This window comes from Pseudomonas lalkuanensis (genome assembly GCF_008807375.1).
GTDB lineage: Bacteria > Pseudomonadota > Gammaproteobacteria > Pseudomonadales > Pseudomonadaceae > Metapseudomonas > Metapseudomonas lalkuanensis.
The window spans coordinates 3,200,949-3,423,782 of sequence record NZ_CP043311.1 but is presented as its reverse complement, the minus strand read 5'-3'; the positions used below and the strand labels follow the sequence as shown (position 1 = coordinate 3,423,782).

Below are 222,834 nucleotides of genomic sequence, written 5' to 3'. Positions count from 1 at the left end.
CGCCTACGCCTATATCTACACCTTCACCTGCGATGAGCCGCAGAACTGGATCGCCTCGGACAAATACAGCCCGATCCCGCAGAACCACCTGGCCGCCCGCGCGCCGGGGGCCAACGATGCGCTGGTGCATTTCTACACCCTGAACGAAAGCCTGCGCCGTTCCACGCTGCCGTTCACCGGCCTGTGGAGTTACAACGAGGCCATCCTCACTGCCGGCCAGGCGACCGCCGACAACCTGCCGCCGCACATTTCGCAGATCCAGTACCTGCTGCGCTGCGATTCCATCGAGCAGGCCGAGACCATTGCCCAGGTGATGGACAACAACGCCGCGGCCGCTGCAATGGCCACCGGTTGTCAGTGGAAGAAGACCTGGGTGTGCAAGTCCCGTGGCGGCTTGCCCAACCATGTGATGGCCCAGGCTACCTACGACAACCTGGCGCTGGTCGGCGCTCCGCGTTGGGGCAATGAAGCGATCGAGATCGCCCAGGAAATCCAGACCAACCTCGGCCTGGGGCCGATGGAGAAACCCTTCCTGCCGGCCACCGAAGAACTGATCGAGCCGCAGGAATGCGAACGCCAGATGCGCCTGCAGATGCCGGCCTGGCAGAAGCACCTGACCTCCGACGACTACCCGGAATACACCTGGCACTGCCCGACCGTGCGCCTGCTGGTGGCGCGGCCGATGCTCTCGGCGCCGGCTGGCTACACCTACCCGGACTGGGTCGCCAACGCCCTGGGCGGTATCCGCCAGGCCATCGATCCGATGATCCAGGTGGCGGCCAAGACCATCGCCGCGACCCTGGTGGACCTGCTGACCCGCCCGGACCTGCTGGCCGCCGCGCGCGCCGAGTTCGTCGAGCGCACCGGCGGCGGCATCGGTGGCAGCCGCTGGCAGGCACCACTGCTGCCCAAGGACTTCCAGGCACCTCATCGCTACCGCTGGCCGGAGTACATCCGCACCGTGCGCGGTGAGGAGTGGTGGATTCCGGCTCGCGACGACGAATGAGCCCGAGGCGGGCCGCTGGCCCGCCTTTCCAACCTTTCCAGCGATTCACGACTGATTCCGCCAAGACGGGCGGCAAGCCCGCGATCAATTCGAAGAAGGTGTCACTGTCATGGGTAACTCCACCGACTACCGCTCCAGCAATGTTCCCGGCCCGTCCGGCGCCGCCGACCTCGTGCTGACCAACGGCCGCATCTACACCGTGGATGCCGTCAACTCCTGGGCCGAAGCCGTGGCCATTCGCGGCGGGCGCTTTGTCGCAGTTGGAGGTAACGGAGAAGTGGAGGGCCTGATCGGTCCCCGTACCCGCGTGCTGGACCTGAAGGGGCGCTTCGCCATGCCGGGGCTCTACGACATGCATACGCATCCGGACTTGAAGCTGGCCCCCGGCTATGCGGGCTATCTGGAGGTGGGCGTAGAGGACCCGACGCCGGAACAGGTGCGTCAGTCCATCCTCGACTATGCCGCCGCCCATCCCGGTGACGGCTGGGTCTACGGCCAGTACTTCGTGCGCTACACCTTCAAGCAGGCCGGCCTGGTACCGGACCGCTACTGGTTGGACAGCGTCCTGCCGGATCGTCCAGTGGCCATCCTCGACCGCTCCTGGGGCTGCATGATGGTCAACTCCCGTGCCCTGGAGCTGGCTGGCATCGATGCGGATACCATGGACCCGCGACACGGCTACATCGAACGCGACAGCGTCACTGGCGAGCCCACGGGCATTCTGGTGGATGGCGCCTACGCGCTGATGCACGCGGCCATGCCGCCGACCCCGCAGCACGCGCTGAAGCGCGCCTACCGCGAGGGCGTGTGGTTCCAGAGCGGCCACGGCGTGGTCGGCACCAAGTACGTGCATGTCTGCGAACACCGCCTGAACGCGTTGAAGTCCATCGACCAGGCCGGCGAACTCTCGGTACGGGTGGAAGCCGCCATCAGCTGGCAGGACGACATTTTCCCGGTGAAGCGCCGCTGGGAATTGCTTGCCGGTGAGCGCCACTACTACCGTAGCGCCCGTCTCAACGCCAACGCGGTGAAGTTCCACTTCGACGGTACCCACGAATCCCGATCTTCCTACCTGTCCAGCGCCTGGCCGGGCGAGGCCAGTTGGCGCGGTCACCTCAACCTGACCCCGGAACACATCACTGACATGGTGGTGGACATGGACCGCAGGGGCATCCGCGTGATCGCCCACTGCACCGGCGATGGCGCCTCCGACCTGTTCCTCGATGCCGTGGCCGAGGCCCGCCGTCGCAACGGCTACAGCGGCGTGCGCCACCAGTGCGCCCACAGCACCACGCTGCTGGACGGCAACCTGCCGCGCTTCGCCGAACTGAACGTCACCGCCGAATTCTCTCCGGTGGGCTGGTTCCCGTCGTCCTTCGCCAATGCCCGCGCCGTTTTCGGCGAGGACCGCATGCAGCGCGCCTACAACTTCAAGGGCGTGCTGGAGCACGGCGGCGTGGCGGTGATGGGCACCGACTGGCCGGTGTCCAGTATCAACCCCTGGATCGGCTTCGAGGCGATGGTCACTCGCGAGAACCCCTTCGGCGACGAAGAAGGGTGTTTCTACGGCAACCCCATCAGCCTGGAGCAGGCCATCCGTGTGATGACCCTCAATGGCGCCTGGTGCATGGGCATCGAGGACAAGGCCGGTTCCATCGAAGTGGGCAAGTCCGCCGACCTCATCGTCCTCGACCGCAACCTCTTCGAAGTGGCGCCCAAGGGCAACATCCACGACACCCAGGTGCAGCTGACCCTTCTGGAAGGCGAGGTGACCTGGGACCGTCACGGCGAGTTCGACGGCACCGAGCATGCCGCCATCTGGCAGGGCGAACTGCCGAACTTCTGATCCAGCCACCCGGAAACATGCCCATGAGCAGACTCCCCCCCATTCCCGTGACCCTGGTGTCGGGCTTCCTCGGCGCCGGCAAGACCACCTTGCTGAACCGGATCCTCAACAGCGACCACGGCCTGCGCATGGCGGTGATGGTCAACGACTTCGGCGCCATCAATATCGACAGCCAGTTGATCGTCAGCCAGACCCAGACCACGGTGAGCCTGGCCAACGGCTGCATCTGCTGCACGGTCGAGAGCGACCTGATCGAACAACTCGGACGTCTGCTGGATGACCGCGCCAACCGGCCCGAGTACATCGTGATCGAGGCGAGCGGGGTGTCGAATCCGGCGAAGATCGCCAACACCCTGCGCTATCCGCAATTCCGCGACGCGCTGGCCATCGACAGCATTCTCACCGTGGTCGACGCCGAGCAGTTCGAGCGACTGGATGCTGAGATGGCGCAGCTGGCGATGGAGCAGCTGGATGTGGCGGATATCATCGTGCTGAACAAGGTGGATCGGGTCGGCCGCGACCAACTCGACGCCCTCAAGGCACGCTGGCTCTACCCCAGCGCGCGGTTGCTGGAGTGCGAATACGGTGAGGTGCCGCTGGAACTGGTGCTGGGTGTTGGTCGCTTGAAGTCCGGCTGGCGCCTGCGGCCGGCGGCGTCGGTGAAGGATGAGGATCACTCGGCGATCTTTGAAACCTGGAGCTTTTCCAGTGAGCGTCCGCTATCCCTGAAAGCCCTGCGCCAGGCATTGGCGACCTTGCCGGCCGGTATCTACCGCGCCAAGGGTGTTTGCCAGATAGCGGAAGCTTCGGGCAAGCGCTGCGTCCTGCATCTGGTGGGCAGCCGCAGCGAGATCAGGCCGGAAGAGGGTTGGGATGGCCGAACACCGCAAACCCAGCTGATCTTCATTGGCCGGCGCGGGACCATCGATGCGGCGAAGATGCAGGCGACTTTCGAGAAATGCGTGGCCTGATCCAGCGGCGCCCCTACAAAAAACTGTGCCGTCCAAGCTGAAATGATTCTTTCCGCACCCCACAAAGACTGAAGGCGCCACAGGTGGCGCCTTCTGCCTTTCGAGGTATCGCATACATCGTGATTGCCTGCCTCTGAACGGTACCCCGGGATCAGCTGATGCGGTTGGCGCCAGTGCGATCGGCGCCACCTTCGGCTACGCGGAAGCCATTGGTGCGGTCGGAGCCGCCTTCGGCGACATCGAAGGCCTTGGTGCGATCAGAGCCGCCTTCGGCGACATCGAAGGCCTTGGTGCGGTCGGAGCCACCTTCGGCGACATCGAAGGCCTTGGTGCGATCAGAGCCGCCTTCGGCTACGTCGAAGGCCTTGGTGCGGTCGGAACCGCCTTCAGCGACGCGCAGCGACTGGGAGCGCTCGGAACCGTTTTCAGCAATGCGGTTGGCGCCAGTGCGGTCGGCACCACCTTCGGCGATACGGTTGGCACCGGTACGGTCGGCGCCGCCTTCGGCTACGCGGTGGATGCTGGTGCGGTCGGAGCCACCTTCAGCGACTACGGCACCCTGGGGCAGGGCAAAAGCAGTGGCGGACAGGCTGGCGATGAACAGGCTGGCAAGGATTTGCTTTTTCATTTTCGGGCACCTCGGTGAGGGTTGGAATTCGTCTACGGGGCCCATGTTACTGATGTGATTTCGATGAAGAAGTGATGCCGCGTGATGGTTACCATCGACGTCGATAATAGTTGTGAGAATTCTAATAAAAACAAAGAGATATAGTTTGTTTTTCGGCGTTGTTGCGCCGAGTGGAAAGACCTTTTCCATGAACTGGTATAATCGATAAATTAGATTAATTTGCGCGATAGAGTCCCTCCATCGCTGCTCCTGGCACATCTTTTCTTGCGCAGCTGAGCTCGCTGTCCTGCTCGAAAGTGCCGTGCCAGGGCCTCTGCGTCACTGTTCGCGTTTTGCAAACACTGTTGTCGCCTGCCCTGGAATTGTTGGTTGCCGATGCCGCTCGTAACGTTCACTCACCCACTACAACAACAAACGGTGAATGAGATGAGCACTGCCGCGTACCGTACCGTCTTCGGCTCGCTCGACGACCATCGCATGGGGTCGATCGAGATCATCCAGGGCGAAGCCCGCCACTACGCCTTCTCCAACATCTTCGACGTCGCCAGCCGCTCCGCACCTTATGAAAAGGTGGTGGTCGGCCTGAACCTCGGCTACGTCATCGAGACCCTGCGTGCCGAGGGCGCCTCGCCCTGGTACACCGCCGCCCACGACGAATTCGCCATCTCGGTGGACGGCGAAGTGCGGGTGGATTTCCTCAAGCTGGACGAGCCGCTGGTCGAGGGCGAAGGGACTCGCCTGGCCGGTGAGCAGCCCAAGGGCCGCCCGATGGGTTACGTCCTGCTCAAGCGCGGTCACCAGGCCCTGTTGCCGGCCGGCTGCGCCTACCGTTTCGAGAGCGCTCAGCCTTCCGTGCTCCTGCAGCAGACCATCAAGGGACCGCTGTCGGTGGAGAAGTGGGCAGACATCTGCCTGAAGTGACAGCCCCGACCGACGACCTGAACAAGAGGACATCCACCATGGCCATGCTCGAAACCCTCGACACCTCCGCCAGCTTCGCCGCCGATGAAGTCGAAGCCAGCCTGCCTGATTCCATTACCGGCTACCGCAACTTCAAGCTGGGAGCCTTCACCCTTTCCCGCGACGAATACTTCGTGCGCATCCAGTGGCCGGCCAAGGGCCAGACGCGCTCCCACCTGATCCCCGCCGATGCCTTCCTGCGCGCCACCATGCGCGATGTGGCCTGGGGCTTCTTCTACGGCTGGGTGAACTTCGACGAGGTGATCGGCACCCGCAACCACTACGGCAAGGTCGACCTCTACGCCGGCACCTTCAACGGCGTGCTGCGCGAGGCGGGTGTCGACTACACCGAGCAGTTCGAAACGCCGAAGATCATGGCGACCTTCAAGGCCATCCTGCGTGACTGGACCAACGCCGGCTTCGACCCCTTCGCCGCGCCGGAAGAAACCGGCAGCGCCTTCGGCCGCAAGAACGGCGACAACATCGAGGCCATCGAGCGCTTTCGCGTGGCGACCCGGCGCATGCCCGGCCTGCCGGGCGACTCGCCGCTGCGCAACGACCTGCCAGTGAACCGCCAGTTCGCCGATGTGCCCCAGGACGAGCCGGAAATCCACGCCGCCGAAGGATTCGAGGGCGAATTGCATGCCTTCAACCTGTACAAGTACCTGTCCCGCTCCGACGTGACCTGGAACCCCTCGGTCAGCTCGGTGTGCAAGGCCAGCCTGTTCTGCCCGACCACCGAGGAATTCATCCTTCCGGTGTTCCACGGCAACGACCGCGTGGAGTGGTTCCTGCAGCTCTCCGACGAAATCATCTGGGACGTGGCCGACAAGGACGACGGCGCGCCGCGTGCCCGCATCACCATGCGCCCCGGCGACATCTGCGCCATGCCCGCGGACATCCGTCACCAGGGCTACTCCACCAAGCGCTCCATGCTGCTGGTGTGGGAGAACGCCACGCCGAACCTGCCGCAACGCTATGAGAGCGGCGAGCTGCCGCCGTATCCGGTGGAGTTCTGATCCCACTGCCCCCTCTCCCTCTGGGAGAGGGCCGGGGTGAGGGTGCTTCGGCCACGGCTTCGCGCTCTCATCCACCCGCGGACGACCGCAACCACCCAATGCCGCCGCCGGATTCCTGCGGCGCCCGGAGAGCTTTACCCATGCAGAACCAACTCTTCATCGACGGCCGCTTCGTTCCGGCCCTGAAGGGCGGGACTCTCTCAGTCCTGTCGCCCCATGACGGCTCGCTGATCACCCATATCGCGGCTGCCGAAGCCGAGGACGTGGACCTGGCCGTGGCTGCCGCCAAGCGGGCCTTCCCGGCCTGGGCGGCGCTGTCCGGCGCGGAGCGCGGACGCCTGCTGCTGAAGCTGGCCGACAGGATCGAGGAGCAGGCCGAAGAACTGGCGCAGCTGGAGTCCCTGGATACCGGCCACCCGATTCGCGACTCCCGCAGCCTGGATGTGCCGCGCACCGCTGCCTGCTTCCGCTACTTCGGCGGCATGGCCGACAAGATCGAAGGGGCGGTGATCCCGGTCGAAGCCGGCTTCCTCAATTACGTGCAGCGCAAGCCGATCGGCGTGGTCGGCCAGATCGTGCCGTGGAACTTTCCGCTGATGTTCACCAGCTGGAAGATGGGCCCGGCGCTCGCCGCCGGCAACACGGTGGTGATCAAACCGTCGGAGATCACGCCGCTGTCCACCCTGCGCATCGCCGAACTGATGAAGGAGGTCGGTTTCCCCGATGGCGTGGTCAACGTGGTGCCGGGTTATGGCCACACCGCCGGCCAGCGCCTGGCCGAGCACGAGGACGTGGGCAAGATCTGCTTCACCGGCTCCACCGCCACCGGCCGGCGCATAGTCGAGGCCTCCCAGGGCAACCTCAAGCGCGTGCAGCTGGAGCTGGGCGGGAAGGGCGCCAATATCGTCTTCGAGGACGCCAACCTGGACGCCGCCGTGAATGGGGCTGCCTGGGCGATCTTCCATAACCAGGGGCAGGCGTGCATCGCCGGTTCGCGGCTGATCCTGCACGAGCGTATCGCTGATGAATTCCTCGAGCGCTTTATCGGACTGGCGCGCTCCATTCGCCTTGGCAGCCCGCTGGACCCGAACACCGAAATGGGTCCGCTGACCTCCGCCCAGCACCGTGATCGCGTGATGGACTACGTGGACATTGCCCGCGCCCAGGGGGGCCGCATTCTTACTGGCGGCAAGGCGCCCAGCGATCCGGCGCTCGCCGACGGCTACTACATCGAGCCCACTGTGGTCGAAGCCCAGCCGGACCATCGTGTGGCCCAGGAAGAGGTGTTCGGTCCCTTCGTCACCGTGTTGCGCTTCTCTACGGATGAAGAGGCCCTGGCAATCGCCAACGGCACCCAGTACGGCCTGGGCAGCGGCCTCTGGACCCGCGACTTGCAACGCGCCCACCGCATGGCGGCGAACATCCATGCCGGCATGTGCTGGATCAACTGCTACAAACGCGTCAGCCCCGGCAGCCCCTTTGGCGGTGTCGGCCAGTCCGGCTATGGCCGCGAGATGGGCTTCGAGGCCATCCACGACTACACCGAGGCCCGCTCAGTGTGGGTCAACGTGGACGCGAAGATTCCTCCCCATTTCAAGCGCTGAGGTTGACCATGAATCCATTCATCTACCAGGGCCTGGCATCCCGCGTGGTGTTCGGCTGGGGCAAGCTGGAAACCCTGGCCGAGGAACTGGACAAGCTCGGCGCCCGCCGCGCGCTGATCCTCACCACGCCGGAGCAGCGCCACCTCGGCGAACGAGTGGCGGCGATACTCGGCGAGCGCTCCGCCGGCGTCTATCCGCAGGCGGTGATGCACGTGCCGGTGGAAGTGGCCCGAGCCGCCCGTGAAGAAGCAGCCCGGCTTGGTGCCGACTGCTGCGTCGCTATCGGCGGTGGCTCCACCATTGGCCTGGGCAAGGCCATCGCCCTGGAGTCCGGCCTGCCGATCCTGGCGGTGCCGACCACCTACGCCGGCTCCGAAATGACCCCCATCTACGGCCTTACCGAGAACCGCCTGAAAAAGACCGGGCGCGATATCCGCGTATTGCCGAAGACCGTGGTCTATGACCCGCAACTGACCCTGAGCCTGCCAACGGCGATTTCCGCCTGCTCCGGCATGAACGCCATGGCCCACGCGGTGGAGGCGCTCTACGCCCAGGACGCCAATCCGATCATCACGCTGATGGCGGAAGAGTCCATCCGCGCCCTGGCCGAGTCTCTGCCGGGCGTGGTCGCCAACCCGGAAGACGCCGAATCCCGCAGCCGGGCTCTCTACGGGGCCTGGTTGGCCGGCATCTGTCTGGGCTCGGTGGGCATGGCCATCCACCACAAGCTCTGCCACACCCTCGGCGGCACCTTCAATCTGCCCCATGCCCAGGCCCATGCAGTGGTGCTGCCCCATGCCGCCCACTACAACCGCGAGGCGGCAGCCGAGCCCTTGCGCCGCGCCGCACGTGCCCTCGGCGGGCAGGAGGCGTCGGAAGTGGGGCCGCTGCTGTTCGCGCTGAACCGCAAGCTGGGAATCCCCGCCTCCCTGGGCGAGATCGGCCTGCCCGAGGAAGGCCCGGCGGAAACTGCGGTAATCGCCTGCTCCAGCCCCTACTACAACCCGCGCCCGTTCGAGCAGGACGCCATCGAAGCCATGCTCGTGCGCGCCTGGCAGGGCCTTCCTCCCGCGTGAAAATTTCACCCCTCTCCCTCTGGGAGAGGGACCAGGGGTGAGGGAACTCCCAGACCACTCGCACTCACCGAATTACGGGAACACAAGATGAACAACATCCCGAGCGACGAAGCGAAGATTTCCGCCCAGGCGGTTGCCGCCTTCGCCAATACGCCCAACCCGCGCCTGCGCCAGGTGGTGCAGAGCCTGGTTCGGCACCTCCACGCGTTCGCCAGCGAGGTGGAACTGACCGAGGAGGAATGGCTGGAAGGCATCCGCTTCCTCACCGATACCGGCAAGAAGTGCGACGGCGCCGTGCGTCAGGAATTCATCCTGCTCTCGGATGTGATCGGCCTGTCCATGCTGGTGGACGCCATCAATCACCGCGGCTGCGAATCGGCCACCGAAACCACGGTATTCGGGCCGTTCTATATCGCTGGCATGCCTGAGCGTGGCCACGGCGAGAACATGGCCTTCACCCCGGGCGAACCGGTCCTGGTGCAGGGGCGGGTGCTGGATGCGGTGGGCGAACCCGTCGCCAACGCGGTGCTGGATGTCTGGCAGACCGCGGAGAACGGCATGTATTCCGGACAGGACCCGGATCAGCCCCTGACCAACCTGCGCGGGCGCTATCGCACCGACGCGCAAGGGTGTTTCGCCATTCGCACCACCTTGCCGGTGAGCTATCCCATTCCCACCGATGGCCCGGTGGGGCGCCTGCTGCAGGCCAGCGACCGCCACCCCTGGCGGCCGGCGCACCTGCACTTCTTGGTCATGGCGCCCGGGCATCGCACCCTGGTCACCCACCTGTTCAACCATGACGATCCGTACCTGGACACGGACGTGGTGTTCGGCGTCAAGGACTCCCTCAAAGTGATCTACCAGCAGTGTCAGGCGAATCATCCCTTGGCGGCGCGATTCGGCTTCGACGGTGCTTTCCGCCTGGCCAGCTACGACTTCGTGCTGGAGCGAGAAGCCCGATGAGCCAGTACTTCGCCGTCTTCGCCACCGACAAGCCGAACCAGGTCAGCCTGCGCAACCAGGTGCGTCCGGCCCATCGCGAACACCTGCGCAATCCCTATCCGCACCGGGTCGTGGTGCGTCTCGGCGGTCCGACGCTGGACCACAGCAATGGCCGCATGAACGGCACATTGCTGGTGGTGGAGGCGATGAGCCTGGCCGAGGTGCAGGCCTTTCTCGGCGACGACCCCTACGTGCGCGCCGGGCTGTTCGAGCACATCGAGATCCGCCCCTGGAACTGGGGACTGGGTAATCCGGAGCTGCGCGGATGAATCCGCTCTGCGCTCTGGAGGCCATCTCTGACGGCGGCGCCCTGGCCCTTGAGGCCGAGCTGGAGGGCAAGGCGTTGCCGCTGGTACTGGTGCGCCGTGGCGGGGAGGTGTGGGGCTACCGCAATCGCTGCCCGCATTTCTCGGTGCCGCTGGACTTCCGGCCTGGCGAGTTCTGCACCTATCGCAGCCAGGTGCTGATGTGCGCCCACCACAGCGCCCTGTTCCGCTTCGAGGACGGCCAGTGCATCGAAGGCCCCTGCGAAGGCAGCCGGCTGGAGGCGGTGCCGGTGCGGGTGGTGGAGGGGAGGGTGGTGGTCCTTTAAAGGGGCCACTCTCTTTTGTGGGGGTGATTGAAATCGCTCCCACAGGGCAAGAAAGTCGTTTGCGGACGCAAAGCGCCTTAACAAATGCCAATGCCCAATCCCGACTGAACTGCGATAAAGGCTGATCGCTCCCCACAGGCAGCCAGAAATGAACCTGTTCGAAGACATGCGGGTGTTCGTGGTCGTGGTCGAGGCCGGTGGCTTCTCGGCGGCCGCGCAGCGCTTGAACATTGCCAAGTCGGTGGTGAGCCGGCGCATGAGTGCGCTGGAACGGCACCTGGAATGCCGGCTGTTCAATCGCACCACCCGGCGCCTCAGCCTGACCGAGACGGGCCTCGACTATTTCGAGCGCACCCAGCGCATCCTCCGTGACCTGGCCGAGGCCGAGGAGGCCACTCGCAGCCTGCAGAGCGAGCTGCGCGGGCGGCTTCGGCTGGCGGCGCCCATGTCGTTCGGGCTCAAGTACCTGTCGCCGGCGCTCAACGAGTTCATGCTGGCCCATCCCGGCCTGGAGGTGGAGCTGGACCTGAACGACCGCTACGTGGACCTGGTCAACGAAGGCTACGACCTCACCCTGCGTATCGGTCGCCTGCCGGATTCCACCCTGGTGGCCCGCGAGCTGGGGCCTTGTCCCCACGCCGTCTGTGCCAGCCCCGGCTACCTCGCCGAACACGGCACCCCGCAAGTGCCCGACGACCTGCGCGAGCACCAATGCCTCGGCTACAAGAACCGCGCCAACAGCAGCCAGTGGCAGTTCCTGATGGGGCGTGAGTGGCGTTCGGTGGCGGTGCGGCCCAGGTTGATCGCCAACAATGGCGAGGTGCTGGTGCAGGCGGCGATGGATGGCCTCGGGCTGGTGTCGCTACCGCGCTTCCTGCTCGAGGAAAATCTCGCCAGCGGCCGGCTGGTGGAGGTGTTGCAGGACTTTCCACTGCCCGCGTCGCAGATCTACGCGGTGTGTCCGCCGGGGCGCCGGCTGCCCGCCAAGGTGAGGGCCTTCATCGACTTCCTGGTGCAGCGCTTTTCTCGCTAGCCGGCGAAGACTAGGCTAGTGGCACTTTTCAGCAGACGGATAGTGCTATGTCCACCGAGATCCATGCCCAGTTCGCCGACGCTCCGCTCAACGCCATCGAGGCCCGGCTCCTCGGCAGCCTGATCGAGAAGCAAGCCACCACTCCCGAGTCCTACCCGTTGACCCTCAACGCCCTGGTATTGGCCAGCAACCAGAAGACCAGCCGCGAGCCGGTGATGAACGTCACCCCCGGCCAGGCCGGCCAGTCGCTGCGCAACCTGGAGTCGCGTGGCCTGGTGAAGCTGGTGATGGGCAGCCGCGCCGACCGCTGGGAGCAGCGCGTGGACAAGGCCCTGGAAGTGGTGCAGCCGCAGCTGATCCTCATCGGCCTGCTGCTCCTGCGCGGCCCGCAGACCCTCGGCGAGCTGCTGACCCGCAGCAATCGCATGGCCGACTTCGACGATACCGAAGACGTCCGCCACCAGCTCGAACGCCTGGTAGGCCGGGGCCTGGCAGTCCTGATGCCGCGCCAGGGCGGACAGCGCGAAGACCGCTACATGCACCTGATGGGTGAGCCGGCCGACCTCGAGGCCCTGCTGGAGGCCCGCGCCAGCCAGCCGGAGCGGGGTAGCGAGGCGCGTGCCGCCGCTGATGCCCGCATCGAAGAGCTGGAAGCACGGGTCGCCGACCTGGAAGCACGCCTGGCCCGTCTGGAAGACCGGGGCGAATAACCCGACAGGGGCGCCGACTGTCTGTCGATGTCGCCCCGACGATTTTCCCGCGCGGTGCGACCTGCGATGCTGTTCGTACCGTGAAAAAAAGAGCGCCTGAGGTATTCATGAAAATCAGCTCGGACTTCGACAGCGGCAATATCGAAGTGATTGACGCCAGCAACCCGCAGCAGGTGCTGCTGGCCATGCGGCCGGACCTGAAGAGCCACCACTTCCAGTGGTTCCACTTCAAGGTCGAGGGCATGACCCCCGGCCAGCGCCATGGCTTCAGCCTGACCAACGCCGGGCAGTCCGCCTACAGCCACGCCTGGACCGGCTACAACGCCGCTGCGTCCTATGACCAGGTCAACTGGTTCCGCGTCCCCAGCAGTTTCGACGACAAGGGCCTGCACTTTGCCCTTGAGCCCACCCATGAACAGATCTGGTTCGCCTATTTCGAACCCTACAGCCGCGCGCGCCACGACTGGCTGATCAGTGAAGCCCTGGACAAGGCCGGCGCCGAAGTGGTGGCGGTGGGCAAGAGCATCGAGGGCCGCGAGATTCCGCTGCTGCGCGTCAGCCGCAACCCGAATGCCCAGCGCAAGGTCTGGATCATCGCCCAGCAGCACCCCGGCGAGCACATGGCCGAGTGGTACATGGAAGGGGTGGTCGAGCGCCTGTCGAGGCAGGGCGATGCCGAGATCGATGCGCTGCTGGCCAAGGCCGACCTCTACCTGGTGCCGAACATGAACCCGGACGGCGCATTCCGTGGCCACCTGCGCACCAACGTCGCCGGCAAGGACCTCAACCGCGCCTGGCAGTCGGCCGACGACACCGAGACCCCGGAGGTGTTCTTCGTCCAGCAGCAGATGCGCAAGGTGGGCGTGGACCTGTTCCTCGACATCCACGGCGACGAGGAAATTCCTCACGTGTTCACCGCCGGCTGCGAAGGCAACCCCGGTTACACGCCGCGCCTGGAAGCCCTGGAGAACGAGTTCCGCCAGCGCTTGGTGGGGATGGGAGCGGAGTTCCAGACAGCGTTCGGCTATCCCCGCGACGAACCGGGCAAGGCCAACACCACCCTGGCGTGCAACGCCGTGGGCATGGCCTTCGATTGCCTGTCCTTCACCATCGAGATGCCGTTCAAGGACCACGACGACAACCCGCACCCGCGCACTGCCTGGAACGGTGAACGTTCCAAGCGCCTGGGCAAGGATGTGCTGTCGGTGATCGCGGCGATGGTGGACAAGCTGCGCTGAGCTGTGCACCCAATAAAAACGGCCCCTGATGGGGCCGTTTTTTTGTCGATGGAAGTTGCAAGCGATTGGCCGGACGCATCGCTCGTTCCCAGTCCCGCCCTGCGCCCCAGTCCTATCGCTTCGCACTCACGCGTTCATCGGCAACGAAAGCAGTGCTTCCGAAGGCATGCCTCTTCACCCCGGAGGGCGAGGGGGACTCGCGTCAGAAAGGACGGAGCAATCCTGGGCAACGCTATGGCCTGAAAATGTGCCGATGAGGTGAGGCTTCACATCGGCCCCCTCTCCCCGAGGGAGCGGGCCGGGGTGAGGGGGAAATGCAGCTGCCGAGCGCCTGGCTTAACCCTGTGGGAGCGATTTCAATCGCGAATGAATTCGCTCACACAACTTCAAACGCCGCTTTCGTTCTGCAGGTTGGCCTGGGTGATGTTGCTGCCTTCCGGCACGCTGCGGGTCAGCCAGACGTTACCGCCGATGGTGGAACCCTTGCCGATGGTGATGCGGCCGAGGATGGTCGCGCCGGCGTAAATCACCACGTCGTCCTCGACAATAGGGTGGCGCGGCTGGCCCTTCTGCAGGTTGCCTTCCTCGTCCGCCGGGAAGCGTTTGGCACCCAGGGTCACCGCCTGGTAGATGCGTACCCGTTCGCCGATGATCGCGGTCTCGCCGATCACCACGCCGGTGCCGTGGTCGATGAAGAAACTCTTGCCGATCTGCGCGCCGGGGTGGATATCGATGCCGGTGGCCGAGTGGGCGATCTCGGCGATCATCCGCGCCAGCAGCGGCAGGCCAGCCTTGTAGAAGTAGTGGGCCAGACGGTGGTGGATCACCGCGTGCACGCCCGGATAGCAGATCAGCACTTCATCCACGCTGCGCGCCGCCGGGTCGCCCTGGAAAGCGGCCAGCACGTCGGTGTCCAGCAGCACCCGCAGCTTGGGCAGGGTGGCGGCGAAGCCCTTGACGATCTCGATGGCCTGGCAGGCGATGTCGTCGCCGCTGGCACCGTTGTGGCGTGCGGCGTAGGAAAGTTCGCGGCGCACTTCACCGGCCAGGGCGTTGAGCGCCACGTCCAGGGTATGGCCGACGTAGAAGTCCTCGCTCTCTTCGCGCAGGTCGGCCGGGCCGAGGCGCATGGGGAAGAGGGCGCCGGACAGTGCTTCGATGATATGCCCGACGGTGATGCGTGAGGGCAGTTCGCGGCCGCCACGGTCCTGCAGGCGGCCGTGCCGGCTGCGCCACTGGGCGCGGGCGTCGCGCAAGTCGCTGACGATCTGGTCCAACTGCCAGTTCACCGGCTGGCAGCCGGTGGCGACATAGGGAAGTCTGTTCATTGGGGTACCTGTAAGACGCGGTCCGGATCGCTATAGCCTGCGGAGAATCACCCATTCTCCGCAAGAGGAAATTCAGCGCAAATGCCCGGATCAGTCGGCTGGCACCAGGGGCTGGGACGGCTGGCGCGAAGGCGCCGTGACGGTGCAGCCGACGGAGGCGAGGATGATGCAGAAGATCGCCAGCCACTGCAGCAGCGACAGGTGCTCGCCGAGGAAGATCAGCCCGGAAAGGGCGCCGAACGCGGGCTCGATGCTCATCAGGGTGCCGAAGGTCTGTGTCGGCAGGCGGGTCAGGGCGACCATTTCCAGGCTGTAGGGGATGGCGGTGGAGAGCAGGGCGACGCCCAGGGCTATGGGCAACAGTTCCGGGCGCAGCAGGTCGACGCCCGCATGGGCGATGCCGATCGGCGCCGTGAAGATGGCCGCCACCAGCACGCCGAGGGCCGCGCCCTGCATGCCGTGGTCGCTGCCGGCCTTGGCGCCGTAGAGGATGTACAGCGCCCAGCAGACGCCCGCGCCGAGGGCGTAGGCCATGCCCGTCAGGTCAAGGTGACCTTCGGTCTTGCCCAGTGGTAGCAGGAGCCAGAGGCCCAGTGCTGCCAGGCCGATCCAGACGAAATCGATGGCACGGCGTGAAGCGAACAGCGCCACCGCCAGGGGGCCGGTGAATTCGAGGGCGACGGCGATGCCCAGCGGGATGGTGCGCAGGGACATGTAGAACATCAGGTTCATGCCGCCCAGGGCCAGCCCGTAGAGGATCAGTGGCTTGAGGGATTCCTTGCTGAGGCGTGCGCGCCACGGTCGCAGGACCAGGGTGAGGATGATGGCCGCGAACACCAGGCGCAGGGTGGTGGTGCCCTGGGGGCCGATCACCGGGAACAGGCTTTTGGCGAGCGACGCGCCGCTCTGGATAGAGGCCATCGCCACCAGGAGGACGGAAACGGGTAGCAGGGTGGAGGCAAGGCGGCGCGACAGCGAGGTCATGGTGGCTGATCCGGCAGAACAGTAGGGGCTGGCGTATTCGAGTGCTAATGTGCAACATAATGCGCAAAAGCCAGGGTGTGAGCAATATGTTGCCCAAATCCGATGAACGTCCCAACGTCCTGGAGCACGTCTCCGAGAACGTCCGCCGCCTGCGCCGTGCCGCGGGCCTCAGTCAGGAAGCCCTGGCCACGGCTGCTGGCGTCAGCCGGCGCATGCTGGTGGGCATCGAAGGCGGTGATGTGAATGTCAGTCTGGCCACGCTGGACCGCATTGCCGCCGCCCTCGGCGTGCTCTTTCCCGATCTGGTGCAGCAACCGGATCGCCCCGATCGTTCCCGTATCAATGCAGTGGCCTGGGTGGGTGCCAAGCCCGGCAGCAAGGCCACCTTGCTGGCGAGTTCAGCGACGCGCCATGAAGTGGAGCTGTGGAGCTGGTCCCTGGCGCCGGGCGAGCGCTACACGGCCGAACCGGATGCCGAAGGCTGGCGAGAGATGATCTACGTGATCGAAGGCGAACTGACCGTGCTGCACAGCGGCGAAACGCATCAGGTGGGGGCCGGGGACTTCCTGGTGTTCGGCAGCGACCAGCCCTACATCTATGCCAATGAAGGCGGACAGCTGGTGCGCTTTATGCGCAATGTCCTCACCTGAACCGGATTTGTCTGCTGGGGGACGGCTGCGCCGTCCTTGGCGAATGAATTCGCTCCTACACAGGAAAAGCGCGCCCCTACAGCAGAAACACAGCTGGCTAGAGAGTCACTCCTGCCCGTCGTCATCCTCGGCATCGCCGCCGAAGGCATCAAAGCAGCGCAGGGCGTGTTCGCCGTCGGCGCCGGCCAGTTTCCAGCTGCCGGTTTCGGGGTCGAAGCGCGCGGCTTGCACGGCAGCCTGGGTGAAGCGCCATTCGCGGCGGGAGCGGCCGTCCATGCATTCGACACGCAGCAGTTGGGCCTCGGGGTCACCCGGTTGGTCGGCGTCCAGCGCCTCCACCAGCGCTTCGTCCAGGTCGAACTCCCAGGCGTGCAGGTCGTCGATTTCCAGCATGTCGGCGTCGAGCAGGGCGTCCAGCAGGGTCTCGTGGCTCATTGGGGTATCCATCAGTCAGTCGCAAGGCGCGGAATGATAAGCCAGGCCGCCGGTCATTGCTCAGTCGAGCTTTCGAGGTACTGCTGGTTTTCCTCGCGGATGCGCCGGGCTTCCTCGTCGTAGAGGAAGGGCAGGAACATGTAGCGGCGGCCGGCGGTGACGGGCGTGGCCTCGTGCAACAGCGAACAGGAGAACACCACGGCGCCCCCGGTTGGCGCGCTGTAGAGGCTGCCGCCGAACTCCGGGAAACGCAGCTGGCCGCCTTCGTATTCGCCGCTGTTGAGGAACAGGGAAACGGCGAAGCGGCGGTGTGCGGTGCCCTTGGTGGTGTTGTCGCGGTGTGGGCGGAAGTGGCCGCCTTCGGAGGCGTCGTAGCAGGCCACCAGGTAGCGCTCCATGCGCGTGGCGTGGAACTGGAAGGCCTTCTGGATCTCCGGGACCAGCCGCATGGTGATGCGGTGCATGCAGGACTGGCAAAGCCGCTGGTCCTCGAGGGCGCAATCGCGGCGGCGCTTGTGATCGTACTTGAGCACCTCGACCGTCTTGCCGTCGCGCTCGACCATGTAGCCCGAGTCGGCGCCGCCGTGATGGTCGTAGTAGTCGATCAGCGTCTTGCACAGCTCGGGTTCGAAGATGCGTGGCACCACCAGCACCGGCGCCTGGGGCAGGGCGGGCGCGGCCGGCGGAATGGGCTCCTGGGCCCTGAGCAGGCCGATGAGGGTGTCGATGTGGCCTTCGCCGCCGGGCAGGATCGGCAGTACGGCGATCACCCGCAGGCGCGGGTCGAGCAGGTAGGTCAGCTGGCGGATGGCGCCGTTCTCGCGCTGCACGCCAAAGAGGTTGCAGATGCTGCGGTCCATGTCCCAGAAGAAACGGATGCCCGGCAACAGATCGCGCACGCGTTGCTGTTCCCGGTCGCGCGGGTCGGCGGTCACCCCGAAGAAAGCCGCCTGGTCGTCGTCGAAGCACTCGCGGCGGGCCAGCAGGTCGGCCAGCACCCGCGCCGCCGTCGGGTCCGCGGAGGAGCCGAGGAAGCACAGGACAATGTAGCGCCCGGCGGCGGTATCGAAGGTGAAGCGTTCACGGCTGGGGGTGCTGCTGGTGAACCAGGGCACCGCTTCGCCCGGGGGCACGGGTGAGTTGCGCTGGGTCATGGTGGTCTCCGTTCGCCTAACGAGAACCTAGTCCAATTGCCGGACACGTGCCTCCCGGTCCGCCAGACGCGTCTTCGCAGGGCATGACCGGTGCTTTACTCATTCCCAGACGCCCAAGGAGCAACCTGGATGATCCACTACTACGCGCAGGATGGCGGCGTCCTGCACGCCAGCGCTGGCCAGCCCGGTGTGGCTATTCCCGCGGCCACCCTGTGGATCGACCTGATGGACCCCGAACCGGAAGAGGCGGCCTTCATCGGCCAGTCCCTGGGGGTGGAAATTCCCTCCCGCGAGGCCATCGTCGAGATCGAGGAAACCTCGCGCCTCTACCAGCATGAAGGCACCCTCTACATGAACGCGACCCTGGTGAGCGGCCTGCGCGAGCAGCGGCCGATCTCCAGCGACGTGATGTTCGTGGTGGCGCCCGACTACCTGGTAACGGTGCGCTACGCCAACCTGCCGTTCTTCGAATACCTGGAAGACAAGTTCCTCCGTGAGCCGGAAACCCACTCCTCCAGCGAGCAGATCTTCCTGTCCTTGTGCGGCAGCGTGGTGGACCACATCGCCGACATGCTGGAGCTGATGCAGCGCGAACTGGACGATATGTCAGGTGCGGTGTTCAGCGAGGAACGAGGTGCAGCGCCGCAGCCCAAGGGCAGCCGTGCCGACCTGCAACAGGTGGTCAAGCGCCTGGGCCGCAACAATTCGGGCCTGGTGAAGCTGCGCGAGAGCCTGATCAGCATGGGGCGGGTGCTGGACTATTCGAACGCATGGTCGGAGCTCTGGCTGAGCGAGCCCGGCCTGGACCGTTCGCGCTCCATCGAGCGGGACGTCCGCTCGCTGGTGGACTACGTGGCGAAAATGTTCGACGAGATCGCCTTCCTGCTCAGCGCCACCCTGGGGCTGATCGATATCGAGCAGAACAGCATCATCAAGGTGTTTTCCATCGCCGCCGTGCTCTTCCTGCCGCCGACCCTGGTAGGCACGGTGTACGGCATGAACTTCAGGTCCATGCCGGAGCTGGACTGGGCTTTCGGCTACCCGGTGGCGCTGGGCCTGATGGTGGTATCGGCGATCCTGCCGTACGCCTGGTTCAAGTGGAAAGGCTGGTTCTGACTCAGGGCCTGCCGGGCATGGACCGTCGGCGAGAGCCCGGGTTAGGTAGGTTGGTGCGGGCCACGCTGGTCTGAGCCTGCGAAGCCCGACGATACGCTGTCGGGCTTCGTTGCGCTCAGTCCAACCTACAGCTCCTCAGTAGTCGTTCTTGCAGCCGGTGCCCCAGACCAGGTACTCGATTGTCTTCGTCTGCATCTGGCTGTCCTCGTAGGTCATGCGCGCCGGCCCCACGCCGCAGAAGGTGGTGAGGTCGGTCATCTGGACTACCCGCGCGATATCCAGGTGCACACCATATTCGTACTGGGTGACCGGCGGCGCGGCCTGGTCCGTGACGGCCAGGGCGACGGTGGAGGCAAGGCTGAGACTCAAGGCGACGACTAGGGTTTTCATGGTGGGGTTCTCCTGCTGGAGAGGTGGTTTGCGGGGAATGCCCGCGCCTACTGACCGTCAGGCATCGATCGGATGCCACTGCCGGTGGTCATGCTCGAAAGCACGCCATCCCTGCGGATGAGCGCGTGGTAGAGGGCCGCCGCCAGGTGCGCCAGGATGCTGATGAACAGCAGGTACGCCAGTACAGTGTGGGCCACGCGCAGCGAGGCATAGAGCCGCGCGTCCTGCGGGACGATGGGCGGCAGCAGCAGGGACTCGTGGAGCACCACCGGATAGTCGCCGGCGGACTGCATGGCCCAGCCCACCAGGGGCAGGGCGATCATCAGGCCGTAGAGCAGCAGGTGGGACAGCATGGCAATGCGTTGCTGCCAGCCGGGCATGTCGGCGGGCAGGGGCGGCACCGGACGAGTCAGGCGCACGGTCAGGCGGATCAGCACCAGGACCAGCAGCGTCACGCCCAGCGGCTTGTGCAGCGCCACCAGGGCGCTGTGGCGCGGCGACAGGTCGCCCACCATGCTGACGCCGATGAAGAGCATGGCCAGCAGCAGGAACGCCATCAGCCAGTGGAGGACCCGCAATAGCGGGCTGAAACGGGTCGGGGTGTTCATTGCTGGACTCCTTGCCCGGCGCCGGGTGCGCCTTCCCGGGTGCGGCGGTTGTAGGACACGGCATAGGCGGCCGCGCGTGCGGCGAGGATCGGGTCGTCGGAGACCTGGATGCCGTCGGGCAGCACCGTCGGGTCGTAGTTGATGTCGCGGCAGGCGCCACTGTCCTGCGGCTCGGCGCTTTCCACCACCAGGGTGCCCGCATCCACCTGGCGGCGGTCGGCGGGCCATTGGCGGGTTGCGTCATGGGTGGGGTCGCCGGGTTCGGCCAGGGTCAGCATCAGCTGCCAGCGCAATGGGCCCTGCGCCAGGCGTTGCTGCAAGTCGTGGCTGAGGAAGTCCGGGTCGCTGCCGGCATCCCCCAGGGGCTCGAACGGCGCCTCCGGTTGCACCGACCAGCGCACGAAGTGGCCATTGCCGGCGGCGTCCAGCAGACGGAAGGCGTTGATGCCGTTGTAGGCGACGTTGGCAAAGCTGTTGCTGGGCTTGGCACTCTGCGACCACTGGCGGAAGGCGGCGCTTTCCGGGTGGGCGGCGAAGAAGGCCTGGATCTTTGCTGGGTCCGGCTTGCCGGTGGCGGGATCGGGGCGGGCCGCCAGCACCTGCTCGTAAAAGGCTTCCGGGGTGGCCACCGGCAGCACCGGTGGCGTGTTCATTCCGGTGCGCCACTGCTCGCCGCCGGGCAACTGGAACAGCAATGCCATGCTGCGGGTGGGTACGCCGGCATCCGGCACGTGGGGATTGCTGCCGCCGATGGCCAGGCGGCCGATCACCGGCACCTTGCCGGGGGCGAAGACGCTGGCGCGGGACAGCTGCGCAGCCTGGCCGTTGCTCTCGAAGTGGCCGGTAATGCAGATGCCTTTCGCGTGGTTCTTGCGGTAGCCGGGGAACTTGCCGGCGTTGGCCTCGAAGGCGTCGATGATCCGCTGCGGCGTCAGGTGTTCGCCGCCGATCCAGCCGCCGGCGTAGGCGAAGGCGGCTGCCAGTCCGCCAGTGGCCAGGCCGATCACGGCCAGTCGTGCCGCCAGGTCGATCCCCTTGGGTGGTGACTTGCTCATGCGATACTCCCGGGCGAAATGCCCTTGTCCATGAGCCGGTGAGACGCACCCCTCAGGGCTTTATTCCCGGTCGGGAATAAAATCCCGCCTCGCACGTCTTCTCGTTACACCCTTGGCAAGAGCGCCACGACACCTGGCTATGAACATGATCGAAGACGCGGAACTGCGGGAGTTGTTACAGAGGCTGCGACGTTTCGCGCTGTGGCTGACGCGCAATGCGAGCAGCGCCGACGACCTGGTCCAGGCGACCCTGGAGCGGGCACTGTCGCGCTGGAGCAGCAAGGGCGACGGCAACCTCCGCGCCTGGCTGTTCGCCATCCTCTATCGGCAGTTCCTCGACGGCCAGCGGCGGGCCCGTCGCCACGCGCGGCTGCTGGAAATCTTCGGTGGCCGCACCGAAGAGGCGCCCTCCACCGAGGACCTGGTGGTCAACCAGGCCACCCTCGAGGCTTTCGGCAGGCTGCCGGCCGAGCAGCGCGCGCTCCTGCTTCTGGTGAGCGTGGAAGGGCTCAGCTACAAGGAGGCCGCCGATACCCTCGGCATTCCCATCGGCACCGTGATGTCCAGGCTGTCCCGCGCGCGCAAGGCGCTGCGTGCGCTGGCCGAAGGCGAGATGTCCAACCCTCATCTACGGGTACTCAAATGAACGCATTCCATCCCAGCGAAGATGACCTGCACGCATACCTCGACGGCGAGCTGGACGCCGAGCAGAGCAGGGCGGTGGAAGCCTATCTCGCGGCCAATCCGGAAGCGGCCGCGCGGGTGGAGGCCTGGCGGCGGGACGCCCAGATGCTCCGCGTGGCCCTGGCCAATCCGGGCCTGGCGCCCAACCCGCGCCTCGACCCGGTGGCCATCCGGGCTTCACTGCGTGCGCGCAAACAGCGTCGGCTGGCCCTGGCGGCCTCCTTCGTCCTGGCCCTGGGCGCGGGTGGACTGGGCGGCTGGCAAGCGCGGGACATGAGCCTGCTGGCGGCCAACCCGCCGATGCAGGATGCCCTGCAGGCTCACCGTCTGTTCGCCGCCAGCCCAGTGGTCGACATCCGCGCCAGGCAACCCGGCGAACTCCAGGCATGGCTGGACCAGCGCTTCAGCCATGCGGCGAGAATTCCCGACCTCAGCCCCTATGGCTTCACCCCGGTAGGTGGCCGCTGGCTGGTGACCGAACAGGGTGCGGCGGCGTTGCTCCTGTTCGAAGACAGCCAGGGGCAACGGGTCAGCCTGTACCTGCGCGCGCCGGGTTCGCTCTACCCGAGCATGAAGCAGGGCCAGCGCCGGGACGGCGGACTGGAGGCCCGATACTGGTCGAGGGATGGCTACAACTACGCGCTGGTGAGCAGGGAAGGGGACCCGCGCAGCGAGGTGCTGGGGCGGGCGCTGGCGTTCTGAGGGGGCGAATCCATTCGCGAATGAACTCGCCCCCACAGGCTCAGGCCTGCATTGCCGCTCCATGCACATCCATCGCGGCCTGGCGCAGGGCTTCGGAGCGGGTTGGGTGGGGGTGGCAGATCAGGGCGATATCTTCGGCCGAGGCGGAGAATTCCATGGCCACGCAGTACTCGCCGATCATCTCGCTGACACTCGGACCGACCATGTGCACGCCCAGCACCTCGTCGGTGCGCTCGTCCGCCAGGACTTTCACGAAGCCTTCGGTTTCGTGGTTGATCTTGGCCCGGCTGTTGGCGGTGAAGGGGAATTTGCCGACGCGGTAGGGGCGCCCTTCGGCCTTCAGCTGTTCCTCGCTCTTGCCCACGCTGGCCACTTCCGGGCGGGTGTAGATCACGTTGGGGATGACGTTGTAGTTCACCTCGGCCGCCTGGCCGGCGATGCGTTCGATGCAGACGATGGCTTCGTCCTCGGCCTTGTGGGCGAGCATCGGGCCGGAGGTGACGTCGCCGATGACCCAGACATTGGGAGCCGGGGTCTGGTGGCGTTCGTTGGCGAGCATGCCGCGGGCGTCGGTGGTCAGGCCCACGGTCTCCAGGCCGAGGCCTTCGGTGTAGGGGCGACGGCCGATGGCCACCAGCACGTAGTCGGCCTTGAGGGTTTCCGCCAGGCCGCCGGCGGCCGGTTCGATGGACAGTTCCACGCCGGCCTTGCCGGACTTGGCGCTGGTGACCTTGGAGCCCAGCTTGAAGCTCATGCCCTGCCTGGTCAGGGCGCGTTGCAGGGTCTTGGCGGTTTCATCGTCAAGGCCGGGGCAGATGCGCCCGAGGTATTCCACCACCGTCACCTGGGCTCCCAGGCGGCGCCAGACCGAGCCGAGCTCCAGGCCGATCACTCCGGCGCCGATCACCACCAGATGCTTGGGCACCTCCGGTAGCGACAGGGCGCCGGTGGAGTCGAGGATGCGTTTGTTGTCGATGGTCACCCCGGGCAGCGGCGTGGGTTCGGAGCCGGTGGCGATGACGATGTGGCGGGTTTCCAGGATCTGCTGCTGGCCGTCGGCGGCGGTCACCACCACCTTGCCCGCGCCGTCGATGCGACCCCAGCCCTTGACCCATTCCACCTTGTTCTTGCGGAAGAGGAACTCGATGCCCTTGGTCAGGGCGGTCACGCTTTCGGTCTTCTGCGCCATCATCTGCGCCAGGTCGAGCTTGGGCTTGACCTGGATGCCCAGGGTGGCGAACTCCTTGCCGGAGGCCGCTTCATAGAGTTCGGAGGCATGCAGCAGGGCCTTGGAGGGCATGCAGCCGACGTTCAGGCAGGTGCCGCCCAGGGTTTCCCGGCCTTCGACGCAGGCCACTTTCATGCCCAACTGGCCAGCCTTGATCGCCGCGTTGTAGCCACCCGGACCACCGCCGATCACTACCACGTCGTATGCGCTCATGGGTTCACCTCGATGCAAAAGTCGTAAGGGGAATGCAGAAGCCTAGTGGACAACCGCGAGCCTTCCAGCCAGGCGATATCCTGCTTGAATTACGGATGTAATATTATTGTCGTCATATCCGCCGTCAAGGGGCTCGGCGGGGTGTGGGTTTACCAGTCCAGACGCAAACGGCTGTCGAAACGGCGCGATTGGCCGCTGATGGGGTCATCGAATTCGAGGCTGCGGGCCAGCAGCTTGAGGGGGCGGCAGTAGTCGTCAGGCCCGCCCTTGTCGGTCAGCGCCGGGTAGAACCCGTCGTTGCAGATGGCCGCGCCGAGGGCCGCCAGGTGCACCCGCAACTGGTGCTGCTTGCCGGTGATGGGTTCAAGGTCATAGCGCCAGAGGTGGCCATTCTTCTCCAGCACGTTCAGGCGGGTGCGGCTATTGGGCTCGCCCTCGACTTCCTGCATGCGGAAGAACGGCTCGCCCTTGCCGAGGCGGGTTTCCCGCAGCAGCGGAAACGTCAGATGGGGCAGGGCGGGGGCGATGGCTTCGTAGCGCTTGTGGATCTCTCGGTCGCGGAACAGCGCGTGGTAGATGTTGCGGCTGGCCGGGTTGGCGGAGAACAGCACCAGGCCGGCGGTGTGGCGGTCGATGCGGTGCAACGGCACCAGGTGCGGATTGCCCAGGCGCCGGGTCAGACGCGCCTGCAGGGTTTCCTCGACGTACTCGCCAGCCGGCATCACCGGAAGGAAGTGCGGTTTGTCGGCCACCACCAGGTGCTCGTCGACGTGCAGCACGGTTTCCTCGAAGGGAATGGCCTTCTCGCCCTTCACCTCGCGGAAGTAATGCACCCGCATCGCCACCTGATAGGGATGCGCCGGGCCGAGCGGGTTCCCCTCGCCGTCGGTCACCTTGCCGGTGTCCATGCGCTCCAGCCAGGTTTCGCGGGGAATGGCGGGGAAGCGGTCACAGAGGCAGTCGAGCACCGTGCTCCAGTCGCCCTGGGGCAGGTGGAGGGTGCTGGGGCGTATGCTCGGGGTGCGGGGCATGGAGTGTTTCGGCAGGTTTCAGGAGCGGGGCATTAGGCCGCAGCTGACTGACCGGAGTCAAAGGCAGAGGATAGAATGCACCGGCCGTGCGCTCGCGGGCAGGAGCCCCGCCGCGATGCACAACGCCATTGCAGGCGCACGCCAGGATGTTCGTTTAGTAGAGGACCCAATATGTACTTCAAGCCGATTTCCCTCAGTCTCGCCCTTGCCGGCCTGCTCCTGGCCGGTTGCAGCTCGACAGACAAGCCCGAGACTCCCGCCGCTGCCGCCCAGGCCGCCGAGGCGTCGCTCTCCGGCACCTGCAGTAGTGCCGCTGTGGCCGCCCTGGTGGGTAAGAACGCGGATACCGCGCTGGTCGAGCAGGCCAAGCGCCAATCCGGTGCCGAGATGGCCCGAGTGTTGCGCCCTCACCAGCCGATCACCATGGACTACAACTCCCGCCGCCTGAACATCGATGTCGATGAGCTTGGAGTGGTGAAGCAGTTCAGCTGTGGCTGAAGCTGACTGGATCGATTGATGAAGAAGGCGCCCTTGGGCGCCTTCTTTCATTGTGCTGGGTTGTGTTTGGGCAGGCATGTCGCCTGATTGGCGAATGAATTTGTCCTTGCAAGGATCAGCCCATCCCACACGAGCAAGCACCTGCCGTCAGATCCGGAAACTCCCCACCAGCTGCTGCAGCCGTGCGGCCTGCTGGTCCAGGTCGGCGCAGGCACGCAGGGTGGCCTGGAGGTTTTCCACGCCTTCCTGGTTGAGGGTGTTGATCTCGGTGATGTCCATGTTCAGCGAGTCGACCACGGCGGTCTGTTCCTCGGTGGCGGTGGCCACCGACTGGTTCATGCCGTCGATCTCGCCGATGCGCTGGGTCACGCTGCCCAGTCGCTCGCCGGCCTGGTTGGCGATTTCCACGCTCTGCTCGCTGTAGCGCTGGCTCTCGGTCATGGTGGTGACCGCTTCGCGGGCGCCGACCTGCAGTTCCTCGATCATCTGCTGGATTTCCTGCGCCGATTCCTGGGTGCGGTGGGCCAGGTTGCGCACCTCGTCGGCCACCACGGCGAAGCCGCGGCCGGCTTCCCCGGCGCGGGCGGCCTCGATGGCGGCGTTGAGCGCCAGCAGGTTGGTCTGCTCGGAGATGCCCTTGATCACCTCGAGGATCTGGCCGATGTTCACCGTCTTGCTGTTCAGCGTCTCGATGTTGCCGCAGGAAGCGCGGATCTTCCCGGACAGCTCGTTCATCGCGACGATGGTGCGTTCCACCACCTGGCGACCGTCTTCGGCGAGGGTGCGGGCGGAGGAGGCCTGGTGCGAGGCATCGGCGGCGTTGCGGGCGATTTCCTGGGCGGCAGCGCCCAGTTCGTTGATCGCGGCGGCGACGCTGTTGGTGCGGTTGGCCTGCTCGTCGGAGTTGCTCATGGACGAGTTGGAGGCGTTCAGCACCAGCTTGGCCACCTGGTTCACATGGGTGGTGGCTGAGGACACTTCGCGGATGGAGCCGTGGACGCGCTCGACGAAGCGGTTGAAGGACGTGGCCACCGCACCGAACTCATCGTGGGCGTGAACGCTGAGCCGCTTGGTCAAGTCGCCGTCGCCATCGGCGATTTCGCGCATGGCATGGCCAAGCTGGTGCAGCGGCTGCATCAGCACGCGGATCAGCATGCCCAGCAGCAGGACGGTGGCGATCACGGCGATCAGGGTGGCGACGATCGCCGAGGTGCGCACTTCATCGAGCATGGCGAAGGCGGCGTCCTGGTCCAGCACCAGGGCGACGTACCAGTTCGCGCCGGGCAGGCCTTCCAGCGGGGTGAAGGCGATGAACTGGGTCTTGCCGTCCACCCCGAACTCGCTGACGCCGGCAGCCACCTTCGGGGTGTCCTGCGGGTACAGCTCGTTGATGCCCTTGAGGATGTAGCGGTTGTCCGGGTGCAGCAGCACCTTGCCTTCGGCGCTCACCAGGAAGGCATGGCCATGGCCCTGGAGCTTCAGCGAGTCGATCAGTTGGGCGATGTTCGCCAGCTCCATGTCGGCGCCGGCCACGCCGGCCATCTGGCCATCACGGTGAACCGGCGTGGCGATGGTGATCACCAGCTTCTGCGACGAGGCGGCGATATAGGGCTCGGTCAGGGCGGTGCCCTGGATGGCGCTGGCGGCCTTGTACCAGCCACGGACGCGCGGGTCGTAATCGGCCGGACGGTTGCCGGCGGGAACCGAGGTCATGGCGCCGTCGACGCCGCCGAAGTAGGTGAGCTGGAAGCGCTGGCCGTACACCGGCAGGTTCAGCGCGGCGGTCAGCGGCTCGCCCTGCTGGCCATTGCTGGACAACTGCTGGGCCAGGGATTCCACCAGTTGGATGCGGCCCTCCAGCCAGGTCTTGATGTTGCGGGTGGCCAGGCTGCCCACCTCTTGCAGCGAGGCATGCACGTCGGCGTTCAGGGCCTGGCGCTGGCGGTAGTCGTTGAACAGCACGAAGAGGGTGAAGGCCACGATCATCACCAGCGAGGCGGCCAGCAGGATCTTTTGGCTGAACTTCAGGTTTGAGGGCATCGCAAGGTATCCATCCAAGGTTTCTGGCAGGGGTATGCCGGTTGCCGCGCGCAGGTTGTGCCTGGGGCGGGTCAGTCGATCCATGGCATTGGCCGTCACCACGGGCTATCGCCGGCGCCGCGTGGCGGGCCGGGGGAACAGGGGCAGGGTGCTGGGGCGGAGCCTGGATCGCGGGCGCCGGGGTATCGACGTGCCGCTATCCCTTACCGGTTCTGATACTGGTTATGGTCCGGAGAGGGGGGCCTTTCGGGCTGTCGGCCGGGCGGCTTTCAGCGTGGCGCGAATGCTGGCATTTTGACGTCAAATGCTGAATCGCCGTTAGTCGGATTTGCGGCAAAGATGTGCAGGTTTGAGCCGGGGCGTGACTGGCATCGCGAATGAATTCGCTCCCACAAGGTGAAGTCGGAGCGCCCTGTGGGAGCGATTTCAATCGCGAAAGAAGATGAGCTCAAAGCAGCTTGAGCATTTCTTCCAGGTGCACGTAGTCCATACGATGCGCGGCGGCGACGCTGCCATTGGTGAGCCGTCCCTTCGCCACGTTCAGGCCATGGCGCAGGTGCAGGTCGTCTTCCAGCGCCTTGCGCGTGCCTTTCTGCGCCAGGGCGATGACGAAGGGCAGGGTGGCGTTGTTCAGCGCCAGGGTCGAGGTACGTGCCACGGCGCCGGGCATGTTGGCCACGCAGTAGTGCACCACGCCGTCGACTACGTAGGTGGGCTCGGCGTGGGTGGTGGCATGCGAAGTTTCCGCACAACCGCCCTGGTCGATGGCCACATCCACCAGCACCGCACCTTCCTGCATGCGTGCCACCATTTCGGCGGTAATGAGCTTGGGTGCGGCAGCGCCGGGGATGAGTACGCCGCCAATCACCAGGTCGGCCGCCAGCACCTGCTCGCGCACGGTGCCGTGGGTGGAGTACAGGGTGGTGATGCGATTGCCGTAGAGAGAGTCGAGCCGGCGCAGGGTGTCCACGCTCTTGTCCAGAACGGTGACATCGGCGCCCAGGCCGACCGCCATGGCCAGCGCATGGGTACCGACCACGCCGCCGCCCAGCACCACGACCTTGCCCGGTGCCACGCCGGGCACGCCGCCCAGCAGCACGCCACGGCCGCCCTTGGCTTTTTCCAGGCAACTGGCACCGGCCTGGATGGACATGCGCCCGGCCACTTCCGACATGGGCGCAAGCAGGGGCAGGCGGCCATGGCTGTCGGTGACGGTTTCGTAGGCGATGCAGGTGGCGCCGGAGGCGATCAGCTCTTCGGTCTGCGGGCGATCCGGGGCCAGGTGGAGGTAGGTGAACAGGGTCTGCTCCGGACGCAGGCGCGCGCGCTCCTGGGTCAGGGGTTCCTTGACCTTGACGATGAGTTCGGCTTGCTCGAAGACCTCCCCGGCGCCGCTGGCAGTCCTGGCACCGGCGGCCTGGTAGTCCTCGTCGGAAAATCCGATCGCGGTACCGGCCCTGGTCTCCACCCAGACCTCATGCCCCAGGCGGGTCAATTCGGCCACAGATTGCGGGGTCAGGCCGACCCGGTATTCGTGGTTCTTGATCTCCTTCGGCACTCCGATACGCATGGCGACCTCCAGGGTTCTTGTTGTCCTTTGAACAAGTGTAGAAACCCGGCCGCTGCGCCCCCGCCGAATAGTGGCTGGTTTTCAGGGAATCTCCCTGAAAACCTCGGGGGAAACAGGCTATCTCGGGAATGCGGTCAGCTTTCCTGGTCCTTTCGCCCACCCTTGGCCATGCCGCCGAGCAAGTCCACTGGCAGGGGGAAGACGATAGTGGTGGTCTTGTCATTGGCGATGGAGCCGAGCGTCTGCATGTAGCGCAACTGCATGGCGCCGTCCTGGCGGCTGAGCATCTCGGCGGCCTGCATCAGTTTCTCCGAGGCCTGCAGCTCGCCTTCGGCGTGGATCACCTTGGCCCGGCGTTCGCGTTCGGCCTCGGCCTGGCGGGCGATGGCGCGGACCATGGATTCGTTGATGTCGACGTGCTTGATCTCGACGTTGGAGACCTTGATGCCCCAGGCATCGGTCTGGGAGTCCAGGGCCTGCTGGATATCGACGTTGAGGCGTTCGCGCTCGGCCAGCATCTCGTCCAGCTCATGCTTGCCGAGCACCGCGCGCAGGGTGGTCTGGGCCAACTGGCTGGTGGCCATGAGGAAGTTCTCCACCTGGATGATGGCGCGTTGCGGGTCCAGCACCCGGAAGTAGAGCACTGCGTTGACCTTCACCGAGACGTTGTCGCGAGAAATCACGTCCTGGGGAGGCACGTCCAGCACCACGGTGCGCAGGTCCACCCGCACCACCTGCTGGATGGCCGGGATGATCAGCACCAGCCCCGGCCCCTTGACCTTCCAGAAGCGCCCGAGCTGGAACACCACGCCGCGCTCGTATTCTCGGAAGATGCGGATGGCCGAAACCGCCAGCACGATCAGCAGGAACAGGAGGGTGGCAAAACTCAGCGGAAAGGCCATGTTCAGTCTCCTTTGGGCGGACCTTCATCCGCCTTCACGTCCAGCAACAGTCCGTTGCGCGCCAGCACCAGTACGCGCTGGCCGCTCCTCAATGGGGATTCGCTGCGCACCTGCCAGCGTTCGCCCTGCAACTGCACCCAGCCGCTGTACGGGTCGTTCGCCACCAGGTCGAGCAGGATGGCCTGGCTGCCCACCAGCCCGGCGTCGCCGCTGACCAGCGCCTGCCTGCGCGCCCGCACCGCCATGGCGATGATGGCGAAGATCGCCAGTCCGCTGGACAGCCCCACGGTGACGATCAGCGACAGGGGGATGCCGAAGCCTGGTACTTCGGTGTCGATCAGGATCACGGCGCCGACCACGAAGGCGGCGATACCGCCGAAGCCGATGATGCCGAAGCTGGGCATGAAGGCTTCCGCCGCCATGAACAGGATGCCGAGCAGGATCAGGGCGATGCCGGCGAAGTTCACCGGCAATAGCTGCAGGGCATAAAGGGCGAGGATCAGGCAGATACCGCCGATCACACCGCCGATGCCGCTACCGGGGTTGGAGAATTCGAAGATCAGGCCGTAGACCCCGATCATCATCAGGATCAGCGCGACGCTGGGGTTGGTGATCACCGCGAGGATCTGTGCCCGCCAGTCCGGTTCATGCTGGACCAGCGGTGCGCCAGCGGTAGTGAGCGTGACCTTGTGCCCGGCGATCTCGAGGGTCCGCCCATTCACCTTGGCTATCAGGTCGTTGACGTCATTGGCGAGCAGGTCCACCACCTTCAGGCGCTCGGCGTCGGTGGCGGACAGGCTGACGGATTCGCGCACCGCCTGTTCGGCCCATTCGGCATTGCGTCCGCGCATTTGCGCCAGGCCGCGGATGTAGGCAGCAGCATCGTTGACCTGCTTGCGGGCCAGGGTTTCCTCATTGCCTCTGGCGCCGGTCTTGTCGTCCTTCTTCTCGCCCTTGTCGCCGGTGGGCTTGTCGCCCTCCGGTTGCCCGGGCATGCCGCCGATCTGCACGGGAGTCGCTGCGCCGAGGTTGGTTCCCGGTGCCATGGCGGCGATATGGCTGGCGTAGAGGATGTAGGTGCCGGCGCTGGCCGCCCTGGCGCCGCTGGGGCCGACGAAGCTGGCGACGGGCACGGGGCTCGCGAGGATCGCCTTGATGATGCTGCGCATCGAGGTGTCGAGGCCGCCCGGGGTATCGATCTGGATCACCACCAGTTGCGACTTGTCGGCCTCGGCGCGTTCGATGCCTCGGGTCAGGTAGTCGGCGGTGGCCGGGCCGATGGGGCCGTCCACGCTCAGCACGGTGACGCTCCCGGCGGCCAGCAGCGTGCCGGGCAAGAGCAGGGCCAGGCACAGCAGCCTGCCAAGCAGCCAGCGGATCATGGGGGGCCTCCTGCCATGCCGTGTTCACTTACAGCATAGTTGAGGCATTTTGTCGGGTATTCGCGGTGGGAAACGCAGGTGCAAGTGGATGTGTGGGGAGTTGATGGCTGTATTGTGGGGGCGACTTCAGTCGCTGAGCAGGACGAAGTGCTGCCCACCCATCTTCGGGGCCGCTGCGCGGCCCATAGCGATTGAAATCGTCCCCACAGGGATCGCGGCCACTACAACGCCGCGCGGAACAACGGCTTGCACGCCTTGGCGATCTGCTCGATATGACGGTGGTCGGTGCCGCAGCAGCCACCCATCACGTTGATGTGCGGCAGGCGCTGACGCAGCCGCGCGTACTGGACGCCCAGTTCTTCCGGGTCGCCGCTGTCCAGGGCGACCGCCTCGTTCAACTCGGCGTGGCTCCGGCGCGAGGCGTTGGCGCGCAACCCGCGAATGCGCTGCACCCAGCGGCTGCCCGGTACCAGCACATCCTCGAAATGGTCGGGGTGCGCGCAATTGATCATGTAGTAGGCCGGGTAGGCGGCGGTGGCGCTGTCGACCTGCTCGATGGCTTCCTTCAGTGTCTGGCCGGTGGGCAGCCTGCCGTCGGTTTCCACGCTGAAGGAGATGACCACGGGCAGGCGGGCCTCGCGCGCGGCGAGGGCGATACCCAGCGCTTCGTCCACGTAGTTCATGGTGAGGGCAGTGACCATGTCGGCGGCGGTCTCGGCGAATACGCCGATCTGCTCGCTGTGGTAACGCTGCGCCTGGAACTCGTCCATGGCCTCGTCGGCGACATAACCATCGCCCCGCGGGCCGATGCAGCCGCTGATCACCACCGGGGTGCGGCCGCTTTCCACTTCACTGCGCAATTCCTGCAGCAGGGCGATGGCCTGGCGATTGGCCTCGGCCATTCCCTGGGGGGTGAAGCCGAGGTGCCTGGCCCAGTCGGGATTGGCGCGCCAGGTCGGACTTTCCAGGATCAGCCCGGTGCCGTAATGGCTGGCGAGGGCGCAGTAGGCGCGGAAGTACGTGCGCAGGGCTCCCAGGCCGTCGGGGTAGTTGAGCAGCACGAAGGCCGCGAAATCGGGAAGGGCAATCCCTTCATGGAAAACCAGGGTGGTCTCGATGCCACCGTCGGTGAGGAAAAGTTCGCCCTCCAGTTGTGGCAGGGCGCCGCGATGTTGGGCCATGGCCTTACTCCGTGACCTGTGGACGTTCGCTGTCCGGAGCGGGCTTCATGGCGAAGGCGGGACGGGCAGCCGGGCTGGCCTCGGGCTGGATCCGCGGTCGATGGGGTGGCCCGTAGGCGCTGCGCCGGACGGGCTCTGGGCGCCCGGCGGGTATCAGAAAAGGCTAGCACCAGCATGGGGCAAGTCCTTGCCGGACTGATGGGTGGGGCTGGTGGAGCAGACAGCCATTGCCTGTGGGAGCGAATTCATTCGCGAATGAATTCGCTCCCACAGAGACCTTCTCAAGGGCTGGTCGCGTCGCTCGCTCCATTGCGTTCGTGGCGATAGGCGCTCACCGCCTCGTACACCGCCTTGCGCAACCGGTTGATGCCGCCGATGGGGCGATGCTCGGGCAGGCCGTGCCAGGGGTTGAAGGAGAGGTTGTCGCAGGCGAGGTTCTGCTCGCGGCTGTCGAAGTCCTGAGCCGGGACCTTGATGGTGGCGACGGTCACGAAGGGGGAGATGGATTCGTCCCACTCGACGCTGGTGTCCTCGATCGGCATGTAGTGCTGGGCGTTCTGCTTCTGTACCTGGAAGGCGAAGCAGGCCGGCACACGGTCGAGGGACAGTTGCTGGTACAGGGCATTGCGCAGGAAGTTGGGCAGGGCGGTGTTCTGCTCCGGCAACGCGTAGGGCGGGCAGCTCTGCGGGTCGGGAATGACCCGGTACTTGATGTTCGCCTGGCCCAGCTTGTACGGCGAAATGGAGCTGTAGGTGGCGCTAACCGGGCTGTCCGGAGCCGGTGCGAGGGTCTTCAGGGCGATGATCAGGTGACGGATTTCCCAGCTGCGCGGGTCGAGGCCGGGGAAGAAGGCGCCGACTTTCTGGCCGTTGGCCTGGGCGTTGAAGTTCTGCCGGTACTCGGCCACGTCACGCACGAAGAACACCGGATGGTTGAACATCACGAAGTCCTGTTCGTTGGCGTGTACCGGGCTCTTCATCAACTTTTCGCCGGGCACGTCGAACAATTTGATGGCCAGGCCTCGGGCGTCGCGCGCACTGTCGAACTGCGGGAAAGCGTTACCGTTGGACAGTCGCATCACCGCCTGCCAGGTCTTGCCCGGCTCGGCGAAGACGCCGGCACGCAGGCTGTTGTCCAGGTCCGGCAGGACGCTGACTTCCGCCTTCACGCAACCATGGGCCTTGGCATGGGCGTCGCGCAGCACGCGGGTGTTGTCGCGGTGCTGTTCGACGATGCGGACGGCGTCCTCGATGATGGCGCGGGTCTGTACCGCTTCATCGGCGGGGATGACTTCTTCGGTGGGCACCGGACCGGAAAACTTCCAGCCGTAGTAGGCCTCGCCTGCCAGCCAGCCGATCGCGCCGACCACCAGCACGAAGAGAAGGAGCTTGCCGAGGAGTCGGCCGAGCCAGAGCCAGAAACGCTTGAGCATGAGTGCTTGTGTCCTTTGTCTGCTTCAGTGTTGGCGAGGGTTCAGCCCTCGCAGGACGGTCCGGGCGTCCAGGGGCGGGGCTCCACCGGGGTGAGCTGGCCTTCCAGCGCAGGGTTGCCGAGCACCTTGAGGTACTCGATCAGCGCCAGGCGCTCATCCGGGGAGAGGGCACGGCCAATCACGCCGTTCTTGCGGCAACCGTCGCGGAACTCGTGGCCTCCGTTGCCATTGCCCTTGATGCGGGTATCCAGCAGGAAGCTGCCGGGGAAGGCGGTGGTCTGGAAGCCGACGAATTTCGGGTCGTACTCGAAGCTGCCGACATGGAACTGGCTGACCCGTTCGGTGACCGGGGAAAGCAGCTGGAACAGGGTGGGCACCGAACCGTTGTGCAGGAAGGGCGGGGTGGCCCAGATGCCGTCCAGGGGGCGGGGCTTGTAGCCGCGTTTTTCCTGCACGCCGATGGGCAGGCCGAAGCCGTCCATACGGGCGCGTTCCTCGCCGGAAATACCGGCCTGCTTGTAGGCCTGGTTCTCGACGAAGGCGGTGATGTAGGCCAGGCCCTGGGCGCTGGAAATGCGCTTGAAGTCGATCTTGTCGAGGCTGCCGTCGAACAGCTTCACATCCAGCTTGGCCAGTTGCTCACGGGTCCAGCCCAGCTTGCTGATGTCGAAGCGGTGGTCGGCGATGTTGTCGGCGGTGGTGGAGTCGGTGCCGATTTCTTCGATGGGCACGACGCGCATGTGCCACTCGGGATCACGGTCGGGCGCCATGCGCTTGTCCGCCGGTACCACGTGGGGGGCGTGGCAGTAGGCGCAGTTCTCGGCGAACAGGGCACGGCCCTGGCTGGCGCGGGCCATGTCCACCTTGCCGAAGACCTCTTCCGGCCAGCGCGGTGGGGCGAGCCGTTTCAGGGTTTCTTCCAGGGTATGGAGATCGCGCACGCGCACGCTGGAGGCGTAGCGTTCGGCTTCCGGGACAGCACTGCCGTCCGGCTGGAACAGGTGCAGGGTGGCACCGACGCCCAGCGCTTCGCCGACGTTGCGTGCCATGGGTTGCATGGCCGAGGCGTTCCACTGCACCCAGTCGAACTTCCAGATGTCCCAGAGGTGCGGGTAGCTCACCGGGGCGTCGGCTACACGGTAGTTGTCGGGGCTGATGGCGTCGCCATAGACGCTGTTGGCGATGCGGCCGAAGGCGTCGGTGCGGCCGAAGCCTTCCTGGGTGGGGTAGAGCCCGCGATGGGTATCGTTCCAGGCGGTACCGAGCAGACGGTCGAGGACGTTCTTGAAGTCGCGGCGCAGCTCGTCCTTGCCCTCGGGGTAACGCTCCCCCAGCACCTGTTCGGCGAAGCGGCTGAACTTCAGCGGGTTGTAGTAGGTGAAGGCCATGCTCATGCCCAGCGCCTGGCCAAAGCCGCCGCCGCGCAGGGTGGGCACGGTGGAGGCCAGGGAGTGCAGCGCGGCGCCGCCGTCGATGCGCACGGCCTGGCCCCTGTAGCGCAGCTCGCCGGTGTGGCAGGCGGCGCAGCTGATATCCAGGTAATGGACGCCGGTCTTCTCGTCTTCGTGACGCGTCATGCCCACCGGCAGGTTGCCGGGGTTCTGCGGGGTGGCGGACTGTTTCGGATCTACCAGGAAGCCGAAGCGAGCCAGGTATTCCGGGCGGGCGAACCTGTCGCGGGAGAAGGGCAGTTCCAGCGCGGTGAACCACTCGTAGCGCAGGCCCTTAACCGTGGTGCCTTGAGGCGTGTAGTAGTAGGTCTGGCGCTCCTGGTCGCTCCACTGGTCCAGGTAGTGCAGCTGGTCGGGCGCCTGGTAGGTCGGGAGGTTGGGGTTGGCGACGTAATAGAGGACGACCGCAAGGCCCGCGAGCAGGAGGAAAAGCACCAGCCAAAGGACACGGCGAAGCACGCGCATCAGATACTTCCTTGTAGCTTGCTGAAAAATTCCTACCTTATGCCAATCGCTAAGGGGGTTGGCAAGGTGCTACTACGTAATTGTGCTAAGTCCCTCGCGGATAGAGCACGACCGCCGCGCGCTGTTTCCCCAGGCCGAAACGGCTGATGCGCTCGAACTCCCGATGGGTGACCGGAATGTGCTGACAGTCCTGCGCGCGCCTGTGCAGGCTGCGTTCGGCATTGGGGTCGTGCATATAGATGAAGTTGTGGTCGCAATCGGTGACCAGCACCCAGTGGGGCGCCCGGCTGCGACTGCGGCGATGGCCGTCCACCAGCACCAGGGGTTGGCCGCCGGCTGCCAGCACGGGGCGCAGGTCCAGTTCGTCACCGAGGTGCTGTTCGACGTCGGTGTTCTCCAGGGCGGAACAGAAGTCCTCGTGGGCCTGGCGGATCACCTCGCGCTTGCCGGCATTGCGCACCTCATCGAGGAACAACGGGCCCTTGTCGCTCAGGTGCAGCCTGACCCGATAGCCGCGTCGCCAGGCTGCCAGCGCCAGTCCGTGTGGGCTGCAGCCGCCGTGGCCGCCGGGCATGTGCACGCTGCTGGCTTCGCGCCAGAGACGCAACTCGTCCTGGTGATTGCCCGGCACTGCACCGTCCAGGGCGCCCATGGCCATCAGCAGGCACGCCGGGCCGCAGGTGAATTCGGTGGTCTGATGGTAATAGGGCACGGGGCGCTGCAGCGCCTGCGGATGCCGGACCACGCGTTTCTCCATGCGCAGGGCTTCGCGGTGGTCGGGGAAGAAGTCGCTCAGCAGTTCCAGGTGGTCGTAGCCATTGCGCTCGAACAGGGCCACGGCGTCGCGATCGTCGGGGCACACCTCCAGCCGCAGGTAGGCGCAGTCATGCTCGCGGGCGCTGGCTTCGGCCATGTCCAGCAGGCGCTGGCCGATTCCGTTGCCGCGGGCGCGCGGGTCAGTGGCGACAGAGTGGAGGCGGGCCAAGGTGCTGCCCTGGCGGAACAGCACCAGCGCATAACCGAGCAGCGAGTGGCCGTCGCCCTCGGCCACCATCAGACAGCCATTGGCTTCCAGCATCATCCAGCGAAACTGCTGCCGGCCGAGGCGGGCAACCTCGAAACAGCGACTCTCAAGCTCTACTAACGCCGACAGATCGTCGAGCGTGGCAGCACGTAGGAGCAGGTTCATGGCAGGCCCCGCAAGGCAGGGAAGGAATCGCACGAGTATTGGCCCGGATTGGAACGCTGTCGAGACGATTGCCGAAGGCGGGGGAGGTCAAAGTTCGAAGGAGAATTGCGCTTATAGAGAAAGATTCCATAGCGCGCCAAAGTTCTTGCTAGCGTTACAAATAGTGCGTCCAAACTATTGTTTTTATTGGCAATGCAAATTTTTGGCGTCAAGGAAGGTTCATTTTGGAAGCCACCTCCTCTGCACCGCGACGCCTCCTGCTGGTCGACCCTTGCGACCACTGCCGGCGTATCCTTCCCCACCTGGAAGAGGCGGGCTGGACAGTGTCCAGCCAGAACCTGGACCAGGCCCTGGCGGCCAGCTACGACATCGGGCTGTTGCGATTGCGCGGCGACCATCTGGAACGCGCGGAGGGGATCAAGCACCTGATCAGCCGCAGTGGCACCGAATGGATCGCATTGATCGATCCGCTGACCGATACGGGGGCGGGCGTGGATGAGTTCATCGGCGAGTGGTTCTTCGACGCCGTGCCGCTACCGGTAGACCTGCCGCGTCTGCAGGGCCTGCTGGGACGCGCTTTCGGCATCGCGCGCCTGCGCGGCATCGGCAATCGCCGGGGCGACCAGAATGAATTGCTGGGCCAGAGCCGGCCGTTGCGGGACCTGCGCAAGCAACTGGCGCGCCTGGGGCCGTGCGAGAAGCCCGTGCTGATCGTGGGGGAGAGCGGCAGCGGCAAGGAACTGGTGGCGCGGACTCTGCACCGCATGTCGCGGCGGGTGGCGGGGCCATTCGTCAGTTTCAACTGTGGCGTATTGCCTGAAGTGGAAACCGCCAATCTGCTGTTCGGCCACCAGGGCAAGCTGGCGTCGGCCAATGGCGGCACCCTGTTCCTTGACGCCGTCCATGAGTTGCCGCCTGGCCAGCAGGAGCGTCTGTTGTCCTGCCTGCGCTCGAAGACCCTGCGCCACGCCGATGGCGAGGTGCTGAGCCTTGATGTGCGGGTGCTGGCTTCGACCCGCGAGGAACTGAGCGACCTGGTGGAGCAGGGGACGTTCCATCCTGGCCTGTGCCAGTGGCTGGAACAGAACCGCCTGCAGATCACCCCTCTGCGCAAACGCCAGGGCGATATCGCCCTGTTAGCGGGGTACTTCGTTGATCTCTACAGCCTGGAGGCGGGGCGTCGGCCCAGCCATTTCAGTGAGGAGGCGTTGGCCGCCATGGTCCGTCACCGCTGGCCCGGCAATGTGCGCGAGCTGGCCAGCCGGGTAAGGCGGGGTTATGCCCTGGCGGAGAATGGTCCCATCGAGGCGGATGACCTGGGACTGCAGAGCGCCCCGGTGGACGGGACCCTGCTGGGCACGCTGGAGGATTACAAGCGGCGGGCGGAGTATCAGGCGTTATGCGACGCCCTGGCCCATTACAGCAGCAACCTCAGTCATGCGGCCAAGGTGCTGGGGGTGTCGCGGCCGACGTTCTATCGTCTGCTGCACAAGCACCAGTTGCTGTAGGGGCGATTGTCGTCGCCCCTGCAACGGTCGCTTACATGCCGTTGGCGAAGGCCGGGATGCTCATGTCGATGGCTTCGCGGACCGGCTTCAGGGCTTCGGCGTAACGAGCCAGGATATCCAGGTCATAGTCCATGCGGGCGCGGATGCGCTGGTCGTCTTCGCTCGCCGGCTCGACGTCGTTCAGCACTTTCTCGACACCGCGAATGATCAGGTGCTCCGGCAGGTAGCAGAGGCGGCAGTTCTTGTAGCTGGAAGCGCGCAGCTCACTGATGGGATAGCCGCCGCCGATGCCGGAGGACACGCCCACCAGCAGGCCCGGTTTGTGCGCCAGCTCGGCCTTGCTGGCGTAGATGAAGAAGTTCTTGATGGCCGGGCAGGCCATGCCGTTCCACTCGGGGGCGATCACCACCACTGCGTCGGCGTCGCGCAGTTGCTGCTGGTATCCGCTCCAGGGGCCGGTGTCTTCTGCCGGCCACAGGGGCAGCGGGCCCTGGCCGAGGTCGATGATGCTGCAGGAGCTGGGGCTGGCCTTGTCGAGTTCGATCAGGCGCTGGCGGATGAAACGGGCAACCTTGCCCGACTGACTGTTGGCGCGGCTGGAGCCGGCGATCAGGACGATGTTCAGCATCTAGGGGTTCCTTGTTCAGACGGGGGAGCAGGCTAGCCGGCGGTTTGCGAGCCGGCAAGCGAATGCACGCCAGGTTGAGACACGGATGGCGCCAGGAGGGGGAGGGGGGAGTGCCCGTTGCGAGTACCTCAGGGCAGGAGGGTGCCCTGCTTTCGCGAATGAATTGGCGCCCACAGAAAAGCAGAGCATCGCCGGTGCGGCGGTGGTTCCGGCGCGAGTCACCCCTCTCCTCTTCAGGGAGAGGGGCCGGGGGTGAGGGTTCGTCGGTGTGGCAGGGGCTCCCCGGGACAGACCTGCGGCCTGCTTTCGCGAATGAATTGGCTCCCACGGGAAAGCCTAGGGCATCAGTGCCGGGCTCGGGCTCGGCCGCGCTGGTGGATGCAAAGCGCGACATTCACCCTACGCGCGGAACTGATCCATCAGCCCCTGCTGGTGGTTGGCCAGGCGGTTCAGCGCCTGGCTGACCTGGGCGGACTCCTCGGCCTGGCCGGAAAGGGATTCGGTGACGTCGCGGATCGCCGCCACGTTGCGGTTGATCTCCTCGGCCACCGCGCTCTGTTCCTCGGCGGCAGACGCGATCTGCAGGTTCATGTCGGTGATCACCGTCACCGCCTCGCCGATGCGCTGCAGCGCCGCCACCGCCTGTTCCACCTGCTCGACGCTGCCCTGCGCCTGGCGGTGGCTGCTGTGCATCGAGCCGACCACTTCGCGGGTGCCGTGCTGCAGGCCCTCGATCACCTGGCGGATTTCCTCCACCGAATCCTGGGTGCGCTTGGCCAGGTTGCGCACCTCGTCGGCCACCACCGCGAAGCCGCGCCCGGCCTCGCCGGCCCGCGCGGCCTCGATGGCGGCATTGAGCGCCAGCAGGTTGGTCTGTTCGGCGATGGCGCGGATCACTTCCAGCACCGAGCCGATCTGCTCGCTGCTGTTGGCCAGGGCCTGCACTTCTTCCATGGCCGCGCTCATTTCGCTGGCCAGTTGCTCGATGGCGCTGGTGGTCTTGCCGATCACGCCGAGGCCTTCCCGGGTGGCATGGTCGGCGCCGCGGGCGGCTTCGGCGGCCTGGGCGGCGCTGCGGGCGACGTCCTGGGCGGTGGCGCTCATCTCGTTGGAGGCGGTGGCCACCTGGTCGACTTCGCGGTACTGCTGCTGCATGCCGGCGCTGGTCTGGCTGGCGATGGCGGCGGACTGGTCGGCGGTGCCGCGGGCGTCCTGCACCGAGCGCTTCACGTCGGCGATGATCGGCTGCAGCTTGTCGAGGAAACGGTTGAACCAGCCGGCCAGCTCGCCCAGCTCGTCCTGGCGGGCGTAGTCCAGGCGCCGGGTGAGGTCGCCCTCGCCGCTGGCGATGTCACGGAGCATGTGCGCCACGCCCTGGATCGGCCGGGTCACGCCGCGGGCGGTGAGCCACACCAGCAGCAGGCCGGCGACGCCCGAGACGAGGCCGATCAACAGGCCGACCAGGTTGGCGGTGTGGTTCTGCGAATCGAGTTTGGCATCCAGTTCCAGGGCCGGCGCCAGCAGGACCTTCTCCGGTACTTCCAGCAGCACGCTCCAGGGTGCAGCGGTGGGGATCGGCTTGAACGGCTGCATCACCCGCAGCATGCCGTTGTGCTTGAGTTCCACGGCCTTGCCGGCCTGGAGGTTGCCGGCCAGTTCGCTGGCGTTTTCACCAAAGGCCTTGTCCAGCTTCGCACTGAGCAGGCTGGCGTCGCGGCTGTGGCCGGCGAGCAGGCCGGCCGGGCTGAGGATGCTCACGTGGCCGTTGCCGTCATACAGCTCACGGTTACCGGACATGCTCAACTGCTGGAGGCTTTCCAGGCTGATGTCAAGGCCCATGACGCCGATGGTCTTGCCGTTCAATTGCAGCGGGAAGGCGATGCTGGTCATCAGCACCTGGCGGCCGCCGACGTTATCGAAGTAGGGGTCCAGCACGCAGGACTGACCGGTTTTCATCGGGCAGGTGTACCAGGCGTTGTAGGGTGCGCCGCTGGGGCCGGTGCTGCTGTCGGCGAGCAGCTCCTCGGTCATGGATTCCGATTCGAGCTTGCCGGGGGTGGGTTGAGCCCAATAAAGGGAGAAGCGGCCTTTGTCGTTGCTGCCGAGTTCGGCCTGGTCGACGAAGAGTTCGTCCTTGCCGTCCAGGGCGTTGGGTTCGAAGACCAGGTAGAGGCCGAGGATTTCCGGGTTGGCTTCCAGGCTGGTGCGGACTTGGCGGGTCAGGTCTTCACGCAGGTCGAAGGCGTCGAGGAAGCGCTTTTCCGCCTGTTCCTTGAGGAACAACACCTGGCGCGAGAAGCCCTTGCCGTACTGGTAGGTGTCCATGAAGTAGCGCTGGATGCGGATGGCCTGCAGCTCCGCGCGGGCCTGCAGGCGCAGGCGTGCGCTCTGGTCGAGCATCCGGCTGCTGTCGGCCTTCACCAGGCTGGCGCTGCGCTCGGACTGGTACAGGGACGAACCGACCAGCAGGGTCACGATGGCCAGCAGGCAGAGGCCGGCGAGCAGGGTGATTTTCCACTGGATGGACAGGCGATTGAACGGCATTGGGACTTCCTTCTGTCTCGTCGGAACTTCATTCGTTGTCGGCGCGAGCGGCGATTTCTTGACGCGAAGACGACGAATAGCCGTGCGGAATGCACGAGGGCGCAATTTGCAGGCAAGAATTATGCACACTACGCCCAATATTCCGAACGCTTTTGACAGCCGCCCCCGGTTTGGGCAAAGTGCGCGCTTTTTTTCGCGGCCGGCATGGCCTGCAAAGGTGGGGAGAGGCGATGAATGCGGTAGTGGCGGCGGTGGGGATCATGCTGGTCCTCAGCCTGTGCCGGGTCCATGTGGTGGTGGCCCTGATCATCGGCGCGCTGGTGGGTGGCCTGGTCGGCGGCCTGGGGATCGAAGGTTCCCTGTCGGCCTTCAACAAGGGCCTGGGTGGCGGCGCCACCGTGGCACTGTCCTACGCGCTATTGGGTGCATTCGCCGTGGCCATCGCGCGTTCCGGCCTGGCCCACGCGTTGGCGGACAAGGCCCTGGCACTGGTGGGCCGCCAGGAAGCCAACGGCGGCAATGCACTGAAATGGCTGCTGGTCGCCTTGTTGCTGTGCGTGGCGATTTCCTCGCAGAACATCCTGCCGATCCACATCGCCTTCATTCCATTGCTGGTTCCCCCTCTTCTCTATGTGCTGACGCGGCTGTCCATCGATCGCCGGCTGGTCGCCTGCGTGATCACCTTCGGCCTGATCACGCCCTACATGTTCCTGCCGGTGGGATTCGGCAACATTTTCCTGAACGAGATCCTGCTGGCGAATGTGGTGAAAAGTGGCGTCGACGTTACCGGTGTGAATGTCACCGAGGCGATGTTGATACCGGCGCTGGGCATGGTCGCCGGCCTGTTCATCGCAGTGTTCGTGAGCTATCGCGGCAAGCGCACCTATGACCTGGAGCGCATCGCCCAGGCCGAGCAGGTGAGCGTCGCCTACAACCCGATGAGCCTCGGCGTGGCCGGTGTGGCCATCCTGGTCGCGTTCGTGGTGCAGCTCTGGCTGGACTCGATGATCATCGGTGCGCTGCTGGGCTTCGTGATCTTCTCGCTGTCGGGCGTGGTGCGCTGGAAGGAAGCGGACGACCTGTTTACCGAGGGCATGAAGATGATGGCCATGATCGGCTTCATCATGATTGCCGCCTCGGGCTTCGCCGAGGTGATGCGCGAAACCGGCCAGGTAGCGACCCTGGTGGATGCTTCGGCCGGCTGGATCGGCCACAGCAAGCCGCTGGGGGCGCTGCTGATGCTGCTGGTGGGCCTGCTGGTGACCATGGGCATCGGTTCGTCCTTCTCCACCGTGCCGATCATCGCGGCCATCTTCGTGCCGCTGTGCGTGCAACTGGGCTTCAGCCCGCTGGCGATCGTCAGCATCGTCGGCACCGCAGGGGCCCTGGGCGACGCCGGGTCTCCCGCGTCCGACTCCACCCTGGGCCCGACCGCGGGCCTGAACGTGGATGGCCAGCACAACCATATCTGGGACACCGTGGTGCCCACTTTCCTGCATTACAACCTGCCGCTGCTGGCGTTTGGCTGGGCCGCTGCGATGGTCCTCTAGCGCGCGCCGGTACTGGCGTTCGCTTGATCATTTCGACTTTACAGTCGCTTAAGGTGCGCACGGGGTTGCCGATAAGACGGCAACCCCGTCTTGCTTTCCGGACCCCTGCTTTTCGAGGATTGCCCCGATGCGTTTGACCCTGAAGACCAAAGTCCTGCTGTTGGCCCTGGTGCCTGTGATCCTCTTCGCGCTGGTGCTGTCCGGCGCGGTGACCCAGGTGATCCACCGCCTGGCCGAAGACGAAGTGAAGAACACCCGCGAGCGCCTGATCGGCGAGAGCCGCGAAGAACTCAGGAGCTACATGCAGATCGCCCTGGGGTCGGTGCAGGCACTGTACGACGCTTCGGCCCAGGGCGACGCCGCCAGCCGCGACCAGGCCATCGCCATTCTGTCGAAGATCAAGTACGGCAAGGACGGCTATTTCTTCGGCTACGACTCCCAGGTGATTCGCCTGTTTCGCGGTGACAGCCCGGTAGATGTGGGCAAGAGTTTCACCGGCCGCAAGGACCCCAACGGCGTAGCCGTGAACGACCGCCTGGTGGCGGTGGCCAAGGACGGCTCCAACTACGTGGAGTACAGCTCCTCCCTACCGGGCAACGAGAGCGTGCTGGTACCCAAGTTGGCCTACAGCTACTACCTGCCCAAGTGGGACCTGGCCCTGGGCACTGCGGTGAACCTGGATGGCGTGGCGGCCCAGGTGGCGCAAGTGGAGCGAGAGATCGACGAGCGCGTGAGCACCATCGTGACCAGCGTGGTGGTGATCGCTGCCGTGCTGCTGGTGATCTTCGGCCTGGTTGGCCTGGGACTGGCCAATGCCCTGGTGCGCCCGTTGCAGCGGATCAGGGCCAACCTGGACGACATCGCCGCCGGCGAAGGCGACCTGACCCGCCGCCTGGTGGTCGACAGCCATGACGAGCTTGGCGAACTGGCGGGCTCCTTCAACCGCTTCGTCGAGAAGATCCATGGCCTGGTACGCCAGATCGTCGACATGACCGGCCAGCTCACGGCGCTGGTGGGGGAGGTGGCTGCGCAGGCACAGCGATCCGAGCAGGCCATGGATCGCCAGCGCCAGGAGACCGACCAGGTGGCGACCGCCATCAACGAGATGTCCGCCGCCGCGCATGAAGTGGCCAGGAGCGCGCAAGGCGCGGCCGAGGCGGCCCGGCAGACCGACCAGGAGGGCCAGGCCGCCAAGCAGGTGGTGGACGGCAGCATCACCCGCATTCATGCCCTGGTGGGCGATATCCGTAGCAGCGGCCTGTCCCTGGACAGCCTGCAGCAGGACGTGCAGTCCATCGTCAGCGTGCTTGGCGTGATCCGCTCCATCGCTGAACAGACCAACCTCCTGGCACTCAACGCGGCCATCGAAGCGGCGCGCGCCGGTGAGGCGGGCCGCGGCTTCGCCGTGGTGGCGGACGAGGTCCGCGCCCTGGCCAGCCGCACGCAGCAGAGCACCCAGGAAATCCAGGGCATGATCGATCGCCTGCAGCAGGGAACCCAGGACGCGGTGACCGCGATGCGCCGCTCCAGCGATGCCGGCGAAACCACCAGCAGCCAGGCCAACCAGGCAGGCGCCTCCCTGGATGCCATCGCCGGGCTGATCGGCACCATCAATGCCATGAACGCCCAGATCGCCAGCGCCGCCGAGGAGCAGACTGCGGTGGCCGAGGAGATCAACCGCAGCGTGCACCAGATCGCCGTGGCGGTGGACAGCGTGGCGGAGGAAACCCGCCAGGGTGCCGAGACCGCCCGCAGTCTTTCCCGGCTGGGCGACAGCCTGGGCGGGTTGGTGAGGCAGTTCAGGATCTGATGGTCATAACGGCCATCTGCAGTTCTGCCCGGTGCTTGGGGTGGACCGCGCTTCAACGGTCCACCATAGGCGGAGGGATCGGTCTCGAATGCTGGAAATGCGGAGCGATGTCCGCCCCTCGAAGCCGCTCGGCGGCCACATGGCCTCGGTTCCTTTACCCACCCCATGGAGCAGGGCCTGACGCAGCCCCCAGGAAACCGCCCACAAAAAACCCGGCACCTGGCCGGGTTTTTCGTTGCTCGGGCTTGCCTCAGTTGGCCAGGGCCACCAGACCGGAGTGCTGGACCAGGTCCAGCAGCGGCTGCGGGTAGACACCGAGGAAGAAGGCCAGCAGGGCCACGAACAGCAGCATGATGCCGCCGGCGCGCTGGGCCCAGTGCAGGTCCGCATCGTGACGACGCAGGTTCGGCTCCACCAGGAACAGGGTGACCATGACGCGCAGGTAGTAGAACACACCGATGGCGCTACCCAGGACCATGGCCCCCAGCAGCCACCAGAGGCCGGATTCGACACCGGCGGCGATCACGAAGAACTTGCCGATGAAGCCTGCGGTGAGCGGGATGCCGGCGAGCGACAGCATCATCACGGTGAGCACGGCGGTCAGGTACGGACGGCGCCAGAAGAGGCCGCGGTACTCGTACAGGGCATCGCAGTCACGGCCGCTGTAGGGGGTGGACATAAGGGTGACGACACCGAAGGCGCCCAGGCTGGTCAGCACGTAGGTGGCCAGGTAGACACCGATGGCTTCCACGGCCAGGCCCTTGCTCGCGATCAGCGCCACCAGCAGGTAGCCGAAGTGGGCGATGGAGGAGTAGCCCAGCAGACGCTTGATGTTGTTCTGCACCAGGGCCAGCAGGTTGCCGAACAGGATGGAGGCGATGGCGATGACGGTCAGCAGGTCGTTCAGCCAGCCGCCGGCGGTCGCCGGGGAGAGCTGATAGAGACGCAGCAGCACGGCGAACACGGCCACCTTGCTTGCGGTGGCCAGGAAGGCGGCCACCGGCGCCGGGGCGCCTTCGTACACGTCCGGGGTCCAGAGGTGGAACGGAACCAGGGACAGCTTGAATGCGAGGCCGATCAGCATCATGCCGATGCCGAGCTGGGACAGCACGCTGGAGGTACCGGCGGCGGCCAGCTGGCTGAAGCTCAGGCTGCCGGCGTCGGCATAGAGCAGGGCCATGCCGAACAGCAGGAAGGCGGAACCGGCGGCGGACAGCACCATGTACTTGATGCCGGCTTCCAGGGAACGCTTGTTGAAGAAGGCGTACGCCACCAGGCCGTAAACCGGTACCGAAAGCAGTTCCAGGCCGATGAACAGGCCGGCCAGGTGCTGCGCGGTGACCAGTACCAGGCCGCCGGCGGCGGCCAGGAGGATCAGCAGGTACATCTCTTCGCGGTTGCCCGGGTAGCCCTTGCCCGATTCACCGCCCAGGTAGGCGTGGATCAGGGTGACGCAGGCGAGGGTGCCGGCCAGGACCAGCGCCATGTAATAGGCGCCGAAGTTGTCGATCATCATCAGCGGGGTCACTTCCAGGGGAGCGACCTTCAGTGCCGGGATGATGGACAGCAGGGCGAGGTTCAGACCGATGACCGAGAGGCCGAAGGTCCAGGAGTGGTGCCGCTTCCAGGCGATGGCCAGCATCACCACGACAATGGTGGCGCAGGTGACCAGCAGCGGTAGCAGGGCAATCAGGTGTTGAGTCGTGAATTCCATAACCTACTTACCGGGCAACAAGTTGATTGACGGCGGAGTCCAGCCACTGGTGCACGCCGTGCATGGTCGCAGCGGAGGTATCCAGTACCGGTTGCGGGTAGATGCCGAGCAGGATCAGGAGGCCGGCAAGGCCCAGGACCATGGTCAGTTCGCGATAGCGCAGGCCTTCGTAGGCGTTGTCGTTCTTCGACGGGCCGAAGTAGGCGCGGTGGATCATGATCAGCGAGTAGACCGAGCCGAACACGAGGCCAGTGGAGGCCAGTACGGCAATCCACGGTACCTGCTGGAAGGCGCCGACCAGGATCAGGAACTCGCCGACGAAGTTGCCGGTGCCCGGCAGGCCGAGGGCGGCGGCGGCGAAGAACAGGCTGATGCCGGGCAGGTATGGCATGCGATTCCAGATACCGCCCATTTCGCGCATGTCACGGGTGTGCAGTCGCTCGTACAGCTGGCCACACAGGATAAAGAGTGCGGCAGCGGAGAGACCGTGGGCGATCATCTGCACGATGGCGCCCTGCAGGGCGATCTGGCTGCTGGAGTAGATGGCGATCAGCACGAAGCCCATGTGGGACACGCTGGAGTAGGCCACCAGGCGCTTGATATCGGTCTGGGCGAAGGACAGCAGGGCACCGTAGACAATGGCGAATACGCCGAGCCACTGGGCGATCGGCGCGAACTCGGCCGAGGCGTTGGGGAACAGCGGCAGGGCGAAACGGATCATGCCGTAGGCGGCGGTCTTCAGCAGGATACCGGCGAGGTCCACGGAGCCCGCAGTCGGGGCCTGGGCGTGGGCATCGGGCAGCCAGGAGTGGAACGGAACCACCGGGAACTTCACCGCGAAGGCGACGAAGAAGCCGAGCATCAGCAGGTACTCGGTACCGGGGGCGAGCTGGGTCTTCAGCAGGTCGGCGTAGTTGAAGGTCAGCACGCCGGTGTTGCTGTAGTTCACCAGTACCAGGCCGAGGATGGCCACCAGCATGATCAGGCCGCTGGCCTGGGTGTAGATGAAGAACTTGGTGGCGGCGTTGATGCGGGTCTTGCCCTTGCTGCCGCTATGACCCCAGAGCGCGATGAGGAAGTACATCGGCACCAGCATCATTTCCCAGAAGAAGAAGAACAGGAACAGGTCAATGGCGAGGAACACGCCGACCACGCCGCCGAGGATCCACATCAGGTTGAGATGGAAGAAACCGACGCGGTTCTGGATTTCACGCCAGGAGCAGAGCACGGACAGCACACCGAGCAGGCCAGTGAGGACGATCATCAGGATGGAGATGCCGTCCAGGGCCAGGTGGATGGTGACGCCGAAGCGCTCGATCCACTGCACCTTGAACTCTTCCGCCCAAACCGGCTCGGTGCCGGGCGCGGGAGCCAGGGTGAAGTCGCCGGTCGCCCACAGCCAGAGGCCGAGGACGAACAGCAGGGTCATGGTGAGCAGGGCGATCCAGCGGGGCAGGGTGGCGCCGAAGCGCTCACCTTGCCAGCAGAGCAGGCCACCGATGAAGGGAATCAGGATTAGCCAGGGCAGAATCATGACGGGCTCAATTCCTTAAGAAGATTCAGGTCAGCAGCACGGCGCCGAGCACGAGCACGGCTCCGCCGACGATGGATACGGCGTACCAGCGCAGCTGGCCGGTCTGGCTACGGCTGAGGGCGAAGTTGCCGCCCTTCACTACACGCGGGACCAGGCCGATGGTGCCGTCGATGGGGTCGCGACGGAGCAGGCGGCAGGCCAGCAGGTAGGGTTTGACGAACAGCAGGTCGTAGAGCCAGTCGAAGCCCCAGGCGGCGTACCACCAGGCACTGAGGAAGCGGCCCGGGGCGCTCTGGGCCACGGCACTGATGAAGCGGCGCTTGCCGAGGAACAGCAGGGCGGCCAGGAGGATGCCCGCCAGGGCGATGGCGCCCGAAGCGATTTCCAGGCTGTGCTTGGCCTCGCCACCGGCATGGCCGACGCTTTCCGGCAGGACACCGGCCAGCGGCGGGGTGATCAGCGCGCCGACGAAGGTGGACAGCACCAGCAGCACCACCAGCGGCAGGCTGTGGGCGATGCCGTGGCCGGCATGGGCTTCGGTCTTCGCTTCGCCGTGGAAGGCGATGAAGATCAGGCGGAAGGTGTAGATCGAGGTCAGGAAGGCGCCCGCGAGGCCAGCGTAGAGCAGGCCGCTATGGCCACTGGCGAAGGCTTCCCAGAGGATCTCGTCCTTGGAGTAGAAGCCGGCGGTGACCAGGGGCAGGGCCGCCAGGGCCGCGCCGCCGACGATGAAGCAGGCGTAGGCCAGCGGCAACTTCTTCCACAGGCCGCCCATCTTGAAGATGTTCTGCTCGTGGTGGCAGGCGTTGATCACCGCGCCGGAGGCAAGGAACAGCAGGGCCTTGAAGAAGGCGTGGGTCATCAGGTGGAAGATCGCCGCGTCCCATGCACCCACGCCGAGGGCGAGGAACATGTAGCCGATCTGGCTCATGGTGGAGTAGGCGAGGATGCGCTTGATGTCGGTCTGCACCAGGGCGGCGAAGCCGGCCAGGACCAGGGTCACGCCACCGACGATGCCGACCAGTTCGAGGATTTCCGGGGTCAGCAGGAACAGGCCGTGGGTACGCGCGATCAGGTAGACGCCCGCGGTCACCATGGTCGCCGCGTGGATCAGCGCGGAAACCGGGGTCGGGCCCGCCATCGCGTCGGCCAGCCAGGTCTGCAGGGGCAGCTGGGCGGATTTGCCCACGGCGCCGCCGAGCAGCATCAGGGTGGCGACCCAGAGCCAGGCGTCGCCAGCCACGTACTTCTCGGGGGCCAGCTTCATCAGCTCCTGGATGTTCAGGGTGCCCAGGTGGAAGAACAGGATGAACAGGCCGATGGCCATGAATACGTCGCCCACGCGGGTAACGATGAAGGCCTTCAGCGCTGCGTTGCCGTTGGGCGTGTGCTTGAAGTAGAAGCCGATCAGCAGGTACGAGCACAGACCCACGCCTTCCCAACCGAAGTAGAGGAACAGCAGGTTATCGCCCAGCACCAGGAACAGCATGCTGGCGATGAACAGGTTGGTGTAGGCGAAGAAGCGGGAGTAACCCTCTTCACCGCGCATGTACCAGGAGGCGAACAGGTGGATCAGGAAGCCGACGCCGGTGACCACGCCGAGCATGGTCAGGGACAGGCCGTCCAGGTAGAGGGTGAAGCTGGGCGCGAAGCCCGCCACGCTCATCCACTGCCAGAGCACCTGGGTGTAGACGCCGCCTTCCGGCGGGGCCACGTTGAACTGCCAGATGATCGAGGCGGCGACCAGGGCCGACAGGCCCACGGAGCCGACGCCGATTACGGCGGAGGTGTTTTCGGAGAGACGCCCGCGGGAGAAGGCCAGGATGAACCAGCCAAGCAGCGGGAACAGGCAAGTGAGGAATAGAAGGTTCATCCGCGCATCTCGCTGGCAGCGTCGATATCGAGGGTATGGAAGCGGCGGTACAGCTGCAGCAGGATCGCCAGGCCGATGGAGGCTTCGGCGGCTGCAAGGCTGATCACCAGAATGAACATGATCTGGCCGTCAGGCTGGGCCCAGCGGGCGCCGGCGACCACGAAGGCCAGCGCGGCGGCGTTCATCATGACTTCCAGGCTCATGAGCACGAACAGGATGTTGCGGCGCACCATCAGGCCGGTGAGGCCCAGGCAGAAGAGCACGCCGGCGACCGCGAGGCCATGTTCCAGAGGGATTGCGTTCATGGCTTATTCCTTAGCTTCGTGGCGGCCGAGGTGGAAGGCGGCTACCAGGGCTGCGAGCAGCAGCATGGAAGCCAGTTCCACGGCGAGCAGGTACGGGCCGAAGAGGGCGATGCCGACTGCCTTGGAGTCCACGGTGGTGTGACCGATGGTGGCGCCGCTGGCATTGCCGAACAGCACGTAAAGCAGTTCGGCCAAGAGCACCAGCGAAAGCAGGGCAGGGCCGGTCCAGATACCGGGCTTGAGCCACTTCTTTTCCTGTTCGGCGATTGCCGGTCCGAGGTTCAGCATCATCACCACGAAGACGAACAGCACCATGATGGCGCCGGCGTAGACGATGATTTCCAGTGCGCCGGCAAAGGGCGCGCCCAGGGCGAAGAAGCACATCGACACCGCCAGCAGCGAGACGATGAGGTACAGCAGGGCATGCACCGGGTTGGTGTTGGTAATCACCCGCAGGGTGGAGACAACGGCCACACCGGCGGCGAAATAGAAGGCGAATTCCACGCGCGTCTCCTTAGGGCAGCAGGCTCTTCACGTTGATCGGCTCGGCTTCGTTCTGCGCGGCGCCTTTCGGCTTGCCGGCGATGGCCATGCCTGCCACGCGATAGAAGTTGTAGTCCGGGTTCTTGCCCGGGCCGGAGATCAGCAGGTCTTCCTTCTCGTACACCAGGTCCTGGCGCTTGAACTCGCCCATCTCGAAATCCGGGGTCAGCTGGATCGCCGTGGTGGGGCAGGCTTCCTCGCACAGGCCGCAGAAGATGCAGCGGGAGAAGTTGATGCGGAAGAACTCGGGGTACCAGCGGCCATCGTCGGTTTCGGCCTTCTGCAGGGAGATGCAGCCGACCGGGCAGGCAACGGCGCACAGGTTGCAGGCTACGCAACGCTCTTCGCCGTCGGGGTCGCGGGTGAGGACGATGCGGCCACGGTAGCGCGGCGGCAGGTACACGGGCTCTTCCGGGTATTGCAGGGTGTCACGCTTGCGGAAGGCATGGCCGAAGATCATCACCAGGCTGCGAAGCTGGGTGAAGGTGCCATGCACGACATGGATGATTTCTTTGATCATGGCATTACTCCTTACTGGGCCGCGGCCAGCACCAGGGCGCCGGTCACCAGCAGGTTGATCAGGGTCAGCGGCAGGCAGACCTTCCAGCTGAAGGCCATCACCTGGTCATAGCGCGGGCGCGGGATGGACGCGCGCAGCAGAATGAACAGCATGATGAAGAAGCCGGTCTTGAGTGCGAACCAGATGAAGGGGATCTGCGGCAGGATGCCGAACGGGCCGTGCCAGCCACCGAAGAACAGGGTCACGAGCAGGGCGGAGATCAGCACGATGCCGATGTACTCGCCCACGAAGAACATGCCCCACTTCATGCCGGCGTATTCGATGTGATAACCGTCGGCCAGTTCCTGTTCCGCTTCCGGCTGGTCGAACGGGTGACGGTGGGTCACGGCGACGCCAGCGATGATGAAGGTACAGAAGCCGAAGAACTGCGGGATGATGAACCACAGGTTCTGGGCCTGGTATTCAACGATGTCGCGCATGTTGAAGGAACCGACCTGGGCCACGATGCCCATCAGCGACAGGGCCAGGAACACCTCGTAGGAGATGGTCTGGGCCGAGGCACGCAGGCTGCCCAGCAGGGCGAACTTGTTGTTGCTCGACCAGCCGGCGAAGAGCACCGCGTATACCGCGATGCCGGCCATGGCGAAGAAGAACAGGACGCCGATGTTCAGGTCGGCCACGCCCCAGGTGGGGGTGACCGGCACCACGGCGAAAGCGATCAGCAGGGCGCTCATCGCAATGATGGGTGCCAGCGTGAAGATCAGCTTGTCGGCGAACGGCGGGGTCCAGTCTTCCTTGAAGAACATCTTGATCATGTCGGCGCCGAGCTGGAAGGCGCCGAACGGGCCAACGCGGTTCGGACCATGACGGTCCTGCCACAGGCCCAGCAGGCGACGTTCCACCCAGGAGAGCAGCGCGCCGCTCACCACCACCGCCAGGAGAATGACGATGGACTTGAGGACGGCGACGACGATGTCGATCAGTTCGGGCGTCAGCCAGCTCATTGCGCGGACTCCTGTACGGCAGTGACAACGGCGCCGGCGAAGGCGGCCGGGATGCCCGGCAGGCCCGCCGGGAGACCGACCAGGCCAATGCCCATTTCTTCCTTGATGGCCAGCGGCAGACGCAGGGTCTGGCCGTTGACGGTCAGGGCGAGCAGGGCGCCGTCATTGACGCCGAGGCGATCGGCTTCGTCCTTGGCCAGGGCCACATAGGGCTGCGGGATGCGCTCTTGCACCGGAGCGGCGCGGGAGCTGCTCTCCTCGCTGCCGAACAGGTGATGCAACGGCACGGCCTGCCAGGTGCCCTGGGCCGGGTTGAAGGCGGCGTTGACGCTGAACCAGGGCAGGGACTGTCCCTTGGCCTCGATCAGGCGAACGCCCGGGTCGCCAGCGCGCAGGTGACCGCCGACTTCATCCTGGAACTTGTTCCAGGCCTGCGGCGAGTTCCAGCCCGGGGACCAGGCGAAGGGGATCTGCTGACGTGGCTCCTTGGTGCCGGCGTAGCCTTCCATGGAGAAGGCGAAGGCGGAGTCCTTGTCCTGGGGCTGACGCGGCTCGTGCACGCTGATGTTGGCGCGCATGGCGGTCCGGCCGCTGTAGCGGTGCGGTTCACGGGCGAGCTTCAGGCCCTTGATGCGGAACGAGGAGTTCGGCGCGGCGTCACGGATGCCGGCGAGCAGCGGGCTGCTGTCGGCGCAGGCGGTGGTGACCTGGTCCAGCTGGGTCCAGTCGACCGACTTGCCCTGCAGGGTGCTGTGCAGCGCGTGCAGCCAGCGCCAGCCTTCGCGAACGAGGATGTTGGCGTCGTAATAGGTCGGGTCGAAGACCTGGAAGAAGCGCTGGGCGCGGCCTTCCAGGCTGACCAGGGTGCCGTCGCCTTCGGCGAAGCTGGCAGCCGGCAGCACCAGGTGGGCGCGATCGACGGTAGCGGTCTGCTGGTGATCGGCAACGATCACGACCTTGGCGGCGGCCAGGGCAGCGTCGACCTTGGCGGCATCGGCGCGGCGGTACAGATCGTTCTCGAGTACGACGACGGCGTCGGCCTTGCCAGTGGTCAGGGCGTCCAGGGCGGCATCGACGGATTCACCACCGAACAGGGCAAGGCCCATGCTGTTGGCTTCCGGTACCACCAGACTGAGGGAACCATTCTTTTCACGGTTCTTCAGTGCGCTGGCGATGTTGGCGGCGGCTTCGATCAGAGCCTTCTCGCCCAGGGACGCACCGGAGATGACCAGCGGACGCTTGGCTGCGAGCAGGGCATCGGCGATGCGCTTGACCAGCTCGGCGGCTTCGCTTTCGAGGCCTTCCACGGCCGGTGCGCTCGGGTCGATGGCATGGGCCACGGCGAAACCGATGCGGGCCAGGTCGGCAGGAGCGGCATGGACGCTTTCGGCGGCGACGTCATCCAGGCGGGTGGCGGCGACGCTGGCGATGAACAGCGGGTTCAAGGCGTCCTGGGCGACGTTCTGCACGGCGGCCATGTGCCAGTCCTGGATCTTCATCGAGGCGGCGATCTCGGTGGCCTTGCCCTTGACCGCCTGGCGCAGGGCGAGGGCCATGCGGGCGGCGGTCTGGGTCAGGTCTTCACCGAGGACGAAGATGGCGTCGTGCTTCTCGACGTCGCGCAGGGTGGGCACGGGCAGCGGGCCGTTCTGCAGGATGTCGCGGATCAGGCGCAGGTTCGCGAGTTCCTGGGCGGCGATGCCGGAGTAGTAGTTCTCGGCGCCGACCAGTTCACGCAGGGCGAAGTTGCCTTCGAGGCTGGCGCGGGGCGAGCCGATGCCGATTACGCGCTTGCCTTCGAGCAGCTCGGCGGCCTTGTCCAGGGCGGCGTCCAGACCAAGCTGCTGGTTGCCCAAACGCGGCTGGCGCGGACGGTCTTCGCGGTTGACGTAGCCGTAGCCGAAACGGCCGCGGTCGCAGAGGAAGTACTGGTTCACCGAGCCGTTGAAACGGTTTTCGATGCGGCGGATCTCGCCGTAGCGCTCACCGGGGCTGATGTTGCAACCGCTGGAACAGCCGTGGCAGATGCTCGGCGCGAACTGCATGTCCCACTTGCGGTTGTAGCGCTCGGAGTGGGTCTTGTCGGTGAACACGCCGGTCGGGCAGACCTCGACCAGGTTGCCGGAGAATTCGCTCTCCAGTACGCCATCCTCGACACGGCCGAAGTAGACGTTGTCGTGGGCGCCGTAGACGCCGAGGTCGGTGCCGCCAGCGTAGTCCTTGTAGTAGCGCACGCAGCGATAGCAGGCGATGCAGCGGTTCATCTCGTGGGCGATGAACGGGCCGAGCTCCTGGTTCTGGTGGGTGCGCTTGGTGAAGCGGTAGCGACGGGCGTTGTGGCCGGTCATTACCGTCATGTCCTGCAGGTGGCAGTGACCGCCTTCCTCGCACACGGGGCAGTCGTGCGGGTGGTTGGTCATCAGCCATTCGACGACGCTGGCGCGGAATTGCTTGGCTTCTTCGTCGTCGATGGAAATCCAGGTGTTGTCGGTGGCAGGCGTCATGCAGGACATGACGAGGCGACCGCGTTTGTCGTTCTCGTCGGTGTACTGCTTGACCGCGCACTGGCGGCAGGCGCCGACGCTACCGAGCGCCGGGTGCCAGCAGAAGTAGGGGATGTCGAGTCCGAGGGACAGACAGGCCTGCAGGAGGTTGTCTGCACCATCGACTTCGAGCGTCTTGCCGTCTACGTGGATAGTGGCCATGGTTCAGTCTTCATCTGCCCGTGTGACCGGGCTTTGGCTAATGGAATCAGCGTGCGCGCGGGGCCGGGTGAGCGGCCGCCGCTGCGCGAATTCTTCTGTTCAGGCGCCGACGGGAATCGGACGCGCTGCCGGAATCTGGCTGGCGATGCCTGCCTCGAACTCCGGACGGAAATACTTCATCGCACTGCCCAGTGGCTCGACGGCGCCCGGTGCGTGGGCGCAGAAGGTCTTGCCTGGGCCGAGGAAGCTGACGAGCTGCTCGAGGGTCTCCAGGTCGCCGGCCTGGCCTTCGCCACGCTCCAGCGCACGGAGCACTTTCACGCTCCACGGCAGGCCGTCACGGCACGGGGTGCACCAGCCGCAGGACTCACGGGCGAAGAACTCTTCCATGTTGCGGAGCAGGGAGACCATGTTGATGCTGTCGTCCACGGCCAGTGCCAGGCCGGTACCCATACGGGTGCCCACTTTGGCGATGCCGGCTGCGTACATGGGGGCGTCCAGGTGCTCCGGCAGCAGGAAGCCGGTACCGGCACCGCCGGGCTGCCAGGCTTTCAGTTTGAAACCGTCGCGCATCCCACCAGCGTAGTCCTCGAACAGCTCGCGGGCAGGAACGCCGAAGGGCAGCTCCCAGAGACCAGGGTTCTTCACCTTGCCGGAGAATCCCATGAGCTTGGTGCCCATGTCTTCGCTGCCCGGACGGGCGAGGGTCTTGTACCAGTCAACACCGTTGGCGACGATCGCCGGCACGTTGCACAGGGTCTCGACGTTGTTGACGCAGGTGGGCTTGCCCCAGACGCCGACGGCGGCAGGGAAGGGCGGCTTGGAACGCGGGTTGGCGCGGCGGCCTTCCAGGGAGTTGATCAGTGCGGTCTCTTCACCACAGATATAGCGGCCTGCGCCGGTGTGGACGAAGAGTTCAAAGTCGAAGCCGCTGCCGAGGATGTTCTTGCCCAGCAGGCCGGCGGCCTTGGCTTCGTCGATCGCGCGATTGAGGTTGCGCGCCGCGTCGACGTACTCGCCACGCAGGAAGATGTAGCCACGGTAGGCCTTGAGGGCGCGTGCGGAGATCAGCATGCCTTCCACCAGCAGGTGGGGCAGCTGCTCCATGAGCATGCGGTCCTTCCAGGTATTGGGTTCCATTTCGTCCGCGTTGCACAGCAGGTAGCGGATGTTCATGGATTCGTCGGCCGGCATCAGGCCCCACTTCACGCCAGTGGGGAAGCCCGCGCCGCCGCGCCCCTTGAGGCCGGAGTCCTTCACCTGCTGCACGATCTCGGCCTGGGCCATTTCGGTCAGGGCCTTGCGGGCAGCGGCGTAGCCGTTCTTTTGCTGGTACTCATCAAGCCATACCGGCTGTGCGTCTTCACGCAGGCGCCAGGTCAGCGGATGGGTTTCTTCGCTGCGGGCGATGCGGTTGGCCGGGCCAATGGAGGTGAGGGTCTTCATTGGTAGGCCTCCAGCAGCTTGGCAACGCCATCAGGTTGTACGTCGCCGAAGGTGTCGTCGTCGATCATCACGGCCGGGGCCTTGTCGCAGTTGCCGAGGCAGCAGACCGGCAGCAGGGTGAAGCGGCTGTCAGTGGTGGTCTGGCCAAGGCCGATGCCGAGTTGCTTCTGCATTTCGGCAACGACGGACTCATGGCCGCCGACGTAGCAGGTCATGCTGTCGCACACGCGGATCACGTGGCGGCCGACCGGCTGACGGAAGATCTGGCTATAGAAGGTAGCCACGCCTTCGACGTCGCTGGCGGGAATGCCGAGGATCGCGCCGATGGCGTCAGCGGCGCCGTCCGGCACCCAGCCACGCTCTTTCTGGACGATCTTCAGGGCTTCGATGGACGCCGCGCGCGGGTCCTCGTAGTGATGCATTTCGTGCTCGATGGCCGAGCGCTCAGTTTCGCTGAGGACGAAACGGTCGGTCTGGATAAGGGTGCTCATGATCAGCGGTCCACGTCAGCCATTACGAAGTCGATACTGCCCAGGTAGGCGATCAGGTCTGCCACCATGCTGCCGCGGATCACCGAGGGGATCTGCTGCAGGTGGGGGAAGCTGGGCGTCCGGATCCGGGTGCGGTAGCTCATGGTGCTGCCGTCGCTGGTCAGGTAGTAGCTGTTGATGCCCTTGGTCGCCTCGATCATCTGGAAGGCTTCGTTGGCCGGCATGACCGGGCCCCAGGAAACCTGCAGGAAGTGGGTGATCAGGGTCTCGATGTGCTGCAGCGTGCGCTCTTTCGGCGGCGGCGTAGTCAGCGGGTGATCCGCCTTGTACGGGCCTTCCGGCATGTTCTTGAGGCACTGGTCGATGATGCGGATGCTCTGGCGCATCTCTTCCACGCGAACCATGCAGCGGTCGTAGGCGTCGCCGTTGTGGGCCAGGGGCACTTCGAACTCGAAGTTCTCGTAGCCGGAGTAGGGGCGGGCCTTGCGCAGGTCGAAGTCGCAACCGGTGGAACGCAGGCCGGCACCGGTAACGCCCCATTCCAGGGCTTCCTTGGTGTTGTACTGGGCAACGCCAATGGTACGGCCACGCAGGATGCTGTTCTTCAGGGCGGCCTTTTCGTATTCGTCGAGGCGCTTGGGCAGCCATTCGACGAACTCTTTCACCAGGCCATCCCAGCCGCGCGGCAGGTCGTGGGCGACGCCACCGATGCGGTACCAGGCCGGGTGCAGGCGGAAACCGGTCACGGCTTCGATCACCTTGTAGGCACGCTGGCGGTCGGTGAAGGTGAAGAACACCGGCGTCATGGCGCCCACGTCCTGGATGTAGGTGCCCAGGAACAGCAGGTGGCTGGTGATCCGGAAGAACTCGGCCATCATCACGCGGATGAAGTCGACGCGCTGCGGCACCTTGATGCCGGCCAGCTTCTCGACCGCGAGGACGTAGGGCAGGTTGTTCATCACGCCACCGAGGTAGTCGATACGGTCGGTGTACGGAATGAAGCTGTGCCAGGACTGGCGCTCTGCCATCTTCTCGGCGCCACGGTGGTGGTAACCGACTTCCGGCACGCAGTCGACGATCTCTTCGCCGTCCAGCTGCAGGATGATACGGAACGCACCGTGGGCGGAAGGGTGGTTCGGGCCGAGGTTGAGGAACATGTAGTCCTCGTTCTCGCCGTGGCGTTTCATGCCCCAGTCTTCCGGGCGGAAGCGCGCGGCTTCTTCTTCAAGCTGGTGCTTGGCCAGGGTCAGGCTGAAGGGATCGAATTCGGTGGCGCGCGCCGGGTAGTCCTTGCGCAGCGGGTGACCTTCCCAGGTGTTGGGCATCATGATCCGCGACAGGTGCGGATGGCCGGCGAAGGTGATGCCGTACATGTCCCAGACTTCGCGCTCGTACCAGTTGGCATTCGGCCAGATACCGGTGGCGGTAGGCAGGTTGAGGTCGCCTTCGGACAAGGCCACCTTGATCATCACGTCACTATTACGCTCCAGCGACATGAGGTGGTAGAACACCGTGAAGTCGGCGTTCGGCAGGCCGCGGCGCTGGGTGCGCAGGCGCTCGTCGACGCCATGCAGGTCGTACAGCATGACGTAGGGGCGCGGGAGGTTGCGCAGGAACTTGAGGACGTCGATCAGCTTGTCACGGCCGACCCAGATCACCGGCATGCCGGTACGGGTCGACTGGATGGTGAAGCTTTCGGCGCCGAAGCGGGAATTCAGCTCTACGACGACGTCTTGGTCGTCTGCCTTGTAAGGCGGAATGGACAGAACGGTGTCTGCAGTCATGGTCTCGGTCGCTATTCGTCAACGTAAAGAATGAGCCTGGGGTCTTCCGGGGAAGAACAGGCTCAGACTTCGTCGGGGCTGCGCAGGTTGGTGACCTGAATACGCTGTTCGCGGCGCTTTTCTCGCTCGGAGGGCATGTCGGCACGGTAGATGCCCTGGTCCCCCACGACCCAGGATAGCGGGCGGCGCTCCTGGCCGATGGATTCCTGCAGCAGCATCAAGCCTTGCAGGAACGCCTCCGGACGGGGCGGGCAGCCGGGAATGTAGACGTCAACGGGGAGGAACTTGTCCACGCCCTGAACGACCGAGTAAATATCGTACATGCCGCCGGAGTTCGCGCACGAACCCATGGAGATCACCCACTTGGGCTCCAGCATCTGCTCATAGAGGCGCTGGATGACCGGCGCCATCTTGATGAAACAGGTGCCGGCGATGACCATGAAGTCCGCCTGGCGCGGTGATGCACGAATGACCTCCGCACCAAATCGCGCGATGTCGTGCGGCGCGGTGAAGGCAGTGGTCATCTCCACGTAGCAGCAGGAGAGGCCGAAGTTGTACGGCCACAGGGAGTTCTTGCGACCCCAGTTGACTGCGCCGTTGAGAACATCCTCGAGCTTGCCCAGGAAGATGTTCTTGTGCACCTGATCTTCTAGCAGCGGGTCGGAAACGGTCTCCCGCTCGCCGATCGGATACTGCTCATAGGTCGCATCCGGATCGATCCGAGTAAGTTTGTATTGCATTGCCAAAGCCTCATTGTTTTAGCTTCGCCTGCCGCTTGCGACGACCTTCGGGAGCCCAATCAAGCGCCCCGATGCGCCAAAGGTAGACAAGACCTGCCAACAGAATTGCTATGAAAATGGTTGCTTCGATAAAACCGGCCCAACCGCTTTCGCGGACGGAAACGGACCAAGCGAAGAGAAAGAGGGCTTCGACGTCGAAGATCACGAAGAGCATCGCGACCAGATAGAATTTGGCGGAGAGGCGCAGGCGGGCGGTGCCGGTGGGGAGCATGCCGGATTCGAAGGGATCGTTCTTGCTGCGACCGATGGCCTTGCTGCCGAGCAGGCTGGAAACCCCGATCATGAAGGCGCAGAGGCCGACGACGCCCAACAGGAAAACAGCGAAACCCCAGTTGTGGGAGATGATGGCAGTTGCTTCCGACATGCCGGAACTCCTTAAGACAAGGAACGGCGTTCACTTGCGTTAAAAGGTTTAATGCCGAGCATCAAATGATGCCCAGGCAATCGATTCCGACAATTTTATGCCTGACCGGGTGTGCAAGTAAATTTTTCAGGCCAAAAAATTGCCTGAGAAGCCCGATTCTTGGCGTCTGTCTCCTCTGCAGGCCACGAAGCGCAAGGCTTTCGTGATTTTCTTAGGCCTTGGTCTGATTGCGGCCTTATGTCGCAGCGGTGGTCGTACCAGCTTCGCGAATGATAGGCATTATCGTTTGATTGGTGGTTAATTAGTCACTACACGAGAGTTGTCTCGAAGAACTAAGAAACTGCGCGATCAAATATTCCCCAATAGCCCGGAAGTTGCTCTTCAAGTCGCGTTCATAATTGCGACAATTCCATTTGTTTTTGTTCAAGCACTTTTGCCGGTGGTGGAAAAAGAGGCCGACCCGGATGGGTCGGCCCAGACCTTGCGGGGAGTCAGAGGAGGCGACGCCCGTCCTCGCGCTGGATGATCACGGTGGACGAGCGGGGGCGCTTGCCTGCGCCGTCCGGCCAGGTGCTGAGCAGGTTCGTTGCGGTGGAGCCTTCGCCCGGGTGCTGGATGTTCACGAACAGCGTGCGGAAGTCCGGCGTGGCGCTGATGCCGGTGACTTCGGCGCCCAGCGGGCCCACTAGGAAACGCTTGAGTTCGCCGCTGCGCGGGTCGGCCACGAGCATCTGGTTGTTGCCGAAGGGGCCGGCGCTGAGCTGGCTGCCGCTCATGTCGGTCTGGATCCACAGGCGGCCTTCGTCGTCGAACCAGAGCCCATCGGGGCTGGCGAGAATGTTCTGCGCGCCCAGGGGCTTGCCATTCGGGCCGCGGCTGTCGCCCTCGGGACCGGCGAGCAGGAAGATGTTCCAGTCGAAGCGGCGGCCTGCGTGATCGCGGCTGTTCTCGCGCCAGCGGATGATGTGGCCGTAGGCGTTGGTCGGGCGCGGGTTTGCAGCGTCGGCGGTGGTGCGGGCGGTGTTGTTGGTGAGGGTGAAGTACACCTCGCCGTTGTCCGGATTCACTGCGCCCCATTCCGGGCGGTCCATGCGGGTGGCGCCAACCGCGTCGGCGGCCAGGCGGGTATTGATCAGCACTTCACCCTGGTCGGCGAAGGTGATGCCGGCGGCCAGGCAGGCCTTGAGGAAGTTGCGATCATTGATGTCCAGAGGCAGCCAGTCGCCACTGCCGTCGGCATTGAAGCGGGCGACATAGAGCGTGCCTTCGTCCAGCAGGCGACCATCGGCCTGGCCAGGGCGATACTTGTCGCGGCTGACGTATTTGTAGATGTACTCGTTCTGCGAGTCGTCGCCGGAATAGCAGACCACGGGGCGGCCGGGCTTGACCGGGGCGAAGATCAGGCCTTCATGGGCGAAGCGGCCCAGGGCGGTGTGCTTGACCGGGGTGGAGTCGGGGTCGAAGGGATCGATCTCGACGATCCAGCCGAAGTGGTTCGGCTCATTGCGGTAGTCGCCCTTGGCATCGGCGGTCTTGCGGGTCGCGTCGAAGCGTTCGAACTCGTCGCCCGGCAGGGTTTCCCAGCCGAAGCGGCTGCTGCTGCGCAGGCCGTAGCGCTGCAGTTCGCGCGGCAGGCCGGTGTCGCGGGTGGCGAAGTAGCCGGCCCAGTTCTCCTCGCAGGTGAGGTAGGTGCCCCAGGGCGTGAAGCCGTTGGAGCAGTTGTTCTGGGTGCCGCGAGTGGCGGTGCCCTGCGGGCTGTAGCGGGTCTGCAGCAGCTTGTGACCGCGGGCCGGCCCGGTGATCTGCATCGGCGTGGCGGCGGTGATGCGGCGGTTGCGGCGGCTCGGCACCACTTCCCATTCGCCATTGACATTGCGGCGAATCTCGACCACGGAAACGCCGTGGGCGTTGATCTCCTTGCGGACTTCTTCGGCGATGGTGCGCTTGCCGCCGACCACGGTCGGGCCGTTGGGGTGCAGCAGCGGAGCATCGATGTACTCGTGGTTCAGCACCAGCAAGCCGTGGTCCGAACGCCTGCCGGGGCCGCGTCGGGCATCGATGGGGAAGAAGTGCATGCCGTCATGGTGCATGCCGATCTGTTCAGCCTGGTCCTGGGCGCTGTTGCTGGCGTCGTCGAGGAACGCGGGATAGCGCCCGGTGATCGGGGTTCCCCAGGGAATGAAAGGCGTGGCCTTGTAGCCCGGCGGCACGGTGATGGCGTCGGCGCGGCCGGTGGGGATTGCATCGAAGGGCAGGCGCGAGCGTGGCTTGAAGGGGAAGCCGTTGGCTTGCGAGTCGGCGGCCATCGCCTCTCCCGGGAGGGCTGCACCAAGGAATGCCAGGGCGCTCGCGGCGGCGCCGCCGATCAGCACCTGGCGGCGGTTGAGGCTGCCGATGAGGTCGCTGATATGCGGGTTATCGGAGGTGTTGCTGGGCAGTTCGTCGCCGTTACCAAAGAGCACGGCTTTGTCGTTGTGTTCGTTCAAGGCGGGTCTCCACGCAGGCGAATCGACGGAGACCTGACGCTAATTCCCAAAAGCGACGGAACAATGACAGAGATGTGGAAATGCTGTTGCGTGGGACCTGGTGCACGCTTCGGGTCATTCCTTGGCGACTGATGGGAACTTCTGGCTGATGGCGAAAATCAGCGCCCCTCCCGAGAGCTGTGCTATCACGCGGTCGCGATCCGCTCGTGCCAGGACCAGGCAGCCGTAGCTGCGTCCGGGTACGCCGTGTTCGCGGATGAAGTCATCTTCCATGTACGCATTGGCGTGAATGACGATGGCGCGCTCCTCTGCGTTGCTGTTGCTCGTACTGAGTCCGATAAGGCGCATGGAGCGGCCGTGGCCCGGCTCGTCGCTGTCGAACACCTGCGACGTGCGGAACAGGCCCAGAGAGCTGGAGCGGCTTCCAAAGTCGTTGGAGAAGCTGTCTGCGTAACCATCGTGATCCGGGTCCGAGCCCTTGCCGTGGGCGACGCGGAAGCTGCTCAGCAGGGCGTGGCTGCGGCTGTCGAACAGGTAGAAGCGGGGCAGGGTGGACGCACGGCCATAGTCCACCACGGCGAAGTGTGGGTGCCTGTTGGCTTTCAGCCTGTCCAGTAGCTCGCCCAGTTGGGGCTGGCTGACCAGCAGTTCCAGGTCGCCGGCGCGCAGGATGGGGGAGGTGAACAACAGAATCAGCAGCAGGAAGCGCGACACGACGGGAGCTCCGGGGTTTTCTGCAGATTCTAGGAGTGCGCCCTCACCTGGCAAGACGTTGCAGACCATTGGCCACGGTGCAGAAAAGAAAAACCCCGGTGCATGCACCGGGGTCCTTCTGACTCGCCATCTCCGGCCGATGCGTGGTCGGCCGGTGGCAGTTCCTCTTAGTGGAACTGGTTCATGGTGTTGTCTTTACCGCTCGCCTTCAGAGCAGCTTCGCCAGCGAAGTACTCTTTGTGGTTGTCGCCGATGTCGGAGCCAGCCATGTTCTGGTGCTTGACGCAGGCGATGCCCTGACGCAGTTCCTGACGCTGAACACCCTTCACGTAGGCCAGCATGCCCTGGTCGGCGAAGTAGCCCTTGGCCAGGTTGTCGGTGGACAGGGCCGCGGTGTGGTAGGTCGGCAGGGTGATCAGGTGGTGGAAGATGCCGGCGTGGGCCGAACCGTCGCGCTGGAAGGTGCGGATCTTCTCGTCTGCAACCTGGGCCAGCTCGGTCTCGTCGTACTCGACGCTCATCAGCTTGGCGCGGTCGTAGGCGGAGACGTCCTTGCCTTCGGCAACGAACGCATCGAACACCTGCTGGCGGAAGTTCAGGGTCCAGTTGAAGGACGGGCTGTTGTTGTACACCAGTTTGGCGTTCGGGATGACCTGACGGATGCGGTCAACCATGCCCTTGATCTGGCCAACGTGGGGCTTCTCGGTTTCGATCCACAGCAGGTCGGCGCCGTTCTGCAGCGAGGTGATGCAGTCCAGGACGCAGCGGTCTTCGCCAGTGCCCTTGCGGAACTGGAACAGGTTGGAAGCCAGGCGCTTCGGACGCAGCAGCTTGCCGCCGCGGTTGATCACCACGTCGCCGTTCTGCAGTTCGGAAGCGGAGATTTCTTCGCAGTCCAGGAAGGAGTTGTACTGGTCGCCCAGGTCGCCCGGCTGACGGGTAACGGCGATCTGCTTGGTCAGGCCGGCGCCCAAGGAGTCGGTACGGGCAACGATTACACCGTCGTCAACGCCCAGCTCGAGGAAGGCGTAGCGAACAGCGTTGATCTTGGCGAGGAAGTCTTCGTGCGGAACGGTCACTTTGCCGTCCTGGTGGCCGCACTGCTTCTCGTCGGATACCTGGTTCTCGATCTGGATGCAGCAGGCACCCGCTTCGATCATCTTCTTGGCCAGCAGGTAGGTAGCTTCAGCGTTACCGAAGCCGGCGTCGATGTCGGCGATGATCGGTACTACGTGGGTTTCGTAGCCGTCGATCTGAGCCTGGATTTCGTCCTGCTTGGCCTTGTCGCCAGCGGCGCGAGCGGCGTCCAGGGCGGTGAACAGGAGGTCCAGTTCGCGGGCGTCAGCCTGGCGCAGGAAGGTGTAGAGCTCTTCGATCAGGCCGGAAACGGCAGTCTTCTCGTGCATGGACTGGTCGGGCAGCGGGCCAAAGTCGGAGCGCAGCGCGGCAACCATCCAGCCGGAGAGGTAGAGGTAGCGCTTGTTGGTGGTCTTCAGGTGCTTCTTGATGGAGATCAGCTTCTGCTGACCGATGAAGCCGTGCCAGCAGCCCAGGGACTGGGTGTAGACGGAGGAGTCGGCGTCGTACTCGGCCATGTCCTTGCGCATGATGGCCGCAGTGTACTTGGCGATATCCAGACCGGTCTTGAAGCGGTTCTGGGCGCGCATACGGGCAACCGACTCGGGGTTGATAGCGCTCCAGCTGTTGCCGTTCGCTTCTTTCAGAGCGGCAATGGCCTTGATGTCGTTTTGATAAGCGGACATGGTCAATCCTTCAAAGTGTGTATGGGGTTGAGCACCGACTTTCCCACTCAAAAACCTGCGTTCTGAAGGTTATTGCGGGTTGCTCACCGCAGCGCGTCGAAGGACCGACTGGAGAGATGTAGCTGGAGGAGGGGTGACTGACTGCAGACGCTCGCGAAATCGATGGGTGGTTTTGCGCTCTTCGATCACTTGCCGGTTCGTGGAAACCGTTGGGCGATCTGCCGGGCACTGCCTTCGATCCTGCGATTGTTGCGGGTGCTTCCCCGTCCCTCAGGACAACCTCGTTCCAGTCGCAACCTCGTCGCACTGCCTTATGGGCTGTTACAACACGGATCGGCTCGGCTGGTTGGCTGGAGCGCGACCCGGAGGCCCTGTTCAGGACCCCTGGCTAGCGGGAGCGAGGCCATCTTGCTCTTTCAAACAAGTGTTCGTCAATCGTTTTGTAGTGTTTTTTTTTGACTACTACATAAGACCTTAGGATGAGACCGGGCGGTCTGAAAAGAGGCTGTCAGTCGACTGCGTCGACCTTCAGGCGCAGGGTCATATCCTCACGGCCCTGGGTGGTGCGGCGGCGCAGGAAGCCGCTCTGGTCGGACTGGCTGTCCTCGTTTACGGCGCCGATGGTGATCCACTCGCCGAGGCGGCCACTGACCTTGGTGTCAGTGCTCTGCACGTTGATCACGCCGGGCTGGCTGCTGTTGAGGCGGTCGCGGTTGCTGCTGATGCTGACGTGCACCAGCTCGCCGGTGAGGGTGGCGGTGACGTAGAAACCCTGTGTCACATTGCGGTACTCGGTGTTGCTGTACACCTCGCCGTAGGGGCCGCTGCTGGTGGTGGTGATGGGCACGCTCTGGCCAACCTGGATCAGTGCCGGGTAGCCTTCGGTGGTTTGCACTTGCTGCACGCCGGCGCCGCGGCTGTCGGTGCTGCGGCGAATGATGCGGACCTGGTCACGGCCATTGACTTCGCCACGGCCGGCCTGGACTTCGACGCCGCCGGCGCTGGCCGAACCATTGACCGCATAGCCGCGGTCACTCTGGAAGTTGCTGTCGCTGGTGTCGACGCTGATCAGCAGGCGCCGCGGTCGGGTGTCGAGCTGGTCGAGGAGGTTGCGCAGTTCGCTGATCTTCGCCGGTTCGGCGTTGACGATGAGCTGGTTGCCGTAGGCGCTGACGCGTCCCTCGTTGCCCAGCACCGACTGCGCCATTGGCAGCAGTTCATCCGCCGTGCGGTAGCGCAGCTGGATAAGTTCCGTCGCCGCCTGCAGGGGCAGGCAGACGAGCAGGAGGAGGGCTGCGAGCAGGGCGCGTGGGGTCATATCAGGAAGCTCCGCAAATCGGGGTCGGTAATGCTCAGGTCCCAGGCCTGGTCGAAGCGGGTCTGCTGCAGCCGGGTCCTTCCGGGGTCGTTGTAGAGGGCGTAGCCGGCGTACTGCTCGGGCTCAGGGCGAACGAGGAGTCCGCGATCATCGGCTATCAGGTATGCCAAGTCTTCCGAAGGATGATCGGGGTTGATCCGGCGAATCTGGAAATTGCTGGAAACGCGTCGGCTGAGGCTGAGCAGGCGGTGACCTTCTTTCACTGCGCGGCTCAGGTCACGCACCAGAATGCGCAGCTGGCATTTCGGATCGCTCACCAGCAGGCGGGTGCAGGCCTGCTGGATGGCGCTGTTGTGATAAAGCCAGGGCTCCAGGTCCGGGGTGTACAGGCAAATTCGGCGGCGCGCCTGCTGCATGAGTGAAAGGGCGTGGGCGCGGGCGTCGTCCGGATTGCTGAAGCGTTCGAGGCGATCATGACTGCCAAGGCCGAACGGGGCGGGTTCCCATTCGGGTGCCTCAGCTTGCAGCGACGAGGGGTTGTGAACGCTGAAACGCCCCGGCGACTGGAACTCGATTGCCGGCAGTTCGACTTCGTTCTCAGTACTTTCCGGGGTGTTTTCGTTCATCTTTGCCTCTACTGGCTTTCGCGCACCATGTCCACGTGGGGAATGCCAGCCTCGAGGAATTCGCTGCTGACGATCTTGAAGCCGTGGCGTTCGTAGAACGCGGTGGCGTGGACCTGGGCCGAGAGCATCTGGCGCTTCAGGCCGCGGCGTTCGGCTTCGGCGATGGCCGCCTGCAGCAGCCGGTCGCCCACCTTCAGTCCGCGCCAGTCCTTGAGTACCGAAACCCGGCCGATATGACCATCCGGCAGCAGGCGGGCGGTGCCGATAGCATAGTCCCGCTCGAAAGCGAGAAAGTGCACGGCCTCCGCATCTTCGGTGTCCCACTCCAGTTCCGGCGCGACGGATTGCTCGGCGATGAACACGGCCTCACGGATGCGGCGCAGGTCGGCATTGTCCTTCTGCCAGTCGGCAACGCGGACGTGTATCTCACTCATCGGCAAACTCCAGACTTCCTTGCTTGATCAGTTCCAGAAGAAGCTTACGCCCGTCCTCATCGCCCAGCCATTGGCCAAGATTGTCGAAATGCAATGCTTCGGCAGCGCAGATCAGCTTGAGCAGTTCGCGCAGGCTGCTTGGCAGCAGGCGGCTCTGGCCGCTGGCGAAGAGCACCAGGCCGATATCCACTTCGGACCAGGCCAGGCGCGCGCTGGGGTTACGGAGCAGTACCGCACCGTCTTCGATCGCGCTGAGAAAGTCCGCTTCCTCCACATCGGTGCCGGCGACCAGTTCCGGGTAGCGCGGCTCGGTCATGAACTGGCCGAACCAGGTCAGTAGCAGGCGCTCGTCGCTCATGTGCTCGTTGAGGAGGAGCTTGAGGCGGTCCAGGGCGTCGCGCTGGATCTCGTGCGGGTCGCTGGCGGGGGCGGTGCCGGCGTCGCTGTAGCGTTCCTCGTCCGGCAGGAACTGCGCGAGGAAGTCGGTGAAGTGGGTCAGCACTTCGGCGGCGCTGGGGGCGCGGAAGCCGACTGAATAGGTCATGCAGTCGTCTTCGGCGATGCCGAAGTGGGCCAGGCGCGGCGGCAGGTAAAGCATATCGCCAGGCTCCAGGACCCATTCATCGGTCTGCTGGAAGTCGGCGAGGATGCGCAGGTCGGCGTGGGGCAGCAGGGCGCTCTCGGCGTCGCACATCTGGCCGATCTTCCAGCGGCGGCGGCCGTGGCCTTGCAGGAGGAATACGTCGTAGTTGTCGAAATGCGGTCCTACACCGCCACCCGGCGCGGCGTAGCTGATCATCACGTCATCGATCCGCCAGCTGGGCAGGAAACGGAAGTGCTCCAGCAGTTCGGCGACCTCCGGGACGAATTGGTCGACCGCCTGGACCAGCAGGGTCCAGTCGCGCTCCGGCAGGTTCTGGTAGGTGTCTTCGGCGAAGGGGCCGCGACGCATTTCCCAGGGGCGCTCGCCGTGCTCAAGTACCACGCGGGACTCGACTTCCTCTTCCAGGGAAAGGCCCGCGAGCTCGTCGGGAGAGATGGGGCTTTCGAATCCGGGGATGGCCTGGCGGATCAGGAGCGGCTTCTGTTGCCAGTAATCGCGCAGAAATTCACGCGCGGTAAGGCCGCCCAGAAGTTGAAGAGGAGTGTCAGGATTCATGTCTAAGCCTTTGAAATAAAAACGCCCGGCACAGCCGGGCGTGCATTGGTTCGAAACCGATCAGATGCGCTTGGCCTGGGCTACGGCGTTACCGATGTAGCTGGCGGGGGTGAGCTTGCGCAGTTCGGCCTTGGCCTCGGTCGGGATGTCCAGGCCATCGATGAAAGTCTGCAGGGCTTCCGGGCTGATGCCCTTGCCGCGAGTCAGCTCCTTGAGCTTTTCGTACGGGTTTTCGATCGCGTAGCGGCGCATCACGGTCTGGATCGGCTCGGCGAGGACTTCCCAGCAGGCGTCCAGGTCTTCAGCGATACGCTGGGCGTTCAGCTCCAGCTTGCCGATGCCTTTCAGGCTGGCCTCGTAGGCGATGACGCTGTGGGCGAAGCCGACACCGAGGTTGCGCAGCACGGTGGAGTCGGTCAGGTCGCGCTGCCAGCGGGAGATCGGCAGTTTGCTGGCCAGGTGCTGGAAGAGCGCGTTGGCGATGCCGAGGTTGCCTTCGGAGTTTTCGAAGTCGATCGGGTTGACCTTGTGCGGCATGGTCGAGGAGCCGATCTCGCCGGCAATGGTCTTCTGCTTGAAGTAGCCGAGGGAGATGTAGCCCCAGACGTCGCGGTCGAAGTCGATGAGGATGGTGTTGAAGCGGGCAACGGCGTCGAACAGCTCGGCGATGTAGTCGTGCGGCTCGATCTGGGTGGTGTAGGGATTGAAGTCCAGCCCCAGGTCGCCTTCGATGAATTCGCGGGCATTGGCTTCCCAATCCACGTCCGGGTAGGCGGACAGGTGGGCGTTGTAGTTGCCCACGGCGCCGTTGATCTTGCCCAGCAGCGGTACGGCGGCTACCTGGGCGATCTGGCGCTCCAGGCGGTAGACGACGTTGGCCATTTCCTTGCCGAGGGTGGTCGGCGAAGCTGGCTGGCCGTGGGTGCGGGACAGCATCGGAACATCGGCGAAACGTACGGCCAGGTCGCGGATGGCGTCGGCCAGTTGGCGCATCAGCGGCAGCACGACCTGATCGCGACCTTCACGCAGCATCAGGGCGTGGGACAGGTTGTTGATGTCCTCGCTGGTGCAGGCAAAGTGGATGAACTCGCTGACCTTGGCCAGCTCGGGCAGCTTGGCGGCCTGCTCCTTGAGCAGGTATTCCACGGCTTTCACGTCGTGGTTGGTGGTGCGTTCGATTTCCTTGATGCGCTCGGCATGCTCCAGCTGGAAGTCTTCGGCCAGCTTGTCGAGCAGGGCGTTGGCTTCGGCGGAGAAGGGCGCGACTTCCGGGATGCCGGCATGGGCGGCAAGGCGCTGCAACCAGCGGACCTCTACCTGGACGCGAAAACGGATCAGGCCGTATTCGCTGAAGATCGGGCGCAGAGCGCTGGTTTTGCCGGCGTAGCGGCCATCTACGGGGGAAACCGCGGTGAGCGAGGAAAGCTGCATGAGGGCGTTCTCGGACGATCGGTCAACGAAAAGGGGCGCACATCATACATGGTTTTCGTCTTGCTCGCTGCCTGTGCGCCATGGCCGACGACACATGGCGCGGCAGGGTCAGCCGCGCAGGAGCGGGTACAGCTCGTTGAGCAGCTTGCGGCGGCTGAACAGGAGTTGCCAGCGATTGCCGCCCAACTGGCGCCAGAGGCGCGCGGCGCGGATGCCGGTGAGCAGCAGGGCGCGGATTTTCGCGGCGTTACTGGACTGCTGCAGGTGGCGCATGTCGCCATGCACCTGGATGCGTTGGCGGAAGGTGCTAAGCGTGTCCTGGTAGAGGCTGGCGCAGGCGGCTATGACGTTGTCGTGCACCAGGCCGAAGTGCTGTACCTGCTGCTGGATCTGGTCCAGGCGATTGCCGATGACTTCCAGCATGTCGCCGCGTTTGGCCAACTGGCGCTCCAGGGTAAGCAAGGCCAGGGCGTAACGCAGGGGTTCGCGCTGCAGGCTGGCGGGCTCGCGCTCCAGGGCGCTGACCAGGGCCTTGTAGCCATCGCGCAGGTTGATGTCGTCGCCGCCGTAGACTTCCAGGGTGTCTTTCGGGTCGCGGATCAGCAGGCTGCCGAGCATGCAGCCCAGGGGCGGCTCGCTGATCTGGCCGGTCTTGGCTATCCGGTCGACCAGGGCGGCCGCTTCGAAGACGGCGCCGAGGGCGACCAGTTGCTCGCGGGTCTGGTTCATGGGCGCTGGACTCCGGCATCCCAGGGGGTGGCGCTTTCGATCACGCCGCCGCCGAGGCAGATCTCGCCGTCGTAGAACACCACCGACTGGCCTGGAGTGACGGCGCGCTGTGGCTCGTCGAATACCGCGATGTAACCGTCCGGGGTCTTTTCCAGGGTGCAGGGCTGGTCGCTCTGGCGATAGCGAACCTTGGCCTTGATGTGGCGCGGTTGGCTGAAGTCGACGGGGTTGACCCAGTAGATGTCGGAGGCTTTCAGCGAGCGGGAGAACAGCCAGGGGTTCTCGTTGCCCTGGCCGACGATCAGCACATTGCGCGAGAGGTCCTTGGCCAGTACGTACCAAGGGTCGTCGCTGGCGTCCTTCATGCCGCCGATGCCAAGGCCCTGGCGCTGGCCGATGGTGTGGTACATCAGGCCGTGATGGCGGCCGATGACCTCGCCTTCGGTGGTTTCGATGTCGCCGGGCTGGGCGGGCAGGTACTGCTTGAGGAAATCGGTGAAACGACGCTCGCCAATGAAGCAGATGCCGGTGGAGTCCTTCTTGCGAGCCGTGGCCAGGCCATGTTTCTCGGCGATGGCGCGTACTTCCGGCTTCTCCAGTTCGCCTACCGGGAACAGGGTGCGGGCGATCTGCTCGCCGCCAACGGCGTGGAGGAAATAGCTCTGGTCCTTGTTCGGGTCCAGGCCCTTGAGCAGTTCAGTGCGGCCATCGATGTCACGGCGGCGCACGTAGTGGCCGGTGGCAATGAGGTCCGCGCCCAGCGACAGGGCGTAGTCGAGGAAGGCTTTGAATTTGATCTCGCGGTTGCAGAGGATGTCCGGGTTCGGCGTGCGGCCAGCCTTGTACTCGGCAAGGAAGTGCTCGAACACGTTGTCCCAGTACTCCGCCGCGAAGTTGGCTGTGTGCAGCTTGATGCCGATACGGTCGCAGACGGCCTGGGCGTCGGCCAGGTCCACCTTGGCGGTGCAGTATTCGGTACCGTCGTCCTCGTCCCAGTTCTTCATGAACAGGCCTTCCACCTGATAGCCCTGTTCGAGCAGGAGGAGGGCGGAGACCGAGGAGTCGACGCCGCCGGACATGCCGACTATGACGCGGGTATTGGCTGGATCACGCATGGGAATCTGCACTGGTCGTGTACGCAAAAGCGGAATTCTATCAGAACCGGCTCGCGATCAGCTGCGCGTCGGCCCTGCTGCGTTGAAAGCAGGTTCGGAATGCTCATTTACAGCCGTAAACTCCGCTTCCTCACCTGCTTTGGCCTTGCATGGCTCTAGCTCGCAAGATCGTAAGCGGGTTCTTTGGGCTGGGGTGTTCAGGCGACGCGGATCAGGCTGAGGGGGAAGCGCTCGCCGTCCAGGTAGTCGTCGATGCAACGCAGGACCAGGTGGCTGCGCCAGCGGTCCTTCTCGGCCAGGAGCTCGTCGCGGGTCAGCCAGCGTGGGCCGATGATGCCTTCGTCCAGAGCGCGGTCCGGATGGTGGCGCAGCGGCTTGGCGGCGAAGCAGACGCGCTGGTAGGTCACGCCATTGCTGGGCGCGGTGTAGAGGTAGATGCCGGTGACGGCGGTCAGCTCCACTTCCCAGCCGGTTTCCTCGAAGGTTTCGCGCAGCGCGGCTTCGAGAAGGGTTTCGTTGGCTTCCAGGTGGCCGGCGGGCTGGTTGAACACGGCGCGGCCATCGGCTTCTTCCTCCACCAGGAGGAAACGGCCCTGGTCCTCGACTATGGTCGCGACGGTGATATGGGGTTGCCAGGTCATCGGCTAGGCTCCGGAAAAGGGGGCGACATCATAAGTCGTGGATGGTGGAAAAAAGAAACCCCGGGCAATGCCCGGGGTTTCCTTTGTCGTCCTGTGGCGTTTAAGCCAGCAGGCCGTCGATCGCAGCGTTGAAGGTGGCGCTGGGGCGCATCACCTGGCTGGTCAGTTCCGGGTTCGAGCGGTAGTAGCCGCCGATATCCACGGCCTTGCCCTGGGCGCCGTTCAGTTCGGCGACGATGGTCGCTTCCTGTTCGGTCAGGGTCTTGGCCAGCGGAGCGAAGTGCGCCTTCAGTTCGGCGTCGTCGTTCTGCGCGGCCAGGGCCTGGGCCCAGTACAGTGCCAGGTAGAAGTGGCTGCCACGGTTGTCCAGCTCGCCAACCTTGCGCGCCGGGGACTTGTTGTTGTCCAGCAGCTTGCCAGTGGCTTCGTCGAGCGTCTTGCCCAGTACCTTGGCCTTGGCGTTGCCGGTCTTGATACCGGTTTCTTCCAGGGAAACGGCCAGGGCCAGGAACTCGCCGAGGGAATCCCAGCGCAGGTAGTTCTCTTCAACCAACTGCTGCACGTGCTTGGGTGCCGAACCGCCGGCACCGGTCTCGTACATGCCGCCGCCCGCCATCAGCGGAACAATGGACAGCATCTTGGCCGAGGTGCCCAGTTCCATGATCGGGAACAGGTCGGTCAGGTAGTCGCGCAGTACGTTGCCGGTCACCGAGATGGTGTCCTGGCCGCGCATCTGGCGCTCCATGCTGGTGCGGATGGCTTCGTTGTAGCCCTTGATGCTGATGTCCAGGCCGGTCAGGTCGTGGTCCTGCAGGTACAGCTCGACCTTCTTGCGCAGCTCGCGGTCGTGGGCGCGCTCCGGGTCCAGCCAGAAGATGGCCGGGGTGTTGGACAGGCGGGCGCGGGTAACGGCCAGCTTGACCCAGTCACGGATCGGGGCGTCCTTGGTCTGGCAGGCGCGCCAGATGTCGCCGGCTTCCACTTCATGCTGCATCAGCACGGTGCCATCGGCCGCCACGACGCGCATGGTGCCGTCGGCGGTCATTTCGAAGGTCTTGTCGTGGGAGCCGTATTCCTCGGCTTTCTGCGCCATCAGGCCGACGTTCGGCACGGTGCCCATGGTGGTCGGGTCGAAGGCGCCGTTGGTCTTGCAGAAGTTGATCATCTCCTGGTAGATGCGAGCGTAGGTGCTCTCCGGCATCACCGCTTTGGTGTCCTTCTGCTTGCCATCCTTGCCCCACATCTGGCCGGAGTTGCGGATCATCGCCGGCATGGAGGCGTCGACGATCACGTCGCTCGGGATGTGCAGGTTGGTGATGCCTTTCACGGAGTCCACCATCGCCATTTCCGGGCGGTGGCTGTACACCTCGTGGATGTCGTGATGGATCTCTTCCTGCTGGGAGGCCGGCAGCACCTTGATCTTGTCGTAGACGCTGCTGATGCCGTTGTTCGGGTTTACGCCCAGTTCCTTGAACAGTTCGCCGTACTTGTCGAACACGTCCTTGTAGTAAACGCTGACCGCATGACCGAAGACGATGGGGTGGGAGACCTTCATCATGGTCGCCTTGACGTGCAGGGACCACATGACACCGGTTTCCTTGCAGTCCTGCAGGGTCTGCTCGAAGAAGGCGCGCAGTTTCTTGCAGCTCATGAACATGCTGTCGAGGACTTCGCCGTCCTGCAGGGGGAGCTGCTTCTTGACCTCTACCTTGCCGTCCTTGCCAACGAACTCGATGCGCACGTCACCGGCCTTGGCCATGGTGATGGACTGCTCGCTGGAGAAGAAGTCGCCGCCACGCATGTAATCGGCGTGGGAGCGGGAGGCCATGCTCCACTTGCCCATGGAGTGCGGGTGCTTGCGGGCGTAGGCCTTGACGGCGGCGGGTGCGCGGCGGTCGGAGTTGCCTTCGCGCAGGACCGGGTTCACGGCACTGCCCAGGACCTTGGCGTAGCGGGCGCGGACGTCTTTTTCTTCGTCGGTCTGCGGGTCTTCCGGGAAGTTCGGCACGTCGTAGCCCAGTGCCTGCAGCTCGGCGATGGCGCCCTTGAGCTGGGGCACGGAGGCACTGATGTTCGGGAGTTTGACGATGTTGGCGTCAGGCGAGGTGGCCAGAACTGCCAGGTAGGCCAGGTCGTCTTCGATGCGCTTGTCAGCTGCAAGCTTGTCAGCGAAGGTGGCCAGGATGCGTCCTGCAAGAGAGATGTCGCGGGTTTCGACGTCGATGCCGGCTGAAGCGGAGAAGGCTTTGACGATGGGGAGGAGCGAGTAGGTGGCGAGCGCGGGGGCTTCGTCGGTGAAGGTGTAAGTAATCTTCGGACGGTTGGACATTAACGTTTAACTCTCTTCTTTTCTGGGCGCGCACAGAGTCTCGAAGCGCATTGGTAGACGCATTCGCCCAATGTCGAATTGAGCTATGTCGAGAATTGCCGCGGGGGTAATGGAGCGCCAGTAGAGCGTTGTGCAGTCGATCCATGGTGGTGGCACGGCTGCGACGAGGACAGTGAGTCTGGTCCCAGACTGCTCGCCCCCGATGACTATCAAGTCACGGCGCGCAGTATACCACTCCTTTGGGTGGGCTGACTCAGGCGTGCGATTTCGACTAAGGAAGATATGGTCGATGACCGGACAACTGGAGTAGGCTCACGAGCTGCAAGAGCGTTCTCAACCACAACACGGAGCTCAGCATGGGATACCAAAAGATCCAGGTGCCGGCAGTCGGTGACAAAATCACCGTCAACGCAGATATGTCCCTGAACGTACCGAACAACCCGATCATCCCGTTCATCGAGGGTGACGGCATCGGCGTCGACATCAGCCCTGTCATGATCAAGGTAGTGGATGCCGCCGTCGCCAAGGCGTACGGCAATGCCCGCAAGATTTCCTGGATGGAAGTCTATGCCGGCGAGAAGGCCACTCAGGTCTACGATCAGGACACCTGGCTGCCGAAAGAAACCCTCGAAGCTGTTCGCGACTACGTCGTTTCCATCAAGGGCCCGCTGACCACGCCGGTCGGTGGTGGCATTCGCTCGCTCAACGTGGCCCTGCGCCAGGAGCTCGACCTCTATGTCTGCCAGCGTCCGGTACGCTGGTTCGAAGGCGTGCCCAGTCCGGTGAAAAAGCCCGGCGACGTCGACATGGTGATCTTCCGCGAGAACTCTGAAGACATTTACGCTGGCGTCGAGTGGAAGGCCGGCAGCCCTGAGGCGGAGAAGGTCATCAAGTTCCTCACCGAGGAAATGGGCGTGAAGAAGATCCGCTTCACCGAAAACTGCGGCATCGGCATCAAGCCGGTTTCCCAGGATGGCACCAAGCGTCTGGTGCGCAAGGCCCTGCAGTATGCCGTGGATAACGATCGCAGCTCCGTGACCATCGTCCACAAGGGCAACATCATGAAGTTCACCGAGGGTGCCTTCAAGGAGTGGGGCTACGAGGTCGCTCGCGACGAATTCGGCGCCGAGCTGCTGGATGGCGGGCCGTGGATGCAGTTCAAGAATCCGCGCACTGGCAAGAACATCGTGGTCAAGGACGTGATCGCCGACGCCATGCTGCAGCAGATCCTGCTGCGTCCGGCCGAGTACGATGTGATCGCCACCCTCAACCTGAACGGTGACTACCTGTCCGACGCCCTGGCGGCCGAGGTGGGTGGTATCGGCATCGCGCCCGGCGCCAACCTCTCCGACACCGTCGCCATGTTCGAGGCCACCCACGGCACGGCGCCGAAGTATGCCGGCCAGGACAAGGTGAACCCGGGTTCGGTCATCCTCTCCGCCGAGATGATGCTGCGTCACATGGGCTGGACCGAAGCTGCTGACCTGATCATCAAGGGCACCAACGGTGCCATCGCCGCGAAGACCGTGACCTACGACTTCGAGCGTCTGATGGATGGCGCCAAGCTGCTGTCGTGTTCCGAGTTCGGCGACGCCCTCATCGCGCACATGTGAACCTGAAAGCGGATACGAAAAGGCCGGTCATCTGACCGGCCTTTTTTATGCCCAAATATTGCGGGGCTCAAACTTCTGCCGTGCTGCCCTGGGGTTGGCTGATTGAGGCAGGTGCTTCGGTGGTGGCCGTGACCGGGCGAATATTCACGGCGTGCAGCCCTTTCGGGCCCTGGATGATATCGAAGCTTACCGGCTGTCCAGCCTTTAGCGTCTTGTAGCCGTCCATCTGGATGGCCGAATAGTGGGCGAACAGGTCCTCATCTCGGCCTTCGGCGAGGATGAATCCATAGCCTTTGGCGTTGTTGAACCACTTGACCTTACCGCTAAGCATGCTGATATCCCTCTGCAAAGGACTCCATCACTGGAGTATCATCCACTTCGACTCCATGCCCCGAAGGCCGCCATGGCCGTGCGCATGGAACCCCTGATACCCGAAGACGGGTATCCACTGGTTGTAACACCGTTTTGCCGTTAGTCAAGGCGTTCCCGGCAACGCCTGAGAAACGGATCAAAGTCTTTCCAGTAGCCGTTTTTCATTCATCCATGACCTTTATTTCCAGCATGCATGCAAGCAGCCAGATTCGACTAACATTCAATCAGGACAGTCCGCAGCATCATGAGGACGACTCCACGGGCCTGGCGGTGCAGGAAGCGAAACCGGCCCTGCAGGCGCCACCTATGTATAAGGTGGTGATGTTTAACGATGACTACACCCCTATGGATTTTGTGGTCGAGGTGCTCGAGACGTTCTTCGGTATGAACCGGGAACTCGCCACCAAGATCATGCTGACCGTGCATACGGAGGGTCGGGCGGTTTGTGGCGTGTTCACTCGCGACATCGCTGAAACCAAGGCCATGCAGGTCAATCAATATGCGAGAGAGAGCCAGCATCCGCTGCTCTGTGAGATCGAGAAGGACGGTTAACGCCGCCGCTTGGGTATGAGGTGAAGCCATGTTGAACCGCGAGCTCGAAGTCACCCTCAATCTTGCCTTCAAGGAGGCCCGCGCCAAGCGCCACGAATTCATGACGGTCGAGCACTTGCTGCTCGCGCTGCTGGATAACGAAGCCGCTGCCACCGTATTGCGTGCATGCGGCGCGAACATGGACAAACTGCGGCACGACCTGCAGGAGTTCATAGACTCCACCACCCCGCTGATTCCGCAGCACGACGAAGACCGTGAAACCCAGCCCACGCTCGGATTCCAGCGCGTTCTGCAGCGTGCGGTATTCCACGTGCAGAGTTCCGGCAAGCGTGAAGTCACTGGCGCCAACGTATTGGTCGCCATCTTCAGTGAGCAGGAGAGCCAGGCCGTATTCCTGCTGAAGCAGCAGAGCGTGGCTCGCATCGATGTCGTCAACTACATCGCCCATGGCATCTCCAAGGTTCCGGGCCATGGCGAGCAGCACGAACACGACCAGGAGATGCAGGACGAGGAGGGCGGCGAAGCCTCCGCTTCCGGCCATCCGCTGGATGCCTATGCCAGCAACCTCAACGAGCTGGCGCGCATGGGGCGGATCGATCCGCTGGTCGGTCGCGAGAACGAAGTGGAGCGCGTTGCCCAGATTCTGGCGCGTCGCCGCAAGAACAACCCGCTGCTGGTAGGTGAGGCCGGTGTTGGCAAGACTGCCATCGCCGAAGGCCTGGCCAAGCGCATCGTCGACAATCAGGTGCCCGACCTGCTGGCCGACAGCGTGGTTTATTCCCTGGACCTTGGCGCGTTGCTGGCGGGTACCAAATATCGTGGCGACTTCGAGAAGCGCTTCAAGGCGCTGCTCAATGAGCTGCGCAAGCGCCCGCACGCAATCCTCTTCATCGACGAGATCCACACCATCATTGGTGCGGGCGCAGCGTCGGGCGGGGTGATGGATGCGTCGAACCTCCTCAAGCCGCTGCTTTCTTCCGGCGAGATCCGTTGCATCGGCTCCACCACCTTCCAGGAATTCCGCGGCATCTTCGAGAAGGATCGGGCCCTGGCGCGGCGCTTCCAGAAGGTCGACGTGACCGAACCATCGGTCGAGGACACCGTGGGCATCCTCAAGGGGCTCAAGGCGCGCTTCGAGCAGCATCACCACATCGAGTACAGCGATGAGGCGCTGCGTGCCGCGGCTGAGCTGGCGGCACGCTACATCAACGACCGGCACATGCCCGACAAGGCGATCGATGTGATCGACGAAGCTGGCGCCTACCAGCGTCTGCAGCCGGAAGAGAAGCGCGCGAAGCGTATCGAGGTGGCGCAGGTCGAAGACATTGTGGCCAAGATCGCGCGGATTCCTCCGAAGCACGTCACCAGCTCGGACAAGGAGTTGCTGCGTAACCTGGAGCGCGACCTGAAGCTGACGGTGTTCGGCCAGGACGCTGCCATCGATTCCCTGTCGACTGCCATCAAGCTTTCCCGTGCGGGCCTCAAATCTCCGGACAAGCCGGTAGGTTCCTTCCTGTTCGCCGGCCCCACCGGCGTGGGCAAGACCGAGGTGGCGCGTCAGTTGGCGAAGGCGATGGGCATCGAGCTGCTTCGCTTCGACATGTCCGAGTATATGGAGCGCCACACCGTGTCGCGTCTGATCGGTGCGCCTCCGGGGTATGTGGGATTCGACCAGGGCGGCCTGCTGACTGAGGCCATCACCAAGATGCCGCATTGCGTGCTGTTGCTGGATGAGATCGAAAAGGCTCACCCGGAAGTCTTCAACCTGCTGCTGCAGGTGATGGACCACGGCACCCTGACCGACAACAATGGTCGCAAGGCGGACTTCCGCAACGTGATCCTGATCATGACCACTAACGCCGGCGCCGAAACCGCTGCGCGGGCTTCCATCGGCTTCACCCTGCAGGATCACTCCTCGGATGCCATGGAAGTCATTCGCAAGAGCTTCACGCCGGAATTCCGCAACCGTCTGGATACCATCATCCAGTTCGGTCGCCTGAGCCACGAAGTCATCAAGAACGTCGTGGACAAGTTCCTCACGGAGCTGCAGGCGCAGCTGGAAGACAAGCGTGTGCAGTTGGTTGTCAGCGATGAAGCGCGTGGTTGGCTGGCTGAGCGTGGCTACGATGCGCAGATGGGGGCTCGGCCCATGGCGCGCCTGATCCAGGACAAGATCAAGCGACCGCTGGCGGAGGAAATCCTGTTTGGCGAACTGGCCGAGCACGGCGGAGTGGTGCACGTCGACGTCAAGGACGAGGAGCTCAGCTTCGAGTTCGAAACCACTGCAGAGATGGCCTGACGGCCATCCACAAAAAAGCCCGGCAGATGCCGGGCTTTTTTATGATCATTCGATCAGCGGGCGCGGTAGGTGATGCGGCCCTTGCTCAGATCGTACGGCGTCAGCTCGACGCGAACTTTATCGCCGGTGAGGATGCGGATGTAATTCTTGCGCATCTTGCCGGAAATGTGCGCGGTGACGACGTGCCCATTTTCCAACTCCACACGGAACATGGTGTTGGGCAGGGTGTCGATGACAGTGCCTTCCATTTCGAAGCTGTCTTCTTTCGACATGCAGTAAAGCCCTCGGTATTCAATGATGGGCCCTGCCGCAGGTGCGGCGGGCAAAAACGGCGTGCATTGTGCCCGAAAACAGCACTGCTCGCCAAGGGCTTCAGCTAAGCGTTACCCAGCGCTGATTGACGAACAGCTCGATAGGCCGGTATTGGGTCTTGTAGTTCATCTTCCTGCAGTTCTTGATCCAATAGCCGAGATAGACGGCCTGCAGGCCGAGGCGAGCGGTTTCACCGATCTGCCAGAGGATGGCGTAGCGCCCAAGGCTTCGGCGTTCTTCGTCGGGGTCGTAGAAGGTGTAGACCGCTGAAAGCCCATTAGGCAGGACGTCAGTGACGGCCACCGCCTTCAATGCGCCGTTGAGGCGGAACTCATAGAAGCGGGAAAAGGGCAGGTCGCGCACCAGGAAGGTGGAAAACTGGTCGCGACTGGGCGGATACATGTCGCCGTCGGCGTGGCGTTGCTCGATATAGCGGACGTAAAGCGCGTAGTACTCCTCGGTGAATGCCGGGCGTACGGCGATAACGGTCAGGTCCGCGTTGCGCTTGAGGATGCGCTTCTGCTGGCGATTGGGAATGAACTGGTCGGCTGGAATGCGCGCCGGTACGCAGGCATTGCAACGCTGGCAGTGGGGGCGGTAGAGGTGGTCGCCGCTGCGGCGGAAACCCATTTCCGAGAGTTCGGCATAGACGTCCACGTCCATGGGCTGGCTGGGGTCGAGGAACAGAGTGGTGGCCTGCTCCTCGGGCAAATAGCTGCAAGGATGCGGTTGAGTGGCGTAAAACTTGAGACGAGCCAGCTCGGTCATGATCAACCCCTGGGAAAACCCTTCAGCAAGTGTATGTCAGGCTGCGGGGCTCGCCTAGGCGGTCCAGTCAGCGACGTTCGGCTGGTCGAGGTAGAGCTGCAGGTAGAGGGAGAACTTGTCGCGGCTGATGGTACGGGCGCCAAAACTCTGCAGGTGCTGGGTGGGCATCTGGCAGTCGATGAGCACGAATCCCCAGGTGTGCAGGTGTTGTACTAGGGTGGCGAAGCCGACCTTGGAAGCGTTGTCGACCCTGCTGAACATGGACTCGCCGAAGAACAGCTTGCCCATGGCGAGGCCATACAGGCCGCCAACAAGCTGGTCGTCTTGCCAGACTTCCACGGAGTGCGCGACACCGCGGAGGTGCAGTTCGACATAGGCGGACTGCATGGCTGAGGTGATCCAGGTGCCGTCGGCGTAGCTGCGTGGCTCGGCGCAACCCGCGATGACCGCAGGGAATGCCTGGTCGAAGGTCACCCGGAAGCGCTGCTGGCGCATCAGCTTGGAAAGGCTGCGGGAAATGTGGATTTCCTGGGGTGGCAACACGGTACGTGGATCCGGAGACCACCAGAGGATGGGCTGGCCCTCCTGGTACCAGGGGAAGCAGCCGTGGCGATAAGCCTGGATCAGTCGCTCCGGTGACAGGTCGCCGCCGGCCGCGAGCAGGCCGTTGGGTTCGCGCATGGCGCGCCCGAGTGGCGGGAAGTCGAGAGAGTCGCGTTGCAGCCAGGTGAGCATGGGAGAGGGGAGGGCGGACCCGAAGGTCCGCCGTACCTGTCAGTTGTCGTCGAGGAACTTCTCTGCGTCCAGCGCGGCCATGCAGCCCGAGCCGGCGGAGGTGATCGCCTGGCGGTATACGTGGTCTGCCACGTCGCCGGCAGCGAACACGCCCGGGATGCTGGTGGCAGTGGCGTTGCCTTCCAGGCCGCCCTGGACGATCAGGTAGCCGTCACGCATTTCCAGTTGGCCCTTGAACAGGTCGGTGTTCGGCTTGTGGCCAATAGCAATGAAGACGCCGGCCAGGGACAGCTCCTTGGTGCTGCCGTCGGCGGTGCTCTTCAGGCGCACGCCGGTAACGCCGGTGTTGTCGCCCAGGACTTCATCCAGGGTGTGGTTCCAGTGCAGGCGGACGTTACCGTTGGCGGCTTTCTCGAACAGCTTGTCCTGGAGGATCTTCTCGGAACGCAGCTTGTCGCGGCGGTGGATCAGGTGCACTTCCTTGGCGATGTTGGCCAGGTAGAGCGCTTCCTCTACTGCAGTGTTGCCACCGCCGACCACGCAGACCACCTGGTTGCGATAGAAGAAACCGTCGCAAGTGGCGCAGGCGGAGACGCCCTTGCCGGCGAAGGCTTCTTCGGACGGCAGGCCGAGGTACTGGGCAGAGGCACCAGTGGCGAGGATCAGTGCATCGCAGCTGTAGGTGCCGCTGTCACCCTTGAGGATGAACGGGCGCTTCTGCAACTCGGCGGTGTGGATGTGGTCGTAGACAATCTCGGTGTCGAAGCGCTCGGCGTGCTTCTGCATGCGCTCCATCAGGGCCGGGCCGGTCAGGCCTTCGACATCACCGGGCCAGTTGTCCACTTCGGTGGTGGTGGTCAGTTGGCCGCCAGGCTGGATGCCGGTGATGACCACAGGCTTCAGGTTGGCGCGAGCCGCATATACGGCCGCGGTGTACCCCGCCGGGCCGGAGCCCAGGACGATCAATCGGGAATGCTTGACTTCGCTCATAAAAAGGCTCCATAAGTCTTTGTCACGAAAGAAAATGCATGCTCCAATTGAGCATTGCGCAAATCGTTGGCGGCTATGCTACACCGAAGCGCGAGACGTCGCCAAAACGCCGGAGCGACAATCCGTTCCCACATGGCGTCGCGCGGGCAAATCCGTACAATGGGCCACGTTCCGAATGGGTTGGAGCCCGTGATGGCACACTGCCTGGCGGACTTTCACCCTCGACCGACTCTTGAGCGCGCCATGGGCGCAGGAAAAGACGCGTTTTGAAGAATTCCACGACCAGAGCCCAGATCCCTGTCTGGCGCCAGCAATTGCATTATCGCCTCAAGGAAGGTGCGTTGATCGCGCTGGGCGCAGTCTGCCTCTACCTGTGGATGGCGCTGCTCACCTACGATTCCTCGGATCCGGGCTGGACCCACACCAGCAACGTCGAGCAGGTGCAGAATGCGGCAGGCCGACTCGGTGCCTGGTTCGCCGACATCCTGTTCATGGCGCTGGGCTACTTCGCCTATGTCTTCCCGCTGTTGTTGGCGATCAAGACGCTGCAGGTCTTCCGGCACCGCCATGAGCCCATCGACTGGAGCGGCTGGCTGTTCTCCTGGCGCCTGATCGGCCTGGTCTTCCTGGTACTGTCCGGCGCCGCGTTGGCCGATATCCACTTCCAGGACCACGCCGGCCTGCCGGCTTCCGCTGGCGGCGCCCTCGGCGAAAGCCTCAGTCATCTGTCGGTCAATGCCCTCAATGTGCAGGGCAGTACGCTGCTGTTCTTTGCCCTGTTCCTGTTCGGCCTGACCGTGTTCACCGATCTGTCCTGGTTCAAGGTCATGGACCTGACGGGGAAGATCACCCTCGATCTCTTCGAACTCATCCAGAACGCCGTCAATCGCTGGTGGAGCGCGCGCCTGGAGCGCAAGCAGCTGGTCGCCAAGTTGCGTGAAGTGGATGTGCGCGTGAATGAGGTGGCCGCGCCGGTGGTACCTGATCGTCGCGAGCAGGCCAAGGTCAAGGAACGCCTCATCGAGCGCGAAGAAGCCCTGACCAAGCACATGACCGAACGTGAGAAGCGCCCCGCGCCGGTCATTGCTCCGCCGCCGTCGCCCAAGCCGGCCGAGCCGAGCAAGCGTGTTCAAAAGGAAAAGCAGGCGCCGCTCTTCGTCGATACGGCTATCGAAGGCACGCTGCCGCCCATTTCCATCCTCGACGCGGCCGAGAAGAAGCAGAAGAGCTTCTCGCCGGAATCCCTGGAAGCGATGTCGCGCCTCCTGGAAATCAAGCTGAAGGAATTCGGCGTCGAAGTGATTGTGGAATCGGTTCACCCGGGCCCGGTGATCACCCGTTTCGAGATTCAGCCGGCCGCTGGCGTGAAGGTGAGCCGCATCTCCAACCTGGCAAAGGACCTGGCACGCTCCCTGGCGGTGATCAGCGTTCGCGTCGTGGAGGTGATTCCCGGCAAGACCACCGTCGGCATCGAGATTCCCAACGAGGACCGTCAGATCGTGCGCTTCTCCGAAGTGCTCGAGTCGTCCGAATACGACGAGGCCAAGTCGCCGGTCACCCTGGCCCTTGGCCATGATATCGGCGGTAAGCCGATCATCACCGACCTGGCGAAGATGCCTCACCTGCTGGTAGCCGGTACCACCGGTTCCGGTAAGTCGGTGGGCGTGAACGCCATGATCCTGTCGATCCTGTTCAAATCCACGCCGGAGCAGGCGCGGATGATCATGATCGACCCGAAGATGCTCGAACTCTCCATTTACGAAGGCATCCCGCACCTGCTGTGTCCGGTGGTCACCGACATGAAGGAAGCCGCCAACGCCCTGCGTTGGAGCGTCGCCGAGATGGAGCGGCGCTACAAGCTGATGGCCGCCATGGGCGTGCGTAACCTCGCGGGCTTCAACCGCAAGGTGAAGGATGCCGAGGAAGCCGGAACCCCGCTGACCGACCCGCTCTATCGCCGTGAGAGCATGGAAGACGAGGCGCCGCTGCTGAAGACACTGCCAACCATCGTGGTCGTGGTCGACGAGTTCGCCGACATGATGATGATCGTTGGCAAGAAGGTCGAAGAGCTGATCGCTCGTATCGCCCAGAAGGCACGTGCCGCCGGTATCCACCTGATCCTCGCGACCCAGCGCCCCTCGGTGGACGTGATCACCGGCCTGATCAAGGCCAACATTCCGACCCGCATGGCGTTCCAGGTATCCAGCAAGATCGACTCGCGCACTATCCTCGACCAGGGCGGTGCGGAACAGTTGCTCGGTCACGGTGACATGCTCTACCTGCCGCCGGGCACTGGCCTGCCGATCCGCGTGCATGGCGCCTTCGTATCCGACGATGAAGTGCACCGTGTGGTGGAGGCCTGGAAGCTGCGTGGCGCACCTGACTACATCGAAGACATCCTTGCCGGCGTGGAAGAGGGTGGTGGTGGTTCTTCCGGCGGCTTCGACGGCGGTGAAGGGGGTAGCGAAGGCAGCGAAGACGATCCGCTTTACGACGAGGCCGTGCGCTTCGTTACCGAAAGCCGCCGTGCTTCGATTTCCGCGGTGCAGCGCAAGCTGAAGATTGGCTACAACCGCGCCGCGCGCATGATCGAGGCGATGGAAATGGCCGGGGTGGTGAGCCCCATGAACGGCAACGGGTCGCGCGAGGTCATCGCGCCGTCACCGGTGCGAGACTGATCCGAAACGGATTTTTGACGAGGATTTCCATGCGACTGATCCGCATGCTCATGGTGGCCGCACTTGGTCTGGCTGCCCTGAACGCCCAGGCTGATGACAATGTGGCCATCAACCGCCTGACTGAAATGCTGAACAAGGCCCAGACCATCACGGGTCGCTTTTCCCAGTTGACGCTGGACGGCTCCGGTACTCAACTGCAGGAAACTTCCGGCGAGTTGTCGCTCAAGCGTCCGGGGCTGTTCCGCTGGCATACCGATGCGCCGATGGAGCAACTGCTGGTGTCCAATGGCGAAAAGGTCTGGCTGTACGACCCGGACCTGCAGCAGGTGACCATCCAGACCCTGGACCAGCGTCTGACCCACACCCCGGCGCTGTTGCTGTCCGGTGACGTCTCGAAGATCAGCGAGAATTTCGAGATCACTCACAAGGAGGGCGGCGATGTGGTGGACTTCATTCTCAAGCCCAAGGCCAAGGACACCCTGTTTGACACCTTGCGACTGTCGTTCCGCAATGGCGTGATCAACGACATGCAGCTGATCGACAGCGTCGGACAGCGCACCAACATCCTCTTCCTCGGGATCAAGATGAACCAGGCGATCGACGCCGCGCAGTTCAACTTCCAGATTCCGGAAGGCGCCGACGTCATCCAGGAATAAGCTGTAACGCCCATGGACCTTTTCCGCTCCGCACCCATCGCCCAGCCGCTGGCGGCGCGCTTGCGTGCCGCCAGCCTGGACGAGTATGTCGGCCAGGAGCACCTGCTGGCGCCGGGCAAGCCACTGCGTGAGGCCCTGGAGCAGGGCGCGCTGCACTCGATGATCTTCTGGGGGCCGCCAGGCGTGGGCAAGACCACCCTGGCCAAGTTGCTGGCACAGGTCACCGATGCTCATTTCGAGACTATCTCTGCGGTCCTTTCGGGCGTGAAAGAGATTCGCCAGTCGGTGGAAATGGCCAAGCAGCAGGCCGCGCAGTACGGTCGCCGTACCATCCTGTTCGTGGACGAGGTGCACCGTTTCAACAAGTCCCAGCAGGACGCCTTCCTGCCCTACGTGGAAGACGGCACCCTGATCTTTATCGGTGCCACCACCGAGAACCCTTCCTTCGAGCTCAACAACGCGCTGCTGTCCCGTGCTCGCGTCTATGTGCTGAAGAGCCTGGACGAGGCCGCCCTGCGCAAGCTGGTGGCTCGCGCCCTGAACGAGGACAGGGGGCTGGGCAAGCGCCAGCTGAGCCTGCCGGACGAAAGCTTCTCCATCCTCATGGCGGCTGCTGATGGCGATGGCAGGCGTCTGCTCAACCTGCTGGAAAACGCGGCGGACCTCGCCGAAGACGGCGGTGAGATCGGTGCCGAGCTGCTGCAGAACCTGCTGGGAGATAGTCGTCGCCGCTTTGACAAGGGCGGCGAAGCGTTCTACGACCAGATTTCCGCCCTGCACAAGTCGGTGCGTGGCTCCGACCCGGATGCCGCGCTCTACTGGTACGCGCGTATGCTCGACGGCGGTTGCGATCCGCTGTACATCGCGCGCCGTGTCGTGCGTATGGCCAGCGAAGACATCGGCAATGCCGACCCGCGCGCCCTGAGCCTTTGCCTGTCCGCCTGGGACGTCCAGGAGCGCCTCGGCAGCCCCGAAGGTGAACTGGCCGTCGCCCAGGCCATCACCTATCTGGCCTGTGCGCCGAAGAGCAATGCCGTCTACATGGCCTTCAAGGCTGCCATGCGCGACGCCGCCGAGAACGGTTCGCTGGAAGTGCCGCTGCACTTGCGCAACGCCCCGACCAAGCTGATGAAGCAGCTGGGCTATGGCGAGGAGTATCGTTACGCCCATGACGAGCCGGATGCCTATGCGGCGGGGGAAGACTACTTCCCCGACCAGCTCGAGCCGCGGCAGTACTACCAGCCGGTACCACGCGGCCTGGAATTGAAGATTCGCGACAAGCTGCAGCACCTGAAGGGCCTGGACCGTAGCAGTCCCTGGCAACGGAGAAAGTCGTGATCGGACTCGTTCTGGCAGTCTCTGCCGGCGGCGTGGCGGGTACGCTGCTTCGATTCGCTACTGGCAATCTGGTCGCTACCTACTGGCCACGCTACTTCTACGCCGGTACCCTTGCGGTCAACATCGTCGGTTGCCTGCTGATTGGCTATTTATATGGCCTGTTCCTGCTGCGTCCCGAGGTGCCGGTGGAAATCCGCTCGGGCCTCATGGTGGGATTCCTGGGTGGCCTGACGACTTTTTCATCCTTTTCCCTCGACACGCTGCGCCTGCTGGAAAGCGGCCAGCTGCCTCTGGCCATGGGCTATGCGGCGCTGAGCGTGTTGGGCGGTCTGCTCGCCACTTGGGCAGGCCTGATACTGACGAAAATCTGAGAGACGAGAACCTGACATGCTCGATGCCAAACTGGTCCGCACCCAGCCCCGGGAAGTCGCGGAACGCCTTGCTACCCGTGGCTTTGAACTGGACGTAGCGCGCCTGGAGGCGCTGGAGAACCAGCGCAAGTCGGTGCAGACCCGCACCGAACAGCTGCAGGCCGAGCGCAACGCCCGTTCCAAGTCCATCGGCCAGGCCAAGCAGCGCGGTGAAGACATCGCGCCGCTGCTGGCTGATGTCGACCGCATGGGGACCGAGCTGGAAGAGGGCAAGCGCGAGCTGGAAAGCATCCAGGCCGAGCTGGACAACCTGCTGCTGAATATTCCGAACCTGCCCCATGAGTCCGTGCCGGTCGGCGCAGATGAGGAAGCCAACGTCGAAGTGCGCCGCTGGGGTGCTCCGCGTAGCTTCGATTTCGAGATCAAGGACCACGTCGCCCTGGGCGAGCAGCACGGCTGGCTGGATTTCGAAACCGCCGCCAAGCTCTCCGGCGCGCGTTTCGCTCTGCTGCGTGGTCCCATCGCCCGCCTGCACCGCGCCCTGGCGCAGTTCATGATCAATCTGCATGTCACCGACCACGGCTACGAAGAGGCCTATACGCCTTATCTGGTCCAGGCCCCGGCCCTGCAGGGCACCGGCCAGCTGCCGAAGTTCGAGGAAGACCTGTTCAAGATCTCTCGCGAGAACGAGGCCGACTTCTACCTGATTCCGACCGCCGAGGTTTCCCTGACCAACATCGTTGCGGGCGAGATCGTTGACGCCAAGCAGCTGCCGATCAAGTTCGTCGCCCATACGCCGTGCTTCCGCAGCGAGGCGGGCGCGTCTGGCCGTGATACCCGCGGCATGATTCGCCAGCACCAGTTCGACAAGGTCGAGATGGTCCAGATCGTCGAGCCGTCCAAGTCCTTCGAGGCCCTGGAAGGCATGACCGCCAACGCCGAGCGCGTACTGCAGCTGCTCGAGCTGCCGTACCGTGTACTCGCGCTCTGCACCGGCGACATGGGCTTCAGCGCCACCAAGACCTACGACCTGGAAGTCTGGGTGCCCAGCCAGGACAAGTACCGCGAGATTTCTTCCTGCTCGAACTGCGGTGACTTCCAGGCCCGTCGCATGCAGGCGCGCTATCGCAACCCGGAAACCGGCAAACCGGAGCTGGTACACACCCTGAACGGCTCCGGCCTGGCGGTTGGCCGTACCCTGGTTGCGGTACTGGAGAACTACCAGCAGGCCGACGGCAGCATCCGTGTGCCTGAAGTGCTCAAGCCCTACATGGGCGGCATAGAAGTCATCGGCTGATTGACGTTTCCCCTGCCCGTGCGGGGGTTGTGCAACGTCCTACCGCCCGCGTCGTAGCCAGGCTGCACGCGGGCGGTGACCTTTCGAGCTCCACCACCCGTTATTGCTAGAAGGCGCTTCTATGGATTTCCTCCCACTGTTCCACAATCTTCAAGGGCGCCAGGTGCTCGTTGTAGGTGGGGGCGAAGTGGCCCTGCGCAAGGCACGCTTGCTGGCGGATGCCGGTGCGCGGCTGCGAGTGGTTGCGCCACAGATCGACGCACAGCTGCAGGAAATGGTGGAGCAGGGAGGTGGCGAGTCCCTTTTGCGGGGTTACCGGGAGGCGGATCTGGATGCCTGCGTGCTGGTCATTGCTGCCAGTGACGATCAGCAGCTGAACGCCGAGATTTCGGCTCAGTCCCAGGCGCGTGGCATTCCGGTCAATGTCGTGGACGCGCCGAAGCTGTGCAGCGTGATCTTCCCGGCCATCGTTGATCGTTCGCCCTTGATCGTCGCCGTTTCCAGTGCCGGCGATGCTCCGGTGCTGGCTCGGTTGATTCGCGCCAAGATCGAAACCTGGATTCCCGCTGCCTATGGCCAGTTGGCTGGCCTGGCGAAGAAATTCCGTGACCAGGTAAAGACCCTGTTCCCGGATGTGCAGCAGCGCCGGGTGTTCTGGGAGGAGGTGTTCCAGGGTCCGGTGGCCGAGCGCATGTTGGCTGGACAAGGTGCCGAGGCCGAGCGCCTCCTGGCCGAACGGGTCGCCGGCGGCGTCCCCAGGGTTTTGGGTGAGGTCTATCTGGTGGGTGCCGGGCCGGGTGATCCTGACCTGCTGACTTTCCGTGCCCTGCGCCTGATGCAACAGGCGGATGTGGTGCTTTACGACCGGTTGGTGGCAGCGCCAATCATCGAACTTTGCCGTCGTGACGCCGAGCGCATTTACGTAGGCAAGCGCCGGGCCGATCATGCCGTGCCGCAGGATGAGATCAACCGTCTGCTGATCGAGCAGGCCAAGCTGGGCAAGCGGGTGTTGCGCCTGAAGGGCGGGGACCCGTTTATCTTCGGCCGTGGCGGCGAGGAAATCGAAGAGTTGGCGGCCAATGGAATTCCCTTCCAGGTCGTGCCCGGTATCACTGCCGCTTCGGGCTGCTCTACCTATGCCGGTATTCCGCTGACCCATCGCGACTATGCGCAGTCGGTGCGCTTCGTCACTGGCCACCTGAAGGATGGAAGCTGTGATCTGCCTTGGAGTGATCTTGTTGCGCCGGGACAGACCCTGGTGTTCTACATGGGGCTGGTCGGTCTGCCGGTAATCTGCGAGCAGCTGATCAAGCACGGTCGCGCTGCTGAAACGCCGGCGGCGCTGATACAGCAAGGCACCACCAGTCGCCAGCGGGTGTTCACCGGCACCCTGGCCAACTTGCCACAACTGGTGGCGGAGCACGAAGTCCACGCGCCCACCCTGGTGATCGTGGGTGAGGTCGTGACCCTGCGCGACAAGCTGGCCTGGTTCGAAGGTGATCAGGCCGGAGCCTGATCCTTCTCCGCGACCGACAGGGCCTTCAGGTGCTCGCGGCCATGGGGTCGATTGAAGTCCTGCACTGGCCCTAGCGGCACCACGCCCGTGGGATTGATGGTGCGATGGCTGGCGTAATAGTGGTGCTTGATATGGGTGAAGTTCACCGTCTCCGCCACACCTGGCCATTGGTACAGCTCTCGCAGCCAGCCTGAAAGATTGGGGTAGTCCTCCAGGCGCCGTAGGTTGCACTTGAAGTGTCCGTGGTACACCGCATCGAAGCGGATCAGGGTGGTGAAGAGGCGCCAGTCCGCTTCGGTGATCCGTTCGCCTGTCAGGTAGCGACGTGTTTCCAGCAGTGCATCCAACTGATCCAGTTCGTCGAAGAGGGTGTGGAAGGCTTCCTCATAGGCTTCCTGGGAGGTGGCGAAGCCGGCGCGATACACGCCATTGTTGATCGCCGGATAGATGCGCTCGTTGAGTTCATCTATCCCCGCTCGCAGCGAGTCCGGGTAGAAATCGAGACGGTTGCCGGTGAGGTGATCGAAGGCGCTGTTGAACATCCGGATGATCTCGGACGACTCGTTGCTGACGATGCGTCCGTTTTGCTTGTCCCAGAGTAAGGGCACGGTAACCCGGCCGCTGTAGTCGGCGGTGTCCTGCGTATAGCGCTGGTGCAGGTAGGCCAGTCCATCCAGCTTGTCGCCGGTGGAGCCGAACTGCGGGTCGAAAGTCCAGCCCTGTTCTCGCATCAGCCAGCTCACTACCGATACGTCGATTAGCGATTCCAGGCCTTTCAGCTTGCGGAAGATCAGGGTGCGGTGTGCCCAGGGGCACGCCAGGGATACATAGAGGTGATAGCGGCCGGCTTCAGCGGGGAAGCTGCCTATGCCCGAAGGGCCCGGTGAACCATCGGTGGTGATCCAGTTGCGTCGTCGCGCGCTTTCACGCTGGAAGCGGCCATCCTTGGCGGTGTCGTACCACTTGTCTTGCCATTTCCCATCGATCAACAGGCCCATGGTCGGTCTCCGAAATTGAGTTCGGATTAGAGTCTATCGATAGCCGTTCGATGGAAAAGCGTAATTTGGTGGTTCTGATTATCGATCAGTTCGATGAGTTGCGTGCTTCCCAGATGCGCTCTGCTTCTGCAAAGGCCTGCTCGCGCTCCGTGCCGAGTCCGCGCAAGGCCAGGGCGAGAGTGGTTCGAATCGCCAGTCGGCCGTATTCATCCTCGCATTCACCGCGCCAGACGCGGACGAGTTGGGTGGCATCGAGGCTTTCCGGCTTCACATGACGCAAGGGGGAAAGTGCGGGCCATTCTTCATCCCACGCTTCACCGTCGGTCGTGCCATAGAGATGGCAGGCGGCGTCAGGGTTGGCTTCGATCTCGCCGCCTTCGCCCTTGATGACGATAGCGTGGTCACCCAGGAGCCTGCTGGCCTCGCGGTGTTCCGCCTGGTAGCCGGGATGGAAGATGCTCTGCAGGCCACAGCGGGCGCTGAGCGGATTGAGGATGCGTGCCAGGGAGTGGATGGGAGAGCGCAGGCCTAGGGTGTTGCGCAGGTCGATCATTCGCTGCAGTTGCGGCGCCCAGGCTCCCAGGGGAATGAAGGCCAGTTGGCGCTCGTCGAGAGCAGTGGCGACCTGTTCCCAGTTCTGGCACAGGGGAATATCCAGCAGCTCCAGCAGTTGCTCGCTGTAGAGCCGCCCGGCGGTATGGGCGCCGCCGCCGTGCAGCAGGATGCGTATGCCGCTGTCGGCCAGGGCCTTCGCGGCCAGCAGGTACCAGGGCAGGTGGCGCTTCTTGCCGGCGTAGCTTGGCCAGTCCAGGTCGACGGCGATGGCCGGCGCCTGGTTGCGCTGCCGGAACGCTTCGGTGAAACCGGCCAGTTCCTCGGCGTTCTCTTCCTTGTGGCGCAGCAACATGAGGAAGGCACCAAGCTGGGTGTCCTCCACTTCGCCGTCCAGAAGCATGCCCATGGCTTCGCGCGCTTCCTCGCGGGTCATATTGCGGGCGCCGCGCTTGCCTTTACCGAGTATCCGTACGAACTGGGCGAAGGGATGTTCAGGTGGTGTGACGAGATTCATAGGCAATTGGTCGGCTTCGGCAGTCCGGCGAGCTTGGCAGCAAGCTTGGCCGGTGCGCCCTTGAACAGGCGGTTCAGGTGCAGGCTGTTACCCTTGTCAGGGCCGAGCTTCTGCGCCACGTATTTGACCAGCGGGCGGTTGGCCGGGGAGAGCTGGAATTCGGCATAGAAGCCGCGAAGCAGCTCAAGGATTTCCCAGTGTTCAGGCTGCAACTCCAGCTCTTCGCGCACCGCCAGCGCGGTGGCGACCGCCGGGCTCCAGTCGGCCAGTTCCTGGAGGTAGCCATCCTTGTCCAGCGGGATGCTGCGGCCGTCGATCAGAAGTTCGCTCATATCCAGCTGTTCACCTTGTCGTAGCGGCAGCACAGCTCGACGAACGCCGGGTAGTCCACTGCGCTCAGGCGCGAGGGCAGGTCAGTCAGTGCACGGGCCTCGAGGTCTTCGGCAAGCGCGTGCAAGGCAATCGATTCGGGCATCAGTTCCAGGGCCTGACGGGCCACGCTGCCTGGCTGCAGGGCGTAGACCGCTTCGCCGCTGAGCAGCAGGCCATCATCGGGTCCCAGCAGTCGAAGGCAGCTACCGAGGCGGCTGTCGGTGAACGGGGAGTGGGAAAGGATATGCAGCGTGGCCATCAGAGAGTGAGCACCTGGTCGTAGCGGTCGATAAGGGCAGTCAGGGCGCTGTCGTCGAGAACTTCCACCGCGAGTTTCAGGGTAGCGCCTTCCAGTCCACGCTCCTGCAGGCTGCGTGCAGAGGCGTAGAGCGACTCCACGCCAAACAGCGGCAGGGCCTGGAGGTTGGCGGTCAGGTCCTTTTGCTCAAGCGAAGTTGGGTGCTGGTTGGCGACGAGCTGGAACACGCCGTCATCCAGGAACAGCAAGCCAAGGGGTAGATCGAAGGCGCCGCCGGCGAGGGCAATATCCAGGGCCTCGCGGGCGCCCGGACCGCTCCACGGACCCTGGCGGCTGATGATCAGCATGGACTTCATCTCAATTGCCTCCAAAGCTGACCAGTCGATCGGCCATCTGCGCCGCTTCGTGCAACTGGCCCAGACCGGAAAGCTCCCAGCCCTCGGCCAGGTTGGCGGCCGGGCGCTCGTAGCGTCGTGCCTCTTCCTGATTCAACACGCCGCGGCGCAACGCCGCGGCGATGCAGACGACGCCGTCCAGCTTGTGCTTGTGCACGAAATCACTCCATTCCGCGGAGAGGTTCGGCTCGTCCTGAGGGGCGACGACATTGACGGAGGCGCTGTGTACGCCGTCCTGATAGAAGAACAGGCGGACAATTTCATGGCCGCCGGCCAGGCACGCTTCCGCAAAGCGCAGGGCGCGACGGGAGGAAGGCGCGTGGGGTGGGGCGAACAGGGCAATGGCGAATTTCATGGTCGCTCGGGCGAATGGAAAACTGCTGGAATGATACGGCCAGACGCATTCTTTTGCCCGTCCGGACAGAAAAAAGCCCGCCGAAGCGGGCTAGTCCGAGGAGCGGTTGGCGATCAATCGTCGCTGCTGAATACGCCAACCAGTTGCAGCAGGCTGATGAACAGGTTGTAGATGGATACGTACAGGCTGATGGTGGCCATGATGTAGTTGCGCTCGCCGCCATGGATGATGGCGCTAGTCTGGAAGAGGATGCAGACCGACGAGAACACCACGAAGCCGGCGCTGATCGCCAACTGCAGACCGCTGATGTTGAAGAAGAGGCTGACCAGCATGGCGCCGATCAGCACGAAGAAGCCCGCGGTGATGAAGCCGCCAAGGAAGCTCATGTCCTTGCGGGTGGTCAGCACGTAAGCGGACAGACCGAAGAATACCAGGGCGGTCATGGCGAAGGCCGAGCTCACCACCTCGCCGCCGTTGGGCATGCCGAGGTACATGTTGAGGATCGGGCCCAGGGTGTAGCCCATGAAGCCCGTCAGGGCGAAGGTGGATACCAGGCCCCAGGCAGAATCGCGCAGCTTCACGGTCAGGAAGAACAGTCCGTAGAAACCGATCAGTACGACGAAGATGCTGGGGTAGGGCACGCGCATCTGCTGTGCGACGTAGGCGACCAGGCCGCTGAACGCCAGCGTCAGGGCCAGGAGCCCGTAGGTATTGCGAAGGACGCGGCTGACTTCCAGCTGCTCCGCCTGCGCAGGGTTGAGGGCATAGTTCTGTTCGTTCATCGCGACACTCCCGAAAATGGTTTCCGTGACCTTGGTCAGTTCTGGATATTAACAGAGGCTCTGAAGCCGCCAATTGCAAGAGTTTGACAGCGTGTTGCGTTCCGGTAGTATGGCGCCCCGCGCAAGCGGAGGTGTGGCCGAGTGGTTTAAGGCAGCGGTCTTGAAAACCGCCGAAGGGGAGACTCTTCCGTGAGTTCGAATCTCACCGCCTCCGCCATCTAACTCATTGATTTCAAAGGAAAAATATTCCTGAAAACGCCAAATGGGAGCGTTTTGGGAACACTTTGGGAACAATAGACCACTGGGGGCCTTCTCGACAGAGAGGCCCCCAGTGTCGTTTCAGAGGTCCAGCGCGCGGTTCAGCATGCCCACGATGTCGGGGCCGTCCTTGCTGATGAATTTGGCGTAGTGCTTGAAGACCATGGCCGTGGAGCTGTGCCCCAGCTGGTCGGCGATCCACTCGGGTGAGGCCACACTGCTGCTGAGGATCTGGCTGGCGAAGGTGTGCCGGCACTGGTTCGGCCCGCGGTAGCGCACGCCGGCCTTCTTCAGGTGAATCTTCCACCAGCCATTACGCAGGTTGTCCGAAGTCGAGTAGGGCTGGCCGGTACCGCCGTTGTGGAAGACAAACCGCACCTTCTGTCGCCGGATTGTCCGGTTGTCCCGCTCCGTCACCTCAATCTCTACCGGTTTCAGGTTACCTGTCAGTTTCTCCTGGGCTTGAAGCGCCCGGAGCGCAGGGGCCAGCAGACGAACTTCTCGTGTCGATCGGCGCGTCTTGGTGACCTTGTACTTGCTCCGCACCCTGGCGCGCCGGAACAGGACGGTGCCGGCGACCAGGTCCACGTCCTCCCAAGCAAGAGAGATGGCCTCCGAAACCCTCGGCCCCGTCCAGATCATGAACTGCGCAAGGTTCAGCTCCTGGGCGCGATCTGAGTCCGTGCTAAGAATCAGATCGATCTCCTCCCTGGTGAAAGGATCGGGGTCGTCCGAGTCCGGCAGCGATACCACGATGCCGTCTGTTGGGTCGTGCGCTGATCTGTTCCTGGTGCGATAGAGACGGAAGACCTGCCGGACGATGCTCAGAATCTCGCGCACCGTCTTGTTATGCAGCTTTGGCATCAGCGTGCCCTGGATCCACACCTGCAGGTCCAGATGGTCGATCTGGTCGGCGTGGACGTGGCCCCAGCGTGGCCGAACATGGTGCTCGATCCGGCTCTCGTGACTGCGGATGCCCGAGGCAGCCATCTGGTTGCGCTTGATGCCCAGCCAGAGGTCGATGTAGTGGCCAAAGGTGTTGGTCTGGATCCTGGTCGAATCCGGGAAGTGCCGGGCATAGCTGAACGTTCCGGCCTCGATCTCGTACTGAATGACACCGACTATGCGCTCGGCGTTGGCAATGTTTGCTGGTGTGGCAGCGCCGGGAATTGGCTCCCGGCAAAGCTCGCCCTCGTATCGGAAGTAGATGCGGATACTGTTGCCGCGAACCTCGACGCCCGCTGACATAACACTCTCAATCCTCTGCTGCGCGTAAGTCGGGAAGCCATTGGTAGCCCAACTGGCTGGTGGATGCTGTCAGCTCCTGCTGAATACAGCGCTAGAGCGAGCTGAACGTCCAGCACTTCACCGTCCCCGGCCGCGCTGACATCGGGTTGCGCAGGGCATGGTGGCTGCGCACGGCGCTGTCCACTGCCTTGCTGGCGCCGAGGAACTTGCGCGACTGGCTGTTGCGCAGCACCTCGCGCAGGGTGCCGACGTCGGCCAGCTGCTGACGGTGCTCGCTGGCGCGCTGGACGAATTCGTTGAGGTTGATGGCGATCAGTTTCGGGTTCTTGCTGTGGTTCACCACTGGGCCGTCGTCCAGGGACTCCAGGTACTCGAACACCTCCCAGAACTCCGCCACCGCCGGGTGATCGGCGCTGACGGCGGACTGGCGCTCCAGGGCCATGGCCGCAAGGCAAAGGCGGGTCTGGTTGACCTGGTGCTCGCTCAGCTTCACCACCAGACGCAGACAATCCAGGCTGGCCAGGAGCTGGGCGTGGTTCTTGATGATCCGCTCGATGCGGATTTGCCCTCGTAGCCGGTTGCCGCAGTGGCTACAGGCGGCGTTTTCATCCGCATTGGCGAAGGGCTGGCCGCAGGCAAAACAGCGCGTGTGCATGTGCCGCAGGCGGGCGTCGTGCTCCTGCAGGCACTCGGCGAAGCGTTCCAGCACCTGGGCCTCGTGCTTCACCGCGCGCAGCAGGAAGTGGCTCAGCTGATCGCCGTCCAGGGCGTTGAGGTTGTCTGCTGCCGCAATGCTCTCGTCGGTTGCCGTGGGGCGCACGAAGTGCAGCTTGCAGATACGGGTGAGGATCGCTTCCGAGGCGCTGACAGGGGCGTTCTGGCTGATGACGATGGTGCCGCGAAAGGGTGGCTCATAGGTTTCGTTGCCGGCGGTCTTCATGCCCCGGGTTCGCAGCGTGCCGCCGCCGTAGAAGTCCTTCAGCTCGTCCCAGTCGAAGGACTTCAGGTGCAGCCGGTCCGGCTCGTTGCGGTCGGCCTCGATCAGCACCACCGGCATGCCGGCGACCTGGCCCATCAGGCGGGAGCGCCCGGCCACGGAGGATTTGGACGGGTCGAAACCCTCGTAACCGGCGCGGCCCAGCAGCTTCCAGAGGAACATGAGCAGGGTGGATTTGCCGGCGCCTGGCTCGCCCGTCATCTCCAGGAAAGGGAAGGACTGCCATCGTCCGCGGATCTGCTCCGCGAACAGCGAGGTGAAGAAGAAGGTCAGCCCGACCAGCCCCTGGGCACCGAAGCAGGTCCAGAGCAGCCGTAGCCACTCCTCGTCGTAGCGTTTCGAATCCCGCTCCGGGCGGATGACGATGGATTTCTGCAAGCTCTTCAGGCGCAGCTTGCCGAACTCGAAGAAGTCCTCCGCGTTTACCTGGTTCACGACGCCATTGCGCACGGCCACGTCGCCGAACACATAGCAGCCGTGCTCCTTGCTGTAGCCCACGTAGTCGATGGTCTCCACGGTTTTCAGGCCGTAGAGCTGGTCCTTCATTATCTTGTCCAGCTGCTGGCCGCTGCCGGTGAACACCGCGCCGGCGGCCATGCTCAGCAGGCGCTTCTTGAACTCGCTGGCCGCTGCTACCTGGGCGCCGGTGAAAGTGTTCTTCACGCTCGGTCCGTCGTGGGGGAAGTCCACGCGGAAGTAGTACCAGGACTCGTCCGTGATCTCGTTGCGCTGGAAGTACAGTGCTTCCGGGTAGCAGTTGGCGATCTCGGTCACGCAGCCGGACTGGCGCAGTGCTTTCTCGCGCATCTGGCGATTGTTGAGGAGTTGGTCGTCGTGATGGTCGCTGCTCTCCAGCGCCTGGACGGCCTTGTTGAACTTCTCCAGGTCCAGCTTGAACCAGTACAGGCGCTGCCCGAAGCCAAAGTGGAATTCCTGCCGCTCGCGCCATTCGTACATCAGCAGCGCCTTTTCCGAGGCCGTCTCGGCCAGCAGCAGGGCGCCAAAGTGGCGGGCCTCCTCGAGGGCGCGGTGGCGCAGGTCGGCACGTTTCTCCTCGTCGCTCTCGAAGCTCCAGCGCTGGTGCAGGTCATTCCAGTCCAGCTTGCGACTGTCGGGCTGCGGGACTTGCGCGGCGTCGCAGGCATAGCCCAACTCGCGGGCCTGCCGCACCCACTTCTTCGTGTAGCGGTGCGCCCCGGGCTCGTTGTCCAGCGCCCACACCAGCTTCGGCAGCTTGCCGCCGCGATTGCGTGCCAGGGCCTTGAGGGACTCTTCCGGAAAGGCGTTGGACGACAGCGCCGCCACCGCCGCGATGCCGTGGTGGAGCAGGGCGATGGCGTCGAAGATGCCCTCGACAATCCAGAGCTCCTTCACCTCGAACAGATCCACGCACGGCGGGCACCACCACACGCCCTTGTAGCTGGCCCCGGGCTTGAAGCGTGCCTTCTGCTTGCCGAAGCGGTGGGGCCGGTCGATCAGCCGTTCCCAATAGCCGCCTTTCTCCAGGGCGAAGCGCACCGTGGCCGAGCCTTCGCCCAGCTCGCGGGACCAGAAATTCTCCTGGCTGAACCAGCCCTCGATCAGCTCCAGGTGAAAGCCCCGGGCGAACTCCAGGTAGGCGCGGGCGGTGGCGTTGGGTTGCTGGTCCGTCGCCGGTACCCGGTCGCTCCAGTCGTCGAACAAGTCCTCGTACAGCTCCTTCACATGCCACTGCTGGCCGCACTTGCTCTCGCGGCCGCAGTGCACCGTCCAGGGGGCATCTGACCGGCAGTAGAGCTCCCGTTTCCCGCAGGCCGGGCAGGTGCCCTTGCGCAGGTACAGCGTGCCCTTGATCGCCTGCAGGCCGTAATCCACCTGCAGGCGCTGCAGAAGCTCACCGCGCAGTGCGTCTCTCATCGTTGCAGCTCCAGATCGCGAACTGCCTCGCGTGCCGCCTGCAGCGTGCGGGAGAGGGCGGCCAGGGCCGGGTAGTCATCCAGGATGCGACGGGTGCGTATTGCCGCCGGCACCGTGCGGTAGCGATCAGCAAACCACTGCAACTGAATTGAATGCTCGTACTGCGCCACCAGAAAGCGGTGATAGGCGCGCACCTGCTTGGGTGTGAGCTCCAGGTGCAGATTGACGGTGTGGGTCATGCGGATCTCCTTGCGCTGGGCGTAGCTCACCCAAACCCATGGCAATGGGCGGGCGGAATGGGCTCAGGTGTGTTGAGTGAGAGTGGCGGGGCGTTGGTCCAGCAGGCGCTGGGGCAGGAGGCGCAGCGGGATGGGGAAGCGCAGGTTGTTTCGGTAGTCGATCAGGTAGGCCACTGTGGCATCCGGCTCGGCGGCCCAGTCGATGCCCAGCCATTGCGGTTCCTGCCATTGGCGGAACTCGTTCCAGGCCCGCTGACTGAGTTGCTGCGCCAGAAACAGCGGCACCTCCAGCGCGGTGCAGAGGTGATGCACGCAGTTGGCGTACAGCAGGTCTGCATCGCCCAGGTAGTGCTCCTTGTGCCGGCGCAGATAGGCGAGGGCGGCGACCTGCATGCTGGTGCGGTAGTCGAGGGTATCCATGGTCATGACTAAGCCTCCAGTAGGGAATCCAACAGATCCAATTGGTCGGTCTTGGTGGCGGACATCATCGCGGCTACGCGCAATGCCCTGTCCGCAAGGGGAAGCTGCACGGCCGGGTTGGCCATGCCGCTGGGGCTGAGCTCGTGGGTCATTTCAAACTGCGCCCGCACGCTCCAGCCGCAACTCTCGTTGCGGCACTGCAGGTAGGCAACCCGCAGGAAGATGTGCGTGCCTTCGCTGGTGCGAATACGCATGCGGCTGTGGCAGTGGGGGCAAACGAGCTTGTAGGTGCTCATGGGTTCAACTGGCCACTGCATCGCTATGAATCGTCAGAGTGACCCGCTCACGCAGCGGATTTCGCATCAGCAGGTCTTTACCCCAACGGGCGACAAACTCGGGAGGCAGGTCCATCGGCACGCCGTTGTCGACGCACTGGGTGTCGAACCCGGCTTGGTTGAGGCAATGGGCGATGAGCAACAGCATCGTGTCCTGTGCCATGCCCATACCACCGCTGATTTCGATCCGGATGTCGTTCCCTTGGTGTGGGATCGGGTCGTGATGTGCGTCCATGAAACACCCCCTATGGATGGTTGAACTGCAGGGCCGCCAGTCGGCCCCTGGTTACTTCTGTTGCACCAGGACCAGCGCCCGGCCACGCCCTGGTGCTCGATCGGCGTGCTTGCGCAACGCCTGCTTGGCCAGCCACTCGGCCACCTGCTGAATGCTCTCCAGCCCCTGCTGCTGGCGAACCTGTTCCAGGAGCTCCAATTGATCAGGGGTGAAGGTGAGGGTTTGGTCTGGCATCTCTTCGGCTGCTCGTGTGGGCCTGCTCTCAGGCGCGGGCCTGGAGGATGCTGGCGCTGTTCAGCACCGCTGTGGCTTCGCGCATCACCATCTCGCGCAGCAGGGTGGCGAGCTGCTCGCCCTTGTAGTTGGCCAGCGCCTTGATCAGGTCGTGCTCGTAGTCGTCGAAGCGCAGCACAACGCGGTTGTCGCGGACGCGGCGAGGGTCTGGGTACATGGCAGTCGTCCCTTACTGGTTGGCCGGTGTGGGCGAGGAGGGGGAGGCGCTTTCGCCTTCCTTGATGCCGAGCAGAACGGCGGCGCGATGGGCTTCGCCGCGTTGGCCTTTCTTTCGCCCGTTCAGCAGGTCGCTGACCAGGTTCTTGTTCAGGCCATGTAGGCGGGCGAACTGGGCGAGGCTCATGCCCTTGCGGTCCAGAACCGCACGGGCTTGCTCGGGTGAAAGCAGCGTGGGCATAGTCAGTAACCGTGTTTATTCGTGTTCACGGCTCGAATGAACGCACAATTTTTCGTGCTTTAGAATGGGTGAAGTTTGGAAAACGACACTTTGGGAAATCGCCTACGGGATGAACGTAAGCGTCTGATGCTTAAGCAGGAAGAGCTCGGTCAGATAGGTGGGGTCAACCGAAATACGCAGGGCAGTTATGAGAAAGGGGAGCGAAACCCTGATGCTGCTTATCTAGTCGCGGTCGCTGCGGTTGGGGTTGACATCATGTACGTGCTTTCGGGTGCGCGGGACATAAGTTCGGCGGACGAACTTTCTCCTGCGGAGTCGAGGGTCCTGGCTAACTATCGCGCGCTGCCAGAGGAGGATAAGGCATCAGTTCGGCGGCTTACTGATGCGCTTGCGCAATCGGTGAGCTTGAGAAGCGAGACAGGGAGTTACTGACGAAGAAGCACCTGAATGCAGATCCTCTTGAGTTGGGTGCTGAGTGTTTTATTAATGTAAAATGGTGAATATAAATGTCTGAAATGTTTGAGGATGATGAGTTCTCAAAGGCGCGCAAGAGCCTGTTGTTAATTGCATGTGGCATGCTGATTTTTTATGTTTTTCATGACAAGATTGAATCTATAAATTTATTTGGAACTGAGGTGCAAACGGTTCCTGGGCATAAAGATGTTTGGCTGGTTTTGATCGTTTTTCTAGTTTATAAGTTTGCGCGGTTTATTCAGATGGTTGAGTCTCCATCTGATGTGATGGTTAATCGCTATCTCTCTATTCGCGATGTCATTGCTTACAAAATGAGTGTGCGTGGCTCCAAAAAAAAGATTGTGCGAATGGTAAAGGAAAAGGGAGCATTTCCAGAGCCTAATAATCTTCCGCGGCAACCTGTGGCAAAAGTATATTGGCGGTGGGAGCCGAGGCCGGAATATTTATATGCATTTGGTGTTAATGATGGAATGACGGAGTTTGAGCGAGAAAAGCTAAAAGATGTTATTAGGGATAGGCTTGGATTTACTGCGGCCATTACGTATGTTTGTCGTTATACTGTAGATATGAAGCATTTTAGTTTCTCGGGTGATTTCGACATTGAGATTTCTCCTTCAATTTTTGTTTCGGTTTCGTCCAGGTTTTTCTCTATTGTGTATGTTGTCATATTTGAGCGCTGGTTTTCCGATTTTGTTCTTCCTGTGATTTTGTCTGGGCTTTCATTTTCTCTTGCCGTAGTTGCTCTTATTTGAATATTTAAGGGAAGAGGGCGCGAGGAAGGTGCAGATCTATTTTCTTGTTCCCATAGCTTGAGGGCTGCAACTGAAGTCACTCAAAAGCCTTCACCGGAACCCCTTGAAGGCAGATTTAATATGGTCTTGGTAAGGGCTCAGAAGATCGCTTCGGAGCGATGGTTATTCTGTCGTTCTGAGCATATAAAAGCTCGCGCGGCTTGAGCATGTCTCCAGTGTGTGATGATCCGCCCTCCGCGCGCTGTTGCTCTATATGAAGATTATTTTGAAGGCTGGCTTTTAAGGTTTGATATTACCTTTGAAATGGACTCTGCGGCGTCGAATACATTGGGAGTGTTTGTAGGGTCTCTTGTTATTTCGCTGAATATTAAGTTTTCAAATTTTCCAAGTGAGTCTTTGTTTGCGGATTGGGCGAATTCTGAGTAATTGATTATGAACTGGCAGAGAGACTTTCTTAGTTCTAGTTGGATGATTTGTGATTTTATTGAATTCCATTGGTGTAAGGCGATTCTGAAGAAATAAAGTGTCAATGCTTCTAGGATTATTGTCATTGAGATTTTGGTTGCTAGGGAGATGTCAAATCCATTAGTTACAGCTGCGCTGGCGATGGATTCATTGGGGTGCAGTAACTGCCAGATAGGAATTGATATTGCAAGGGCTCCAAGTAATATCATGGATATGAAGCTGTAGTATTTTTCTGTTGTTTTCGCTTTTAGCATTTCAGAAAATGATTCTGAAAGAATTAGAAAATTTGCGTTTGATGCAGAAATTCTCAGTGATTTTTCTAGCTCCGCTGCTTTTTTTCCCCATTCTGCTAGGCGGTCACTCCATGATTCTATGTTTTTGTTGTGGTCGTTGATTGTTTTGATTGCCTCGATATTGTCTTCGCTAATTATCTTGTTTGCGATCTCGAAGCGTATTTCATCTACTTTTTCTTGTTCTGTATCGCTATCTTCGTGCTTTAGGTAGTAAGTTACAATTTTGAAATTGTTGAAAATGTGCCCGCCTCGGAGCGCGGCCTCGCGATACGTTCGGGCAAGAATTAGATGAAGATTGGCGACTGATTCAGATTGAAGGTCTGACTGTAGAATTTCTAGGATTTTCCCTTGGTGGTCTTTTATGGACTCTTTACTTATAAAGTCCTCTGAGACCTTCATAACTGGGTGATTGTGTTCTGTTTTGATTGCCTCCAAAATCTGGCTGGAAAGAAATTTGGTTTTTTCGTCTGTTTCACTGCTGTTGTGGATTGTTGTTAATTTGCTGATCAAGCTTTCTATTGTGGCGTCACTTAGGTTGTACATAAGATTTGATCTTCTGAGGTGCGTTGTTGGAGAGAATGTGTAAGGTAGAAAAATTGGCAAATTGGCAAATTGGCAAATTGGCGAGTGGAAAAGTGGGAGCGGATTTATTTTTTCTGAGCTCGGTGGCTACCGAGTTGCTTTGTCAGTCGCGGTAACCTCCTGGGGAGGAAGCTACTCCGCATTGCCTCCCGTCACGGGGCCTTCAACAACTACCGAGGTCGCCGCTTTCCAGAGTCGGTATGCGTCTTCGACGATAGACTTCACCAGTGCCTGAGTCGCCTCGGAGCTGATGATAATGGCCAGGTCTTCATTGCTCAGGTCGTGAAGATTCAGCTTGGGGGACGGGTACTTCCAGAAGAGTTTGCCCGGTTCGTTGTTGCCCGTGCCCAGCCCTGTCAGCGAAAGCAGTTTCTGGTGTTGCTGTGGGTGCTGCTTGGCGTCGCAGTAGTAGCCCAGGTACAGGTTGTGATCCACCAAGACCTTGATGCCACCGCCGATCACACCGAAGTCGTAGTAAAGGCCGATCTTGCGGTTGTTCCTGGAGCCGGTGTGGTACTTCTTCACTGCGTCCTTGTCTGCTGTAACCCTTGGCGTGCCCATCTCTGGGAAATGTTTTGCCTGGTAGGCTGCGATGGATTCCCAGAGTCTGGTGTGGAAGTCGATGACCACCCGCTTGAACGCGCGATTGATGTCGGCAATCAGGAAGATGTTTTCGTCCTTGAGAATCGCGCTCTTGAGTTCTTCCATGTAGATGCTGCCTTGGTCGGTGTGGGTGAGTTTCCGGAGCAGGTCGATGTACTGGAACACGCTCTCGCGCACTCCGGCCTCACGAGCCACGGATTGGATGCAGAGGGTTAGCCAGTCGATGATGTGGGTCTCGTAGCTGGCCTGCAGCACGTCGAGATCCTGGCCGCTGTGTTCCTCGGGCTCACGGCCATTCAGCGTCAGGTAAAGCGTCCAGATCTGCTTGCAGCCCTCGTTCACCATGCGCTGGTAGTAGCGTGCGAGCTGCTCGGGTTGGTCGCCTGCGTAGATCTTGTTCTCGATGATGATGGCCTGGCCGGCAGGGTTGCGGATCAGGACGTCGATGTTCTGGTACTCGGTCTGCACCGTCGCGTTGGTGACGTCGAACCCCTCGATTTCCATCGTGCTCAGGAAGTGCTGGAGCAGCTCGGCACCGCAGTTATGCGAGGCCTTGGGGTTCAGCAGGAAGGCGAGAAAGCGCGAGTGCAGATTGACCTCGTCGCTTGAACTGCGGAGTACTGAGAAGAGGTTGAAGCCTGCCGGGCGATGGTGTTTCGCGCGCAGCAGGGCCACGGTTTGCAGAAAATCGTCCATGAAGGATTGTCCTGATGGGGGCCGGTTACTGGCCCGGAGTATCAGGCAAAACCTGTGGTGATGTAATGGCTTTTTGATGTTGGCGCTGGGACCCTGCCACAAGCACCACGTTGGGCTTGTGACAGAGGGGGGAGGGCTCAGGCCAGTGGAAAGAACACGCTCGGCTCTACATGGAAGCGCTTCGACAGCGCCTGGATGTCCGCGCTGCTGAGGGTGCGCTTGCCATTGAGGGTGCGCGATACCACGGTCTTGTCGCCGATCTCTGGCAGGTCAGAACCAGTGAGGTGGTTCTGAGCCATCAGGAACTTCAGCATCTGCACGCCGGTGATGGCCGCCACGCCGGCATTGAACTCGGCGAACTGGGGGGCGGTGTCCTCATAGCGTTTGATGGCCAGGCAGAGCTGGTCGACCAGACGCTCGGTTTGCGGGGTTTGCTCGGCTACTTCGGTGAGTTCGTCCAGCAGTGCCAGGGCGCGGTCGTACTCGGCTTCGCTGGTGATGGTCTGGATGATGGTGCCGCCGGCGCGCTCGAGGCTGCGCTGGAATTTCTTGAGGTGCTCCGCCAGTTCGTGGATGCCGGCAGTCGGGGCGTGGTCGATGGCGACGGCGCTCATGGCATGACTCCTGTGTTCTTGGGGCTTCGGTACCACTTGTTGGCCTTGTCGTACTCGGCGTGGTTGAAGATGTGTTTGACGAAAATCCGTTGCTTCTCGAAATCGATGGCCGCGATCAGGCGCAGTTCGTTGCCGCCTATATCGATCACCCACCAGCCATGTCGAGGGGTGAAATTGTCCAGTGATGACAAGGTCGCCTTGAGCTCCAGCGGGGTGCGGGCGGTGGACTTGTCCAGGACCTTGAAGATTTCCATGATGCTCGTTGCTTTCACGGGGTACTGCTCACATGCATCAGTGAAAGCCTTCTTCTTGAAAACGTGCATGTCCGTCCTTGTTGATGTTTTAGCAACCTTAGGGCGAGGTTGCTAAATTGTCAACTTTGGAGGGCTCGACTCTATGGGGGTATGTCGGTTGTTTTCGAGTTCCAGTGCGGTCTTCATGCCCCCATCACCCAACCGATGCACCACTTGCTCCCCCAGCCACTTCGTCTTGCCAATCTGCGCCTTGATCCCCTGCACCCGATAACGCCACTCCGGACTCAGGTCTGGCCTGCCACGTGCCAGGTTGAGGCTCAGGGTGCTGCTACCGCGCTGAATGCGACCCCATTCGGAGCGGGCGGCGCGCAGGGCGCTGGATCGATTGGCGTAGGTGTGTCGCAGGATCTTGGCGTTGTCTTCGTCACCAATGATCGCCTCCAGCCGCTCGGAGCCATTCACGTCGTAGTAGTACGCCCGCACGCCGCTGTACGCGTCCCGATCTGCCTGTAGAAAGCGGTGCTGGTCGCCCTCTGCGCGGGCGATGGTGACGACGGGTAGTTCCTTTCCGCTGGCGCTTTCTCCCTGGCCGATGGGCATGAAGAGCAGGCGGCCGTGTTTGATGGTGGCCACGGCGTCGTGTTCCTGGCCGAGGCGGGTGATGAGGTTGAGGTCGCTCTCGTCGGTTTGGTCGAGGTGGGGGATTTCGACTTGGGCGAGTTGGGGACTGATAGCGGGCTCCAGGTCGTGTTCCTGGGCGAGGGTGCGGAGGATGTTGCCGAGGGTGGTGTCGTGCCAGCTGCGTTCGCGCTTTTTGACGAGAGGGCCGCGCATGTCGGCGCTGCGGGCGCGGATGCTGAGGGTGTCTGGTGGGCCGCTGTGTTCGGTTTCGTCGACGGTGAAGGTGCCTTTGTCCACCAATCCGGTATCGCTCCAGCCGAGCCACACCTGCAGGGTGGCGCCGCGTGGTGGGATGGCGAGCAGGCCGTCGTGGTCGCTGAGCTCGATGTCGAGCGTGTCTGCCTCGGGGCCGCGGTTGTCGGTGAGGGTGAGGCTGATGAGGCGGGCGGTGACCTCAAAGGTGATGTCGCGGCCGTTCACGGTGAGGCGGTAGATGGGCTTGGGGTAGGTCATCGCAGGATGTTCCCGAGGGTTTCCAGGGCGCTGCCGAGCTGGTCGATGCGGCTTTCGTCCACGCGCTGCAGGTGCAGGCTGAACTCAATGCGGCGGGCGGCGCCGTCCTGGAAGAAGAGGGTGCGGGTCTCGCTCAGGCTTTCGATGACCCAGAGGCCGTAGATGCGGCCGGTGCCTTCCACCAGAGGCCAGGCTTTGCCGGTGTCGGCCATCACGCGCAGGGTGTCGAGGCTGAGCAAGGCGCCGCAGAGTTCCGGTACCAGCACGCCGGGCAGGGTGATCTGATCGTCGCCCCGGCCCAGGAACTGCCGTGCCGGCGGGGCGCCCACTCGGGAGGTGCTGGGGTGGCGCCAGTCGGTCTGGCGTTGGAGTTCCTGGTAGGCGAGGGTGGGCAGGCCGAATACGAACATGCCCAAGGCCATCATCATGGCGGTTACTCCCTGTCGAATAGCGCGCTGCGTGCGCGGATGTGCTTGGCGCGCTCGCGCTTGTCCAGCTCCTGGGCTACGGCGCGTGCAATGGCCTGGGCGTCCGTGCCCGGGGCGGGCTGGATGATGATCTGGATGCTGTCGTGGCTGTCGATCTGCACTGGCTGGACGCCGGCGGCGAGCGGCGGGCGGTGGTCGATGGCGATCGCGCTGCCGGCCATGCCGAGCGTGAGGGCGCCGATGCCGGTCATGCGCTTGGCGAGATCCCCCAACTGGGCCAACGGACCTTGCTCGCCGGCGGCCAGGCCCCGGGCGAGGCCAGCCATGGTGTCTTGGCCTAAGGCGGCGAATACGCGGGAGGGGCTGTGTATGCCGAGCTTGGCCTTGAACCAGCCGATGGCAGACTCACCAGCGCCAGTGATGGCGCTTTTCACGCTGCCCAGGGCGCTGGTGATGCCCTTGGCCAGGCCCTGCAGGATCATGCGGCCGAAGTCGGTGAACTTGGCCGGCAGCTCCACGCCCAGGTAGCCCATCACGCCGGCGAAGGCGCGGTAGAACAGGCCCAGTGGGCTGAAGTCGACCGCCAGTTTCAGGATGCCGGCAAGACCCGCGCTGAAGCCGTCTTTCACTTCCTGCCAGAGGCTGCGGAAGTAGGGGCCTACGCGGTCCCAGTGGCGGTAGATGAGGTAGGCGCCAAGGGCGATGGCGGTGATGGCGAGACCAATGGGGTTGAGCATCAGCGCGCGGCTGAGGATCAGCAGGGCGCGGCCCACGAAAGGGATCACCGTTTTGCCCAGGCTCCAGAGCAGGCTAATGAGGTTGGGCAGGCGGATGCCGACCTGGGCGAACAGGAAGCGCATGGCGATCATCGGGCCGAGGATGCCGGCAATGCCGATGGCGAGGCTGCCGAGGGTGGCCATGAACAGGGAGAAGCCGGCGATGGTGATGACGATGGCCTTGCTGAGCGCCGGGTTCTGCTTGAGGAATTCGCCGACCTGGTGCAGCAAGCCACTGAGGTCCTGGGCCAGCTCGCGCAGCCAGGGGTTGTTCTTGTCGAAGAGCTCGACGGAGATGTTCTCCAGGGCCGCATGCAGCATGGTCATGTCGCCCTTGAGGTTGTCCAGCTGGGTGCGGGCGACCTGGGCGGCTTCGCCGTCGGAGTTGTCGAGGTTGCCGCGCATGCCCTGGAACTGGCCACTCTCGACGGCACGCATCAGGGTGCCGAAGCTGGTGACTGCGTACTGACCGGCGATGGATTTGTAGATGGCGCCGCGTTGGATGTTGCCCATGTCCTTGGTCTTCTCGTGGATGTCCGCAAGGATGTCGAGCAGGTCGCGCATGTTGCCGTTTTCATCGGAGGTGGCCACGCCCAGCTTGGCGACCTCCTTGGAGTTGCCTAGGCGGGTGAGGACGGAGCGCATGGAGGTACCGGCCATGCTGCCCTGGACGCCGGCGTTGCCGAGCAGGGCGGTGGCGGCGGTGACGGTTTCCAGGCTCTGGCCATATTCGCGCCCCACGCCGGCGGAGTACTTGAGGGACTCGCCGAGCATCTGGATGTCGACGTTGTTGCGGGTGAAGGCGGCCGTCAGCACGTCGGCGACCTTGTTCATTTCCTCTGCCGGAATACCCATGGCCATCTGGATGTTGGAGGCGATGTCAGCGGTGGTGCCGAGGTCCATGTCGCCGGCGGCGGCGAGGTTGAGCATGCCGGGCATGGCGCCGAGGATTTGCTGCGGGTTGTAGCCGGTGCGGCCGAGGAAGTACTGGCCTTGGGCGACTTCGCTATCAGTGAACTTGCTGGACAGGGGCAGGGTGCGGGCCTGCTCGCGCAGGGCCTGCATCTCTGGCCCGTTCTTGTCCTGCAGGCGGGTCACGGCCTGGGTGGCCGACATGGTGGCGTCGAACTCATAGCCCACGCCGAGCATGGTCTGCAGGCCGCGGCCGGTGTACAGGCCGGTGGCGCGGGCGGCCATGCCGGTGCCGGCCAGGGCAGCGGTGTTTTGCACGCCCTGGCTGTAGGCGGCTCGGCTTCTGCGCAGGCGCTCCTGCTGGGCGCTGAGGCGGCGCATGCGTTCGGTCTGGGTCTTGATGGCGGCGTTGGCGCGCTCGATATCGCCTGACAGGCTGCGCTCGAAGCTGCCGAGGTTGCGGGTGCTGATGCCGGCAGAGTTGAAGCCGGCGACCAGGCGGCGAAGTTCTTCGCGCTGGCTGCTGTGCTTTTGGCGCAGGCGTTCGACCTCGGCGCTAGTTTCGCGAAAGGTACGCTGGAACCTGGCCGAGGGAGCGTCCATGCCCTTGAGCTGGTGCTTGTAGTCGGCCAGCCGGTTCTGCAGCTTGGCCAGGCGCTCGGCGGTTTCGCGCACGGCCTTGTGCTGTTCCCGATAAGCGCTGACGTCGCGCTGCGTCTGGTTGAGGCTTTTCAGCTGGTCGCGGGCAGCTTTTAGGCTACGTGCGGTGGCGCCGCTGCCTTGGCTGATCTTGCGCAACGGGCCGCTGGCACGGTCCAGGGCCGAAAGCAGGACCTGGAGCTTGAGTACGTCACTTGCCATCGGTTTCCACCCTTACCCGGGCGCGCTCGCGCCAGTCCATCAGCTCCTCGAGGCCGAGGCCGTCCATGTGCGCCGGCGCCCAGTGGAAGACCACGGCGAGATCCGCCATGGCGTCTTCTACGCGAGCAGGGAGGCGTCCGCCTTCGCCTGCTTCTGCAGCAAAAAACCGGCGACCTTGGTGCCGCAGGCGAGCAGGTCGGCCGGGTCCATGGTGGTGGCTTCGTATTCATTGAGGGTGGGCGTGCTGATGCGCGGCAGCAGCTTGATGAGGGCGGTGACATCCAGCTGCAGCAGGTCGGCCAGGTGCAGGCCGCGCAGCTCGCCGGCGTTGGGTTTGCGCAGGGTGATTTCCTGGATCTCGGTGTCGCCGCGTTTGATCGGCTGGTCGAGGGTGACGACGTTGTCGGCGGTGGGCTTCTTGGCCATGGGGCGCTCCTTGGAAGGTTACAGGCCGATAGCGCGGCGGTGCTCGGCGAGCAGGTCGCGGCCGTCGACGATGAGGGTGAAGTTCAAGAGGTCGATTTCGATCTCGGTGCGGCCGTCCACCACCAGCTTGTAGTAGCTGCAGGTGGTGGTGATCTTGTGTTCGGTGTCTTCGCCGGGTTCGGCGTCGCCGAAGTCGATTTCCTCGTGGCGGCCACGCACAACGATTTCCACGGCGCTGACCTGGCCGCTGTCGTCGCGCTGCACGGAGCCGGCCCAGCGCAGCTGCACGCCGCTGGCGCCGACCATGCCGAACTGGCGCAGGGGCAGCAGGTCCCAGCCGCCGAGGGTCCAGTCCAGCTGGATGCCGTCGTCGCTCATGCCGAGGTCGGCCTTGACCGGGCCGTCCATGCCGGCGCCACGCCAGGCTTCGAGCTTGCGGGCCAGCTTGGGCAGGGTGACGGTCTTGGCTACGCCCATGTAGCTGTTGCCGTCGTTGAAGAGGTTCATGTGCTTGAGCTTTTTGGGCAGGGCCATCAGGGCCTCCTGAATACATTGAGCGGGGGGAGATTTCCCTCACCCCCGGCCCCTCTCCCAGAGGGAGAGGGGAGCTTTAGGCGGAGATGCGCGAGGCGAAGTCGAGCAGGTAGCGGTCGGTGATGCGCTGGCGCAGGGTGAGGTCTTCCAGGGGCGGTACGGGGGTGTAGTCGTAGTCCAGGAAGAGGCGGCCGGCCTTGAGGGTGGTGGCGTCGTTGGCGCCGGCGTCGTACCAGCACTGGCCGTCGATGATGTAGCCCTGGCCAGCGAGTTCGCGGAACTTGGCGTTGATGCCTTCGACGATGTCGCGGACCAGGCTCGGGTGCATGGGTTTGTCGATGGCCCAGAAGTGCGCCTCGGCCATGGTGTCGGCCAGCACCTGGGCGGTGCGGGTGTAGTTCTCGAAGGCGAACAGCGGATCTGCGCTGCAGGTGCGCGAACCCCAGAAGCGGAAGCCGTCCTGGCGGATCAGCGTGGTGACTTCGTTGGCGTTGAGGTAGCCGGCGTCGGTGTTGGGGTTTTGCAGGTCCCAGAACACGTCCTGGCTGATGCCGGTGACGCCCTGGACGGGGATGTTGGAGAGCGATTTGTGCCAGCCGATCTGCTGGTCGAGCTTGGCGCGCAGGCCCAGGGCGCGGGCGGTGGCTGCGGCCTTGGTCGAGGCTTTCGCAGTGGTGTCCCAGGTGAGGAAGTCGGGCCAGATCAGCATCAGCTCGCGGGCGCCGAAGTTGTCGCGGTAGGCCACGGCTTCTTCCTTGGTCTGGCAGTCCCAGGCGCTGGCATAGGCGAAGGCGCGCAACTTCTCGGCCATGACGGCCAACTCGGCGGTCACCTGCAGGCTGTCCAGCCCCGGGCAGGCAAGAATGCGCGGGGTCACGCCGAGGCGGCTGCGGGCGGCCAGCAGGGCCTTGAGTCCGGTGTATTGCCCGTTGGGCGCGACCGTGCCGATGAGGTTGCTGCTGGTTTCCTCGGGGGAGGCGCCTTCAGGCACGCGAACCACGACGGTGAGCGGGCTGGCATTGTCGGCGATGGCATCGAGGCTGGCGGCCAGGGTGCCCTTGTCGCCGGCCTTGCCGCTGGCGGCGAGCACGTCGGTGAGCAGTACCGGGGTGTTGAAGGGGAAGACCTGGTCGTCCGCGTCGGCGCTGGTGCAGGCCATGCCGACAACAGCCGTGGAAAGGGTGCGGATGGGGCGGGTGCCTTCGTTGATTTCGACGACACGGACGCCGTGGTGGTAGTCGGACATGGTGGGCCTGCATGGCGGCGGGAGAGATGCATGCAGGCTGCCCCGCGCGCGGGCTGAGGGCGAGTGGCGGGGCTTGTAGCAGGCGGGGCTACAGGGCGGGCTGGGAACCCGTCGGTTTACATTCCGGTGGGGGGCGGCTGCGTACTGGAGGAGGGCGGCGGTTTCCTGGTAAAGAACGAGCCGAGATTCTGCTGCTCACCTTTGCTGGTCTCGCCAGCGAGAATTTCAGTCATTGAGATGAGTTTGGAGAGCTTGCCGTCGAAAAACATGACGGAGTTTATATGGGACGTAAACCAGTCTTTGCGCCGCAGGTTAAGGCTAACGCTGTTGCTGAGGTCCTCAAGGGCGCTTGCCGCGGTGGTTCTCGTCATGTTTCGTAGGTCAAACAGCAGTACGTGCATGACCTTGTCTTTTGGCAGTTTCTCAATGCGGTACTTCATTTCGTCAACGATGCTTCTATTGTCAAATTTCCTGTCCGTCCAGAAGGAATCGGACATGTACGCCTTGAACGTTGATTCTTTCGGTGTTTTGAGTTCGATGGCGTACAGGACTGAATTCTTGAAGGCGAAATAGTCAGGGTAGGTGACGAGGCCTACCCGAAAATAGCCGTCCTGGACCACGAGTTCCAGACGACCTATGCCACGCCTTGCCGAGCTCACCAACCTCGTGGTGTATGAATTGAGCCCTAGAACACCAGGCTCCGGTATCGTCGCTTCCGGATCGCTGATGTCCCCCTTTTTGTAGGCCCTGAAGTTCAGGTCCCTGGCCAGGAAGGTGAAGCCTTTAGTGGCCAGGGGCTCATAGAGCTGTTCCTGCGAGTCGCTTTCTTGCAGGACTATTTTATGTTGCAGGGTGAGTGCCCGGTCCTGCTCTTTGAATTCGTCGACGGCGGGCGCGAACGCCACCGGCATGAAGGGCACCGGCACCAACGGCCCGAGTGGAGGCGGTGATGACGAAGATGTTGCTCCGACCGTTATTGGTCCAGGCGTGAACGATGGGGGCGCCGTAGGTTCGATGATCTTGACTACGGGCATCATTGCGAGGTTCGGAGGCGCTGCGGTCGGAGGGGACTTGATGATCTTCTGATTGCACTGGGAGCACCGGGCTTTCTCCCACTCCGACTCGGCTATCTTTTCGTCACTGGCGCACCAGTGCCCTGTTTGGCATTGATAGAAGTGTGTCATTCCTTAACATCCGAATAATTGGCTGATCTCGGCTATCCGTCCGCGGAATGAGTGTAGAGGAGGAATCCGGGGCTGCCGGCCTCTGCCGTGCTTTCGCGAAGAGCGTCGATGCCTTCGGTTGCCAGTTGCTCGGCCGTGCTTGCGTTGCCTGCCGCGAATTCCGCGCGGACCCGCTCCTTGGCCTGCAGGCGCAGCGTGCGTAGCCGCGCGAGGGCGGCATCCAGGCGTTCGCCCTCCTGCAGGATCTCGTCGGCGGCCTGTTGCGCCGTGCGCTCGCCAATCGCCCACGCTGCGACCATGGGCGGCACCTCGTCCTGGTAGCCGGCAGCCTTGAACGCGGCTGCTTCGCTGGCCGCGCGCTGGTACTCCAGCGAGCGCAGCGGGTCGCCGACCAGCGCCTGGCGGGCCGTGTCGGCAGCGTGGTCGATCTCTCGGTAGAGGCTGTCAGCAAGTGCTTGCAGGTTCTGCTCCTGGAGCTTCTTGTCGAGGATCCAGCGGTTGCCTGCCCAGCGATGGTCCGGGCCGGGGCGCGGGCGCTGGGTGAGCCCTTCGGGGAGCGGGCCGACCTGGTCGTGCTCCACGGGCGCGCCGTCCTCAGTGCGGTAGAGGGTGCCGCGAAAATCCGGTACGCGCTCCCAGCCGGTTTCGGTGCGGATGACTGTCTCGCCTTTGCGGGCGTTCGGCGGCGCGTCCAGATAGGCGTGGGCGGGTATCAGCCAGTTCTCGTCGTCCATCGGGTCCGGGTCGGCTTCACCGGGGCCGAGGTATTCGCCGGTGATGGCGTGGGCGTGGTAGATGAGCGGGGCATTGAGCATGGCGGGCCTCAGTACTTGATGCAGTGGAGCAGGGCGACGTTGCGCGGGCGGGTTTCGTGGCCGCCGTTGGCATTCACGGTGATGGCGTGGCTGTGGGCGCCGGCGGCGATGGCGGTACCGCCGACGTCGTGGGCGTGGGCCATCGGGCTGTTGGTGAAGCGCAAAGCATAGGGGCCGGAGATGGAGTGGCCATCGACCATCACGCCAGCGGCAGACTCGCCGAGAGTTGGGATGCCTATCGCAGCGGCAGCCCCTCCCGCCACCTGTCGGACCTGGCTCAGGTATGAGGTACTGACGCCTGCGGCGGAACCGCTGATGGTGTGGGCGTGGGCTCCGTCGATGGCAGCCGTCGCGGTGTGGCCATGGCTACCGAGCATGGGGGCCTGGATGCTGCCGAGTGCCCGGTTAGTGTCCAGTCCGCGGGCGTCGTCCCAGCCGCGAATGAATTCGCCGCGCAAGTCCGGCAGATTGAAGGTGGATTTGCCATCGCCCTCGCCATAGAAGGTGCCGATGGCCGCGAAAAGGCGGGCGTAGGTTGCGCGGCTCACCGCCGCACCGTTTGCCTTGAGCCAGCCGGCGGGCGGCAGGGCTCCGGCAAAGGCCGCGACCTGGCCTGGCGCGCCGGTGAACAGGTGGCTATTGCCCTCATGGACCAGTTCGTAGGCGCGGGCGCCCATGGACCAGCCGCCGATCTTGAGCTTGTTGTCGACGTCCAGGCCCAGGAACAGGGCGTAGTTGCCTACCCGGTGAAAGGCCATGAATGCTGCTGCATCGGCGACGCCGCGAAGCTCAAAGCCGACGAAATCTCGGTTGTAGGCCTGACCCACCGGACCTTCGGATAGCCGGGGGATGATGGTGCCACTGAACACTCCGCCGGCGCGCGGAAAGGCATCGGTAATGCCATAGCCTGCCAATGTGCTGGGTTTGCCAGTGATCTGGCCCCAGGCATGGGTGTGGTCAGCTGGTGGAAAGGTTGACGGCTTGCCGGGCAGCCCCGACCAGGTGAAAGCGCCGGCAGCCAGCGCGTCGGTGATGCCATAGCCCGCCAGTGTGGTGGGTTTGGCTGTGATCTGGTTCCAGGCATGGGTATGGCTGGCGGGCGGATAGGCCGATGGTTTGCCAGGGAGGCTTGCCCAGGTGAACGAGCCGGACGGTAGAGCGTCGGTGATGCCGTAGCCGGCCAGCGTGGTGGGCTTGCCACTGGTGATCTTGGCCCAGGGCAAGCCGGGCAGATCATCCACCTGCAGGCCACGGCCGCCGATGGCGAGGCCTTTGGCGTTGAATCTGGCCACTGCGTATGTGGCAGGTTTTATGCCGCTATCTGCCAGTGTCAGGGAGATGGCCACGTCGGTGCTGCCATCGAAACTGACCTCACCGCTGGCATCTCCCTCGAAGCGGAACTTGCGTGCGCTTGCCAACCGTGTGGCCTTGGCGACCACTTGCGCGCCCTTGATGACCTGTTCGATGGCCTGGCGGAGCCATTGGGTGCGGTTGCCCAGCTGGCGTGCCTGCCGGTTGGAAATGCCTTCCACGCCGCCGACTACTGGGTCGGTGCGTTCGATCTGATAGATGCCTTCCTCGAAGTCAGGCTGTTCGGGCAGGTGTGCCATTACGCGACTCCATGGGAGTAGGTGTTGTCGTAGCGGTTCTCGCCGTCGTAGCGGTGCGAGGCGCGTTCGTAGTTCAGGGCCAGCAGCTCGCAGCGGGCGGGGGCGACCTGGGCCAGCACGCGGCGCACTTCGGCTGCCTGCTGCAGGGTGATCGGTTGCCGGAGCAGCACGCTGTACACGGCCCAGTGCTCGTCCAGGCCGTAGAAATGCAGCTCGTTGTGGGCCTTGCCGCCGTCGTAGTAACCGGCTGCGACGCCTTCGACGATGAGGAATCCGTCGGCGCCGAAGATGGCTTCCAGCGCCCGCCGCACGGCTCCGCGCGTGCCCTTGCGGCGATGCACGCGGACGCTGTCGGCGATCACCCGGCGCTTCACGTCTTCACCCCAGTCGGGGTTCCACTCGTCCACCGACAGCTCCCAGGCGAGGAAGGGCAGCAACGGGGCCGGGCAGGTAGCCGGATTGCGGAGGTGCCGAATGGCTACCGGCAGCTCGCTGATGTGTCGTTGCCCGTCAGCCAGCCGATGTTCCAGGGCGGTGCTGTTGGGCGGCAGCAGTTCAGACATCGAGGCCTCCGAAGTCGAGCTGGATGTGAGTGCAGTAGGCGGCCTGTTCTTCGTCGATGCGGATGTCGGCTGCGGGCTCGATGAGGTTCACGTTGTGGACGCCTGGCTGGTGCAGGGCTGCGAACAGGCCGGATCTCGTGATGTCGTGTCCCAGGCGGTGGTGCTCGTTCACGTAGGCGCGCACAGCGGCGTCAGCAGCTGCTGTGACCAGCGACAGATCCGGCCCGTTGTAGAAGGTGAGGGTGGCCTTGACCTGGTACTCCACGATTTCTGCGGCGACGACCTCGACCGAGTCGCAGAGGGGGCGCACATCCTCATCACTGAGGTGCGCGTACACCCGCGCCAGAACGGCCTGTGCTGGCAGCCCCTTGCCTTCGGTGCCCAGTACGGTGACGCGAACAACGCCCGCCCGGGGCGTGGTCACGGCAACATCCTTCACCTGCGGCGAAGCGCTTAGCGCGTGGAAGCTGTAAGCGCCACGAGGCCCTGCGGTGCTGAAGCCTTCAAGGGCCAGCTGGATGCGCTGTCGGTAGCGCGTATCCGACTCCCACTCTGCCGGGATCGGCGGCCGCGCTGTTGGGTCGCCCGGGCTGACTTGCAACCGCGTCACATCCAGGAAGGCGCCCAGGTGCTCCAGGTCGTTGCCTTGGGCGAAGGCGAGCATCACTGCGCGGCAGGCATCGTTGATACGCTGGCGCAGGAGCAGCTCGCGGTAGGCGCTCTCCTGCAGGAGCTTGTTGAGCGGGTCGGATTCCAGGGCAAGGCGGGTGGCTATGGCGCTGCGCTCGTGCTCCGGCCATAGGCCGAGCATGTGGGCCTTGCGCTCTTCCAGGATCTGCTCGAAGTCCAGGGCCTCGATCACATCCGGCGGTGGCAGACGGGAGAGGTCGATGGGGTTCAGCAGCGTGCTCATGCAATGCCCCCAAAGCGCAGGGGCACCTGCATGTTCAGTGGCTCGTTGGTATCTACGCGGGTGCCCTCAACATCCAGCACGGCGCGGCCTTGTGCGCTGCCCTGGGCCAGTTGAACGCGGCTCAGGCGCACCCGTGGTTCCCAGCGCATCAGCGCCAGGGCGGTGGCGGCGTAGGCGCGCAGGCGGGTGTGGTCGTTGAGTGGCTGATCGATCAGCTCGAAGAGCTGGCTGCCGTATTCGCGGCGCATCACGCGGGAGCCAACCGGGGTCGTGAGGATGTCTTCGATGGACTGGCGCAAGTGGCCCAGCTCGTCCAGGGCAATGCCGGTGTGCCGGTTCATAGCGGCGGACTCGTAGGCGCGCCGAGGTTGCCCAGGTGCAGGTGCTTCAACAGGCTCTTGTTGGCGCCGATCACGTCCACGTTGGCCGTGGCGGTGCCGTCGATCTTCGCATCGCCGGACACCTTGAGCATGCCGTTCACCGTCACATCGCCCTCGATGGTCACGCCACCGGAGGCTTCCAGCACGACAGTGGCGCCACCCGGCAGGGTGGCGGTGAGGGCGCTGCTGCCGTGGTCGTAGTCGATGATGGCGCCGTCCGGGTACTGGCGACGGTGCAGGCTGGCGCTCTTTTCCGGGGCGGGGTTGGCTTCGCTGTAGAGGCCGACCAGGACCAGGGCCTGGGTGGTCTCGCCGCTGGGGCTGAACAGCACGCACTGCTCGCCCACGGTGGGCGGGTTCCAGTCCAGCGTGGTGCCGGCGCGCAGGGCGACCCAGGGTAACCAGGTGGTGAGCAGGCGACCGCTCTTCACCCGACAACGGGCGGCGGCGTGGTCCACCTCGGCGATGGTGCCGAGGCGGATCAGGTTATCGAGGCGGCGGGTGAGTTCGGCGAGGCTGTCCATGCGCCGATGGTGGGGGAGGGTCGCGCGGGGTGCATGGGATTAAGTTTGTAGTGCAGGCGACTACAAGGTCCAAAGACTCAAGTGCAACTCTGAATCCCTACTACCAATTCAATAGCTGTCTCACCCGCTTTGTCGTACATTTTTTGTTCAGGATCATCCGTTGCAGCGACTGCGACAGTGGTTTGAAGATATTGACGAGCTATGGCCTTCAGCTCGTCGTTCGACGAGACGACTGGAGCCATTCCGAGCAACGCATTCGTATACTCAGCACGAACAGCGTCCACACTCGTTATCACCTTATCTATGAAGTGATTTGCCGCACTCTGCGCAGCCGGGTCGCTCGAACGTTTGGCTAAGGAAAGCGTAAGGTCATCCATGGCATTAACCTTTCCTTGTATGCACGATAGCTTTTTTAATGCGGTCACATAGATCTGCGTTTGTTCGGAGAATCTGTACCGGGTCGAGTTTGTAAGCCCGAGTGCAGCCAGGCCTGCCCCAGAGTTCATGAGCCCCGTCTGGTCTGCGAGTCCGCCAATGACCGCGGCCAATCCACCATAAGTGGTCGCTCCTGTTGACTCCCAATTAAGTTTACTGCGCTCCAGCGCTTGCTGATAAATCCTGTCGCGATACTTCCCTAGCTCTCGCTGCAGGTCGAAGACGCTGCGGTTACCAGCCTTTGTGGCTACTGCCCATTGATCATTGAACGAGATCAACTCGTCTTTCGTCGGAAAGGGCGCCCAGCTTTCATTTACCGTGGCGCAACCGCTTAACGCTAGCAGCAATCCCAAGGAGGTCAATAGATGCTTTTTCATGGGCTAATCCTTAGCTGAAAAGTGAGGGCACGTTGCCATCATCGTCATGGTAGCAGCTATAGTGAAATCTGCCCGCCAAATGCGGAGCGTGGGTTAGTCGGTCGACGTCTTGCAGTTCAGGAAAGACTAAAAAGTCAATGTTAATCACTCCATGGAAACAGAGCGATGAAGAACTCTAGGAAAATTATTCAGAACTCTCTGGCTTTTGCAGCTTCGCTGTTTGGATTATTTATTGGAAATGCCTCGGCCGAAGAACGGCAAAACGCGGCTCCAATCGTAGAGTTTGAGCTTGCGTCGGAAGTTCTTGCTCAGTCCGAGATTCAGCTTGCAAATGGCATTGTTGTTAGGGCAGCAGACTGGCCCGCACTCATAATTGCAAGATTTTCGAACCAAAATGGAGGGGGGCGGATATCTAGCTGCACGGCATCCTTGATCGGGCCAAATGTGGTTTTAACAGCTGCCCATTGCGTTGATCCACAAGTTGAGAATGGTAAGCCTTTACTTGCATCCTTGAGGATTGGAAATCGTACTCTTAAAATGAATTGCGACATGCATCCTGACTACTCTAAAGAACCTTTGATGGGGCTCTCTCCTCGTAGTAGTGAAGATTTTGCGTTGTGTATTTTGGATGACGGTGGGGAACGTCCTCAGCAGCTCAAAACAATGAAGTACGAAGTTGTAGATGATGACGGGGTGCTGGTTCACGGCAGTAAGGTGGTAATGACTGGATATGGTTGTAAAGATTTGAGGGTCGTGAATGGAATGCCCAAGGCAGGCCAGTGGGATGGCTATCTAAGGATAGGTGACGGGGTCATTGATAAGCCGGCAGGGTCGTCGCCAGGACGAGCTTCCTACGTCACAATAAAATCAGTTGCAGGTGTTGAACCAGCATTATGTCCTGGGGACTCTGGTGGCCCGTTATTGTCCGGCATCACCGCGCAGGATACAGACAATGTTCGAAGAATTAGAGGTGTTAATTCAAGTATAGCTGCCGTTGAGGGGGTATTTATTTCACGAATTTCAGCCACTGGAACCGATGCTTTCCGCTCATGGGCGCAAGATTGGTTGTCAAGGAATGAAAGATTTAAACCGGAGGCGTGTGGAATTAACTTTGAGGCAGGGGAAAGACAATGCAGATTCTAGATCGTAGTATTGCATTGGGAATATTATTGACTTCTGGTTATGGCATGGCTGCCTCTGGGGATGATGAGAAAATACTGACGGTTCGGGCTGTCAGTGAGCCCTCGCCAGAGATCGCACAATTGATCGATAAAATCGCGCAGCCCGTCATCGTTCGAGTTGCGTCAGGTGTAACTTTTAGGGAGTTAATTGTTCGACAGTGTGGTGGCGTCACAGAGTCTTATATTGAGTTAATAAAAGATAAGCCTGAATTCAAAAAATCTGGTCTTGATGGCCCTCTTGAAGAGGGTGAGATACCGCTTCCGGCATGCCTGTATTACTTTAAGCCCTTCGATGCGGCGCGGGTTACGGTGCGCACTGGAGACACTGCGTACGGTTTGTACCGAATGAAGACTGGCGGCGGAGGCACTGAATCAGAGTTGGTAGAGTTTTTTGGGGAACCTATTGAAGACCTCAGTAAGTTGAAGCCGGGGAAAGAGCTTCCAATTGCTGCAGTGTCACTACCAGTTTCATTGCCTATACGGCCCGGTAGTGAAGCACTGATTGAGGAGTTTCGCCGAATCGACCCGCAGGGGTTGACGGTTCGTGAAGCTCGCAGTGTTGAAGGGGAAATAGTGATGGGAATGTCAACTGGAGAAATAGCGGCCAGCGATGACTGCGAAACTCCATCTGCACCCATGAATGCCAAAGCCGTCTATGAAGCTTACAGGTTTTCTAAAGAGCTTTCGGAGGACGAAGATATCAATGTCGACGGCGGGCGAGCAAATATTGCAATCGTTGATAATGGTTTCTTCGGTGCTCTTTCTAATACTCCTGCAGATAAGGCTTTCGATGGAAGTCCTTTCCGTAGAAAATATTTCAAGGCTGACTCTGAATATACTTTAGCTCAGGTGATTAGACTCGATAAGGTTCTTCAGCCAATTAATTACAGTTATGGCCTAAAGCCCGATTTAGAAAGTGGGCACGGAACTCATGTTACTGGTATTGTACTCGGTGGGCCAGATCTAGAGCCGTACTTTGATCGGATGCGATCAGAGCCATGGGCGTCTATTGCAATTATAAATATTGGTCTGGGGGCCAGGAGTTTGATTAAGGGCTCTCACGAGCTATTGCTTGCGCAGTTGCGTGATGATAATCGCTATCGGGTGGTAAATCTATCAATTACGCACGATGGATTGCTGGATCGCAATGTGAGAAATAACTACCAAAATCTATTTTCTCTTGCCGAGAACACATTGTTTGTTGTGGCGGCAGGTAATGATGTAGGTAAAGATGTGGTGGACAAGGCGATTATACCTGCGGCGCTGGGTGGGGCAGGTGTTCCAAATGTAATTACCGTTGCGGCTATAGATGGAAAGCATAAACTGACGAAGTTTAGTAACGTCGGTCAAAATGCTGTTGATATGGCGGCTCCCGGTTGTGAAGTTAGATCTTGGATATCTAATTCTAAAGAAATTGTTGCAATGAGTGGGACTTCTCAGGCAACTCCGGCTGTAACGAATGAGGCGGCGTTGCAGTTGTCGCTCGCGATTAATGCAAAGGCGGCTACTCTCAAGAATAGAGCTATATCTAGCGGTGACCTACTGCCTGAGAGTGAAAGGGGGAAGACTGTATATGAAGTATCAGCTAATCCCGTGCGCTCACTATTTTTGTTTAAAGACTATCTGGATGTCCAAGATGGTGATTCCGTTCGATCTCTATTGGGTGAAATAGTTAACATGCCTCCTCTTACCTGTTTGGTTGCTCACGGTAAGGCCAGGAAGAAAGTCGAAGATATGTTTTCTATTAAGCGGGCGGAGGGGAAGAGCTATTTCTTTGGCGGAATGGGGATCGGGAGGATACAACCACCTTGCCTAGTTGTGGATGAAGGGCAGGCGGGAATTTCATTTGTTGCTACACATGAAGTTTTATCTACTGGGGAGGTGGTAAAAATGGGGACCCCCCTTGAGAAAGTATGGCCGGTTGAAAGGGTGATTAATTTTGTTGCTCGTACACCTATTGATGAGCTTCGATGAATAGCTTGTTTGAGAGGTCGAGTTGAGTTGGATGGAGGTTGGGCAGATTTAGATTTACGCTTCTGTCAAACTATGGCCTCGGTCAGTCTAACTTAAGGGGGTATCTTTAGCTTTCAATTACCTCAGTTATTACCTCAGCGGTGATAACTGAGGTGGTCGCCGTAAAGGCGTTCGGCGCGTGCGGCGCGGAGGAGTTTCAAGAGCATTTCCAGGGCGCCGTCGATGCTGGTGAGGTTGAAGTAGGTTTCCCGCAGCTGTTCCAGCTCTTCCAGCAGGTAACCCATGTGGTTGGGAAAAGCGAACATTGCAAAGGTTAAAGTGGAAATTCCCCATTACCGAGGAAAAATCAATTTTTCCCCTCTTTTCACACATGGCTCTGGCAGGTAATTTTCCGGTTTTGGCGCTCCGGCGGTTTTTCACATCAGACATTGGAAGTTGCGTGACGGTGATCTATGAGCAAGTGGGTACGGTGGGTAGGTTTTGCGTTGATTGCTGTCGGGGGGCTGCTGCTTTCACCCGTTGTGGATTTCATCCCTGTGGATCTGCTCATCTGGGCGGAGAATCTGTTTTCGGCGGAACCCCCGGCCGAGCACGCGTTCTTGCGTGCTGTGCCGAGCCAAGAAATACCAGTCGTTGAGCTCACCCTCATGGGCCTTGGCCTGGCAATCGTCGCAACTACCCTGCGCTTCGGACCGAAGAAGTGAACTCCAGCCGTCCGTGACCTCAACGGTTTCGATCTTCGAAACGGTTGCGGAGCGCGAAATTACCTCTGTGCCGACAACCATGGTGATCATCACCACGGTTGGGGAGGTTCAGCAGTTAAGAGCCCGTGCGAGGGATCAGGCACTGGCTGCAGTTGTGGTGATGTTCACCACAACTGAAGGGATTAGGGATCTCAAGCTCGTTCGAAAACCCAGCATTTGATGCTTTTGCGGGTAAGCCGGCTGTTGACGGTAGCGTGGCGAAGAAAGCGTGGGGAGTCGCTGCTGCGCATGGCGTCAGTCAGGGCCCGGGTGATGTGAAGCGTGCTGCCGTGTTGCTGTAGAGCCGTAGCCAGTTGGGACAGGTTGATAGCAACGAGCTGTGGGTCGCGAGAATGGTTATACGGCACCTGCAACTTGTCGAGCTGTACCAGGGCATCCCAGAGCGTGCTTAGTATGTCCGGTACAGCCGGAGCGGCGCGACCGAGGCTGTCCAGTTCGGGCGTCGGCAGGCCCATGGCGCGGGAGACTTCGTCGAGCTGCTGGTGAATGACTCCGCGCAATGCCTTGTCGCGAGTGCGGTGGAGTTCCTTGGCCAGGGCTAGACGGTGGCGGGAGAGGGCGATGCGCTGGGTGACGGCGGTAGAGCCGGGGCGTTGGGCGATGCCTTGGGTCCAGTACGCCCAGAGTGCGTCGTCGCATTCTTCCTGGTAGCGGATGACCTTGTCGCGCAGCTCGGGCTTCACCTTGTTCGGGCTGATGGAGTAGAGCCAGGCTGGGAGCTTGCGCAAGGGCATGCACGTCATGCTGTGCATCTTGCCATCATCGGCAACTGTTTCGATTTCCGAAACGGTTGAACTGAACCGCTCCATGAGCTTCACGTACTGAGCAGCCCAAACCAGCCCCATGTTGGTGACGATGGGCTTCATCGCCACGAATGGCTCGTTGTCCTGACCGACCAGGACAACAGTGTCTTCATAGAAAGGAACGGGGATCAGCTGTTGTGCGTTGTTCATTGCAGCACTCCTTGCAGAGGATCTATCCCAACCATCACCAAATTGGTGACGGTTGGGCTGTAGTGGTCCAGCCCTAGATAATCCCCTCCATCTCATTCAACGCCCGATACAGCTTCCCGCGTAGCGGCTCCATGAGGCAGTGGAGGTGGTCGCCATAGAGGCGTTCGGCGTGGGCGGCGCGGAGGAGTTGCAGGAGCATTTCCAGGGCGCCGTCGATGCTGGTGAGGTGGAAGTAGGTTTCCCGCAGCTGCTCGAGCTCGTCCAGCAGGTGGCCGAGGTGATTGAGCTTGGTGTCGAAGTTGTTGGCCTTGAGCAGGGCGCTGTCGGCGCCGCGCAGCAGGCTGAAGTGGGCGTGGAGGTCGCGAAGCTGATCGAGGGCGTTCACTGCCATGGTGGAGCTCCTGAGAGAGTTGGGAGTTCCTGCCACCACCTCTGCCAAGAAGTGGCGGGTAGGACCGTGAGGGTTGGCAGACCAGTCTCAGGCTCTGGCGGGGCCGAAGCCCCCCACACACGGCCTACCCATATAACCGGCGTAGCCATGCCGGGGACACAAAAAACGCCCTGTAAGGGCGGTATGTCCGCCTGAGATTAATTGGGCTGCCAAGCCCAGCCTGCTGCTTACGCAGCAATGGCGGCACCGTACGGGCGGGGCGCGAAGGCTAGCAACCTGAGTCGGGCGTTGAAATTTCCGATGAACTCGGCGACGTGTAGGACTTGGCCGTTGGCTGCAGGGCTCAGCCCGCTTTCAGATGCGCGTAGATAGTTTTCAGCAGGGTGGCGTAGGCGTACGCCGTGACGAGCGTGAGGAACGCAACCGCAATGCCCAAACCCGTATCCGTCTGCGTCAGGTAATCGAGGTTCCTGGAAAAGAAACCGTCGGGCCGAGCACTGAACTCCTCCCAGGCAGGACGACTCAACATCATCAGGCTCAACCCATGGAAGACCAGGCAGCCGATGACCAAGCCCATGTAATTCCAGGCCTTACGCTCCAGAAGGTAGTTCTGCCTCATCTGCTCGGCGGGAATCGAAAAGATGAAGTAGACGAACCCACCCCATGACAGGACCAGGGCGCTGGCCAATGTGATGGCCGAACGTACCGGCACCTCGCGCTCCTGCGCAATCCGTACGATCTTCTGCGCCATCCCAGACGAAAACCATGAGACGGCATCCTGGATGGCATTCAACGAAATGCCCGGAAAGTCCACCAGGGAAACGATGGCAACGATGGCCAGCGCTACATAGACGTACTTCTCGCCGAAGCGGGTATCGATCAGTCCCCGCCTCCTGGTTCGAACTTGCATACGGTCTCCTGAAGTCCCTTGCAGTCTTCGCGGATTTCGCCGCACCACCGGGTGGCGCTTTGCAAGCGTAGCTCTTGGGGAATGAACCCACGCGCACCGAAATTGTTTATGCCAAATGCGCCAGCAGCTGATCTCGAATGCGCTGGAGATCTCCCTCACTGAACCCCAACAACTCCCGCTGGCTGTACTGCACCTCGGCTGCCCGCCGGCCGGGGCGGTCGCGCAGGCCGTATTGGTGAATGCGGGCGAGGCGCGCGGTGCGGCCGAGGAAGCCGATGGCGATGCGCTCGGCGGTGCTCTGCAGCTTGAGGTGCCGCGCAGTGCGCAGCTTGGTGAACATCTTGCGGCGGATGCGGCCGGCCTTGCTGCGCAGCTTGCGGGGTTTGCGCGGGGTGTAGGCGCTGCCGTCCGGGTTGCGTTGGCTGGCGATGCGTTGCTGCTGGCTGCGGCGCAGGTCGCGGGCGATGGTCTGGGTGAGGCGCCGGCGCTCGCTGGGGCCGAGTTTGACCAGGAGGGCGCCGGCCCAGTCTTCCAGGGCCTGGAGGTTAGCGGACACGGATAGGCCCCGGGTGCGGTGTTTCCAGGTCTACGCCGGTGGGTGCTGCGCTGGTCCAGGCGGCGAGCAGGGTGGCGCCGTCGTAGAGGGCATAGCGCGCTTCGGGCAGGTGCGGGGTGAGCTGGGGTTCCTCTGGGTGGTCCAGCTCCAGACGGCCATCGGCTTGCTGGTGGACGATGACTCGCTCGGTGAGGGGCAGGGTGATGGAGAGGTCCACCTTGCTGTTGTCGAGGCGATCGGCTTCGAAGGCGATCGCCTCTTTCCCCTTATCGAAGTTGGCCAAGAGCTCCGGCTGGTGGACGCGCAGCCAGGCCAGCAGGGGCACGGCAATGGCGTCGGCGTGGCCGGCGTAGTCGGTGAAGATGAGGTTGAGGCTGTAGCTGTATTCGAAGGAGAAGCCGGCTGCTGCCGTGCTGCGGATCTTGCCGTTGTCGATGAACAGCAGCAGGCGCTCCGGGTTGTGGGTGAGTTCCGGGATGCTGGCCAGCAGGTGCGTGCGCAGGGATTCGGGCTTGTTCATGGCTGTGGCTCCTGCTGGGTGGCGTAGACGGCGTCTACCTGGGCGGCGCATTCGGCCCAGGCGGCCTCGAGGCGGTCCAGGTCGGTGAGCAGGTCGCCGCTACGGGTTGGGGTTGTTGCTGGAAGGGTGCAGGGCAGTACTGCCGGACAGCCACTGATGGTAAGCGGCCGCTCCGGTGAGGGCGGGGCGCTGGCGCAGCCGGTGAGCAGGAGGAGGCAGAGGCTGGTCAGCCCATTGCTGCAGGTCGCGGTTTTCACGTTTTAGGTTCTCGATGGTGCGTTCGCGGTCTGCCAGGCCTTGTTGCAGGCGGGCCTGGAGCTGGCGAAGGTCGGTTTGCGCGCGGCGCTCGCGCTGCAGGTGGCTTTCCAGCGTGGCGATGGTGAGTTGCTGGCGTTCGCCGCGCTGCTCGGCCTGTTGCTGGCCCTGGATGGCCAGACGGGTTTCGCTTTCCGCCCTGGCCAGCCGCTGTTGCTGTGCCCAGGCGAATAGGCCCAGGGCGGCCAGCAGCGCCAGGCCGTAGAGCACCTGGCGCAGGGCACTCACGCGGCAGCCTCGATGGCTGCCTCAGCATGGCGCTGGTAGGCGCGCTCCAGCTTCACGTCGTAGAGGTTCCGCTGGTACGCCGGGCCGTTGTAGAGCTTGGCGAAGGTGGCACAGCGTTTGCCCTGCAGGGCCTTGAGCAGGGCCGGGTCGGTTTCGATGAAGCGGGCGAAGGCGTCGAATTGCTGGTTTTCGCCGGCCTCCATTTCCGCGACGAAGGCCTGGACGCTGGCATAGCCGAGGCGCTGCCAGTGAAAGCCCATGATCTGGAAGGCGCCCCAGCTGGCGGACTCCAGGGCGCAGGTGTCGTCCAGGAGGCGAGCGTGGGCGAGGCGTTGGTGCTCGGCGGTGCCGCCGGCGTAGCCACCCGGGCGCGGGTTGACCAGGTTGGGGTGGAGTGCCGCCAGTTCGTCGGCGTAGGCCTGTAGGGCGGCTGCATCGTCCTCGTTGCTGCGCGGGGTGCAGAGCTGGCGGTACATGATGTGGCGCTCGAAGAGGATGGCGGGCTTGCCGTTGGCGAGGAAGCCCTGGCCGGCGCTTTCCACTTCGTTCACGGCGTAGATGGCGGCCAGCTCCACGTTCAGGCGCTGGGCCACGGCCAGCAGCATGTTGTGGTGGAGCAGGCGGGCGTTGCCGGTGCCGGCGAGGGTGGCCAGCGTCTTGGGGCCGGCGATGCCATCGGCGACCAGGCCGACGCGGCGCTGGTAGGCGCGTACGGCGGCTTCGGTGGCGTCACCGAAGTGACCATCGACATAGAGCTCGGCGCCGGCGCGGTTGAGTTGCTGCTGCAGCTGGCGCACGGCCTGGCCACGGTGGCCATGGCGGATGAGGGTCATTGCGGATCTCCATTCTGGGTGAGGTGGCGCTTGGCGACGGCGCGCACGCCTTCCACGCCGAGCAGGCCGATGACGCCGCCGAAGAAGGGGGCGGCGCTGGCCGGGATGGCGATGAGTTGCAGGCCCGCGCTGGCCGACAGGGTGATGGCGCCGCAGAGCGGTGCTTCCAGGCCAACCTGTCGCCAGCCCCCGCCGCCGTAGAGCACGCGCAGGGCGGCGATGAAGGTGCCCAGGCAGGCGGCGTAGACGGCGGGCCAGTGTTCTTCGAGCCAGGTGGCGAACCAGGCCCACTGTTCGGGTTTGTCGGGCATGGGGGCTCCTGTGTCAGTCCCAGAGCTGCACCGTGCGGCGCTGGGGCTGCGGTGCCTGGGGCGGGAGGTTGAGGGTGGTACCCAGTGGCAGTACGGCGCCCAGTTCGGCGAGACCCGGGTTGGCCTCGAGCACGGCTTCGGTGACGCCGGCGGTGCGGCCGTAGTGGCGCCAACAGATGGCGTCGAGGGTGTCGCCCTGGCGGGCGATGACCTGGTCCATCAGATGAGTTCCACGGTGGTGCGGGGCAGGCCCAGCAGGTCGCGGATGGCCCAGCGCTGGTCGCGGCGCAGTTCGTCGATGCTGGGGGTGAGGGCGTCGGCCTTGGCGTGGCCATCGGCGCTGCTGTCCAGGGCGCGGTAGCGTTCGGTGAGTTCGGCGCCGGCACCGCAGTAGAGGGCGCGGCAGTAGAGGATGACGAGGCGGCTCTGGCCGTCGACCTGGTCGGCGGGGACGCCTTCGAGGGTGGTGCAGCCGAGGGCCTGGTGGCGGGCCTTGAACCGAGTCAGTTCGCGGTTGGTGTCGAGCATGGCATTGAGGGCGGCGGCCTTGAGGCGGGCGTCGGTGATGGAGGCGTCGAGGCGCAGCACGGCGCGCATGTCTTGGCCGTCGATGTCGGGCCACCAGCTGTCATTTTTGAGGGTGAAGCCGGTGGGTGTGCCGCCGGCGATGAATCCGCTCATGGTCGCTCCTTGGATCGGCGGTGGTCGGGGCCGCACGTTGCTCACTTCGCAATCGCAAGCGTGGATTGGCCCCGAGCCGCCGGGGTTGCGGGGGACCGCTCGGTTAGCTGCCGGTGGCAGCGAGTTTCTTCTGCAGGCGTTCGGCCTGCTCCAGGTCTTTTTTGCCGCCGCAGGCGCTGTGCAGCTCGATGGCGCGCTTGAGCAATTCGATGCCCGCTTTCACCTGCCCGGGGCGGCCCGGCTCCTGCTCGGTGAGGCCGGCGAGGGTGGCGCGGCCCATGGCGAGGTGGAGCTTGGCGCGGACTTCGTCGGGCATGTCCTGGTCGACGGTGAGCAGGGCGGTGCGGTGCAGGGTGGCGAGGTCGAAGTACTCGCCGGTTTTCTGCGCCTTGAGGGCGGCTTCGGCGATTTCTTCGGCCACCAGGCAGCCGGTGGTGCGCTGGAAGCGGTCAGGCATCGGCAGGTTGTGTTCGAGCACGTAGGCGGCGATGTCCAGGGCGCCGCGATACTCGCCGGCGTCGATGTGCCAGACCATGAGAGTGGTGAGGACTTCGTCCTGGGCTCCTTTGCCCGCGGCGAGCACGCCCTGGAGGTAGGGGGCGTACTCGGGCAGCAACTGGCGCTTGAGTTCGGCCTTGCCCTGGTTGGACTGGATCTGCCGCAGGCGCAGGCGGTGCTGGGTGAGCTGGGCCAGTTGCAGTTCGTAGGCGTTGGCGCCTTCCATGCTGTCGTCGCGGTCGACCTGGGAGGCGGCGAGGGCGGCGTTGATGCGCTGGTAGTGGCGGCGGGCCGGGCTGCTCATGGTCAGTCCTCGATCAGGATGTTTTCCGCCAGGCTGGCGGCGGCCAGCTCTTCGATCACATAGCTTTCGTTGACCGACTCGTAGTTTTCGATGCGGTCGCGGGCGGCGTGGTCGACGAGGGTGCGGCGGCGGGTTTCCAGCTGCCAGTAGATGGAGAGGTTTTCCAGCGGGGTGATCAGCAGGCCGTTGGCGGGGAAGTAGGGCACGCGCACGGCCGGCAGGTTGCCCAGGCGCTTCTGGCTGGTGACGACGTCGGCGGCGAGCATTTCGCTGGGGGCGTGCTGCTGGTTGATGATGGGGAAGTACTTGTCGGCCAGCAGCTTGCGGCCGCAGATGGCGACGAGGCGGGTGTCTTCCTGGAAGAGGGGATGGATGAATTCTTCCACCATGTCGAAGACCAGGGCGTCGAGGTTCTTGTAGTCGCCGCCACTGCCGACGCGGATCTTGCCGCTGCCTTCCTTGCCTTCTTTCATCACGCGGGCGGCGTTTTCGACGCGCATTTTCTGCAGCCAGCCGATGTTCACGTCCTGCAGGAGCGGGTTCTTGGCCTTGTTGGAGGTGGCGGCGCGGCTGGTGCCGTTCCAGCCGATCATGATCCGCGCCAGGGCCTGGTTGTGGACGATGAGGTTGCGGATGCGGGTCTGGAAGTCCGGGAATTTGGCCCAGGCGTCGAGCTTCTGGTAGCGGATGTGGGTGTCGAAGTTGGTTTGCTCGCAGCGGTAGCGGCGCTGGTCGAGGCCGGTCGGGTCGCTGGTCTGGCGCGCCTGTTTCTCGGTGTCGGTGGTGCTGGCGGTCGGGCTGTCGATGTCCAGGCCGACTTTCTCGCCTTCCTGCTCGCGCACGCCGTAGACGTTGACGCGGGAGAGGAACGAGCTGGATTCCTGGATGCGGGTTTCCAGCTTCTGTTCGACGGTGGGCTCGACGTTGAATTTCTTGCTGACGTCGGGCACGCCGTTGAGCTGGCCCAGCTGCTGGGTGAAGGCGTTGTAGAGGACTCGGGTTTCGTTGCGCATGGGGTTCTCCGGTGCGGGCGGGCTGGTCAGCAGTCGGTGAGGATCTGGCCGTTGTCGCCGGTGGCCGGCGGGCGTTGGGGTTGCTCGGGGTCTTCGCTCTCGCTGAGCTGCTGCTTGAGGGCGGCGAAGTCGGTGCTGAGTTGGGTGAGCTGTTGCTTCAGCGCGGTGACTTCCTGGGCGGTGCTGGCGGCGGCCTGGCTCTGTTCGTCGGCGAAGGTGAGCAGGCCGGTGAGGGCTTCGCCCAGCTCGGCGAACTGGGTGTCGTCCTGGACGTCTTTGGCCTTCTGGCGGCCGAGCAGGCCGTTGACCTTGTCCAGCAGCTCCTTGAAGCGGCTGGGGGCCTCCGTGACTTCCTCGAATTCGAGATCGACTTCGATGGCCTCGGTGAACATGGCGGTGGCCGAGTAGTGACGGTCGCGGAAGGGGCTGGCTTCGGGCTTCTCGGCGCTGAAGGCGAGCACGTCGGTACCGAGGCTGGCCGGGGAGTCGGTGACGGCCATGCCGACCAGGTAGGCCTCGCCTGTGTCGGCGAAGTTCTCGTCCAGCTCGATGGAGGTGTAGATCTTCTGTTTGGCCTTGTTGAGGGCGATGAGGTCGGCGGTGGGTTCGATCTGGGCGAACAGGGCGAGCTTGCGTTCGCCGTTGATGTCGACCTCTTCGGCCTTGACCGCCAGCACGTCGCCGTAGGCACGGAAGGGGGCGTCTGGCAGCAGGCTGCGCAGGTGCTCCAGCCAGATGCGGGCGCCGTAGGTGCTGCGGTTGAAGTTGCGCGCGGCCTGTTCCAGCCAGTTGCGCTTGATGGTGCGTTTGTCGGTGGTGGCGCCTTCTACGGCGACACGGAACCATTTGGAGCGGAATTTTTTCATGGGGGAGTGCCCTCAAGGCCTCGTTGGCGTTGAGGGCATGGTCGGGAGACGGGCTGGGCCGGGCAACGAGCCGGGCTTGTAGGGGGCGTTTCTACAAACCGCGCCACTACAGAGGGTCGCGCGCGTGGCGGCAGCATCGGGGCCATGAATGCTGCCGTTGAAATTCCGCTTCGTGATGATCGCCGCCAGGCCAAGTTCCTGTACTGGATGGGCTGGCGGCTCTGCGAAATCGCCCAGCACCTGGAGCTGAACGAGAAGACGCTGCATGCCTGGAAGACGCGCGACGGCTGGGACCGCGCGGACAATGTCGAGCGAATCGGCGGCGCCCTGGAGGCCCGCCTGGTGCAGCTGATCCTGAAGGACGGCAAGAGCGGCGGCGACTTCAAGGAGATCGATCTGCTGCACCGTCAGCTGGAGCGGCAGGCGCGCATTCAGCGCTACCAGGGCGGCGGTACCGAGACGGAGCTGAACCCGAAGCTGGCGGCGCGGAACGAGGCGCCGAAGCGCAAGCCCAAGCGCAACGACATAGATGAGGAACTGACTGAGAAGCTGGTCGAGGCGTTCCTGGACGGATGCTTCGACTACCAGAAGGACTGGTACCGGGCGGGCAATCAGCGCACCCGCGTGATCCTGAAGAGCCGGCAGATTGGGGCGACCTTCTACTTCGCCCGGGAGGCGCTGATCGATGCGCTGACGACGGGGCGCAACCAGATCTTCCTATCCGCCTCGAAGAACCAGGCGCACATCTTCAAGGGGTACATCCAGGCGTTTGCCCGGGAGGTGATAGGGGTTGAGCTCACGGGTGACCCGATCACGCTGTCCAACGGCGCCGAGTTGCACTTCCTGGGCACCAGTGCGCGCACGGCGCAGGGCTACCACGGCAATTTCTACTTCGACGAGTTCTTCTGGACCTACCAGTTCAAGCAGCTGAACAAGGTCGCCAGTGCCATGGCGATGCAGAAGCAGTACCGCCGGACGTACTTCTCCACGCCCAGCTCGATGGCGCACGAGGCGTATCCCTTCTGGACCGGGGAGCGCTTCAACAAGGGCAAGCCGGCCGCGCAGCGCATCGAACTGGATGTGAGCCACGCCGCGCTGCAGCAGGGGCGACTGTGTGACGACCGCATCTGGCGGCAGATCGTGACCATCCTGGATGCGGAGCAGGGCGGTTGCGACCTGTTCGACATCGAGGAGCTGCGCCTGGAGTACGACGCCGAGGCGTTCCAGAACCTGCTGATGTGCCAGTTCGTCGACGATGGCGCCTCGATCTTCCCGCTGACGATGCTGCAGCCCTGCATGGTGGACAGTTGGGAGCTCTGGGCGGAGGACTACAAGCCGTTCGCCCTGCGGCCGTTCGGCGATCGCCAGGTGTGGGTGGGCTATGACCCGGCCGAGACGGGCGACAGTGCCGGCCTGGTGGTGGTGGCGCCGCCGGCGGTACCGGGCGGCAAGTTCCGCGTGCTGGAGCGGCACCAGTTCCGTGGGATGGACTTCGCCGCCCAGGCCGAGGCGATTCGCAAGGTGACCCAGCGTTACTGGGTGACTTACATCGGCATCGATACGACGGGCCTGGGCTCCGGCGTGGCGCAGCTGGTGCGGCAGTTCTTCCCGAACGTCACCACCTTTAGCTACTCGCCGGAGGTGAAGACGCGCCTGGTGCTGAAGGCCTACGACGTGGTGAAGAGCGGCCGCCTGGAGTTTGACGCCGGCTGGACGGACTTCGCCCAGTCCCTCATGGCCATCCGCAAGACCATCACCGCTGGCGGTCGCCAGTTCACCTACAGCGCCGGCCGCAACGATGCCACCGGCCACGCCGACCTGGCCTGGGCGCTGTTCCATGCGCTGCACAACGAGCCGCTGGAAGGCCAGACCGCCGCCAATACCGGATTCATGGAGATCAACTGATGACCGAAACCACTGCCGTGGCCCCGCGCACGGAGCTGTTCACCTTTGGCGACCCGGTGCCCGTCCTCGATGGCCGCGAGGTCCTGGACTACCTGGAGATCTGGAACAACGGCCGTTGGTATGAGCCGCCGGTATCGCCGGATGCGCTGGCCAAGTCGGTGCGGGCCGGGGTGTTCCTGCAGTCGGGCCTGAACTTCAAGCGCAACATGCTTGCGAAGACCTTCATTCCGCACCGGCTGCTGTCGCGCCAGGCCTTCGAGCAGTTCGCCCTGGACTGGCTGACTTTCGGCAACGCCTACCTGGAGATGCGCCGCAACCGGCTGAAGGGGCCGTTCGGCCTGCAGCCGGTTCTGGCCCGCTACATGCGCCGGGGTGTGGACCTGGACCGCTTCTACATGATCCGTGGCTGGCAGGAAGAGCATGCCTTCGAGAAGGGCAGCATCTGCCACCTGCGCGAGGCGGACATCAACCAGGAGGTGTACGGCCTGCCGGAGTGGTTCGTGGCGCTACAGAGCGCGCTGCTGAACGAGTCCGCCACGTTGTTCCGCCGGCGCTACTACAACAACGGCAGCCACGCTGGCTTCATCCTCTACATGACCGACGCCGCGCAGAATGAGCAGGACATCGCCGACCTGCGCACGGCGCTCAAAAGCGCCAAGGGCCCGGGCAACTTCCGCAACCTGTTCGTCTACTCGCCGAGCGGCAAGAAGGACGGCATCCAGCTTATCCCGGTGAGTGAGGTAGCGGCCAAGGACGAGTTTGGTTCGATCAAGAACATCAGCCGCGACGACATGCTCGCGGCGCTGCGCATTCCGCCCCAGCTGATGGGGATTGTGCCGGTGAATGCGGGTGGGTTCGGCTCGATCAAGGACGCGGCTGAGGTGTGGACGGCGAACGAGCTGGAGCCGGTTCAGGCGCGGCTCCAGCAGGTGAATGAGTGGGTGGGGGAGGAGGTGGTGAGGTTTGGGACTACGCTGGCGTAACCTGATTTGAATTGCTAGCGCTCGTATAACCAGCTCCAGCCAGTAGTTCTTTCATCCTCTCGAGGGAAAGCGTTGTTCCTTCTTCGAATCGTGTGAAGACCGGGGCACTACCTCCTACAACGTCAAACGAATTGAAGCTGTACTCTTTCCCACCGCGTCCAGTTGCTTTGTAGTAGAGGGCCTTTAGATCTTGCGCTGGGACTTCTCGCACCTCGTACGGATTCCCGTTCTCAAGATACTTGTCCACGTCCAAGTGGATAGGCCATGTGCTACCGGTGGGGACTGCGGCGAAATCCAGAATCACATGGAAGCGAATGAAGTCGAGCCTTACTCCGTTGAGTTCGGCTTCGATTATCCGATTCAGTACGTTGTCCCGCCCATCGTCGGTGTTAAACAGGCTTGTGCCCATGCGGTTCGACTGGCCGCTGGCAGTCTGGACAACAACCACGTGCACATTGTGATACGCAGTCGTTGGCTCAAAGTACAGGCCATAAAGTGCTTCGCACGGTTGGCGATCATGGCCGGGGAATACGATCTGTTTCATCAAAAGGGTCTCACCTAACTGGGTCCATTCGAACGGTGATGGGGATGCGCAGGGGTTGTTAGTGCGCACAGGATCATGTTGTCACACTGTCTTGTGATGGCAAAGTGCGATCCCACAAGGGGCCTTTCCATGCGCCTCACCCAAAAAAGCTCAGAGCCAGGCGCGCCGTCGTCCCCCCGCCACGCCTGCGCGCTAGATAGGTCGATTTTTCTGCATTTCTTCGGTGCCCTGGGAAGCGGGCAGGCTGGCTGCTGGTCGCACGCATAAGGCGAGGGTGCGGCCCTGCGGATTTCTGCAGCAGACGGCTCAGTTCGGTGGCCGTACTAAGCCATATAAAAGAGGGAGCGACCCCTTCATTTTCAGGAAGGCCATCGGAAAAAGGTAATTTGGGGAATTTGGTTTTTTCGCAGTGCTGGAGGCCACGTGGCACTAGGTGTTGAGCACTTACCCGGCTGGGTAATTCTCGGTAATTTTTTAGGCGGGGTAGGGTGAGGTTACTGATTTATAAGGATTTTTTATTCGTCGAAAAATACCCGTTCTTCGGTAATCGACTTACCATCCACTTACCCTAAAATTACCTTCAATAAAATCTTATAACTCATTGAATCTATTGGACTAAAGCTGAGATTCAAAAGTCGATTACCAAAATTACCATTTTCCGATGGCCTTCCTGAAAAATCGGAATCAGGTCCTTGGAGCCGATTTTCTCTCTCCTCGTTTCCACGTCTGGGAACACTCTGGGAACAGATTTCCTCATTTTTGATTTGCAGAGGCCCCGGATTACGCGGCCTCCAGAGGAGCAAGGGCTTCGGGCATGAGTTCGAATCTCACCGCCTCCGCCATCTGTATGGCTGAAAGCCCCGGATTCCGGGGCTTTCGCTTTTCTGGGGCATTCCCAGTCCGTTCCCAGGGGCCAACGTTGGTTCCACAACTTTTCGGGCCGTATCCGTAAATCCCCTTCCACCTGTCAGTGACCCCACAAATGCGGTGATTCGCGAGCAGGAATGTCGTTGGCCCTATTCGTCCGGGCGCTAGATCGAGCAATCCGCAGGGTGGATAGAGCGTCAGGGTGGCTGGTACCTGACTCGGGTCGTTGGCGACGCGAGATGGGTAGCGAAGAGCGTGCATCGTGCGGCGATGGCGTAGTGCTTTTCAGCGAAGGATTCAGCGGAAGAATGGGCCAGAAACACAAAGCCCCGTGCGAGCAGGACGGGGCTTTGTGTACTTCGCGTGGGGCTGATCCTTCAGCTGAGATTCACTCTGCGCCCGGGCTCGTGAAAATCTCGTGAAGGCCTTTTGTACAGCTACTTCTTTCACGAACAAGAATGCAGAAGGGGAGTACCTCGCAGAAGATGCCCCCGGTGTGCTTTCAGGCATTCAAATCCGCATCGGCGCGACCACAAGGGGTGGCGCTCAAAAGCTTCAGGTTCTGGTGTTCAGCCGAACGCATTCCCCCATCGCCATTGCCTCGTCTTCATGCTTGCCGCCGACGAAGTCGCCAGTGGCCTTGTCGATGATCCGGTACCAGTAGGCGTCCAGCGCTGTTCCTCCGAGAACTTCCCCATTCCTGATCCCTTTGGAATGTGAGCGTGGGACCTTTTTCACCGAGAAGCGTGCACTCATGGTGGATCTCCTTGTGTAGGTAGAAGTGGAACATTTTTGATAGACGTGCCTGGCCGGTCTCGCAACCTTGAAGACGAAACGGATCGTTTCAGGAGGCCATTACCCGAGGTCGCCCCAGAGATTCCTGGGATGGCGAGCCCCCGGGAATCGACAATCATCCGTTCGTCTATTGGAGGACTCCTTCCCGCTCTCTCGTGCTTCGTTCGGACGCTCCGTTTGGGTTGTTCAGTCTTTGCAGACAGGCGCGTCAATATCGTGACTACTGGCATTTACATTTTGATACATATGCTCTTTAGTCAGGTTATTGACGTTCTGCGGCGCTAAACAAAACGAGCGAATGCTCAAACAGCCCAGTCCTTCACCGGTGAAGGCCTTATCAGAGGCGCCTCAAGGCGCCCGGCCGGTGTCGAGGGTCAGCAACTGGAGAGAGTCATGAAACGCCCTGATTGCGAGCACGCTACAGGTCGGCCTGAGGATTTGGCAGACGGCGAAGGGAGAAGGACATTTCTGAAATTGACAGCAGCGGCGATGGCGGCGCCGTTGCTGATGACGAACACCCGGGCCCGAGCGGAAGTCGCGCCTCCGGTGTTTCCACCCAGCCCGCCGACCGTTCCCTGGGCCCATGAGTTGCCTGCCCAGGTGAATCCTATAACGCCAGTCTCGTCCCTGAGCCCGGTACCTACCGAGGTCGCCAACGTCGCCGGGGGCGAGGCGGGGAGAAATCCCCATCAGCGCTGGGCGCAGTTCGCACCGGGTGCGCTGCTCTACGAGATCAGCGCAACGGAGCGAAATGACTGGGTCTACAGTCCGTCCTATCCAGCCCAGCGGATCTGGGGCTATCAGGCCAACAGCAATCCGGACAAGACCATGCCCAGCGCCACTTTCCATGCGCGCTATGGGCGTCCGATGATCTGCCGCATCCACAACAAGTTGCCGCAGAACCATGTGGGCTTCGGCACGCCGGAAATCTCAACCCATTTGCACAACTTGCATTGCGGGTCGGAGAGCGATGGCTTCCCGGGTGATTACTACAGTCCGAACAAGCATGGGCCGACCCTGTCGGCCAACGGGCGCTTCAAGGATCACCTGTATTCCAACGTCAAGGCCGGGTTCGAGGCGCGGCAGGACCTGGTGGGCGATCCCACCGAGGCACTGGGGACGCTGTTCTATCACGACCACACCCTGGACTTCACGGCACCCAACCTCTACTTGGGGTTGGCGGGCTTCTATTACATATTCGACGAACTGGACTCCGGGAATGAAGCCGACCCCAATCCCAATGCGCTGCGTCTGCCGAGCCATCCGTACGATTACCCGCTGAACTTCAATGACCGGCGCTTCGACGCGAACGGACGGCTGTTCTACGACCAGGTCAACCCGGAAGGAGTCCTGGGCGACAAGGTGGCGGTGAATGGTCGAATCGAGCCGGTTTTGCGAGTGGCGGCTCGAAAGTACCGCTTCCGGTTGCTGAACACCGGGCCGAGCCGTTTCTACAACCTGGCACTGGTCTCGCCGACCAATGTGCTGCAGAGGTTCACGCACATCTCCAATGACGGCAATCTGTTCCCGGCGCCGCTGTTCAATCAGACCAACGTGACCCTCGGCGTCGCCGAGCGTGCGGACATAGTGGTCGACTTCTCGAAGTATGTGATTGGCACCCAGTTGTACCTGGTCAACCGGATGCGCCAGGTGGAGACCCGCCTGCCCAAGGACATCAAGGAACCCGGCGACCGGGTGCTGAAGATCATCGTGGACCGCTATCCGCCGTCCCAGGACCTGAGCCGGGTTCCGGCCACCCTGAGACCTATGCCGGTGATCACGCAGGCGGAAATCAATTCGGCACCCGTGCGGCGCTGGATCTTCGAACGCGACAGGGGCATGTGGGCGATCAATGCCAAGTTCGTCGATGTGAACGTCGCCAGGGCCCAGATTCCCAAGGGCGGTTACGAGATATGGGAGCTTTCGAATGTCAATGATGGCTGGAGTCACCCCATCCATATCCACTTCGAAGAAGGGCGGATCCTGCAGAAGATCGTCAATGGGGTCAGTGTTCCTGTTCCGGCCCATGAGCAAGGGCGCAAGGACGTCTATGTGGTCGCGCCCTTCACTACGTTGCGGGTCTTCCTGCGATTCCGCGACTACAAGGGCAAATACCCCATGCATTGCCACAACCTGATCCACGAGGATCACGCCATGATGCTGCGCTGGGACATCGTCTGAGGCCTGCTGCGGCGCAGCTTCGAGGTGGGAGGAATCGTCATGAACACACGAAGAAACATGCTGGCTGGAATTGGCGGCGCTGCTGCCCTGCTGGCCGGTTGGACGGCAATGCGCGGAGGCGCGGGCCTGGCGCAAGCCACTTCCGCACAGGGAGCCGGCGCCATTCCGTTTCCCAATGTCACGCTCTATACCCACGAGGGACGCAAGGTGAGGTTCTATGACGACCTCATCCACGGCAAGGTCGTGACCTTCAACATGATGTACACCCAGTGCGAGGGCAAATGCCCGACCATGACGGCCAACCTGCGTCAGCTTCAGGGGCTTTTGGGAGACAGGGTGGGGCGGAGCGTTTTCATGCACTCCATCACTCTGCAGCCGTTGCTGGATACGCCGGACGTGCTCAAGGCCTATGTCGAAGAGCATCACATCGGACCGGGCTGGGCATTCCTGACCGGAGCACCGGAAGACATCGACGCCATTCGCTTCAGTCTGGGCTTCTATGACATCGATCCGGAGGTCGATCGCAACCTGGCCAGCCATACCGGCCTCGTGCGCATGGGGAACGACAACTACCAGCGCTGGACCATGGCGCCAGCATTGACCGGCACGCAACATATCCTTGCCACGCTGAATCACGTCGACCGCGAATGGGACGCGGTCTCGTGAAATGAGTGAGGGTGTCCCTGGCTTAACAGGGACACCCTCGCACTCTTTGTCGTCCTTTCTTTATCATCCGCATCTGAAATTTCGGGCAATTCATTGTAATTATTCGTATTCGACTGCCATCGGGTTTCTGATTGGGCCGGTTGGAGGCGCTTTCCGGTTGAGAAATTGGCGCTGCCCGTTTGACGGCCCTGCATCCGGAGCTAGGTCATTCTCCGCTCATTTGCTAATGTGAGCTTCATTTGAACAAGCTTGCTGCCATGGCAGCGCGCGATGCACTGAGAGGTGTCGCTTGATTAGGGTGCTGGTGGTCGATGACCACGATCTGGTGAGAACGGGGATTACCCGCATGCTGGCCGATATCGATGGCCTGCAGGTGGTTGGGCAGGCCGATAGCGGCGAGGAAGCCCTGAAGAAGGCGCGGGAGCTGAAGCCTGATGTGGTCCTGATGGACGTCAAGATGCCCGGCATCGGCGGCCTGGAGGCGACCCGCAAGTTGCTGCGCAGCCACGCCGATATCAAGGTGGTTGCCGTGACCGCCTGCGAAGAGGATCCCTTTCCCACCCGCCTGTTGCAGGCTGGTGCGGCCGGCTATCTGACGAAGGGCGCTGGCCTGGAAGAAATGGTCCAGGCGATTCGCCAGGTCTTCGCCGGCCACCGCTTCATCAGCCCGCAAATTGCCCAGCAACTGGCGCTGAAGTCCTTCCAGCCCCAGGCCAGTGGATCGCCCTTCGATCTGCTGTCGGAGCGTGAGATCCAGATCGCGCTGATGATCGCCAATTGCCAGAAGGTCCAGAGCATTTCCGACAAGCTCTGCCTGTCGCCGAAAACCGTGAACACCTATCGTTACCGCATCTTCGACAAACTCTCCATTTCCAGCGACGTGGAACTGGCGCTCCTGGCTGTTCGACACGGCATGGTAGATGCCGTCAGCTAAGATGTCCGACGCTTTCGATGCGAGTGCTTTCCTTGCCGCCTGCAGCGGTCGTCCGGGGGTTTACCGGATGTTCGATGCGGGCGGCAAGCTGCTTTATGTGGGCAAGGCGAAGAACCTGAAGAAGCGCCTGGCCAGCTATTTCCGCAAGACTGGCCTGGCCCCGAAGACCGCCGCCCTGGTGGGGCGTATCGCCCAGGTCGAAACTACCATCACCGCCAATGAAACCGAGGCGCTACTGCTCGAGCAGACGCTTATCAAGGAGTGGCGGCCGCCTTACAACATCCTGCTGCGCGACGATAAATCCTATCCGTACGTGTATCTCAGTGACGGTGACTATCCGCGGCTGAGCATCCATCGTGGGGCGAAGAAACAGAAGGGGCGTTACTTCGGGCCCTATCCCAGTGCTGGTGCCATTCGCGAAAGCCTCAACCTGCTGCAGAAGGCATTCCTGGTTCGCCAGTGTGAGGACAGCTATTACAAGAACCGCACCCGGCCCTGCCTGCAGTATCAGATCAAGCGTTGCAAGGCGCCTTGCGTAGGCTTGGTGGACCCCGCCGAGTACGCCGAAGACGTGCGTCACTCGGTGATGTTCCTGGAAGGCCGTAGCAATGCGCTGACCCAGGAACTATCCATGGGAATGGAAGAGGCAGCCCAGCGCCTGGACTTCGAACGGGCGGCGGAACTCCGCGACCAGATCGCTATCCTGCGCCGCGTCCAGGACCAGCAGAGCATGGAAGGCGGCACTGGCGACATCGATGTCATCGCGGCCATCGCCACTCCCGGCGGCGCTTGCGTGCACCTCATCAGCGTTCGCGGCGGACGTGTGCTGGGGAGCAAGAATTTCTTCCCGCAGGTGGCCATCGAAGAAGAAGGGGCTGACGTACTGGTGGCGTTCATCGCCCAGTACTACCTGGGTAATCACGAGCGCGATCTGCCCAGCGAGCTGATCGTCAACACGACCCACGAGGATTTCCCGACCCTGATCGCAGCGCTCGCTGAGCTGCGTGGCCGCGAGCCGGACATCAGCTACCGGGTACGTGGTACTCGCGCGCGCTGGCAGCAATTGGCCGTCACCAACGCCGAGCAGGCATTGGCCGCGCGCTTGGCCAACCGACAGCACACGGCAGCACGCTTCGAAGCCCTGGCCGAAGCCCTGGGGCTGGATGAGGCCCCGCAACGCCTGGAGTGCTACGACATCAGCCATTCCAGCGGCGAGGCGACCGTGGCCTCCTGCGTGGTGTTCGGGCCCGAAGGCGCGCTGAAGTCGGACTACCGTCGCTACAACATCGAAGGGGTCACTGCGGGCGACGATTACGCTGCCATGCACCAGGCGCTATCGCGCCGCTTCAGCAAATTGAAGGACGGGGAGGGCAAGTTGCCCGATATCCTCCTGGTGGACGGCGGCAAGGGCCAGCTCGCCATGGCCCAGGAAGTCCTGAAGGAGTTGGCGGTGCCCGAGCTGATCCTGCTCGGTGTGGCCAAGGGCGTCACCCGTAAGCCCGGTTTCGAAACCCTCTACCTGAACGATGCCGCTCACGAATTCACCCTGCCGGCGGACTCCCCGGCGCTGCACCTGATCCAGCAAATCCGGGATGAGGCGCATCGGTTCGCCATTACCGGACACCGTGCCCGACGCGGCAAGGCGCGGCGCACCTCCAGCCTGGAAGATGTCGCCGGGGTAGGGCCCAAGCGCCGCCGGGAGCTGCTCAAGCATTTCGGCGGGTTGCAGGAACTCAATCGCGCGAGTATCGAGGAAATCGCCAAGGCGCCAGGCATCAGCAAAAAGCTTGCTGAGTCGATTTATGCGGCCCTGCACAGCGAGTAGAATGCCGCCTTCCTTCAGAACCAGCCGTAACGATGAATATTCCAAACCTGCTCACCGTTCTGCGCGTACTGCTCATTCCTGTGTTCATCCTGCTGTTCTATCTGCCGTTCTCCTGGAGCTATCTGGCAGCCAGCGCAGTCTTCGCCATTGCCGCCGTCACCGACTGGTTCGACGGCTATCTGGCCCGTCGCTGGCAACAGAGCACGCCTTTCGGCGCCTTCCTCGATCCGGTAGCGGACAAGCTGATGGTGGCGGTGGCGCTGGTACTGCTGGTGGAAGAGCACCACAACCTCTGGCTGACCCTGCCGGCGGCGATCATCATCGGCCGCGAAATCGTGGTGTCGGCTCTGCGCGAGTGGATGGCAGAACTCGGCGCTCGCGCCCATGTGGCCGTGTCAAGCCTGGGTAAATGGAAGACCGCCGCGCAGATGGTGGCGCTGGTCATCCTGCTGGCCAACCCGCCGCTGCTCACCTTCTGGGTCGGCGTTGGCTACTTCCTGCTGATTCTGGCCGCGGCGTTGACGCTCTGGTCGATGCTGCACTACCTGCTGGCTGCTCTGCCGCACCTCAGCACCGACCCGAAGGGAAAATAAAAGTTTTTTTGAATCAAGGGGTTGACGGCGGTTCCTGAATCTATAGAATGGCGCCCGTCAACACGACAAAGCGGGAATAGCTCAGTTGGTAGAGCACGACCTTGCCAAGGTCGGGGTCGCGAGTTCGAGTCTCGTTTCCCGCTCCAGTTTCACGCGATGACGCCGCCGCAAGCGGCGTTATCGTTTAGGCCGGATGGCAGAGTGGTCATGCAGCGGATTGCAAATCCGTGTACGCCGGTTCGATTCCGACTTCGGCCTCCATCTAAAAAGCCCCGTAGATCAAAAATCTACGGGGTTTTTTTCATGCCTTGCGAAAGTCCTTGGTGCGGCTTTCCCGCAGGCGTCACCCCGAAGGTTCGTCAGCATCTGATAGCTCAGGCACAGGCTGCAGGCATTGCTGATCCGGTGGCCATCCTTGATGCAGTCGACGCTCCAGGAAAGAGTTCGGGTCAGTCACCTGCGAAGATGCGTCTGCGTACTCGCTGCTCGCAACCAGGGCTTCGCGGGTGCGCGGATGGCGCATGGGTAAAAAGAAGCCCGCCCCGGATCGCCTGGATCACTGCCCGGTGATCTCCCTATACCGCCTCTGATACTCCTGGTAGCTCAGGTCAGTGTCGCGCTTGAGCTGATCCAATTGCCGCTGTTTCCACTGCTCCCGGGTGACGCCGCCGCCGTCTTCGGTTGCTCCGCCATCACCGCCTGATACCCGGTCGTATTTCGCGCCTTCGCTGGCAGGACCTGGCTGTGGCAAGGCCGCCGCAGTCGTTGCTGGTGGTGTGAAAGTGACGGCAGGCTGTGGTGCGAATTCCTGGGTCGGAGCGACTGTACGGATCTCATCCACCATGTCTTTGGCGATCGCCTGGATCTGCACGTCAGTCTTGGCGGATAAGACATCCTCCCAGACGGGCGACGAGGTATCGTAGGTTCGTTCCCCGTATCGCTTCGCCGTCTGGGCATCCAGGTAGGTCACCTCGGCATCTACCCAGGCATTGTCACGCCAGAAGTCGAAGGCCGGGTGCTTCGCTTCCGTGATATAGCGAAAGTCGTTCACGTCGATCACCACCAGCAGTCCCGGAGCGGTGCCCATTCTGATCTCGCCGGCCTGCTCGGATACGGCGAGGCCGTATGTCGACGCTTCACTCTCAAGCGCAGCGCGCCAGTCCGACTTCAATCGTGCCCACTCGGCGTCGCCCGTGGCCTTGCCGCTGCCCCTGAAGTTGACGACCAGCTGGGACCTGGATTCCGTCGGTATCTGAAGCGGCTCAGAGACCTCTTCCCTGGTCATGTCGGCGGCGCAACCGTAGAGCGCGAGGGAGGTGAGGGCGATCGATATGGCGCGCATCGAAACTCCTTGTTGTGGTTATTCGTGCCGCGGTGATTCTTCCGGAAGCTATCGCGGTTTACGGGGCTGTTTACATGTGAGAAATCCTGTGTGCCTTCCACGTTTGGCGCAAGCGTGGCGCCCAGGATTTGCTTGCAAGTAGGCTGCGCCATTCAGAGATGCTGAGCGAATAGCTGGAAGGAAATGAAGCGACGGTTCCGTTGAAAGGCGCTTGAACGAAAGGTCTCGAGATGCCGTACCGCTGGTTCGAAAGGCCGGTGCCTTGGATGCAGGCCGCCGGTTGAGCCATGGGGCGACCTGTCGTCGATCCACGACATGCAAGCCAGCTGAATTTCGACAGCAAATGTCCGTGAAAAACGATTTTTGGGGTTTTCCTGATTCAATACATTGGCCCCCTGTAGTACTCATCCATGGGAGTGAGTCATTCAGTCGAGCATTTAGGGGGCACTGCATGAAACTCTCGAATTTTCGAATTCAATTGATCTTCCAGGAAGGGGACTTCCTGATTGGGACAGCCCAGGACGCTGATCTGCCGAAGGACGTCCGGCAGGAAGCGGCCTGGTTGGTGAAGCACCATCCTTACTCTCAGAATTTCCACCCGAGCCTGCCTGCGCGCCCTGACAGGGGCGACGAAGAGCCAGAGCGTGGAGACGACCAGTGGCTCGATGCAATGCCGCCTGTGTGGATGATGCTCGGCCGCAAGTGCGAGTAAGCCGCACCGCCTGGCCTGGTCAGGGTAAGCTTCAGAATGCGCGTGAAATGGGCATTTGTGCCAGCTGTGCGGCAATGTTGGCTGAGTCTGATCCTGCCTGTCGGCATGGATACGGAATACTGGTGGCGGTCTGCATCGAGAAAGCACCCATTGGCAGGCGCTGCGTTCGCATGCGCTGCCTGGAGTGCGGAAAAGAGTGGCTGAAAACCGAGCCGATCAAGGGGACCTGGGGCGTGTCATGGGTAGAGGGATAACTTCCACCCATGAGGTGACTGGCAAGTGATGCCGGTCCGAACTGTCACCATTCCACTACAAGTACTTGTCGCAATCTCTACAACAGGTGTCTGCGAACGACGATATTTGGCCTTGTCCGGAATCAGTACCTTGATATGTTGTGAGCCTCATGCACCGGCAGGGGCCGTTCAATCGAGTATCAAGAGGTACTGTATGAATCCCTCCAATGCACGAGCGCAATCGGTCTACCGGGTGTGGGACTTGTTGATGGGACTGGCCAATGACACGAAGATGTCGAGGGATGTCCGGCGAGAAGCGAGTTGGTTGTTACGGAACTATCCTTACGCCCGGGATGCGAACCTCATCCTTCCACTCCCACCGGGCGCGGGAGAACAAGGGGAAGCTACTACGCGACCCGAGCGGTAACTGGCCGTCAGAATCAGCACAGCTCACGACATGGGCCCTGCGTCCTTGAGTCGATGCGAATTCGCATACTCTCGGCACCGCCATGCGACATGGAAGTCTTTCGGGCACTCAAACCCCGCCGTAGCGGGTGCGGGGAAGAGCATCTGGCCCAAGTGAGCAATCGCCCGGCACGTTATTTCAATTTGAACTGGATAACCGTTGCCGTGACGGATCCAGTTCCTGCGACATGACCCCGTTCACTTTGACGAACGATGTGTCATGAATCCCTGGCCTGCCCAAGTGAATTGGCCATGCGCAGCGCGCAAGCCGCGCATCCGTCTTCAGTACCCTGCACAAAGAGTCAGAGCCGGCGGCCCGACAACCATGGATTCCATGGCGACCAGGCAGCCGGGGCCATGCTGCTCAGCGTCCGCCTGCACAGCTGCGCGAGCGTTCGGAGCTTTCCACCAGTACCGCTTCAGCGAGTTGGTTGAGGCGTTGCCACAGGGCTGGGGAAATCTCCGTTCCATTTTCCAGGGCCTGTTGGCGGGCCAGGGTAAAGTCTGCCGGGGTAACGCAGCGTTCCTCCCGGGCAGCCCCGACCTCCAGCTCCGGTTGCGGGTGGGCGACCGTGCCCAGGTCCAGCGTCAACGACTGCCGATTCGCCTGGGGAAGATGATCGGGAAGCCGGTATTCCCGGTAGGTCGGGTAAGCAGCGCCGGCTTCGATGCGAGCAACGTGACGGCGCACCGGGTCATGGCCGTTTTCCCAGCGAGCCTGGGCCCACAGCCCTTGCCGTGCGCAGTCTGCCAGTAGTTTGAGGATGAACTTGCGGTTGTGGCAGTGCTGGATTTCCACGCGGATCGAGCCTTGCTCCAGCGCCTGCACGCAAGCCAGTTCCAGCAGTATCGGCAAGCAGTTCAGGGCGCTGCGGCCATGGCACTCGGCGATCAGGGTGGCCGGTCCTTCAGCGACCAGCTCGTTTGCCTGGCGGTCACGGTCGGCAACCAGGTCCAGAGCACGCTCGAGTTCACCGAGACCGTCTTCGCGGTGCAATTGCAGCCAGCTGACCAGGGCGGCGGCGTCCTCATAGTGTCCCGGTGTGTAGCCCATGCCCTCGAAAACGCGTTTGAGCAGGGCGGTAAGTTCGTTGGCGGAAATCAACATCAAGACTTCTCCTGGGTAGGGGCGAGCGGCAGGAACCAGTCATCGTCGAAGGGATGGCCGATATCCTCCAGCAAGGGGGCGCCCTGGAACATGGTGTTGCGGACCCACAGACGTGAGCGTGGGTCGAACTTGCTCACCCCGAAGAACGACAGCTTGCAGCGCAGCAGGTGCATGGGCAGTACGTCGCGATCCAGCAGATTGGCGCGGATCTCGCCGTAGTGGGTCAACGCCATCCCTTGAATGCGGCGGACAATGCCGCGCTGCTCCGGGTGGCGCAGCAGGAAGCGCGCAACCTTGTGCTGTGGATGCTCTGCCAGATACTCGGTGATCCGCTGGTAGCACTGTTGCACCAGGTAGCCGATGCCAAGGGGCATCTGCTTTTCCCGACCCTCATCGAGGCTGCAATTGCCGAGTCGCGGCTCCTGCTTTTCTTCGGATCGGTACCAGAAGGTTTCCTGGGCTCCGTCTGCGTTGAAGTCGATAGCCAGGGCCCAGTCGTAACTCGTCTCGATCAACGCTTTCAGGCGGATGACGGGCATTTCCGGGTCCAATTCGAGCTGCTCGGGCAGGGCGAGCCGATCTTCGAGCTCGTCCACCAGATCGGGGTGCAGTTCCAGCAGGATGCAGTTGATCAGTTCCTCGCCCTGCAGGCTGGCATGGCGCTGTGCCCATTCCAGAAGAGGCTGCCAGCTTTGCAGCGGATGCCGGTCCAGGTGCTCGTGCAGTGCTTGCAGGTCCGCCAGTACACGTTGGTTGTTACCGGTCTGCCATTCATCTTCGGTGAAGTTTTCCTCGAGATGGCGAATGGCGCGGTCCACCAGCTGCGGCAGGCGTTCCAGCCGTTCGGCCGCCACCGGGGCAGACGCAAGGATGCGCGCCAGGGCCAGTTCACGCATTTCGACCCAGCGGCTGATCAGTTGCGGGTGATTGATCAGGTAAGGGGCCATGCCGAGGCCGGTGGAATTGCCGATGCCGAAGTAGCGCTTGAGTCTCGGTTCCAGCGCCACGGCAGTGGCCGGCGAGCGGCGTCGGGCGATGAACTCGGCTTGCTGCAGGCTGAAATTGCGCAGCATGAAACAGGTGAACATTTCGGCGGCGAAGGGCCGGGCGAAGTCCGGGTGCTTGCGGCTGACCTTCTCCCAGTCGGCCATGCCGAGCTTGCCGCTGCCGTAGACGGCCGTCGTGCGATACAGGTAGCCGACCTTGGCGATCTGGGCGATTTCCGGCTGCCGGCCATGGGCCAGGGCGTCCACCACGCTGTCGAAATTGCGCACGCTGCGGTTGGCCCGCGACAGCACCATCACTTTGGCGTCGAGCCGGCCGGCTTCCTGCAGTGGCACGTTTCGGCGCAGGTAGTCGACATAGGCGTCTTCGACTTCTCCCTCGCACAGTGCCATGGTCAGGTCCCATTCACTGGCGATGACACGGTCGTTGCGTTTCTCCGGCGCCAGGTACTGCGAGAACAGAACAAAGCTGAACAGATCGCTACGGGTGCGAATCCGGTAGATCACGGTGCCATAACCGTCGGCATCCAGATCGAAGCGCTGCGGCTCGATCTGCCACCGCTCGCGCATGATCCGGCGGACCAGGCTGCGCATGAAACTCAGGCGGCTCTGGTGCAGGCTGCCCAGGCGTTCCAGGTCCATGACCAGGCTGGCGGGGCGCATGGATAGGGACGCGGCCTCGGGCAGACCGGATTCCAAGACTGAAGGGGTGCTCATTATCGGGCCCTCAACTGGCGTGCACCGCGTACCCGTTGCCCGGTGGCGACTGGGAGGCGGCTTGTTATTGATCTGCCGCCGATGGTGGGACAGCAGGCTGTCCCGAGCAATTCAGATCGCCCTATCGGTTGATAAGGAAGCCTTATTCAATTTGCCAGGTCGATCAAAAGGGCTATCGCCACTCGTCGGGCTCGAGCTCGTTGTCGCGCAGGATGAATTCGAACAGGGCCTGCGCCGCCACGGGCAGCGAACGGTTGGTCAGGCGGACGATGCCGATGTCGCGGGTCACCAATGGGTCCGCCAGGGGAATGAAGCGCAACTGGCCGGCTTCGGCGGGGAAGGCGAAACGGGGCAGGGTGGTGATGCCCATGCCGGCTTCGATCATCGCCAGCAGTGAAATCATGTTGGAAATGTAGAACTGCGAATCGGCCACCAGCTCCTCGGCGCTGGTACCGGCCAGCAGGCGCGAGGTGCCGTTGGCGATCAGGCGCTCGCCGCGCAATTGCTGCCAGCCGATCTGCGCCTCGGATGCCAGCGGGTGGGCCTGGTGGCAGACCACTCCGATGCTGTCTTCCCAGATGGGAATGAAGCGGATGTCGCTTTCCGGTTCCCAGAGGCTGGAGATACCGAAATCCACCTGCTGGTTCTCCACCATGGTGAGCACCGCTTCGGAGTTGTCATCGAAGAGGCTGACGTGCAGGTCCGTGGCCTCGCCTATGAAGCGCGTGAGGATGTCGGGCAGCAGGCGGCTGGCGATGGAGGGCACCGAGGCGATGCGCAGGTGCCCCGATTTGTACTGGGCGATCAGGCTCATGTCGCGCACCACGCGATCATGGTGATCGATCAACTCCTTGGCATAGGCGAGGAACTGCAAGCCGAAGGGCGTCAGCTCGGGCTTGGTGACGCGCGCGTTGCGCTTCTCGAACAGGGCCTGGCCCAGCTTGCTTTCCAGGTCGCGGATGGACAGCGAAATGGCCGGCTGGGTGCGGTGCGCCCGCTCGGCTGCCGCATGGAAACCCTGAAGCTCCGCAACCCAGACGAAGTGGCGCAACTGGACGATCTTCAGGTCCGGCAGCATGGTAAGTTTTCCTTATCAAGTAATATTCACAACTAATTTTAGTTTATCTGAGGTGGCACCTACCATGCGCTCAAAGCGAGAACGGAGGTGCACATGCCCAGCAAGATTTTCAGCAACTACATCGACGGCGCCTGGGTAGAAGGCGTCTCGAGTATTGCCAACCGAAGCCCCGCGAACGTCGAGGACGTCGTGGGCCACTACACCCAGGCCGACGCCCGACAGGTGGACCAGGCTATCGCCGCCGCCACGGCAGCCCAGGTCATCTGGGCGCGCAGCGGGCTGGAGGAGCGCTACCAGGTGCTCATGGCTATCGGCGACGAACTGATCGCACGCAAGGCCGAACTGGGCGAGCAGCTGTCCCGGGAAGAGGGCAAGACCCTGGCCGAAGGTGTCGGCGAGGTCCATCGCTCCGGTCAGTTCTTCCACTATTACGCCGCTGAGGTTCTGCGGCAGATGGGCGAGACGGCGGACTCGGTGCGCCCCGGCGTGGAAATCGAGGTGCGCCGCGAGCCGGTCGGCGTGGTCGCCATCATCACCCCATGGAACTTCCCGATGGCCACCGCCGCCTGGAAGATCGCTCCCGCGCTGGCATTCGGCAACGCGGTGGTGTTCAAACCGGCCAATGCCGTGCCGGCCAGTGCCTGGGCCCTGACCGAGATCATCGCTCGCCAGGCCCTGCCGGCCGGCACCTTCAACCTGCTGATGGGCAGTGGTGCCGAAGTCGGTGAGCGCCTGATCCATTCCAACGGTATCAATGCCTTGAGCTTCACCGGCTCTGTGGAGACCGGTCGCCGTGTCGCCGCCGCCACCGCCGCCAACTTCGTCCGCTGCCAATTGGAAATGGGCAGCAAGAACGCCCTGGTGGTGCTCGACGACGCCGACCTGCCACTGGCGGTGGAGTGCGCGGTGAGTGGTGCCTTCTTCGGCACCGGTCAGAAGTGCACCGCGTCGTCCCGCCTGATCGTGACCGAGGGCGTGCACGACCGCTTCGTCGAGGCGCTGGTCGAGCGCATGGGGCAGCTCAAGGTAGGGCATCCGCTACGCGAGGGCGTGCAGATCGGTCCGGTGATCGACGAGCGCCAGCTGGCGCAGAACCTCCACTACATCGAGGACGCCAAGGCCGAAGGCGCGCGCCTGGTGTGCGGTGGCGAGCGCATCGATGAGGAGCATGAAGGCTTCTACATGCGCCCGGCGCTCTTCGTCGACACCCGCAACGACATGCGCATCAACCGTGACGAAGTCTTCGGCCCGATTGCCTGCGTCATCAGGGCGCGGGATTACGAGGAGGCGCTGGCCATCCTCAACGACACCCGCTTCGGGCTGACCGCCGGAATCATGACTCAGTCGCTGAAACACGCCAGCGACTTCAAGCGTCGCGCCAACACCGGGTGCGTGATGGTCAACCTGCCCACTGCCGGCACCGACTACCACGTGCCTTTCGGTGGCCGCAAGGATTCCAGTTTCGGCCCCCGCGAACAGGGGCAGTACGCCCGCGATTTCTACACGGTGGTCAAGACCGTCTATGTGCGTCCCTGAGGGAGAGAGCGCCATGCAAGAGCTTCTGATGATCGACGGCCTGCAGTATTCCAACTGGAGCCCCGAGCTGTTCAGGCAGATGCGCGAAGGCGGGCTGAGTGCCGTTCACGCCACCATCGCGTACCACGAAACCGCGCGCGAGACGTTGTCGCGCATCGGTGAGTGGAATCGCCGCTTCGAGGCCTTCCCTGACCTGATTCGCCCCGTGCGGCAGGCTTCGGACATCCGTCTCGCGCAGCAGGAGGGACGCGTCGGGATCTTCTTCGGATTCCAGAACTGTTCGCCCATCGAGGACGACATCGACCTGGTGGAGGTGTTCCGCCAGCTCGGGGTCTTCATCATGCAGCTGACCTACAACAACCAGAGCCTGCTGGCCTCGGGCTGTTATGAGCGCGAGGACAACGGCATCAGCCGCTTCGGTCGCCAGGTGATCGAAGAGATGAACCGCGTCGGCATGCTCATCGACATGTCCCACAGCGCCGAGCGCAGCACCCTGGAGGCCATCGAGCTGTCGAGCCGGCCGGTGATCATCTCCCACGCCAACCCCACCAGTTTCCATGCGGCCAGGCGCAACAAGTCCGACGCGGTACTGCGCGGTATCGCCGAGTCGGGCGGCCTGCTCGGCTTCAGCACCTATCCGTTCCATCTCCGCGGTGGCTCGCAGTGCCAGCTGAGCGAGTTCTGCGACATGGTCGCGCGTACCGCGGACATGATGGGCATCGACCACATCGGCATCGGCACCGACCTCTGCCAGCAGCAGCCTTTGCAGGTGCTGGAGTGGATGCGCAATGGCCGCTGGAGCAAGGCCAAGGACTACGGCGAAGGTTCGGCGGACAACGCCGACTGGCCGGCACCCCTGCACTGGTTTCGTGACAGCCGCGATTTCCCCGTCATCGTCCGTGGTTTGCGCGAACGCGGATTCGCCGAGGACGAGGTGCGCAAGATCATGGGCCTGAACTGGCTCGACCTGCTGGAACGCGGTACCGCACCGCGACAGTGACTCCCCGATTCCACCCCACGTGAGGACATCATGAACAAGAACAAGAAAAGAGCCTCGACCATCTCCTTCGCCGGAGTTGGCCCGCGCCAGACGGTATATCCCCGACAACCCCGGCCTCCAGAGGGCAGGAGCGAAACCTCGCTACAGCGCTGACAGGCGCTTTCGCTCCGTTATCCCAACCCATGGTCTTTTGCCCCGCATTGCGGGGACAGAACAACAACCTGGAGGCATCATGAAAGTGTTCCCGACCCAGACCGTAGGCAGCGCGCCGATGAAGCACCCGGCACTGCAAGGCATCGACTGGCCCTTGTTCATTGTCAGCGGCGGCTTCCTGCTCAGTTTCCTGGTGGCGGCGCTGGTGGACATCGATGCCGTGTCGGCACTGGTCAACACCCTGTTCGCCTGGTCGACGAAGGCCTTCGGGCTCTACTGGCAGTTGCTGATGCTGGCGACCTTCCTCGTCAGCCTCGGTATCTTCTTCAGCAAAAGCGGCCGCGTTCGCCTGGGCGGCGTCGACCGGCAGCCGGAAACCAGTACCTTCAACTGGATCGCCGTGATCATGTGCGCGCTGCTCGCCGGCGGTGGAGCCTTCTGGGCGGCCGCCGAACCCCTGATGCACTTCGCCAGTCCGCCGCCGTTGTTCAGTGGTGTGCAGCCGAACAGCGAGCATGCCGGCCACCTGGCCCTGGCCCAGTCGTTCGTACACTGGGGGTTCCTGGCCTGGGCGGTGCTGGGCAGCCTGTTGGCCATCGTGCTGATGCACCTGCACTACGACAAGGGATTGCCGCTGGCGCCGCGTACCCTGCTTTACCCGCTGCTGGGCGAGCGCGCGCTCAAGGGACCGATCGGCAACCTCGCCGATGCCACGTCGATCATCGCGGTGGTCGCCGGTACCATCGGCCCGATCGGATTCCTCGGGCTGCAGATCAGCAATGCGCTGAACGCCGTCTGGGGCGTGCCGAACGACCTGGCGACCCAATCCATCACCATCATCCTGGTGACGGCCATGTACACCACTTCCTGCCTGGTCGGCCTGAACGGCATCCGCTTCGTCAGCGAGATCAACGTGTGGCTGATGATTGGCCTGGCGGTCTTCATGATCGTGGCCGGACCGACGCTGTTCATCCTCTCGGGCTTCCCGGTGGCGTTCGGCCTGCAACTGGAATACTTCCTGCCGATGACGATGTATCGCGCCGACCCGAAGTGGCTCGACTGGTGGACGGTCTTCTATTGGGGCTGGTTCATCGGTTACGCGCCGATGATGGGCCTGTATGTCGCCAAGATTTCCCGGGGCCGCAGCATCCGCCAGATCATCGGGACCCTGTCGATCATCGCACCGCTGGTGACCATGTTCTGGTTCACCGTGGTCGGCGGCACTGGCATCGGCCTCGAACTGCAGACCCCCGGTATCGTCACCGACCACGGCAGCCAGCCCGAGGCCATGCTGCTGGGTGTCACCCAGAGCCTGCCGCTGGCGGGGCTGGTATCCGCGCTGTTCCTGTTCCTCAGCTTCATCTCGGTGGCCACCAATGGGGATGCCATGGCCTACACCGTCGCCTTGGCAATGTCCGCCAACGATGCACCGAAGAAATGGCTGCGGGCTTTCTGGTGCATTGGCATGGGACTGGCCGCAGTGGTGCTGATCACCATCGGCTCGGGCGGGGTCACGGCGCTGCAATCCTTCATCGTCATCACCGCGGTGCCGGTCTCCCTGCTGATCCTGCCGGCGCTCTGGAACGCACCGCAGATCGCCCGCCAACTGGCGCGTGAGCAGCAGCTCTAGTCCCCTGGGAGGGTGCGCTGTCCGCTTGCCCTCGCTTTTTTCGTCACATCCTGGAGAGTTCAATGAAGCAGGCAGTCAGCACTCGCTTGTACCCGTCCAAGGCCCCGTTGGAGTGGGCGGTGATCGGTAATGGCACCTTGTACACGGCGCAGATACCCATCGATGTCGAGGGGAGGGTGGTGGAAGGGGGGATCGAAGCACAGACGCGGCAGGTCCTGGACAACCTCAAGCGCACCCTGACGTGCGCCGGGCTCGGCCTGGAGGCGGTGACCCAGGTACTGATCTATGTCACCGACCGCAGCTACCTGGCGACGGTGAATGCGGTCTATGCCGAATACTTCGTTGCCCCTTACCCGAACCGCGCTGCCATGGTGGTGGCCGGCCTGGCACGCGAGGAGATGCTCGTGGAACTGGTGGTCTACGCAGCGGCCTGACTCCAGGCCGCGCCTTGCATGCTGTCTGGCGATCCCGGAGAGCATGTGCGGTGCTCCGCACCAACGCGCAAGTCCCGGCTTGCAGCGACTTCACCATGCTTGTCCAGGTGCAGGCGCCCATCCGTCACGAGCGGAGCGGCGCCTGTGCCATTGTTCGACCCTCGATCCAGTCCGATTGGGAGCCTGAGATGGAATGGCTGTTGCGCCCGGAGATCTGGGCGGCGTTCTTCACCCTCACCGCCCTGGAAATCGTCCTGGGCATCGACAACATCATCATGATCGCCATTCTCGTGGGCCGCATGCCGCCGCACATGCAGGCGCGCACCCGCTTCTGCGGCCTGGCCCTGGCGATGGTCACGCGCATCCTGCTGCTGCTCTCCATCACCTGGATCATGCGGCTCACTGCTGACCTGTTCCACCTGGCCGGACAAGGCATCTCCGGGCGAGACCTGATCCTCTTCTTCGGCGGCCTGTTCCTGTTGTGGAAGAGCAGCAGCGAGATGTACCAGAGCCTGGAAGGCGAGGAGGACGGTGACGACGGGGAGGGCGGGCGACGCAAGCCGGGCGGCGGTTTCGTGGTCACCATCGTCCAGATCGCCATCATCGACATCGTGTTCTCGCTGGACTCGGTGATCACCGCCGTCGGCATGGTGTCCGACATCCCGGTGATGGTCGCCGCAATCGTCGCGGCCGTGCTGGTGATGATGCTGGCCGCCGGTACCATCAGCACCTTCATCGACATGCACCCGAGCCTGAAGATGCTGGCGCTGTCCTTCCTGGTGGTGGTGGGCACCGTGCTGATCGCCGAATCCTTCGACGTTCACGTGCCGAAGGGCTACGTCTACTTCGCCATGGCCTTCTCCCTGGCCGTGGAAGCCCTGAACATTCGCGCGCGCGTGGCCCGTGCCTGCCGGAAAGCCGAGCCGGTGAAACTGCATAACCACCCAACGGGGAATTGATTGGGTGAAGGCCGTAGCCGCTCGGAATGGCTTTGGACGCGTTCCGGGCGATTGGCTCATGTGCGGAGGTCGGTGAGCGCAGTGCTCGATTCACGGGGACTGAGTGCATTGATCGCCATGGCTGCAAGGGCCAACAAGGCTCCGACTGCTGCGAGACCGATCCAGCCGGCACGGTGCACGCCGTAGTTTCCCAATGCAGCACCGACCGCCCCGCCCAGGAAGTACGACCCCATGAAAACAGTATTGAGCCGGCTGCGGGCCTCGGGGCGCAGGGTGTAGATGCGTGCCTGGTTGGCAACCAGGCCCGCACGATTGCCGAAGTCGAGCAGCACCATGCCGACGATCAGTAAGCCGAGGCTGTGTCCGCCCACGGCGATGAAAGCGAAGCCCACGGCGAGGGCCATCGCACCGGCCAGGACCAGGGTGCGCGCACCCAGGCGATCGGCCAGCGCGCCGATGTGCGGCGACGCGACGATGCCCAGCAGCGCGACCAGACCGAACATGCCGATCGTGGCGGGACCGAAAGCGTAGGGCGGTTGCGTCAGCAGCGCAGCCAATGTGGCCCATAGCGCGCTGAACGCGGCGAATATCATGAAACCGCTCGCAGCACAGAAGCGCAGCACGCTTTCCTCGCGCACCAGGCTGCCCAGCGAGCGAATCAACCCGGCGTAGCCCACTGGGCTCAGGTTCGTGGCTGCGGGCAGGCTACGGGCAATGATGAACAGCAGCGGCAGATCGATGAGCGATGCCAGTGCGAACACGGCTCGCCAACCCGTGTGCGCGCCGAGGAAGCCGCCGATCGTGCGCGCCAGCAGCAGACCTGCAGAGAGGCCGCTGAGCAGGGTGCCCACGACGCGGCCGCGCGCAGCCGGTGTCGCCAGACCCGCAAGGGCAGGGATGATGATCTGCGCGGTGATCGCCGTCACACCAACCGCGAAGCTGCTGACGCACAGCAACGCGAAGCTCGGTGCCGCCGCGCAGGCGAGCAACGCGACTGCATTCGCAGCGATGGCCAGCAACGCGAGCCTGCGTGGCTGTCGGCAGTCAGCGAGCGGCACGAAGAGCAGAAGGCCGGTCGCATAGCCGAGTTGCGTCAACGTAGCGACCAGCCCGGCCTGCGTCGGTGCCAGGCCGAACGACGCGGCCATCTGCGGCAGTAGTGGCTGGTGGTAGTAGATGGTCGATACGGCCAGTGCGCAGCACACCGCCATCGTGGCGACCAGGCGAGCGGGAATCCCGGCCGGGGCCGCGGATGGAGTGGACATTGCGCGGCCCCCTTCAGTGCTGCTGCAGGGCGAGGAGGAGCCCGCGGGTATCGACGATGCTATGCGCAAAGGTCGGCCCGTTCAGCTCGTGTGCCGCATGCATCATGTCCTTGCTGAAAGCCGCTGTCGCATCGCGTACCAGCGTCACGTGATACCCGAGTTCCATGGCGAAGCGCGCCGTCGATTCGATGCAGGTGTTCGCCAGCAGGCCAACGACGATGACATGGGTGATGCCTTGCTGCTTCAGCTGGAAGTCGAGATCGGTGTTGGCGAAGCCGCTCTGGCCCCAGTGCTCCTGGATGATGATGTCGCCGTCCTGCGGCACGAAGTCGGGATGCCATTCGCCGCCCCACGTGCCCTTGGCGAAGGTATGGCGCTGCTGGACCAGCCGCTGGGTCGGATTTGGGTGATCCCAGTTGTCATAGTCGCCGGGCTGCCAGCGACGGTGCGGTACATAGAACACCTGGATGCCATGGCCGCGTGCGGTTGAGACGACGGTGCGCAGGTTGTCGAGCAGGTGAACGTCTTCCGCAGCGTTTTTCAGCATGGGGAACAGCTTGCCGCCGTCGGACAGGAAATCGTTGTAAGGGTCGACCAGCAGCAGGCCGGTTCGCGCCGGGGGATACACAGGATTGGCCATTTCGATGCTCCAGTTGAAAGGAGGTGCGATTGAACTCGCACCTCGGAATTGGGCGCTTGCCTCGACGGCTCCGTTGCGCGATGTCTCGATCCTCGATATGCCTGATACTAACTATGAAAAACATAGTGTCAATAGACATGAGGGTTTCCGGGTAGTCCAAGGGTTCTTGCAGATCCTGGTCGTGTTACTATGAAAACGATAGTGGCCCGGAGTGAGCACCGTGATGCAAATGCAGGACGAGACGACCGATACGCTGTGCCCGGTGGCACGCTCAGTGGATGTGGTGGGCGACAAGTGGACGATCCTGGTGCTGCGCGAGCTCTACATGGGGGCGACACGCTTCGAGGAAATGCAGATCCAGACCGGGGCTACGCCGCAGATGCTGACGTCGCGCCTGAAAGCGCTGGAAGCCGACGGCATGGTCGAGCGTCGCCCATACAGCGAGAAGCCACTGCGCTACGAATACCATCTGACCAGGAAGGGATGGGACTTCTATCCCGTGATCTATGCGCTGCGCGCCTGGGGCGAAACATGGTGCAAGAACGAGGATGAGGGATTGGCGGTGCATTTTGTGCACCGTGAGTGTGGCCATGACGTCGGTGTGGCCAGCGTCTGCCCGCACTGCGGCGTTCCTGTGGAGCGCAAGGATCTGGAAGCGTCCATAAGCAGTCGCTTCGCAGACGAACGCCTGGCTCGGCGGGAGGCCTTCAAGCGGAAGTAGCCAGTGCTACGGAACACGAGGTGGCTGGAGTTCCTGGCGGCTTGCTTCGGATTCTTCGCTCTGAAAAGCGGGGGCCAGACGGAGAACTCCCTGGCCCCGTGAAACTCAACTTCTCACGAAGGCGAGCAGGTCGGCGTTGATGGTATCGGCGTTGACTGTGGGCATGCCGTGTGAGAACCCCGGGTAGATCTTCAGCGTGCTGTTCTTCAGCAACTGCGCCGATAGCACGCCAGAGTTCTCATAGGGAACGATCTGGTCGTCGTCGCCGTGCATCACCAGCACCGGGATCGTGATGCGCTCAAGGTCTTTGGTGAAGTCGGTCTGGGAGAAGGCCACGATGCCGTCGTAGTGAGCCTTGGCGCTGCCCATCATGCCCTGCCGCCACCAGTTCCGGATGATGCCCTCCGACGGTGTCGCGCCAGGGCGGTTGTAGCCGTAGAAGGGCCCCGCCGGAATGTCGTGATAGAACTGCGCACGGTTGGCCGCAAGCTGGGCTTGCAGACCATCGAAGACATCCTTGGGGAGACCGCCAGGGTTGTTCGCGGTTTTCACCATCAGAGGCGGGACCGCGCTGATGATGACCGCCTTGGGGACAGGGTCTTCAGGATGCCGCGCGATGTAGTGGACGACCTCGCCACCGCCCGTGGAGTGGCCGGCATGGATGGCTCCCTGCACGCCGAGGTGGTTCACAACCGCTGCTACGTCGTCAGCGTAATGATCCATGTCATGGCCATCCCAGACCTGGCTGGATCGTCCATGACCGCGACGATCATGGGCGACTACGCGAAAGCCGTGGGCCAGGAAGAACAGCATTTGCGCATCCCAGTCGTCCGAACTGAGCGGCCAGCCGTGATGGAAATGGATCACCGGAGCGTCGCGCGGCCCCCAGTCCTTGTAAAAGATCTCGACTCCATCTTTCGTTGTGACGTATCCCATGCTTGCTTCTCCTGTGTGATGCCGAGGTCGGAAATTGGCGATGTTTGCACCAATGGCTGCCGCTCATGGCGAGAGTCCCGCAGGTTTCTCAATGGGCGGATGACTGGATACGCGGCCGCAAACGCGCGGTTGGCTTTTCTTGCGAGCACCTGCCGTCAGCGTTGCGTTGTTGGCCGCTTAAGTACTCTAGGATTGAAGTAAGCTTTAAGGTTGATGATTCTTTCGACGTGCTGCTCGCTGGAGGAGATCCGTCACCTGCTGACGGTCGGTCAGAAGGGCTGGCAGCACGGGAAGCTTGAGGTGAAGCTCATTCGTGTCATTCAGGTCAGGCCATGAAGGCCTGACCTGGAAACGGTTACTCGGTGGCCAGGATGGATTTCAGGGGTTCGGGAGCATAGAGCGCGCTTTGGAACTGGGGCACGTACTCGTATTTCACCATTCTCCCCAGCTTCAGGGACTTCATGAACGTAGCAAGACTCCCTTCATTCAGTGTTAGGTTGACCGAGTCTGCACTCGTGCTGGTGGCGTGGCTCAGTTGGCGTGATACCGCGTAGCCGTAGGTCAACGCTCCGTCATGGCCGACATTGGTGAAGCCATTGGTCACCAGTTCGATTTCATCTGAAGTATCACCCAGCTTCCTGCCTTCAAAGACAACGTCAACCTTGCCGGTTTCGTGATCGACAATCTCGAAGATCACGGATGTGTCGTTATCCCGGCGATCGATCCCCGTCAGCCACTTTGGCAGGTTATAGCCGACCACTCCCCGTACCCTTGCTAGCTCGGTATTGACCGGGAGTTTCAGCACGTACCCCCAGAAATCCTTCGACATCGACTGACCAAACAGGGAGATGGGACCCAGGTTCGACGATCCGGGCTCGTTGGTGACGATGGACAGGGCAATTTCGTTATAACTGTCGTTGTCGCAGTACTCATAGGCGTAGGCGGTAAGGGCGACCAGGCCTCTGCCCGGCCAGACCTGGAGCGGCTGCACCTTGTCCAGGACTTCAGCAGGTATCAACGCTCTCAGCCTTTCCAGATCCGCCGTGAAGACGGCGGTAATCCTGTTGTTCTTGTAGTAGAAGTTTGGTGAGTAGGACTCGAATCCGATGTCGACTTTTGTCTTCTTGAGGCCCCTGAACCAACTCAGGTCAACACCAGGAGCTTCCGACTCTATGGCGGAAAGGGGAGGGTTGGAGCGGAAGCGGTCATACAGGCCACCCGCGGCCACGGGAACCTCATGGCCGGCAATATCGATCATCGTAAATCCAGCCTCTTTGATTTCGGCTGGATTCGCTGCCCAGGCGAACACCGAAGCGGTATTCATGAGTATTCCCGCCATCACTGCAATACTGCTGATTTTCATGTGTTGAAGACTCCGCCGTGTTCGTTGTCGTCGATGCAGCGCGCTCGGGAGCAATTCTTTCGGCTGATGGCAAGTCGGTCATCGAAACTGCCCTTTGATGTTTCTCGGCCATCTGCCAATGCATGTCCGCGAGGCTCGCGGACGAAACCCTAACGTTCAAGTTAACTTTAATGTCAAGCATTCGACGACAGCAGGCGACGGCGCGTTGGTCAGCGCATCGCATCGACTGGCGATGCCGCGGCTGAAGGTTGGCTTTTGGCGGGAGAGGGAAGAGATCACGCCATCAAGATGCGTGACGAACCGGAGGGGGAGCCTGCCCGACCCTCGCCCGCCGGGCAGGGTGGACTCAGCTCAACTGGGTCCAGGTGGTATTCAGTTCGCCGTACTGGTCATGGGCACAGACGGACAGGTCGCGGCCGCCGAAGCCCGACTGCTTGTAGCCGCCGAAGGGCGGGGAGATATCACCTTCGGAGAAGCCGTTGATCGACACGGTGCCGGCTCGAATGGCCGAGGCCATGCGGTGGCCGGTGTTGATGCTGTCGGTCCAGAGCGAGGCGGTGAGGCCTTGGCAAGTGTCGTTGGCAATGGCGATGGCTTCTTCTTCGGTGTTGAAGGTGATGACCGCCAGGACCGGGTCGAGTGCCTGGCGAACTTCCACCTGCTGGCGGGCTTAAGCCTGGGGGCGGAGTCGCGGCGGGCTATCGAAGCGGCGGTTGCGGCACTGCCCGGTAGCCCGGACTGTGCGAAGCTGTTGGCGCTGTTGTTCGGCGCAACGGCCATCTGAGGCGGGCTCAGGTCCATCAGGGAAAGGTTTCCCGGGCTGGTGCCCGGGAATCTGGTTAAGGCAGCAGTCCGCAGAAAACCTGTGAGTCGAGAGATGAGAACGTCATTCGAAAGCGTCTTGAAGAGCAAGAACCTGGCACACCTGGACCGGGCCAGCCGCGCCGGGCTGACGGTGCCGGTTCGCCGCGTGTCGTTCATCCTGCGCGAGCACTTTTCGATGATGGCGTTCACCGGCGCGGTGGATGCCCTGGTCACCGCCAACCTGATGAGTTCGACGCCGGTGTTCGAGGTGCAGGTGGTCGGCGGCGAGAACAACCTGGTGCTAAGCGACCTCGGGATCGCGATTGCCACTGATTGCTCCCTGACGGAGCTGGATGAACGGCAGCAGGACATCATCGTCGTGTGCGGCGGCTTCCGTGTTCGCCTCGAAACCGATCCCCTCCTGCGGACCAAGCTGCGTCATGCCGATGCGGCGGGTTCCGTGCTGGGCGGTCTCTGGAACGGCTGTTACTTCCTGGCCGACGCGGGGGTGCTGGACGGCCATGACTGTGCCTTCCACCCCGATGGCCGGGCCATGATGTCGGAGCTCTTCCCCAAGGTGACGGTGACCAGCCATTCCCACGTGCTGGACCGCAAGCGGATCAGCTGTGCCGGTGCCAACAGTTCGCTCGACATGATGCTCGAAGTGGTCAAGCACAGCGCGGGTCAGGAGCTCGTGGATGCGGTCGAGGAGGTCCTGGGCTGCGACAAGATGCGTGAAATCGTCGACGTCTCGGTGGTTTCGATCGACTTCGATCCGACCCTGCCGAGAACCCTCAAGCTTGCATTGGAGCTGATGCACAGCAACATCGAGGACCCCATAGAGATCAACGAGATCGCCCGCTACGCGCGCATCTCCCGCCGGCACCTGGAGCGCCTGTTCCGGCGCCATGTGAAGGCGACGCCTCCGCGCTACTACCTGGAATTGCGGCTCACCCACGCGCGCCAGTTGCTGCAGCACACCAACAAGTCCCTGATCGAGATCGCCGTCGCCAGCGGCTTCGCCACGTTGCCGCACTTCCATCGTTGCTTCCGCGAGAAGTTCGACATTTCCCCGGGGCAGTTCCGCTCACGCACGCACTTCAAGGTCTGAGCCGGCCGGCGCCAGCCAACCCGGCACTGCGCATGATGGCAAGTGGATATCCGTGCGCGGATGATCACTTTTTTGAGGAAACTTGCAGCGATACGCGTGGGTCAACCCTTCGACTTGCTTCGCGCAGTCCGTGATCCGATCACTTCAGCCCCCTGGGCCTGGGTACGGCAAGGGTAGTCATGTACTCCGGCCTTGAATAACAAGACGGAGAATACTCATGGCAGTAATCGACCGTACGTCCGCGGGGAGTGCGCCCAACCGCGGGATAACCAAAGAGGAGCGAAAGGTCATTTTCGCTTCGTCCCTGGGTACCGTTTTCGAGTGGTACGACTTCTACCTCTACGGTTCGCTCGCCGCGATCATCGCCAAGCATTTCTTCGCAGGCGTCAACGAGACCACCTCGTTCATCTTCGCTCTGCTCGCCTTCGCCGCGGGCTTCGCCGTTCGCCCGTTCGGCGCCATCGTGTTCGGCCGGTTGGGCGACATGATCGGGCGCAAGTACACCTTCCTCATCACCATCGTGATCATGGGTATCTCCACCGCCGTGGTGGGCTTCTTGCCCGGCTACGCGACCATCGGCGTCGCGGCGCCGATCATCCTGATCAGCCTGCGCCTGCTGCAAGGCCTGGCGCTGGGGGGCGAGTACGGCGGCGCGGCGACCTACGTGGCCGAGCATGCGCCCCAGGGCAAGCGCGGCTTCTTCACCTCCTGGATCCAGACCACCGCGACCCTCGGCCTGTTCCTCTCGCTGCTGGTGATCCTCACCTGCCGCACCGTCCTCGGCACCGAAGCGTTCGAGGCCTGGGGCTGGCGGATTCCTTTCCTGCTGTCGATCCTGCTGCTGATCATCTCGGTGTACATCCGCCTGCAGCTCAACGAGTCGCCGGTGTTCAGGAAGATGAAGGCCGAAGGCAAGGCCTGCAAGGCGCCGCTGACCGAGTCCTTCGCCCGCTGGGACAACCTCAGGGTGGTGATTCTGTCCCTGCTCGGTGGCACCGCCGGCCAGGCCGTGGTCTGGTACACCGGCCAGTTCTACGCGCTGTTCTTCCTGCTGCAGACGCTGAAGATCGACCCGCAGACGGCAAACCTGCTGATCGCCGGATCACTGCTGCTCGGTACGCCGTTCTTCATCCTCTTCGGCAGCCTCTCCGACAGGATCGGCCGCAAGAAGATCATCATGGCCGGTTGCGTCCTCGCGGCATTGACCTACTTCCCGATCTTCAAGGGCCTGACCGAGTTCGGTAACCCCGACGTATTCGTGGCCCAGGAGTTGAACCCGGTTGTCGTCATCGCTGACCCTGACCAGTGCTCGTTCCAGTTCGACCCGGTGGGCAAGGCCAGATTCACCAGCTCATGCGACCTCGCCAAGAGCCTGCTGGCGAAGAAAGCCATCCCCTACAAGAACGAACGGGCCGAGCCGGGTGCCCTGGCGCAGATTCGGATCGGCGAAAAGCTGATTGCGAGCTTTGACGGCACCGGCATGCCGGCGGCCGAGTTCAAGACGCAGAACGAGGCCTTCACCGCCACCCTCGGCACCGCCCTGAAGGAGGCCGGTTATCCGGAGAAAGCCGATCCGGCCAAGACCAATTACCTGATGGTGTTGCTGCTCCTGACCATCCTGGTGATCTACGTGACCATGGTCTATGGGCCCATTGCGGCCTGGCTGGTGGAGCTTTTCCCGGCGCGCATCCGCTACACCTCGATGTCGTTGCCTTATCACATCGGCAATGGCTGGTTCGGCGGTTTCCTGCCCACGGTGGCGTTCGCCATGGTGGCGGCTACGGGGGATATCTACTACGGGCTGTGGTACCCCATCGTCATCGCCGTGATGACGGCCATTCTTGGCACTTTCCTGCTGCCGGAAACCAAGGATCGGCCAATCCACCAGGCCTAGGGCCAGCTTCCGCCCCCTCCCGCCCGGGAGGGGGCGATCCTCCTGCGTGGTGATAACCGGCCATGGTTCGTCGCCTAAGTGATTGATTCGAAATTTTATTTCGGCTTAAATCAGCGCCCTGCACCAATGCCCCCTCCAGCCCGGATGGCGAAATCGGTATACGCAGAGCACTTAAAATGCTTCGCCCTTTGGGCTTGCGGGTTCGAGTCCCGCTCCGGGCACCATTAAAATCAATCAGTTATTCGTTGTTGTTCGAGTGGATTCGTGGTCTGCCCGGCAGTTCGGTCGCGCGTGGCCCCCGAGCAATCCAGGCGCTGAGTACGTTCGGTTCCAGCCTGATTTCTCGCTGAAAGAAATTGGTCTAAAAACGCGCTGGCTGCGGCAAAGGGCTTTGCTAGCCTGAATATCAGTAGGTGGATACGCAGACTGATGCGCAAGCGGATAGCGAGGAAACGTGGGGCGCGCTCCGAAGGGTACACGGTTAGAAAGATTTCCCCGATGAAATCCAGCCCTTACGCCGTGTGAAGCAGAAGTGGTGACATGCTTCTGTCAGATTCCCGATAAACCTCGTAAGCCGGAAACCAGCACCGGCCACCTACTACGAATTCCAGGCCCGCCACGTGCGGGCCTGTTCGTATCTGGCGATATCTGCGCCGCAACCCTTTCTATATGATCGCCAGACCCACCCGGTCGAGCATTCGGCCGGACCGGCGCAGAACCTTTGTAGCCCGTGGGTTGACTAACGCTGGAGTTGCGATCGGGCCTGATGGCCTGTTCATCGCGTAATTTCGGCTGGTTTCAGGGGAACCTGAATGGATCAGGTGAAAGAGAGGAATCGAATGGAATCGAAAGAGCAGCACCTGGTGCGCTTGCTCAGCCTTACCACCCGCAGCCTCACGCATCTCACGGCGGCCATGAGCGAAATGTCGTTCGAGATGATGCGCAGCGAGGACCCGGCGGTGAAGAGCGCGGGAAGGCGCATGATCGACCACCTGGCCGCCATCGGCGCCGGGCTGGACCAGCACTGGGAGGCACTGGCCGCCTACAGCGACCAGCCCATTCACCATGAGGGCAACGAAGCCCTGGTTGAGCTGGAACTGAACGAGCTCCCGCAGGACCCCTGACCGGACGGTCCTATCGGGCCGTCGCTGTTTCTCCGTACTGTCATGTCGCCGTCACGGCACTGCCACGTGCCTTGGATGGAATCCGCCTATCACTGGCGGAGGGCTATCCATGCGGCTATGCGTGATTGGTGCGGGTTATGTGGGGTTGGTGACGGCAACCTGCTTTGCCGAAATGGGCAACCAGGTGAGCTGCGTGGAGCGTGACCCCTTCCGCCTGGCGCGCCTTTCCCGGGGCCAGGCGCCCATCTACGAACCCGGCCTGGAGCCCATGCTCGAGTCCCATCTCGCCAGCGGCCAGCTGAGTTTCACCGCGAATATGGAAGAGGGCGTGGACCAGGCGGACGTCATCTTCATCGCCGTCGGCACCCCCAGCGGCGAAGACGGCTCGGCCGACCTCTCCCATGTGCTGGGTGTCGCCGACGAGCTGGGCGCCAGCCTCAGGCGCCCTTGCCTGGTGGTAGACAAGTCCACCGTGCCGGTGGGTACAGCGGAGCGCGTCGCCCAACGCATCCATGATGGTCTTGCCGCGCGTGGCCTGGGCTTCAAGGTCCAGGTCGCGAGCAATCCGGAATTCCTCAAGGAAGGTTCGGCCATCGACGATTTCATGCGCCCGGATCGGGTCATCATCGGCTGTGACGACGCCGAAGCCACCGAGCACCTGCGCCGTCTCTATGCGCCATTCCTGCGCAACCACGAGCGGGTGCTGGCCATGAGCGTACGTGCCGCCGAGTTCACCAAGTACGCCTCCAACGCCTTCCTCGCCACCAAGATTTCCTTCATGAACGAGATGGCCGGTATCTGCGCACGCCTGGGCGTGGACATCGAAGACGTGCGTCGTGGCGTCGGCAGCGACAAGCGCATCGGCACCCACTTCATCTATGCCGGCTGCGGCTACGGCGGCTCCTGCTTCCCCAAGGATGTGCGCGCGCTGATACGCGCTGCCGAGCAGGAGGGCATGGAGCCTGGCATCCTGCGCGCCGTGGAGGCCCGCAATGCGTTGCAGAAGACCTTGCTGTTCCAGGCGCTGCGCGATCATTTCAGCGGCTTCCTGAAGGGAAGGGTGGTGGCGCTCTGGGGGCTGGCGTTCAAGCCGGGCACCGACGACCTTCGCGAAGCGCCCAGCCTGGTACTGCTGGACGCCTTGCTGCAGGCCGGCGCGCGCGTCCAGGCCCATGACCCGGTGGCCAATGCGGGGGTGGCTGCACGCTATCCGAAGGCGGTCGAATCCGGCCAATTGCGCCTGGTGGACTCCCCCTACGACGCGGCTGAAGGTGCTGACGCGCTGGTGCTGGTCACCGAATGGAAGCAGTTCCGGCAGCCGAACTTCGAGCGGATTCGTGGTCTTATGCGCATGCCCGTGATCTTTGATGGACGCAACCTCTACGAGCCGGCGCAGCTGGTCGAAGCGGGGTTCCTCTATCGGGGCATAGGACGGCCCGCTAGCGGGCATTGTAAGGCGAGTGCCGCGTGATTAGACTGCGCGGCAATTCGCCATAACACCCACCCCAAAGGATCGAAATGATCAAGAAATGCCTGTTTCCCGCCGCCGGTTACGGTACCCGCTTCCTGCCGGCCACCAAGGCGATGCCCAAGGAAATGCTGCCAGTGGTCAACAAGCCGCTGATCCAGTACGGCGTTGAAGAGGCCCTGGACGCTGGCCTCAGCGAGATCTCCATCGTTACAGGCCGTGGCAAGCGCGCCCTGGAAGACCATTTCGACATCAGCTACGAGCTGGAGCACCAGATCAAGGGCACCGACAAGGAGAAATACCTGGTCGGCATCCGTCGCCTGATCGACGAGTGCAGCTTCTCCTACACCCGTCAGGTGGAAATGAAGGGCCTGGGCCACGCCATCCTCAGCGGTCGCCCGCTGATCGGCGACGAGCCCTTTGCCGTGGTCCTGGCGGACGACCTGTGCCTGAACCTGGAAGGTGACGGCGTGCTGACCCAGATGGTCAAGCTGTACAACCAGTTCCGCTGCTCCATCGTCGCCATTCAGGAAGTACCGCGCGAAGAAACCTCCAAGTACGGCGTGATCGCCGGCGAGATGATCCGCGACGACATCTTCCGCGTGAACAGCATGGTGGAAAAGCCGAAGCCGGAAGACGCCCCGTCCAACCTGGCGATCATCGGTCGTTACATCCTGACTCCGGACATCTTCGACCTGATCGAACAGACCGAGCCGGGCAAAGGCGGCGAAATCCAGATCACCGACGCCCTGATGAAGCAGGCCCAGGACGGCTGCGTGCTGGCCTACAAGTTCAAGGGCAAGCGTTTTGACTGCGGTGGCGCGGAAGGCTACATCGAAGCGACCAACTACTGCTTCGAGAACCTGTACAAGACCGGCAAGGCCTACTGATCGGGCCACGCCAGTGGAAAGGCCGCCTTCGGGCGGCCTTTTTGTCGGCGGCAGAGAAGTCATGTGGAGGCTATGTGGGAGCGAATTCACTCGCGAATGCAGACCGACGGTTGCATCAATCGGGACAGCTCCGCTGTCCTTCGCGAATAAATTCGCTCCTGCAAGGGAATGACACCCCGCGCTACGGGATCGGCATCGCCTCCGACCCCGGCCCCGGCCCCAGCGGCTGGCCATAGCTGAATTCCACATAGTTGCCTGCCGGGTCGCGCAGGCCACAGTAGTAGCCCACGGGATAGGGTTCATCCCGGGGTGGCCAGATCAGGCAACCCACCGCCTCGGCCTGGGCGGCGATGGCGTCGACCCGTTCGCGGCTGTCAACGGCGAAGCCGAAGTGGCTGTAGTCGTCGGCGGCGAGGTGGCGGTCGTGGCCTCCGGGCATGATCACGAAGATGAACTGGTGTTCCTTGCCGGGTTCGGCCATCCACACGATCTTCGAACCCTTGGCGGCACGCTCGTGGATGACGCGCATCCCGCAGAAGTCCGCATAGAAGCGGATGCAGGGCTCGAGCTCCGGTACATGAAGGGCCACATGGGTGAGGGTGGGGCGCATGGGAATCTCCTTCTCGATGCCTCAAGAATAGGCCCGGCAACTGGTCAGAGACAGATCTTCCGGTATGCTGGCGGCTTGATTTCTGGAGACTTGCCATGGCTTACGACTTCGACCTCTTCGTCATAGGTGCCGGTTCCGGCGGTGTGCGTGCGGCGCGCTTTGCGGCCGGCTTCGGAGCCCGCGTGGCCGTCGCCGAGAGCCGCTACCTGGGCGGCACCTGCGTCAACGTCGGCTGCGTGCCGAAGAAGCTGCTGGTCTACGGCGCCCACTTCGCCGAAGACTTCGAGCAGGCCAAGGGATTCGGCTGGAGCCTCGATGAAGCCGGCTTCGACTGGCCCACCCTGATCGCCAACAAGAACCGCGAAATCCACCGCCTCAACGGCATCTACCGCAACCTGCTGGTCAACAGCGGCGTCACCCTGCTGGAAGGCCACGCACGGCTGGTGGACCCGCACACCGTGGAAGTCGCCGGCCAGCGTTGCAGCGCCAGGAACATTCTCATCGCCACGGGCGGCTGGCCGCAGATCCCCGACATTCCCGGGCGCGAGTTCGCCATCAGCTCCAACGAAGCCTTTTTCCTCGAACAATTGCCCAAGCGCGTGCTGGTGGTGGGCGGCGGCTACATCGCCGTCGAATTCGCTTCCATCTTCCACGGCATGGGCGCCCAGACCACGCTGCTCTATCGTCGCGAGCTGTTCCTGCGCGGCTTCGACGACGCCGTGCGCACGCACCTGCGCGACGAGCTGGGCAAGAAGGGTATGAACCTGCAATTCAACGCCGATATCGCCAGCATCGAGAAACAGCCCGACGGCAGCCTGCTGGCCACCTTGCGGGATGGCCGCCACCTGGAAACCGACTGCGTGTTCTACGCCACCGGACGCCGCCCGATGCTCGATGGCCTGGGCCTGGAAACCACCGGCGTCGAGCTGGACGAGCGCGGCTTCATCAAGGTGGACGAGCAGTTCCAGACCACCGAACCGTCCATCCTTGCCCTGGGCGATGTGATCGGCCGCGTGCAGCTCACGCCGGTCGCCCTGGCCGAAGGCATGGCCGTGGCCCGCCGCCTGTTCAAGCCCGAGGAATATCGTCCGGTGGACTATCAGCACATTCCCACCGCCGTGTTCAGCCTGCCCAACATCGGCACGGTTGGCCTGACCGAGCAGCAAGCGCGCGCCAACGGGCATAAGGTGAAGATTTTCGAGAGCCGCTTCCGGCCCATGAAACTGACCCTGACCGAGAACCAGGAGCGCACCCTGATGAAGCTGGTGGTGGACGCCGAAACCGATCGCGTCCTCGGCTGCCACATGGTCGGGCCGGATGCCGGCGAAATCGTCCAGGGGCTGGCCGTCGCGCTCAAGGCCGGTGCTACCAAGCGCATTTTCGACGACACCATCGGCGTGCATCCCACCGCCGCCGAAGAGTTCGTGACCATGCGCACCCCGGTGGGTGCCTGATCTCGAATGGAGAAACTCTTCTACCTCTCGGACTTGTTCGGCGTAGCGGTCTTCGCCATCACGGGGGCCCTGATGGCGGGGCGCAAATCCATGGACCTGTTCGGCGTGCTGGTGATCGCCATCATCACTGCCCTGGGCGGCGGCACGCTGCGTGATGTCATCCTCGGCAACCACCCGGTGAGCTGGATCCGTGACGACACCTACATCCTGGTCGCCTCCCTGGCTGCCGTGGGCACGGTGATCTGGGTTCGCCTGACCCGGCCGATCAACGAAACCGGCCTGCTGCTGGCGGACGCCTTCGGCCTGGCGGTGTTCACCGTCTACGGCACCGAAGTCGCCCTGCAGCACAACCTGCAGCCGGGCACGGCGGTAATCATGGGGGTGATCACTGGCGTGGGGGGTGGCGTATTGCGCGACATCATCTGCAACGAGGTGCCGCTGATCTTCCAGAAGGAGATCTACGCCATCGCCTGCATCGCCGGTTCCCTGGTCTTCCTGGCCTTGCGCGAGGTGGCGCTGCCCGGGTGGCTGGTCACTGCGGCGGCGATGCTGGTGGTGCTGCTGATCCGCCTGGCGGCCATCCACTGGCGGCTCTCGCTGCCGCGCTTCCACCTGCTCGACCGGGACTGAGGCGAACCCCTGGGGCGCGTTTCCTGTGGGGGCGAGTTCATTTGCCAAGGGCAGCGCGGCTTGAGGTGTGGATAGACGAGCCTGCGGTCCGCATGGTGATTGAAATCGCCTCCACAATTGACGTTCAGCACGGATCTTCGCAGGGATCGCTGGCGAAATCCGGCAAACGCGCGACACTGGATGCAGTCGTTCTTCTCACTTCCGGTTGGAGGAAAGCTGCATGTCCAGAATCGCCCTGTTGCTGGCGCTGCTCCTCGGCGCCAGCCTCGTCCAGGCTGAAATCAAGACCAGTGAAATCCCCTACAAGGCCCCGGACGGCACGTCCCTGATCGGTTACTACGCCTACGACGACGCCATCACCGGCAAGCGTCCGGGGGTGATAGTGGTCCACGAGTGGTGGGGCCTCAACGACTACAGCAAGCGCCGCGCCCGCGACCTCGCCGCCCTTGGCTACAGCGCCCTGGCCATCGACATGTACGGCGACGGCAAGAACACCGAGCACCCGGCCGATGCCCAGGCGTTCATGCAGGCGGCTCTGGCCAGTGCGCCGGCGGCCAAGGCCCGCTTCCTCGCCGGCCTCGATCTGCTGAAGGCCCAGCCCCAGACCGATCCCGACAAGCTTGCCGCCATCGGCTACTGCTTTGGCGGCAAGGTGGTGCTCGACATGGCCCGCGAAGGCGTGCCCCTGGCTGCGGTCGTCAGCTTCCACGGCGTGCTGGCCGCTACCTCGGCGGCCAAGCCGGGCGCGGTCAAGGCCAAGGTGCTGGTGGAGCATGGCGAGCAGGACACCCTGGTGCCCATGGCGTCGGTCAACACCTTCAAGGACGAGTTCGACAAGGCCCAGGCGGATTACCGGGTCGTGATCCAGCCCAAGGCCAAGCACAGTTTCAGCAATCCGGACGCCGATCGCCTGAGCCATGCCGGCCACGGCAGCGAGAAGGGGCCGGACCTGGGCTACAGCAAGGTGGCCGATGAAAATTCATGGGCCGACATGCAGGCGCTGTTCAAGGAAGTCTTCGGCCAGTAGGCGCGCTGGCCAGGCTGAATGAAGGCAGACAATCCAGGGGGATCGCTCCATGAGCAAGCTGTTGCAGACCTTTTCACCCATCGATGGCTCTGTCTACGTCGAACGGCCCTGGACCTCGTCAGTGGAGATCGCCGCCGCACTGGAGCGGGCCGAAGCCGCGCGCGGGAAGTGGAAGGGCGTCCCGGTTGCCGAGCGTGTGGCCATCACCCGCCGCGCGATAGCCGCCTTCGCCGCCCGCGAGGCGCAACTGGCGGAAGAGCTCTGCTGGATGATGGGGCGGCCGATCCGCTATGCGCCGGGTGAGATTCGCGGCTTCGTCGAACGCGCCACCTGGATGGCCGACATCGCCGAAGACGCCCTGGCTGATATCCGCCTGCCGGACAAACCTGGCTTCACCCGAATGATCCGCCGCGAACCCCTCGGGCTGGCGCTGGTCATCGCGCCCTGGAACTACCCCTACCTGACTGCCGTGAACGCCGTGGTGCCGGCGCTGCTGGCGGGCAACTGCGTGCTGCTCAAGCATTCCGCCCAGACGCCGCTCTGCGCCGAGCGCATGGTCGAAGCCTTCGCCGAGGCGGGCCTGCCTGCCGGTGTGCTGCAGTACCTGCACCTGACTCACGGCGACACCGAGCAACTGATCCAGGCCGAGCCGGTTCGCCATGTCGCCTTCACCGGCTCGGTGGCGGGCGGCGCCATGGTCGAGCGGGCCGCTGCCGGACGCTTCATCAGCACCGGGCTGGAGCTGGGTGGCAAGGACCCGGCCTACGTGCGGGCCGACGCCAACCTCGCGCACGCTGTGGAGACGGCCATCGACGGTGCGTTCTTCAATTCCGGCCAGTCCTGCTGCGGTATCGAACGCATCTACGTGCATGCCGATCTCTTCGACGACTTCGTCGAGCAAGCGGTGGCGCTGGTGGGCCAGTATCGCCTCGGGCGTTCCGACGATCCGGAAACCACTCTGGGGCCGCTGGTCCGGGCGGAAGCGGCGGAGTTCGTCCGGGCGCAGATCCGCGAAGCCGTGGGGCAGGGCGCCAGGGCCCATCTGGACCCGACCGCTTTCGCGCGGGACGAGCCCGGCAGCGCCTACCTGGCGCCGCAGGTGCTGACCGGTGTCCACCACGGCATGCGGGTGATGAGCGAGGAATCCTTCGGCCCGGTGGTGGGCATCCAGAAGGTGCGCGACGACGAAGAGGCGCTGGCCTTGATGAACGACAGTCCCTACGGATTGACTGCCGCCATCTTCAGCCAGGATGAAGCCGTTGCCCTGGCGCTGGCCGACCGGGTAGAGGCGGGCACAGTGTTCCTCAACCGCTGCGATTACCTGGACCCTGCACTGGCCTGGACCGGCGTCAAGCAATCCGGGCGGGGTTGCACCCTGTCGCGGGTGGGCTACGAGCACCTGACCCGGCCCAAGTCCTTCCACTTCAAGACCAGCCTGTGAGGCGCGCCATGGACCTGAGCCACTTCCGCATGAACTGGAACTACCCGACCTCGGTGCGCGTCGGCGCCGGCCGCATCGCCGATCTGGACGCGGCTTGCCGCGAACTGGGCATGCGCGCACCGCTACTGGTCACCGACCCGGGCCTTGCCGCGATGCCAATGATCGACGCGGCCCTGCGCCAATGCCGCGATTCGGGGCTCAAGGCCGGACTCTTCCATCAGATCAAGGGCAACCCCACCGGGCCGAACGTGATGGATGGCGTGGCGGCCTTCAAGGCCGGCGGGCACGACGGCGTGATCGCCTACGGTGGCGGCTCGGCACTGGACGCCGGCAAGGCCATCGCGCTGATGGTGGGGCAGGACCGTCCGCTGTGGGACTTCGAAGATGTCGGTGACAACGCCTCGCGGGTCAACGTGGCGGGCATGGCGCCGGTAGTCGCCGTTCCCACCACCGCGGGCACCGGTTCCGAAGTGGGGCGCGCGGCGGTCATCACCGACGACCAGGCACACGTCAAACGCATCATCTTCCACGCCCGCATGCTGCCGGCCATCGTCATCCTCGACCCGGAACTCACCGTCGGGCTGCCGCCGAAAATCACCGCCGCGACCGGCATGGATGCCCTGTCCCATAGCCTGGAAGCCTACTGCTCGCCGCTTTACCACCCGATGGCCGAGGGCATCGCCCTGGAGGGCATGCGCCTGGTCAAGGACTACCTGCCACGGGCCACCGCCAAGGGCAGCGACGTGGAAGCCCGGCTGCAGATGCTGGTGGCTTCCAGCATGGGCGCCACCGCATTCCAGCGCGGTCTCGGCGCCATGCATGCCCTGGCCCATCCCCTCGGCGCACTCTATGACGCCCACCACGGCCTGCTGAATGCGGTGCTGATGCCTTACGTGCTGCAGGCCAACCGCGCCCACATCGAAGGCCCCATGGCTCGTCTGGCCCGTTACCTCGGGCTGTCCAAGGCGGGTTTCGCTGGCGTGCTCGACTGGGTGGTGAACCTGCGCAGCGAGCTGGATATTCCCCATAGCCTCGGGGAAATCGGCATCGATGACGCGCGTATCGAACAGGTCGGGCGGATGGCGGAAGTCGATCCCTCGGCGGGCACCAACCCGGTGCCGTACGACGCGCAAACCTACAGCCGCATCTTCGAGAAGGCGCTGCACGGCAGGCTCTGAACTAATCTGAACAATGCAGCGGTGAGGTACACCTGATCCGTACCTGCGCGGCCAAAGGCCCGCTCCGGGGCGGTTTCCCGGCGTTCTTCCCACATCCACGAACCAGGCCCTCGCCGGTGCATGCCGGCACGCTCCGGCGCGGGCGTCAGGTTCAACTTCGATGGGAGAACGGTCATGACCGAGTCATTCAAGGCGGTCGGCGGCTGCCGGTGCGACGACAACCCGGTGCGCTACGAATACAGCGCCCGACCTGCGGAAGTGCATTACTGCCTGTGCACCGATTGCACTGACACCTGCGGCGGCGCCATGGCGATCATCGCGGTAGTGGACCGAAATGCCTTCAAGATCACCGCCAATGCCGGCAAGCTCAAGTGCTTCCATTCCAAGTCCACCTGTCATCGCTATTTCTGCTCGGAATGCGGTTGCCACATGTACCTGCACGTGGACAGCTTCCCGGATTTCGAGCTGGTCCACGTCCCGACCCTGGACCGCGAGTGCGATGCCGGCGGCAAGCCGGATCGCTATGTGTTCGTGCGCTCCAAGCACCCATTGCTGACCCTGCCGGACGATGGCCTGCCACGCCACGAGGGCTGGGCCAACAGCGGTGAGCCGGTGGAATGGCAGGCCGGGTAACCCGCCATCGAGCATCAGCCGGCGTTGCGCAGTACCTCGCGGAACGCCTCGAAGGAGGCGGTTGCGTAGCCTTGGCGCCAGACCAGCAGGGTAGGGACCTGCATCAGCGGCAATTGGCGGAGGCGGGATGGCTCGCGCTGCAATTCCAGTACCGAGCGCGGCAGGATGCCGACACTGGAGCCGGCCGCCACGCAAGCGAGGATGGCGTGGTAGGAGCCCACCTGCTGCACCTTCGGCTGCGGGCGCCCATCGGCGGACAACCAGTTCTCGGCGATCTGCCGGTAGGTGCAGCCCTCGGCGAAGCCTGCCAGGCCGTTGACCCGGACATCGGCAGGGCCGTCCACGGGCGGGTGACCGGCAGGCAGTACCAGCAGCAGCTCCTCCTCGAACACCGGCAGGGCCTCCAGTCCGAGGCTGGCGACTTCCTCTTGCCAGGGCCCCTTGTCCTCCGGCCAAGCCACCAGGGCGCAATCCAGGCGGCGGGCGAGCACGCCTTCCAGCAGCGCCTGGCTGGTGCCGGTGCTCACCTCCAGTTCCACCTCCGGGCACTGGCCGTGAAAGCGCGAGAGCGGGCCGGGCAGGCGACTGGCGGCGGTGCTTTCCATGCTGCCCAGGCGCAGGCGGCCGCCGGGTTGTTGCGGGTGCATGGCCTGGCGCGCTTCGTCCGCCAGGGCCAGCAGTCGCTCGCTGTAGTCGAGGAAGGCCTGGCCGCGATCGGTCAGGGTCATGCGTTTGCCGTCCCGGAGGAAGAGAGGCGTCCCCAACTCGTCCTCGAGCTGGCGGATCCGCGTGGTGACGTTGGACTGCGCCCGCTGCAGGCGCTGGGCCGCACGGGTCACGCTGTGCTCCAGGGCCACGGCGCGGAATATCTCCAGGCTGGATAGATCCATGGCTAATGATCTCAAATAGAGAATGAATGCTTAAAATTATTCTCTATTTGAGATAGATTGGCCAGGATTTCACGTACAACGGAGTTGCTGCGTCATGTCCATCACCCAATTGCTCGGCATCGAACACCCCATCATCCAGGCCCCCATGGTGGGTGTTTCCACCCCGGCCCTCGCGGCTGCCGTGTCCAATGCCGGCGCCCTGGGCTCCATCGGCATCGGTGCCAGCACTCCGGCCCAGGCCCGCGCCATGCTGGCGGAAACCCGAGCCCTGACCAGCCGCCCCTTCAACGTCAACCTGTTCTGCCATCGCCCGGCTTTGGCTGACGCCGAGCGTGAGGCCACCTGGCTGGAACACTTGCGACCGCTGTTCGCCGAGTTCGGTGCCGAGCCGCCGGCCAGCATTCGCGAGATCTACAAGAGCTTCCTGGCCGACCCGGAGATGGTGCAGATGCTGCTTGATGAGCGTCCGGCCGTCGTCAGCTTTCATTTCGGCCTGCCTTCCCGCGACTGGATCGATGCGCTCAAGGCAGCCGGTATCGTCCTGCTGGCCAGCGCCACGAGCCTGGAAGAGGCCCGCCTGGTGGAGGCTGCGGGGGTCGATGCCATCGTGGCCCAGGGCATCGAGGCCGGTGGCCATCGTGGCGTGTTCGAGCCCGAGAAAGGCGACGCTGGCATCGGCACCCTGGCGCTGGTGAGGCTGATCGCCCGCAACTGCCGCCTGCCGGTGATCGCCGCCGGCGGCATCATGGACGGGCAGGGCATCCGTGCCGTACTGGCGCTGGGTGCCCAGGGCGCGCAACTGGGTACCGCTTTCGTGCCGTGCCCAGAATCCGCCGCCAACGCCGCCTATCGCGCGGCCCTGAAAGGCGAGCGTGCCCACCAGACGCGCATCACCGCCGCCATTTCCGGCCGCGCCGCCCGTGGCATGGTCAATCGCCTCTGGACCGATCTCGACACTGCCGATGCCCCGGCCCTGCCGGACTACCCGAATACCTACGATGCCGCCAAGGCCCTGCACGCCGCCGCCAGCGCCAAGGGCTGCAACGACTTCGCCGTGCAATGGGCGGGGCAGGGCGCGCCGCTGGCGCGGGAGATGCCCGCGGCGGAACTGGTGAAGGTGCTGGTTGAGGAGATGCATCTGTAGGAGCTGGCTTGCCAGCGAAAGGCATTGTTTCGCCAGCAAGCTGGCTCCTACGGGAATTCATCGAGCCATGTCGATTTGTCGGGGCACCAATCGACCAGAGGATGATTGGCTATCGTCATTCCACCTGCCAGGAGGTGCACCATGAGCAAGCGGATTCACACCATCGTCCCGTGCCTTTGGTTCGACGATCAGGCGGAGGCTGCCGCCAACTTCTACGTCGGCATCTTCCCCAATTCGAAGATCACGGCCATGAGTCGCTACGGCGAGGCGGGCCGCGACGTCCATGGCCGGCCCCCGGGATCGGTGCTCACCGTGGACTTCGAGCTGGACGGCCAGCGTTTCACCGCGCTCAACGGCGGACCGGTGTTCAAATTCAACGAGGCCTTGTCCTTCCAGATCCACTGTGACGACCAGGAAGAACTGGACTACTACTGGGACCGGCTTTCCGCCGGTGGCGACCCGAATGCCCAGCAGTGCGGCTGGCTCAAGGACCGCTACGGGCTGTCCTGGCAGGTGGTGCCCATCGCCATGCTGGAAATGCTCGAGGACTCGCTGTCGGCGCCGTCCCAGCGTGCCTTCGCGGCGATGATGCAGATGAAGAAGCTGGATATCGCGGCCTTGCAGAAAGCCTTCGACGGCTGAGGCCGATGCGGCCCGGAGCGGATTCGGTAGCAGGATACACATCTGTTCGATAAACGCACGAATAGTCGATTATCGGATTGTCCGGGGTGGGGCCGGGGAGTACTTTTTGCTCACCCGGCGCCCCAATCGCCCTGGATAACAACACGAGATCGACCATGGCTGAAATCATTTCCCTCCGCGAAGCCGTCGAGCGTTTCATCAACGACGGCGACAAAGTAGCCCTCGAGGGCTTCACCCACCTGATTCCTACTGCCGCTTCCCACGAAATCATCCGCCAGGGCAAGAAAGACCTGCACGTGGTACGCATGACGCCCGACCTGGTTTATGACCTGCTGATCGGCGCCGGCTGCACCCGCAAGCTGACCTTCTCCTGGGGTGGCAACCCCGGCGTGGGTTCGCTGCACCGCCTGCGCGACGCCGTGGAGAAGCAGTGGCCGAATGCCCTGGAAATCGACGAGCACAGCCATGCCGACCTGGCCAATTCCTATGTAGCCGGTGCATCCGGCCTGCCGTTCGCCGTGCTGCGCGCCTACGCCGGTTCCGACCTGCCGAAGGTCAACCCGAACATCAAGTTCATCCAGTGCCCGTTCACCGGTGAGCAACTGGCTGCCGTGCCCTCGGTCCGCCCGGACGTCACCGTGATCCACGCGCAGAAGGCCGACCGCAAGGGCAACGTGCTGCTCTGGGGCATCCTCGGCGTGCAGAAGGAAGCGGCCCTGGCAGCCAAGCGCTGCATCGTCACCGTCGAAGAAATCGTCGACGACCTCAACGCACCGATGAACGCCTGCGTCCTGCCCACCTGGGCCCTGACCGCTGTTTGCCACGTCCCCGGTGGCGCCCATCCGTCCTACGCCCATGGCTACTACGAACGCGACAACCGCTTCTACCAGGCCTGGGACCCGATCGCCCGCAACCGCGAAACCTTCACTGCCTGGATCGATGAGTACATCCGCGGCACCAGGGATTTCAGCGAGTTCCAAGCCAAGATTGCGGAGGCCAAGTGATGAGCGCCTATACCACCAATGAAATGATGACCGTGGCGGCTGCCCGCCGCCTGAACAATGGTGCCGTCTGCTTCGTCGGCATCGGCTTGCCGTCCAAGGCCGCCAACCTGGCGCGCCTGACCTCGTCCCCGGACGTGGTGCTGATCTATGAGTCCGGCCCCATCGGTGCCAAGCCGAGCGTGCTGCCGCTGTCCATTGGCGACGGCGAGCTGGCCGAGACTGCGGACACCGTGGTGCCCACCGGCGAAATCTTCCGCTACTGGCTGCAGGGCGGCCGTATCGACGTCGGCTTCCTCGGCGCCGCCCAGGTGGATCGCTTCGGCAACATCAACACCACCGTGATCGGCGACTACAACAGCCCGAAGGTACGTTTGCCTGGTGCAGGCGGTGCCCCGGAGATCGCCGGTTCCGCCAAGGAAGTGCTGATCATCCTCAAGCAGTCCCACCGAACCTTCGTCGACAAGCTGGCCTTCATCACCTCCGTCGGCCACGGCGAAGGCGGCGACCATCGCAAGCAGCTCGGCCTGCCTGGCAAAGGCCCGGTGGCGCTGATCACCGATCTCTGCATCATGGAACCGGAAGCCGGTACCAACGAATTCATCGTGACCTCGCTGCACCCGGGCGTGACCCGCGAGCAGGTGATCGAGAACACCGGCTGGGCCATTCGCTTTGCCGCTGAAGTCGGCGAAACCGCAGCGCCGAACGAAACCGAACTGACCGCGCTGCGTGCCCTCGAGGCCCGCACTGCCGCCGCCCATGGCCAGCAAGGGGGTGAGGAATGAGCCGCGAGGTCTATATCTGCGACGCGATCCGCACGCCCATCGGCCGCTTCGGCGGTTCCCTGGCGCCAGTTCGCGCCGACGACCTGGCCGCCATTCCGATCAAGGCCCTGGTGGAGCGCAATCCCCAGGTCAAATGGGACCTGCTCGATGAAGTGTTCCTCGGCTGCGCCAACCAGGCCGGCGAGGACAACCGCAACGTCGCACGCATGGCGCTGCTCCTGGCCGGCCTGCCGGACAGCATTCCCGGCGTGACCCTGAACCGCCTGTGCGCCTCGGGCATGGACGCGGTGGGCACCGCCTTCCGCGCCATCGCCTCGGGCGAAATGGAAATGGCGATTGCCGGCGGCGTGGAGTCCATGTCCCGGGCGCCCTATGTGATGGGCAAGTCCGACAGCGCTTTCGGCCGTACCCAGAAGATCGAAGACACCACCATCGGCTGGCGCTTCATCAACCCGCTGATGAAGGCACAGTACGGCGTCGATGCCATGCCGCAGACCGCGGACAACGTGGCCGACGACTACAAGGTTTCCCGCGAGGACCAGGACCTGTTCTCCCTGCGCAGCCAGCAACGTGCCGGTCGCGCCCAGGCTGAAGGTTTCTTCGCCGAGGAAATCGTCCCGGTGGTGATCAAGGGCAAGAAGGGTGAGACCGTGGTCGACCAGGACGAGCACCTGCGTCCCGACACCACCCTCGAAGCCCTGGCCAAGCTGAAGCCGGTCAACGAGGAAGGCAAGACCGTTACTGCCGGCAACGCTTCGGGCGTGAACGACGGTGCCGTGGCGCTGATCCTGGCGTCCGCCGAGGCGGTGAAGAAACACGGCCTGACCCCGCGCGCGAAAGTGCTCGGCATGGCCAGCGCCGGCGTTGCCCCGCGCGTGATGGGCATCGGCCCGGTGCCGGCAGTTCGCAAACTGATGGAACGCCTGAACCTCGCCATCGGCGACTTCGACGTGATCGAGCTGAACGAAGCTTTCGCCGCACAGGGCCTGGCCGTGATGCGTGAACTCGGCATCGCCGACGACAGCGACAAGGTCAACCCCAACGGCGGCGCCATCGCCCTTGGGCACCCACTGGGTGCCAGCGGCGCGCGCCTGGTCCAGACCGCGCTGCACCAGCTGGAGAAATCCGGCGGCAAGCTTGGCCTCGCGACCATGTGCGTGGGGGTAGGCCAAGGCCTGGCGCTGGCCATCGAGCGGGTCTGACAGCTCCTGGTGCGCACGGCACACCCTACCGTAGGGGGCGCCGTGCGCACCGGCCATGCCGCGCAAAAGCTGGCTCCATGCGGCCGGCTGCTATAAAACGAAACACCATCCCGAATTCCGGAGCACTGGCTTGAACAGCCCGAGCAACCAACTCTTCGACGCCTATTTCACCCAGCCTGCCATGCGTTCGGTGTTTTCCGACCAGGGCCGGGTGCAGGGCATGCTGGACTTCGAAGCGGCACTGGCCCGCGCCGAAGCGAGCGTGGGTCTGATTCCCGCCGATGCCGTCGCCCCCATCGAGGCAGCCTGCAAGGCCGAACTCTACGACTTTGCCGCCCTGGCCCACGCCATTGCCACGGCCGGCAACTCCGCCATTCCGCTGGTGAAGGCCCTGGGCAAGCGCGTTGCCGCGCAGAGCAGCGAGGCCGAACGCTATGTGCACCTCGGCGCCACCAGCCAGGACGCCATGGACAGCGGCCTGGTGCTGCAGTTGCGTGCCGCCACCGAACTGCTGGAGCAGGACCTGGCCGGCCTGGCCGAAGCCCTGGCGGTCCAGGCTGAGCGCTTTGCCGATACGCCGCTGGCTGGCCGTACCTGGCTGCAGCAGGCCACGCCCGTCACCCTCGGCATGAAGCTGGCCGGCGTGCTGGGTGCCGTGACCCGTCATCGCCAGCGCCTGGCTGAACTCAAGCCGCGGCTGTTCTGCCTGCAGTTCGGCGGGGCGTCCGGCAGCCTCGCCGCCCTGGGCGATCAGGCCTGGCCGGTGGCCGAGGCCCTGGCCCGGGAAATGCACCTCAACTTGCCCGAGCAGCCCTGGCACACCCAGCGTGATCGCCTGGTGGAGTTCGCCAGCCTGCTCGGCCTGATCGCCGGCAGCCTCGGCAAACTGGGGCGTGACCTGAGCCTGCTGATGCAGACCGAAGCGGGCGAAGTCTTCGAACCCTCCGCGCCCGGCAAGGGGGGCTCGTCCACCATGCCGCACAAGCGCAATCCGGTGAGTGCCGCCGTACTGATCGGCGCTGCCACCCGTGCGCCGGGCCTGGTCTCCACCATGTTCGCCGCCATGCCCCAGGAGCACGAACGCAGCCTCGGCCTGTGGCACGCCGAGTGGGAAACCCTGCCGGAGCTTTGCTGCCTGGTTTCCGGTGCCCTGCAGCAGGCACTGCTGGTGGTGCCCGGCCTGGAAGTGGACGCCGCGCGCATGCGCCGCAACCTCGACCTGACCCAGGGCCTGGTGCTGGCCGAGGCGGTGAGCATCGCGCTCGCCCAGCGCATCGGCCGTGACGCCGCCCATCACCTGGTGGAACGGTGCTGCCGCCAGGCGGTGAAGGAAGGCACCCACCTGCACGCCGTACTCGGTGGCAATGCCGAAGTCAGCGCACAACTTTCCGCCGCCGAGCTGGATCGCCTGCTCGATCCGGCCCATTACCTTGGCCAGGCCCGCCGCTGGGTGGACCGGGCCCTTGCCGAACACAAGCTTTTTTCGCGCTAGGAGTTTTCCATGCCTGCCGTACGACTCGCCGATGGCGACCTGAACTACCTTCTCGAAGGCCCGGCCGGTAAGCCGGTACTGGTGCTGTCCAACTCCCTGGGCACCGACCTGCACATGTGGGATGCGCAAATCCCCGCCTTCACCCAGCACTTCCAGGTGCTGCGCTACGACACGCGCGGCCACGGCAAGTCCCTGGTCAGCGAAGGGCCCTACAGCATCGCGCAACTGGGCGCTGACGTGCTGGCCCTGCTGGACGCCCTGGATATCGAGAAGGCGTATTTTTGCGGCCTGTCCATGGGCGGCCTGATCGGCCAGTGGCTGGCGATCAACGCTCCCGCGCGCATCGAGCGCCTGGTGCTGTGCAACACCGCCGCCAAGATCGGCGCCCCGGAGGTCTGGAACCCGCGCATCGACACCGTGCTGTCCGGCGGCGCCCAGGCCATGCGCGACCTGCGCGATGCCTCGATCTCCCGCTGGTTCACCCCGGAGTTCGCCGAGGCTGAGCCGGCCAAGGTCGAGCCCATCGTCGGCATGCTGGCGCAGACCTCGCCCGAGGGGTACGCGGCCAACTGTGCCGCTGTGCGTGACGCCGATTACCGCGAGCAGCTTGGCGGCATCAGCGCCCCGACCCTGATCGTCTGCGGTAGCGGTGACCCGGTGACCACCACCGAGCACGGCCGCTTCATGCAAGAGCGCATCGCCGGTGCCGAGCTGGTGGAGTTCCAGGCCGCGCACCTGTCCAACGTGCAGGCCGGCGATGCCTTCAGCCAGCGCGTTCTGGCGTTCCTGACCGCCTGACAACTGATGTAGGAGCGAGCTCTGCTCGCGAACGCGCTTTTCGCGAGCAGAGCTCGCTCCTACGATCCCGATTCGAGGACGTATCGATGGACGAGAAAGAACGCTACGAGGCCGGCATGAAGGTGCGCCGCGCGGTGCTGGGTGATGCCCATGTGGACCGCAGCCTGCAGAACCTGACGCCATTCAACGAAGAGTTCCAGGAAATGATCACCCGCCACGCCTGGGGTGACATCTGGACCCGCCCGGGACTGCCGCGCCACACCCGCAGCCTGGTCACCATCGCCATGCTCATCGGCATGAACCGCGAGGGCGAACTGAAGCTGCACCTGCGTGCCGCGAAGAACAACGGCGTGACGCGTGACGAGATCAAGGAAGTGATCATGCAGAGCGCGATCTACTGCGGCATCCCCGCGGCCAACGCGACTTTCCACCTGGCCGAAGCCGTGTGGGACGAGCTTGGGGTGGAATCGCTGCAAGGCTGATCCGCCGCAAGACCCGAACGCTGCCCGGACCACGCATCCGGGCGGCGTTTTTTGTTGGGCCATCGATTCCGGACGGGACAATCGTGGCGGTCTTTGTGGGAGCGAATTCATTCGTGAAAGCGGGCTGGGCCCTTGGCAGACCTTCGGTCTGAATCGCGGTTGAAACCGCTCCCACAGGTTAGGTGCTGGACCTTGAATCGGAACAGGCATCCGCCTTGTGGGGGCGAATTCATTCGCCAGGGGCAACGCAGTTGCCCCATTGGGCCGGCCTTCGGCCTGCATTCAGATTGAAACCGCCCCCACATCGTCCGCTATCAGGCATCCCACGCCGGCGCGAAGTCCGGGCTGACCACTCGGCGGTCCTTCGGCAGCGCGGCGATCAGGGCGCGGTCTTCATCATCGAGCTGCACCTTGAGCGCATCCCGGTTGGCTTGCTGATTCGCCCGGCTCGAAGCCTTCGGAATGGCAGCGACACCGTCCTGATCCAACAGCCACTTCAGGGCAACCTGGCTGGGAAGCACGCCGTGTTTCTCGGCAATTTTCCGGATCGCCGCCTGCTCCGCGGCCTGGCCGCGAGCCAGCGGGGTGTAGGCGGTCAGCGCCAGGCCTTTGCTACGGGCGTAATCGAGCAGACCACGCTGATCCAACAGCACGTGGTACTCCACCTGGATCGCCGACAGCGGCGCTTCCAGTTCCTCCGCTACCCGGCGCAGCAGGCCGAGGGGGAAGTTGGCGACACCAATGCAGCGCGCTTTGCCTTCATCGCGCAGGGCCACCAGGGCTTCGATGCTGCGCGGCAGGTCCCAGTCCTTCGTCGGCCAGTGGATCATGAACAGGTCCACCTGCTCGGTACCCAGGGCACGCAGGCTGTCTTCCAGCGACTGGCGCATGGCGGCCGGTTGCAGCTTGTCCCACCAGACCTTGGTGGTCAGGTGAATGGATTCACGGGGCACGTCGCTCTGGCGCAACGCCTCACCCACGGCGGCTTCGTTCTCGTAGGCGGGGGCGGTGTCGATGTGGCGATAACCCAGTTCCAGCGCCTGGCGTACGGCGAGCGTGCATTCCTCGCCCTTCATCGGCCAGGTGCCCAGGCCGAGCTGGGGCATGTCGAGTCCGTGGCGAGAGGTCAGGTTCCGCATGTGCTGCTCCTTATGCATCAAGGGGTGTGCCTGCCGCATGTCGGCCGGCGATGTAGCCGAAGGTCATGGCCGGTCCCAGGTTGATCCCTCCGGACGGGTAATACCCGCCCAGCACGCTGGCCATGTCGGTGCCAGCGGCATAGAGCCCGGGAATCGGCCGGGCGTTCTCGTCCAGCACCCGTGCCTGGCCGTCGGTGCGCAGGCCGGCGAAGGTGCCGAAACAGCCCGGTTGTACTTTCACGGCGTAGAAGGGGGCCTGTTCGATGGGGGCGACGCAGGGATTGGGGCCGTCGTGGAGGGCGTCACCGCTACGTCGGTTGAAGGGGGTGCTGCCCCGGCCGAACGCGGGATCCTGGCCCTGGCGGGCATGGTGGTTGAACTCCGCGACCGTGGTGGTCAGGCCCGCCGGGTCGATGCCGCAGGCCTGCGCCAGTTCGACCAGGGTCCTGCCGCGCTTGAGGTAGCCGTTGCGCAGGTGCGGCCACAGCGGCACGGGTGCTGGGCGGGCGAAGCCCAGGCCATAACGGCGCTGGAAGCGGTGGTCGCAGACCAGCCAGGAACAGCTTTCCTCGCCTTCCGGCACGGCCCGGTTCATCGCGTCGACGTAGTCGTAGTAGCCGCCGGCTTCGTTGACGAAGCGCCGGCCATTCTTCAGGACGCCGATGATGCCGGGCTTGCCGCGATCGATGATATGGGGGAAGTGGCCGAAGGTGCCGTTGCGGTAGGGCACCTTCGAAACCGGTGCCCAGGCCACCGGCGAGCGCAGGTCGTCGGCTACAACGCCGCCGGCGGATTCGCCCAGGCGCAAGCCGTCGCCGGAACAGGAAACTGGGGGCAGGGCGAGGTTGTCGTGGCCGCTGGCATCGTGGGGGAACAGCGCCTTGCGCCGCACCGGATCGTTGGGGAATCCTCCGGCTGCCAGCACCACTGCGCGGGCGTGGATGGCGATCTCCTGGCCATCCCGTTCGACCACGGCGCCACGAACGGCGCCTTCCGCGATGAGCAGCCGGCGCGCCGGTGCCGACTCCAGCAGTTGGACACCCAGGTCATTGGCTGATTTGGCCAGACGTGCCACCAGCGCCACGCCGTTCACCAGGTGCATGGCGCGGCCATGGCGAGCCAGGTGATAGAGGTGGGTGAGGAAGCGCCGGGTCACATAGGCGAACGCCTTCAGCGAGCGGGTCATACCGAGGAAGGCAGCCAGATCGGCGCCGGCCATAATCGGCATGCCCATGAAGGAGGTTTCGCGCATGGTCTTGCGCAGACGCGGCAGCAGTTCGCCTACCTCACGGGCGTCGTAGGGCGCCGCGATCACCTGGTGGCCGCCGGTGGCCGCACCGGGCGTGTCGCCATGCATGTCGGGGATGCCGTTGCCGTCGACGAATTGCAGCGCGGTGTGCTGCTCGAAGAACGCGACCATCTCCGGGCCGGCTTCGAGGAAGGCATCCACCATCTCCGGGCGGAAGTGCTCGCCCAGTTCATTGCGCAGGTAGGTGCGCGGCTGCTCGATGTCCTCAATGATCCCGGCGCGCCGGGCCAGCGGGTTGCGCGGCACCCACATCCAGCCACCGGACCAGGCGGTGGCACCGCCGAACACCGGTTCCTTCTCGACCAGAATCACCTTTTTCCCTTGGTGGGCGGCGGTCACCGCTGCTGCCAGGCCCGCGGCGCCGGAGCCGATGACCAGCAAGTCGCAGTCGAGGTGGTTCGGTGTTGGGTTTTCGGCAGGCATTTCGGGGAATCCTTAAATACTGGAACCATGTTCCGTATTTTATGGGCGCCGTTAGCCGTGACCAAGCCCAGGGGAACGCAAGTGGCCGGTCAGCGAACGGAAATGGGGTATGCCTCGCGAGACATTTTGGCCAGCCATAAAAAAGCCCGCCAGAAGGCGGGCCGAGGTGGTCAAGGCACGCTTACCAAAGGTTCAGAGGATCGACAGCGGATAGCTGATGATCAGACGGTTTTCGTCGAACTCGTTATTGCTGAAGTCGCGGCGGATGCTCGAATTTCGCCACTTCACGCTGAGTGCCTTGAAGGCACCGGACTGGACCACATAGGCCAGTTCGGTTTCGCGGATCCACTCCTTGCCGTCGGTCACGCCGCCCACGTGGGCGTCTTCGCCGCTGATGTAGCGGTTCATCAGGGTCAGGCCGGGAACGCCGAGGGCGGCGAAGTTGTAGTCGTGGCGGACCTGCCAGGACTTCTCCTCGGCGTTGTCGAAGCTGGAGTTGTAGCTGTCGTTGGCCAGGGTGCCGCCGCTGGTGCCGTTGACGCGCATCCAGGCGTCGTCGCCGCTGACTTTCTGCAGGCCGACGTAGAAGGTGTTGCCGCCGTACTTGGCAGACAGCAGCGCGGACCAGGTGCGGTTGTCCAGGTCGCCGGCCAGCGCCGAGCCGTCTTCCTTGCCGGTGAAGTAGCCGAGGTTGGCGCCCAGGGTCCAGTCGCCGACCGGCTGGCTGTGCACCACCTGCAGGTACTGCTGCTGGTAGATGTCTTCCAGCTCGGCGTACCACAGGCCGACCAGGGTGCGCTTCTCATTGAAGGCGTATTCGCCGCCGGCGAAGTTGAAGCGGTCCGAAGTGAAGGCCGCTTTGCCGTTCATGGACATGTCTTCCATGCTTGCGTCGTTACGGGGGCTGTTCTGCCGGAACTGGCCGCCGTAGAGAGTAAGGCCGTCGATTTCCTGGGAGGTCACCTGGCCGCCCTGGAAGGTCTGCGGCAGGGAGCGGCCGTCGTCGGAACGCAGGATCGGCAGCACCGGCATCCATTCGCCCACCTTCAGCTCGGTCTTCGACACGCGCATCTTGCCAGCCACTGCCAGGCGGCCGAAGTCGTCGGCGGGGCGGCCATCGTCATGCACCGGCAGCAACTGGGTGCCCTTGGTGCCCTTGCCGCCGTCGAGCTTGACCGACAGCAGGCCGAGCATGTCGACGCCGAAGCCCACCGGACCTTCGGTGAAGCCCGAGCGGGCATCGAGGATGAAGTTCTGGGTCCATTCCTCGGCCTTGCCCTGCGGGTTGGTCGGGTTCACGAAGTTGCGATTGATGTAGAAGTTGCGCAGGTTCAGCGTGGCGCTGGCGTCTTCGACGAAGCCGTGCTCGTCGGCGGCCTGGGCGGGCAGGGCGGCCAGGGCTACGGCTGCGGAAAGAATGCATGGGACAAAGGTTTGGGCCTGGCGGCGGCTGGCGTTCATGCTCGTTCTTGCCTCTTGGATTGTTGTTTTCGGGTGCGCAAAAGCCCCTTCGCGACGGTTGCGCGAATGCACGACGGGGTTGGATCTAGGGGAGCGTCAGCGGACTTTGCGACGCCCGATCAGGCCTGCGAGACCGCGTTGCAGGCGGTCCCCCAGGCGCTCGCCGCTGGCCAGCTGGACCAGGGCAACAGAGGCGAACGGCGATGCGCAATCGAAGAGTGGCCCGGGCATGGGCGGCAAGGCATTGGAGGTGCGGGGCTGGAACATCGTTTCGACCTTTCTTGTATTTGTGTCGGTAAAAGGCGAGGGGGCGCTGGGATCGCAGGCTGGTTGCGGCAACGCCTCGCGCCTGGAACCGATAGTGAAATCCGCAGGACCCGCGTTCAATCCGCTGGAAGCGCTTTTGTTCGGTTATCGAACCAAAACTAACTATTCCGTACATTTGTCATGTCGATCTGTATGAATGCGCTGCCGCAGTTCCAGGTTTCATAGGATGGGTGTTGTCTTCTAGAATCGGCGCACACTCAGGAGGACCTATCCCCCATGGCCGGTAGCCAGATCGAACGCGCCTTCAACCTGCTCGAACGCCTCACCACTGACCCGCGCGGCCTGCCCATGCAGACCCTGGCCGATGAGCTGAACATTCCCAAGAGCGCTACCCACCGCATGCTGGCCGAGCTGATCCGCCTGGGCTACGTGCGCCAGAACCAGGAAAACAGCCGCTACCAGTTGTCCACGCGGCTGGTGGCCATCGCGTTCCGCTACCTGGCCAGCAGCGGCGCCGACATCGTCCAGCCGATTCTCGATCGCCTGGCCGGGGAGACTGGCGAGCTGGTGCGCCTGGGGGTGATCGAAGGGGATCGCCTGACCTGGATCGTCAAATCCCAGGGCGCGCGCTCCGGCCTGCGCTACGACCCTGATATGGGGCGCGATGCACCGCTGTTCTATACCGCCTCCGGCCATGCCTGGCTGGCCAGCCTGAGCGACGCTGAGGCGCTGAGTCTGGTAGAGCGCCAGGGGGTGGGCGACCCGGCCAACTTCGGGCCCAATGCGCCACGCTCCAACATCGAACTGCTGGAGCGCCTCCGTCTGGCCCGCGCCCACGGTTACGCCTGGGTGGTGGAAAGCTCGTCGGTGGGCATGTCGGCCCTGGCTGCAGTGGTGCGCGATCCGCGTAGCGACAAGGCCATTGGTGTACTCAGCGTCGCCGGCCCGACGGCACGCCTGCCGGTGGAGCGCATGCATGAAGTGGCGCCGCTCCTGCTGGAAACAGTGGCGGAACTGTCGGCGGCCAGCCAGGCGTCAGAATTCTTCGTCTGATCAGAGGCGAGGGCCTCCAGGTTTTTCTCTGCGCGCGACCTGCCTTGTGGATGCGAATTCATACGCGATTGGCGGCATAGCCGCTACCTGACGCCCCACGGGACAGGCCTGCTTCGCAATTGAAATCGCGCCCGCAGATTCCCGCTCCTTCACCACTGCATCGCGAATCCCGCGTTCGTCGAGTCGATCGAATTTTCTTCTTGAGATTATTTGGAACTGTGTTCTAAATATTGCAAATCCAATTGTGGAACTGGATTCCGAGAAGATCATGACTGAACGCGTTTTCTCCCTCGCCGCACTTACTGTCCTCGAACTTTCGCCGCCGGAAATGGTGGAAGTGGCTGCGAGCACCGGCTACAGCCACGTCGGGCTGCGCCTGGTGCCAGCCACGCCCGAGGAGCATCACTTTCCGCTGGTGGCCGATGCCGGGCTGCGTCGGCAGACCCTCGAACGCCTGCGCGATACCGGCGTCAAGGTGCTGGACATCGAAATCCTGCGGCTGAAGGCGGAAACCCGTGTGGCTGACTTCGAGCCTGTACTCGCTGCCGGTGCCGAGTTCGGTGCCACTGAAGTGCTGGTGGCTGGCAACGACGCCGACGAGGCGCGTCTGACCGATAACTTCGCGGCCTTCTGCGACCTGGCTGCGAAATTCGGCATCCATTCGAGCCTGGAATTCATGCCGTGGACCGACGCCCGCAATCTCACCCAGGCGGTGCGCATCGTGGAGAACGCCGGGCGGAAGAATGGCGGCGTGCTGGTGGATGCCTTCCACTTCAACCGTTCGCTGTCGTGCCTGGACGACCTGGCGCGGGTCGCGCCGGCCCGCCTTCGTTACGCCCAGCTTTGCGACGTGGCCGGGCCGCGTCCGGACGACATGGAGGAAATCCTGCGCCAGGCTCGCAATGAGCGGCGCTTCCCTGGCGATGGCGACAGTGACCTCGTCGGCCTGCTGCGTACGCTGCCGGCGAACATTCCCCTGAGCCTGGAAATCCCCACGCGCCAGCTGATGGAGCAGGGCGTCAGTGCCCGGACGCGCGCGCAGTTGGCCATGGACAAGACGCAGGCATTGCTCCAGCGCCTCTGAGACTTCACCCTTCGCGCGGCCGGCTGGGCCGCGTTCTTCATTCGAGTACCCCATGAGTGCCAGTACCCCGCAGTCCGGTACCAACCATCCGCTGCGGGGCATCCTGCTGGTACTGTTGGCCACCTTCCTCTTCGCCGGGCACGACGCCCTGTCCAAGTTCCTCGGCGGCCTTTATCCGGTGGTGATGGTGGTGTGGGCGCGCTACTTGGTGCACACGCTACTGATGGCCGGGATCTTCCTGCCCCATGCGGGTCTGCGCGTGTTGCGCACCCGGCGCCCGTTGCTCCAGGTGCTGCGGGCCTTGAGCCTGCTCAGCACCAGCCTGCTGTTCACCGCCGGCCTGCAATACATTCCCCTGGCGGAGGCCACCGCGGTCAACTTCCTCGCTCCGGTCCTGGTGACGGCGCTTTCGGTGCCGCTACTCAAGGAAAGGGTCACCAGGGGGCAATGGGCAGCGGTGGTGATGGGGTTCGTCGGCGTACTGGTGGTCGTGCATCCCGGCGGCGACCTGTTCACTCCGGCAATCCTGTTTCCCTTCGGTTCGGCCCTGGGTTTCTGCTTCTACCAGCTGCTCACGCGCAAGGTTGCGGCCCATGACAGCCCCACCACCAGCAACTTCTTCGCCGGCCTGTGCAACACCCTGGCGATGAGCGCCCTGGTGCCGTTCTTCTGGCAGGTGCCGAACCTGGGCCACGGCTTGCTGATGCTGGCCCTGGGCGGCGCCGGGATGACCGCCCACCTGCTGCTGACCCAGGCTTTCCGTCTTGCCGCGCCGGCCCTGCTGGCGCCATTCGGTTACTGCCAGATCGTGTTCGCCGGCCTGCTGGGTTTCCTGATCTTTTCCCACGCGCCGGATGCCACCAGCCTGGCCGGCATCGCCATCATCTGCCTGAGCGGCCTTGGTGCGGCCTGGATGCAGCGGGGGAGGTGAGGGCTGCGTGCCATTTGTGGGCGCGGCTGCATCCGCGAAGGCAATTCGCGAATGAATTCGCTCCGACAGGGCAGGGCTGCGTCCTGCCTGGCGATTGAAATCGCCCCCACAGGACTGCGCCGGAGGTGGACCGAGAGTCACCCCTCGCCCTCTGGGGCGAAGAGGCACCCTTTCGGAAGCACCGCTTACGGTGCCGATGAGCGACTGAGCGCAACGCGGTCAGGCTGGGGTGCCGGGCGGGGGCCGGGGGCGAGGGCAGTTGTCGGCTGGCACGGTGCTCAGCCGTTTCGCGAATACATTCGCTCCCACGGGTCGATCAGGCCGAGGCTCACCAGCGCGCGACGGGCAATGCTGGGACGAACGAACGCCATCGCCATCCTCATGAACGCTCGGCGCCAGGGCGACAGAAAGAGAAAAGGCCCCGCATGGGGCCTTTTCTTTGGGGCAGGGCTCGCGCGATCAGTGGCTGACGGCGCGCATGCTGTTTTCGCGGCTGGACTCGTACTGGGTCTTGTCCATTGGCTTGGCGTTCGGGTTGCCGAGGTCTTCCATGGCCAGGCGGTGGGTTTCCGGAGCCAGGTAGGCGGCCAGGGCGCACACGCAGGTGATGAGGAAGGCCAGGCTGCCGATCACCACCGGGATATTGTCCGAGCCGGGCGGGGCGACGGCGGCGAACAGTGCCGGCAGCATGGCGGTCAGCATGGTGCCGATGTTCTGCGCAATGGCCATGGCCGAGACGCGGTAGCGAGTCTGGAACAGCTCCGGGTAGAAGCTCGGGAACACCGCGTTGTAGCCCTGGTAGACCATGCCCCACATCAGGATGGAGGTGCAGAAGGCCAGTGACACGTTCTGGATACTGATGGCGTACAGGTAGACGAAGGCCAGGAGGCCCGAGCCCAGGCAACCGGCGATCATGGTCGGGCGACGGCCGATCTTGTCGGAGAGGTTGCCGACGAAGGGGATGACCAGCACGGCGACGATGTTGCCCACCACCGGAATCCACAGGTAGACGCTCTTGTCGAAGCCGATGCCGTAGGCCGGCTGCACGGCGTAGGCGGCACCGAAGATGGTGGCCACCACCGGGATCACGTTCATCAGGGCCATGAACATCACCAGTACCATGCACTTCCAGCTGTTGCGGAAGGCTTCGGTTACCGGCGACTTGGCGACTTTCTGCTGGTTCTCTTCATTGACGAAGGCCGGAGTCTCATGCACCTCGCGACGAATGATGAAGCCGGCCACCAGAACGAAGGCGCTCAGCAGGAACGGAATCCGCCAGCCCCACTCGTTGAAGGCTTCGCTCGGCATGAAGTAAGCCAGCGGCAGGAACACGGCAGCCGCCATCACCTGACCGGCCTGTACGCCCTGCAGGGTGAAGCTGGCGTAGTAGCCACGCCGCCCGAATGGCGCATGTTCGAGGATCATCGAGCTGGCGCCGGAAATCTCGCCGGCCACGGCGAAGCCCTGTACCAGGCGCAGCAGCACCAGCAACACCGGAGCGAGCATGCCGATGTCGTGGTAGGTCGGCAGCAGGCCGACGGCCATGGTGGAGAGGCCCATCAGGAACATGCACAGCAGCAGCACGTTCTTGCGGCCGCGGGTGTCGCCCCAATGGCCCAGCACGAAGGCGCCTACCGGGCGGGCCAGGTAGCCGACGCCGTAGGTCGCCAGCGAGGCGATGATGGCCATCTTCGGATCGGTGTTGGGGAAAAATATCTGCGGGAAGATCAGGGCTGCCGCCTGGGCATAGATGAAGAAGTCGTAGTACTCCAGGGCGGAGCCTATCCACCCGCTGGCAGTTGCTTTCTTGGCTTGGGAGCTGGAGGTGGTAGCCATCGTTGTCTCCGTTGTTTTTGTTAGGTAGCCGGACTCACGTTCCATAGGCATGGGGCCTTGCTGGAACCTGTGCACGCTGGCGCGGCGCTGCTCGTGGGGAGCTGGCCGGTTATCGCCGTCCGAGTTGTGTCAGGGAGTCAGTTCAGAGTGGCGACTATTGGGTCGCACTCGATCTGGAGGCCGTGGCATGCCGGCTGGAGGAGGGGGCTTCGATCAGGTAGCTGGTGATGTGCATGAGCTGTTACCCGTTTCTTGAAATTGTTATGTCGTGACACTTGGTTGCCATCGCAGGGCCTGCCGGGTGACTGGGCTGGGCAGTGATGCCACCCGGTGGGTTGCCTGCAACATGGGGTTCATGTTGCGCAGTGATCGAAAAAGCGTCAATTCGATAACCGGCCTTCTGTGCGCTGATCGAACACAAAACTAACTGGTTCGTACATATTGAATTGATGGGCTGACTTTACGCGCGAATAATCGATCCAGCTACGAAAACAAGGGTTTTTGCGTTTCCTTGTAAGGGCGAATTCATTCGCCCCTACAGCTAACTGCCGCGCCCACCCACCAGGAGCTGAAGCATGCAGCGTTCCATTGCCACCGTCTCCCTGAGCGGTACCCTGCCGGAAAAGCTCGAGGCCATCGCCGCCGCCGGTTTCGACGGCGTCGAAATCTTCGAGAACGACCTCCTTTACTACGCCGGCAGCCCCCGTGAAATCCGCCAGATGTGCGCGGACCTCGGCATCGCCATCACCCTGTTCCAGCCGTTCCGTGACTTCGAAGGCTGCCGCCGCGACCGCCTGCAGAAGAACCTCGACCGCGCCGAACGCAAGTTCGACCTGATGCAGGAACTGGGTACCGACCTGGTGCTGGTGTGCAGCAACGTCCAGCCGGACTCCCTGCCCGATGAGGAAATCCTCGTCGACGACCTGCGCCTGCTGGCCGAACGCGCCGGCGCGCGGAGCCTGCGCATCGGCTACGAGGCCCTGGCCTGGGGTCGCCATGTGAACAGTTGGCAACAGGTCTGGAACCTGGTTCGCCAGGCCGACCACCCGGCCCTGGGCGTATTGCTGGACAGCTTCCACACGCTGTCGATCAAGGGCGACCCGAGCGGTATCGCCGAGATTCCCGGCGACAAGATCTTCTTCGTGCAGATGGCCGATGCCCCCGTGCTGGCCATGGACGTGCTGGAGTGGAGCCGGCATTTCCGCTGCTTCCCCGGCCAGGGTGAGTTCGACTTGGCGGGCTTCCTCGCGCCCATCATCCGCAGCGGCTACACCGGGCCGCTGTCCCTGGAAATCTTCAACGACGGCTTCCGCGCCGCGCCGCCGCGAGCCAACGCCGCAGATGGCCTGCGGTCCCTGCTCTACCTCGAAGAGAAGACCCGCAAGCTGCTGGAAAAGGACGCCACTCCCCCAGCCAACCGGGAAATCCTCTTCGCACCGCCGCCGGCCAGCCGCTATGACGGCGTGGAATTCCTCGAATTCGCCGTGGACGAGAACCAGGGCGCCAAGCTGGCCGGCTGGCTGGAGCGCCTGGGCTTCGCCCGCGCTGGCAGGCACCGCTCCAAGGACGTGAGCCTGCTGCGTCAGGGCGATATCAATATCGTGCTGAACGCCGAGCCCTATTCGTTCGCCCATGGCTACTTCGAGGCCCATGGCCCGTCGCTGTGCGCCACCGCGTTGCGGGTGAAGGACAGTGCCAGCGCCCTGGAACGTGCGCGGGAATTCAAGGGTCAGCCCTATCGCGGCCTGGTCGGCCCGAACGAACGCGAGATTCCCGCCGTGCGGGCGCCGGACGGCAGCCTCATCTATCTGGTTGAGCAGGCCCAGGCCGGGCAGACCATCTATGACAGCGACTTCGTCCTCGATGCGGGCGCCGAGCAGACCGGCCAGCTCGATCGAATCGACCACATGGCCCTGGCGCTGCCGGCCGATGGCCTGGACAGCTGGGTGCTGTTCTACAAGAGCGTGCTGGATTTCGAGGCCGACGACGAAGTGGTGCTGCCGGACCCCTACGGCCTGGTAAAGAGCCGCGCCATCCGCAGCCGCTGCAGCAGCATCCGCCTGCCGCTGAACATCTCGGAGAACCGCAATACGGCCATCTCCCACGCGCTGTCCAGCTACCGCGGCTCGGGCGCCCACCACATCGCCTTTTCCTGCGAGGACATCTTCGCCGAGGTGAGCCGCGCCAAGGACGCCGGCGTGCCGCTGCTGGATATCCCGCTGAACTACTACGACGACCTGGCTGCGCGCTTCGATTTCGACGACGAGTTCCTCAGCGAGCTGGCGTACTACAACGTGCTCTACGACCGCGATGCCCAGGGCGGCGAGCTGTTCCACGTCTATACCGAGCCCTTCGAAGGGCGCTTCTTCTTCGAGATCCTCCAGCGCAAGAACGGCTACGCTGGCTACGGCGCGGCCAACGTCGCGGTGCGCCTGGCGGCCATGGCCAAGGCACGCAGTGGCGCCCTGGCCAAGGCCAAGCTGTAGACCGCGTGGAAGCCTGGCGCCGAGTCCGCGCCAGGCTTCCTTACGGCCGCTGGCCAGCCCATAATCGATCCAGTTTCCGCTGGCCGTGAGCCCAAGATGACAATAACTGCCGAAGTCCAAGACCTGCCCGCAGAGGCCCCTCGCAAAGGGCGCAAGAACAACCCGGAAAAAACCCGTGAGAACATCCTCCAGGCGGCCATCACCGAATTCGTCCAGCAGGGGCTTTCCGGCGCCCGCGTGGACGCCATTGCCGAGCGCATGCACACCTCCAAGCGGATGATCTACTACTACTTCGGCAGCAAGGAGCAGCTCTACGTCGAAGTGCTGGAAAAGCTCTACGGCGATATCCGCAGGACCGAAGGCAAGCTCCACCTGGCCGAACTGGAGCCCCGTGAAGCGATCCGCCGCCTGGTGGAATTCACCTTCGACCACCACGACCGCAACGTGGATTTCGTGCGCATCGTCAGCATCGAGAACATCCACCACGGCGAGTACGTGAAGCAGTCCAAGGCCATTCGCTCCATGAGCACCACCATCCTCGATGCGCTTGGCGATATCCTCCGTCGCGGTGAAGTCGAGGGTCTGTTCCGTCCGGGCCTGAACGCACTCGACCTGCACCTGCTGATCAGCTCCTTCTGTTTCTACCGCGTCTCCAACCGCAACACCTTCGGCGAGATCTTCCAGATCGATCTGGTGGACGAGCAGGTCAAGGCGCGGCACAAGGAGATGATCTGCGAGTCTGTCCTTCGCTTCCTGCAGGCGTGATCGCCCGACGGGCCAGTTCCAGCCCGGCGAGGTAGCCGAAGGTCATGCCCGGCCCCAGGGTGATTCCGCCGCTGGGGTAGCGCCCGCCCATCACGCTCGCCATATCGTTGCCCACCACATAGAGGCCGGGAATGACTTCGCCCCGGTCATCCAGCGCCCGTGCAGATGCATCGGTGCGCAGTCCGGCGAAGGTGCCGAGGCTGCCGGGCACCAGTTTCACTGCGTAGAAAGGTCCTTTGGCCAATGCGCCCAACGAGGGGGTCGGTCCGTGCAGGGGTTCGCCCTGCGCCTGGTTGTAGGCCGAGGCGCCGCGCTGGAAATCCGGGTCTGTCCCGCGTTCGGCGTGGGCGTTGAACGCCGCCACCGTCGCTTGCAGGCCTTCCCCGTCGATTCCGCAAAGACGGGCCAGTTCCGTGAGACTGGCGGCTTTCTTGAGGTAGCCATTGCGTACGTATCGGCCTGTCTGAAAGGGGAAAGGGCGCGCCCAGCCGATGCCGTAGCGGCGTTGTGCACGGTGGTCGCAGAGCAGCCAGGCGACGGGTTCTTCACCGGCCGGGGTGGCGCGGAACAAGGCATTCATGAAGTCGTGGTAGGAGTCGGCTTCGTTGGTGAAGCGCCGGCCGTTGCGTGTCACGGCAATGAACCCCGGTTTGGCTCGCTCCATCAGGTGAGGGAAGCCGCTGAAGCGGCCATCGCCTCGGGGCACGCGTGACACCGGTGCCCAGGCCGCCGGACTCGACAAGTCTTCCACGGCCTTCGCCCCCACGGCCTCGCCCAATCGCAGGCCGTCGCCGGTATTGGTGTCCGGTGCGGCAGAGAGGTGCTCGTGGCCGAACAGCCTGGCAATGCGCGGGCGGTCATGGGGGAAACCACCGCACGCCAGCACTACGCCTTGGCGCGCGAGCACCTTGAGGCAGCTGCCATCCTGCATCAGCTCTGCACCTGCTATGCGTTGGCCATCCTGCAGAAGGCGTGTGGCGGCTGCCCCGGTTTCCAGGCTCACACCGAGGTCGATGGCGCTGCGCAACAGCCGCGCCACCAGGGCATTGCCGTTGAGCAGGTGCAGGCCACGGCCATGCAGCAGGCGATCACGCCAATGCCGCAACAGACGTCCCGCGACATAGAGGGCTGAGCGCGGCGAGTGGCTGGCATTGAGGAAGTGCGTAAGGTCGGCGCCTGCGGCGATGCCCATGCCGCCCAGGCTGATCAGGTCCAGCGGTGGACGCAGGGCGTGGAGCCAGGGGCCGAGTTGTCGACCGTCGTAGGGCAGGGCGCAGAGGGAGCGGCCTCCGTGTATGGCGCCGGGAGATTCGTGCATGTCCGGCATGCGGCTTCCGGATTGGAACTGCACCTGGGTGTGGCGCTGGAAGAAGTCGACCATCTCCGGTCCGTGATGGAGAAAGGCCCGTTGGCGCTCATCCAGCGCATCGACGTCCAGTTCGGCGCGGAGGTAAGTCTCGACGGCCTGCTCGCTGTCCTCGATGCCTTCCGCGCGGGCCAGCGGGTTGCGCGGAATCCATAGCCAGCCTCCGGACCAGGCGCTGGTGCCGCCTAGCTGGTCGGTCTTTTCCGCCACCAGCACGTCAAGACCCTGATGGGCGGCAGTGACCGCCGCCGCCAGGCCCGAGGCGCCGGAACCGATCACCAGCACATCGCAGCGGCGTTCGTTCGCCGTGTTCATTGCAGGGGGGAGAAGCCGGTGGGGCGCATCAGGCGCGACTCCAGATGCACCACGGCATCCAGCTCCTTGTTGAGGCGGCCGAACTCGGCCCATCGCGGGTCGGCAGCCATCTTCGTGCGGCGTGCGATGCGGTCGTCGAGGCTCTCGTAGGCCCAGATGTGCACCACCTGGTTGGCCCCGCCGAATTCGGTGGTGAAGAAGCCCACCAGCTTGCCGAGGTGCTCAGTCTGCAGTTCCAGGCAATGGCTGCGGTAGAGGGCCAGCCAGTCGGCCATTTTGGTGGGCTTGAGGGTGTAGGTGCGCAGTTCGTAATACATGGCGGTTGCCTCAGACGTTGGATTGCAGGTGTTCGGCGGCATGGCTGGCGGCGAGGTAGCCGAAGGTCAGGCCCGGGCCCAGGGTGATGCCGGGGCCGGGATAGGTGCCGTCCATGATCGAGTTCATGTCGTTGCCGGCGGCGTACAGGCCGGCAACCGGCTTGCCCTGATGGTCGAGCACGCGGGCCGTGGCGTCGGTGACCAGGCCGCGAGCCGAGCCCAGGTCCCCGGTGTGTACACGCACGGCGTACCAGGGGGCGCGGGTCAGCGGCGCCAGGCAGGGATTGGGCTTGTGGTGCGGGTCGCCCAGGGACTGGTTGTAGGTGGTGGCGCCCTTGCCGAACTGGCCATCCGCGCCGGCGCGGGCGTCCTCGTTGTAGCGCTCCAGCGTTGCCGCAAGGCCCTGCGGATCGACGCCAATGGCGCGGGCCAGCCCTTCTGCCGTGTCGGCGCGGAACAGGTAGCCGGCTTTTATCAGGGCGCTGTTGTCCACCGGGCTCGGCCGCGCCAGGCCCATGCCGTAGCGGCCCATGGCCTCGGCGTCACAGATCAGCCAGCAGGTGGCGATGCCTTCCCGGTGCATGGCCTGGACGAAGCTGTGGTAGGAGTCGGCTTCGTTGGTGAAGCGCCGCCCAGCGCTGTTCACCGCAATGATTCCCGGCTTGGCGCGGTCGGTGACCAGGTGGGGGAAGTGCTCCATTTCTCCGTTCGGCCGGCGCAATTTCGATACCGGGGCCCAGAAGAAGTTGGCCGCCATGCCTGCTCCGGTTGCAGCGTTCACGTCGGCGCCCAGGCGCAGGGCGGCGCCGTCGTTGCCGGCGGGGGCCATGGTCAGGTGTTCGCTGCCGGTATCCGGACGAAAGCGGGCGGCCAGTTCACCGGCAGAGAAGCCGCCCATGGCGCAGACCACCCCGCCGCGGGCGCGGACGACAACGTGCCGGCCATCCTTCTCTACGCGCACACCGACGACCCGCCCACCCTCGACCAGCAGCGATTCGGCGGCGCTCCGCAACCAGAGGTGCACGCCTTTTTCGAAGGCCGTGGTAGCCAGCCGCGCGATCATCGCGTTGCCCACGGTCAGGCGGGTGCCGCGCTCATGGCTGAGGCGGTCCCGGCCGTAGCGGGCCATCAGTTTCAGACAATGCCAGAGGGAGCGGGGAGAGCGGCGGAAACTGAGGAAGTGCTGGATATCGACGCGGTTCACCATCATGCCGCCGAACAGCAGCATGCCCTCCGGCGGGCGGCGCAGGTCCTTGAAGCGCCGGCCCAGGCGGCGGCCGTCGAACTCCAGCATTTCCAGGGCGCGGCCGCGGTCGGTGGCGCCGTCTTCCAGCGGGTAGTAGTCCGGCGAGAAGGGGCGCAGGGCGTAGGCCAGCTCGGTGTGTCGTTCGAGAAAGCGCAACGCCTCGCGACCCTTGCTGATGAAGGCGTCCACCAGTTCGGGCCGGTAGCCGGGGCCGATGATCTTCTTCAGGTAGGTGCGGATCGCTTCCGGGCTGTCCTGGATGCCGGCGGCCCTTGCCTGGTCGCTATCGAAGATCCACACGGCGCCGCCCGAGATGGCCGAGGTGCCGCCGAACTGCGGCGCTTTCTCCACCATCAGGACGCTGAGACCCTTGCAGGCGGCGGTGGTGGCGGCGGCAAAGGCGGCGGCGCCGCTGCCAAGCACCACCAGGTCCCAGGTGCCCGCGAGATTCTCGGGGGCCTGTGTCTGCACGACAGAGTTCATGGCTGGCTCCTCAGGCGTCCTGCGGCATCACGCCCATATGGGCGCCAAGGTTGCCCATCTGCGCGCGGGCCATTTCCGGACCGGTCTGGATGCGGCAGCCCAGGCTTCGGGCGAGTTCCAGAAAGGGCGTCACCACCGGGCTGGTCACCACGTCGGCCACCAGGGCGGTGGGAGAAAGGGTTTCCAGGAGCACGCCGGGTAGCGGCATTTCACCGGTTCCGCCCATGCCCACCGGCGTGGCGTTCGCCACCAGGTCGAAGTCCCCCAGGCTTTCGTACTGGTTGCCGATCTGGACCTGGGGGAATGCCCGGCTCAAGCTTTCGGCCAGGGCTTGGGCGCGGGGCTGGTCGAGGTCGGCGATCACCAACTGGCGCACGCCGCCTTCGCACAGCGAGTAGGCGATGGCCGCACCGACGCCGCCGGAACCCACCACCAGCGCGCGGCATCCTTCCGGGTGGAAGCCGTGGGCGCGGGCGGCCTTGAGGAAGCCCTCGCCATCGACGTTGTCACCCAGCAGGCGGCCGTTGGCCTCGCGGCGGATGACGTTCACCGAACCCAGGGCGGCTGCGCGGGGGCTGAGCTGGTCGAGCTGGCCAGCCAGGACCTGCTTGTAGGGGACGGTGACGACACAGCCACGCAGGTTTTTCCAGCCACGCAGGGCCTGGATGAAGGTGGCGAGGTCCTGCTCTGCCATGTCCACTGCGATCATCGCCCGGTCCTGGCCGTTCTCGGCGAACCAGGCGTTGAAGTTTTCCGGCGATTTCACCTGGGCGATGGGGCTGCCGATGATGGCCACCAGTTCGGTCGAACCATGGATCATGCTGATCTCCTGGGCTTGTTGTTGTGGCGGCAGTATTGCCAGCGCCCAGGTACTGGCCAATGAAACTGAAGGGTGTTTTGGTTGTTTATCGCAATGGCACTGCGATAATCGCACTATTAGCGGGAATCATCTTTGTAGGGGGCGCTGCACGTACTGCATCTTCTGCGCTGGCTTCCGGTGCACCTGCGCCAAGGCCAATCAACCGGACGGGGAGCGGGAATGAAGAAACCGGTAATCCACCAGCGGGACCTGATCGCCGGGCTGCAGAAGGGCCTGGCGCTGATGCAGCTGTTCAGCATCGATAACCCGCGTCTCAGCGTGCCGGAAGCGGCGGCCATGTCGGGACTGACCGCCAGCGCCGCGCGGCGTTTCCTGCTGACCCTGGTGTATGAAGGCTTTGCCGAAACCGATGGCCGCCAGTACTGGCTGACTGCCAAGGCCCTGCGCATCGGCCAGGCCTATGTCGACTCGGCGCAGTTGCCGCGCATGTTGCGACCCATTGTCGAGCAGGTGGCGCGAACCACCCAGGAGCACGTCTCGGTGGGACTGCGCGACGGCGACGACATCGTGCATGTCGTGCGCAGCCGCTACAGCCATATCGCCTCGCTCTCCATTCGACCCGGCTCGCGGATGCCGATGTACTGCACGGCCAGCGGACGCATCTGGCTGGCGTCGTTTACCGAAGAGGAATTGGAGGCGTACTTCGCGCGGGTCGCGTTGCGTCAGCTGACGCCGTTCACGCGCACCGGAACCGACGAATTGAAGGCAGAACTGCAGAAGGTCGCCGCCCAGGGCTTCGCCGTGGTGGACCAGGAGTACGAGGCGGGAATGTGCGTGCTCGGCGTGCCGCTGACCAATCGCAAGGGCGAACTGAAGGCCAGCCTGACCATCACCACCCACGCTTCACGCATGAGCGGCGACGAGATGCGCCAGCGCTACCTGACGCCCCTCTACGAGGCGCAGGCGCTATTGAAACCGGTGCTGGATTGATGGGTCGAGGGCATTGTGGGAGCGAATTCATTCGCGAATGAATTCGCTCCCACAGGGCGCGCACTCGTAGGGTGCGCCGTGCGCACCAATTACACCGCGCGGGAAAATCTGTGCACGCAGCGCACCCTGCGCAGGAGGTCGATGCTTCAGCCGTTCATGCTGGCGAAGTGCGCCATCATCCGCCCGGCATCGGCGCTGCGGCCGCTGATCAGCTCGAACGCCTTCACCGCCTGGAACACCGCCATGGTGCCGCCATCCAGGGTGCGGCAACCGATGGCGCGGGCATTGCGCAGCAGTTCGGTTTCCAGCGGGAAGTAGATGATCTCCGCCACCCACAGTTCAGGGCGCAGCAGCTCCGCCGGCACCGGTGTGCCCGGCAGCTTGGCCATGCCGATGGGCGTGGTGTTGACCAGGCCATCGGCCTCGGCCATGACGTTGGGCAGGTCCGTACCCAGGGCGGCACGACCGGCGCCGAAGTGCGCATTGAGGCTATCCACCAGTGCCTGGCCTCGGGCGGCGTCCACTTCGAACAGGGTCAGCCGTTCGACGCCCTCGGCGAGCAGAGCATGAGCCACGGCGGAACCCGCGCCACCGGCGCCCATCTGCACAACCTGGCGGCGCTGTACGTCAGGCAGGCCACGGCGGAAACCTTCGCCGAAGCCCAGGCAATCGGTGTTGTGTCCGACCCGCTTGCCGTCCTTCAGCACCACGGTGTTCACCGCGCCGATAGCGGTAGCCTCGGGAGAGAGTTCATCCAGCAGGGGAATGATCGCCTGCTTGCAGGGGAAGGTGATGTTCAGCCCGGTGTAGCCCATGCGCTGGGCGGCGCTGAGCAGGTCGGGGAGGGCGCTGCTGTCCAGTTTCAGTTGATCGAGGTCGATCAGGCGATAAAGGTAACGGATGCCCTGGGCATCACCTTCATGCTCGTGCATGGCCGGGGTGCGGGACGCCTGGATACCTGCGCCGATCAGGCCGGCGAGAACGGATTGATTGTGCTGGGACATGGTGCTCAACCCTTGGCGAACAGTTGGCCGAAGTGCTGCAACGCCAGGCTGTAGCCCTGGCTGCCGAGGCCGCAGATCACGCCGACGGCGATAGCGGAAACGAAGGAGTGGTGACGGAACTCCTCGCGCTTGTGCACGTTGGAGAGGTGGACCTCGATCACCGGCAACTCGCTGGCTACCAGGGCGTCGCGCAGGGCGACGGAGGTGTGGGTCCAGGCGGCCGGGTTGATGACGATGCCGGCGCAGCGACCGCGCGCCTGGTGGATCCAGTCGATCAGTTCGCCTTCGTGGTTGGTCTGGCGGAAGTCCACCTCGAAACCCAGTTCGGCGGCGGTGCGGCTGCACTGGGCGGCGATGTCGGCGAGGGTTTCATGGCCGTAGGTGGCGGGTTCACGGGTGCCGAGCATATTGAGGTTCGGACCGTTGAGAACCAGGACGGTGCGGGTCATTACAGCGCTATCTCCATTGTTGTTCTGGCTCCGTCCGGATTGCCGGAGCGGGATGTCAATGAAAATGTACTAACCGGTTAATTACGTCAATTTGCCGCTCAGAGTTTTGTGCGGTAATCGGACGGGTAAAGCACGAATGGCTGTGCCCTGACGGTGGCAACCGACAGGGGAAATCCGGCTACCATGGCGCACCCGGTCCGAAAGGGCCGGTCCTGATGATCACCCGCAAGGAGCACAAGGCCGTGTTCGAGTCCTACCTGACGAAATGGAACCTGCAACCCGACGGCGAGCCCATCCGCACGCCCGGCAGCGATCTGCTGCCGGTACGGTTAGACGGCTTGCCGGCGATGCTGAAGGTCGCACGGGACAGCGAGGAAAAGGGCGGCGCACGGGTGATGCGCTGGTGGGACGGAGAGGGCGCCGCGCGAGTGTATCGGCATGAGGGCGATGCCTTGCTGATGGAGCGTGCCACGGGGCCCGGCTCGCTGATGCGGATGGCGCTGGACGGGCGCGACGATGAGGCCAGCTGCATTGCCTGCGCCACCATCGCCCGGCTGCATGCGCCCAGGCCGACCCCGGCGCCAGAGCTGGCTACCCTGGAAGAGTGGTTCCGCTCGCTGTGGCCGGCCGCGAGGCAACGGGCAGGTTTGTTCGCCGAGGCCGCCGGCATTGCCCGCGAACTGCTCGGATCACAACGCGAAGTGGTGGTGCTGCATGGCGACATCCATCACGAGAACGTGCTCGACTTCGGCGAGCGCGGCTGGCTGGCCATCGACCCCAAACGAGTCATTGGCGATCGCGGATACGACTACGCGAACATGATCTGCAACCCGGAACTCCCAACCGTGACCCGCCCCGAGCGCTTCGCCCGCCAGGTGGCGGTGATCGCCGAAGCCTCCGGCTTGGGGCGGGAGCGGCTGCTGCGCTGGGTGCTGGCCTACGCCGGGCTCTCCGCCGCCTGGTTTCTGGAGGATGGGGATGCCACATCCGCTGAGTCGGACATGACAGTGGCCCGGCTCGCAGTGCAGGCGCTTGGTAGCTGAAACGATATTCGCGAATGCATTCGCTCACACAGGAAGCACTTCCTCACAAGAAGCACATGACCCTGTAGGGGCGATTTCAATCGCGAAGGGATGCGCCGCATCCCCGACACCGGTCAGCGAATGAATTCGCCCCCACAGGAGCCGGTACGACCTTCTCCTCAGCGACGGGTAATCACCACTTCCAGGTACTCGCTGGGCACGATGAGCGACTCGGGCCCGGTGCGGTTGTAACGTTCCAGCAGCTCGGTCAGGTCCCGTTCGAGGGTGTTGGCGGCATCAGCGGGGAGGGCTGCGAAGGCCTTGTGCACCGGACCGTACCAAGTGCGGAACACCTCGATGAAGTGCGCTGGCGACTGGTAGCGGAAGTTGAACAGGCGCCGCGCCACGGAAATCTCGCGGGCGCTGTCGTCGAACAGTTCGCGCAGGTGACTCTCCACGCCCCAGAGAGAGGGAGGCTGCACGCCGGGTGGCGGGGGCAGGTGGCGGCCGAGGGTCTTGAACACCTGGCCGATGAACCCGTCCGGCGTCCAGTTGGCCAGGCCGATGCGCCCACCGGGACGGCAGACCCTGGCCAGCTCGGAGGCCGCCTTCGCCTGGTCAGGGGTGAACATCACCCCGAAGGTGGACAGCACGACGTCGTAGCTGGCGTCAGGGAAGGGCAGGTTCTCGGCATCGGCCGCCTGGAAGGTCACCTCCAGCCGCTCGGCGCGGGCGCGTTCCCGGCCACGTTCCAGCAGGGCCTCCACATAGTCGGTCGAGGTTACCCGCCCGCCCCGGCGCGCAGCGGCCAGGGTGGCATTGCCGTTGCCGGCCGCGACATCCAGCACGGTTTCGCCGTGGCGCAGGTCGCAGGCTTCGGCGAGCAGTTCGCCGACCAGTTGCAGGGTGGTGCCGATGACGGCGTAGTCGCCGCTGGCCCAGGAGGCCATCTGCTTGCTTTTCAGTGCGTTCAGATCAATAGCGGAAGTCATTTCGGGGCTCATTCGGCGGTGGTCGGGTCGATGATCGAGCTGATGCGGGAGATGCGGTTGACCGGGAAACCGCCCTGCTGGGCGTGCTCCCTGACCAGCTCCTCGCTGGCGGCGATGTATACGCAGTACAGCTTGTCGTCGGTGACGTAGCTCTGTATCCACTGCACCTCTGGTCCGAGCTCTCTGAGCACCCGGCAGGACTTCTGTGAAATGGCCTTGAGGTCTCGATCCGTGAGTTTTCCAGCTTCCGGTATCTCTCTTTCGATGAGGAACTTGGGCATGGTGACCTCGTTTTCTTGGCGTTCTGGGCATTGCGGACACGCCGTTGCTCGATTGGGCAGAAGCAGCGTGCAGGGGAACTATCCGCCGGTTCCGGCATGCCGTCCTGCCCGAGCGTCGGCAAGGGTTGTCCGATCGTCCGCGCACCACCATTTATCCGACGATCCGCTGCGAAGCGCATACGCCGCCCAGAATTTCAGGAATGCGCCGGAGGTGAGGGCTGATGGACGCTTTGTCGGAAACCTTGCGTGTCGTCCGCCTTGTCGGCGCGATCTTCATCAACGCACGCTTCAGCGCACCTTGGTGCTACCAGTCGCCCCGCGCCGATTCGGTCGCGCCCCTGCTGGAGCCGGGCGCCGAGCGCGTGGTGATCTTCCACCTGATCACCGACGGTGAGTGCTTCGTCGAAATCGGCCAGGAGAAGCCCGTGCGTCTCTCGGCCGGTGATGTGGTGCTGTTTCCCCAGGGCGACGCCCACCGCATGACTTCGCAGCCCGGCTTGCCGCCGGCCAAGGGGGGCAGACTGGACGAGGTGCTGGCGCGCCGTCCCCGGCAACTGGCCTATGGCGGTGGCGGGGCGATCACGCGCCTGGTCTGTGGCTACCTGGCCTGCGATGCGCGCTTGGCCGACATACTCCTGGCCGGGTTGCCCCCACTGGTGCGGGTCAATGTGCGCGGTTCCAGCGCCGGTCCCTGGCTGGAAGCTTCCGTGCGCTATGCCCTCACGGAAGCCAAGTCACCGCGACCGGGTGGCGAAGGTGTGCTGGCCAAGTTGGCGGAAGTGCTCTTCATCGAAGTGCTGCGCCTGTACATGAACGAGCAGGCCGAAGGGCGCACCGGTTGGCTGGCGGGGCTGGGGGACCGGATCGTCGGCTCGGCGCTGACGGCCCTGCACAAGTGTCCGGCACAGGCCTGGACCCTGGAAGAGCTGGCGCGCACCGCCGGCACATCGCGCTCTGTGCTTGCCGAACGCTTCCAGCTTCTGGTGGGCAGCTCACCCATGCAGTACCTCACCCAATGGCGCATGCTCCTTGCCGCCAACCTGCTCAGTCGGAGCAACGCACCGTTGGCGCGTATTGCCGAGGACGTCGGCTACCAGACCGACACGGCCTTCAGTCGGGCCTTTCGCCGCGAGTTCGGCGCGCCGCCGGCGGCCTGGCGGCGCAATCAGCTGCGACGCCAGCCGGCGGGCCAGTTCAGTCCATGACCGCGTGGGTGTCTGGCGCTCCGGACGATTTCGGCGGCTTGCGCAACAGCAGCAACAGGGGCAGCGAAGCGAGGGTGACGAACATCATCAGGCGAAAGTCCTGGAGGTACGCCAGGATCGACGCCTGGCGCGTCACGTCCAGGTTCAGCGCCACCAGCCCGGCGGGACTGGAAAGGTCGATGGCGCCGCTTTCGGTCGCCTGGGTCAGCGCCTGGTTGAAGGGCGTCATGAAGTCGCTGAAGGCGGCGTGGTTGATCTGCGTGCGCTGGGCCAGGTAGCTGATCACCAGGGAGATGCCGATGCCGCTGCCGACGTTGCGCATCAGGCTGAACAGCGCGGTGCCTTCATTGCGGTAGCGCGGCGCGAGGGTGGAGAAGGTCAGGGTCGACAGCGGCACGAAGATCAGCCCGAGGCCCAGGCCCTGTACGACGCCGCTGCGGACAATGGCGAAGCTGCTGACTTCATGGGTGAAAAGGGTCATCTCCCACATCGACAGGGCGGTGAGCAGCAACCCCAGGCCGATCATCCAGCGCGGGTCGACACGGGCGATCAGGCGGCCCACCAGCAGCATCGCCACCAGGGTGCCCACGCCGCGCGGGGCCATCAGGTAACCCACATCGAGCACCGGATAGCCCATCAGGTTCTGCATGAAGGGCGGCAGCAGCGTCATGCTGGCGAAGAGCACGATGCCCACCATGAAGATGAACAGCAGGCCGATGCTGAGGTTGCGGTCCCGGAACATGGCCGGGTCGATGAAGGGCGCGCGATGGGTCAGCACATGGACGATGAAGAGGTACAGGCCGAGGCCGGCGAGCAGTGCTTCGACGACGATTTCCGGGCTGTGGAACCAGTCCTGGGATTCGCCCCGGTCCAGCATCAGTTGCAGTGCGCCGATTGCCAGGGCGAGCAGGGAGAAGCCGAGCAGGTCGAAGCGGCGCTGCCGTTCGATCGGGGTTTCCTTGAGGAAGGCGGTCAGGCCGAACCAGGCCAGCACGCCGAACGGCAGGTTGATGTAGAACACCCAGCGCCAGTCGTAGTACTCGGTGAGCCAGCCGCCGAGGCTTGGGCCGAGGATGGGGCCGACCATTACGCCGACGCCCCAGATGGCCATGGCCGAGCCGTGCTGCTCGTTGGGGTAGGTGTCCAGCAGCACCGCCTGGGACAGGGGAACGAGGCTGGCGCCGAACACGCCCTGGAGCAGGCGGAACAGGACGATCTGCTCCAGGCTCTGGGCCGCGCCGCAGAGCATGGAGGCAATGGTGAAACCGACGATGGACCAGATGAACAGCCGCTTGCGGCCAAAGCGCGCGGCAATGAAGCCGGTCAGCGGCATGCAGATCGCCGCCGCGACGATGTAGGAGGTCAGCACCCAGCTGATCTGGTCCTGGGTGGTGCCCATGCTGCCCTGCATGTGCGGCAAGGCGACGTTGGCGATGGTGGTGTCCAGCGCCTGCATGATGGTTGCCAGCATCACCGAGAGAGTGACCAGCCAGCGATGGTTGCCGACGCTCCGGGCGGCGTTCGTGTTCATGGCGGTCAGGGCAACAGGCTGGCAAGGCTGCGGCGGTGGCCGGTATCAATTTCCACGACCGCGCTGAGACCAGCGCGCAGCGGCGGCAGCTTGGCGTCGGGTTGCAGGTGAATGCGTACCGGTACCCGCTGCGCCACTTTCACCCAGTTGCCGGTGGCGTTCTGCGCCGGCAGCACCGAGAACTCGGAGCCGGTTGCCGGGCTCAGGCTGTCCACTTCGCCGTGCCAGAGGTTGTCCGGGTAGATGTCGAAGCGCACGTCCACCGCCTGGCCGGGCCGTACGTAGGTCAGGTCCTTCTCGGGGAAGTTGGCTTCCACCCAGAGGTTGTCGTCCACCACCAGGGTCATCGCGGTATTGCCGGCGCTGATGTACTGGCCGGGCTGCGGCACCTTGCTGATGCTACCCGGCAGCGACGCACGCACTTCGGAGCGCTGCAGGTCGAGCCGCGCCTGCTCCAGTTCGGCCTGGGCGCCGAGGTAGCTGGGATGGCGCTCGATGGGTAGCTCGGGGCTGCCGCCGAGGTTCTCGGCGATGCGCTTGAGGTCGTGCTCGCGGGCGTCGATCTCCTGCGCGGCGACCTGGGTCGCCTGACGGGATTCGTCGAGCCGGGCGGGGGAGAGGTAACCCTTCTGCGCGAGGTTGGCCTGGCGTTGCAGATCCCTCTCGGCGAAAGCATGACGGGTGCGGGCCAGGGCCAGTTCGGAGGATTTCTCCTGGTAGTTGGCCTTCAGCGCGGCGAGATCGGTGCGCACCTGGGCGAGGCGCGCCTCGGCCCGGTCGACGGCGATGCGGAAGCTGGCCGGATCGATGCGAAACAGCACCTGCCCGGCATCGACGCGGTCGTTCTCCCGCACCTGCACTTCGGTGATGGTGCCGGACACGTCGGCGCTGATCGGTACTTTGTCGGCCTTGGCGTAGGCGTTGTCGGTTTCGACAAAGCGGCCGCCGTGGAGGTAGGCGAGCAGGCCCAGCACTGCTGCCAGCAGCGGCACGCCCCCCATCAGCAACAGACGCTTGAGGCGGGAGCTGGGGGCGGATTCCATTGCCTGTTCCGGATCTATGACCGTTTGGGTGTTCATGGCGCGGTTCCCGGGGAATTCAGCGTGAGGAAAGGTTCGCGCGCATCTTGCGCAAGGCGTTGGTCAGGGCGGCTTCCTCTTCCTCGCTGATGCCCTGCAGGGCTTCGGCGAGCATGGCGGCTCCGGCGGCGCGGATGTCCGCCAGGGCCTGGTCGGCCTGTGCACGCAGATGGAGGCGGTAGGCGCGGCGGTCGTCAGGGTCCGGCCGACGTTCCACCAGTCCGGCTTGTTCCAGCTGGTCCAGCAGGCGGGCGAGGGTAATGGGCTTGACCTCCAGCTGGTCGGCCAGGTCCACCTGACGGCAACCTTCATGGCGTGCCACATGGGCCAGCGCGCGAGCCTGGCTGAGGGTCAGGCTGCTGCCGGTGATCTGCCGCTCGAACGCGCGTCGCATCAGGCGGGAGGCGTCAGCGAGGAGGAAGCCGAGGCTCTCTTCAAGAATGGCCATGGTTTGGTGCCCATATAGTAAGCGTTGCTTACTATATGGGCGTGACTGATCGGTCGTCAAAGGCTGGACGAGCGGCTGAGAGCGGCCCGTGGCAGCGAACTCCTTCGCGAAGGGCAGCGTTGCAGGGCGAACCTTCGGTCCGCATGGCGATTGAAATGGCCCACACAGAGATGGAGCTCGTCTCATGCTTGAAGCAGTGCGCGAGCTCTCGCTTTTCCTGTGGGGGCGAATTCATTCGCGAAGGGCAGCGCAGCTGTCCCAACAGGCTACTGGCGCTCAGCCGTGCCGAGCCCGGCTGGCCTGAACCACGCGGTGGGCTGGAACCCGCAGCTGCGCCAGCAGGTACTCGGCGAACTCCGGAGAGAAAGGCTGCAAGGCGATGGCGCGTTCCATGCACCCCAGCCAGGCGCCGCTGAGGGCTTCGCCGATGGGCCACTGGGCGTGGAAGGAGGGAATGGCAATGGAGCCGTATTTCTCGCTGAACAGCTTCGGTCCGCCCAGCCAGCCGCTGAGGAAACAGGCCAGCTTGTCGCGGGACTGTTCCAGGCTTTCCGGGTGCAGGCGGCGCAGGTCGGCGGCTTCGGGCAGTTCGTCCATCAGCCGGTAGAAGTCGTCCACCAGCCGACGCAGTCCGTCGATGCCGCCGGCGGCCTGGTAGGAAGCGTCGCCGGTACCGAATGGGGGGCTCATGGGCGGGCTCTTGCGGGAATCGGGGCCGGCATCATATCTGCCTGGCCACGGGCTGTCCGGCCGGTTGGTCGTGCCGTTCCTCGAGAAACTCGGTGGGCCCGGAGCCATCGGCGTTGAGCTGGAAGATGCGCGACGGCCGCCCTTCGGAATCGAAGAACACCTGGCCGAGGCCGGCGGAGTTCCACAGGCGTTCACCGGCCTTGCTGTGTTCCGGTGTGCGCGGCACGACCTTCATCGGGCGGCGCTTGGTGAACCAGTTCAGCGGGGATCTCGGCGAGTAGAGCCAGCGGTTCAGGCGATCGAACACATCCAGCAGACGCCGGGGGAACTCGTTCTTGATGCCGCTGCTGGTGATCTGCCAGATCTTCGGCCCTTGCTGGCGGTGGCGGATCAGCACCTCGTAGACGAAGGAGTAGTGCACGTCGCCGGAGAGGATCACGTAGGAGCCCGGCGTGCGTGAGTGGCGGAATATGTTGAGGATCACCTGGGCCGCACCACGGTGGGCCATCCAGTTTTCCGCATCCACCAGCAGCGGATGGCCGAAGGCGCTGAACACCCGTTGCACGGTTTCGATCAGCTTCACCCCGAACACCGGCGCCGGGGAAACGACGATGGCCGAGGGATGGTCCAGCAGCTCCTGCTGCAACTCGCTCAGCGCCTCCCAGTCCAGCAGGCCGGAGGGGCGCTTGGGGTCGATCTCGCTGCGCCAGCGGCGGGTACGGGTGTCCAGCACCAGCAGTGCCGGGGTGGTGGGCAGCACGTATTGCCAGCGATTGAAGGCGAACAGGCGGTCGATCAATCGGTCCAGGGCAGGGCTGTCGAGGTAATTGTCGCCGGCTGCACTGGCGGCCAGCGCCTCGGCCTGCGCCAATACTTCGCCGAAGGCATCGGGGTCGTTGCCCCAACCCTGGCAGAGCATGTAGGCCAGCAGGGCGTTGCCGATGATGCGCTTGGAGAATGGATGGCCGTAAGCAGTCAGCTCCCACTGGGCGGAGAGGTTCCAGTCGTCGGTGATGTCATGGTCATCGAAGATCATCAGCGTCGGCAGGTGAGCGAATACCCGCGCCGCACCCGGCAGTCCCTCGCGGAAACCCAGCAGGCGCGCCTCTTCCAGGCGGTAGCGTTCGGACTCCTTCGGCGCCAGTGCCGGCATCTGCGGCGCCACCAGCGTCCAGGGCACCGGCGACCAGACCAGCAGGTACATGGCCATGACCTCGGCCAGGGTCACCAGGTGGTTCTCCGCATTGCTGCTGGTGAAGATGGGCTTTCGCGCACCGCCGAAGAAGCGCTCGCGCAGGGTTTCATTGCTTTCCAGCGCAGGAAGCAGCTCGGCCCGGTGGTAGTAGCCGGCCGGATGCGCGTACAGCCCGGCGCTGTCGCCCACCACGGCGCCTTCCAGGCGCTCGTCGAACAGGCCGAGCCGGTCGATCAGTTGGTGGATGGCCCGCAGCATGGGGCCGGCCACGTCATCGGCGTAGACCTGGTCGCCGCTCAGCATCAGTAGCGCCGGGCGCTCTTCCGGTGCGGGGTTGGCGGCCAGCAGACGGTCGGCGCAGAGCAGGCCGTCGTTGGCCGGGAAGTGCGGCTTGCGGCAGGAACCGTGGAGCATCTGGTCGATGCGCGAGCGCAGGACGAAGCTGGGGCAGGTAGCCTGGGCGTGGATCAGGTGCGGTGCCCACTGGCCGATGCCTTCGCCGTCGATCAGCAGGTCGTAGTCGATCTGCTGATCAAGGGGGAGGGAGGTTTTCAGGCGCAGGTCGATCAGGTGCAGGAAGGCATGGCGGCCAAAGGGGATTACCCGGCAGCTGTCCTTCCCCAGGGAATACTCGACGCCGCCATCGGGCGACAGCCGCAGCACCGGCGAGAGCCTGCGCGAACCCACCAGCCAGAACACCAGACGGCGGGATTCGATACGGCGCAGCATGGGGCCGGCGAGAACGGCGGGAAGGATTTCCTGGGAAGCGGCAACGGACATCGGGACAACGGGCCTGTGCGAATGAGCGCAACAGGATAACGCGCACGCCGTGCCGGGCTCAGCAATGGCTTGAAAAAAACTCAGCCGAGTAGTGCGTTTAAATCGATTGGCAGACTGCGCCGGGGGCTTCTAGCATCCATTGTCTGACCCCGCGCTGGCGCCTTGGAGCCGCCAGCCGCCCAGCCCTGATGGAACGGCCTGCCCACGGAGGCAACCATGCTTCAGGTTCTGCTCGATGGCCCCATCCCATTTTCGCCAGGCACACCGGGCGAAGCCCATTCAGGATCGCCCTGATCCATTTCTTCTGCTGCCTTCGATTCCGGGGCCGCCGTATCGCCCTGGCCATCCGTGAAGCGCCCGCGCTGGCGGGCACTTGCCTTGATGAAACCGTCCGGGAGGCGATATGGCTCTCACCCTGAAGATCAACGGCGCCGAGCACAGCGTCGATGTGGACCCCGACACGCCGCTGCTCTGGGTATTGCGCGACGTGCTGGGGATGACCGGTACCAAGTTCGGTTGCGGCATGGCCCTATGCGGCGCCTGCACCGTGCACATGAATGGCGCCGCCGTGCGCTCCTGCGTCATGCCGGTGAGCAGCATGGTCGGTGCGGAAATCACCACTATCGAAGGCATCGGCGATACCGATGTCGGCAAGCGCGTGCAAGAGGCCTGGCTGGCCAAGGAAGTAGTGCAGTGCGGCTACTGCCAGTCGGGTCAGATCATGTCGGCCAGCGCGCTGCTGGCCAGCAACGGCAACCCCAGCGATGCGGAAATAGACGGCGCGATGTCCGGCAATATCTGCCGTTGCGGCACCTACCTGCGCATCCGTGAAGCCATCAAGGTGGCGGCCCGGGCGCAGCCAGCCAAGGCGGAGGGCGCAGCATGAACGACATGACGTCCTTTGCCGGCCCCGGTTTCAGTCGCCGGGGCTTTCTCAAGGCGGGTGCCGCCGTGGGCGGTGGCCTGCTGATCAGCTTCGCGCTGCCGGGCGTGATGGACGATACCCAGGCCGCCGAGGGCGATTTCAGCCCCAACGCCTATATCCGTATCGACCGCAGCGGCAAGGTTTTCCTGATCATCCAGCCGGTGGAAATGGGCCAGGCCACCTACACCTCCATGCCGGCGCTGATCGCCGAGGAGCTGGAGGTGTCCCTCGACCAGGTGGTGATCGAACACGCTCCGGCTGACGACAAGCGCTATGCCAATCCCATGCTGGGCTTCCAGGTCACCGGCGGCTCGACTTCCGTGCCCGCCAACTGGAAACCCCTGCGCCAGGCCGGCGCCGCCGCGCGCACCCTGCTGGTGACGGCGGCGGCGCAGCAATGGTCGGTGCCGGTGGAAAGCTGCAAGGCCGAGAACGGCGCCGTGCTGCACCCGGAAAGCGGCCGCAAGCTCGGTTACGGTGAATTGGTGGACGCCGCCGCCAAGCTGCCGGCTCCGGGCGAGGTGGAGCTGAAGGACCCGTCCCGGTTCAAGCTGATAGGCACCCCGGCCAAACGCACCGACGGCCCCGACAAGGTGCGGGGCAAGGCCATGTTTGGCATCGATGCCCGCCCTGAGGGCGTGAAGGTCGCCGCGATTACCATCTGCCCGGTCATCGGCGGCACCCTGGCCGAGGTGGACGACGCACCGGCCTTGGCGGTCAAGGGCGTGCACAAGGTGGTGCGCACCAAGGATGCGGTGGCTGTGGTCGCAGACCATATGGGAGCCGCACGCAAGGGCCTGGCGGCGCTTTCGATCAAGTGGAACGAGGGTGAAAACGCCAAGGTGTCCAGCGGCGACATGCTGAAGAACATCAAGGAGGCGTCGAAGGGCGAGGGCGTGCAGGCCCGCGCCGAGGGCGATGCGCAGGGTGCCATGGCCAAGGCGGCGAAGAAGGTGGAGGTGACCTATCAGGTGCCGTTCCTGGCCCACGCCTGCATGGAACCGGTCAACTGCACCGCCCATGTACGCAAGGACGGCTGCGACCTCTGGCTTGGCATCCAGGTACCGGCGCGGGCCAAAACGCTGGCGGCGCAGCTCACCGGCCTGCCCGAAGACAAGGTGGTGGTGCACAACCAGTTGCTCGGCGGCGGTTTCGGCCGGCGGCTGGAAACGGACTTCGTCGGCCATGCGGTGGAAGTCGCCAAGCAGGTGGATTACCCAGTGAAGGTGATCTACTCCCGCGAGGAGGACACCCGCCACAGCACGCTGCGGCCCTTCCACTACAACCACCTTTCCGCTGGCCTGGATGAACAGGGGCGGCCCATCGCCTGGACCCATAAGGTCACCGGCGGTTCCATCATCGCGCGCTGGGCGCCGGACCGCTTCATGAACGGGATCGACGGTGACGCCGTGCGCGACGCTTGCGGCCCCTACGCCTTTCCCAACCTCGCGGTGCATTACGTGCGCCACGAACCGCCCAAGGGCATTACCCCGGCGTTCTGGCGCGGGGTTGGCCATACGCAGAACGCCTTCATGGTGGAAGGTTTCATGGACGAGCTGGCGGCCATGAACAAGGTCGATCCCTTCACCTACCGCGCGCCGCTGCTGGAGAAACACCCCCGCGCGCTGAAGGTGCTGGAGATGCTGAAAGAGAAGTCCAACTGGGACTCGCCGCTACCGGCGGGACAGGGGCGAGGCCTGGCGCTGACCTATTGCTTCGGCACCTACGCGGCGCAAGTGGCGGAAGTCAGCGTGGATGCCAGTGGTGCGGTGAAGGTGCACAAGGTCACCTGTGTGGTGGATTGCGGCATTCCCATCAATCCGGACTCGGTTGTGGCGCAGATGCAGGGCGGCACGATCTTCGGCCTGACAGCGACGCTGTTCGGCAATATCACCTTCAAGGACGGCCGGGTCGAACAGGCCAACTTCGACAGCTACCGACTGCTGCGCCTGAACGAGGTCCCGCCCATCGAGACCCACATCATCAACAGCGGCGAATCCCCCGGTGGCCTGGGCGAAGTGTCCACCGTGGTGATCGCCCCCGCGGTGGTCAACGCCATCTTCGCCGCCACCGGCAAGCGCCTGCGCAGCCTGCCGGTCGACCCGACCCAGCTCAAACAAGCCTGACGAGCCCTTCATCAGCCCCTTTCCCTACGTGGAAGGGGGCTGCTTGTGCATTCACGAAGCACCCTTGCCGCGGCTGGTGCGTGCCCTCTCGGCCGGGCGCAGTACGGCCTACGCTTTCGAAAAACTCAACCATAGGCGGTCTTTATATCGTTTGTCGGGCCCAGGCCCGGTGTCGACCATAGCCCCTGTCCAGGGCCGTTTTGCGCGGCTTACAACAACAGGAGGTCGACATGAACCCACTGCCATCCCTCTGGGGCTCCGATAGCCCCTGGCGCCTGCTTGGCTCCCGCCATATCGCCAGCGGCGAACTGGTGTTCCCACCGCTGTCCAGCCATTCGCCGCTGGCCGCCCAGTACCGGACCGAGCCGCTGGCTGCCGAGGGCAGCCTGTACAGCTTCACCATCATCCATCCGAGCCCGAAGAGCGGCCTGGTTCCGTTCGCCCTTGGCTACCTGGACCTGGAAGGCCCGGTGCGCCTGTTCGGCCGCATCAGCGGCAGCGAGCGCCCGGTGATCGGCGGCGCCTACCGCGTCCTGCCCGACGAAACCTATGGCTATGTGTTCGAATCCGTGGAGGCCAGCCAATGAGCCGGATGCATGTAATGGGCGGCGCCATGACCCGCTTCGGCCGGCACCAGGGTGTAATGGCGCCGGAACTGGCCCAGCAGGCGATCCTCGAGGCTGTGGCTGACTCGGGCCTCCCGTTGAAGGACATCCAGGCGATCTACTGCGCCAACGTGCTCGGCGGCATGATTCTCGGTCAGGTGATCCTGCGTGATCTCGGGCTCGCCGGCATCCCCGTCTACAACGTCGAGAACGCTTGCGCCAGCGGTGCCACCGCCGTGCATCTGGCGCGCCACGCGCTGCTGGCCGGGCAGTACGAGCGGGTGCTGGTGTTCGGCATCGAGCAGCTGACGCAGCTGGGTGGCGGCACCATTCCGATGCAGCGCAATGACGAGAAGACCGACCTCTTCGCCAAGGCCGGCATGGTACTGCCGGCGGTCTACGCCATGCGTGCCACCCGCTTCATCCACGAGCGCGGCGCCAGCCCGGCGGACCTCGCCCGCGTGGCGGTGAAGAACCGCCATCACGGTTCCCTCAACGAATACGCCCAGCAGCGCAGCGAGGTGACCCTGGAAGAGGTGCTGGGCTCGCGGATGATCGCCGACCCGCTGACCCTGCTGCAGTGCTGTCCGTCCCAGGTGGATGGTGCCGCCGCCCTGGTGCTGGGCAACAAGCCTGGCCCCCATGCGCGGGATGTGCGCGTGCTCGGTTCGATTGTCGTGTCCGGCCTGCGCGAAGGCGCCCGCGACGACATCCTCGACGCGGAGATCACCGCACGTGCCGCGCGCCTGGCCTATGAGCAGGCCGGCGTCGACCCGCGTGATGTGGGCGTGGTGGAGCTGCACGACGCCTTCACCATCGCCGAACTCCTCTACTACGAAGCACTCGGTCTCGCGCCCCATGGTGAAGCGCTGGCGCTGCTGCATTCCGGCGCCACGGCGCTGGGCGGGCGGGTGCCGGTGAATCCCAGCGGCGGCCTGCTTGCCAAGGGGCACCCGCTGGGCGCCACGGGCGTTGCGCAGATGGTCGAGCTGATGTGGCAACTGCAGGGCCGCGCCAACGGACGCCAGGCCGACAACCCGCGCATCGGCGTCGCCCAGTGCACCGGCGGCGGCATCGCCGGTGTCGACCACGCCGCGTCTTCCGTTCACGTACTGGGGGTGTGAGATGAGCAAGCAACGCTTCCAACAGGGCCAGGTGGCCGCCGTGACCGGCGCCGCACGTGGCATCGGCCTCGGCATCGCCAGCCGCCTGGCGCGCGAAGGCGTGACCGTCTTCCTGCTCGACCGCGATGCCCCCGTCCTGCTCGATACCGTCAAGCTGCTGCAGGCGGAGGGCCTCGACGTCCACGGTATCGCCCTGGACCTGACCCAGGCCGCCGACGTCGAGCGTGCCTTCGGCCAGATCCGCGAGATGTCCGGGCGCCTGGATTTCCTAGTGAACAACGCCGGGGTGGTACGCGACAAGCGCTTCCTGAAGATGACCGAGGAGGACTGGGACCTGGTGCTGGATACCAACCTGCGGGCGCAGTTCCTCTGCTGTCGGGCGGCCCTGCCGCTGATGCTGGAGGCCGGCTTCGGGCGTATCGTCAACCTGTCGTCCCGCGCCTGGCTGGGCGGCTTCGGCCAGGCCAACTATTCCGCCGCCAAGGGCGGGGTGGTGAGCCTCACCCGCAGCCTGGCCATCGAGTTCGCCGCCAAGGGCATCACGGTCAACACCATCGCCCCCGGCATCGTCGACACGCCGCTGTTCCAGGCTTTCGACCCGGAGGTGCAGGCGCGGCTGAAGGACACCGTGCCGGTCAAGCGCATCGGCACGCCGGACGATATCGCCAACGCGGTGGAATTCTTCCTCGACCCGGCCAGCGCCTACGTCACCGGCCAGACCCTCTATGTCTGCGGCGGGCGCAGCCTGTCGTCGGCCAGTGTCTGAGGAGGCCGCCATGTCCGTGCACCTTGAAATCCACGGCGCCGTGGCGCTGATCAGCCTCGACCGCCCGGATGCCCTCAACGCCCTCGATATCGAGTCCCTGCGCACCCTGCGCGGGCACCTGGCGGAAGTACGTGACCGCCGCGAGGTCCGTGTGGCGGTGCTCACCGGTTGCGGTGAGCGGGCCTTCTGTGTCGGGGCCGACCTGAAGAGCACGCGGGCGTCCGGTGCGTCCTATGCCGAGGCGCTGTTCCTCGACAAGGAGCCGGCCGCCGATGCCGGCCTCTACATCCGCCTGATGGACCTGGCCGACCTCGACCTGCGCAAGCCGCTGATCGCCGCCATCAACGGGCACTGCCTCGGCGGCGGCCTGGAGCTGGCATTGCAGTGCGACCTGCGCATCGCCTCTGGCAATGCCAGCTTCGGCCTGCCGGAAGCGGTGGTCGGGTCGATTCCCGCGGTGTCCGGGCTGCATCGCCTGCTCAAGGCCGTGCCGCCCGCCCATGCCATGCAGATGGCGCTCACCGGCCAGCGGATCGACGCCAGCCGGGCGCTGGGCATCGGACTGGTGTCGGAGGTGCTGGACAGCCGCGAGGTGCTGCTGGACCGCGCGCTGGAGCTCGCCGGGCGCATTGCCGAGGCCGCGCCGCTGGCGATCCAGGCGCTGCAATCCCTGGCCCGGCAGACCGCGCACCTCTCAGATGCCGACGCGCAGCGCCTGGCCGAGTTGTATTGGGGCGTACTGCGGGATACCGAGGACCGCCTGGAAGGTCGCGCGGCTTTCGCCGAGAAGCGGCCGCCGAACTACAAGGGCCGCTGAGCGCCGGGGAGATTCGTCATGCAACTGAGTAATCCGTTCCTGCAGAGCCTTGGTGTCGAGCTGGTCCACTGGGTCAGTGGCGAGGCCGAATTCCGCATGCCCATCGAGGCGCGCCATCTCAACCGCCAGGGCATGCTCCACGGCGGGCTGGTCGCCACGCTGCTGGATGCCGCCTGCGGCTACGCAGGACTGCATGCGGCGGAAGGCGAGGCCGAGGTACACGGCGTGACTGTGATGCTGAACGTCGCCTACCTGCAGGCGGTCCGCTCCGGGACCGTGCTCGCCAGGGGCCGAGTCAGCCGCAATGGCCGCAGCCTGTACTTCGCCGAGGCTTCCCTGTTGGCTGAGGATGGCCGGTTGCTGGCGACGGCCCAGGGCACCTTCAGGCAGGGAGGCGGCCGCCATGTTGCGTAATGCCTTGCAGGGCCTGACGGTGCTGGATTTCACCCAGATCGCCGCCGGCCCCACCTGCACCATGCTCCTGGCCGACATGGGCGCGCGGGTGATCAAGATCGAGCCGCCGGAAGGCGACCTAGGCCGCACCCTGGGGCCGGCCTGGGTGGGTGAGTCCAGCGCGCTCTATCACGGTTTCAACCGTGGCAAGCAGGGCCTCTGCCTGGACCTGAAGAACCCTGCAGGGCTGGCCGTGGCCAAACGCCTGGTGGAGTCGGCGGACGTACTGATCGAAAGCATGCGTCCCGGCGTGATGGCCCGCCTCGGGCTGGGCTACGAAGCGCTGTCGGAAAGCCACCCGGCGCTGATCTACTGCTCCATTTCCGCCTATGGCCAGCAAGGACCCTATGCGGATCGGGCCGGGGTGGACGGCATTCTCCAGGCGGATTCCGGGCTGATGAGCCTGATCGGCATCCCCGGTGCGCCGCCCTGCAAGGTGCAGGCGCCAGTGGTGGACGTGGTGACCGGCTACATGGCCTGCATGGCGATCCTCGCCAAGCTGCAGGCCCGGCATCGGGACGGGCAGGGCGGCCACCTGGACGTGAGCCTGATGAATTCCGCCCTGGCCTTGCAGCAGTCATCCATCAGCAGCTACCTGCGGGAGGGCGAGCTGCCGACACCCATCGGCAGTGCCGCGCCTTACTCGGCGCCCAACGAGGCCTTCCAGGCCGAGGATGGCTGGATCATGGTGGCGGCCTACAACGGCAACCGCTGGGAGCGCCTGTGCACGGTGCTCGGTCATCCGGAGTGGGCGGGCGATCCGCGCTTCGTCAGTTCGGCCCAACGCGTGGTGCACCGGGCCGAGATGCAGGACGCGCTCAATACCGTGTTCCGCACCCGTAATACCGCCCACTGGCTGGAGAAGCTGCGCGCGGCCGACATCCTCTGCGCCAGGGTGGCCGACTACAGCGACCTGCTGAACCACCCACAAATTGCGGAGAACGGCATGCTTGCCAGCATCGCCCATCCGCGCCACGGCATGCTGCGGGTTCCCGGTTTTCCGGTGAACAGTGCCGAGGCAGGCAAGCAGCCCTACAAGCCGGCGCCGGACAAGGGCGAGCATTCCCGCGAACTGCTGGCGGAGATGGGCTTCAGCGAGCTTGAAGTGGCGCAGATGCTGGAGAGCGGGGCGGTGATCTGAATTCGGCGCTTTTGTGGGAGCGAATTCATTCGCGAAGCATTAGGTCGCCCGATCCCCACGTACGCACGGCCGTGCTTCTGCAGGGGCGAATGAATTCGCCCCTGCAGTGCAGGAAATGCCCTGAGCCGTTCTCATACCACGTGCCGCGTCTGGCGGGCCTGCTCCAGCAGCCATTGGCGGAAGGTGGCCATGTCTTCGCTTTCCGGACGGTGCCTGGGGGTGAGCAGGTAGTAGGTGTAGGCACCCATGTCCACGGTCTGGGGGAAAGGTCGCACCAGGGTGCCTTCGCGCAATTCCTTCTCCACCAGGAACAACTGGGCAATGGCGATGCCCTGGCCACCGGCGGCGGCCGCGTAGGCCATGGACGAGCTCTGGTAGGTCATGCCGGCGCGGGCATCCACCGCGCTGCCCACGCCCGCCGCCTGCAGCCAGTGCCCCCAGTCATCCGGTCGCGCAATGGAGTGCAGCATGGTGTATTCGGCAATGTCCGCGGGCTCGTGGAGGCCGGGACCGAGGTCAAGCAGGGCAGGGCTGCACACCGGGGCCAGCACGTTGTCGCTGAGCACGTAGCAATTGCAGTTGGGCCAGTCGCCGCTTCCCAGGCGAATGGCCGCATCCAGGTCGTCCTTGTGAAAGTCCACCGGGTCGAGGGAGGCGGTGAGCAGCACCTCGATCTTGGGGTTTTCCTGGTGGAAGCTGGCCAACCGTGGGATCAGCCACTGCATGGCGAAGGTCGTGTAGGCGCGTACCTTGATCTGCCGCCGCTTGGCCGGGCGCTTGAGCTTGCGCGTGGCGCTGCGCAGTTCCTCGATTATCCGAGCCACCGCCTTGAAGTACTGCTCGCCGGCCGGGGTGAGGGTGATCTGCCGGTGCCCGCGAAGGAACAGCGGCTGTTCCATGTAGTCCTCCAGCGCACGGATCTGCCGGGAGACGGCACCGGGAGTGACGTTCAGTTCATCGGCGGCAAGGGTGATGCTGAGGTGCCGGGCGACGGACTCGAAGGCCCGTACGGCATTGAGCGGCGGCAGTCTGTCCATCTGCGGATCTTCTTCTTGGGTGCAGGAAAGGCGCGGAATCTTACTCTAGTTCTGATTGAGTAAATCTCAAGCGAAGGCCGTTATTTTCTCGTTTGTCGCGGGCTCTGGCGGCTTTCTAGCATCGGCCCCCGGACCTGTCACAACAACAAGAGAGAGCCGCTCCATGACCTTACCGAAACGGGCCGATGCGTTCGGACCCCACGCCTTCGTCGCGTTCTGCGGACTGGCCGCCAGCGCCACCGTCCATGCCGATTTCATCAAGGATTCCAGGGCCAGCCTGGAACTGCGCAATTTCTACTTCAACCGCGATTTCCGCCAGGCCGGTGCCGCGCAGAACAAGGCCGAGGAGTGGGCCCAGGGCTTTCTGCTGCGCTACGAGTCGGGCTTTACCGCAGGGCCGGTCGGCGTCGGTGTGGACGCGCTTGGCTTGCTCGGCGCCAAGCTCGATTCCAGCCCGGACCGCACCGGCACCGGCCTGTTGCAGGCGGACCGGGAAAAGCCCAATCGGGCCCGGGACGAGTACAGCGAACTGGGGCTGACCGCCAAGCTGCGGGCGTCCGGCAGCCTGCTGAAAATCGGCACCCTGCAGCCCAAGCTGCCCATCGCGCTGTCCAATGACAGCCGCCTGCTGCCACAGACCTTTCGCGGTGCCTGGCTCAGCAGCGGAGAAGTCCGCGACCTGACCCTGGACCTGGGGCGCATCGACCGGGTGAACCTGCGTAATTCTTCGGATAACGAGGAGATGCAGGTGTTCAACGGCGGGGCGCGGAATATCGTCCTTGGCCGCAGCAGGTCCAGCGACGCCCTGGACTTCGCCGGCGCCACCTACAAGTGGACGCCGGCGTTGACCAGCGCCTACCACTACGGCGCCCTGGACGGCATCTACCGCCAGCACTACTTCACTCTCGGCCACCTTCTGGACCTGGGCGACGCCGGCTCCATCAAGTCCGACCTGCGCTGGGCGCGCAGCGACAACGCTGGCGGCAGCAATGTCGACAACCGTGCCCTGGGCGTCATGTCCACCTACAAACTGGGGCCGCACGCCCTCGGCCTGGGCTACCAGCGCATGTCCGGAGACACCGGCTTCGCCTACGTCAACGGGGCTGATGGCTACCTGGTGAACCTGGTGCAGGTGAATGACTTCGGCAACGAGGACGAGCGCTCCTGGCAGGCGCGCTACGACTTCGATTTCGCCGCGCTGGGCATCCCCGGCCTGACCTTCATGACCCGCTACCTGTCGGGCAACGGCGTGGATGTGAACGGACGGTTGGACGAGGGCAAGGAGTGGGAGCGCGATACCGATATCGCCTATGTGGTGCAGGACGGACCGCTGAAGAACCTCGGCCTCAAGTGGCGCAACGCGACCGTGCGCAGCAACTTCGGGCCGGATATCGATGAGAACCGGCTGATCGTCACCTACACGTTGCCGCTCTGGTGATCTGAGGTCGATGCAGGGTGGAAGTCGCTTCTCACTTCCACCATTCGCAGTTGAGCTGGCCACCGCTGATGGACGAGAAGAGCTTCGTCCACCTTGCGTAAAACATGGAAGCAAGCTGGCGTAAAAGCGCAGGAAACACGCGGTGCAACCATTCTGCAAAAGCATCGACAAACAAGACCCCGCACGAGGCGGGGTCTTGTTTGGGAGCGGGCTTCAAAGCCGGATGATCACCGACTTCAACTGGGTGTAGTGGGAGAGGGCGTCGATACCCTGCTCGCGTCCATAGCCGCTCTGCTTGAAGCCGCCGCACGGTGTCTGGACGAATCCGCCGCTGTACTCGTTGACCACGATGCGCCCCGCGTCCAGGCCGGCGGCCATGCGGTGCACGCGTCCGATGTCGCGGCTCCAGATACCGGCTCCGAGACCGAACTCGCTGTCGTTGGCGATGCACAAGGCATCGGCTTCGTCCTTGAAAGGGATGACGCAGACGATGGGGCCGAAGATTTCTTCCTTGGCCAGGGTCATGTCGTTGTTCACGCCGGTGTAGACGGTCGGTTCGATGTACCAGCCGTTGTCGAGGTGCTCACCGCTGGCCACCTTGCCGCCGATGGCGGGCTTCAGGCCTTCGCGCTCGGCGATCTGGAAGTAGCTCTGGATCTTCTCGAACTGCGCCCGGGTGGTGATGGGGCCGGAGGTGGCGTCGAAATCC

217 protein-coding genes, 4 tRNA genes and 1 pseudogene (2 of these 222 running past the window's edge) are annotated in these 222,834 nt (G+C 63.7%); 89 read left to right on the top strand and 133 right to left on the bottom strand.

The features are described 5' to 3' along the window. The 3 genes from FXN65_RS15965 to FXN65_RS15955 form a co-directional block, all read left to right on the top strand. Positions 1-1,006, top strand: the 3' portion of a protein-coding gene (locus FXN65_RS15965; protein WP_151134122.1) for a zinc-binding metallopeptidase family protein. Its footprint begins 578 nt before the window's first position; only the last 1,006 of its 1,584 coding nucleotides appear in the window; the start codon falls outside the window, past its left edge; the stop codon is at positions 1,004-1,006. 109 nt (positions 1,007-1,115) lie between these two features. Continuing rightward, entirely contained in the window at positions 1,116-2,852 is a 1,737-nt protein-coding gene (locus FXN65_RS15960) for an amidohydrolase (RefSeq protein ID WP_151134121.1), read from the top strand. Positions 2,853-2,875: 23 nt separating this feature from the next. Beyond that, positions 2,876-3,823, top strand: a complete 948-nt coding sequence (locus tag FXN65_RS15955; RefSeq protein WP_151134120.1) for a CobW family GTP-binding protein — start codon at positions 2,876-2,878, stop codon at positions 3,821-3,823. A 151-nt stretch (positions 3,824-3,974) separates the two neighbouring features. Here FXN65_RS15955 and FXN65_RS15950 read toward each other — a convergent pair whose 3' ends face one another. Beyond that, the gene (locus tag FXN65_RS15950; protein ID WP_151134119.1) at positions 3,975-4,451 is read right to left on the bottom strand and encodes a hypothetical protein; all 477 of its coding nucleotides are present in this window, start codon (positions 4,449-4,451) and stop codon (positions 3,975-3,977) included. A gap of 426 nt (positions 4,452-4,877) precedes the next feature. Here FXN65_RS15950 and FXN65_RS15945 point away from each other — a divergent pair, with 426 nt between their 5' ends. The 10 genes from FXN65_RS15945 to FXN65_RS15900 all read left to right on the top strand — a co-directional run bounded on the left by FXN65_RS15945 (position 4,878) and on the right by FXN65_RS15900 (position 13,685). Continuing rightward, positions 4,878-5,372: a cupin domain-containing protein gene (locus tag FXN65_RS15945; RefSeq protein ID WP_151134118.1), complete on the top strand. Its 495-nt coding sequence runs from the start codon at positions 4,878-4,880 to the stop codon at positions 5,370-5,372. A 38-nt stretch (positions 5,373-5,410) separates the two neighbouring features. Beyond that, complete coding sequence (locus tag FXN65_RS15940; RefSeq protein ID WP_151134117.1) at positions 5,411-6,430, top strand: hydroxyquinol 1,2-dioxygenase; 1,020 nt, start codon at positions 5,411-5,413, stop codon at positions 6,428-6,430. 140 nt (positions 6,431-6,570) lie between these two features. Beyond that, a complete protein-coding gene (locus tag FXN65_RS15935; protein WP_151134116.1) occupies positions 6,571-8,034 on the top strand; it encodes an aldehyde dehydrogenase family protein in 1,464 nt (487 codons plus the stop codon). An 8-nt stretch (positions 8,035-8,042) separates the two neighbouring features. Further along, the gene (locus FXN65_RS15930; RefSeq protein WP_151134115.1) at positions 8,043-9,110 is read left to right on the top strand and encodes a maleylacetate reductase; all 1,068 of its coding nucleotides are present in this window, start codon (positions 8,043-8,045) and stop codon (positions 9,108-9,110) included. A gap of 87 nt (positions 9,111-9,197) precedes the next feature. Then, the gene (locus FXN65_RS15925) at positions 9,198-10,073 is read left to right on the top strand and encodes an intradiol ring-cleavage dioxygenase (protein ID WP_151134114.1); all 876 of its coding nucleotides are present in this window, start codon (positions 9,198-9,200) and stop codon (positions 10,071-10,073) included. Then, positions 10,070-10,381 (top strand): YciI family protein, encoded by a 312-nt coding sequence (locus FXN65_RS15920; RefSeq protein WP_151134113.1) that lies wholly within the window; start codon positions 10,070-10,072, stop codon positions 10,379-10,381. The genes FXN65_RS15925 and FXN65_RS15920 overlap by 4 nt, the downstream gene beginning before the upstream one ends. After that, positions 10,378-10,704, top strand: a complete 327-nt coding sequence (locus FXN65_RS15915; RefSeq protein WP_151134112.1) for a Rieske (2Fe-2S) protein — start codon at positions 10,378-10,380, stop codon at positions 10,702-10,704. Before FXN65_RS15920 ends, FXN65_RS15915 begins: the two co-directional genes overlap by 4 nt. A 148-nt stretch (positions 10,705-10,852) precedes the next feature. Then, positions 10,853-11,737, top strand: coding sequence for a LysR family transcriptional regulator (locus FXN65_RS15910; protein WP_151134111.1), 885 nt, complete (start codon positions 10,853-10,855; stop codon positions 11,735-11,737). A gap of 47 nt (positions 11,738-11,784) precedes the next feature. Continuing rightward, positions 11,785-12,447 carry a YceH family protein gene (locus FXN65_RS15905; protein ID WP_151134110.1) on the top strand — a complete coding sequence of 221 codons (663 nt, stop codon included), beginning with the start codon at positions 11,785-11,787 and terminating at the stop codon, positions 12,445-12,447. A gap of 107 nt (positions 12,448-12,554) precedes the next feature. Then, complete coding sequence (locus tag FXN65_RS15900) at positions 12,555-13,685, top strand: M14 family metallopeptidase (protein ID WP_151134109.1); 1,131 nt, start codon at positions 12,555-12,557, stop codon at positions 13,683-13,685. 386 nt (positions 13,686-14,071) lie between these two features. Here FXN65_RS15900 and epsC read toward each other — a convergent pair whose 3' ends face one another. Together epsC and rhtA are read right to left on the bottom strand one after the other, a co-directional pair. Continuing rightward, entirely contained in the window at positions 14,072-15,013 is a 942-nt protein-coding gene (epsC, locus tag FXN65_RS15895; RefSeq protein WP_151134108.1) for a serine O-acetyltransferase EpsC, read from the bottom strand. A gap of 90 nt (positions 15,014-15,103) precedes the next feature. Continuing rightward, the gene (gene rhtA / locus FXN65_RS15890) at positions 15,104-15,997 is read right to left on the bottom strand and encodes a threonine/homoserine exporter RhtA (protein ID WP_151134107.1); all 894 of its coding nucleotides are present in this window, start codon (positions 15,995-15,997) and stop codon (positions 15,104-15,106) included. Between the two features lie 59 nt (positions 15,998-16,056). On the opposite strand from rhtA, the gene FXN65_RS15885 reads away from it, so the two are divergent. Beyond that, entirely contained in the window at positions 16,057-16,647 is a 591-nt protein-coding gene (locus FXN65_RS15885) for a helix-turn-helix domain-containing protein (RefSeq protein WP_151134106.1), read from the top strand. A 105-nt stretch (positions 16,648-16,752) separates the two neighbouring features. Here FXN65_RS15885 and FXN65_RS15880 read toward each other — a convergent pair whose 3' ends face one another. Then, positions 16,753-17,082 carry a DUF5629 family protein gene (locus tag FXN65_RS15880; protein WP_151134105.1) on the bottom strand — a complete coding sequence of 110 codons (330 nt, stop codon included), beginning with the start codon at positions 17,080-17,082 and terminating at the stop codon, positions 16,753-16,755. Between the two features lie 53 nt (positions 17,083-17,135). Beyond that, the gene (locus tag FXN65_RS15875; protein WP_151134104.1) at positions 17,136-18,236 is read right to left on the bottom strand and encodes a 2OG-Fe(II) oxygenase; all 1,101 of its coding nucleotides are present in this window, start codon (positions 18,234-18,236) and stop codon (positions 17,136-17,138) included. 129 nt (positions 18,237-18,365) lie between these two features. On the opposite strand from FXN65_RS15875, the gene FXN65_RS15870 reads away from it, so the two are divergent. Continuing rightward, positions 18,366-19,352, top strand: a complete 987-nt coding sequence (locus FXN65_RS15870) for a magnesium transporter CorA family protein (protein ID WP_151134103.1) — start codon at positions 18,366-18,368, stop codon at positions 19,350-19,352. A gap of 135 nt (positions 19,353-19,487) precedes the next feature. Here FXN65_RS15870 and FXN65_RS15865 read toward each other — a convergent pair whose 3' ends face one another. From FXN65_RS15865 to FXN65_RS15855, 3 genes are read right to left on the bottom strand one after another with little or no spacing between them, the layout of a single operon-like run. Continuing rightward, positions 19,488-19,742 carry a DUF2790 domain-containing protein gene (locus FXN65_RS15865; RefSeq protein WP_151134102.1) on the bottom strand — a complete coding sequence of 85 codons (255 nt, stop codon included), beginning with the start codon at positions 19,740-19,742 and terminating at the stop codon, positions 19,488-19,490. Positions 19,743-19,789: 47 nt separating this feature from the next. Next, positions 19,790-20,350 carry a cytochrome b gene (locus FXN65_RS15860; RefSeq protein WP_151134101.1) on the bottom strand — a complete coding sequence of 187 codons (561 nt, stop codon included), beginning with the start codon at positions 20,348-20,350 and terminating at the stop codon, positions 19,790-19,792. Continuing rightward, positions 20,347-21,405 carry a catalase family peroxidase gene (locus FXN65_RS15855; protein ID WP_151134100.1) on the bottom strand — a complete coding sequence of 353 codons (1,059 nt, stop codon included), beginning with the start codon at positions 21,403-21,405 and terminating at the stop codon, positions 20,347-20,349. Before FXN65_RS15855 ends, FXN65_RS15860 begins: the two co-directional genes overlap by 4 nt. Before the next feature lie 139 nt (positions 21,406-21,544). Here FXN65_RS15855 and FXN65_RS15850 point away from each other — a divergent pair, with 139 nt between their 5' ends. Beyond that, positions 21,545-22,051 (top strand): sigma-70 family RNA polymerase sigma factor, encoded by a 507-nt coding sequence (locus FXN65_RS15850; protein WP_151134099.1) that lies wholly within the window; start codon positions 21,545-21,547, stop codon positions 22,049-22,051. Then, entirely contained in the window at positions 22,048-22,791 is a 744-nt protein-coding gene (locus FXN65_RS15845) for an anti-sigma factor family protein (RefSeq protein ID WP_151134098.1), read from the top strand. The genes FXN65_RS15850 and FXN65_RS15845 overlap by 4 nt, the downstream gene beginning before the upstream one ends. A 40-nt stretch (positions 22,792-22,831) precedes the next feature. Here FXN65_RS15845 and lpdA read toward each other — a convergent pair whose 3' ends face one another. Beyond that, entirely contained in the window at positions 22,832-24,232 is a 1,401-nt protein-coding gene (gene lpdA / locus FXN65_RS15840) for a dihydrolipoyl dehydrogenase (RefSeq protein ID WP_151134097.1), read from the bottom strand. A gap of 149 nt (positions 24,233-24,381) precedes the next feature. Beyond that, on the bottom strand, positions 24,382-25,263 hold the full coding sequence (locus tag FXN65_RS15835; RefSeq protein WP_151134096.1) for a pseudouridine synthase: 882 nt from the start codon (positions 25,261-25,263) through the stop codon (positions 24,382-24,384). A gap of 171 nt (positions 25,264-25,434) precedes the next feature. On the opposite strand from FXN65_RS15835, the gene FXN65_RS15830 reads away from it, so the two are divergent. Further along, positions 25,435-25,761 carry an I78 family peptidase inhibitor gene (locus FXN65_RS15830; RefSeq protein ID WP_151134095.1) on the top strand — a complete coding sequence of 109 codons (327 nt, stop codon included), beginning with the start codon at positions 25,435-25,437 and terminating at the stop codon, positions 25,759-25,761. A 147-nt stretch (positions 25,762-25,908) separates the two neighbouring features. On the opposite strand, the gene FXN65_RS15825 is transcribed toward FXN65_RS15830, so the two are convergent. From FXN65_RS15825 to FXN65_RS15790, 8 genes are all read right to left on the bottom strand, one after another. Next, entirely contained in the window at positions 25,909-27,801 is a 1,893-nt protein-coding gene (locus tag FXN65_RS15825) for a methyl-accepting chemotaxis protein (protein ID WP_151134094.1), read from the bottom strand. A gap of 448 nt (positions 27,802-28,249) precedes the next feature. Then, positions 28,250-29,371: an alanine dehydrogenase gene (ald, locus tag FXN65_RS15820; protein WP_151134093.1), complete on the bottom strand. Its 1,122-nt coding sequence runs from the start codon at positions 29,369-29,371 to the stop codon at positions 28,250-28,252. A gap of 134 nt (positions 29,372-29,505) precedes the next feature. Next, positions 29,506-30,273 carry a slipin family protein gene (locus FXN65_RS15815; protein ID WP_151134092.1) on the bottom strand — a complete coding sequence of 256 codons (768 nt, stop codon included), beginning with the start codon at positions 30,271-30,273 and terminating at the stop codon, positions 29,506-29,508. 2 nt (positions 30,274-30,275) lie between these two features. Next, positions 30,276-31,655, bottom strand: a complete 1,380-nt coding sequence (locus tag FXN65_RS15810) for an NfeD family protein (RefSeq protein ID WP_151134091.1) — start codon at positions 31,653-31,655, stop codon at positions 30,276-30,278. A 221-nt stretch (positions 31,656-31,876) separates the two neighbouring features. Next, on the bottom strand, positions 31,877-32,836 hold the full coding sequence (locus FXN65_RS15805) for a homocysteine S-methyltransferase family protein (protein ID WP_151134090.1): 960 nt from the start codon (positions 32,834-32,836) through the stop codon (positions 31,877-31,879). 281 nt (positions 32,837-33,117) lie between these two features. Next, on the bottom strand, positions 33,118-34,269 hold the full coding sequence (locus FXN65_RS15800) for a catalase family protein (protein ID WP_151134089.1): 1,152 nt from the start codon (positions 34,267-34,269) through the stop codon (positions 33,118-33,120). 41 nt (positions 34,270-34,310) lie between these two features. After that, on the bottom strand, positions 34,311-36,185 hold the full coding sequence (locus FXN65_RS15795; RefSeq protein WP_151134088.1) for a di-heme-cytochrome C peroxidase: 1,875 nt from the start codon (positions 36,183-36,185) through the stop codon (positions 34,311-34,313). 85 nt (positions 36,186-36,270) lie between these two features. Continuing rightward, the gene (locus FXN65_RS15790; RefSeq protein ID WP_151134087.1) at positions 36,271-37,374 is read right to left on the bottom strand and encodes a GNAT family N-acetyltransferase/peptidase C39 family protein; all 1,104 of its coding nucleotides are present in this window, start codon (positions 37,372-37,374) and stop codon (positions 36,271-36,273) included. A 221-nt stretch (positions 37,375-37,595) separates the two neighbouring features. Here FXN65_RS15790 and FXN65_RS15785 point away from each other — a divergent pair, with 221 nt between their 5' ends. Next, on the top strand, positions 37,596-38,882 hold the full coding sequence (locus tag FXN65_RS15785) for a sigma-54-dependent transcriptional regulator (protein WP_394351303.1): 1,287 nt from the start codon (positions 37,596-37,598) through the stop codon (positions 38,880-38,882). A 31-nt stretch (positions 38,883-38,913) separates the two neighbouring features. Here FXN65_RS15785 and FXN65_RS15780 read toward each other — a convergent pair whose 3' ends face one another. Together FXN65_RS15780 and FXN65_RS15775 are read right to left on the bottom strand one after the other, a co-directional pair. Further along, the gene (locus tag FXN65_RS15780) at positions 38,914-39,510 is read right to left on the bottom strand and encodes an NADPH-dependent FMN reductase (RefSeq protein ID WP_151134085.1); all 597 of its coding nucleotides are present in this window, start codon (positions 39,508-39,510) and stop codon (positions 38,914-38,916) included. Between the two features lie 399 nt (positions 39,511-39,909). Further along, positions 39,910-42,054 carry a methyl-accepting chemotaxis protein gene (locus FXN65_RS15775; RefSeq protein WP_151134084.1) on the bottom strand — a complete coding sequence of 715 codons (2,145 nt, stop codon included), beginning with the start codon at positions 42,052-42,054 and terminating at the stop codon, positions 39,910-39,912. A 230-nt stretch (positions 42,055-42,284) separates the two neighbouring features. Here FXN65_RS15775 and FXN65_RS15770 point away from each other — a divergent pair, with 230 nt between their 5' ends. Next, positions 42,285-43,604 carry a Na+/H+ antiporter family protein gene (locus FXN65_RS15770; protein ID WP_151134083.1) on the top strand — a complete coding sequence of 440 codons (1,320 nt, stop codon included), beginning with the start codon at positions 42,285-42,287 and terminating at the stop codon, positions 43,602-43,604. A gap of 127 nt (positions 43,605-43,731) precedes the next feature. After that, positions 43,732-45,414: a methyl-accepting chemotaxis protein gene (locus tag FXN65_RS15765; RefSeq protein WP_151134082.1), complete on the top strand. Its 1,683-nt coding sequence runs from the start codon at positions 43,732-43,734 to the stop codon at positions 45,412-45,414. Between the two features lie 250 nt (positions 45,415-45,664). Here FXN65_RS15765 and nuoN read toward each other — a convergent pair whose 3' ends face one another. From nuoN to FXN65_RS15635, 25 genes are all read right to left on the bottom strand, one after another. After that, complete coding sequence (gene nuoN, locus FXN65_RS15760) at positions 45,665-47,128, bottom strand: NADH-quinone oxidoreductase subunit NuoN (protein WP_151134081.1); 1,464 nt, start codon at positions 47,126-47,128, stop codon at positions 45,665-45,667. A gap of 7 nt (positions 47,129-47,135) precedes the next feature. Then, complete coding sequence (gene nuoM, locus FXN65_RS15755) at positions 47,136-48,662, bottom strand: NADH-quinone oxidoreductase subunit M (RefSeq protein ID WP_151134080.1); 1,527 nt, start codon at positions 48,660-48,662, stop codon at positions 47,136-47,138. A 25-nt stretch (positions 48,663-48,687) separates the two neighbouring features. Beyond that, positions 48,688-50,535 carry an NADH-quinone oxidoreductase subunit L gene (gene nuoL / locus FXN65_RS15750; RefSeq protein ID WP_151134079.1) on the bottom strand — a complete coding sequence of 616 codons (1,848 nt, stop codon included), beginning with the start codon at positions 50,533-50,535 and terminating at the stop codon, positions 48,688-48,690. Further along, entirely contained in the window at positions 50,532-50,840 is a 309-nt protein-coding gene (gene nuoK / locus FXN65_RS15745) for an NADH-quinone oxidoreductase subunit NuoK (RefSeq protein WP_077524442.1), read from the bottom strand. Before nuoK ends, nuoL begins: the two co-directional genes overlap by 4 nt. Positions 50,841-50,843: 3 nt before the next feature. Continuing rightward, positions 50,844-51,344 (bottom strand): NADH-quinone oxidoreductase subunit J, encoded by a 501-nt coding sequence (nuoJ, locus tag FXN65_RS15740; RefSeq protein WP_151134078.1) that lies wholly within the window; start codon positions 51,342-51,344, stop codon positions 50,844-50,846. Positions 51,345-51,354: 10 nt separating this feature from the next. After that, positions 51,355-51,903: an NADH-quinone oxidoreductase subunit NuoI gene (nuoI, locus tag FXN65_RS15735; protein WP_077524440.1), complete on the bottom strand. Its 549-nt coding sequence runs from the start codon at positions 51,901-51,903 to the stop codon at positions 51,355-51,357. A gap of 11 nt (positions 51,904-51,914) precedes the next feature. Next, the gene (gene nuoH / locus FXN65_RS15730) at positions 51,915-52,907 is read right to left on the bottom strand and encodes an NADH-quinone oxidoreductase subunit NuoH (protein WP_151134077.1); all 993 of its coding nucleotides are present in this window, start codon (positions 52,905-52,907) and stop codon (positions 51,915-51,917) included. After that, positions 52,904-55,612, bottom strand: a complete 2,709-nt coding sequence (gene nuoG / locus FXN65_RS15725) for an NADH-quinone oxidoreductase subunit NuoG (protein WP_151134076.1) — start codon at positions 55,610-55,612, stop codon at positions 52,904-52,906. Before nuoG ends, nuoH begins: the two co-directional genes overlap by 4 nt. A gap of 99 nt (positions 55,613-55,711) precedes the next feature. Next, positions 55,712-57,058 (bottom strand): NADH-quinone oxidoreductase subunit NuoF, encoded by a 1,347-nt coding sequence (gene nuoF / locus FXN65_RS15720; RefSeq protein ID WP_151134075.1) that lies wholly within the window; start codon positions 57,056-57,058, stop codon positions 55,712-55,714. Further along, the gene (nuoE, locus tag FXN65_RS15715) at positions 57,055-57,555 is read right to left on the bottom strand and encodes an NADH-quinone oxidoreductase subunit NuoE (RefSeq protein ID WP_107504067.1); all 501 of its coding nucleotides are present in this window, start codon (positions 57,553-57,555) and stop codon (positions 57,055-57,057) included. The genes nuoF and nuoE overlap by 4 nt, the downstream gene beginning before the upstream one ends. Further along, entirely contained in the window at positions 57,552-59,333 is a 1,782-nt protein-coding gene (gene nuoC / locus FXN65_RS15710; RefSeq protein WP_151134074.1) for an NADH-quinone oxidoreductase subunit C/D, read from the bottom strand. Before nuoC ends, nuoE begins: the two co-directional genes overlap by 4 nt. Before the next feature lie 62 nt (positions 59,334-59,395). Continuing rightward, positions 59,396-60,073 carry a NuoB/complex I 20 kDa subunit family protein gene (locus FXN65_RS15705; protein WP_028628745.1) on the bottom strand — a complete coding sequence of 226 codons (678 nt, stop codon included), beginning with the start codon at positions 60,071-60,073 and terminating at the stop codon, positions 59,396-59,398. Between the two features lie 10 nt (positions 60,074-60,083). Continuing rightward, positions 60,084-60,497, bottom strand: a complete 414-nt coding sequence (locus tag FXN65_RS15700; RefSeq protein WP_077524433.1) for an NADH-quinone oxidoreductase subunit A — start codon at positions 60,495-60,497, stop codon at positions 60,084-60,086. Between the two features lie 491 nt (positions 60,498-60,988). After that, the gene (locus tag FXN65_RS15695; protein WP_151134073.1) at positions 60,989-62,983 is read right to left on the bottom strand and encodes a PhoX family protein; all 1,995 of its coding nucleotides are present in this window, start codon (positions 62,981-62,983) and stop codon (positions 60,989-60,991) included. Positions 62,984-63,097: 114 nt separating this feature from the next. Further along, positions 63,098-63,697 carry a murein L,D-transpeptidase catalytic domain-containing protein gene (locus FXN65_RS15690; RefSeq protein ID WP_151134072.1) on the bottom strand — a complete coding sequence of 200 codons (600 nt, stop codon included), beginning with the start codon at positions 63,695-63,697 and terminating at the stop codon, positions 63,098-63,100. A 167-nt stretch (positions 63,698-63,864) separates the two neighbouring features. Next, complete coding sequence (locus FXN65_RS15685; RefSeq protein WP_151134071.1) at positions 63,865-65,460, bottom strand: isocitrate lyase; 1,596 nt, start codon at positions 65,458-65,460, stop codon at positions 63,865-63,867. Positions 65,461-65,968: 508 nt separating this feature from the next. Continuing rightward, positions 65,969-66,778: a secretin N-terminal domain-containing protein gene (locus tag FXN65_RS15680; protein ID WP_151134070.1), complete on the bottom strand. Its 810-nt coding sequence runs from the start codon at positions 66,776-66,778 to the stop codon at positions 65,969-65,971. Next, entirely contained in the window at positions 66,775-67,404 is a 630-nt protein-coding gene (locus FXN65_RS15675; protein ID WP_151134069.1) for a DUF7931 domain-containing protein, read from the bottom strand. Before FXN65_RS15675 ends, FXN65_RS15680 begins: the two co-directional genes overlap by 4 nt. A gap of 8 nt (positions 67,405-67,412) precedes the next feature. Next, entirely contained in the window at positions 67,413-67,838 is a 426-nt protein-coding gene (locus FXN65_RS15670) for a GNAT family N-acetyltransferase (RefSeq protein WP_151134068.1), read from the bottom strand. Then, on the bottom strand, positions 67,831-68,997 hold the full coding sequence (locus FXN65_RS15665) for a ribosomal protein uL16 3-hydroxylase (protein WP_151134067.1): 1,167 nt from the start codon (positions 68,995-68,997) through the stop codon (positions 67,831-67,833). Before FXN65_RS15665 ends, FXN65_RS15670 begins: the two co-directional genes overlap by 8 nt. 60 nt (positions 68,998-69,057) lie before the next feature. Further along, positions 69,058-70,428, bottom strand: a complete 1,371-nt coding sequence (gene purB / locus FXN65_RS15660) for an adenylosuccinate lyase (protein WP_151134066.1) — start codon at positions 70,426-70,428, stop codon at positions 69,058-69,060. Positions 70,429-70,536: 108 nt separating this feature from the next. Continuing rightward, entirely contained in the window at positions 70,537-71,157 is a 621-nt protein-coding gene (gene hflD, locus FXN65_RS15655) for a high frequency lysogenization protein HflD (protein WP_151134065.1), read from the bottom strand. After that, positions 71,154-72,272, bottom strand: a complete 1,119-nt coding sequence (gene mnmA, locus FXN65_RS15650) for a tRNA 2-thiouridine(34) synthase MnmA (RefSeq protein ID WP_151134064.1) — start codon at positions 72,270-72,272, stop codon at positions 71,154-71,156. Before mnmA ends, hflD begins: the two co-directional genes overlap by 4 nt. Positions 72,273-72,469: 197 nt before the next feature. Beyond that, on the bottom strand, positions 72,470-72,913 hold the full coding sequence (locus FXN65_RS15640; RefSeq protein WP_151134062.1) for an NUDIX hydrolase: 444 nt from the start codon (positions 72,911-72,913) through the stop codon (positions 72,470-72,472). A gap of 100 nt (positions 72,914-73,013) precedes the next feature. Then, complete coding sequence (locus FXN65_RS15635; protein WP_151134061.1) at positions 73,014-75,242, bottom strand: NADP-dependent isocitrate dehydrogenase; 2,229 nt, start codon at positions 75,240-75,242, stop codon at positions 73,014-73,016. A gap of 356 nt (positions 75,243-75,598) precedes the next feature. On the opposite strand from FXN65_RS15635, the gene icd reads away from it, so the two are divergent. After that, positions 75,599-76,855, top strand: a complete 1,257-nt coding sequence (gene icd, locus FXN65_RS15630; protein WP_151134060.1) for an NADP-dependent isocitrate dehydrogenase — start codon at positions 75,599-75,601, stop codon at positions 76,853-76,855. A gap of 67 nt (positions 76,856-76,922) precedes the next feature. Here the strand turns inward: icd and cspD are convergent, their stop codons facing one another. After that, on the bottom strand, positions 76,923-77,186 hold the full coding sequence (gene cspD / locus FXN65_RS15625) for a cold shock domain-containing protein CspD (protein ID WP_151134059.1): 264 nt from the start codon (positions 77,184-77,186) through the stop codon (positions 76,923-76,925). A 230-nt stretch (positions 77,187-77,416) separates the two neighbouring features. Between cspD and clpS the strand changes: the two genes are divergently transcribed. Together clpS and clpA are read left to right on the top strand one after the other, a co-directional pair. Beyond that, positions 77,417-77,779, top strand: a complete 363-nt coding sequence (clpS, locus tag FXN65_RS15620; RefSeq protein WP_120655211.1) for an ATP-dependent Clp protease adapter ClpS — start codon at positions 77,417-77,419, stop codon at positions 77,777-77,779. A 28-nt stretch (positions 77,780-77,807) separates the two neighbouring features. Beyond that, positions 77,808-80,078, top strand: a complete 2,271-nt coding sequence (clpA, locus tag FXN65_RS15615; RefSeq protein ID WP_151134058.1) for an ATP-dependent Clp protease ATP-binding subunit ClpA — start codon at positions 77,808-77,810, stop codon at positions 80,076-80,078. A gap of 53 nt (positions 80,079-80,131) precedes the next feature. Here the strand turns inward: clpA and infA are convergent, their stop codons facing one another. From infA to trxB, 4 genes are all read right to left on the bottom strand, one after another. Further along, entirely contained in the window at positions 80,132-80,350 is a 219-nt protein-coding gene (gene infA, locus FXN65_RS15610) for a translation initiation factor IF-1 (RefSeq protein ID WP_016492441.1), read from the bottom strand. Positions 80,351-80,450: 100 nt separating this feature from the next. Continuing rightward, positions 80,451-81,158 (bottom strand): arginyltransferase, encoded by a 708-nt coding sequence (locus FXN65_RS15605; RefSeq protein WP_151134057.1) that lies wholly within the window; start codon positions 81,156-81,158, stop codon positions 80,451-80,453. Between the two features lie 54 nt (positions 81,159-81,212). Then, positions 81,213-81,893: a leucyl/phenylalanyl-tRNA--protein transferase gene (gene aat, locus FXN65_RS15600; RefSeq protein ID WP_151134056.1), complete on the bottom strand. Its 681-nt coding sequence runs from the start codon at positions 81,891-81,893 to the stop codon at positions 81,213-81,215. 39 nt (positions 81,894-81,932) lie between these two features. Then, positions 81,933-82,883 carry a thioredoxin-disulfide reductase gene (gene trxB / locus FXN65_RS15595; RefSeq protein ID WP_151134055.1) on the bottom strand — a complete coding sequence of 317 codons (951 nt, stop codon included), beginning with the start codon at positions 82,881-82,883 and terminating at the stop codon, positions 81,933-81,935. A gap of 266 nt (positions 82,884-83,149) precedes the next feature. Between trxB and ftsK the strand changes: the two genes are divergently transcribed. From ftsK to cysG, 6 genes are all read left to right on the top strand, one after another. Beyond that, positions 83,150-85,561 (top strand): DNA translocase FtsK, encoded by a 2,412-nt coding sequence (gene ftsK, locus FXN65_RS15590; RefSeq protein WP_151134054.1) that lies wholly within the window; start codon positions 83,150-83,152, stop codon positions 85,559-85,561. A gap of 29 nt (positions 85,562-85,590) precedes the next feature. Continuing rightward, positions 85,591-86,217: an outer membrane lipoprotein chaperone LolA gene (gene lolA / locus FXN65_RS15585; RefSeq protein ID WP_151134053.1), complete on the top strand. Its 627-nt coding sequence runs from the start codon at positions 85,591-85,593 to the stop codon at positions 86,215-86,217. Between the two features lie 12 nt (positions 86,218-86,229). After that, the gene (locus FXN65_RS15580; protein WP_151134052.1) at positions 86,230-87,555 is read left to right on the top strand and encodes a replication-associated recombination protein A; all 1,326 of its coding nucleotides are present in this window, start codon (positions 86,230-86,232) and stop codon (positions 87,553-87,555) included. Then, positions 87,552-87,926 (top strand): fluoride efflux transporter CrcB, encoded by a 375-nt coding sequence (gene crcB, locus FXN65_RS15575; RefSeq protein ID WP_151134051.1) that lies wholly within the window; start codon positions 87,552-87,554, stop codon positions 87,924-87,926. Before FXN65_RS15580 ends, crcB begins: the two co-directional genes overlap by 4 nt. A gap of 16 nt (positions 87,927-87,942) precedes the next feature. After that, entirely contained in the window at positions 87,943-89,223 is a 1,281-nt protein-coding gene (gene serS, locus FXN65_RS15570; RefSeq protein WP_151134050.1) for a serine--tRNA ligase, read from the top strand. Between the two features lie 121 nt (positions 89,224-89,344). After that, a complete protein-coding gene (cysG, locus tag FXN65_RS15565; RefSeq protein ID WP_151134049.1) occupies positions 89,345-90,739 on the top strand; it encodes a siroheme synthase CysG in 1,395 nt (464 codons plus the stop codon). Here cysG and FXN65_RS15560 read toward each other — a convergent pair. The 7 genes from FXN65_RS15560 to FXN65_RS15530 form a co-directional block, all read right to left on the bottom strand. Beyond that, positions 90,724-91,737 (bottom strand): glutathione S-transferase family protein, encoded by a 1,014-nt coding sequence (locus FXN65_RS15560; protein ID WP_151134048.1) that lies wholly within the window; start codon positions 91,735-91,737, stop codon positions 90,724-90,726. The genes cysG and FXN65_RS15560 overlap by 16 nt on opposite strands. Positions 91,738-91,822: 85 nt before the next feature. After that, positions 91,823-92,806 (bottom strand): glycosyl transferase family protein, encoded by a 984-nt coding sequence (locus FXN65_RS15555; protein ID WP_151134047.1) that lies wholly within the window; start codon positions 92,804-92,806, stop codon positions 91,823-91,825. Further along, positions 92,803-93,138 carry a TusE/DsrC/DsvC family sulfur relay protein gene (locus FXN65_RS15550; protein ID WP_151134046.1) on the bottom strand — a complete coding sequence of 112 codons (336 nt, stop codon included), beginning with the start codon at positions 93,136-93,138 and terminating at the stop codon, positions 92,803-92,805. The genes FXN65_RS15555 and FXN65_RS15550 overlap by 4 nt, the downstream gene beginning before the upstream one ends. Further along, positions 93,135-93,437 (bottom strand): sulfurtransferase complex subunit TusB, encoded by a 303-nt coding sequence (gene tusB, locus FXN65_RS15545; protein WP_151134045.1) that lies wholly within the window; start codon positions 93,435-93,437, stop codon positions 93,135-93,137. Before tusB ends, FXN65_RS15550 begins: the two co-directional genes overlap by 4 nt. Next, positions 93,437-93,793: a sulfurtransferase complex subunit TusC gene (gene tusC / locus FXN65_RS15540; RefSeq protein WP_151134044.1), complete on the bottom strand. Its 357-nt coding sequence runs from the start codon at positions 93,791-93,793 to the stop codon at positions 93,437-93,439. Before tusC ends, tusB begins: the two co-directional genes overlap by 1 nt. Position 93,794: 1 nt before the next feature. Continuing rightward, positions 93,795-94,187: a sulfurtransferase complex subunit TusD gene (tusD, locus tag FXN65_RS15535; protein ID WP_151134043.1), complete on the bottom strand. Its 393-nt coding sequence runs from the start codon at positions 94,185-94,187 to the stop codon at positions 93,795-93,797. 113 nt (positions 94,188-94,300) lie between these two features. After that, complete coding sequence (locus tag FXN65_RS15530; protein ID WP_151134042.1) at positions 94,301-94,969, bottom strand: Bax inhibitor-1/YccA family protein; 669 nt, start codon at positions 94,967-94,969, stop codon at positions 94,301-94,303. 127 nt (positions 94,970-95,096) lie between these two features. On the opposite strand from FXN65_RS15530, the gene FXN65_RS15525 reads away from it, so the two are divergent. Beyond that, positions 95,097-95,186: transfer RNA gene (locus tag FXN65_RS15525), tRNA-Ser, on the top strand. 122 nt (positions 95,187-95,308) lie between these two features. On the opposite strand, the gene FXN65_RS15520 is transcribed toward FXN65_RS15525, so the two are convergent. The 9 genes from FXN65_RS15520 to FXN65_RS15480 form a co-directional block, all read right to left on the bottom strand. Further along, positions 95,309-96,475, bottom strand: a complete 1,167-nt coding sequence (locus FXN65_RS15520) for an Arm DNA-binding domain-containing protein (protein ID WP_151134041.1) — start codon at positions 96,473-96,475, stop codon at positions 95,309-95,311. A 91-nt stretch (positions 96,476-96,566) separates the two neighbouring features. Further along, positions 96,567-99,368 carry a toprim domain-containing protein gene (locus tag FXN65_RS15515; protein WP_151134040.1) on the bottom strand — a complete coding sequence of 934 codons (2,802 nt, stop codon included), beginning with the start codon at positions 99,366-99,368 and terminating at the stop codon, positions 96,567-96,569. Next, on the bottom strand, positions 99,365-99,607 hold the full coding sequence (locus FXN65_RS15510; protein ID WP_151134039.1) for a hypothetical protein: 243 nt from the start codon (positions 99,605-99,607) through the stop codon (positions 99,365-99,367). The genes FXN65_RS15515 and FXN65_RS15510 overlap by 4 nt, the downstream gene beginning before the upstream one ends. 63 nt (positions 99,608-99,670) lie before the next feature. Then, positions 99,671-100,033: a hypothetical protein gene (locus FXN65_RS15505; protein ID WP_151134038.1), complete on the bottom strand. Its 363-nt coding sequence runs from the start codon at positions 100,031-100,033 to the stop codon at positions 99,671-99,673. A 2-nt stretch (positions 100,034-100,035) separates the two neighbouring features. Next, positions 100,036-100,323, bottom strand: coding sequence for an ogr/Delta-like zinc finger family protein (locus FXN65_RS15500; RefSeq protein ID WP_151134037.1), 288 nt, complete (start codon positions 100,321-100,323; stop codon positions 100,036-100,038). A gap of 4 nt (positions 100,324-100,327) precedes the next feature. Beyond that, entirely contained in the window at positions 100,328-100,597 is a 270-nt protein-coding gene (locus tag FXN65_RS15495) for a hypothetical protein (RefSeq protein ID WP_151134036.1), read from the bottom strand. A 51-nt stretch (positions 100,598-100,648) separates the two neighbouring features. Beyond that, positions 100,649-100,831, bottom strand: a complete 183-nt coding sequence (locus FXN65_RS15490; RefSeq protein WP_151134035.1) for a hypothetical protein — start codon at positions 100,829-100,831, stop codon at positions 100,649-100,651. A 28-nt stretch (positions 100,832-100,859) separates the two neighbouring features. Beyond that, entirely contained in the window at positions 100,860-101,048 is a 189-nt protein-coding gene (locus tag FXN65_RS15485; protein ID WP_151134034.1) for a hypothetical protein, read from the bottom strand. Between the two features lie 12 nt (positions 101,049-101,060). Next, positions 101,061-101,288 (bottom strand): DNA-binding protein, encoded by a 228-nt coding sequence (locus FXN65_RS15480; RefSeq protein WP_151134033.1) that lies wholly within the window; start codon positions 101,286-101,288, stop codon positions 101,061-101,063. A 126-nt stretch (positions 101,289-101,414) separates the two neighbouring features. On the opposite strand from FXN65_RS15480, the gene FXN65_RS15475 reads away from it, so the two are divergent. Then, complete coding sequence (locus tag FXN65_RS15475) at positions 101,415-101,720, top strand: transcriptional regulator (protein ID WP_151134032.1); 306 nt, start codon at positions 101,415-101,417, stop codon at positions 101,718-101,720. A 74-nt stretch (positions 101,721-101,794) separates the two neighbouring features. Beyond that, positions 101,795-102,514 (top strand): hypothetical protein, encoded by a 720-nt coding sequence (locus FXN65_RS15470; RefSeq protein ID WP_151134031.1) that lies wholly within the window; start codon positions 101,795-101,797, stop codon positions 102,512-102,514. Positions 102,515-102,774: 260 nt separating this feature from the next. Here FXN65_RS15470 and FXN65_RS15465 read toward each other — a convergent pair whose 3' ends face one another. The 19 genes from FXN65_RS15465 to FXN65_RS15375 all read right to left on the bottom strand — a co-directional run bounded on the left by FXN65_RS15465 (position 102,775) and on the right by FXN65_RS15375 (position 119,139). Beyond that, positions 102,775-103,815: a hypothetical protein gene (locus FXN65_RS15465; RefSeq protein ID WP_151134030.1), complete on the bottom strand. Its 1,041-nt coding sequence runs from the start codon at positions 103,813-103,815 to the stop codon at positions 102,775-102,777. Between the two features lie 171 nt (positions 103,816-103,986). Further along, a complete protein-coding gene (locus tag FXN65_RS15460; protein WP_151134029.1) occupies positions 103,987-105,153 on the bottom strand; it encodes a PDDEXK-like family protein in 1,167 nt (388 codons plus the stop codon). A 137-nt stretch (positions 105,154-105,290) separates the two neighbouring features. After that, positions 105,291-105,767, bottom strand: a complete 477-nt coding sequence (locus FXN65_RS15455) for a helix-turn-helix domain-containing protein (protein WP_151134028.1) — start codon at positions 105,765-105,767, stop codon at positions 105,291-105,293. Continuing rightward, entirely contained in the window at positions 105,764-106,039 is a 276-nt protein-coding gene (locus FXN65_RS15450; RefSeq protein ID WP_244620677.1) for a type II toxin-antitoxin system HigB family toxin, read from the bottom strand. The genes FXN65_RS15455 and FXN65_RS15450 overlap by 4 nt, the downstream gene beginning before the upstream one ends. A 93-nt stretch (positions 106,040-106,132) precedes the next feature. Beyond that, positions 106,133-107,155: a phage late control D family protein gene (locus FXN65_RS15445; protein ID WP_151134026.1), complete on the bottom strand. Its 1,023-nt coding sequence runs from the start codon at positions 107,153-107,155 to the stop codon at positions 106,133-106,135. After that, on the bottom strand, positions 107,152-107,583 hold the full coding sequence (locus FXN65_RS15440) for a phage tail protein (protein WP_151134025.1): 432 nt from the start codon (positions 107,581-107,583) through the stop codon (positions 107,152-107,154). The genes FXN65_RS15445 and FXN65_RS15440 overlap by 4 nt, the downstream gene beginning before the upstream one ends. 5 nt (positions 107,584-107,588) lie before the next feature. After that, a complete protein-coding gene (locus tag FXN65_RS15435) occupies positions 107,589-110,132 on the bottom strand; it encodes a phage tail tape measure protein (protein ID WP_151134024.1) in 2,544 nt (847 codons plus the stop codon). Beyond that, positions 110,122-110,241: a GpE family phage tail protein gene (locus FXN65_RS15430; RefSeq protein ID WP_151134023.1), complete on the bottom strand. Its 120-nt coding sequence runs from the start codon at positions 110,239-110,241 to the stop codon at positions 110,122-110,124. The genes FXN65_RS15435 and FXN65_RS15430 overlap by 11 nt, the downstream gene beginning before the upstream one ends. 8 nt (positions 110,242-110,249) lie before the next feature. Beyond that, positions 110,250-110,558, bottom strand: coding sequence for a phage tail assembly protein (locus tag FXN65_RS15425; RefSeq protein ID WP_151134022.1), 309 nt, complete (start codon positions 110,556-110,558; stop codon positions 110,250-110,252). A gap of 18 nt (positions 110,559-110,576) precedes the next feature. Continuing rightward, entirely contained in the window at positions 110,577-111,092 is a 516-nt protein-coding gene (locus FXN65_RS15420; RefSeq protein WP_151134021.1) for a phage major tail tube protein, read from the bottom strand. A 76-nt stretch (positions 111,093-111,168) separates the two neighbouring features. Further along, positions 111,169-112,338: a phage tail sheath protein gene (locus tag FXN65_RS15415; protein ID WP_151134020.1), complete on the bottom strand. Its 1,170-nt coding sequence runs from the start codon at positions 112,336-112,338 to the stop codon at positions 111,169-111,171. Between the two features lie 116 nt (positions 112,339-112,454). Then, the gene (locus tag FXN65_RS15410; RefSeq protein WP_151134019.1) at positions 112,455-113,249 is read right to left on the bottom strand and encodes a hypothetical protein; all 795 of its coding nucleotides are present in this window, start codon (positions 113,247-113,249) and stop codon (positions 112,455-112,457) included. Between the two features lie 305 nt (positions 113,250-113,554). Beyond that, positions 113,555-114,337: a phage tail protein gene (locus FXN65_RS15405; RefSeq protein WP_151134018.1), complete on the bottom strand. Its 783-nt coding sequence runs from the start codon at positions 114,335-114,337 to the stop codon at positions 113,555-113,557. 8 nt (positions 114,338-114,345) lie between these two features. Continuing rightward, positions 114,346-115,947 (bottom strand): phage tail protein, encoded by a 1,602-nt coding sequence (locus FXN65_RS28275; RefSeq protein WP_244620676.1) that lies wholly within the window; start codon positions 115,945-115,947, stop codon positions 114,346-114,348. Continuing rightward, entirely contained in the window at positions 115,947-116,510 is a 564-nt protein-coding gene (locus tag FXN65_RS15395) for a phage tail protein I (protein WP_151134017.1), read from the bottom strand. Before FXN65_RS15395 ends, FXN65_RS28275 begins: the two co-directional genes overlap by 1 nt. Further along, positions 116,503-117,423, bottom strand: a complete 921-nt coding sequence (locus FXN65_RS15390) for a baseplate assembly protein (protein WP_151134016.1) — start codon at positions 117,421-117,423, stop codon at positions 116,503-116,505. Before FXN65_RS15390 ends, FXN65_RS15395 begins: the two co-directional genes overlap by 8 nt. Further along, positions 117,420-117,764 carry a GPW/gp25 family protein gene (locus FXN65_RS15385; RefSeq protein ID WP_151134015.1) on the bottom strand — a complete coding sequence of 115 codons (345 nt, stop codon included), beginning with the start codon at positions 117,762-117,764 and terminating at the stop codon, positions 117,420-117,422. Before FXN65_RS15385 ends, FXN65_RS15390 begins: the two co-directional genes overlap by 4 nt. Then, entirely contained in the window at positions 117,761-118,327 is a 567-nt protein-coding gene (locus tag FXN65_RS15380; RefSeq protein ID WP_151134014.1) for a phage baseplate assembly protein V, read from the bottom strand. Before FXN65_RS15380 ends, FXN65_RS15385 begins: the two co-directional genes overlap by 4 nt. Positions 118,328-118,404: 77 nt before the next feature. Then, a complete protein-coding gene (locus tag FXN65_RS15375; RefSeq protein ID WP_151134013.1) occupies positions 118,405-119,139 on the bottom strand; it encodes a hypothetical protein in 735 nt (244 codons plus the stop codon). Between the two features lie 165 nt (positions 119,140-119,304). Between FXN65_RS15375 and FXN65_RS15370 the strand changes: the two genes are divergently transcribed. Together FXN65_RS15370 and FXN65_RS15365 are read left to right on the top strand one after the other, a co-directional pair. Then, positions 119,305-120,282: a trypsin-like serine protease gene (locus tag FXN65_RS15370; RefSeq protein WP_151134012.1), complete on the top strand. Its 978-nt coding sequence runs from the start codon at positions 119,305-119,307 to the stop codon at positions 120,280-120,282. Next, the gene (locus FXN65_RS15365; protein ID WP_151134011.1) at positions 120,270-122,294 is read left to right on the top strand and encodes a S8 family peptidase; all 2,025 of its coding nucleotides are present in this window, start codon (positions 120,270-120,272) and stop codon (positions 122,292-122,294) included. Before FXN65_RS15370 ends, FXN65_RS15365 begins: the two co-directional genes overlap by 13 nt. A 134-nt stretch (positions 122,295-122,428) precedes the next feature. Here the strand turns inward: FXN65_RS15365 and FXN65_RS27920 are convergent, their stop codons facing one another. Next, the gene (locus tag FXN65_RS27920) at positions 122,429-122,599 is read right to left on the bottom strand and encodes a hypothetical protein (RefSeq protein WP_178119342.1); all 171 of its coding nucleotides are present in this window, start codon (positions 122,597-122,599) and stop codon (positions 122,429-122,431) included. Between the two features lie 147 nt (positions 122,600-122,746). On the opposite strand from FXN65_RS27920, the gene FXN65_RS15360 reads away from it, so the two are divergent. Beyond that, positions 122,747-122,998, top strand: a complete 252-nt coding sequence (locus FXN65_RS15360) for a hypothetical protein (RefSeq protein WP_151134010.1) — start codon at positions 122,747-122,749, stop codon at positions 122,996-122,998. 191 nt (positions 122,999-123,189) lie between these two features. Here FXN65_RS15360 and FXN65_RS15355 read toward each other — a convergent pair whose 3' ends face one another. From FXN65_RS15355 to FXN65_RS15295, 14 genes and pseudogenes are all read right to left on the bottom strand, one after another. After that, complete coding sequence (locus tag FXN65_RS15355) at positions 123,190-124,011, bottom strand: phage antirepressor N-terminal domain-containing protein (RefSeq protein ID WP_151134009.1); 822 nt, start codon at positions 124,009-124,011, stop codon at positions 123,190-123,192. A gap of 73 nt (positions 124,012-124,084) precedes the next feature. Beyond that, a complete protein-coding gene (locus tag FXN65_RS15350) occupies positions 124,085-124,402 on the bottom strand; it encodes a DUF1484 family protein (RefSeq protein ID WP_151134008.1) in 318 nt (105 codons plus the stop codon). A gap of 343 nt (positions 124,403-124,745) precedes the next feature. Next, positions 124,746-125,312 carry a hypothetical protein gene (locus FXN65_RS15345; protein ID WP_151134007.1) on the bottom strand — a complete coding sequence of 189 codons (567 nt, stop codon included), beginning with the start codon at positions 125,310-125,312 and terminating at the stop codon, positions 124,746-124,748. A gap of 106 nt (positions 125,313-125,418) precedes the next feature. Then, complete coding sequence (locus FXN65_RS15340) at positions 125,419-125,868, bottom strand: phage virion morphogenesis protein (protein WP_151134006.1); 450 nt, start codon at positions 125,866-125,868, stop codon at positions 125,419-125,421. Then, positions 125,858-126,388, bottom strand: a complete 531-nt coding sequence (locus FXN65_RS15335; protein ID WP_151134005.1) for a phage tail protein — start codon at positions 126,386-126,388, stop codon at positions 125,858-125,860. Before FXN65_RS15335 ends, FXN65_RS15340 begins: the two co-directional genes overlap by 11 nt. Further along, the gene (gene lysC / locus FXN65_RS28270) at positions 126,385-126,645 is read right to left on the bottom strand and encodes an Rz1-like lysis system protein LysC (protein WP_394351241.1); all 261 of its coding nucleotides are present in this window, start codon (positions 126,643-126,645) and stop codon (positions 126,385-126,387) included. Before lysC ends, FXN65_RS15335 begins: the two co-directional genes overlap by 4 nt. Beyond that, positions 126,569-126,913, bottom strand: a pseudogene (locus tag FXN65_RS15330) (Rz-like lysis system protein LysB); the annotation flags it as partial. The gene lysC and the pseudogene FXN65_RS15330, both read right to left, overlap by 77 nt. A gap of 14 nt (positions 126,914-126,927) precedes the next feature. After that, positions 126,928-127,764, bottom strand: a complete 837-nt coding sequence (locus FXN65_RS15325; RefSeq protein ID WP_151134003.1) for an N-acetylmuramidase domain-containing protein — start codon at positions 127,762-127,764, stop codon at positions 126,928-126,930. Next, the gene (locus FXN65_RS15320; protein WP_151134002.1) at positions 127,761-128,075 is read right to left on the bottom strand and encodes a phage holin, lambda family; all 315 of its coding nucleotides are present in this window, start codon (positions 128,073-128,075) and stop codon (positions 127,761-127,763) included. Before FXN65_RS15320 ends, FXN65_RS15325 begins: the two co-directional genes overlap by 4 nt. Before the next feature lie 13 nt (positions 128,076-128,088). Further along, positions 128,089-128,295, bottom strand: a complete 207-nt coding sequence (locus FXN65_RS15315) for a tail protein X (RefSeq protein WP_151134001.1) — start codon at positions 128,293-128,295, stop codon at positions 128,089-128,091. Continuing rightward, positions 128,295-128,756 carry a head completion/stabilization protein gene (locus FXN65_RS15310; protein WP_151134000.1) on the bottom strand — a complete coding sequence of 154 codons (462 nt, stop codon included), beginning with the start codon at positions 128,754-128,756 and terminating at the stop codon, positions 128,295-128,297. The genes FXN65_RS15315 and FXN65_RS15310 overlap by 1 nt, the downstream gene beginning before the upstream one ends. Positions 128,757-128,859: 103 nt before the next feature. Continuing rightward, positions 128,860-129,558 carry a phage terminase small subunit gene (locus FXN65_RS15305; protein ID WP_151133999.1) on the bottom strand — a complete coding sequence of 233 codons (699 nt, stop codon included), beginning with the start codon at positions 129,556-129,558 and terminating at the stop codon, positions 128,860-128,862. Between the two features lie 2 nt (positions 129,559-129,560). Beyond that, a complete protein-coding gene (locus FXN65_RS15300) occupies positions 129,561-130,571 on the bottom strand; it encodes a phage major capsid protein, P2 family (protein WP_151133998.1) in 1,011 nt (336 codons plus the stop codon). A 26-nt stretch (positions 130,572-130,597) separates the two neighbouring features. Then, a complete protein-coding gene (locus FXN65_RS15295; protein ID WP_151133997.1) occupies positions 130,598-131,437 on the bottom strand; it encodes a GPO family capsid scaffolding protein in 840 nt (279 codons plus the stop codon). 144 nt (positions 131,438-131,581) lie between these two features. On the opposite strand from FXN65_RS15295, the gene FXN65_RS15290 reads away from it, so the two are divergent. Both FXN65_RS15290 and FXN65_RS15285 read left to right on the top strand, forming a co-directional pair. Then, complete coding sequence (locus tag FXN65_RS15290) at positions 131,582-133,342, top strand: terminase ATPase subunit family protein (RefSeq protein WP_151133996.1); 1,761 nt, start codon at positions 131,582-131,584, stop codon at positions 133,340-133,342. Further along, positions 133,342-134,325 carry a phage portal protein gene (locus FXN65_RS15285; protein ID WP_151133995.1) on the top strand — a complete coding sequence of 328 codons (984 nt, stop codon included), beginning with the start codon at positions 133,342-133,344 and terminating at the stop codon, positions 134,323-134,325. The genes FXN65_RS15290 and FXN65_RS15285 overlap by 1 nt, the downstream gene beginning before the upstream one ends. Here the strand turns inward: FXN65_RS15285 and FXN65_RS15280 are convergent. Together FXN65_RS15280 and FXN65_RS15275 are read right to left on the bottom strand one after the other, a co-directional pair. Beyond that, complete coding sequence (locus FXN65_RS15280) at positions 134,312-134,869, bottom strand: hypothetical protein (RefSeq protein WP_151133994.1); 558 nt, start codon at positions 134,867-134,869, stop codon at positions 134,312-134,314. The genes FXN65_RS15285 and FXN65_RS15280 overlap by 14 nt on opposite strands. Before the next feature lie 1,422 nt (positions 134,870-136,291). Next, positions 136,292-136,492 carry a hypothetical protein gene (locus FXN65_RS15275; RefSeq protein ID WP_151133993.1) on the bottom strand — a complete coding sequence of 67 codons (201 nt, stop codon included), beginning with the start codon at positions 136,490-136,492 and terminating at the stop codon, positions 136,292-136,294. A 432-nt stretch (positions 136,493-136,924) separates the two neighbouring features. On the opposite strand from FXN65_RS15275, the gene FXN65_RS15270 reads away from it, so the two are divergent. From FXN65_RS15270 to FXN65_RS15240, 7 genes are all read left to right on the top strand, one after another. Further along, complete coding sequence (locus FXN65_RS15270) at positions 136,925-138,712, top strand: multicopper oxidase family protein (RefSeq protein ID WP_226284178.1); 1,788 nt, start codon at positions 136,925-136,927, stop codon at positions 138,710-138,712. Positions 138,713-138,751: 39 nt separating this feature from the next. Further along, positions 138,752-139,378 (top strand): SCO family protein, encoded by a 627-nt coding sequence (locus tag FXN65_RS15265; protein WP_151133992.1) that lies wholly within the window; start codon positions 138,752-138,754, stop codon positions 139,376-139,378. A gap of 289 nt (positions 139,379-139,667) precedes the next feature. Further along, on the top strand, positions 139,668-140,312 hold the full coding sequence (gene gacA / locus FXN65_RS15260; protein ID WP_151133991.1) for a response regulator transcription factor GacA: 645 nt from the start codon (positions 139,668-139,670) through the stop codon (positions 140,310-140,312). 1 nt (position 140,313) lies between these two features. Continuing rightward, positions 140,314-142,137, top strand: coding sequence for an excinuclease ABC subunit UvrC (gene uvrC / locus FXN65_RS15255; protein WP_151133990.1), 1,824 nt, complete (start codon positions 140,314-140,316; stop codon positions 142,135-142,137). Positions 142,138-142,169: 32 nt separating this feature from the next. After that, positions 142,170-142,730, top strand: coding sequence for a CDP-diacylglycerol--glycerol-3-phosphate 3-phosphatidyltransferase (gene pgsA / locus FXN65_RS15250; protein WP_151133989.1), 561 nt, complete (start codon positions 142,170-142,172; stop codon positions 142,728-142,730). A gap of 70 nt (positions 142,731-142,800) precedes the next feature. Beyond that, a tRNA-Gly gene (locus FXN65_RS15245) sits at positions 142,801-142,876 on the top strand. 41 nt (positions 142,877-142,917) lie between these two features. Further along, positions 142,918-142,991: transfer RNA gene (locus FXN65_RS15240), tRNA-Cys, on the top strand. Between the two features lie 295 nt (positions 142,992-143,286). Here the strand turns inward: FXN65_RS15240 and FXN65_RS15235 are convergent. Further along, on the bottom strand, positions 143,287-144,072 hold the full coding sequence (locus FXN65_RS15235; protein ID WP_151133988.1) for a hypothetical protein: 786 nt from the start codon (positions 144,070-144,072) through the stop codon (positions 143,287-143,289). A 451-nt stretch (positions 144,073-144,523) separates the two neighbouring features. Between FXN65_RS15235 and FXN65_RS15230 the strand changes: the two genes are divergently transcribed. Further along, on the top strand, positions 144,524-144,784 hold the full coding sequence (locus FXN65_RS15230) for a hypothetical protein (protein ID WP_151133987.1): 261 nt from the start codon (positions 144,524-144,526) through the stop codon (positions 144,782-144,784). Between the two features lie 1,062 nt (positions 144,785-145,846). On the opposite strand, the gene FXN65_RS15225 is transcribed toward FXN65_RS15230, so the two are convergent. The 3 genes from FXN65_RS15225 to FXN65_RS15215 all read right to left on the bottom strand — a co-directional run bounded on the left by FXN65_RS15225 (position 145,847) and on the right by FXN65_RS15215 (position 149,389). After that, a complete protein-coding gene (locus FXN65_RS15225; RefSeq protein WP_151133986.1) occupies positions 145,847-146,590 on the bottom strand; it encodes a DUF3726 domain-containing protein in 744 nt (247 codons plus the stop codon). Further along, entirely contained in the window at positions 146,590-148,311 is a 1,722-nt protein-coding gene (locus FXN65_RS15220; protein ID WP_151133985.1) for a hypothetical protein, read from the bottom strand. Before FXN65_RS15220 ends, FXN65_RS15225 begins: the two co-directional genes overlap by 1 nt. Before the next feature lie 172 nt (positions 148,312-148,483). Beyond that, positions 148,484-149,389 (bottom strand): LysR family transcriptional regulator, encoded by a 906-nt coding sequence (locus FXN65_RS15215; RefSeq protein WP_151133984.1) that lies wholly within the window; start codon positions 149,387-149,389, stop codon positions 148,484-148,486. Between the two features lie 93 nt (positions 149,390-149,482). On the opposite strand from FXN65_RS15215, the gene FXN65_RS15210 reads away from it, so the two are divergent. From FXN65_RS15210 to FXN65_RS15190, 5 genes are all read left to right on the top strand, one after another. Next, on the top strand, positions 149,483-150,925 hold the full coding sequence (locus tag FXN65_RS15210; RefSeq protein ID WP_151133983.1) for an aldehyde dehydrogenase family protein: 1,443 nt from the start codon (positions 149,483-149,485) through the stop codon (positions 150,923-150,925). Positions 150,926-150,938: 13 nt separating this feature from the next. Continuing rightward, entirely contained in the window at positions 150,939-151,925 is a 987-nt protein-coding gene (locus FXN65_RS15205) for a dipeptidase (RefSeq protein ID WP_151133982.1), read from the top strand. Positions 151,926-152,157: 232 nt separating this feature from the next. Then, positions 152,158-153,708, top strand: coding sequence for a BCCT family transporter (locus tag FXN65_RS15200; protein WP_151133981.1), 1,551 nt, complete (start codon positions 152,158-152,160; stop codon positions 153,706-153,708). A 62-nt stretch (positions 153,709-153,770) separates the two neighbouring features. Next, the gene (locus FXN65_RS15195; protein ID WP_151133980.1) at positions 153,771-154,142 is read left to right on the top strand and encodes a RidA family protein; all 372 of its coding nucleotides are present in this window, start codon (positions 153,771-153,773) and stop codon (positions 154,140-154,142) included. A 188-nt stretch (positions 154,143-154,330) separates the two neighbouring features. Beyond that, positions 154,331-155,101: a TerC family protein gene (locus FXN65_RS15190; protein WP_151133979.1), complete on the top strand. Its 771-nt coding sequence runs from the start codon at positions 154,331-154,333 to the stop codon at positions 155,099-155,101. A gap of 56 nt (positions 155,102-155,157) precedes the next feature. Here FXN65_RS15190 and FXN65_RS15185 read toward each other — a convergent pair whose 3' ends face one another. Further along, entirely contained in the window at positions 155,158-156,366 is a 1,209-nt protein-coding gene (locus FXN65_RS15185; RefSeq protein ID WP_151133978.1) for an MFS transporter, read from the bottom strand. 13 nt (positions 156,367-156,379) lie between these two features. After that, positions 156,380-157,006: an isochorismatase family cysteine hydrolase gene (locus FXN65_RS15180; RefSeq protein WP_151133977.1), complete on the bottom strand. Its 627-nt coding sequence runs from the start codon at positions 157,004-157,006 to the stop codon at positions 156,380-156,382. 223 nt (positions 157,007-157,229) lie between these two features. Between FXN65_RS15180 and FXN65_RS15175 the strand changes: the two genes are divergently transcribed. Continuing rightward, positions 157,230-157,727: a winged helix-turn-helix transcriptional regulator gene (locus FXN65_RS15175; RefSeq protein ID WP_151138840.1), complete on the top strand. Its 498-nt coding sequence runs from the start codon at positions 157,230-157,232 to the stop codon at positions 157,725-157,727. Between the two features lie 105 nt (positions 157,728-157,832). Here FXN65_RS15175 and FXN65_RS15170 read toward each other — a convergent pair whose 3' ends face one another. The 3 genes from FXN65_RS15170 to FXN65_RS15160 form a co-directional block, all read right to left on the bottom strand. Further along, positions 157,833-158,663, bottom strand: a complete 831-nt coding sequence (locus tag FXN65_RS15170; RefSeq protein ID WP_151133976.1) for an alpha/beta fold hydrolase — start codon at positions 158,661-158,663, stop codon at positions 157,833-157,835. Positions 158,664-159,018: 355 nt separating this feature from the next. Further along, positions 159,019-160,026 carry an acetoacetate decarboxylase (ADC) gene (locus FXN65_RS15165; protein WP_151133975.1) on the bottom strand — a complete coding sequence of 336 codons (1,008 nt, stop codon included), beginning with the start codon at positions 160,024-160,026 and terminating at the stop codon, positions 159,019-159,021. Between the two features lie 346 nt (positions 160,027-160,372). Then, the gene (locus FXN65_RS15160; protein WP_151133974.1) at positions 160,373-160,684 is read right to left on the bottom strand and encodes an aldehyde dehydrogenase family protein; all 312 of its coding nucleotides are present in this window, start codon (positions 160,682-160,684) and stop codon (positions 160,373-160,375) included. 219 nt (positions 160,685-160,903) lie between these two features. Here FXN65_RS15160 and FXN65_RS15155 point away from each other — a divergent pair, with 219 nt between their 5' ends. The 6 genes from FXN65_RS15155 to galU all read left to right on the top strand — a co-directional run bounded on the left by FXN65_RS15155 (position 160,904) and on the right by galU (position 167,317). After that, complete coding sequence (locus FXN65_RS15155) at positions 160,904-161,941, top strand: GlxA family transcriptional regulator (RefSeq protein ID WP_151133973.1); 1,038 nt, start codon at positions 160,904-160,906, stop codon at positions 161,939-161,941. Positions 161,942-162,158: 217 nt separating this feature from the next. After that, the gene (locus tag FXN65_RS15150; protein WP_151133972.1) at positions 162,159-163,835 is read left to right on the top strand and encodes an MFS transporter; all 1,677 of its coding nucleotides are present in this window, start codon (positions 162,159-162,161) and stop codon (positions 163,833-163,835) included. Positions 163,836-163,973: 138 nt separating this feature from the next. After that, positions 163,974-164,059, top strand: a tRNA-Leu gene (locus tag FXN65_RS15145). Between the two features lie 615 nt (positions 164,060-164,674). Then, on the top strand, positions 164,675-164,959 hold the full coding sequence (locus FXN65_RS15140) for a hypothetical protein (protein ID WP_151133971.1): 285 nt from the start codon (positions 164,675-164,677) through the stop codon (positions 164,957-164,959). Between the two features lie 109 nt (positions 164,960-165,068). After that, positions 165,069-166,430, top strand: coding sequence for a UDP-glucose dehydrogenase family protein (locus tag FXN65_RS15135; RefSeq protein WP_151133970.1), 1,362 nt, complete (start codon positions 165,069-165,071; stop codon positions 166,428-166,430). 47 nt (positions 166,431-166,477) lie between these two features. Then, positions 166,478-167,317 carry a UTP--glucose-1-phosphate uridylyltransferase GalU gene (galU, locus tag FXN65_RS15130; RefSeq protein WP_028628025.1) on the top strand — a complete coding sequence of 280 codons (840 nt, stop codon included), beginning with the start codon at positions 166,478-166,480 and terminating at the stop codon, positions 167,315-167,317. 181 nt (positions 167,318-167,498) lie between these two features. Here the strand turns inward: galU and FXN65_RS15125 are convergent, their stop codons facing one another. Further along, positions 167,499-167,927, bottom strand: coding sequence for a VOC family protein (locus FXN65_RS15125; protein WP_151133969.1), 429 nt, complete (start codon positions 167,925-167,927; stop codon positions 167,499-167,501). Between the two features lie 95 nt (positions 167,928-168,022). On the opposite strand from FXN65_RS15125, the gene gorA reads away from it, so the two are divergent. The 6 genes from gorA (at position 168,023) to FXN65_RS15095 (ending at position 174,290) form a co-directional block, all read left to right on the top strand. Further along, positions 168,023-169,381 carry a glutathione-disulfide reductase gene (gorA, locus tag FXN65_RS15120; protein ID WP_151133968.1) on the top strand — a complete coding sequence of 453 codons (1,359 nt, stop codon included), beginning with the start codon at positions 168,023-168,025 and terminating at the stop codon, positions 169,379-169,381. A gap of 6 nt (positions 169,382-169,387) precedes the next feature. Beyond that, positions 169,388-170,011 (top strand): trimeric intracellular cation channel family protein, encoded by a 624-nt coding sequence (locus FXN65_RS15115; protein WP_151133967.1) that lies wholly within the window; start codon positions 169,388-169,390, stop codon positions 170,009-170,011. A gap of 220 nt (positions 170,012-170,231) precedes the next feature. Beyond that, entirely contained in the window at positions 170,232-171,038 is an 807-nt protein-coding gene (locus FXN65_RS15110) for a dienelactone hydrolase family protein (protein WP_151133966.1), read from the top strand. Between the two features lie 49 nt (positions 171,039-171,087). Further along, entirely contained in the window at positions 171,088-172,479 is a 1,392-nt protein-coding gene (locus tag FXN65_RS15105) for an aldehyde dehydrogenase family protein (RefSeq protein WP_151133965.1), read from the top strand. Between the two features lie 8 nt (positions 172,480-172,487). Next, on the top strand, positions 172,488-173,657 hold the full coding sequence (locus tag FXN65_RS15100; RefSeq protein WP_151133964.1) for an iron-containing alcohol dehydrogenase: 1,170 nt from the start codon (positions 172,488-172,490) through the stop codon (positions 173,655-173,657). Positions 173,658-173,831: 174 nt separating this feature from the next. Further along, positions 173,832-174,290 carry a GFA family protein gene (locus FXN65_RS15095; protein ID WP_178119341.1) on the top strand — a complete coding sequence of 153 codons (459 nt, stop codon included), beginning with the start codon at positions 173,832-173,834 and terminating at the stop codon, positions 174,288-174,290. A 14-nt stretch (positions 174,291-174,304) separates the two neighbouring features. Here FXN65_RS15095 and FXN65_RS15090 read toward each other — a convergent pair whose 3' ends face one another. Then, positions 174,305-175,180, bottom strand: coding sequence for a LysR family transcriptional regulator (locus FXN65_RS15090; protein WP_151133962.1), 876 nt, complete (start codon positions 175,178-175,180; stop codon positions 174,305-174,307). Between the two features lie 94 nt (positions 175,181-175,274). Between FXN65_RS15090 and FXN65_RS15085 the strand changes: the two genes are divergently transcribed. The 8 genes from FXN65_RS15085 to pcaC all read left to right on the top strand — a co-directional run bounded on the left by FXN65_RS15085 (position 175,275) and on the right by pcaC (position 182,726). After that, positions 175,275-176,324, top strand: coding sequence for an NAD(P)H-dependent flavin oxidoreductase (locus FXN65_RS15085; protein ID WP_151133961.1), 1,050 nt, complete (start codon positions 175,275-175,277; stop codon positions 176,322-176,324). A gap of 141 nt (positions 176,325-176,465) precedes the next feature. Continuing rightward, the gene (locus FXN65_RS15080) at positions 176,466-176,966 is read left to right on the top strand and encodes a VOC family protein (protein WP_151133960.1); all 501 of its coding nucleotides are present in this window, start codon (positions 176,466-176,468) and stop codon (positions 176,964-176,966) included. Between the two features lie 155 nt (positions 176,967-177,121). Further along, a complete protein-coding gene (locus tag FXN65_RS15075) occupies positions 177,122-177,970 on the top strand; it encodes a CoA transferase subunit A (RefSeq protein WP_151133959.1) in 849 nt (282 codons plus the stop codon). Next, positions 177,970-178,752 carry a CoA-transferase subunit beta gene (locus FXN65_RS15070; protein WP_151133958.1) on the top strand — a complete coding sequence of 261 codons (783 nt, stop codon included), beginning with the start codon at positions 177,970-177,972 and terminating at the stop codon, positions 178,750-178,752. Before FXN65_RS15075 ends, FXN65_RS15070 begins: the two co-directional genes overlap by 1 nt. Further along, positions 178,749-179,954 carry a 3-oxoadipyl-CoA thiolase gene (gene pcaF / locus FXN65_RS15065; protein WP_151133957.1) on the top strand — a complete coding sequence of 402 codons (1,206 nt, stop codon included), beginning with the start codon at positions 178,749-178,751 and terminating at the stop codon, positions 179,952-179,954. Before FXN65_RS15070 ends, pcaF begins: the two co-directional genes overlap by 4 nt. Before the next feature lie 130 nt (positions 179,955-180,084). Further along, complete coding sequence (locus FXN65_RS15060; RefSeq protein WP_151133956.1) at positions 180,085-181,446, top strand: 3-carboxy-cis,cis-muconate cycloisomerase; 1,362 nt, start codon at positions 180,085-180,087, stop codon at positions 181,444-181,446. Between the two features lie 9 nt (positions 181,447-181,455). Further along, positions 181,456-182,244 (top strand): 3-oxoadipate enol-lactonase, encoded by a 789-nt coding sequence (pcaD, locus tag FXN65_RS15055; RefSeq protein ID WP_151133955.1) that lies wholly within the window; start codon positions 181,456-181,458, stop codon positions 182,242-182,244. An 86-nt stretch (positions 182,245-182,330) separates the two neighbouring features. Then, a complete protein-coding gene (gene pcaC / locus FXN65_RS15050) occupies positions 182,331-182,726 on the top strand; it encodes a 4-carboxymuconolactone decarboxylase (RefSeq protein WP_028628006.1) in 396 nt (131 codons plus the stop codon). A gap of 314 nt (positions 182,727-183,040) precedes the next feature. On the opposite strand, the gene FXN65_RS15045 is transcribed toward pcaC, so the two are convergent. The 4 genes from FXN65_RS15045 to FXN65_RS27915 form a co-directional block, all read right to left on the bottom strand. Next, complete coding sequence (locus FXN65_RS15045; protein WP_151133954.1) at positions 183,041-183,865, bottom strand: aldo/keto reductase; 825 nt, start codon at positions 183,863-183,865, stop codon at positions 183,041-183,043. A gap of 10 nt (positions 183,866-183,875) precedes the next feature. Next, complete coding sequence (locus FXN65_RS15040; protein ID WP_151133953.1) at positions 183,876-185,597, bottom strand: FAD-dependent oxidoreductase; 1,722 nt, start codon at positions 185,595-185,597, stop codon at positions 183,876-183,878. Between the two features lie 192 nt (positions 185,598-185,789). Beyond that, the gene (locus FXN65_RS15035) at positions 185,790-187,058 is read right to left on the bottom strand and encodes an OprD family porin (RefSeq protein WP_151133952.1); all 1,269 of its coding nucleotides are present in this window, start codon (positions 187,056-187,058) and stop codon (positions 185,790-185,792) included. A 96-nt stretch (positions 187,059-187,154) separates the two neighbouring features. Continuing rightward, positions 187,155-187,325 (bottom strand): hypothetical protein, encoded by a 171-nt coding sequence (locus FXN65_RS27915; protein ID WP_178119340.1) that lies wholly within the window; start codon positions 187,323-187,325, stop codon positions 187,155-187,157. Positions 187,326-187,601: 276 nt separating this feature from the next. Here FXN65_RS27915 and FXN65_RS15030 point away from each other — a divergent pair, with 276 nt between their 5' ends. The 3 genes from FXN65_RS15030 (at position 187,602) to FXN65_RS15020 (ending at position 190,393) form a co-directional block, all read left to right on the top strand. Continuing rightward, a complete protein-coding gene (locus FXN65_RS15030; protein ID WP_151133951.1) occupies positions 187,602-188,378 on the top strand; it encodes an IclR family transcriptional regulator in 777 nt (258 codons plus the stop codon). 268 nt (positions 188,379-188,646) lie between these two features. Then, positions 188,647-189,462, top strand: coding sequence for a sugar phosphate isomerase/epimerase family protein (locus tag FXN65_RS15025; RefSeq protein ID WP_151133950.1), 816 nt, complete (start codon positions 188,647-188,649; stop codon positions 189,460-189,462). A 52-nt stretch (positions 189,463-189,514) separates the two neighbouring features. After that, on the top strand, positions 189,515-190,393 hold the full coding sequence (locus FXN65_RS15020; RefSeq protein WP_151133949.1) for a DMT family transporter: 879 nt from the start codon (positions 189,515-189,517) through the stop codon (positions 190,391-190,393). A gap of 459 nt (positions 190,394-190,852) precedes the next feature. Here FXN65_RS15020 and FXN65_RS15015 read toward each other — a convergent pair whose 3' ends face one another. After that, entirely contained in the window at positions 190,853-192,229 is a 1,377-nt protein-coding gene (locus FXN65_RS15015; protein WP_151133948.1) for an MFS transporter, read from the bottom strand. A 575-nt stretch (positions 192,230-192,804) separates the two neighbouring features. Here FXN65_RS15015 and quiC point away from each other — a divergent pair. Next, positions 192,805-194,715, top strand: a complete 1,911-nt coding sequence (quiC, locus tag FXN65_RS15010) for a 3-dehydroshikimate dehydratase QuiC (RefSeq protein ID WP_151133947.1) — start codon at positions 192,805-192,807, stop codon at positions 194,713-194,715. A gap of 96 nt (positions 194,716-194,811) precedes the next feature. After that, positions 194,812-195,480, top strand: coding sequence for a TetR family transcriptional regulator (locus tag FXN65_RS15005; RefSeq protein WP_151133946.1), 669 nt, complete (start codon positions 194,812-194,814; stop codon positions 195,478-195,480). Here the strand turns inward: FXN65_RS15005 and FXN65_RS15000 are convergent. Genes FXN65_RS15000 through FXN65_RS14985 form a run of 4 tightly spaced genes read right to left on the bottom strand, consistent with a single transcriptional unit; the run spans position 195,422 to position 200,027 of the window. Beyond that, positions 195,422-197,161 (bottom strand): FAD-dependent oxidoreductase, encoded by a 1,740-nt coding sequence (locus FXN65_RS15000; protein WP_151133945.1) that lies wholly within the window; start codon positions 197,159-197,161, stop codon positions 195,422-195,424. The genes FXN65_RS15005 and FXN65_RS15000 overlap by 59 nt on opposite strands. Then, complete coding sequence (locus FXN65_RS14995; protein ID WP_151133944.1) at positions 197,158-197,478, bottom strand: NIPSNAP family protein; 321 nt, start codon at positions 197,476-197,478, stop codon at positions 197,158-197,160. Before FXN65_RS14995 ends, FXN65_RS15000 begins: the two co-directional genes overlap by 4 nt. Positions 197,479-197,488: 10 nt before the next feature. Beyond that, the gene (locus FXN65_RS14990) at positions 197,489-199,207 is read right to left on the bottom strand and encodes an FAD-binding protein (protein ID WP_151133943.1); all 1,719 of its coding nucleotides are present in this window, start codon (positions 199,205-199,207) and stop codon (positions 197,489-197,491) included. A 10-nt stretch (positions 199,208-199,217) separates the two neighbouring features. Then, positions 199,218-200,027 carry a shikimate dehydrogenase family protein gene (locus FXN65_RS14985; RefSeq protein WP_151133942.1) on the bottom strand — a complete coding sequence of 270 codons (810 nt, stop codon included), beginning with the start codon at positions 200,025-200,027 and terminating at the stop codon, positions 199,218-199,220. A gap of 219 nt (positions 200,028-200,246) precedes the next feature. Here FXN65_RS14985 and FXN65_RS14980 point away from each other — a divergent pair, with 219 nt between their 5' ends. Then, on the top strand, positions 200,247-201,017 hold the full coding sequence (locus FXN65_RS14980) for an IclR family transcriptional regulator domain-containing protein (RefSeq protein ID WP_151133941.1): 771 nt from the start codon (positions 200,247-200,249) through the stop codon (positions 201,015-201,017). Positions 201,018-201,163: 146 nt separating this feature from the next. On the opposite strand, the gene FXN65_RS14975 is transcribed toward FXN65_RS14980, so the two are convergent. Both FXN65_RS14975 and aroQ read right to left on the bottom strand, forming a co-directional pair. Next, positions 201,164-202,021, bottom strand: coding sequence for a shikimate dehydrogenase (locus FXN65_RS14975; RefSeq protein ID WP_151133940.1), 858 nt, complete (start codon positions 202,019-202,021; stop codon positions 201,164-201,166). A 5-nt stretch (positions 202,022-202,026) separates the two neighbouring features. Then, positions 202,027-202,470, bottom strand: a complete 444-nt coding sequence (aroQ, locus tag FXN65_RS14970; protein WP_151133939.1) for a type II 3-dehydroquinate dehydratase — start codon at positions 202,468-202,470, stop codon at positions 202,027-202,029. Between the two features lie 242 nt (positions 202,471-202,712). Here aroQ and FXN65_RS14965 point away from each other — a divergent pair, with 242 nt between their 5' ends. Further along, positions 202,713-203,513, top strand: a complete 801-nt coding sequence (locus FXN65_RS14965; RefSeq protein ID WP_151138838.1) for an aminoglycoside phosphotransferase family protein — start codon at positions 202,713-202,715, stop codon at positions 203,511-203,513. 158 nt (positions 203,514-203,671) lie between these two features. Here the strand turns inward: FXN65_RS14965 and FXN65_RS14960 are convergent, their stop codons facing one another. Continuing rightward, positions 203,672-204,484 (bottom strand): class I SAM-dependent methyltransferase, encoded by an 813-nt coding sequence (locus tag FXN65_RS14960; protein WP_151133938.1) that lies wholly within the window; start codon positions 204,482-204,484, stop codon positions 203,672-203,674. A gap of 8 nt (positions 204,485-204,492) precedes the next feature. After that, positions 204,493-204,765: a DUF4242 domain-containing protein gene (locus FXN65_RS14955; protein WP_151133937.1), complete on the bottom strand. Its 273-nt coding sequence runs from the start codon at positions 204,763-204,765 to the stop codon at positions 204,493-204,495. A gap of 221 nt (positions 204,766-204,986) precedes the next feature. On the opposite strand from FXN65_RS14955, the gene FXN65_RS14950 reads away from it, so the two are divergent. Next, positions 204,987-205,970 carry an AraC family transcriptional regulator gene (locus FXN65_RS14950; protein WP_151133936.1) on the top strand — a complete coding sequence of 328 codons (984 nt, stop codon included), beginning with the start codon at positions 204,987-204,989 and terminating at the stop codon, positions 205,968-205,970. On the opposite strand, the gene FXN65_RS14945 is transcribed toward FXN65_RS14950, so the two are convergent. The 5 genes from FXN65_RS14945 to FXN65_RS14925 all read right to left on the bottom strand — a co-directional run bounded on the left by FXN65_RS14945 (position 205,960) and on the right by FXN65_RS14925 (position 211,693). Continuing rightward, a complete protein-coding gene (locus FXN65_RS14945; protein ID WP_151133935.1) occupies positions 205,960-207,501 on the bottom strand; it encodes a DHA2 family efflux MFS transporter permease subunit in 1,542 nt (513 codons plus the stop codon). The genes FXN65_RS14950 and FXN65_RS14945 overlap by 11 nt on opposite strands. A 5-nt stretch (positions 207,502-207,506) precedes the next feature. Beyond that, positions 207,507-208,580, bottom strand: coding sequence for an HlyD family secretion protein (locus tag FXN65_RS14940; protein WP_151133934.1), 1,074 nt, complete (start codon positions 208,578-208,580; stop codon positions 207,507-207,509). Positions 208,581-208,599: 19 nt separating this feature from the next. Then, positions 208,600-209,028, bottom strand: coding sequence for a MarR family winged helix-turn-helix transcriptional regulator (locus FXN65_RS14935; RefSeq protein WP_151133933.1), 429 nt, complete (start codon positions 209,026-209,028; stop codon positions 208,600-208,602). 276 nt (positions 209,029-209,304) lie between these two features. Then, positions 209,305-209,718 carry a group II truncated hemoglobin gene (locus FXN65_RS14930; RefSeq protein WP_151133932.1) on the bottom strand — a complete coding sequence of 138 codons (414 nt, stop codon included), beginning with the start codon at positions 209,716-209,718 and terminating at the stop codon, positions 209,305-209,307. Between the two features lie 31 nt (positions 209,719-209,749). After that, complete coding sequence (locus FXN65_RS14925) at positions 209,750-211,693, bottom strand: alkaline phosphatase D family protein (protein WP_151133931.1); 1,944 nt, start codon at positions 211,691-211,693, stop codon at positions 209,750-209,752. Positions 211,694-212,096: 403 nt separating this feature from the next. On the opposite strand from FXN65_RS14925, the gene FXN65_RS14920 reads away from it, so the two are divergent. The 8 genes from FXN65_RS14920 to FXN65_RS14885 all read left to right on the top strand — a co-directional run bounded on the left by FXN65_RS14920 (position 212,097) and on the right by FXN65_RS14885 (position 219,650). Next, entirely contained in the window at positions 212,097-212,579 is a 483-nt protein-coding gene (locus FXN65_RS14920) for a (2Fe-2S)-binding protein (RefSeq protein WP_151133930.1), read from the top strand. Then, positions 212,576-214,744, top strand: a complete 2,169-nt coding sequence (locus tag FXN65_RS14915) for a xanthine dehydrogenase family protein molybdopterin-binding subunit (protein ID WP_178119339.1) — start codon at positions 212,576-212,578, stop codon at positions 214,742-214,744. Before FXN65_RS14920 ends, FXN65_RS14915 begins: the two co-directional genes overlap by 4 nt. Positions 214,745-214,974: 230 nt before the next feature. Next, positions 214,975-215,331 (top strand): Zn-ribbon domain-containing OB-fold protein, encoded by a 357-nt coding sequence (locus FXN65_RS14910; RefSeq protein WP_151133929.1) that lies wholly within the window; start codon positions 214,975-214,977, stop codon positions 215,329-215,331. Beyond that, a complete protein-coding gene (locus FXN65_RS14905; protein ID WP_151133928.1) occupies positions 215,328-216,473 on the top strand; it encodes a thiolase family protein in 1,146 nt (381 codons plus the stop codon). The genes FXN65_RS14910 and FXN65_RS14905 overlap by 4 nt, the downstream gene beginning before the upstream one ends. A 1-nt stretch (position 216,474) precedes the next feature. Then, a complete protein-coding gene (locus FXN65_RS14900; protein ID WP_151133927.1) occupies positions 216,475-217,239 on the top strand; it encodes an SDR family NAD(P)-dependent oxidoreductase in 765 nt (254 codons plus the stop codon). Positions 217,240-217,249: 10 nt separating this feature from the next. Continuing rightward, complete coding sequence (locus FXN65_RS14895) at positions 217,250-218,056, top strand: enoyl-CoA hydratase/isomerase family protein (protein WP_151133926.1); 807 nt, start codon at positions 217,250-217,252, stop codon at positions 218,054-218,056. Between the two features lie 18 nt (positions 218,057-218,074). Beyond that, positions 218,075-218,470 (top strand): PaaI family thioesterase, encoded by a 396-nt coding sequence (locus tag FXN65_RS14890; RefSeq protein ID WP_151133925.1) that lies wholly within the window; start codon positions 218,075-218,077, stop codon positions 218,468-218,470. Next, positions 218,460-219,650: a CaiB/BaiF CoA transferase family protein gene (locus tag FXN65_RS14885; protein WP_151133924.1), complete on the top strand. Its 1,191-nt coding sequence runs from the start codon at positions 218,460-218,462 to the stop codon at positions 219,648-219,650. The genes FXN65_RS14890 and FXN65_RS14885 overlap by 11 nt, the downstream gene beginning before the upstream one ends. Before the next feature lie 131 nt (positions 219,651-219,781). On the opposite strand, the gene gcvA is transcribed toward FXN65_RS14885, so the two are convergent. Beyond that, positions 219,782-220,687 carry a transcriptional regulator GcvA gene (gene gcvA / locus FXN65_RS14880; RefSeq protein WP_151133923.1) on the bottom strand — a complete coding sequence of 302 codons (906 nt, stop codon included), beginning with the start codon at positions 220,685-220,687 and terminating at the stop codon, positions 219,782-219,784. 163 nt (positions 220,688-220,850) lie between these two features. Here gcvA and FXN65_RS14875 point away from each other — a divergent pair, with 163 nt between their 5' ends. Continuing rightward, positions 220,851-222,125, top strand: coding sequence for an OprD family porin (locus FXN65_RS14875; RefSeq protein WP_151133922.1), 1,275 nt, complete (start codon positions 220,851-220,853; stop codon positions 222,123-222,125). Between the two features lie 213 nt (positions 222,126-222,338). On the opposite strand, the gene FXN65_RS14870 is transcribed toward FXN65_RS14875, so the two are convergent. After that, positions 222,339-222,834, bottom strand: partial view of an aldehyde dehydrogenase family protein gene (locus FXN65_RS14870; protein ID WP_151133921.1) — the final stretch only. Its footprint extends 941 nt past the window's final position; only the last 496 of its 1,437 coding nucleotides appear in the window; the start codon falls outside the window, past its right edge; the stop codon is at positions 222,339-222,341.

Bases quoted from the DNA above. Each gene is read 5' to 3' on its own strand.
- FXN65_RS15940 (WP_151134117.1), top strand. From the start codon at position 5,411: ATGGCCATGCTCGAAACCCTCGACACCTCCGCCAGCTTCGCCGCCGAT.
- FXN65_RS15665 (WP_151134067.1), bottom strand. From the start codon at position 68,997: ATGAATCCTGACACTCCTCTTCAACTTCTGGGCGGCCTTACCGCGCGT.
- mnmA (WP_151134064.1), bottom strand. From the start codon at position 72,272: ATGCGTGATCCAGCCAATACCCGCGTCATAGTCGGCATGTCCGGCGGC.
- FXN65_RS14930 (WP_151133932.1), bottom strand. From the start codon at position 209,718: ATGAGCCCCCCATTCGGTACCGGCGACGCTTCCTACCAGGCCGCCGGC.
- FXN65_RS15475 (WP_151134032.1), top strand. From the start codon at position 101,415: ATGCTTAAGCAGGAAGAGCTCGGTCAGATAGGTGGGGTCAACCGAAAT.
- FXN65_RS15180 (WP_151133977.1), bottom strand. From the start codon at position 157,006: ATGGCCAATCCTGTGTATCCCCCGGCGCGAACCGGCCTGCTGCTGGTC.
- FXN65_RS28275 (WP_244620676.1), bottom strand. From the start codon at position 115,947: ATGGCACACCTGCCCGAACAGCCTGACTTCGAGGAAGGCATCTATCAG.
- pcaD (WP_151133955.1), top strand. From the start codon at position 181,456: ATGCCTGCCGTACGACTCGCCGATGGCGACCTGAACTACCTTCTCGAA.
- FXN65_RS15375 (WP_151134013.1), bottom strand. From the start codon at position 119,139: ATGAAAAAGCATCTATTGACCTCCTTGGGATTGCTGCTAGCGTTAAGC.
- FXN65_RS15480 (WP_151134033.1), bottom strand. From the start codon at position 101,288: ATGCCCACGCTGCTTTCACCCGAGCAAGCCCGTGCGGTTCTGGACCGC.
- FXN65_RS15560 (WP_151134048.1), bottom strand. From the start codon at position 91,737: ATGGGCCTGTTGATCGATGGGAAATGGCAAGACAAGTGGTACGACACC.
- FXN65_RS15460 (WP_151134029.1), bottom strand. From the start codon at position 105,153: ATGGACGATTTTCTGCAAACCGTGGCCCTGCTGCGCGCGAAACACCAT.
- FXN65_RS15870 (WP_151134103.1), top strand. From the start codon at position 18,366: ATGATCCACTACTACGCGCAGGATGGCGGCGTCCTGCACGCCAGCGCT.
- FXN65_RS15015 (WP_151133948.1), bottom strand. From the start codon at position 192,229: ATGGCTACCACCTCCAGCTCCCAAGCCAAGAAAGCAACTGCCAGCGGG.
- FXN65_RS15680 (WP_151134070.1), bottom strand. From the start codon at position 66,778: ATGACCCCACGCGCCCTGCTCGCAGCCCTCCTCCTGCTCGTCTGCCTG.
- aat (WP_151134056.1), bottom strand. From the start codon at position 81,893: ATGCTCACCTGGCTGCAACGCGACTCTCTCGACTTCCCGCCACTCGGG.
- FXN65_RS15945 (WP_151134118.1), top strand. From the start codon at position 4,878: ATGAGCACTGCCGCGTACCGTACCGTCTTCGGCTCGCTCGACGACCAT.
- infA (WP_016492441.1), bottom strand. From the start codon at position 80,350: ATGTCGAAAGAAGACAGCTTCGAAATGGAAGGCACTGTCATCGACACC.
- FXN65_RS14980 (WP_151133941.1), top strand. From the start codon at position 200,247: ATGAAGAAACCGGTAATCCACCAGCGGGACCTGATCGCCGGGCTGCAG.
- FXN65_RS14955 (WP_151133937.1), bottom strand. From the start codon at position 204,765: ATGCCCAAGTTCCTCATCGAAAGAGAGATACCGGAAGCTGGAAAACTC.
- FXN65_RS14985 (WP_151133942.1), bottom strand. From the start codon at position 200,027: ATGATCCATGGTTCGACCGAACTGGTGGCCATCATCGGCAGCCCCATC.
- FXN65_RS15225 (WP_151133986.1), bottom strand. From the start codon at position 146,590: ATGTTGATTTCCGCCAACGAACTTACCGCCCTGCTCAAACGCGTTTTC.
- FXN65_RS15125 (WP_151133969.1), bottom strand. From the start codon at position 167,927: ATGCGCCCCACCCTCACCCATGTGGCCCTTCATGTACCGGAGCTCGAG.
- FXN65_RS15445 (WP_151134026.1), bottom strand. From the start codon at position 107,155: ATGACCTACCCCAAGCCCATCTACCGCCTCACCGTGAACGGCCGCGAC.
- FXN65_RS15380 (WP_151134014.1), bottom strand. From the start codon at position 118,327: ATGGACAGCCTCGCCGAACTCACCCGCCGCCTCGATAACCTGATCCGC.
- FXN65_RS14890 (WP_151133925.1), top strand. From the start codon at position 218,075: ATGCAACTGAGTAATCCGTTCCTGCAGAGCCTTGGTGTCGAGCTGGTC.
- FXN65_RS15275 (WP_151133993.1), bottom strand. From the start codon at position 136,492: ATGAGTGCACGCTTCTCGGTGAAAAAGGTCCCACGCTCACATTCCAAA.
- FXN65_RS15285 (WP_151133995.1), top strand. From the start codon at position 133,342: ATGACCGAAACCACTGCCGTGGCCCCGCGCACGGAGCTGTTCACCTTT.
- FXN65_RS15925 (WP_151134114.1), top strand. From the start codon at position 9,198: ATGAACAACATCCCGAGCGACGAAGCGAAGATTTCCGCCCAGGCGGTT.
- pcaF (WP_151133957.1), top strand. From the start codon at position 178,749: ATGAGCCGCGAGGTCTATATCTGCGACGCGATCCGCACGCCCATCGGC.
- FXN65_RS15395 (WP_151134017.1), bottom strand. From the start codon at position 116,510: ATGTCTGAACTGCTGCCGCCCAACAGCACCGCCCTGGAACATCGGCTG.
- FXN65_RS15115 (WP_151133967.1), top strand. From the start codon at position 169,388: ATGGAGAAACTCTTCTACCTCTCGGACTTGTTCGGCGTAGCGGTCTTC.
- FXN65_RS15825 (WP_151134094.1), bottom strand. From the start codon at position 27,801: ATGCCCTCAAACCTGAAGTTCAGCCAAAAGATCCTGCTGGCCGCCTCG.
- FXN65_RS15165 (WP_151133975.1), bottom strand. From the start codon at position 160,026: ATGAAAATCAGCAGTATTGCAGTGATGGCGGGAATACTCATGAATACC.
- FXN65_RS14975 (WP_151133940.1), bottom strand. From the start codon at position 202,021: ATGTCCCAGCACAATCAATCCGTTCTCGCCGGCCTGATCGGCGCAGGT.
- FXN65_RS15405 (WP_151134018.1), bottom strand. From the start codon at position 114,337: ATGCTCAATGCCCCGCTCATCTACCACGCCCACGCCATCACCGGCGAA.
- pcaC (WP_028628006.1), top strand. From the start codon at position 182,331: ATGGACGAGAAAGAACGCTACGAGGCCGGCATGAAGGTGCGCCGCGCG.
- FXN65_RS15345 (WP_151134007.1), bottom strand. From the start codon at position 125,312: ATGCAAGTTCGAACCAGGAGGCGGGGACTGATCGATACCCGCTTCGGC.
- quiC (WP_151133947.1), top strand. From the start codon at position 192,805: ATGCAGCGTTCCATTGCCACCGTCTCCCTGAGCGGTACCCTGCCGGAA.
- pgsA (WP_151133989.1), top strand. From the start codon at position 142,170: ATGAATATTCCAAACCTGCTCACCGTTCTGCGCGTACTGCTCATTCCT.
- FXN65_RS15555 (WP_151134047.1), bottom strand. From the start codon at position 92,806: ATGAATCTCGTCACACCACCTGAACATCCCTTCGCCCAGTTCGTACGG.
- FXN65_RS15315 (WP_151134001.1), bottom strand. From the start codon at position 128,295: ATGGACCAGGTCATCGCCCGCCAGGGCGACACCCTCGACGCCATCTGT.
- FXN65_RS14945 (WP_151133935.1), bottom strand. From the start codon at position 207,501: ATGAACACGAACGCCGCCCGGAGCGTCGGCAACCATCGCTGGCTGGTC.
- FXN65_RS15140 (WP_151133971.1), top strand. From the start codon at position 164,675: ATGGAATCGAAAGAGCAGCACCTGGTGCGCTTGCTCAGCCTTACCACC.
- tusB (WP_151134045.1), bottom strand. From the start codon at position 93,437: ATGGCCACGCTGCATATCCTTTCCCACTCCCCGTTCACCGACAGCCGC.
- FXN65_RS15205 (WP_151133982.1), top strand. From the start codon at position 150,939: ATGCAAGAGCTTCTGATGATCGACGGCCTGCAGTATTCCAACTGGAGC.
- FXN65_RS15075 (WP_151133959.1), top strand. From the start codon at position 177,122: ATGGCTGAAATCATTTCCCTCCGCGAAGCCGTCGAGCGTTTCATCAAC.
- FXN65_RS15425 (WP_151134022.1), bottom strand. From the start codon at position 110,558: ATGGCCAAGAAGCCCACCGCCGACAACGTCGTCACCCTCGACCAGCCG.
- FXN65_RS15005 (WP_151133946.1), top strand. From the start codon at position 194,812: ATGACAATAACTGCCGAAGTCCAAGACCTGCCCGCAGAGGCCCCTCGC.
- FXN65_RS15195 (WP_151133980.1), top strand. From the start codon at position 153,771: ATGAAGCAGGCAGTCAGCACTCGCTTGTACCCGTCCAAGGCCCCGTTG.
- FXN65_RS15790 (WP_151134087.1), bottom strand. From the start codon at position 37,374: ATGAACCTGCTCCTACGTGCTGCCACGCTCGACGATCTGTCGGCGTTA.
- nuoH (WP_151134077.1), bottom strand. From the start codon at position 52,907: ATGAGCTGGCTGACGCCCGAACTGATCGACATCGTCGTCGCCGTCCTC.
- nuoN (WP_151134081.1), bottom strand. From the start codon at position 47,128: ATGGAATTCACGACTCAACACCTGATTGCCCTGCTACCGCTGCTGGTC.
- FXN65_RS15670 (WP_151134068.1), bottom strand. From the start codon at position 67,838: ATGAGTGAGATACACGTCCGCGTTGCCGACTGGCAGAAGGACAATGCC.
- FXN65_RS15290 (WP_151133996.1), top strand. From the start codon at position 131,582: ATGAATGCTGCCGTTGAAATTCCGCTTCGTGATGATCGCCGCCAGGCC.
- FXN65_RS15455 (WP_151134028.1), bottom strand. From the start codon at position 105,767: ATGAGCGCCGTCGCCATCGACCACGCCCCGACTGCCGGCATCCACGAA.
- FXN65_RS14910 (WP_151133929.1), top strand. From the start codon at position 214,975: ATGAACCCACTGCCATCCCTCTGGGGCTCCGATAGCCCCTGGCGCCTG.
- FXN65_RS14915 (WP_178119339.1), top strand. From the start codon at position 212,576: ATGAACGACATGACGTCCTTTGCCGGCCCCGGTTTCAGTCGCCGGGGC.
- FXN65_RS15220 (WP_151133985.1), bottom strand. From the start codon at position 148,311: ATGAGCACCCCTTCAGTCTTGGAATCCGGTCTGCCCGAGGCCGCGTCC.
- FXN65_RS15935 (WP_151134116.1), top strand. From the start codon at position 6,571: ATGCAGAACCAACTCTTCATCGACGGCCGCTTCGTTCCGGCCCTGAAG.
- clpS (WP_120655211.1), top strand. From the start codon at position 77,417: ATGCATGCAAGCAGCCAGATTCGACTAACATTCAATCAGGACAGTCCG.
- FXN65_RS15805 (WP_151134090.1), bottom strand. From the start codon at position 32,836: ATGGCCCAACATCGCGGCGCCCTGCCACAACTGGAGGGCGAACTTTTC.
- FXN65_RS27920 (WP_178119342.1), bottom strand. From the start codon at position 122,599: ATGTTCGCTTTTCCCAACCACATGGGTTACCTGCTGGAAGAGCTGGAA.
- tusD (WP_151134043.1), bottom strand. From the start codon at position 94,187: ATGAAATTCGCCATTGCCCTGTTCGCCCCACCCCACGCGCCTTCCTCC.
- FXN65_RS15305 (WP_151133999.1), bottom strand. From the start codon at position 129,558: ATGAGCAGCCCGGCCCGCCGCCACTACCAGCGCATCAACGCCGCCCTC.
- FXN65_RS15770 (WP_151134083.1), top strand. From the start codon at position 42,285: ATGAATGCGGTAGTGGCGGCGGTGGGGATCATGCTGGTCCTCAGCCTG.
- FXN65_RS15415 (WP_151134020.1), bottom strand. From the start codon at position 112,338: ATGTCCGACTACCACCACGGCGTCCGTGTCGTCGAAATCAACGAAGGC.
- FXN65_RS15440 (WP_151134025.1), bottom strand. From the start codon at position 107,583: ATGATGATGGCCTTGGGCATGTTCGTATTCGGCCTGCCCACCCTCGCC.
- FXN65_RS15675 (WP_151134069.1), bottom strand. From the start codon at position 67,404: ATGAACGAAAACACCCCGGAAAGTACTGAGAACGAAGTCGAACTGCCG.
- icd (WP_151134060.1), top strand. From the start codon at position 75,599: ATGGGATACCAAAAGATCCAGGTGCCGGCAGTCGGTGACAAAATCACC.
- FXN65_RS15780 (WP_151134085.1), bottom strand. From the start codon at position 39,510: ATGCTGAACATCGTCCTGATCGCCGGCTCCAGCCGCGCCAACAGTCAG.
- FXN65_RS14995 (WP_151133944.1), bottom strand. From the start codon at position 197,478: ATGTATTACGAACTGCGCACCTACACCCTCAAGCCCACCAAAATGGCC.
- FXN65_RS15465 (WP_151134030.1), bottom strand. From the start codon at position 103,815: ATGTACAACCTAAGTGACGCCACAATAGAAAGCTTGATCAGCAAATTA.
- FXN65_RS15230 (WP_151133987.1), top strand. From the start codon at position 144,524: ATGAAACTCTCGAATTTTCGAATTCAATTGATCTTCCAGGAAGGGGAC.
- FXN65_RS15390 (WP_151134016.1), bottom strand. From the start codon at position 117,423: ATGAGCACGCTGCTGAACCCCATCGACCTCTCCCGTCTGCCACCGCCG.
- FXN65_RS15070 (WP_151133958.1), top strand. From the start codon at position 177,970: ATGAGCGCCTATACCACCAATGAAATGATGACCGTGGCGGCTGCCCGC.
- FXN65_RS15775 (WP_151134084.1), bottom strand. From the start codon at position 42,054: ATGCCGTTCAATCGCCTGTCCATCCAGTGGAAAATCACCCTGCTCGCC.
- FXN65_RS15705 (WP_028628745.1), bottom strand. From the start codon at position 60,073: ATGCAATACAAACTTACTCGGATCGATCCGGATGCGACCTATGAGCAG.
- FXN65_RS15430 (WP_151134023.1), bottom strand. From the start codon at position 110,241: ATGGCGGATCTCGCCGTGGTCTTCCACTGGGCGCCGGCGCACATGGAC.
- FXN65_RS15370 (WP_151134012.1), top strand. From the start codon at position 119,305: ATGAAGAACTCTAGGAAAATTATTCAGAACTCTCTGGCTTTTGCAGCT.
- FXN65_RS15700 (WP_077524433.1), bottom strand. From the start codon at position 60,497: ATGTCGGAAGCAACTGCCATCATCTCCCACAACTGGGGTTTCGCTGTT.
- FXN65_RS15210 (WP_151133983.1), top strand. From the start codon at position 149,483: ATGCCCAGCAAGATTTTCAGCAACTACATCGACGGCGCCTGGGTAGAA.
- FXN65_RS15835 (WP_151134096.1), bottom strand. From the start codon at position 25,263: ATGCCCCGCACCCCGAGCATACGCCCCAGCACCCTCCACCTGCCCCAG.
- cspD (WP_151134059.1), bottom strand. From the start codon at position 77,186: ATGCTTAGCGGTAAGGTCAAGTGGTTCAACAACGCCAAAGGCTATGGA.
- galU (WP_028628025.1), top strand. From the start codon at position 166,478: ATGATCAAGAAATGCCTGTTTCCCGCCGCCGGTTACGGTACCCGCTTC.
- FXN65_RS14875 (WP_151133922.1), top strand. From the start codon at position 220,851: ATGACCTTACCGAAACGGGCCGATGCGTTCGGACCCCACGCCTTCGTC.
- nuoI (WP_077524440.1), bottom strand. From the start codon at position 51,903: ATGATCAAAGAAATCATCCATGTCGTGCATGGCACCTTCACCCAGCTT.
- FXN65_RS15955 (WP_151134120.1), top strand. From the start codon at position 2,876: ATGAGCAGACTCCCCCCCATTCCCGTGACCCTGGTGTCGGGCTTCCTC.
- FXN65_RS14940 (WP_151133934.1), bottom strand. From the start codon at position 208,580: ATGAACACCCAAACGGTCATAGATCCGGAACAGGCAATGGAATCCGCC.
- nuoM (WP_151134080.1), bottom strand. From the start codon at position 48,662: ATGATTCTGCCCTGGCTAATCCTGATTCCCTTCATCGGTGGCCTGCTC.
- FXN65_RS15505 (WP_151134038.1), bottom strand. From the start codon at position 100,033: ATGACCATGGATACCCTCGACTACCGCACCAGCATGCAGGTCGCCGCC.
- FXN65_RS14990 (WP_151133943.1), bottom strand. From the start codon at position 199,207: ATGAACTCTGTCGTGCAGACACAGGCCCCCGAGAATCTCGCGGGCACC.
- cysG (WP_151134049.1), top strand. From the start codon at position 89,345: ATGGATTTCCTCCCACTGTTCCACAATCTTCAAGGGCGCCAGGTGCTC.
- FXN65_RS15090 (WP_151133962.1), bottom strand. From the start codon at position 175,180: ATGGATCTATCCAGCCTGGAGATATTCCGCGCCGTGGCCCTGGAGCAC.
- FXN65_RS15950 (WP_151134119.1), bottom strand. From the start codon at position 4,451: ATGAAAAAGCAAATCCTTGCCAGCCTGTTCATCGCCAGCCTGTCCGCC.
- FXN65_RS15580 (WP_151134052.1), top strand. From the start codon at position 86,230: ATGGACCTTTTCCGCTCCGCACCCATCGCCCAGCCGCTGGCGGCGCGC.
- FXN65_RS15215 (WP_151133984.1), bottom strand. From the start codon at position 149,389: ATGCTGCCGGACCTGAAGATCGTCCAGTTGCGCCACTTCGTCTGGGTT.
- FXN65_RS15855 (WP_151134100.1), bottom strand. From the start codon at position 21,405: ATGAGCAAGTCACCACCCAAGGGGATCGACCTGGCGGCACGACTGGCC.
- FXN65_RS15365 (WP_151134011.1), top strand. From the start codon at position 120,270: ATGCAGATTCTAGATCGTAGTATTGCATTGGGAATATTATTGACTTCT.
- FXN65_RS15830 (WP_151134095.1), top strand. From the start codon at position 25,435: ATGTACTTCAAGCCGATTTCCCTCAGTCTCGCCCTTGCCGGCCTGCTC.
- FXN65_RS15280 (WP_151133994.1), bottom strand. From the start codon at position 134,869: ATGAAACAGATCGTATTCCCCGGCCATGATCGCCAACCGTGCGAAGCA.
- FXN65_RS15495 (WP_151134036.1), bottom strand. From the start codon at position 100,597: ATGGACGCACATCACGACCCGATCCCACACCAAGGGAACGACATCCGG.
- FXN65_RS15875 (WP_151134104.1), bottom strand. From the start codon at position 18,236: ATGACCCAGCGCAACTCACCCGTGCCCCCGGGCGAAGCGGTGCCCTGG.
- FXN65_RS15500 (WP_151134037.1), bottom strand. From the start codon at position 100,323: ATGAGCACCTACAAGCTCGTTTGCCCCCACTGCCACAGCCGCATGCGT.
- FXN65_RS15530 (WP_151134042.1), bottom strand. From the start codon at position 94,969: ATGAACGAACAGAACTATGCCCTCAACCCTGCGCAGGCGGAGCAGCTG.
- FXN65_RS15150 (WP_151133972.1), top strand. From the start codon at position 162,159: ATGGCAGTAATCGACCGTACGTCCGCGGGGAGTGCGCCCAACCGCGGG.
- gorA (WP_151133968.1), top strand. From the start codon at position 168,023: ATGGCTTACGACTTCGACCTCTTCGTCATAGGTGCCGGTTCCGGCGGT.
- uvrC (WP_151133990.1), top strand. From the start codon at position 140,314: ATGTCCGACGCTTTCGATGCGAGTGCTTTCCTTGCCGCCTGCAGCGGT.
- FXN65_RS15270 (WP_226284178.1), top strand. From the start codon at position 136,925: ATGAAACGCCCTGATTGCGAGCACGCTACAGGTCGGCCTGAGGATTTG.
- FXN65_RS15845 (WP_151134098.1), top strand. From the start codon at position 22,048: ATGAACGCATTCCATCCCAGCGAAGATGACCTGCACGCATACCTCGAC.
- FXN65_RS15485 (WP_151134034.1), bottom strand. From the start codon at position 101,048: ATGTACCCAGACCCTCGCCGCGTCCGCGACAACCGCGTTGTGCTGCGC.
- FXN65_RS15435 (WP_151134024.1), bottom strand. From the start codon at position 110,132: ATGGCAAGTGACGTACTCAAGCTCCAGGTCCTGCTTTCGGCCCTGGAC.
- FXN65_RS15550 (WP_151134046.1), bottom strand. From the start codon at position 93,138: ATGAGCGAACTTCTGATCGACGGCCGCAGCATCCCGCTGGACAAGGAT.
- FXN65_RS14905 (WP_151133928.1), top strand. From the start codon at position 215,328: ATGAGCCGGATGCATGTAATGGGCGGCGCCATGACCCGCTTCGGCCGG.
- FXN65_RS15100 (WP_151133964.1), top strand. From the start codon at position 172,488: ATGGACCTGAGCCACTTCCGCATGAACTGGAACTACCCGACCTCGGTG.
- FXN65_RS15265 (WP_151133992.1), top strand. From the start codon at position 138,752: ATGAACACACGAAGAAACATGCTGGCTGGAATTGGCGGCGCTGCTGCC.
- FXN65_RS15040 (WP_151133953.1), bottom strand. From the start codon at position 185,597: ATGCCTGCCGAAAACCCAACACCGAACCACCTCGACTGCGACTTGCTG.
- FXN65_RS15360 (WP_151134010.1), top strand. From the start codon at position 122,747: ATGAGCAAGTGGGTACGGTGGGTAGGTTTTGCGTTGATTGCTGTCGGG.
- FXN65_RS15175 (WP_151138840.1), top strand. From the start codon at position 157,230: ATGCAAATGCAGGACGAGACGACCGATACGCTGTGCCCGGTGGCACGC.
- FXN65_RS14925 (WP_151133931.1), bottom strand. From the start codon at position 211,693: ATGTCCGTTGCCGCTTCCCAGGAAATCCTTCCCGCCGTTCTCGCCGGC.
- gcvA (WP_151133923.1), bottom strand. From the start codon at position 220,687: ATGGACAGACTGCCGCCGCTCAATGCCGTACGGGCCTTCGAGTCCGTC.
- FXN65_RS15310 (WP_151134000.1), bottom strand. From the start codon at position 128,756: ATGAGCGGATTCATCGCCGGCGGCACACCCACCGGCTTCACCCTCAAA.
- clpA (WP_151134058.1), top strand. From the start codon at position 77,808: ATGTTGAACCGCGAGCTCGAAGTCACCCTCAATCTTGCCTTCAAGGAG.
- FXN65_RS14885 (WP_151133924.1), top strand. From the start codon at position 218,460: ATGTTGCGTAATGCCTTGCAGGGCCTGACGGTGCTGGATTTCACCCAG.
- FXN65_RS15420 (WP_151134021.1), bottom strand. From the start codon at position 111,092: ATGGCCCTGCCCAAAAAGCTCAAGCACATGAACCTCTTCAACGACGGC.
- FXN65_RS15355 (WP_151134009.1), bottom strand. From the start codon at position 124,011: ATGAACAACGCACAACAGCTGATCCCCGTTCCTTTCTATGAAGACACT.
- FXN65_RS15035 (WP_151133952.1), bottom strand. From the start codon at position 187,058: ATGAACGCCAGCCGCCGCCAGGCCCAAACCTTTGTCCCATGCATTCTT.
- rhtA (WP_151134107.1), bottom strand. From the start codon at position 15,997: ATGACCTCGCTGTCGCGCCGCCTTGCCTCCACCCTGCTACCCGTTTCC.
- FXN65_RS15410 (WP_151134019.1), bottom strand. From the start codon at position 113,249: ATGCCGGTGGCGTTCGCGCCCGCCGTCGACGAATTCAAAGAGCAGGAC.
- purB (WP_151134066.1), bottom strand. From the start codon at position 70,428: ATGCAGCTTTCCTCGCTCACCGCGGTTTCCCCCGTAGATGGCCGCTAC.
- FXN65_RS15795 (WP_151134088.1), bottom strand. From the start codon at position 36,185: ATGCGCGTGCTTCGCCGTGTCCTTTGGCTGGTGCTTTTCCTCCTGCTC.
- FXN65_RS14920 (WP_151133930.1), top strand. From the start codon at position 212,097: ATGGCTCTCACCCTGAAGATCAACGGCGCCGAGCACAGCGTCGATGTG.
- FXN65_RS15095 (WP_178119341.1), top strand. From the start codon at position 173,832: ATGACCGAGTCATTCAAGGCGGTCGGCGGCTGCCGGTGCGACGACAAC.
- FXN65_RS14900 (WP_151133927.1), top strand. From the start codon at position 216,475: ATGAGCAAGCAACGCTTCCAACAGGGCCAGGTGGCCGCCGTGACCGGC.
- hflD (WP_151134065.1), bottom strand. From the start codon at position 71,157: ATGAACCAGACCCGCGAGCAACTGGTCGCCCTCGGCGCCGTCTTCGAA.
- FXN65_RS15815 (WP_151134092.1), bottom strand. From the start codon at position 30,273: ATGGCCTTTCCGCTGAGTTTTGCCACCCTCCTGTTCCTGCTGATCGTG.
- FXN65_RS15880 (WP_151134105.1), bottom strand. From the start codon at position 17,082: ATGAGCCACGAGACCCTGCTGGACGCCCTGCTCGACGCCGACATGCTG.
- FXN65_RS15385 (WP_151134015.1), bottom strand. From the start codon at position 117,764: ATGAACCGGCACACCGGCATTGCCCTGGACGAGCTGGGCCACTTGCGC.
- lpdA (WP_151134097.1), bottom strand. From the start codon at position 24,232: ATGAGCGCATACGACGTGGTAGTGATCGGCGGTGGTCCGGGTGGCTAC.
- FXN65_RS15515 (WP_151134040.1), bottom strand. From the start codon at position 99,368: ATGAGAGACGCACTGCGCGGTGAGCTTCTGCAGCGCCTGCAGGTGGAT.
- epsC (WP_151134108.1), bottom strand. From the start codon at position 15,013: ATGAACAGACTTCCCTATGTCGCCACCGGCTGCCAGCCGGTGAACTGG.
- FXN65_RS14950 (WP_151133936.1), top strand. From the start codon at position 204,987: ATGGACGCTTTGTCGGAAACCTTGCGTGTCGTCCGCCTTGTCGGCGCG.
- tusC (WP_151134044.1), bottom strand. From the start codon at position 93,793: ATGAAGTCCATGCTGATCATCAGCCGCCAGGGTCCGTGGAGCGGTCCG.
- FXN65_RS15765 (WP_151134082.1), top strand. From the start codon at position 43,732: ATGCGTTTGACCCTGAAGACCAAAGTCCTGCTGTTGGCCCTGGTGCCT.
- FXN65_RS15920 (WP_151134113.1), top strand. From the start codon at position 10,070: ATGAGCCAGTACTTCGCCGTCTTCGCCACCGACAAGCCGAACCAGGTC.
- FXN65_RS15635 (WP_151134061.1), bottom strand. From the start codon at position 75,242: ATGTCCAACCGTCCGAAGATTACTTACACCTTCACCGACGAAGCCCCC.
- FXN65_RS15000 (WP_151133945.1), bottom strand. From the start codon at position 197,161: ATGAACACGGCGAACGAACGCCGCTGCGATGTGCTGGTGATCGGTTCC.
- FXN65_RS15640 (WP_151134062.1), bottom strand. From the start codon at position 72,913: ATGACCTGGCAACCCCATATCACCGTCGCGACCATAGTCGAGGACCAG.
- FXN65_RS15030 (WP_151133951.1), top strand. From the start codon at position 187,602: ATGGCCGGTAGCCAGATCGAACGCGCCTTCAACCTGCTCGAACGCCTC.
- FXN65_RS14960 (WP_151133938.1), bottom strand. From the start codon at position 204,484: ATGACTTCCGCTATTGATCTGAACGCACTGAAAAGCAAGCAGATGGCC.
- FXN65_RS15960 (WP_151134121.1), top strand. From the start codon at position 1,116: ATGGGTAACTCCACCGACTACCGCTCCAGCAATGTTCCCGGCCCGTCC.
- nuoK (WP_077524442.1), bottom strand. From the start codon at position 50,840: ATGAACGCAATCCCTCTGGAACATGGCCTCGCGGTCGCCGGCGTGCTC.
- FXN65_RS15350 (WP_151134008.1), bottom strand. From the start codon at position 124,402: ATGGCAGTGAACGCCCTCGATCAGCTTCGCGACCTCCACGCCCACTTC.
- FXN65_RS15860 (WP_151134101.1), bottom strand. From the start codon at position 20,350: ATGAACACCCCGACCCGTTTCAGCCCGCTATTGCGGGTCCTCCACTGG.
- FXN65_RS14895 (WP_151133926.1), top strand. From the start codon at position 217,250: ATGTCCGTGCACCTTGAAATCCACGGCGCCGTGGCGCTGATCAGCCTC.
- FXN65_RS15325 (WP_151134003.1), bottom strand. From the start codon at position 127,764: ATGACCCTCATCCGCCATGGCCACCGTGGCCAGGCCGTGCGCCAGCTG.
- FXN65_RS15320 (WP_151134002.1), bottom strand. From the start codon at position 128,075: ATGCCCGACAAACCCGAACAGTGGGCCTGGTTCGCCACCTGGCTCGAA.
- FXN65_RS27915 (WP_178119340.1), bottom strand. From the start codon at position 187,325: ATGTTCCAGCCCCGCACCTCCAATGCCTTGCCGCCCATGCCCGGGCCA.
- FXN65_RS15885 (WP_151134106.1), top strand. From the start codon at position 16,057: ATGCGCAAAAGCCAGGGTGTGAGCAATATGTTGCCCAAATCCGATGAA.
- FXN65_RS15605 (WP_151134057.1), bottom strand. From the start codon at position 81,158: ATGACCGAGCTGGCTCGTCTCAAGTTTTACGCCACTCAACCGCATCCT.
- FXN65_RS15905 (WP_151134110.1), top strand. From the start codon at position 11,785: ATGTCCACCGAGATCCATGCCCAGTTCGCCGACGCTCCGCTCAACGCC.
- ald (WP_151134093.1), bottom strand. From the start codon at position 29,371: ATGCGTATCGGAGTGCCGAAGGAGATCAAGAACCACGAATACCGGGTC.
- FXN65_RS15685 (WP_151134071.1), bottom strand. From the start codon at position 65,460: ATGTCCGCTTATCAAAACGACATCAAGGCCATTGCCGCTCTGAAAGAA.
- aroQ (WP_151133939.1), bottom strand. From the start codon at position 202,470: ATGACCCGCACCGTCCTGGTTCTCAACGGTCCGAACCTCAATATGCTC.
- trxB (WP_151134055.1), bottom strand. From the start codon at position 82,883: ATGAGCGAAGTCAAGCATTCCCGATTGATCGTCCTGGGCTCCGGCCCG.
- FXN65_RS15080 (WP_151133960.1), top strand. From the start codon at position 176,466: ATGAGCAAGCGGATTCACACCATCGTCCCGTGCCTTTGGTTCGACGAT.
- FXN65_RS15810 (WP_151134091.1), bottom strand. From the start codon at position 31,655: ATGATCCGCTGGCTGCTTGGCAGGCTGCTGTGCCTGGCCCTGCTCTTG.
- FXN65_RS15930 (WP_151134115.1), top strand. From the start codon at position 8,043: ATGAATCCATTCATCTACCAGGGCCTGGCATCCCGCGTGGTGTTCGGC.
- FXN65_RS15510 (WP_151134039.1), bottom strand. From the start codon at position 99,607: ATGACCCACACCGTCAATCTGCACCTGGAGCTCACACCCAAGCAGGTG.
- FXN65_RS15800 (WP_151134089.1), bottom strand. From the start codon at position 34,269: ATGCTCAAGCGTTTCTGGCTCTGGCTCGGCCGACTCCTCGGCAAGCTC.
- FXN65_RS15915 (WP_151134112.1), top strand. From the start codon at position 10,378: ATGAATCCGCTCTGCGCTCTGGAGGCCATCTCTGACGGCGGCGCCCTG.
- FXN65_RS15185 (WP_151133978.1), bottom strand. From the start codon at position 156,366: ATGTCCACTCCATCCGCGGCCCCGGCCGGGATTCCCGCTCGCCTGGTC.
- FXN65_RS15910 (WP_151134111.1), top strand. From the start codon at position 10,853: ATGAACCTGTTCGAAGACATGCGGGTGTTCGTGGTCGTGGTCGAGGCC.
- FXN65_RS15850 (WP_151134099.1), top strand. From the start codon at position 21,545: ATGAACATGATCGAAGACGCGGAACTGCGGGAGTTGTTACAGAGGCTG.
- nuoF (WP_151134075.1), bottom strand. From the start codon at position 57,058: ATGAAGACCCTCACCTCCATTGGCCCGGCCAACCGCATCGCCCGCAGC.
- nuoG (WP_151134076.1), bottom strand. From the start codon at position 55,612: ATGGCCACTATCCACGTAGACGGCAAGACGCTCGAAGTCGATGGTGCA.
- FXN65_RS15085 (WP_151133961.1), top strand. From the start codon at position 175,275: ATGTCCATCACCCAATTGCTCGGCATCGAACACCCCATCATCCAGGCC.
- FXN65_RS15470 (WP_151134031.1), top strand. From the start codon at position 101,795: ATGTCTGAAATGTTTGAGGATGATGAGTTCTCAAAGGCGCGCAAGAGC.
- FXN65_RS15520 (WP_151134041.1), bottom strand. From the start codon at position 96,475: ATGTCAGCGGGCGTCGAGGTTCGCGGCAACAGTATCCGCATCTACTTC.
- FXN65_RS15900 (WP_151134109.1), top strand. From the start codon at position 12,555: ATGAAAATCAGCTCGGACTTCGACAGCGGCAATATCGAAGTGATTGAC.
- FXN65_RS15295 (WP_151133997.1), bottom strand. From the start codon at position 131,437: ATGAAAAAATTCCGCTCCAAATGGTTCCGTGTCGCCGTAGAAGGCGCC.
- nuoL (WP_151134079.1), bottom strand. From the start codon at position 50,535: ATGAACCTTCTATTCCTCACTTGCCTGTTCCCGCTGCTTGGCTGGTTC.
- FXN65_RS15155 (WP_151133973.1), top strand. From the start codon at position 160,904: ATGAGAACGTCATTCGAAAGCGTCTTGAAGAGCAAGAACCTGGCACAC.
- FXN65_RS15020 (WP_151133949.1), top strand. From the start codon at position 189,515: ATGAGTGCCAGTACCCCGCAGTCCGGTACCAACCATCCGCTGCGGGGC.
- FXN65_RS15135 (WP_151133970.1), top strand. From the start codon at position 165,069: ATGCGGCTATGCGTGATTGGTGCGGGTTATGTGGGGTTGGTGACGGCA.
- FXN65_RS15045 (WP_151133954.1), bottom strand. From the start codon at position 183,865: ATGCGGAACCTGACCTCTCGCCACGGACTCGACATGCCCCAGCTCGGC.
- FXN65_RS15865 (WP_151134102.1), bottom strand. From the start codon at position 19,742: ATGAAAACCCTAGTCGTCGCCTTGAGTCTCAGCCTTGCCTCCACCGTC.
- FXN65_RS15170 (WP_151133976.1), bottom strand. From the start codon at position 158,663: ATGGGATACGTCACAACGAAAGATGGAGTCGAGATCTTTTACAAGGAC.
- serS (WP_151134050.1), top strand. From the start codon at position 87,943: ATGCTCGATGCCAAACTGGTCCGCACCCAGCCCCGGGAAGTCGCGGAA.
- FXN65_RS14935 (WP_151133933.1), bottom strand. From the start codon at position 209,028: ATGGCCATTCTTGAAGAGAGCCTCGGCTTCCTCCTCGCTGACGCCTCC.
- FXN65_RS15110 (WP_151133966.1), top strand. From the start codon at position 170,232: ATGTCCAGAATCGCCCTGTTGCTGGCGCTGCTCCTCGGCGCCAGCCTC.
- nuoC (WP_151134074.1), bottom strand. From the start codon at position 59,333: ATGACTGCAGACACCGTTCTGTCCATTCCGCCTTACAAGGCAGACGAC.
- FXN65_RS15490 (WP_151134035.1), bottom strand. From the start codon at position 100,831: ATGCCAGACCAAACCCTCACCTTCACCCCTGATCAATTGGAGCTCCTG.
- FXN65_RS15300 (WP_151133998.1), bottom strand. From the start codon at position 130,571: ATGCGCAACGAAACCCGAGTCCTCTACAACGCCTTCACCCAGCAGCTG.
- FXN65_RS15200 (WP_151133981.1), top strand. From the start codon at position 152,158: ATGAAAGTGTTCCCGACCCAGACCGTAGGCAGCGCGCCGATGAAGCAC.
- FXN65_RS15105 (WP_151133965.1), top strand. From the start codon at position 171,088: ATGAGCAAGCTGTTGCAGACCTTTTCACCCATCGATGGCTCTGTCTAC.
- FXN65_RS15190 (WP_151133979.1), top strand. From the start codon at position 154,331: ATGGAATGGCTGTTGCGCCCGGAGATCTGGGCGGCGTTCTTCACCCTC.
- FXN65_RS15235 (WP_151133988.1), bottom strand. From the start codon at position 144,072: ATGCGCGCCATATCGATCGCCCTCACCTCCCTCGCGCTCTACGGTTGC.
- FXN65_RS15335 (WP_151134005.1), bottom strand. From the start codon at position 126,388: ATGAACAAGCCCGAATCCCTGCGCACGCACCTGCTGGCCAGCATCCCG.
- lolA (WP_151134053.1), top strand. From the start codon at position 85,591: ATGCGACTGATCCGCATGCTCATGGTGGCCGCACTTGGTCTGGCTGCC.
- FXN65_RS15025 (WP_151133950.1), top strand. From the start codon at position 188,647: ATGACTGAACGCGTTTTCTCCCTCGCCGCACTTACTGTCCTCGAACTT.